At 35.7% G+C, this 230,686-nt stretch carries 187 protein-coding genes and 2 tRNA genes (2 of these 189 cut by a window edge); 92 read left to right on the forward strand and 97 right to left on the reverse strand.

Annotation, left to right across the window (positions count from 1 at the left end; all coding sequences use genetic code 11):
* Together LUA90_RS14750 and LUA90_RS14755 are read right to left on the reverse strand one after the other, a co-directional pair.
* On the reverse strand, nucleotides 1-1,803 hold the 5' portion of the coding sequence (locus LUA90_RS14750) for a cell wall metabolism sensor histidine kinase WalK (protein ID WP_231491424.1). The gene continues 1,119 nt to the left of window position 1, outside the view; the window shows 1,803 of its 2,922 coding nt (coding positions 1-1,803); it begins with the start codon at nucleotides 1,801-1,803; its stop codon lies beyond the left edge, outside the window.
* Between the two features lie 167 nt (nucleotides 1,804-1,970).
* A complete protein-coding gene (locus LUA90_RS14755) occupies nucleotides 1,971-2,741 on the reverse strand; it encodes an SDR family NAD(P)-dependent oxidoreductase (RefSeq protein WP_231491425.1) in 771 nt (256 codons plus the stop codon).
* Nucleotides 2,742-3,057: 316 nt separating this feature from the next.
* Here LUA90_RS14755 and LUA90_RS14760 point away from each other — a divergent pair, with 316 nt between their 5' ends.
* Both LUA90_RS14760 and LUA90_RS14765 read left to right on the forward strand, forming a co-directional pair.
* Nucleotides 3,058-3,453, forward strand: a complete 396-nt coding sequence (locus LUA90_RS14760) for a heme-binding protein (RefSeq protein WP_231491426.1) — start codon at nucleotides 3,058-3,060, stop codon at nucleotides 3,451-3,453.
* Nucleotides 3,454-3,556: 103 nt separating this feature from the next.
* A complete protein-coding gene (locus LUA90_RS14765) occupies nucleotides 3,557-4,036 on the forward strand; it encodes a DUF4385 domain-containing protein (RefSeq protein WP_231491427.1) in 480 nt (159 codons plus the stop codon).
* Nucleotides 4,037-4,183: 147 nt separating this feature from the next.
* Here LUA90_RS14765 and LUA90_RS14770 read toward each other — a convergent pair whose 3' ends face one another.
* A complete protein-coding gene (locus tag LUA90_RS14770; protein WP_231491428.1) occupies nucleotides 4,184-4,738 on the reverse strand; it encodes a hypothetical protein in 555 nt (184 codons plus the stop codon).
* Nucleotides 4,739-5,290: 552 nt separating this feature from the next.
* Between LUA90_RS14770 and LUA90_RS14775 the strand changes: the two genes are divergently transcribed.
* The 6 genes from LUA90_RS14775 to LUA90_RS14800 all read left to right on the forward strand — a co-directional run bounded on the left by LUA90_RS14775 (nucleotide 5,291) and on the right by LUA90_RS14800 (nucleotide 11,166).
* On the forward strand, nucleotides 5,291-6,913 hold the full coding sequence (locus tag LUA90_RS14775; protein ID WP_231491614.1) for an ABC-F family ATP-binding cassette domain-containing protein: 1,623 nt from the start codon (nucleotides 5,291-5,293) through the stop codon (nucleotides 6,911-6,913).
* Between the two features lie 79 nt (nucleotides 6,914-6,992).
* Nucleotides 6,993-7,667: a hypothetical protein gene (locus tag LUA90_RS14780; RefSeq protein WP_231491429.1), complete on the forward strand. Its 675-nt coding sequence runs from the start codon at nucleotides 6,993-6,995 to the stop codon at nucleotides 7,665-7,667.
* Between the two features lie 14 nt (nucleotides 7,668-7,681).
* Nucleotides 7,682-8,338: a hypothetical protein gene (locus LUA90_RS14785; RefSeq protein ID WP_231491430.1), complete on the forward strand. Its 657-nt coding sequence runs from the start codon at nucleotides 7,682-7,684 to the stop codon at nucleotides 8,336-8,338.
* Between the two features lie 113 nt (nucleotides 8,339-8,451).
* A complete protein-coding gene (locus tag LUA90_RS14790) occupies nucleotides 8,452-9,156 on the forward strand; it encodes a DUF4397 domain-containing protein (protein WP_231491431.1) in 705 nt (234 codons plus the stop codon).
* 107 nt (nucleotides 9,157-9,263) lie between these two features.
* Nucleotides 9,264-9,848 carry an RNA polymerase sigma factor gene (locus LUA90_RS14795; RefSeq protein ID WP_231491432.1) on the forward strand — a complete coding sequence of 195 codons (585 nt, stop codon included), beginning with the start codon at nucleotides 9,264-9,266 and terminating at the stop codon, nucleotides 9,846-9,848.
* Nucleotides 9,841-11,166: a hypothetical protein gene (locus tag LUA90_RS14800; RefSeq protein WP_231491433.1), complete on the forward strand. Its 1,326-nt coding sequence runs from the start codon at nucleotides 9,841-9,843 to the stop codon at nucleotides 11,164-11,166. Before LUA90_RS14795 ends, LUA90_RS14800 begins: the two co-directional genes overlap by 8 nt.
* Here LUA90_RS14800 and LUA90_RS14805 read toward each other — a convergent pair.
* The 5 genes from LUA90_RS14805 to LUA90_RS14825 all read right to left on the reverse strand — a co-directional run bounded on the left by LUA90_RS14805 (nucleotide 11,163) and on the right by LUA90_RS14825 (nucleotide 16,257).
* Nucleotides 11,163-11,738 (reverse strand): peroxiredoxin family protein, encoded by a 576-nt coding sequence (locus LUA90_RS14805; protein ID WP_231491434.1) that lies wholly within the window; start codon nucleotides 11,736-11,738, stop codon nucleotides 11,163-11,165. The genes LUA90_RS14800 and LUA90_RS14805 overlap by 4 nt on opposite strands.
* 362 nt (nucleotides 11,739-12,100) lie before the next feature.
* A complete protein-coding gene (locus LUA90_RS14810) occupies nucleotides 12,101-12,628 on the reverse strand; it encodes a hypothetical protein (RefSeq protein WP_231491435.1) in 528 nt (175 codons plus the stop codon).
* A 186-nt stretch (nucleotides 12,629-12,814) separates the two neighbouring features.
* On the reverse strand, nucleotides 12,815-13,321 hold the full coding sequence (locus LUA90_RS14815) for a peptidylprolyl isomerase (protein ID WP_231465152.1): 507 nt from the start codon (nucleotides 13,319-13,321) through the stop codon (nucleotides 12,815-12,817).
* A 211-nt stretch (nucleotides 13,322-13,532) separates the two neighbouring features.
* Complete coding sequence (locus tag LUA90_RS14820) at nucleotides 13,533-14,162, reverse strand: porin family protein (RefSeq protein ID WP_231491436.1); 630 nt, start codon at nucleotides 14,160-14,162, stop codon at nucleotides 13,533-13,535.
* 82 nt (nucleotides 14,163-14,244) lie between these two features.
* The gene (locus tag LUA90_RS14825; protein WP_231491437.1) at nucleotides 14,245-16,257 is read right to left on the reverse strand and encodes a thioredoxin domain-containing protein; all 2,013 of its coding nucleotides are present in this window, start codon (nucleotides 16,255-16,257) and stop codon (nucleotides 14,245-14,247) included.
* 116 nt (nucleotides 16,258-16,373) lie between these two features.
* Here LUA90_RS14825 and LUA90_RS14830 point away from each other — a divergent pair, with 116 nt between their 5' ends.
* On the forward strand, nucleotides 16,374-17,471 hold the full coding sequence (locus LUA90_RS14830) for a mandelate racemase/muconate lactonizing enzyme family protein (protein WP_231491438.1): 1,098 nt from the start codon (nucleotides 16,374-16,376) through the stop codon (nucleotides 17,469-17,471).
* Nucleotides 17,472-18,100: 629 nt separating this feature from the next.
* Here the strand turns inward: LUA90_RS14830 and LUA90_RS14835 are convergent.
* Nucleotides 18,101-18,967, reverse strand: coding sequence for a glycoside hydrolase family 25 protein (locus LUA90_RS14835; protein ID WP_231491439.1), 867 nt, complete (start codon nucleotides 18,965-18,967; stop codon nucleotides 18,101-18,103).
* 474 nt (nucleotides 18,968-19,441) lie between these two features.
* On the opposite strand from LUA90_RS14835, the gene LUA90_RS14840 reads away from it, so the two are divergent.
* Nucleotides 19,442-20,668: an MFS transporter gene (locus LUA90_RS14840; RefSeq protein WP_231491440.1), complete on the forward strand. Its 1,227-nt coding sequence runs from the start codon at nucleotides 19,442-19,444 to the stop codon at nucleotides 20,666-20,668.
* A gap of 41 nt (nucleotides 20,669-20,709) precedes the next feature.
* Here the strand turns inward: LUA90_RS14840 and LUA90_RS14845 are convergent, their stop codons facing one another.
* Nucleotides 20,710-21,690: a glycoside hydrolase family 43 protein gene (locus LUA90_RS14845; protein ID WP_231491441.1), complete on the reverse strand. Its 981-nt coding sequence runs from the start codon at nucleotides 21,688-21,690 to the stop codon at nucleotides 20,710-20,712.
* A 481-nt stretch (nucleotides 21,691-22,171) separates the two neighbouring features.
* Nucleotides 22,172-23,542, reverse strand: coding sequence for a dipeptidase (locus tag LUA90_RS14850; RefSeq protein WP_231491442.1), 1,371 nt, complete (start codon nucleotides 23,540-23,542; stop codon nucleotides 22,172-22,174).
* Nucleotides 23,543-23,795: 253 nt separating this feature from the next.
* Between LUA90_RS14850 and LUA90_RS14855 the strand changes: the two genes are divergently transcribed.
* Nucleotides 23,796-24,110: a hypothetical protein gene (locus LUA90_RS14855; RefSeq protein WP_231491443.1), complete on the forward strand. Its 315-nt coding sequence runs from the start codon at nucleotides 23,796-23,798 to the stop codon at nucleotides 24,108-24,110.
* Nucleotides 24,111-24,186: 76 nt separating this feature from the next.
* A complete protein-coding gene (locus tag LUA90_RS14860) occupies nucleotides 24,187-25,158 on the forward strand; it encodes an SGNH/GDSL hydrolase family protein (RefSeq protein WP_231491444.1) in 972 nt (323 codons plus the stop codon).
* Nucleotides 25,159-25,197: 39 nt separating this feature from the next.
* Here the strand turns inward: LUA90_RS14860 and LUA90_RS14865 are convergent, their stop codons facing one another.
* A complete protein-coding gene (locus LUA90_RS14865) occupies nucleotides 25,198-25,521 on the reverse strand; it encodes a DUF493 family protein (RefSeq protein ID WP_231491445.1) in 324 nt (107 codons plus the stop codon).
* Between the two features lie 298 nt (nucleotides 25,522-25,819).
* Here LUA90_RS14865 and LUA90_RS14870 point away from each other — a divergent pair, with 298 nt between their 5' ends.
* The 5 genes from LUA90_RS14870 to LUA90_RS14890 all read left to right on the forward strand — a co-directional run bounded on the left by LUA90_RS14870 (nucleotide 25,820) and on the right by LUA90_RS14890 (nucleotide 37,029).
* Complete coding sequence (locus LUA90_RS14870; RefSeq protein ID WP_231491446.1) at nucleotides 25,820-28,123, forward strand: ATP-dependent helicase; 2,304 nt, start codon at nucleotides 25,820-25,822, stop codon at nucleotides 28,121-28,123.
* 2,419 nt (nucleotides 28,124-30,542) lie between these two features.
* The gene (smc, locus tag LUA90_RS14875) at nucleotides 30,543-34,076 is read left to right on the forward strand and encodes a chromosome segregation protein SMC (protein ID WP_231491447.1); all 3,534 of its coding nucleotides are present in this window, start codon (nucleotides 30,543-30,545) and stop codon (nucleotides 34,074-34,076) included.
* Between the two features lie 246 nt (nucleotides 34,077-34,322).
* Nucleotides 34,323-35,297, forward strand: a complete 975-nt coding sequence (locus LUA90_RS14880) for a M28 family peptidase (RefSeq protein ID WP_231491448.1) — start codon at nucleotides 34,323-34,325, stop codon at nucleotides 35,295-35,297.
* 176 nt (nucleotides 35,298-35,473) lie between these two features.
* On the forward strand, nucleotides 35,474-35,842 hold the full coding sequence (locus tag LUA90_RS14885) for a BlaI/MecI/CopY family transcriptional regulator (RefSeq protein WP_231491450.1): 369 nt from the start codon (nucleotides 35,474-35,476) through the stop codon (nucleotides 35,840-35,842).
* A 2-nt stretch (nucleotides 35,843-35,844) separates the two neighbouring features.
* Nucleotides 35,845-37,029 (forward strand): M56 family metallopeptidase, encoded by a 1,185-nt coding sequence (locus LUA90_RS14890; protein WP_231491453.1) that lies wholly within the window; start codon nucleotides 35,845-35,847, stop codon nucleotides 37,027-37,029.
* 10 nt (nucleotides 37,030-37,039) lie between these two features.
* On the opposite strand, the gene rsmG is transcribed toward LUA90_RS14890, so the two are convergent.
* Together rsmG and LUA90_RS14900 are read right to left on the reverse strand one after the other, a co-directional pair.
* The gene (gene rsmG, locus LUA90_RS14895; protein ID WP_231491454.1) at nucleotides 37,040-37,675 is read right to left on the reverse strand and encodes a 16S rRNA (guanine(527)-N(7))-methyltransferase RsmG; all 636 of its coding nucleotides are present in this window, start codon (nucleotides 37,673-37,675) and stop codon (nucleotides 37,040-37,042) included.
* 24 nt (nucleotides 37,676-37,699) lie between these two features.
* The gene (locus LUA90_RS14900) at nucleotides 37,700-38,755 is read right to left on the reverse strand and encodes a glycosyltransferase (protein WP_231491456.1); all 1,056 of its coding nucleotides are present in this window, start codon (nucleotides 38,753-38,755) and stop codon (nucleotides 37,700-37,702) included.
* Nucleotides 38,756-39,054: 299 nt separating this feature from the next.
* Here LUA90_RS14900 and tgt point away from each other — a divergent pair, with 299 nt between their 5' ends.
* From tgt to LUA90_RS14925, 5 genes are all read left to right on the forward strand, one after another.
* Nucleotides 39,055-40,185: a tRNA guanosine(34) transglycosylase Tgt gene (tgt, locus tag LUA90_RS14905; RefSeq protein WP_231491458.1), complete on the forward strand. Its 1,131-nt coding sequence runs from the start codon at nucleotides 39,055-39,057 to the stop codon at nucleotides 40,183-40,185.
* Nucleotide 40,186: 1 nt separating this feature from the next.
* Nucleotides 40,187-41,290, forward strand: coding sequence for an LptF/LptG family permease (locus LUA90_RS14910; protein WP_231465190.1), 1,104 nt, complete (start codon nucleotides 40,187-40,189; stop codon nucleotides 41,288-41,290).
* 1 nt (nucleotide 41,291) lies between these two features.
* Nucleotides 41,292-42,170: a DMT family transporter gene (locus LUA90_RS14915; RefSeq protein ID WP_231491459.1), complete on the forward strand. Its 879-nt coding sequence runs from the start codon at nucleotides 41,292-41,294 to the stop codon at nucleotides 42,168-42,170.
* A 1,207-nt stretch (nucleotides 42,171-43,377) separates the two neighbouring features.
* Nucleotides 43,378-46,182: a hypothetical protein gene (locus tag LUA90_RS14920; RefSeq protein WP_231491460.1), complete on the forward strand. Its 2,805-nt coding sequence runs from the start codon at nucleotides 43,378-43,380 to the stop codon at nucleotides 46,180-46,182.
* A 4-nt stretch (nucleotides 46,183-46,186) separates the two neighbouring features.
* Entirely contained in the window at nucleotides 46,187-46,468 is a 282-nt protein-coding gene (locus LUA90_RS14925) for a hypothetical protein (protein WP_231491461.1), read from the forward strand.
* Between the two features lie 220 nt (nucleotides 46,469-46,688).
* On the opposite strand, the gene LUA90_RS14930 is transcribed toward LUA90_RS14925, so the two are convergent.
* From LUA90_RS14930 to ispE, 5 genes are all read right to left on the reverse strand, one after another.
* Nucleotides 46,689-46,985, reverse strand: coding sequence for a hypothetical protein (locus tag LUA90_RS14930; protein ID WP_231491462.1), 297 nt, complete (start codon nucleotides 46,983-46,985; stop codon nucleotides 46,689-46,691).
* Nucleotides 46,986-47,050: 65 nt separating this feature from the next.
* Entirely contained in the window at nucleotides 47,051-47,773 is a 723-nt protein-coding gene (locus LUA90_RS14935) for a pirin family protein (RefSeq protein ID WP_231491463.1), read from the reverse strand.
* 322 nt (nucleotides 47,774-48,095) lie between these two features.
* Complete coding sequence (locus LUA90_RS14940; protein ID WP_231491464.1) at nucleotides 48,096-49,262, reverse strand: PLP-dependent aspartate aminotransferase family protein; 1,167 nt, start codon at nucleotides 49,260-49,262, stop codon at nucleotides 48,096-48,098.
* A gap of 80 nt (nucleotides 49,263-49,342) precedes the next feature.
* Nucleotides 49,343-49,765, reverse strand: a complete 423-nt coding sequence (locus LUA90_RS14945) for an OsmC family protein (RefSeq protein WP_231491465.1) — start codon at nucleotides 49,763-49,765, stop codon at nucleotides 49,343-49,345.
* A 345-nt stretch (nucleotides 49,766-50,110) separates the two neighbouring features.
* On the reverse strand, nucleotides 50,111-50,914 hold the full coding sequence (ispE, locus tag LUA90_RS14950) for a 4-(cytidine 5'-diphospho)-2-C-methyl-D-erythritol kinase (RefSeq protein WP_231491467.1): 804 nt from the start codon (nucleotides 50,912-50,914) through the stop codon (nucleotides 50,111-50,113).
* Between the two features lie 432 nt (nucleotides 50,915-51,346).
* On the opposite strand from ispE, the gene LUA90_RS14955 reads away from it, so the two are divergent.
* The 6 genes from LUA90_RS14955 (at nucleotide 51,347) to LUA90_RS14980 (ending at nucleotide 58,975) form a co-directional block, all read left to right on the forward strand.
* A complete protein-coding gene (locus LUA90_RS14955) occupies nucleotides 51,347-52,141 on the forward strand; it encodes a thymidylate synthase (RefSeq protein ID WP_231491469.1) in 795 nt (264 codons plus the stop codon).
* A gap of 208 nt (nucleotides 52,142-52,349) precedes the next feature.
* A complete protein-coding gene (locus tag LUA90_RS14960; RefSeq protein WP_231491470.1) occupies nucleotides 52,350-52,856 on the forward strand; it encodes a dihydrofolate reductase in 507 nt (168 codons plus the stop codon).
* Between the two features lie 154 nt (nucleotides 52,857-53,010).
* Nucleotides 53,011-53,202 (forward strand): hypothetical protein, encoded by a 192-nt coding sequence (locus LUA90_RS14965; protein ID WP_231491472.1) that lies wholly within the window; start codon nucleotides 53,011-53,013, stop codon nucleotides 53,200-53,202.
* A gap of 119 nt (nucleotides 53,203-53,321) precedes the next feature.
* A complete protein-coding gene (gene secDF, locus LUA90_RS14970; RefSeq protein ID WP_231491474.1) occupies nucleotides 53,322-56,297 on the forward strand; it encodes a protein translocase subunit SecDF in 2,976 nt (991 codons plus the stop codon).
* A 369-nt stretch (nucleotides 56,298-56,666) separates the two neighbouring features.
* Nucleotides 56,667-57,983 (forward strand): NAD(P)/FAD-dependent oxidoreductase, encoded by a 1,317-nt coding sequence (locus LUA90_RS14975; RefSeq protein WP_231491476.1) that lies wholly within the window; start codon nucleotides 56,667-56,669, stop codon nucleotides 57,981-57,983.
* A gap of 131 nt (nucleotides 57,984-58,114) precedes the next feature.
* Nucleotides 58,115-58,975 (forward strand): hydroxymethylglutaryl-CoA lyase, encoded by an 861-nt coding sequence (locus LUA90_RS14980; protein WP_231491477.1) that lies wholly within the window; start codon nucleotides 58,115-58,117, stop codon nucleotides 58,973-58,975.
* A 188-nt stretch (nucleotides 58,976-59,163) separates the two neighbouring features.
* Here LUA90_RS14980 and LUA90_RS14985 read toward each other — a convergent pair whose 3' ends face one another.
* From LUA90_RS14985 to fbaA, 3 genes are all read right to left on the reverse strand, one after another.
* The gene (locus LUA90_RS14985; RefSeq protein ID WP_231465221.1) at nucleotides 59,164-59,586 is read right to left on the reverse strand and encodes a GNAT family N-acetyltransferase; all 423 of its coding nucleotides are present in this window, start codon (nucleotides 59,584-59,586) and stop codon (nucleotides 59,164-59,166) included.
* Complete coding sequence (locus LUA90_RS14990; RefSeq protein ID WP_231491479.1) at nucleotides 59,586-60,068, reverse strand: low affinity iron permease family protein; 483 nt, start codon at nucleotides 60,066-60,068, stop codon at nucleotides 59,586-59,588. Before LUA90_RS14990 ends, LUA90_RS14985 begins: the two co-directional genes overlap by 1 nt.
* Before the next feature lie 123 nt (nucleotides 60,069-60,191).
* Nucleotides 60,192-61,271, reverse strand: a complete 1,080-nt coding sequence (fbaA, locus tag LUA90_RS14995) for a class II fructose-bisphosphate aldolase (protein ID WP_231491480.1) — start codon at nucleotides 61,269-61,271, stop codon at nucleotides 60,192-60,194.
* A 602-nt stretch (nucleotides 61,272-61,873) separates the two neighbouring features.
* Here fbaA and accD point away from each other — a divergent pair.
* The 3 genes from accD (at nucleotide 61,874) to LUA90_RS15010 (ending at nucleotide 65,109) form a co-directional block, all read left to right on the forward strand.
* Nucleotides 61,874-62,719: an acetyl-CoA carboxylase, carboxyltransferase subunit beta gene (accD, locus tag LUA90_RS15000; RefSeq protein ID WP_231465227.1), complete on the forward strand. Its 846-nt coding sequence runs from the start codon at nucleotides 61,874-61,876 to the stop codon at nucleotides 62,717-62,719.
* 179 nt (nucleotides 62,720-62,898) lie between these two features.
* Nucleotides 62,899-63,345, forward strand: a complete 447-nt coding sequence (locus LUA90_RS15005) for a nuclear transport factor 2 family protein (RefSeq protein ID WP_231491482.1) — start codon at nucleotides 62,899-62,901, stop codon at nucleotides 63,343-63,345.
* 216 nt (nucleotides 63,346-63,561) lie between these two features.
* Entirely contained in the window at nucleotides 63,562-65,109 is a 1,548-nt protein-coding gene (locus tag LUA90_RS15010) for a M20/M25/M40 family metallo-hydrolase (RefSeq protein WP_231491484.1), read from the forward strand.
* Nucleotides 65,110-65,763: 654 nt separating this feature from the next.
* Here LUA90_RS15010 and LUA90_RS15015 read toward each other — a convergent pair.
* From LUA90_RS15015 to glmM, 7 genes are all read right to left on the reverse strand, one after another.
* Nucleotides 65,764-66,768 (reverse strand): cytochrome d ubiquinol oxidase subunit II, encoded by a 1,005-nt coding sequence (locus tag LUA90_RS15015; protein ID WP_231491485.1) that lies wholly within the window; start codon nucleotides 66,766-66,768, stop codon nucleotides 65,764-65,766.
* Nucleotides 66,769-66,798: 30 nt separating this feature from the next.
* Complete coding sequence (locus LUA90_RS15020) at nucleotides 66,799-68,121, reverse strand: cytochrome ubiquinol oxidase subunit I (protein WP_231491486.1); 1,323 nt, start codon at nucleotides 68,119-68,121, stop codon at nucleotides 66,799-66,801.
* A 216-nt stretch (nucleotides 68,122-68,337) separates the two neighbouring features.
* Nucleotides 68,338-69,237, reverse strand: coding sequence for an MBL fold metallo-hydrolase (locus LUA90_RS15025; protein WP_231491487.1), 900 nt, complete (start codon nucleotides 69,235-69,237; stop codon nucleotides 68,338-68,340).
* 73 nt (nucleotides 69,238-69,310) lie between these two features.
* Nucleotides 69,311-69,514 carry a hypothetical protein gene (locus LUA90_RS15030; RefSeq protein WP_231465238.1) on the reverse strand — a complete coding sequence of 68 codons (204 nt, stop codon included), beginning with the start codon at nucleotides 69,512-69,514 and terminating at the stop codon, nucleotides 69,311-69,313.
* Between the two features lie 135 nt (nucleotides 69,515-69,649).
* On the reverse strand, nucleotides 69,650-69,853 hold the full coding sequence (locus LUA90_RS15035; RefSeq protein WP_231491488.1) for a hypothetical protein: 204 nt from the start codon (nucleotides 69,851-69,853) through the stop codon (nucleotides 69,650-69,652).
* 494 nt (nucleotides 69,854-70,347) lie between these two features.
* Entirely contained in the window at nucleotides 70,348-71,496 is a 1,149-nt protein-coding gene (locus LUA90_RS15040; protein ID WP_231465241.1) for a cysteine desulfurase family protein, read from the reverse strand.
* 3 nt (nucleotides 71,497-71,499) lie between these two features.
* On the reverse strand, nucleotides 71,500-72,888 hold the full coding sequence (gene glmM, locus LUA90_RS15045) for a phosphoglucosamine mutase (protein WP_231465243.1): 1,389 nt from the start codon (nucleotides 72,886-72,888) through the stop codon (nucleotides 71,500-71,502).
* Between the two features lie 557 nt (nucleotides 72,889-73,445).
* Between glmM and LUA90_RS15050 the strand changes: the two genes are divergently transcribed.
* Genes LUA90_RS15050 through LUA90_RS15060 form a run of 3 tightly spaced genes read left to right on the forward strand, consistent with a single transcriptional unit; the run spans nucleotide 73,446 to nucleotide 75,460 of the window.
* On the forward strand, nucleotides 73,446-74,177 hold the full coding sequence (locus LUA90_RS15050; RefSeq protein ID WP_231491489.1) for a bifunctional 2-polyprenyl-6-hydroxyphenol methylase/3-demethylubiquinol 3-O-methyltransferase UbiG: 732 nt from the start codon (nucleotides 73,446-73,448) through the stop codon (nucleotides 74,175-74,177).
* Nucleotides 74,174-74,737 (forward strand): phosphatase PAP2 family protein, encoded by a 564-nt coding sequence (locus LUA90_RS15055; protein ID WP_231491490.1) that lies wholly within the window; start codon nucleotides 74,174-74,176, stop codon nucleotides 74,735-74,737. Before LUA90_RS15050 ends, LUA90_RS15055 begins: the two co-directional genes overlap by 4 nt.
* 3 nt (nucleotides 74,738-74,740) lie before the next feature.
* The gene (locus tag LUA90_RS15060; protein WP_231491492.1) at nucleotides 74,741-75,460 is read left to right on the forward strand and encodes a ZIP family metal transporter; all 720 of its coding nucleotides are present in this window, start codon (nucleotides 74,741-74,743) and stop codon (nucleotides 75,458-75,460) included.
* 88 nt (nucleotides 75,461-75,548) lie between these two features.
* Here LUA90_RS15060 and LUA90_RS15065 read toward each other — a convergent pair whose 3' ends face one another.
* The 8 genes from LUA90_RS15065 to LUA90_RS15100 all read right to left on the reverse strand — a co-directional run bounded on the left by LUA90_RS15065 (nucleotide 75,549) and on the right by LUA90_RS15100 (nucleotide 81,452).
* Nucleotides 75,549-75,692 carry a DUF5522 domain-containing protein gene (locus LUA90_RS15065; protein ID WP_231465253.1) on the reverse strand — a complete coding sequence of 48 codons (144 nt, stop codon included), beginning with the start codon at nucleotides 75,690-75,692 and terminating at the stop codon, nucleotides 75,549-75,551.
* Nucleotides 75,693-75,793: 101 nt separating this feature from the next.
* A complete protein-coding gene (locus tag LUA90_RS15070; RefSeq protein WP_231465255.1) occupies nucleotides 75,794-76,741 on the reverse strand; it encodes an MBL fold metallo-hydrolase in 948 nt (315 codons plus the stop codon).
* Nucleotides 76,742-76,819: 78 nt separating this feature from the next.
* Nucleotides 76,820-77,446: a dephospho-CoA kinase gene (gene coaE, locus LUA90_RS15075; protein WP_231491494.1), complete on the reverse strand. Its 627-nt coding sequence runs from the start codon at nucleotides 77,444-77,446 to the stop codon at nucleotides 76,820-76,822.
* Nucleotides 77,446-78,393: a YbbR-like domain-containing protein gene (locus LUA90_RS15080; protein ID WP_231465259.1), complete on the reverse strand. Its 948-nt coding sequence runs from the start codon at nucleotides 78,391-78,393 to the stop codon at nucleotides 77,446-77,448. The genes coaE and LUA90_RS15080 overlap by 1 nt, the downstream gene beginning before the upstream one ends.
* A gap of 100 nt (nucleotides 78,394-78,493) precedes the next feature.
* A complete protein-coding gene (yajC, locus tag LUA90_RS15085; protein ID WP_231465261.1) occupies nucleotides 78,494-78,808 on the reverse strand; it encodes a preprotein translocase subunit YajC in 315 nt (104 codons plus the stop codon).
* Between the two features lie 115 nt (nucleotides 78,809-78,923).
* Nucleotides 78,924-79,367 (reverse strand): DUF1573 domain-containing protein, encoded by a 444-nt coding sequence (locus LUA90_RS15090; protein ID WP_231465263.1) that lies wholly within the window; start codon nucleotides 79,365-79,367, stop codon nucleotides 78,924-78,926.
* A gap of 1 nt (nucleotide 79,368) precedes the next feature.
* Nucleotides 79,369-80,319 carry a transcription antitermination factor NusB gene (nusB, locus tag LUA90_RS15095; RefSeq protein WP_231465265.1) on the reverse strand — a complete coding sequence of 317 codons (951 nt, stop codon included), beginning with the start codon at nucleotides 80,317-80,319 and terminating at the stop codon, nucleotides 79,369-79,371.
* A gap of 44 nt (nucleotides 80,320-80,363) precedes the next feature.
* A complete protein-coding gene (locus LUA90_RS15100; RefSeq protein WP_231491495.1) occupies nucleotides 80,364-81,452 on the reverse strand; it encodes a Glu/Leu/Phe/Val dehydrogenase in 1,089 nt (362 codons plus the stop codon).
* A 610-nt stretch (nucleotides 81,453-82,062) separates the two neighbouring features.
* On the opposite strand from LUA90_RS15100, the gene LUA90_RS15105 reads away from it, so the two are divergent.
* Together LUA90_RS15105 and LUA90_RS15110 are read left to right on the forward strand one after the other, a co-directional pair.
* The gene (locus LUA90_RS15105; protein WP_231491496.1) at nucleotides 82,063-83,853 is read left to right on the forward strand and encodes an ABC transporter ATP-binding protein; all 1,791 of its coding nucleotides are present in this window, start codon (nucleotides 82,063-82,065) and stop codon (nucleotides 83,851-83,853) included.
* Nucleotides 83,854-83,930: 77 nt separating this feature from the next.
* A complete protein-coding gene (locus LUA90_RS15110) occupies nucleotides 83,931-84,254 on the forward strand; it encodes a DUF3276 family protein (RefSeq protein ID WP_231465270.1) in 324 nt (107 codons plus the stop codon).
* Nucleotides 84,255-84,318: 64 nt separating this feature from the next.
* Here the strand turns inward: LUA90_RS15110 and LUA90_RS15115 are convergent, their stop codons facing one another.
* On the reverse strand, nucleotides 84,319-84,780 hold the full coding sequence (locus LUA90_RS15115) for a DUF5362 family protein (protein WP_231491497.1): 462 nt from the start codon (nucleotides 84,778-84,780) through the stop codon (nucleotides 84,319-84,321).
* Between the two features lie 227 nt (nucleotides 84,781-85,007).
* On the opposite strand from LUA90_RS15115, the gene ychF reads away from it, so the two are divergent.
* A complete protein-coding gene (gene ychF / locus LUA90_RS15120; protein ID WP_231491498.1) occupies nucleotides 85,008-86,108 on the forward strand; it encodes a redox-regulated ATPase YchF in 1,101 nt (366 codons plus the stop codon).
* A 433-nt stretch (nucleotides 86,109-86,541) separates the two neighbouring features.
* Here ychF and LUA90_RS15125 read toward each other — a convergent pair whose 3' ends face one another.
* Entirely contained in the window at nucleotides 86,542-87,156 is a 615-nt protein-coding gene (locus LUA90_RS15125; RefSeq protein ID WP_231465276.1) for an HAD hydrolase-like protein, read from the reverse strand.
* Nucleotides 87,157-87,165: 9 nt separating this feature from the next.
* Nucleotides 87,166-88,539, reverse strand: coding sequence for a magnesium transporter (gene mgtE, locus LUA90_RS15130; protein WP_231465278.1), 1,374 nt, complete (start codon nucleotides 88,537-88,539; stop codon nucleotides 87,166-87,168).
* A 392-nt stretch (nucleotides 88,540-88,931) separates the two neighbouring features.
* On the opposite strand from mgtE, the gene LUA90_RS15135 reads away from it, so the two are divergent.
* Nucleotides 88,932-89,003, forward strand: a tRNA-Arg gene (locus tag LUA90_RS15135).
* A 116-nt stretch (nucleotides 89,004-89,119) separates the two neighbouring features.
* Here LUA90_RS15135 and LUA90_RS15140 read toward each other — a convergent pair.
* Entirely contained in the window at nucleotides 89,120-89,902 is a 783-nt protein-coding gene (locus LUA90_RS15140; RefSeq protein ID WP_231465280.1) for a phosphatidylinositol-specific phospholipase C/glycerophosphodiester phosphodiesterase family protein, read from the reverse strand.
* 189 nt (nucleotides 89,903-90,091) lie between these two features.
* Between LUA90_RS15140 and map the strand changes: the two genes are divergently transcribed.
* Nucleotides 90,092-90,886, forward strand: a complete 795-nt coding sequence (gene map / locus LUA90_RS15145) for a type I methionyl aminopeptidase (RefSeq protein ID WP_231465282.1) — start codon at nucleotides 90,092-90,094, stop codon at nucleotides 90,884-90,886.
* Between the two features lie 13 nt (nucleotides 90,887-90,899).
* The gene (locus LUA90_RS15150) at nucleotides 90,900-91,901 is read left to right on the forward strand and encodes an FAD:protein FMN transferase (RefSeq protein ID WP_231465283.1); all 1,002 of its coding nucleotides are present in this window, start codon (nucleotides 90,900-90,902) and stop codon (nucleotides 91,899-91,901) included.
* 42 nt (nucleotides 91,902-91,943) lie between these two features.
* Here LUA90_RS15150 and LUA90_RS15155 read toward each other — a convergent pair whose 3' ends face one another.
* The 3 genes from LUA90_RS15155 to LUA90_RS15165 are packed head-to-tail and all read right to left on the reverse strand — an operon-like array spanning nucleotide 91,944 to nucleotide 96,109.
* The gene (locus LUA90_RS15155; protein WP_231465285.1) at nucleotides 91,944-94,133 is read right to left on the reverse strand and encodes a PepSY domain-containing protein; all 2,190 of its coding nucleotides are present in this window, start codon (nucleotides 94,131-94,133) and stop codon (nucleotides 91,944-91,946) included.
* A 13-nt stretch (nucleotides 94,134-94,146) separates the two neighbouring features.
* Nucleotides 94,147-94,632 (reverse strand): DUF2271 domain-containing protein, encoded by a 486-nt coding sequence (locus LUA90_RS15160; RefSeq protein WP_231465287.1) that lies wholly within the window; start codon nucleotides 94,630-94,632, stop codon nucleotides 94,147-94,149.
* 4 nt (nucleotides 94,633-94,636) lie between these two features.
* Nucleotides 94,637-96,109, reverse strand: coding sequence for an ankyrin repeat domain-containing protein (locus LUA90_RS15165; protein WP_231491499.1), 1,473 nt, complete (start codon nucleotides 96,107-96,109; stop codon nucleotides 94,637-94,639).
* 427 nt (nucleotides 96,110-96,536) lie between these two features.
* Here LUA90_RS15165 and LUA90_RS15170 point away from each other — a divergent pair, with 427 nt between their 5' ends.
* A complete protein-coding gene (locus tag LUA90_RS15170) occupies nucleotides 96,537-97,067 on the forward strand; it encodes an OmpA family protein (RefSeq protein ID WP_231465291.1) in 531 nt (176 codons plus the stop codon).
* Nucleotides 97,068-97,118: 51 nt separating this feature from the next.
* Here the strand turns inward: LUA90_RS15170 and LUA90_RS15175 are convergent, their stop codons facing one another.
* Together LUA90_RS15175 and LUA90_RS15180 are read right to left on the reverse strand one after the other, a co-directional pair.
* Nucleotides 97,119-97,565: a hypothetical protein gene (locus tag LUA90_RS15175; protein WP_231465293.1), complete on the reverse strand. Its 447-nt coding sequence runs from the start codon at nucleotides 97,563-97,565 to the stop codon at nucleotides 97,119-97,121.
* Between the two features lie 51 nt (nucleotides 97,566-97,616).
* Nucleotides 97,617-98,075 carry a hypothetical protein gene (locus LUA90_RS15180; RefSeq protein ID WP_231465295.1) on the reverse strand — a complete coding sequence of 153 codons (459 nt, stop codon included), beginning with the start codon at nucleotides 98,073-98,075 and terminating at the stop codon, nucleotides 97,617-97,619.
* A 294-nt stretch (nucleotides 98,076-98,369) separates the two neighbouring features.
* On the opposite strand from LUA90_RS15180, the gene LUA90_RS15185 reads away from it, so the two are divergent.
* From LUA90_RS15185 to LUA90_RS15200, 4 genes are read left to right on the forward strand one after another with little or no spacing between them, the layout of a single operon-like run.
* A complete protein-coding gene (locus tag LUA90_RS15185; RefSeq protein WP_231465297.1) occupies nucleotides 98,370-99,719 on the forward strand; it encodes a M28 family metallopeptidase in 1,350 nt (449 codons plus the stop codon).
* Between the two features lie 43 nt (nucleotides 99,720-99,762).
* Complete coding sequence (locus LUA90_RS15190) at nucleotides 99,763-100,236, forward strand: TspO/MBR family protein (protein WP_231491501.1); 474 nt, start codon at nucleotides 99,763-99,765, stop codon at nucleotides 100,234-100,236.
* A 57-nt stretch (nucleotides 100,237-100,293) separates the two neighbouring features.
* Nucleotides 100,294-102,585, forward strand: a complete 2,292-nt coding sequence (locus LUA90_RS15195) for a patatin-like phospholipase family protein (RefSeq protein WP_231491503.1) — start codon at nucleotides 100,294-100,296, stop codon at nucleotides 102,583-102,585.
* Nucleotides 102,582-103,112: a hypothetical protein gene (locus tag LUA90_RS15200; RefSeq protein ID WP_231465303.1), complete on the forward strand. Its 531-nt coding sequence runs from the start codon at nucleotides 102,582-102,584 to the stop codon at nucleotides 103,110-103,112. The genes LUA90_RS15195 and LUA90_RS15200 overlap by 4 nt, the downstream gene beginning before the upstream one ends.
* A gap of 27 nt (nucleotides 103,113-103,139) precedes the next feature.
* On the opposite strand, the gene LUA90_RS15205 is transcribed toward LUA90_RS15200, so the two are convergent.
* Nucleotides 103,140-105,557, reverse strand: coding sequence for a BamA/TamA family outer membrane protein (locus LUA90_RS15205; protein WP_231465305.1), 2,418 nt, complete (start codon nucleotides 105,555-105,557; stop codon nucleotides 103,140-103,142).
* Between LUA90_RS15205 and LUA90_RS15210 the strand changes: the two genes are divergently transcribed.
* The 3 genes from LUA90_RS15210 (at nucleotide 105,548) to LUA90_RS15220 (ending at nucleotide 106,633) form a co-directional block, all read left to right on the forward strand.
* Entirely contained in the window at nucleotides 105,548-106,294 is a 747-nt protein-coding gene (locus tag LUA90_RS15210; protein ID WP_231465307.1) for an RNA methyltransferase, read from the forward strand. The genes LUA90_RS15205 and LUA90_RS15210 overlap by 10 nt on opposite strands.
* 59 nt (nucleotides 106,295-106,353) lie before the next feature.
* Nucleotides 106,354-106,427: transfer RNA gene (locus LUA90_RS15215), tRNA-Cys, on the forward strand.
* Between the two features lie 35 nt (nucleotides 106,428-106,462).
* Entirely contained in the window at nucleotides 106,463-106,633 is a 171-nt protein-coding gene (locus tag LUA90_RS15220) for a spore protein (protein WP_231465309.1), read from the forward strand.
* A gap of 173 nt (nucleotides 106,634-106,806) precedes the next feature.
* Here LUA90_RS15220 and xerA read toward each other — a convergent pair whose 3' ends face one another.
* Nucleotides 106,807-107,631, reverse strand: coding sequence for a site-specific tyrosine recombinase/integron integrase (xerA, locus tag LUA90_RS15225; RefSeq protein ID WP_231491504.1), 825 nt, complete (start codon nucleotides 107,629-107,631; stop codon nucleotides 106,807-106,809).
* A gap of 283 nt (nucleotides 107,632-107,914) precedes the next feature.
* On the opposite strand from xerA, the gene LUA90_RS15230 reads away from it, so the two are divergent.
* From LUA90_RS15230 to LUA90_RS15240, 3 genes are all read left to right on the forward strand, one after another.
* Nucleotides 107,915-108,331, forward strand: a complete 417-nt coding sequence (locus tag LUA90_RS15230; RefSeq protein WP_231491505.1) for a hypothetical protein — start codon at nucleotides 107,915-107,917, stop codon at nucleotides 108,329-108,331.
* 474 nt (nucleotides 108,332-108,805) lie between these two features.
* Nucleotides 108,806-110,086 carry a tetratricopeptide repeat protein gene (locus LUA90_RS15235; RefSeq protein WP_231465068.1) on the forward strand — a complete coding sequence of 427 codons (1,281 nt, stop codon included), beginning with the start codon at nucleotides 108,806-108,808 and terminating at the stop codon, nucleotides 110,084-110,086.
* A 204-nt stretch (nucleotides 110,087-110,290) separates the two neighbouring features.
* Nucleotides 110,291-110,842, forward strand: coding sequence for a DUF4256 domain-containing protein (locus LUA90_RS15240; RefSeq protein WP_231465066.1), 552 nt, complete (start codon nucleotides 110,291-110,293; stop codon nucleotides 110,840-110,842).
* A 1-nt stretch (nucleotide 110,843) separates the two neighbouring features.
* On the opposite strand, the gene LUA90_RS15245 is transcribed toward LUA90_RS15240, so the two are convergent.
* From LUA90_RS15245 to nudK, 4 genes are all read right to left on the reverse strand, one after another.
* A complete protein-coding gene (locus LUA90_RS15245) occupies nucleotides 110,844-111,875 on the reverse strand; it encodes a quinone-dependent dihydroorotate dehydrogenase (RefSeq protein WP_231465064.1) in 1,032 nt (343 codons plus the stop codon).
* A 245-nt stretch (nucleotides 111,876-112,120) separates the two neighbouring features.
* Entirely contained in the window at nucleotides 112,121-112,771 is a 651-nt protein-coding gene (locus LUA90_RS15250) for an NAD(P)-dependent oxidoreductase (protein ID WP_231465062.1), read from the reverse strand.
* A gap of 79 nt (nucleotides 112,772-112,850) precedes the next feature.
* Nucleotides 112,851-113,261, reverse strand: a complete 411-nt coding sequence (locus LUA90_RS15255) for an Rrf2 family transcriptional regulator (RefSeq protein WP_231465060.1) — start codon at nucleotides 113,259-113,261, stop codon at nucleotides 112,851-112,853.
* A gap of 148 nt (nucleotides 113,262-113,409) precedes the next feature.
* Nucleotides 113,410-113,994 carry a GDP-mannose pyrophosphatase NudK gene (gene nudK, locus LUA90_RS15260; RefSeq protein ID WP_231465058.1) on the reverse strand — a complete coding sequence of 195 codons (585 nt, stop codon included), beginning with the start codon at nucleotides 113,992-113,994 and terminating at the stop codon, nucleotides 113,410-113,412.
* A 473-nt stretch (nucleotides 113,995-114,467) separates the two neighbouring features.
* Here nudK and LUA90_RS15265 point away from each other — a divergent pair, with 473 nt between their 5' ends.
* The 6 genes from LUA90_RS15265 to LUA90_RS15290 all read left to right on the forward strand — a co-directional run bounded on the left by LUA90_RS15265 (nucleotide 114,468) and on the right by LUA90_RS15290 (nucleotide 122,502).
* Nucleotides 114,468-116,375 (forward strand): ABC-F family ATP-binding cassette domain-containing protein, encoded by a 1,908-nt coding sequence (locus tag LUA90_RS15265; protein WP_231491506.1) that lies wholly within the window; start codon nucleotides 114,468-114,470, stop codon nucleotides 116,373-116,375.
* Between the two features lie 486 nt (nucleotides 116,376-116,861).
* Complete coding sequence (locus LUA90_RS15270; protein ID WP_231491507.1) at nucleotides 116,862-118,139, forward strand: DUF5103 domain-containing protein; 1,278 nt, start codon at nucleotides 116,862-116,864, stop codon at nucleotides 118,137-118,139.
* A gap of 115 nt (nucleotides 118,140-118,254) precedes the next feature.
* On the forward strand, nucleotides 118,255-119,214 hold the full coding sequence (locus LUA90_RS15275; protein ID WP_231465052.1) for an SUMF1/EgtB/PvdO family nonheme iron enzyme: 960 nt from the start codon (nucleotides 118,255-118,257) through the stop codon (nucleotides 119,212-119,214).
* A gap of 20 nt (nucleotides 119,215-119,234) precedes the next feature.
* Nucleotides 119,235-120,554, forward strand: a complete 1,320-nt coding sequence (locus LUA90_RS15280) for a Gfo/Idh/MocA family protein (protein ID WP_231465050.1) — start codon at nucleotides 119,235-119,237, stop codon at nucleotides 120,552-120,554.
* Nucleotides 120,555-120,587: 33 nt separating this feature from the next.
* Nucleotides 120,588-121,586 (forward strand): FAD:protein FMN transferase, encoded by a 999-nt coding sequence (locus tag LUA90_RS15285; protein WP_231465048.1) that lies wholly within the window; start codon nucleotides 120,588-120,590, stop codon nucleotides 121,584-121,586.
* The gene (locus LUA90_RS15290; RefSeq protein ID WP_231465046.1) at nucleotides 121,573-122,502 is read left to right on the forward strand and encodes a hydroxypyruvate isomerase family protein; all 930 of its coding nucleotides are present in this window, start codon (nucleotides 121,573-121,575) and stop codon (nucleotides 122,500-122,502) included. The genes LUA90_RS15285 and LUA90_RS15290 overlap by 14 nt, the downstream gene beginning before the upstream one ends.
* 87 nt (nucleotides 122,503-122,589) lie before the next feature.
* Here the strand turns inward: LUA90_RS15290 and LUA90_RS15295 are convergent, their stop codons facing one another.
* Nucleotides 122,590-124,077: an alpha-amylase gene (locus tag LUA90_RS15295; protein WP_231465044.1), complete on the reverse strand. Its 1,488-nt coding sequence runs from the start codon at nucleotides 124,075-124,077 to the stop codon at nucleotides 122,590-122,592.
* A 513-nt stretch (nucleotides 124,078-124,590) separates the two neighbouring features.
* On the opposite strand from LUA90_RS15295, the gene LUA90_RS15300 reads away from it, so the two are divergent.
* Nucleotides 124,591-125,112, forward strand: coding sequence for an acyl-CoA thioesterase (locus LUA90_RS15300; protein WP_231465042.1), 522 nt, complete (start codon nucleotides 124,591-124,593; stop codon nucleotides 125,110-125,112).
* 69 nt (nucleotides 125,113-125,181) lie between these two features.
* Complete coding sequence (locus tag LUA90_RS15305) at nucleotides 125,182-126,369, forward strand: cation:proton antiporter (RefSeq protein WP_231465040.1); 1,188 nt, start codon at nucleotides 125,182-125,184, stop codon at nucleotides 126,367-126,369.
* 2 nt (nucleotides 126,370-126,371) lie between these two features.
* On the opposite strand, the gene LUA90_RS15310 is transcribed toward LUA90_RS15305, so the two are convergent.
* Nucleotides 126,372-126,785, reverse strand: a complete 414-nt coding sequence (locus LUA90_RS15310; protein WP_231465038.1) for an EVE domain-containing protein — start codon at nucleotides 126,783-126,785, stop codon at nucleotides 126,372-126,374.
* 263 nt (nucleotides 126,786-127,048) lie between these two features.
* On the opposite strand from LUA90_RS15310, the gene LUA90_RS15315 reads away from it, so the two are divergent.
* Nucleotides 127,049-127,405 carry a hypothetical protein gene (locus tag LUA90_RS15315; RefSeq protein WP_231491508.1) on the forward strand — a complete coding sequence of 119 codons (357 nt, stop codon included), beginning with the start codon at nucleotides 127,049-127,051 and terminating at the stop codon, nucleotides 127,403-127,405.
* Between the two features lie 57 nt (nucleotides 127,406-127,462).
* On the opposite strand, the gene LUA90_RS15320 is transcribed toward LUA90_RS15315, so the two are convergent.
* The 3 genes from LUA90_RS15320 to holA all read right to left on the reverse strand — a co-directional run bounded on the left by LUA90_RS15320 (nucleotide 127,463) and on the right by holA (nucleotide 131,727).
* Nucleotides 127,463-130,033, reverse strand: coding sequence for a zinc-dependent metalloprotease (locus tag LUA90_RS15320; RefSeq protein WP_231465035.1), 2,571 nt, complete (start codon nucleotides 130,031-130,033; stop codon nucleotides 127,463-127,465).
* A gap of 119 nt (nucleotides 130,034-130,152) precedes the next feature.
* Complete coding sequence (locus LUA90_RS15325; protein WP_231465033.1) at nucleotides 130,153-130,512, reverse strand: VOC family protein; 360 nt, start codon at nucleotides 130,510-130,512, stop codon at nucleotides 130,153-130,155.
* A gap of 192 nt (nucleotides 130,513-130,704) precedes the next feature.
* The gene (holA, locus tag LUA90_RS15330; RefSeq protein WP_231465031.1) at nucleotides 130,705-131,727 is read right to left on the reverse strand and encodes a DNA polymerase III subunit delta; all 1,023 of its coding nucleotides are present in this window, start codon (nucleotides 131,725-131,727) and stop codon (nucleotides 130,705-130,707) included.
* Nucleotides 131,728-131,889: 162 nt separating this feature from the next.
* Between holA and LUA90_RS15335 the strand changes: the two genes are divergently transcribed.
* Nucleotides 131,890-132,348: a type I restriction enzyme HsdR N-terminal domain-containing protein gene (locus tag LUA90_RS15335; protein WP_231465029.1), complete on the forward strand. Its 459-nt coding sequence runs from the start codon at nucleotides 131,890-131,892 to the stop codon at nucleotides 132,346-132,348.
* 207 nt (nucleotides 132,349-132,555) lie between these two features.
* Here LUA90_RS15335 and LUA90_RS15340 read toward each other — a convergent pair whose 3' ends face one another.
* The 4 genes from LUA90_RS15340 to LUA90_RS15355 all read right to left on the reverse strand — a co-directional run bounded on the left by LUA90_RS15340 (nucleotide 132,556) and on the right by LUA90_RS15355 (nucleotide 140,721).
* Nucleotides 132,556-133,878 (reverse strand): Gfo/Idh/MocA family protein, encoded by a 1,323-nt coding sequence (locus LUA90_RS15340; protein ID WP_231465027.1) that lies wholly within the window; start codon nucleotides 133,876-133,878, stop codon nucleotides 132,556-132,558.
* Nucleotides 133,879-134,226: 348 nt separating this feature from the next.
* Nucleotides 134,227-135,594, reverse strand: a complete 1,368-nt coding sequence (locus LUA90_RS15345) for a DUF1080 domain-containing protein (RefSeq protein WP_231491509.1) — start codon at nucleotides 135,592-135,594, stop codon at nucleotides 134,227-134,229.
* An 85-nt stretch (nucleotides 135,595-135,679) separates the two neighbouring features.
* Nucleotides 135,680-137,035, reverse strand: coding sequence for a Gfo/Idh/MocA family protein (locus LUA90_RS15350; protein ID WP_231491510.1), 1,356 nt, complete (start codon nucleotides 137,033-137,035; stop codon nucleotides 135,680-135,682).
* Nucleotides 137,036-138,009: 974 nt separating this feature from the next.
* Nucleotides 138,010-140,721, reverse strand: coding sequence for a valine--tRNA ligase (locus LUA90_RS15355; RefSeq protein WP_231491512.1), 2,712 nt, complete (start codon nucleotides 140,719-140,721; stop codon nucleotides 138,010-138,012).
* A 310-nt stretch (nucleotides 140,722-141,031) separates the two neighbouring features.
* Between LUA90_RS15355 and LUA90_RS15360 the strand changes: the two genes are divergently transcribed.
* From LUA90_RS15360 to LUA90_RS15375, 4 genes are read left to right on the forward strand one after another with little or no spacing between them, the layout of a single operon-like run.
* Entirely contained in the window at nucleotides 141,032-142,366 is a 1,335-nt protein-coding gene (locus tag LUA90_RS15360) for a dihydroorotase (protein WP_231491514.1), read from the forward strand.
* Between the two features lie 33 nt (nucleotides 142,367-142,399).
* On the forward strand, nucleotides 142,400-142,600 hold the full coding sequence (locus LUA90_RS15365) for a DUF2683 family protein (protein WP_231491516.1): 201 nt from the start codon (nucleotides 142,400-142,402) through the stop codon (nucleotides 142,598-142,600).
* 51 nt (nucleotides 142,601-142,651) lie between these two features.
* Complete coding sequence (locus LUA90_RS15370; protein ID WP_231491518.1) at nucleotides 142,652-142,912, forward strand: Txe/YoeB family addiction module toxin; 261 nt, start codon at nucleotides 142,652-142,654, stop codon at nucleotides 142,910-142,912.
* A gap of 3 nt (nucleotides 142,913-142,915) precedes the next feature.
* Complete coding sequence (locus LUA90_RS15375) at nucleotides 142,916-143,983, forward strand: DUF3810 domain-containing protein (protein ID WP_231491520.1); 1,068 nt, start codon at nucleotides 142,916-142,918, stop codon at nucleotides 143,981-143,983.
* Nucleotides 143,984-144,023: 40 nt separating this feature from the next.
* On the opposite strand, the gene LUA90_RS15380 is transcribed toward LUA90_RS15375, so the two are convergent.
* Complete coding sequence (locus LUA90_RS15380; protein WP_231491522.1) at nucleotides 144,024-144,605, reverse strand: tRNA-(ms[2]io[6]A)-hydroxylase; 582 nt, start codon at nucleotides 144,603-144,605, stop codon at nucleotides 144,024-144,026.
* 161 nt (nucleotides 144,606-144,766) lie between these two features.
* On the opposite strand from LUA90_RS15380, the gene LUA90_RS15385 reads away from it, so the two are divergent.
* Nucleotides 144,767-145,990: a glycosyltransferase gene (locus LUA90_RS15385; protein ID WP_231491524.1), complete on the forward strand. Its 1,224-nt coding sequence runs from the start codon at nucleotides 144,767-144,769 to the stop codon at nucleotides 145,988-145,990.
* Nucleotides 145,991-146,179: 189 nt separating this feature from the next.
* Here LUA90_RS15385 and LUA90_RS15390 read toward each other — a convergent pair whose 3' ends face one another.
* The 4 genes from LUA90_RS15390 to LUA90_RS15405 all read right to left on the reverse strand — a co-directional run bounded on the left by LUA90_RS15390 (nucleotide 146,180) and on the right by LUA90_RS15405 (nucleotide 149,678).
* Nucleotides 146,180-147,541, reverse strand: coding sequence for an acyl-CoA dehydrogenase family protein (locus LUA90_RS15390; protein ID WP_231491526.1), 1,362 nt, complete (start codon nucleotides 147,539-147,541; stop codon nucleotides 146,180-146,182).
* Between the two features lie 289 nt (nucleotides 147,542-147,830).
* Entirely contained in the window at nucleotides 147,831-148,547 is a 717-nt protein-coding gene (gene bshB1 / locus LUA90_RS15395) for a bacillithiol biosynthesis deacetylase BshB1 (protein WP_231491528.1), read from the reverse strand.
* A gap of 2 nt (nucleotides 148,548-148,549) precedes the next feature.
* On the reverse strand, nucleotides 148,550-149,056 hold the full coding sequence (locus LUA90_RS15400; protein WP_231491530.1) for a glutathione peroxidase: 507 nt from the start codon (nucleotides 149,054-149,056) through the stop codon (nucleotides 148,550-148,552).
* Nucleotides 149,057-149,063: 7 nt separating this feature from the next.
* On the reverse strand, nucleotides 149,064-149,678 hold the full coding sequence (locus tag LUA90_RS15405) for a DUF4294 domain-containing protein (protein WP_231465004.1): 615 nt from the start codon (nucleotides 149,676-149,678) through the stop codon (nucleotides 149,064-149,066).
* A gap of 110 nt (nucleotides 149,679-149,788) precedes the next feature.
* Here LUA90_RS15405 and LUA90_RS15410 point away from each other — a divergent pair, with 110 nt between their 5' ends.
* The 4 genes from LUA90_RS15410 to LUA90_RS15425 all read left to right on the forward strand — a co-directional run bounded on the left by LUA90_RS15410 (nucleotide 149,789) and on the right by LUA90_RS15425 (nucleotide 155,882).
* Nucleotides 149,789-151,996: a bifunctional (p)ppGpp synthetase/guanosine-3',5'-bis(diphosphate) 3'-pyrophosphohydrolase gene (locus LUA90_RS15410; protein ID WP_231465002.1), complete on the forward strand. Its 2,208-nt coding sequence runs from the start codon at nucleotides 149,789-149,791 to the stop codon at nucleotides 151,994-151,996.
* A 179-nt stretch (nucleotides 151,997-152,175) separates the two neighbouring features.
* Nucleotides 152,176-152,673: a Fur family transcriptional regulator gene (locus tag LUA90_RS15415; RefSeq protein WP_231465000.1), complete on the forward strand. Its 498-nt coding sequence runs from the start codon at nucleotides 152,176-152,178 to the stop codon at nucleotides 152,671-152,673.
* A 39-nt stretch (nucleotides 152,674-152,712) separates the two neighbouring features.
* The gene (locus tag LUA90_RS15420; RefSeq protein ID WP_231464998.1) at nucleotides 152,713-153,987 is read left to right on the forward strand and encodes an adenylosuccinate synthase; all 1,275 of its coding nucleotides are present in this window, start codon (nucleotides 152,713-152,715) and stop codon (nucleotides 153,985-153,987) included.
* Nucleotides 153,988-154,625: 638 nt separating this feature from the next.
* Entirely contained in the window at nucleotides 154,626-155,882 is a 1,257-nt protein-coding gene (locus LUA90_RS15425) for an anthranilate synthase component I family protein (RefSeq protein ID WP_231491532.1), read from the forward strand.
* A gap of 142 nt (nucleotides 155,883-156,024) precedes the next feature.
* Here LUA90_RS15425 and LUA90_RS15430 read toward each other — a convergent pair whose 3' ends face one another.
* The 4 genes from LUA90_RS15430 to LUA90_RS15445 all read right to left on the reverse strand — a co-directional run bounded on the left by LUA90_RS15430 (nucleotide 156,025) and on the right by LUA90_RS15445 (nucleotide 158,927).
* Complete coding sequence (locus tag LUA90_RS15430; RefSeq protein ID WP_231491534.1) at nucleotides 156,025-156,831, reverse strand: M48 family metallopeptidase; 807 nt, start codon at nucleotides 156,829-156,831, stop codon at nucleotides 156,025-156,027.
* An 84-nt stretch (nucleotides 156,832-156,915) separates the two neighbouring features.
* Complete coding sequence (gene plsY, locus LUA90_RS15435; protein ID WP_231491536.1) at nucleotides 156,916-157,563, reverse strand: glycerol-3-phosphate 1-O-acyltransferase PlsY; 648 nt, start codon at nucleotides 157,561-157,563, stop codon at nucleotides 156,916-156,918.
* Nucleotides 157,564-157,614: 51 nt separating this feature from the next.
* Nucleotides 157,615-158,457 carry a carboxylating nicotinate-nucleotide diphosphorylase gene (nadC, locus tag LUA90_RS15440; RefSeq protein ID WP_231491538.1) on the reverse strand — a complete coding sequence of 281 codons (843 nt, stop codon included), beginning with the start codon at nucleotides 158,455-158,457 and terminating at the stop codon, nucleotides 157,615-157,617.
* 71 nt (nucleotides 158,458-158,528) lie between these two features.
* Nucleotides 158,529-158,927 (reverse strand): DUF4783 domain-containing protein, encoded by a 399-nt coding sequence (locus tag LUA90_RS15445; RefSeq protein WP_231491540.1) that lies wholly within the window; start codon nucleotides 158,925-158,927, stop codon nucleotides 158,529-158,531.
* A 226-nt stretch (nucleotides 158,928-159,153) separates the two neighbouring features.
* On the opposite strand from LUA90_RS15445, the gene gpmI reads away from it, so the two are divergent.
* Nucleotides 159,154-160,674, forward strand: a complete 1,521-nt coding sequence (gene gpmI / locus LUA90_RS15450) for a 2,3-bisphosphoglycerate-independent phosphoglycerate mutase (RefSeq protein WP_231491542.1) — start codon at nucleotides 159,154-159,156, stop codon at nucleotides 160,672-160,674.
* Nucleotides 160,674-161,201, forward strand: coding sequence for a hypothetical protein (locus LUA90_RS15455; RefSeq protein ID WP_231491544.1), 528 nt, complete (start codon nucleotides 160,674-160,676; stop codon nucleotides 161,199-161,201). Before gpmI ends, LUA90_RS15455 begins: the two co-directional genes overlap by 1 nt.
* A gap of 56 nt (nucleotides 161,202-161,257) precedes the next feature.
* On the opposite strand, the gene LUA90_RS15460 is transcribed toward LUA90_RS15455, so the two are convergent.
* Nucleotides 161,258-161,881: a tetratricopeptide repeat protein gene (locus LUA90_RS15460; protein ID WP_231464983.1), complete on the reverse strand. Its 624-nt coding sequence runs from the start codon at nucleotides 161,879-161,881 to the stop codon at nucleotides 161,258-161,260.
* A 332-nt stretch (nucleotides 161,882-162,213) separates the two neighbouring features.
* On the opposite strand from LUA90_RS15460, the gene lon reads away from it, so the two are divergent.
* Both lon and LUA90_RS15470 read left to right on the forward strand, forming a co-directional pair.
* Nucleotides 162,214-164,685: an endopeptidase La gene (lon, locus tag LUA90_RS15465; RefSeq protein ID WP_231491546.1), complete on the forward strand. Its 2,472-nt coding sequence runs from the start codon at nucleotides 162,214-162,216 to the stop codon at nucleotides 164,683-164,685.
* 93 nt (nucleotides 164,686-164,778) lie between these two features.
* Nucleotides 164,779-165,726 carry a lipid A deacylase LpxR family protein gene (locus tag LUA90_RS15470; protein WP_231491548.1) on the forward strand — a complete coding sequence of 316 codons (948 nt, stop codon included), beginning with the start codon at nucleotides 164,779-164,781 and terminating at the stop codon, nucleotides 165,724-165,726.
* Here the strand turns inward: LUA90_RS15470 and arfB are convergent, their stop codons facing one another.
* Complete coding sequence (gene arfB / locus LUA90_RS15475; RefSeq protein ID WP_231491550.1) at nucleotides 165,727-166,137, reverse strand: alternative ribosome rescue aminoacyl-tRNA hydrolase ArfB; 411 nt, start codon at nucleotides 166,135-166,137, stop codon at nucleotides 165,727-165,729.
* A gap of 146 nt (nucleotides 166,138-166,283) precedes the next feature.
* Between arfB and LUA90_RS15480 the strand changes: the two genes are divergently transcribed.
* The 4 genes from LUA90_RS15480 to LUA90_RS15495 all read left to right on the forward strand — a co-directional run bounded on the left by LUA90_RS15480 (nucleotide 166,284) and on the right by LUA90_RS15495 (nucleotide 169,984).
* A complete protein-coding gene (locus LUA90_RS15480; protein WP_231491552.1) occupies nucleotides 166,284-167,069 on the forward strand; it encodes a hypothetical protein in 786 nt (261 codons plus the stop codon).
* A gap of 87 nt (nucleotides 167,070-167,156) precedes the next feature.
* The gene (gene cmk, locus LUA90_RS15485; RefSeq protein ID WP_231464972.1) at nucleotides 167,157-167,834 is read left to right on the forward strand and encodes a (d)CMP kinase; all 678 of its coding nucleotides are present in this window, start codon (nucleotides 167,157-167,159) and stop codon (nucleotides 167,832-167,834) included.
* A 75-nt stretch (nucleotides 167,835-167,909) separates the two neighbouring features.
* Nucleotides 167,910-168,743 (forward strand): DUF1080 domain-containing protein, encoded by an 834-nt coding sequence (locus LUA90_RS15490; protein ID WP_231464971.1) that lies wholly within the window; start codon nucleotides 167,910-167,912, stop codon nucleotides 168,741-168,743.
* A 260-nt stretch (nucleotides 168,744-169,003) separates the two neighbouring features.
* On the forward strand, nucleotides 169,004-169,984 hold the full coding sequence (locus tag LUA90_RS15495; RefSeq protein WP_231491554.1) for an SH3 domain-containing protein: 981 nt from the start codon (nucleotides 169,004-169,006) through the stop codon (nucleotides 169,982-169,984).
* A gap of 156 nt (nucleotides 169,985-170,140) precedes the next feature.
* Here LUA90_RS15495 and LUA90_RS15500 read toward each other — a convergent pair whose 3' ends face one another.
* A complete protein-coding gene (locus LUA90_RS15500; RefSeq protein WP_231491556.1) occupies nucleotides 170,141-170,980 on the reverse strand; it encodes an aminotransferase class IV in 840 nt (279 codons plus the stop codon).
* Nucleotides 170,981-170,983: 3 nt separating this feature from the next.
* Nucleotides 170,984-172,012, reverse strand: a complete 1,029-nt coding sequence (locus LUA90_RS15505) for an RluA family pseudouridine synthase (protein ID WP_231491557.1) — start codon at nucleotides 172,010-172,012, stop codon at nucleotides 170,984-170,986.
* Nucleotides 172,013-172,571: 559 nt separating this feature from the next.
* Between LUA90_RS15505 and LUA90_RS15510 the strand changes: the two genes are divergently transcribed.
* Entirely contained in the window at nucleotides 172,572-173,462 is an 891-nt protein-coding gene (locus tag LUA90_RS15510) for a 1-aminocyclopropane-1-carboxylate deaminase/D-cysteine desulfhydrase (RefSeq protein ID WP_231491558.1), read from the forward strand.
* Between the two features lie 316 nt (nucleotides 173,463-173,778).
* Here LUA90_RS15510 and LUA90_RS15515 read toward each other — a convergent pair whose 3' ends face one another.
* The gene (locus tag LUA90_RS15515; RefSeq protein ID WP_231464961.1) at nucleotides 173,779-174,219 is read right to left on the reverse strand and encodes a response regulator; all 441 of its coding nucleotides are present in this window, start codon (nucleotides 174,217-174,219) and stop codon (nucleotides 173,779-173,781) included.
* A 320-nt stretch (nucleotides 174,220-174,539) separates the two neighbouring features.
* Between LUA90_RS15515 and LUA90_RS15520 the strand changes: the two genes are divergently transcribed.
* A complete protein-coding gene (locus LUA90_RS15520) occupies nucleotides 174,540-174,929 on the forward strand; it encodes a RagB/SusD family nutrient uptake outer membrane protein (RefSeq protein ID WP_231491559.1) in 390 nt (129 codons plus the stop codon).
* Nucleotides 174,930-175,335: 406 nt separating this feature from the next.
* The gene (locus tag LUA90_RS15525; RefSeq protein ID WP_231491560.1) at nucleotides 175,336-177,417 is read left to right on the forward strand and encodes a hypothetical protein; all 2,082 of its coding nucleotides are present in this window, start codon (nucleotides 175,336-175,338) and stop codon (nucleotides 177,415-177,417) included.
* Between the two features lie 23 nt (nucleotides 177,418-177,440).
* Here LUA90_RS15525 and LUA90_RS15530 read toward each other — a convergent pair whose 3' ends face one another.
* From LUA90_RS15530 to LUA90_RS15635, 22 genes are all read right to left on the reverse strand, one after another.
* Complete coding sequence (locus LUA90_RS15530; protein ID WP_231491561.1) at nucleotides 177,441-179,432, reverse strand: alpha-L-arabinofuranosidase C-terminal domain-containing protein; 1,992 nt, start codon at nucleotides 179,430-179,432, stop codon at nucleotides 177,441-177,443.
* Between the two features lie 29 nt (nucleotides 179,433-179,461).
* Nucleotides 179,462-181,444: a glycoside hydrolase family 127 protein gene (locus LUA90_RS15535; RefSeq protein ID WP_231491562.1), complete on the reverse strand. Its 1,983-nt coding sequence runs from the start codon at nucleotides 181,442-181,444 to the stop codon at nucleotides 179,462-179,464.
* 41 nt (nucleotides 181,445-181,485) lie between these two features.
* Nucleotides 181,486-181,800: an L-rhamnose mutarotase gene (gene rhaM / locus LUA90_RS15540; RefSeq protein WP_231491564.1), complete on the reverse strand. Its 315-nt coding sequence runs from the start codon at nucleotides 181,798-181,800 to the stop codon at nucleotides 181,486-181,488.
* Between the two features lie 3 nt (nucleotides 181,801-181,803).
* The gene (locus LUA90_RS15545) at nucleotides 181,804-183,639 is read right to left on the reverse strand and encodes a beta-galactosidase family protein (RefSeq protein WP_231491566.1); all 1,836 of its coding nucleotides are present in this window, start codon (nucleotides 183,637-183,639) and stop codon (nucleotides 181,804-181,806) included.
* A 76-nt stretch (nucleotides 183,640-183,715) separates the two neighbouring features.
* Nucleotides 183,716-184,828, reverse strand: coding sequence for a glycoside hydrolase family 43 protein (locus tag LUA90_RS15550; RefSeq protein ID WP_231491567.1), 1,113 nt, complete (start codon nucleotides 184,826-184,828; stop codon nucleotides 183,716-183,718).
* A gap of 92 nt (nucleotides 184,829-184,920) precedes the next feature.
* Nucleotides 184,921-186,546 carry a RagB/SusD family nutrient uptake outer membrane protein gene (locus LUA90_RS15555; RefSeq protein WP_231464945.1) on the reverse strand — a complete coding sequence of 542 codons (1,626 nt, stop codon included), beginning with the start codon at nucleotides 186,544-186,546 and terminating at the stop codon, nucleotides 184,921-184,923.
* Nucleotides 186,547-186,556: 10 nt separating this feature from the next.
* Complete coding sequence (locus tag LUA90_RS15560) at nucleotides 186,557-189,550, reverse strand: TonB-dependent receptor (protein ID WP_231491568.1); 2,994 nt, start codon at nucleotides 189,548-189,550, stop codon at nucleotides 186,557-186,559.
* Nucleotides 189,551-189,854: 304 nt separating this feature from the next.
* Entirely contained in the window at nucleotides 189,855-191,105 is a 1,251-nt protein-coding gene (locus tag LUA90_RS15565) for a DUF2264 domain-containing protein (protein WP_231491569.1), read from the reverse strand.
* Nucleotides 191,106-191,121: 16 nt separating this feature from the next.
* Nucleotides 191,122-192,240 (reverse strand): glycoside hydrolase family 88 protein, encoded by a 1,119-nt coding sequence (locus tag LUA90_RS15570; RefSeq protein WP_231491570.1) that lies wholly within the window; start codon nucleotides 192,238-192,240, stop codon nucleotides 191,122-191,124.
* Between the two features lie 39 nt (nucleotides 192,241-192,279).
* Nucleotides 192,280-194,430, reverse strand: a complete 2,151-nt coding sequence (locus tag LUA90_RS15575; protein ID WP_231491571.1) for a family 43 glycosylhydrolase — start codon at nucleotides 194,428-194,430, stop codon at nucleotides 192,280-192,282.
* Between the two features lie 33 nt (nucleotides 194,431-194,463).
* The gene (locus LUA90_RS15580; RefSeq protein WP_231491572.1) at nucleotides 194,464-195,810 is read right to left on the reverse strand and encodes a BNR repeat-containing protein; all 1,347 of its coding nucleotides are present in this window, start codon (nucleotides 195,808-195,810) and stop codon (nucleotides 194,464-194,466) included.
* Between the two features lies 1 nt (nucleotide 195,811).
* Entirely contained in the window at nucleotides 195,812-196,783 is a 972-nt protein-coding gene (locus tag LUA90_RS15585; RefSeq protein ID WP_231491574.1) for a glycoside hydrolase family 43 protein, read from the reverse strand.
* Between the two features lie 27 nt (nucleotides 196,784-196,810).
* Nucleotides 196,811-198,739, reverse strand: coding sequence for a glycoside hydrolase family 97 protein (locus LUA90_RS15590; RefSeq protein WP_231491576.1), 1,929 nt, complete (start codon nucleotides 198,737-198,739; stop codon nucleotides 196,811-196,813).
* Nucleotides 198,740-198,898: 159 nt separating this feature from the next.
* The gene (locus LUA90_RS15595) at nucleotides 198,899-202,936 is read right to left on the reverse strand and encodes a hybrid sensor histidine kinase/response regulator transcription factor (RefSeq protein WP_231491578.1); all 4,038 of its coding nucleotides are present in this window, start codon (nucleotides 202,934-202,936) and stop codon (nucleotides 198,899-198,901) included.
* Between the two features lie 108 nt (nucleotides 202,937-203,044).
* A complete protein-coding gene (locus LUA90_RS15600) occupies nucleotides 203,045-205,324 on the reverse strand; it encodes a GH92 family glycosyl hydrolase (protein ID WP_231491579.1) in 2,280 nt (759 codons plus the stop codon).
* A 19-nt stretch (nucleotides 205,325-205,343) separates the two neighbouring features.
* On the reverse strand, nucleotides 205,344-206,858 hold the full coding sequence (locus LUA90_RS15605; protein WP_231491580.1) for a glycoside hydrolase family 28 protein: 1,515 nt from the start codon (nucleotides 206,856-206,858) through the stop codon (nucleotides 205,344-205,346).
* A 14-nt stretch (nucleotides 206,859-206,872) separates the two neighbouring features.
* Nucleotides 206,873-209,083, reverse strand: coding sequence for an alpha-N-acetylglucosaminidase (locus tag LUA90_RS15610; RefSeq protein ID WP_231491581.1), 2,211 nt, complete (start codon nucleotides 209,081-209,083; stop codon nucleotides 206,873-206,875).
* Nucleotides 209,080-210,297 carry an acyltransferase family protein gene (locus tag LUA90_RS15615; RefSeq protein ID WP_231491582.1) on the reverse strand — a complete coding sequence of 406 codons (1,218 nt, stop codon included), beginning with the start codon at nucleotides 210,295-210,297 and terminating at the stop codon, nucleotides 209,080-209,082. The genes LUA90_RS15610 and LUA90_RS15615 overlap by 4 nt, the downstream gene beginning before the upstream one ends.
* Nucleotides 210,298-210,332: 35 nt before the next feature.
* Entirely contained in the window at nucleotides 210,333-211,313 is a 981-nt protein-coding gene (locus LUA90_RS15620; RefSeq protein WP_231491583.1) for a tartrate-resistant acid phosphatase type 5 family protein, read from the reverse strand.
* Between the two features lie 96 nt (nucleotides 211,314-211,409).
* Entirely contained in the window at nucleotides 211,410-213,008 is a 1,599-nt protein-coding gene (locus LUA90_RS15625; protein ID WP_231491584.1) for a RagB/SusD family nutrient uptake outer membrane protein, read from the reverse strand.
* A gap of 11 nt (nucleotides 213,009-213,019) precedes the next feature.
* Nucleotides 213,020-216,061, reverse strand: coding sequence for a TonB-dependent receptor (locus tag LUA90_RS15630; protein WP_231491585.1), 3,042 nt, complete (start codon nucleotides 216,059-216,061; stop codon nucleotides 213,020-213,022).
* 61 nt (nucleotides 216,062-216,122) lie between these two features.
* The gene (locus LUA90_RS15635; RefSeq protein WP_231464913.1) at nucleotides 216,123-217,010 is read right to left on the reverse strand and encodes an inositol oxygenase; all 888 of its coding nucleotides are present in this window, start codon (nucleotides 217,008-217,010) and stop codon (nucleotides 216,123-216,125) included.
* Nucleotides 217,011-217,470: 460 nt separating this feature from the next.
* Between LUA90_RS15635 and LUA90_RS15640 the strand changes: the two genes are divergently transcribed.
* The 11 genes from LUA90_RS15640 to LUA90_RS15690 form a co-directional block, all read left to right on the forward strand.
* On the forward strand, nucleotides 217,471-218,478 hold the full coding sequence (locus tag LUA90_RS15640; protein WP_231491586.1) for a LacI family DNA-binding transcriptional regulator: 1,008 nt from the start codon (nucleotides 217,471-217,473) through the stop codon (nucleotides 218,476-218,478).
* A gap of 102 nt (nucleotides 218,479-218,580) precedes the next feature.
* Nucleotides 218,581-220,209 (forward strand): sodium/sugar symporter, encoded by a 1,629-nt coding sequence (locus LUA90_RS15645; RefSeq protein WP_231491587.1) that lies wholly within the window; start codon nucleotides 218,581-218,583, stop codon nucleotides 220,207-220,209.
* A gap of 39 nt (nucleotides 220,210-220,248) precedes the next feature.
* The gene (locus LUA90_RS15650) at nucleotides 220,249-221,661 is read left to right on the forward strand and encodes a glycoside hydrolase family 28 protein (RefSeq protein ID WP_231491588.1); all 1,413 of its coding nucleotides are present in this window, start codon (nucleotides 220,249-220,251) and stop codon (nucleotides 221,659-221,661) included.
* Nucleotides 221,662-221,672: 11 nt separating this feature from the next.
* Entirely contained in the window at nucleotides 221,673-222,608 is a 936-nt protein-coding gene (locus tag LUA90_RS15655) for a family 43 glycosylhydrolase (protein ID WP_231491589.1), read from the forward strand.
* Nucleotides 222,609-222,883: 275 nt separating this feature from the next.
* Nucleotides 222,884-224,215: an L-lysine 6-transaminase gene (gene lat / locus LUA90_RS15660; protein ID WP_231491590.1), complete on the forward strand. Its 1,332-nt coding sequence runs from the start codon at nucleotides 222,884-222,886 to the stop codon at nucleotides 224,213-224,215.
* A gap of 2 nt (nucleotides 224,216-224,217) precedes the next feature.
* Nucleotides 224,218-224,622, forward strand: coding sequence for a hypothetical protein (locus tag LUA90_RS15665; protein WP_231491591.1), 405 nt, complete (start codon nucleotides 224,218-224,220; stop codon nucleotides 224,620-224,622).
* Nucleotides 224,623-225,058: 436 nt separating this feature from the next.
* A complete protein-coding gene (gene rpsA, locus LUA90_RS15670; RefSeq protein ID WP_231464899.1) occupies nucleotides 225,059-226,993 on the forward strand; it encodes a 30S ribosomal protein S1 in 1,935 nt (644 codons plus the stop codon).
* A 1,190-nt stretch (nucleotides 226,994-228,183) separates the two neighbouring features.
* Entirely contained in the window at nucleotides 228,184-229,854 is a 1,671-nt protein-coding gene (locus tag LUA90_RS15675; RefSeq protein ID WP_231491593.1) for a beta-N-acetylhexosaminidase, read from the forward strand.
* 64 nt (nucleotides 229,855-229,918) lie between these two features.
* Nucleotides 229,919-230,092: a hypothetical protein gene (locus tag LUA90_RS15680; RefSeq protein ID WP_231464895.1), complete on the forward strand. Its 174-nt coding sequence runs from the start codon at nucleotides 229,919-229,921 to the stop codon at nucleotides 230,090-230,092.
* An 8-nt stretch (nucleotides 230,093-230,100) separates the two neighbouring features.
* Entirely contained in the window at nucleotides 230,101-230,577 is a 477-nt protein-coding gene (locus LUA90_RS15685; protein WP_231491595.1) for an RNA polymerase sigma factor, read from the forward strand.
* 1 nt (nucleotide 230,578) lies between these two features.
* On the forward strand, nucleotides 230,579-230,686 hold the start of the coding sequence (locus LUA90_RS15690) for a hypothetical protein (RefSeq protein ID WP_231491597.1). The gene runs 489 nt beyond the window's last position; 108 of the gene's 597 nt are visible here — the first part of the coding sequence; the start codon lies at nucleotides 230,579-230,581; the stop codon falls past the right edge of the window.

Below are 230,686 nucleotides of genomic sequence, written 5' to 3' on the forward strand. Positions count from 1 at the left end.
TAGCCCGGAAGCTTCCTGTAAAAACGATTCACGAAGCCCGATGTTGCTTGCCTGGTAATTCTTTTCCTTTACTTGTTCTGCCGGCAAATGGGCATAACCCAATGGGATATTCAAAGTAAATACAGAGCCTTTACCTAAAGTACTCTCCACAGAAATTGAGCCTCCGTGAAGCCCTACCAATTCGCTCACTAGAGATAGCCCAATACCGGTACCTTCATGCGTTCTTCCTGCAGAATTTTCTACACGATGAAAACGCTCAAACATGTGTGGAAGTTCTGATTGCGGAATACCAACACCTGTATCCTCAATGCTCAAAATTAGCTTTGAGCCATCAGATTTGACTTTTAAGGTGATTCCGCCTTCAAGCGTATATTTAAATGCATTTGAAAGCAAATTGAGTACAATTTTTTCCCACATCTGCAAATCAACGTAGGCTTTTATAGGTTCATTACCACTTTCTACCACAAGGTACATATCGGCTTTTTCGATAATGGAGCGAAAACTACTTGCTAAATCGGTAGTTAAGGCAACAATGTCAATAGGCTGGTAAGCGGCTTTTATACGTCCGGCTTCTACCCTGCTAAAATCTAACAGATTGTTAACGAGTTTCAAAAGCCTCATCGCATTGCGATGTGTAGCATTCAGTGTTTCTTTAACCTGTTCATCAGCTGTAATCGGATGTGCCAGCAAATCTTCTAATGGTCCGAGCATCAGTGTTAAAGGTGTACGGAATTCGTGACTAACATTGCTAAAAAAGGCAGTTTTTGATTTATCGATTGCCGCTAATGCTTCGGCTCTTTTTTGTTCTTGCTCATATGTGTACACGTTTGATACTGCCGTGCTGAAGGTATTGCCAAGCATGGTATAAAAGCCCAGATACTCTTCATCCATTGCCCGCCTAGAACTTACACCTGCAATAACAAAAGCTGCAGGCTTATCTTTCCCGGAAATAAATACGGGCAAAATTACAGCTGAATGGGGTGTTTCGGGATAAGGTTCGCAAGTAAAATCTCCGAATCTTTCGTTTAAATTTTCGAGCACTACAGGCAAATTAATATCAGATGATAGAGGCCAAATGCCCTTTGCATCAACATTAACTTTTATATTATTATTTTCAAGTGCCGATGCATTCGCCAATCCGGCACTACTTATCAGCCTTGCTGTTTCACCATCAGCATCAACAGAATAAAAAAGTAAAAAGGGTAAATCAGCTGTAAATTCATGGTGTTTCTCGCTAACCAGCCTGCCAATTTCTTCTACACTTTTTGCTTTAGCAATTAGTGTTGCCACATCACGGAGCACCTGCGTTCTTCTGGCGCTTAGCATTTTATCTGTAGTTTCTGTTATGGGATGAAAAATCCCACCAACATTGCCCGATTCATCGCGTATTGGCGCAAAAGAAAAAGTCATAAATGCCTCTTCAAGATAGCCATAACGATATAAGAACATTTGCTGATCTTTTATATACGTGCCTTCACCTTGCTGGCCGCGGGTAAATTTATCTCCAACAACCTCAAGCGCCGATTCCCAGCAAATACGGAAATTCATGCCCATAGATTGCGGATGCATTGCACCACAGATAGGGCGGTAGGCGTCATTATAAATTTGGATCGTTTCTGGCCCCCATGCAATAAGAATTGGAAAAGTAGAAGAAAGACAAAGACTTACTGAAGTACGCAAGCTTTGCGGCCAATTTTCAATCGGGCCTAACGGATTTTTTGACCAATCCATTGACCGGATGAGTGCACCCATTTCACCTCCACCCGATAAGAATTGCTCGCTCGCTAAATCCTTTTGATCCATTCTTTTATAAATTATTTAACGGATAAAGATAAGACAAAAGCAGCATAAACATCAAGCCAGATGAATTAGCCTAACAAACCGATAACAATTTGATTTTCAGTAATTTATATGCAAAAAATAACTTATTAAAATTATAATGATAAACAAATTAAGAATGTTACAATTAATTACTGCTCTTCGTAGTGATAAGTAAGTCCACCATCTACAAAATAAGTAGAGCCGGTTACGTAAGCAGCATCATCAGAAGCTAAAAAAGCAACCACACCTGCAACATCTTCTACTGTACCCATTCTACGCATTGGAATGTTTTGGGTAACTCGTTCTAATTGTTCTTTATTATTGAGTAAATCTTTATTAATTGGTGTAGAAACCGCTCCCGGTGCCACATTATTTATCCTGATGTTAAATGGAGCAAGCTCTGTTGCTAAATTTCTGGTTAACATTTTTAGTCCGCCTTTACTTGCACAATACGCTGCAAAATGTGGAAAAACGATTTCCTCGTGTACCGAACTCATGTTAATCACTACACCACCTACACTATTTTTGCGGCAATGTTTAACAAAAGACTGGATGCTGAAAAATACGCCTTTCAAATTCGTATCCATTACAAGGTCGTAATCATCTTCGGTTACCTCCCAAAAATCAGCACGCTTTTCTACACCTGCATTGTTAACCAAAATATCTAATTTACCATATTGCTTAACAGCCTTTTCTATTAAATGACTGGCCTCATAAGCCTGGCTTAAATCAGCAACCAGAAATGTTGCTTTTTGGCCTATTGCTTCAATTTCTTTAATTAATTTTTCGCCCCTTTCATCAAACTTGTGGCCATTTAAAATGACATCACAACCTTCTTTTGCTAATCTTAACGCACAGGCTGCACCAATGCCCTGACTGCTACCCGTAACCAACGCTACTTTACCTTTAAATCGATTCATATTATCTTTCTTATTAAAAGATAAATGCAATTAGGCCTATTATGTTTGAAAAAGTTTAGATTAATGAATTTGCCTTCTATTCCAATCAAATAGCTGTATATTTATAAAAAAATATCGTAAAAATCTCAGCTTAAAACCTGCTACTTCCAAACGGAATGGATTAAAATAAACCTTTAAGGAGCTGTTATGTTAGTGATTAAAGGTTAAGTTTGAAAATACAATGCATTACTTGCAAAGTTTAAAAGATGCTACATCTTAAAACCAGATATTAATTCTTTAACTGATTATTTTTAAATTATAAATAAAATATACAACTATGAGTTTAACATTAGAACAGGCAGAACGCATTTCAAATGCGGCTAAAATGAAAGCTAAAGAAATTGGCGTTCCAATGAACATTGCAATTATTGATGAAGGTGCAAACCTTAAAGCCTTCCATCGCATGGATAATGCATGGTTAGGATCAATAGATATTGCCATCAAAAAGGCAAAAACTGCTCGTTTTTTTGATATGAATTCTGGCGAAATCGGTAAACTATCGCAACCGGGGCAACCACTGTACAATATTGAACATTCTAATGGCGGACTAATCTCTTTTCCTGGTGGTGTTTTGTTAAAGCAAGGCGATGGTATAGTTGGTGCAATAGGTGTTTCTGGCGGAAGCGTAGAGCAAGATCATGAAGTTGCTGAAGCTGGAGCAGCGGCCCTTTAACCAACGAATATTCATATTGCAATAATGATGGTTTCCAATAACAAATTTGTCGTTGTTGGAAACCAATTGCGCTATTTTAGGTTAAGATTTTAAAGCAAAGCCGATGCAAAAACCATCTTACCTAAATTTTGACATTAAAAAATACGGTTGGAAACCTGATATTGATTATCGAAAAGAACCGGAACTTTATCGCGTAGGTAAAGGCGAGCAAGGCGTATTAATTTGCGAGCCCTATAAATCAGAAATCGGAGCTTACTGGCGTTTTAAAAATCCACAAATTGCCGCGGATAGTGCCAACAAAATATTCAGCTTATTTGAAGATTATTTAAAGGCAAATGATTTTGTTGGAATGGATATGGCCAGAAAGTATTTACAAATGGGTTATACAAGGGCCCGGCGATACGCTAACTACAAAAGTGGCCGAAAGTATGACGCGACCAAAAATTATGCACTTCTGGAGCGTGGAACCGGAACAGAAGAAAAAGCAAAATCAGCAGAAATCTTTTATGCGGTTTGGAAAAAAGCCGAAGCAAATCACCAATACACGATTCTAAAAAAAGAATGGAAGAAAAAATTTGGCTGAATAAATCTATATTGAAAAATATTTTAAGCAAATTTCACAAGAAGTGATATAAAAATACTTTCCTGTAATAACGCATTTTTACTTTTAACTTTCAACTTTTTACTTTTTACTTTCAACTTTTTACTTTCAACTTTCAACTTTCAACTTTCAACTTTTAACTTTAAGCTGTTTCCTAATCTGCTTTACTTTAGCAAAAAAAGCAATACTTTCCTTATCTACTAAAAACTCCATCGTACTAATAAGTTCTTCTTTTAACCATTGGTGTTTACAAGTAAAATTTGCCAGAATATTTAAACAATGAGATTTAACAGCTACCGGGATTTTATCATCAATTAACCAGGCAAAAACAGTTTCAATAATACTGTCAGTTGAATAATCTGCTATCATTAACTTGATTTCAGCCGATGCTTTTTTCCCAGTCATAAAAGCTAAAATTTTAACATAATGCCTTAATGCCGAATGGTTACTTTGCTTAGGAAGATGCTCTAAAAAATAATCCGCGTAAGGTAGGAACTGCTTCTGATGATTTGAATAAACACGCTCTAAAATCCAGGCAGCCCTAAAACCGATTTGTTCGTCTTGATGGAAACTGGTGTCGATTAATTGCTTACATGAAAAAGTTTCATCAGATGCTAATGAAGCTAAATGCTCAACTTCGATTTTGCCAACAGGTTTCTGTATAATGTCTATTAAAAATTGCATGAGCTATAAAATTAAAAAAAACCAACTGATTTTACCATCAGCTGAAGCAGACCGCAATAAATGAAAAACTGTTTAAACACGGGTTATAAATCGACGTTGCCATTCATTACCGTTGGTTTCAACCAACGGATAAAAAACAAATACCAATAGGCTTTAGCCACAGTAATACTTTGAGGTTGAAATTTGCTATAAGCATTATCTCTTGTTAAATAAACCTGATTGAACGAAAATACTTTTGATTAAACCTATAAGGTTTTGAAAACCTTATAGGTTTAAAAAAGATTATAGTGAAAGCTGGACTGTTTGAGCCATAAAACACTGAAAGCTCGTTTCCAAATTTTAAATCCATCAGCTGAAGCAGACAGCATTGAAATAAAAAACTGTTTAACACAGCATAAATCGACGTTGCCAATCATTACCGTTGGTTTAAACCAAAGGATAAAAGGAAATGCAATTGGGCTTTTAGTCAAAATTATTAATCCTACTCCTTTTACCATCTATCTTTTTACCCTCAACCTTTTTGCCTATCTTTGCGGCTTATTTCTATTTAATATGATTTCAGTTTCTAATTTATCATTACGATACGGCAAACGCACACTATTTGAAGATGTTAACATTAAATTTACCCAAGGCAATTGCTATGGCGTAATTGGTGCTAATGGCGCAGGTAAGTCTACTTTCTTGAAAATTCTATCGGGAGAAGTTAGCCAAACCTCTGGTAGCGTTGCTTTCACTCCGGGCGAAAGAATGGCGGTTTTAAAACAAAACCACTATGAATTTGACGAGTTTTCGGTATTAGAAACCGTTATGATTGGCCATAAAGAACTTTATGCCATTATGAAAGAGAAAGATGCCATTTACATGAAAGAAGATTTTACCGAAAAGGATGGCGAAAGAGCCGGAGAATTGGAAAATATTTTTGCTGAAATGGATGGTTGGAACATGGAAAGCAACGCTGCAACCATGTTAAGCAACTTAGGTATTACCGAAGATAACCATACCAAATTGTTAAAAGAGCTTGATAATACACAAAAAGTACGTGTATTATTGGCGCAGGCCTTATTTGGTAATCCTGATATTTTATTACTGGATGAGCCTACCAACGATTTGGATATTGAAACAATTGCCTGGTTGGAGAATTTCCTGGCTGATTACCAAAATATCGTGTTGGTGGTTTCTCACGACAGGCACTTTTTAGACGCGGTTTGTACACACATTGTAGATATTGATTTTGCGAAAATGAGTACTTACACCGGTAACTACACCTTCTGGTATGAATCTAGTCAGTTAGCGTTAAAACAACGTAGCGACCAGAACAAGAAAATGGAAGATAAAGTGAAGGAATTGCAGGAATTTATCCGCAGGTTTAGTGCAAATGCATCAAAATCAAAGCAGGCAACTTCACGTAAAAAAGCTTTAGATAAAATCGACATCACGGAGATTAAAGCATCGAGCCGTAAATACCCGGCCATTATTTTCAACAATACAGGTAGAGAAGCTGGCGACCAGATTTTGCAGGTAGAGAACCTCGGCAAATCTGGAAATGATGGTATTTTATTCGACAAAGTTACGTTCATGGTAAATAAGGGCGATAAAATTGCCATATTATCTCAAAACAGTTTAGCTACCGCAGCATTTTACGATGTATTAACAGGTAGAACCCCTGCCGATAAAGGCGAATTTAAATGGGGTGTTACCATTAGCATAGCTGATATTCCGAATGATAACTCTGAATATTTTGCAGGCAAAGATGAGAACCTGGTTGATTGGTTGCGTGAATACTCAGGAACAGATGCTGATGAGCAATTTGTGCGTAGCTTTTTAGGCAGAATGTTATTCTCGGGCGAAGAGGTTTTGAAAAATGTAAAGGTACTTTCTGGTGGAGAAAAAATGCGTTGCATGTTCTCGAGAATGATGCTACAACAAGCTAATCTTTTAATGTTTGATGAGCCAACCAATCACCTTGATTTGGAATCTATCGAGGCACTAAACAATGGGATGAAAGATTTTAAAGGAACTATTTTGTTTACTTCACGAGATCACCAGTTAACTGAAACGGTTGCCAATCGTATTATCGAGATTACACCAAAAGGTACAATTGATAAATTAATGACTTACGATGAATACATCAACAGCGCTGAGGTTGCCAAACTTCGTGAAGAAATGTATGCTTAAGCTTAAGTAAAATATATTTTGAAAAGCGTTTTGATATTCCATCAAAACGCTTTTTCTTTATAGAACAAAATCTAAATAAATGAAAACGCTCGCTCTCTATTTTATAATGTTCATCGGTTTTTCTGCATTTGCTCAAAAAAACGATTCTACACGTGTTCGAAAAAGCTTTAATAGCTATGGCTTAATGGAGAAAGCAGTAGAATCAAAATCTAAACCACATATAAGAAATGGTTCTGCCGAGGTATTTTATAACGATCACCTTATCGCAACTGGTTTATATAAAGATAACGAGCGGTTTGGAAGATGGCGATTCTTTAAATATAAAACCGACACAATTGCACAGATTTATAATTACAGCTCAAAAAAGATTGAATTTAACCTTCCTGATAACACCCAAAATTTCTTCGTTGATTCATTAAAGCAGGGCGATAAATTGATTTTGCCGGTTAAAATTGGAAGCATGATTGATATTTATAAGTATTTGGCAATGAAATCAAAAATACCACAAGAACTGGCTAAAGACAATGTAAAATATAACCTTCTTTATATTATCTATATTAACAAACAAGGAAAAATAACTAAACTGGAAACAGAGTATTTATTAAACACATCAAACACAACCTTTGAAATTACTGATAAATCAAACGCTTATCTCGACTTTGATTTTGTACCGGCAATTTTGAACGGCAAAGCTGTAGAGAGCCAAATGATGTTAAAAGGTACTGCAAGTTTATCGTCAACGATATCTCATTAGCAATAAAATAAATAATGAAAACGCTTGCTCTCTTTCTTTTAACACTTATTGGATTTTCTGCCTATGCTCAAAAAAGCGATTCTACACGTATGAGTTACAGAATTATTCGTGCAGGAATGATTGAGCACTCTACTGAATTAAAATCTAAACCACACATTAAAAATGGTGAATCAGAAATTAAGTTAGGCAGGAATGTTGTTGCAAGAGGGCTGTATAAAAATGGTGAGCGTTTTGGCAGATGGACTTTCTACAAGGCGCCAGATTCAATTGAACAGGTATATAATTACTCAACAAAAAAACTTGAGCGAAATTCAGCATTTGCTAATATAAGCTGTGAGATAGATTCTGCCAAAGTTGGTGACCGAATCATTAAAGCAACAAAAATAGGTGGGTTTTACAGCGGATTGCGCCTTTTGATTAAACTCTTCTCCCCTTCTAAAGAATTTAAGTCGTATGCAGGAATACATCCGGTTTATTTAATTTTTCACATCAATGAAAATGGTAAACTTATTAAGTACGAAACTGAAACCGGTATAGCGAATTTAAAGCGTTCAGAAATAATTCCGCTAACGAAACTAAAACCCGAAGACTTTGATTTTACACCAGCTTACTTAAATGGAAAGGCAGTTTCGTGTAAATTAATTTTTGAATCTAAACTAACTGTAGAATAAAACTTAACGAAAACAATTTTTTTTGTAGCGTTTTTTTAATACGCTTCGTTTAATCAGAAAAAGCGTTAATGGCCATTAACCAATTTTATTAAAAATTGATTTAGAACATTAAAATGAAAACTACTCTGAAAAACTTTAGCACAACTACAAAAATTATACTCTCTCTTCTTGCCATTACTTTATTTTTTTCAGCCTGTAAAAAAAACTGGGAAAATTCTGATTCTGTAACAGTTGCAGGTATTGGTTTCGTTCATGCTTCACCTGGAACTGGCCCGTTAGATTTTATCGTTGGCGGCCAAAGAGCCAACAATGTCGATTTTACCTTTGGGAAAGATTTAGGTTATTATGGAGCTTATCCTGGTAGCCGTTTGTTTGGAATTGCAAAGAAAGACACTTTGAAATATCTTTCTACACTTGATGTTACCTTAAAACCAGGTATTTTTTATTCAGCATTTGTGGTAGATGTATTACCAGCACCTAAAATTCTGGTTTTTGAAGATGATTTAAAAGCACCTGAAACTGATAAAGCAAAAATTCGTTTTATAAATTTAAGTCTGGATGCGCCAGCTTTAGATTTAGCTGTGCAAGGTAAAGATGCCGCTCTTTTTACCGCTAAAGCTTATAAAGAATCAACAGCTTTTATCTCTATCGACCCATCAGATAATTACACTTTCCAGATTAAAGAAGGCGGTAATGTTACAGCAACATTACCGGCAACAAAAATCGAAAAAGGTAAAATTTACACTTTGTGGGCAAAAGGTTTAAAAAGCAAAACAGATAGCACCAAATTTAATCTTGCAATATTAAGTCATAAATAACACCTACATATGAAAGGAAAATTAACATCATCCATTATTTTGGATGGTGTTATTTTCTTTAATTTAGTGATGATATTAAAATTAATCTCCAATAAGTTCTTAAAGGGTTGATAAAAAAAATACTCGATGTAGAGGAAATTATAAAAGGCTGCAAAAAGAACGACAATGCCGCTAAAGAAATGATGTATAAATCATTTTATGGGTATTTAATGGGCATTATTTTACGATATGTAAAGAACAGTTACGATGGTGAAGAGCTTGTAAATGACTGCTTTATAAAGATTTTCAAAAATATTAACAGCTATCAGCCACCTGCAAACAAAGCAGAGCTTCAAAAAACATTTAAAGGTTGGCTCGCCCGCATAGCATCAAGAACGGCGATAGATAAACTCAGAACGTTAAAAAACCAAAGTTACCTTGATGATATTACTGAAGAAGAACATCCGTCAAATCATGCTTCGGTTACGTCTGATTTGAACGTGCAGGATATATTAAAATTATTGAATGAATTACCCGATACACACCGACTTGTTTTCAATTTATATGAAATTGAAGGCTTTGCGCATGATGAAATTTCAAAAATGATGAGCATCCCCGAAAGTTCGAGCAGGGTTTATTTAACACGAGCCAAGAATAAGCTGCGTGTATTATACACAAACACTTTGGTTAATTCGTACGAGAGAAATGGATAAGGAATTAATTGATCATATAAAAGATAGCCTTTCGGCGCACGAAGAAGCCTACACGCCCGGCGCTTGGGAGCGCTTTAGCGTGCAGGAAGAAAAAAAACGCAGGCGTTTTGTACTCTGGCCACTTTGGTCGGCGGCAGCTGTGCTAATGGTTTTTGGAGGGCTGTTTTTCTTAAATAATAATTCTGAAAAGATTGATCAGATAGCGATTAAAAAGCCTTTGCTTAAAAAGGAATTGGGTATTGATACAATTACAACAACATCAATAGATCCTGAAACACAAAATAATTTATCAGCTAATGTTCAAAAATCAAATAAGAATTTAGATGTAGCGGAAAAACTTAAAAATAAAACAGTAAGCCTTCCTACCGCAGTGAATCCCAAAGCCGATGTTTATGGTCAAAGTAATCTGTTAGCTAATCCGGAAAGTAACATTAACACAGATTTAGCTACAATTATCAAGCAAAATGAAAATCCGCTATTAAAGCCAAATACAAGTTTCAACATTGCAAATAATGACAATAAAAAGGCTGCGCTGATTATTGAGCAAAAGAAACCTGCTCAAAGCAGATTAACTTTCGAAGATATTCTGGCTCGTGATAGTTACGCAAATAATCAGCTTAAAAACAACAAAAGCAAAAGTGCTGCTAATAGCAAATGGGAACCTGGCATTTACGTAGCACCGGCAATTGGAAATGACAATAAAGTAAATATGAATTACGGTTTTTCACTATCCTACAATGTAGCCGATAAATTATCTGTAAGCTCAGGCATTGCGTACACCGCATTAAGTAGTACAAGCAACCCATCCAATGGTGGCAATAATAATATGAGTTTTGATGCAGTTTCAAGTCCGGTGTTGAGTGCTAAAGGTTCATCTACATTGAACACTTCAAAAAGTTTAGAATCTGTTAATGCAAATGTGAATGGTATAAATATTCCGCTTGAATTAAAGTACAGCATCAGTAAAAAGTTTTACACTGGCGTTGGTGTATCTGCACTTGCAATTTTAAATAACAGACAGGATAAAAATTATTTGGTAAGTAGCGCACAAAACACAACAGTTGCCAATAGTATTGGCGGTTATGCTGAGCAAAAAATGCTTCTGGTTACTGAACGGATTTCAGAACCGCAGGCAGAAGCGACCACCGCTGCCGGCAAATACATTGGTTTTTATAATTTTTCGATAGGTTACAAACAAAAAATATCGGGTAAAAAGAACTTTGCAGTAGAACCATTTTTAAGGCTACCGATGAAAACATTCTCGAACGATAATTTAAACCTAACCAATGGTGGTGTAAGGTTGAAGTTAGATTTTTAGAGTTTTGCTGCAATATCCTTTATGCTGGCTCTTTTTTTATAATCCTTATCAAATTGAACAAACTTTATTTTGCCACTTTTATCAATAATATAAGTTGCGGGTACAGGTAATACGGCATTAAGTGCACCATTATTTTTCGCAACATCAATTCCGTAAGTTTTATATTTTGAAACCAGGCTTTCTTCCATCACAAAATCTACTTTGTAGGCTTTCATAATTTTATAATCTCTATCCGAAATAAGCGAAAAAGAAGCGTTTGTTTTGCCTTTGGTTTTTGCTATAGATTCATTTGATTCTGGTGTTACACCGAGCACGTAAGCACCTTTTTCGCTCAACTTACTTAGCGAATCTTGTAAATCCTTTATATGTTTATTACAATACGGACACCATTGGCCACGGTAGAAAAATAAAACCACGCTCTTGTTTTGCTTAAGTAGCTGCTTGAGGTTAATTTCTTTGCCCTCACTATTTTTTGCAATAAATTCAGGCGCTTTGTCGCCAACTTTTAAACCCGTTTGCGCATACAAAGTACTTGTTAACAGTACTAACACCGAAAATATTAAACTTTTCATATTCTTATAATTAGGTATAAATATAGCTTAATATTATCTGCTTATTTAACATTAAAATTTGGCGCAAATAAAAGCAATAACAGTAGTTCTTTTGCGGCATCAGTCCCGCCTTTTGCTGCCTGCCTACCGCAGGCAGGCGAGGAGAAACGACGTGGCAATCTTTACCATTAAAAACCAAAAAGTATTTTCGCGTCAGTCGGGTTTAAAATAGTTAGGTTAACCTAAGCAAATTAAACCCGACAGCAGCGAACACGGAGTGTAACGAAGTAAAGCGAATGGCGGGACTATCGGAACCGATAATCTACAGAACCTTGCTTTTCAAGGAAATACTTTATACTGGAGTCTATCAAAGCAAAGGAAGATTAGAAACCGAATGAATATGCTGCCCTGATTCCAAATGAGCCAGATGATGCTGACCGAACAAAAGTTTCGTAACGAATACCTACATCTAGATTTGATTTTTTTGAAATAGAAAAGGAAGTACCTAATGTAGGCGCATAGATAAATCCGGTTTTGGTAGATGAATCTACAGAAAATGCAGCGCCAACTTCTCCGGCACCATAGAAATTACCTCCAAAATAATATTTAGCGCCAATTTTTACGGGTATCGAGCCCCAATTAGTTGGATAGCCATAAGTTTTCATGAACGCTTTAGTGCCATCGGTGTAAGTTGTACGCAGATATCCGGCAGAAGCTGTTAAATTTAATGATTTGGCAACAGGTTGCTCGAATTGGATGGAACCGCCTACAGAATATTGATTAGAATTCTTTCTGTCTGGCGTTGCAAATTCGGCACCTACACTAATTTTACGAACAGCACCTTCTGTTTGCGCTGAGGCATAGAATCCAAAACTTAAAATAACGGCTAATACTAAAAATACTTTTTTCATGTGTCTGAGTTGTTAATGATTAAATAGTTAATAAACGAATGTGCACAAGAAAAACAGAACAGCGAAACCATTAGTTCTTAATTAACCTATTTTAACATAAATGCCCATAAAACGCAAAAGAGCCCCATAATTGGGACTCTTTTGTTTAACATATTTTAACCACTTGGCATTTGCCAATGCTATATTCTAGTGTCCTGAATGACCGTCAGCACCGTGAGCGTGACCATGAGCCAACTCATCTTGTGTTGCTTCGCGAACGCTTAAAATAGTACCCGCAAACATTAAGTTTTTACCAGCCATAGGGTGGTTTAAATCTACCGCAACGGTTTCATCATGCACAGCAGTAACACCAGCTCTGAATTGGTTACCATTGTTATCTTGTAATGGAATTACATCACCAACGCTTGGCACTTCGCCACCAGCTTCAGTAAACATTGCCTTAGGTAAATCTGCAAAAGCACCTGGATCTAGTTCTCCGTAACCGTCAGCAGCAGATAATTCGAAGCTATATTCGCTACCGGTAGTTAAACCAGTTAAATGCTCTTCGAACTTTGGCAACATCATGCCAACGCCATATAAAAATACTAAAGGATTTTGTTCATCAGCTTTTTCTACAAAAACCTGCTGTCCTTCTTCGTTAGTAGTATGCAATTCGTAAGTTAATGATACTACTGAGTTTGGTGCTATATTCATTTAAATTGTTTTATTGTATGTTTAAAAGGCTTATTTAACAGCTTTAACTGCAAATCAGCACGTATTATTTGCAAATAATTATTAAAACTTATTATGGCCTTTTTAAATAATGCGTGGCAAAGATAAGTTAATTATTATGCTAACAAAAATGTTGGCTTATTTGTTCAGAGAACATAACAATAAAATGAAAATGTAGTAAAAAGCTACCATTCTACAACCGGTAACCTAGCCCGGCAGACAAAACCTGATTTCTATCGGTGATGTAATCAGAGCCTATGCTTCTGATATTCCTTAAGCCCAAACCGTAGCCAACATTTACGGTTAAGTGCTTTGAAAATTCTATTCCGGTTACAAAATTTAATCCATAATCTGCTCGTTTGTTATCCTCGCCAAACCTGGTTTTTACCTTAAACTCCTGCCCTGATGTATTGGTTAATTTGGTTTGTCCATCAAAAGCAACTGCAAAATACGGACCGGCACCTAATAATATTTTGTGGGCTCCAAAAGGAAATTTGTGTACAAGGTTTACCGGAACTTCGACGTAAAAAGTTTTAACTTTAGTTTTATTACCGAAAAATTCATTCTGACCACCTTTACCGATTACCATAGCGCCTGTTTGTAAATAAAGTGCTTTGGAAAGTGATATATCTACGGTGCCGCCAATATAGAAAGCGCTAGACATGTTGTAATCTACTGCATTAGGTGCATCTTGTAAATCCATAGATTGACTACTGGAAATACTCGGAAACGTAATACCGCCTTTAAGTGTTGGTACAACCTGGCTTTTTGCGGCACAGAAACTCAGCATGGCAGTAGCCATTGCTATAAATTGTTTTTTCATGAGGCGTTAATTAAATAGATAAGCAATTTAAGGTATCTGAGTTAAAATAAGATGAAGCTGATGTAAATAATCACGGTAAAATTTAAGCCAAATGCTCTAAGGCTTCATTAACGGTTTTAACCGGTAATTGGCAAACCTTATTCCGGCAAACATAGATCCTAGTTTCGTTACGCTCTTTACCTTTCAGTAAGGGTAAGTTGCTTTCCACTCCGCCCAAAATAATTTTATTTGGGATATAATGATTACTCAATTCTAATTTAATTATATCGGTTTCTAAGCCTGTTATTGCAATCTCGTTTGTTCCATAAACTTCATTTAAAAGTTGAATGGCCCAATTAGAATATGCCGAACCGTAGGTTTTGATTTTGGCATGCACGCCCGATAGCATATCTGCAGCCTTAACGCTGTAGGTTTCATTATCGAATATTAAACCTAATTTTTTCAAATTCTGGCTCATGGTAGAATTTGAAGCCGGTATAACATTATCCATAACCTCATGTTTACGGGCTATTAAACCTTCTGCCTGTGCAGAAGTATAGAAAAACATTGGCGAGTCTGCATCAGTAAAATTATCCAAAACGTAATTGGTTAAAAGCTTAGCATCATTTAGCCATTTTTCATCAAAATCATATTCGTAGAGCGCAATCAATGCCTCAATAAAGAATGCATAATCATCTAAAAAAGCAGTTATAGATGCCTTACCATTTTTATAGTTTCTGAATAAACCGCCGTCTTCAGTTTTTAAATGTGTTAATATATAATTCGCAGAGGCTGATGCTTTTTCATAATAATGTGAGTGATTAAATATCTGAGCCGCATCAGCCAGCGCTTTAATCATCATACCGTTCCAGGCCGTCAGGCATTTATCATCTAAACCCGGTTTAACTCTTTTATTTCTGACGTTTAATAATATCTTCCTGGCAAGGCTAACTTTTTCGTTCAAAATTTCGGTATTGATACCGTATTTCGAAATCAAATCATCATCGTTTAATGTTTTCCTTAAAATATTGGTTTGCTCCTCTTCCCAATTACCTTCTGTTGTGATGTTGTAGTAATCGCCTATCAATGGAGCATCTTCGCCTAATAAATTATCAAATTCTGATTTCTCCCAAACGTAAAATTTACCTTCTACGCCTTCACTGTCGGCATCTAAAGCAGAATAATATAAACCTTCTGGCGAAGTCATTTCGTTAAAAACCCAATCGATACTTTCTACGGCAATTTGTTTAAAAGAATTAAATTTTGTGCATTGGTAAGCCTCTGCATATAAACTGATTAGCTGTGCATTATCGTAAAGCATTTTCTCGAAATGGGGTACATGCCATTTATCATCAACAGAATATCGTGCAAAACCTCCACCTATCTGGTCGTAAATACCGCCTCTACTCATCTCTTCCAACGTGTGGCAAACCGATGTAAAAACAGATTCATCATCTTTAAGAAAACCGTATCTTAACAGAAAAACCCAGTTATTTGGCAATGGGAATTTTGGCGCACGGTTATATCCGCCGAAGGCGATATCAAAATGGCGTTTCCAGGGTTCGATGATTGCTGTTAAATGCTCATCAGTATAAATTTCTTCTATATTTGAAGGAATTATTTTTTCGCTATCGCGGATGCCTGATGTTAATCGCTCGGCGTATTGAACAGCTTTATCAGGTTCATTTGCCCATAAGCCGGCAACATTTTCAAGAATGTTTATCCAGTCGTTTTTTCTAAAATACGTTCCGCCGTAAATTGGTCGCTGGTCGGGAAGGCAAATACAATTTAAAGGCCAGCCGCCGCTTCCTGTCATTAACTGTATGGCATACATGTAAATCTGGTCGATGTCCGGGCGCTCTTCCCTATCTACTTTTATGCAAACAAAATGCTGATTCATTACCTCTGCAACCTCATGGTTTTCAAAACTTTCACGTTCCATAACGTGACACCAGTGGCAGGCCGAATAACCAATACTTACTAAAATCAGTTTATTTTCTGCCTTTGCTTTTTCTAACGCTTCGGTACCCCATTCGTACCAATTTACAGGGTTATGTGCATGTTGCAAAAGGTATGGCGATGAAGCGTGAATAAGGTTATTGGGCATATTTTCCATAGTTGTAAAGGTAAAAGGTTTGAGGCGTAAGGCATAAGTTTTTCAAAAGTTAATCGATATTTCCTATTTCAGCCAAAACCCTATACCTTTAAGCTTCTACCTGAAACCTTTTTACAATGAAAATCACACATACCGAAATATACCGCTTTAGTATCCCGATGGAACCCTTCGTAATTGCAACCGGAACCATGCACTTTGCCCAGAATGTTTTAATCCGCATATACACGGATAGCGGCATACATGGCATTGGAGAGTGCTCGGCCTTTCCGATGATTGTTGGCGAAACGCAGGAAACCTGCATTGCCATGGCGAAGGATTTTGCTTTGATTTTGAAGGATAAAAATCCATTGGAAATTCCGGAGCGAATGAATGATTTGTTAGCCTATGCCGACCATAACAGCACTATAAAAAGCGCATTTGATATGGCGCTGTTTGATATTTCTGCTAAACATGCTGGATTACCGCTCTACAAATTTTTAGGTGGAACAAAACGCATTATTGAAACTGATATGACCATTGGCATTGATACCCCTGAAGGTATGGCCAATACAGCTTTAAAATACAAAAGTAAAGGTTGCACAATTCTAAAGATTAAATTAGGTAAGAAAGTTAGTGATGACATTGAACGCGTTAAACAAATTCGCGAAGCAGTGGGCGATGAAATAACATTACGCTTAGATGCTAATCAGGGTTGGACATTCGACGAAGCTTTATTTGCCCTGGGAGAATTGGCACAATACAATATTGAATTTTGTGAGCAACCCATGAGAACCTGGTACGATGATAAGCTGCCTGAACTGAATGTAAACTCACCTATAAAATTGATGGCTGATGAAAGTTGCTACAATTATCACGATGCGAGGAAATTAATCAACAGCCAATCAACCAGTTATTTAAATATTAAGTTCTCAAAATCTGGAGGCATATTAGGCGCACAGAAAATACACGAAGAAGCCTTACAAACCGGAGTTAAATGTATGATTGGCAGTATGCTCGAAAGCCGGATTGCTTTGAGTGCAAATTTGCATTTTGCATTAGCCAGTCCGAATGTTGTATTTTTTGATTTAGATACCGCTTTACTCGGCCATTTGGTCGACCCTGTTGTAGATGGTTTAACATACAACGGATACTTTCTAAACGTGCCGGAAACGCCGGGAATTGGTGCAGAAGCCGATGAATTTTTCTTAGAGAAATGTGAAAGTTGGACAATTTAACCCCCCTAGCCCCCTCAAGGGGGAATGACAAGCGAGGTGGAAAGGCAAAGTGAAAAAATAAGATTTTTGTCGTTATAACAATCGCTATAACCACTTTGCTATCCGGCATAGGAAGTGTTGGTAGAATAGGCAGTTGAAAATTTTGCAGAAACTTTAATACTACGAATAACCAAAACAGCGGTCAGTCCAATTTTTCATTGGACCTAATCCGCTGTTGCAATTTAATTTTCGACTAGTATATTCAACAACATTTCCACGCCTTGATTTTTTGTTTCTTTTTTATCAAGAAAAAAGAAAGAGCCCTTCGGCGGCCAGCCGAGGCAAGCCTGTGAAGCAGGTAAATACTTCAGCTATAGCCACCATGCTATCCGGCCTAGGAGATGATGGAAGGAGAAATGAATAAAGTTTCCCGCAGCAACTTTCAAAAAAACACAATTCAAGGCATCGCACACTCTGCGATTTTTCATCGCAGCTTGTGATGCCGAAAAAAAATTTATTCCTTTTATCCGACATCAGATCCAAGCCTTGGGTTTTTGTTTCTTTTGGGCTAAGCCAAAAGAAAAAGCCCTTCGGCGGCCAGCCGAGACAAGCTTCTACAAAGGTGGATAACAATTAGCTAATTTATCATATCACTTAACCACCATCTCCGCTAACGCCGTACTATCTCCATTAAAAGCATTAAAATCAACAACATGACCAATACCGTTGATTTTAGCCTTATCAGAATGTTGCCAGAATTTCCAGCGGCTTTTATCTAAACGAAGTTTAGGCTGATAATAATGTGCAATCCAAAGCGGATACTCATCGAACTTTTCGATAAGATAATCTTCATAAAACTTTAGTCCGGTATAAATAATTGGCCTGACTTTCGTTTTCATTTCTACATAGTTGAGAAAATCAGCAAGCTCAGCCCTCATTTTTAATGGAGAAACCCCATCTAATGTTTCAATATCTACAACCGGAGGTAAATCGCCTTTCTCTATTTTTACCACCTGAAGAAAGAATTTTGCCTGGGTTTTACCATCACGTTTCGGACGAAAAAAATGATAAGCTCCACAAAGCACACCTGCTTTTGGTGCCTCACGCCAATTTCTTTGAAAATATGGGTCGACAAGCAAAATGCCTTCTGTAGCTTTTATAAAAGCGAAGCTTACATTCACTTCGTCTTCTTTCATTGCCTTAACCTTTGCCCAATCTATTTTGCCTTGATAATAAGAAACATCAATACCATGAATGGTATATTTCTTCGGTATTTTAATATTGAAACTTTTATAAGTGCGGTAATTTGGGTCTTCGCCAATATCGGTTATCCACCGCCAGCTTGAAACAAAAGCACTAACCACATAACCATAATAAAAAGGCGACAATAGAATTAACAACAAGCCCGCAATAGCCACTTTCCAGGCTGTTGGAAAAGGTTTTGATTTCTTCTTCCGACTTGCAGGTTTTCGTGTAGATGCTTTTTTAGTAATAGGTATTCTTTTCTCTGGCGGCATATGGTGCCTTAAAGTTGAGGAAATTTGAGAAATTAAAAAAATCAACCAATAGACATCTTTATTTTAAAATCTAGCTAATATTTAGCCACGGAAACACGAAAACCACGGAATTTCAAATTTGTTGTTAGCACAACAATAATTCAGAATGACGGAGAGTGGCGATGTAATGTGAGCGATAAAATTTACCATATAAGGCGTTTAGTAACATTTAATAAAAGATTTGTGCTTCGACAGGCTCAGCATGACATCCCATTAAAACCGTTCATAATTACTTGTAATTTATATTTCGAAAATATCTCCGCTAGGATTGAGATGACACACGATGCATTTACAGAGAAATTTTTCAAATGTCCTTAAATACCTTATATGATAAAACCTTCTTTAATAAAACAAAGAAATTGCTACAGCACTTTTTAAAATCTCTCATCATTTATCACATCCCATTTCACTACTTTTGCAATCGAAACCAGACCAATGCTCAAACTCATATTAAATACCTATAAAACCTCATTTAGCGGCTTAAGTAAAGAAACCTGGCTGTTAAGCATTGTGATGATGTTTAACAGGTGCGGAAGCATGGCCGTTCCTTTTATGGGTTTATATGTTACCCAGAGCTTGCATCGTTCAGAAATTGATGCAGGTTTAATTATTACATTATTCGGCGTTGGTTCTATTTTAGGCTCAGCAACTGGTGGCAAACTGACAGATATTATAGGTTTCAGACCCGTACAGATACTTTCCTCCATCATTGGTGGCTTACTGTTCATCTTATTTTCAACAATAACCCACTTTTCTACACTCTGCGTTTTAGCCGTTGTAATCAGCTTCTTTTCAGAGGCTTTTCGCCCGGCGAATTTTACAGCAGTTGCACATTACGCTAAAGAAGGTACCATAACGCGTTCATATTCTTTAAATCGCCTTGCGGTAAACATAGGCTGGTCTGCAGGGATAAGCATGGCCGGGATAATTGCCTCCATAAATTATAAATTACTATTTATTGTAGAAGGAGGCGTGAGCATTTTGGTTGGTTTAGCCATCTTATTTCTGCTTCCCCAGGTTAAGGATTTCATAAAAAAAGCAAAGGAGAACCGCAGCAGTATGGTTATTTTAAAACCCTGGCAAGATAAATTTTATGTTCAGTTTATATTGTTAACCACACTTTTTATAACCTGTGCCTTTTTAATGTTTAGGGTTGTTCCGGTATTTTTTAAAGAGCAATGGCACATTGACGAATTTGCCATCGGAATTATAATTGGTTTAAATGGCGCTATAATTGCCCTTTTTGAAATGATAATGATTAATAAAATTGAGCATAAACGTTCGCCGATTTTCTTCATCATCATAGGCTCCGTATTTTTTGCGGTTTCTTATTTAATTCTCAGCGCACCCATAAGTTTCCACGTATTTTCGGCTGTGCTAACCATTGTAACCTTTACCATTGGCGAAATGTTTGTGTTGCCCTTTATCAATACTGTTGTAATTAGCAGAAGTAACGAGCATAACAGAGGTTTATATGCTGCCGGATATACACTGAGCTGGAGTTGTGCCCAGGTTGTAGGCCCTATGGCAGGCTTTTTTATTGCAAAGCAACTAAGTTATAACTGGCTTTGGTTTGGTTTGGCCTGTATTCTTTTGATTTGTGCCTACGGCTTTAGCATATTAGATAAAAGACAGGAAAAAGCCGTTTTGAGTGCAGATTAGTTTTCCGTTTCCGACCGAATAGCCGAAAACGGAAGAAAGAATTATTTTACCTTTTGAGCTTTTACACCCTCGTTAGTAATTTTAACCGGAAGGATATTTCCAGCTTCATCAAACTTCATTTCATCAATGCAGGTAACACGATGGTTTCCATCTGTTTCTGTTAACGGACGGCGGTGATAAACAATATGGTAAGAATTCTTTTTCTCATTAATAATTACCGAATGATGCCCTGCTCCTCTTGCAATCGCAGCATCTTGTTCTAAAATTTTGCCAACTCTTTTAAATGGGCCAAAGGGCGAATCGCTTACCGCATAAGCCACACTATAATCAGGACCAGTCCAGCCGCCTTCGCTCCACATAAAATAATATTTTCCGTTTCTAATAAACATATAAGGACCTTCAACATACTTATCTGGCGTTATTTCTTTAAAAATTTTCCCATCATCAAAGGGCAAAAAGCCTGTAAAATCCTTATTTAATTTAGCAATATTGCAATGCTTCCATCCGCCATAAATCAAGTAATACTGACCATCTTTATCTTTAAACACAAATTGATCAATAGGTTGCGCACCGTTGTAAAATTTATCAACCAAGGGCTTACCTAAATGGTCTTTGTATGGCCCTTCGGGTTTATCTGCAACCGCAACACCAATTCCGCCAACTTCGTTATCGCTTTGAATATCGTTAGCTCCAAAAAACAAATAATATTTTTTCCCTTTTTCTACTATTGCCGGCGCCCACATGGCTTTATTTGCCCATTTTATTGCAGCGGTATCCAAAACTTTAGGGTATTTTTTCCAGCTTACTAAATCTGCAGAAGAAAATGCATCTATAAAAACCTGCTCTTTATATTTTGCAGAATATGTAGGATATACCCAATATTTATTGTTAAAAATCGCCGCTTCAGGGTCTGCATACCAACCTTCAAAAATCGGGTTTCCCGATTGCTTAATCGATTTAGTACTTTGAGCATAAGAAAAGCTCGCTGCTAAAAGTAAAAGAGATGAGAATATGTATTTCATGCCCACAATTTAAAAAAAATTACCTTCTAAAAAAACTGTGACTGTGATGAATTTCTTTAATGATTTGAAAAGCAGTTTCAGAAGTGCTTCGGTTGGGTTTGGTCCCGCCCCCATTTCAAATCTTTGCCGATAGAAAAAATCGGCAAAGGATTTTACATTCAGGTCGGGTTTAGGTGGCTTGGTTTGTTATGCTATTAAAGTTTTCAACCACCCACAATGTCATTAAATCAATAAATCCGTTGTCAGTTTGAGCTTGTCGAAGACCTTTCTTGCGGTCAAAAAAAACTTAGCAGTGGAGTTTTATCTCAAGGTTTAGAAATTCTCCACCTGCCCCTCCAAAGGGGGATAGCGTGATGAATAGGCATAATCTATATTTCCGCTTTCAGGGAGCTATTGTTTCGAAGTCTAAAAAAAATCCCCGTCTATTAAAAAATAAACAGGGATTCATTGTTTCCCGAGCTCGCTCAGAACGACAAATGAATTACTTACTCAATTCAGCAAAATATTTATGGAACAATGGTAAAGTTTCAATGCCCTTATAATAATTGTAAATATCGTATTTCTCGTTTGGCGAGTGTAATGCATCACTATCTAAGCCAAAGCCAAATAATACCGATTTTATACCCAATACATCTTCAAACAAGGCTACAATTGGAATAGAACCGCCACCGCGAGTTGGAATAGCCGTTTTACCGAAACTATCTTCAATTGCTTTTTCAGCAGCACGATAAGCTACACTATCCGTTGGCGTAACTACCGGTTCGCCGCCATGGTGAGGCGTAACTTTAACAATTACATTTTTTGGCGCAATGCTTTCGAAGTGTTTAGCAAAGATTTCAGAAATCTCTTCAGAACTTTGATTAGGAACCAAACGCATAGAAATTTTCGCATTTGCTTTGCTTGGCAATACGGTTTTAGCGCCTTCGCCAATATAGCCACTCCAAATTCCGTTTACTTCTAAAGTTGGGCGTGTACCTGTACGCTCTAAAGTTGAGTAACCTTTCTCTCCCCAAACTTCTTCAATATTTAGGTCTTTCTTATATTCTTCTTCATCATAAGGTGCAGAATTTAAAGCCTTTTTCTCCTCATCAGTCAGTTCAATTACTTTATCATAAAAAGCAGGAATGGTAATGTGGTTATTTTCATCGTGTAACGAAGCAATCATTTTACATAGAATAGTAGCCGGATTTGCTACCGCACCACCATAAACCCCAGAGTGTAAATCGCGGTTAGGGCCAACAACTTCTACCTCCATGTAAGCTAAACCACGTAAACCAGTTTCAATTGATGGATGTTCCATGCTAATCATAGAAGTATCAGAAATTAGAACAACATCAGCTTTTAAACGTTCGGCATTTGCTTTAACAAAAATACCAAGGTTTGCAGAACCTACCTCTTCCTCGCCCTCAATCATAAACTTAACGTTACAAGCCAAAGTGTTGGTTTGCATCATAAGTTCGAAAGCTTTAACATGCATGTAAAATTGTCCTTTATCATCACAAGCGCCGCGGGCATAAATTTTACCATCACGAACAGTTGGTTCAAAAGGTGGCGTATGCCATAATTCTAATGGATCTGCAGGTTGAACATCATAGTGACCATACACCAATACTGTTGGTAGAGAGGCATCGATTAATTTTTCGCCATAAACTATCGGATAACCTGCAGTTTCACAAATCTCTACATTATCTGCACCGGCATCTCTTAATTTTTGAGCCACATAATCGGCTGTTTTCAAAACATCAGCTTTGTATTTTGGGTCGGCACTTACCGATGGAAAACGTAATAATTCAAACAATTCGTCGAGGAAACGTTGCTTGTTTGCCTCTACATAATTTTTAATTTCTTGCATAACAAAATGAATTTCGACAAATATAGGATTTATGCAACATAACTAACAGCAGAAGCATTTAAATCAAAAAATTGACAATTATCAATAAGTTTGTAGTTTTATAATTACAATATTTTATAATCTTTGATTGATTAATTTATATTTGCACTCAATTATTTCCGCCAAAGATTTTTGAAAATTGTAACAACTTTATTGAAACAAAATCACCGGTAAGGGAAACCATTTAAATATTTAATGCTCCAAAAAACGCTCAATGATTACCCCTATGGTTAAATTCTATCTATTTTTCGCTATCATTCTCATTTCAAAAACCGCATCATCACAAATAACCTATCAATCAGGTAGTTACGGTAAGCAAAAACAAAAAGAATACACCATAATTAGCGGCAATTTGCTCAGCAAATTTACTAAAAATGGTTTCAATTGGTTGCTTTTACAAAATAAGGGAAAGGTTTACACTGTGAATGTTGTAGACACAACTTCATATAAAAATTATGAACACAAAACATGGATTGTGCTTAATAATTGCTTCGCTATTGAAACGCAAAAGTCAAATATGAAATACTAATAGAATATTTCTTAGTTTTTTGGTAGATTGCGACCTAATAAAATTTCATTAAAATCTCTACACAGAAACCTTATCAATGAAACTAGGCGCAATTATAACTTATGCTTTGCTTCTATTTTCTTTTTTTTCGCCGGTTTTTGTTTCTGCCCAAACAAATAGCGGAGTTAGCTGCCCTGAAGCTGCCCAATACTACGCTAAAGACAGTATTAACATCGTAACTTTTGGAGCGAGCACGGTAGAAGGCGTAAAGGGCTTGAGTTTTCAACCTTTGTTAGAGAGCAACTTTGCAAAATGTTACGCAGGCAAAGTGATAAACATCACCAACCAAGGTATTGGTGGCCAAACAACACGACAAGGTTTACTGCGAATTGATAATGCCATAGCAAATAGAACAGGTTTTATTGTTTTAAATATGGGTATTAATGATGCCTTAGCCATGGCAAGAGGAATTGGTAGTGTTGCCGAAACTACCGACCACATGCGCTTGCTCATATCAACCAGCCTAAAGCAAAAACTTATACCAATATTGTGTACGCTCCAATTTGTAGATGACCGTACAAATAGGGAACTAATTGCGGTAAATACCACCATTAGAAACATTAATGCAGCCTACAGAAAGCTTGCTGTAGAATACAAAATATATTTAGCAGATGTAAATGCAGCTATGAGAAGGGATTTTTCACTTTATCAGGATCCATTTCACCCGAATGCCCGAGGCTACCGCTTGGTTAGTTACGTAATATTTGATGCCATAAATAAGGCTATCTTTGAAAGATTTTTAAAGTTTATAGTCACACAAAACTATCCAAATCCGGCATCAACTCAAACCTTTATAGATATTGTGATGCCAGAATCTGATAAGATAAATGTACAGATTTACGATATGATGGGCAGGTTAATTAAAACCGTAGTTAATGAATACCTTAATACCGGCAAACACACTTTAGAAATTAATACAATACCCTTTACCGCAGGTATTTATTTCTTTAAAATCTCATCAGATTCTGGACAATATAACGCTGTCAAAAAATTTATTGTAGTAAGATAAAATAAAATTTGTTGCTATAATCTTAAAATAATTTACGAATTATAGCGTCATTATACCTTTTATTTCGGCAGTCTGCTTGTAAACAAAAATTACTTCATCTGCATTCTGCACTTCTTTGTTTACTGTGATAGATAAGTATTTACCGGTTTTAGAAGGCTGCTCAATAAATTCATCATTCGGAAAAATTTTGCGTAAATCTTCTAATTTTTCTAAGCCTCCAGTTATGATAAATTTGAAACAATAAATACCAGGGAATTGCTGTACGCTTTCTAGCTTCTCTTTCAGGTTAGCATAAACATCAACATTCGTTCCTTCGGGGATATCTGTAAATTCTATATTCTTTTTAAAGTTGTTATCTTCCATATAATGTACATATCAAATTCTATTCCCAAACAGCTTGCATGCAATTTTGGCATATCGCTATAAACCTTACATAGTTGTATAGGCTTGTGTTAATTAAACCTTGGCGAAGCGGATACCGGCCTGAGATTAAGGCCTGAAGGGCCTGCCTGCGGCGGGCAGGTATGAGCATAGCAAAGGACTAACATTGTTTGATACACAGGTTCTGCTTTTCAAAAGATTTTGAAGGCTTTTTCTCAACATTTTATTTAATGCCCATAGGAATTTGTTATTTTTGAAGCTTGTTAAAACAGGAGCCAATTTGGATTATTTAGAAGGATTAAACCCACAGCAGAGAGCAGCAGTTGAGAACACGAAAGGACCAGTAATGATTGTTGCAGGTGCAGGTTCGGGAAAAACGAGAGTAATAACTTATCGCGTTGCGCACCTTATACAAAGCGGAACAGATGCATTTAATATTTTAGTTTTAACCTTTACCAACAAAGCCAGTAAAGATATGCGTGAGCGTATTAGCAAAGTGGTTGGTGCGGAGGCTAAAAACATCTGGATGGGAACATTTCACTCGGTATTTGCAAAAATTTTACGAGTTGAAGCAGAAAAAATCGGTTATCCAAGCAATTTTACCATTTACGATACAGACGATAGCAAAAGTGTAATTCGCAGTATTTTGAAAGAAATGCAGCTCGATGATAAGCTTTATGCAGCTAATTTTGTTTTTAACAGGATCTCTTCAGCAAAAAATAATTTAATTTCTCCTGCCGAATATAATTCAAACGAACAGATACAAGCAGAAGATAATCAGAATAAAAGACCATTAATCGGACAGATTTACGAAACCTATGCTAAACGTTGTTTTAGAGCTGGGGCAATGGATTTTGATGATTTGCTGTTCAAAACCAATATTTTATTAAAAGAACATCCTGATGTTTTAAATAAATACCAACAGAAATTTAAGTATTTAATGGTTGATGAGTATCAGGATACTAACTTTTCTCAATACACGATTGTTAAAAAACTTGCCGCAGCTTACCAAAATATTTGTGTGGTGGGCGATGATGCACAAAGTATTTACGCTTTCCGTGGTGCAAACATTCAGAATATTTTAAATTTTGAACGCGATTACCCGGATTTAAAAGTATATAAGTTAGAACAGAACTATCGTTCTACTCAAAACATTGTTGATGCAGCCAGCAGCATAATTGCCAACAATAAAAATCAGCTTGAAAAAAATGTTTTCTCAGAAAATCCTCAGGGAGATAGAATTAAAGTTGCAAGGGCATTTACAGATAACGAAGAAGGTAAGTTGGTTGCCGAATCTATTGTGCAGGAACGTAGTTTGAAAGGTTATGATTACCACGATTTTGCAATTTTATATCGTACAAATGCTCAAAGTAGGGCGATGGAGGAATCTTTAAGAAAACTAAATGTTCCTTACAAAATTTACGGCGGCTTGTCTTTCTATCAACGTAAAGAGATAAAGGATTTAATAGCCTACTTCAGGTTAACTTTTAATCCGAACGATGAAGAAGCTGTTAAAAGGGTTATTAACTATCCAAAACGTGGTATTGGAGATACTTCTATTGATAAGATTATAGTAGCCGCAGACCAACATAATAAAACCATGTGGGATGTAATTTCGAATGCACACATGTATGTAGATGGCCGTTTAGCCAACCAGCTTAACGATTTCTCGATGATGGTACAGAGCTTTGCTGCCGAAGCAAAAAAACTTGATGCATACGAAACTGCTCTATTTATTGCGCAACACGCTGGTATTTTAAAGGAACTTTACAATGATGATAGTGTTGAAGGCAGAAGCAGATATGAAAACATTCAGGAATTATTAAATGGTATAAAAGAGTTTGCCGAGCGAGAAGATATTGAGGAAAAAGGCCTTGATATTTTTATGCAAGATGTTGCGCTTTTGACCAACGATGATAAAGACGGCGATAAAAATAAGGATACCGTTTCTTTAATGACCATACACTCTGCCAAAGGTTTGGAATTTAAAAATGTGTTTATCGTTGGTTTGGAAGAAAACCTTTTCCCTTCTCAAATGTCGGTTAACTCGCGTTCTGATTTAGAAGAAGAGCGTAGGTTATTTTATGTTGCAATAACCCGAGCTGAGGTAAAATTAACAATCACTTATGCAACATCCCGTTATCGTTGGGGCACACTTACAAATTGCGAACCCAGCCGTTTTATAAATGAAATCAATCCCAAATATTTGGAATTAGATGTTAAACCTGCAGCAAAAAGTGCTTTCTTAGATGGTAATTTCGATGATGAACGTAAAAGCTGGACATCGCAACCAAGAGATTTCTTTAGTAAGCCGAAGCCTGCAAGCGCAACAACATCTGCCCCACCAGTACGCCCAAAAACAACATCATTACTCGCGAAGGCACACGTGCCAACACCTGGCTTCACACCTTCTCAGCCAAACGAGTTTCAAAATGGCATGGAAGTAGAACACGAGAAGTTTGGTTTTGGTAAAATTATTAGTCTGGAGGGCACTTTGCCTGATGTAAAAGCAACAGTATTCTTTCAAGGATTAGGCAATAAGCAATTATTATTGAAATTCGCAAAGCTGATGATTAAGAAATAGTTGGTAGTAGCCACAGATTTACTATTCTATGTAAGCACGATGATTTTCTTCGTGCTTTTTTTGTCTTACCCTATTAAGATTTTACAAACCACATCCAACCTCACCCTAACAATGTTTCTACCGTACCAATGCAACTCTGCAATCACTCTCATTGAAGAGAGGGAAATGAAGATAGTGGGTTAAGCACAGTTGCATAAAACCCTCTGTTCAAGGAGAGGGACGTTACATTTAACCTCACCCTAACAACGTTTCTGCTGTACCAATGCAACTGTGAATTCCCTCTCCTTAAAGAGAGGAAAATGAAGTTGGTGTGTTTAGCACAGTTCCATAAAACCCTCTCTTTAAGGAGAGGGCGGTTACAAAATTAGCCAAACCACATACTTTCAAAGGGTAAGGTAAATCGCACATTAACCTCACCCTAACAACGTTTCTGCTGTACCAAAGCCAATGTGCATCCCTCTCCTTGAAGAGAGGGAAATGAAGGTGGTTTAGCACAGTTCCCTAAAACCCTCTGTCCAAGGAGAGGGCGGTTATAAAATTAGCCAAACCACGTATTTTCAAAGGGTGAGGTAAGTCAAACATCAACCTCATCCTAACAACGTTTCTGCTGTACCAATCCAACTGTGCAATCCCTCTCCTTGAAGAGAGGGAAATGAATATAGTGGGTTAAGCACAGTTCCATAAAACCCTCTCTTCAAGGAGAGGGCGGTTATAAAATTAGCCAAACCACGTATTTTCAAAGGGTGAGGTAAATAGTATTTTAACCTCACCCTAACAACGTTTCTGCTGTACCAAAGCCAATGTGTAATCCCTCTCCTTGATGAGAGGAAAATGAATATAGTGGGTTAAGCACAGTTCCATAAAACCCTCTCTTCAAGGAGAGGGCGGTTACAAAATTAGCCAAACCACATTCCTTCATAGGGTGAGGTAAATAGTATTTTAACCTCACCCTAACAATGTTTCTGCTGTACCAAAGCCAATGTGTAATCCCTCTCCTTGAAGAGAGGAAAATGAAGTTGGTGTGTTTAGCACAGTTCCATAAAACCCTCTCTTTAAGGAGAGGGCCGTTACAAAATTAGCTAAACCACCTACTTTCAAAGTGTGAGGTAAATAATATTTTAACCTCACCCTAACAATGTTTCTACCGTACCAATGCACTGCGCAATCCCTCTCTTCAAGAGAGGGAAATGAATATAGTAGGTTAAGCACAGTTCCATAAAACCCTCTCTTCAAGGAGAGGGCGGTTACAAAATTAGCCAAACCACATTCTTTCAAAGGGTGAGGTGAATCGTATTTTAACCTCACCCTAACAACGTTTCTGCTTTACCAATCCAACTGTGCAATCCCTCTCCTACAAGAGAGGGAAATGAAGTTGGTGTGTTTAGCACAGTTCCCTAAAACCCTCTCTTCTAGGAGAGGGCGGCTACAAAATTAGCCAAACCACATACTTTCAAAGGGTGAGGTAAATAGTATTTTAACCTCACCCTAACAATGTTTCTACCGTACCAATGCAACTGCGCAATCCCTCTCCTTAAAGAGAGGAAAATGAAGGTGGTGTGTTTAGCACAGTTCCATAAAACCCTCTCTTCAAGGAGAGGGCGGCTACAAAATTAGCTAAACCACGTACTTTCACAGGGTGAAGTAAATTGTATTTTAACCTCACCCTAACAATGTTTCTACCGTACCAATGCAGCTGTGCAATCCCTCTCCTTAAAGAGAGGGAAATGAAGATAGTGGGTTTAGAACAGTTCCATAAAACCCTCTCTTCAAGGAGAGGGCGGTTACAAAATTAGCCAAACCACATACTTTCAAAGGGTGAGGTAAATAGTATTATAACCTCACCCTAACAACGTTTCTGCTGTACCAATGCAACTCTGCAATCCCTCTCCTTGAAGAGATGGGAAGTAAAGGTGGTCTGTTTAGCACAGTCCATAAAACCCTCTCTTCAAGGAGAGGGCGGTTACAAAATTAGCCAAACCACATACTTTCAAAGGGTGAGGTAAATAGTATTATAACCTCACCCTAACAACGTTTCTGCTGTACCAATGCAACTCTGCAATCCCTCTCCTTGAAGAGATGGGAAGTAAAGGTGGTCTGTTTAGCACAGGTCCATAAAACCCTCTCTTCAAGGAGAGGGCTGTTACAAAATTAGCCAAACCACATACTTACATAGGGTGAGGTTTTTTGCCTCGGAAATACCGAGTACACTAAAATTATTAAATCCTATTTCCCTATCTTCTATGTTTCTGTGGCTAATCTTTTTTGGCTTTATCATCATAAAATTACTATACCTTATATTAAAACACCTCTTCTTTCTCTGCGTAAAACTTTGCAAACTCAGCGGTTAAACAATCAGTTTCCGTTTGAAAAACAATGAAATTATCCTTAATATTGATATCCGCTTCCCCGGATTCGAACCATGCAACTTACCAAGTTAGAGATTAAAGGTTTTAAAAGCTTTGGCGATAAAGTAACCATCAACTTTAATGAGGGTGTTACGGCTATTGTTGGTCCGAATGGTTGCGGAAAATCTAATGTTATCGATGCTATGCGTTGGGTTTTGGGCGAGCAAAGTACACGAGCGCTCCGTTCTGAAAAAATGGAAAACATCATTTTTAACGGAACAAAAAACCGCAAGCAGGCACAACTCGCAGAAGTTTCTTTGAGCTTTGATAACACCAAAAATATTTTACCAACGGCTTATTCATCAGTTACCATTACCCGAAAATTATATCGAAATGGCGATAGTGAATATCGCTTAAATGATGTTCAATGCAGATTAAAAGATATAACAGATTTATTTTTGGATACAGGTATCGGTGCCGACAGTTATTCTATAATCGAGCTTAAAATGGTTGATGAAATTATCTCTAACAAAGAAAATTCACGCCGATCTTTATTCGAAGAAGCCTCAGGAATATCAAAATATAAACTTCGTAAAAAGCAAACTTTTAATAAATTAAAAGATACCGAAGCTGATTTAGAACGTGTAGAAGATTTGCTTTTTGAGATTGAAAAAAACCTTAAAACACTCGAAAATCAAGCTAAAAAGGCTGAGCGATACTACAAACTTAAAGAGCAATATAGAGATTTAAGTGTGCAACTTGCCTCTCACCGCATTTCTTTTTTTCGTACAGATTTAATTGCTTTGGAAACCCAGGAGCAAAATGAGCAGGTAAATAGAACAGCCTTAAGTTCACAAATAGATTTAGGTGAGGCTAACCTGCAAAAGCTTAAACTAGAGAGTATCAATCAGGAAAAAAATTTGTCGGTGCAACAAAAAGCTACAAACGAAGTAGTTTCTAAAATTCGTGCATACGAGAGCGAAAAGAAAGTTAAAAACGAACAAATGCGTTTTTTGCAAGAGAAAGAAACCCGCTTAGCGACTGAACTTGATAAAGATAAAAATCAACTTAACCACATTAAGTACAATATTAAGCGACTTAACGAAGAAGTTTTAACGGAAACCGAAGTTTTTAACAAAGTTGAAGCAGATTTAAAAACATTAAAAACTTCGCTTGATACACTAAGAGAACAGCAGCAAACCGAGAAAAACCGAACAGATAATCTTGTTAAATCAGTTAATGAATTGCAAAGCCAGGTTTATGCTTCGCAAAAAGAAATCGATATTTTAAATATTCAAAAAGATGCTTTGGTACAAGAAACCAACAGAAATGTTGATGACACTGAAACCAAAAGCATGGAACTTAAGGCATTTGATCATGCCCTCGCAGAACTTAATATACAGGTTAGAGAAAAGCAGACAACAATAAAAAATATTACCAAGGCAGAAGAAATTTTAAAAGAAAAACTAAGTATTGCCGAACTAAATTTAAGCAGCAACAAAGAAAAGCTAAATGCCGAAAACCGCAAAAAAGATGCGAAGCAAAACGAATATAACCTTACCAAATCGCTTGTAGATAGCTTAGAAGGCTTTCCGGAATCCATTCGTTTTCTAAAAAAGAATAGTTTATTTTCCAAAAATGCTTTGCTCCTATCTGATATTTTATTTTGTGATGAAGATTATCGCATTGCAATTGAAAACTATTTAGAGCCGGTGATGAACCATTACGTAGTTGAACAATATGCAGATGCTGTACAGGCCATTAATTTACTAACGGATGCAAGCAGAGGCCGGGCAAACTTTTTTGTACTGGAAAATATTCCTGATAGAAATGCCACTATTGCAAAACACGAAGGTTTAATTTCTGCATTGGAAGTTATTGAGGTTGATAAGAAATATAAAAACCTGGGCAACCTCCTGCTTCAAAATGTGTACATCGCAATAGCTGAACAAGAAAATATATTCAAGCAAAATGCTCGGGAAGGCATTACAATTTTAGCCAAAAACGGAAAATACGCTCAAACCAAATTCACCTTATCGGGTGGTTCAGTAGGTTTATTTGAAGGTAAAAGAATCGGAAGGGCCAAAAATCTGGAGAATTTAGCGAAAGAAATTAAATCATCAGAAACGCTGATCAACCAGTATAATGCCACCATATCCACCGAAACAGAAAATATTTTCAATTTAAAAGACGCATCAAAAGTTAATCAACTTGCTGTTTTACAGCAAGAAATGAACCGGCTAAATAACGAGCATATTTCTCTTCAAACCCGTAGAGACCAATATCAGGAGTTTATTACAACGAGCGAAAACCGGAAAACAGATATTGCTCAAAAGATTGTTTCTATTGAAAAGTTGCTCTCAGAGAAATTACCCACTTTGATAGCATTGCAGAAAAATCAGCAAGACGCACATCTAAACTTACAGGAACAACAGCTCAACTATCAGGAAACTGCAGATGCAGTTAACGAAACTACAACCAAATTCAATCAGGATAATATCCGCTTTCATCAGCAACAAAATAAACTTTCTGGTTTAGAAAAGGATTTAGATTACCGATTTGTGCAAGAAGAAGCACTAAATAAGCGTATTGCGCAAAACGATAAAGAACTTCAAGCAACATTAGCAGAGATTACCAATACTTTGCAGCATACAGATTTGAGTGATGATACGCTTTTAGATATGTATCAGCAACGCGAAGAAATGGAAAAAGGCTTGGCTGAAGCTGAGAAAGACTATTTTGACAGCAAGGGTAACATAAACGAGCTCGAAACCAGTTTAACCACATTGAGAAAAAACCGTGAAGAAACAGATTTCATTCTAACGGAAATAAAGGATAAGAAAAATACACTAAAAATTGATTTAAATTCACTTAAGGAGCGTTTGGCTGTAGAATTTAATATTGATATTAACGATTTATTGGAAACGGAAACCGAGGTAACGGAAAGTGAATTCGAACTTCGCCAAAAGGTAGATAAAATGAAACGCCAGCTTGATGAGTTTGGCGCCATTAATTCAATGGCTATGGAAGCCTATAAAGAAATGGATGAGCGTTATACTTTTATCCAAAACCAGAAAAAAGACCTTAACGCAGCCAAAACCGACCTTTTGCAAACCATTAAAGAAATTGATGATACTGCAAAAGAAAAATTTATGCAGGCTTTTACGCAAGCACGTGAACATTTTATTGTTGTGTTTCGCTCCTTATTTAACGATGAAGATAGCTGCGATTTAATTTTATCGGACACATCAAACCCGCTTGAAGCAGATATCGATATCATCGCTCGTCCGAAAGGCAAGCGCCCGCTATCAATTAATCAATTATCCGGAGGAGAAAAAACCCTTACTGCAACTGCGCTTTTGTTTTCCCTTTACCTGCTTAAACCTGCCCCATTCTGTATTTTTGATGAGGTAGATGCTCCATTGGATGATACTAACATTGATAAATTTAACAACATTATCCGTAAATTTTCTGACCAGTCGCAGTTTATAATTGTATCGCACAACAAAAGAACTATTGCCAGCACCGATATTATTTATGGCGTTACCATGGTAGAACAAGGTGTTTCGAGAGTAGTTGCGGTAGATTTGCGGGAAGTTGCAGCTTAAAAGAATTGAAAGTTGAAAGTGAAAAGTTGAAAGTTCATATTTACTCAAATTCACTTAGATTTTTAAAATTAGAAAAACAAAGCCATCCTCTATCGCTGAATCCAGTCCTGCTGTACATTTTAGTCCCGATGAAGAATCGGGAGCTGCCATTCCCATCAGGTTTATAAACGCAATACAGTATAAAACACAACGTTTTCCTATCAATATCCCAATAATTAATATCTTTAGCTTTTAATAATCGTAAAAATGAAATTCCTTTATTTAATTCCATTAGCAATTACGCTAAGCTGTTGCTCATCCGTAAAAAATCAGGGTTCAACAGATTCATCTAAACTAGATACGCAACTACTAAAAGATGTTGAAACGCTTTCATCAGATGCATATCAAGGCAGAAAAACAGGAACAAAGGGTGCAGAAATGGCTAGAGCATACATCGTAGAAAGATTTCAAAAACTTGGTTTAAAATCTTATCCACAAAATATAAATTATGCTCAGGAATTTTCTTTCAACTCAAGAGGCGGCACAAAAGTAAATGGCACAAACGTAATTGGATATATTCAGGGTAAAACTTCCAATGTAATTGTAGTTTCTGGACACTATGATCATCTGGGTGTGGTTAAAGATCAGGTTTTTAATGGTGCTGATGATAATGCATCGGGCACAGCTGGCTTATTAAAAATTGCAGCTTATTTTGCAAAACATAAACCAACTAACACCATTATATTTGCAGCCTTTGATGCAGAAGAAATGGGTTTACAAGGCGCTAAAGCATTTGTTGCTAATCCACCGGTACCAATTGAAACCATAGTGGTAAATTTAAATATGGATATGATTAGCCATAGCGATAAAGGAGAATTATATGTTGCCGGAACCTTTAAATACCCATCTTTAAAAAAGCATATAGATACCAATAGAAAGGATATCAAAGTAAGCTTAGGTCACGATGACCCAAAACTTGGCCATGATGATTGGACAAATCAAAGCGACCAGGGTGCATTTAATGCTAAAAATATTCCTTTCCTTTATTTTGGTGTAGAAGATCATAAAGATTACCACAAAGCAACTGATGAGTATCAAACCATTACAAAGCAATTCTTTAGCAATGCTGCAAATGTTGTTTTAGATGTTGCTAAAAGCATAGATAATCAATCGGGCTTACAACAGTTGTTAAAAGATAAAATGATAATGATGGATAATCCGCGGAAGCAGGAAAAGTTCTAATCCATATAAAACAAATTAACACCTGCCCCAACAAGGCAGGTTTTTTTATGCCCTAAAAAATGGCTAATAGCTAATTAAAACACTAAAAATCAATAAATTAAAAAAACTATAAAAATAGTTTGTAAACTACATAAATAGTTGTAAATTAGATCAAGCAAACTACAAAAATAGTTAAGATGTTAAAAGAACTTACAAAAGCAGAAGAGCAAATCATGTTAATCCTTTGGGAAATGGGTGAAGCACTCGTAAAAGACGTTATTGAAAAGATGGACGAACCGAAGCCAGCTTACAATACGGTATCTACGGTTATCAGAGTTTTAGAGGGCAAAGGTTTTGTGAATCATAAGGCTATCGGAAACACACACATATACTTCCCTATTGTAGCTGAAGCTGATTATAAACGTTTTGCCCTGAATAAAGTAATGAACAATTACTTCGAAAACTCTTATGAGAGTTTAGTTTCTTTTTTAGTAAAGGATAAAAAAATGAATACCGATGAACTCGACGAAATTATTAAACTGGCCGAAAAGCTTAAAAAAACCTAATTATGAGTTGGATATATTATTTACTCGAAGCAAATCTGTATTTATCCATTTTTTACGTTTTTTACAGATTAGTATTGCATAAAGAAACTTTCTATGCAGCCAATCGATTCTATCTTTTAATCGCCTCAGTTTTAGCATTTACATTGCCTTTTTTACAGATTGGATTTCTTTTAAAGCCTGCACTACAATACCAACAAATTGCTTACAACCAAGTTGAAGAATTTCCCATTTTAACTTTAGAAAATGGCCTCTTACTTATCTATGGAATCGGAGCGGCATGCTTGCTATTAAGGCTTTTGGTAAGTTTTAAACACATTATAGCTATGCTGGCAAAAGCCGATGTAAAACTAGAAAACGGGCTTAAAGTTATAGAATTATCCAACACGAAAACTGCCTTCTCGTTTTTTAACTTACTTTTTATCGACCCATCCTTACCTCAAAAAAACATTGTAGTAAAGCATGAAATGGTTCATATTAATCAAAAACATAGCATTGATGTGCTCCTATTAGAATTCGTGCAAATTATAAGTTGGTTTAATCCTTTAATCTATCTTCTAAAGAAAGACATAAAGCTTTTACACGAATATCTAGCAGATGAAGCCACGACAAAAAACGAGATAGCAAAGTATGAATATGCAATGTTTTTAATCCAGAATACCTACGATAGCCAGAATTTATCGCTTACGAATCAAATATTTAATTCATCAATTTTAAAACAAAGAATCACTATGTTAAATCAAAAGAAATCGGCTAAATGGGCAAGGCTAAGATTGCTTGTTGCCATGCCACTTGTTGGTGCGATGTTATGCACATCAACAATGGCCTTTACAAAAGATTATGGAATTTTAGACTTGTATCCAAAAAGCAATTTGGGCAATTTTAGTCCAAAGCAAACAACGCCTAAAAAAGCAAAGGCTAAAGAAATTGTAATAGAAGAGCCAACGAGACAGGTTCCGCCGCCGCCACCGATTGAAAAGCCCAGGAATAAGAAGCTGTATGGCAAGAAAAATGGTCAAAATCCGCCACCTCCGCCAAAAGCTCCTGCTACGAAATCGTTGGACATAAAGATAGCACCACCGCCACCACCGGTAGAACCAAAAGCACCGAAAGCTGCTAAAGGTGAAGTTTTGGAAATAAGGTTAGCGCCACCGCCACCAATTGAGCCAAAGCCGGCAAAAAAAGGTTAGAAAAAATAGTCTACTGTGGAACGTAAACAACATATTTCGTTTCAAAGAAATCTTCCTCAAAATAATCTGAAAGCGGATATAATTCTGCTTTCAGTTTTGATTCTTTAATTTCTTCGGTCAAATCTCCACCTTTTAGGTATAAAATTCCATTCGGAATTGCGTTTAAAGAATCCATTTTAAATTTGCCCTGAATCCAGGGATAAAATTCTCCCAAACGAGTTACTGCTCTAGAAACAATAAAGTTAAATTTATCTTTGATTTGCTCTGCCCTTAAGTGTTCTGCTTTTAAATTATCAAGTCCTAATGCAGATGCAACCTCATTTACAACCTTAATTTTCTTCCCGATAGAATCTACCAGGTAAAATTCTGTATCAGGAAATAAAATAGCCAATGGAATGCCCGGAAAACCACCTCCTGTACCAACATCAAGTACATTTTCCCCTTTTTTAAAATTACAGACTTTTGCTATACCTAAAGAATGTAATACATGGCGTTCGTAAAGCTCCTCAATATCTTTTCTCGAGATTACGTTGATTTGAGCGTTCCAATGGCTATACAAATCGAACAATTGAGAAAACTGTGAAAGTTGCTTTTCTGATAAATCGGGAAAATATTTGAGGATGATATCAGGCTTTATTTCAGACATATTATTTTTATTTCAGGCTTTGCTTTATTTCCAGTTTACTTTTTTCTTTCCAAAAATAGATAAAAAGCCATTTAAGATTAAAAAGAAGAACAAAAGTATATCTAAAATAGGGAACCACCAACGTAAATCTCTATAATTTAAGCGATTTAGCAACTTCGGATAAATTAAACTTCTGATGATAATACTTAATAATAGAATGCCGCCGGCGATATATTTAGCTTCTAAACTAAAGAACATACAAGCTGCAAAAGCGATATAAAACAGAAACTGAAAAACGATTTGAAAAGTGAGTACAAATTTATGCTTAGGCTTGTAAAATTTTCCAGCCCCAAAATGACGCTTTTTTTGTCGCAGATAACCTGCCCAGCTATGATTAGGTTCACTCCAAACCTGGCTATCTTTATTAATTCTTATTTCCGTATTCCTTTTATTTGCATGTGCATTTACAAACAAATCATCATCTCCTGATGGTATATGCATGTGGGCAGCAAAGCCTTTGTTCTTAAAAAATAAAGACTTTTTGTAAGCCATATTTCTACCTACACCCATGTAAGGCATTCCTTTTAAAGCGAAAGCGAGGTAATTTACGGCAGTGAAAAATGTTTCAAAACGAATAAGCGCATTCAATAAACTACGTTTCTTTAAGTAAGGAGAATAGCCGATGACAATTTCAGTCGCTTCATCAGCGGGTTTTTGCATACACCTTATCCAATTATCACTGTCCGGAACACAATCAGCATCTGTAAACACCAGCCAATCGTATTTGGCAGCTTTTATGCCCATTGTAACTGCGAATTTTTTGCCGGCGATAAATTTATCATTATCTAAAATCTTAACAACTTTTAGATTTGGGTGTTGCTTTTCCAGCTGCTCCAAATACTCTTCAGTACCATCCCACGACCTATCATTTACCACCACAACCTCAAATTCAGGGTAATTCTGATTAAAGATTGCCGGTAAGTGCTGCTGCAGATTTTTAATTTCGTTACGGGCACAGATAATTACGCTAACAGGCGCAACAGCAATCTTGGGTACCTCTTCTACAACTACGTTTGCAAGCCTTAGATGTACAAAAAGCACATAATATAATTGAATTAAGAAACAAAATATAAAAAATGAAATCAAACAGATTTCGACAAGGGTTAGTATCACAGCGTTAAAATAAGCAGGCGCAAATTTCTCATTTTAAATCTGCAATACCAGCCTTTTTCTTAAAAAAACATCAACATTATTAGTGAATGTTAGTATTTTGAAAGCAGATATTTTGGCAAATTTTTAATGAAAAGAATTAGTAAGTGAAATTTAGAGCCATGTGTTTGTCCATTAAACTGATTTACTGTATATATAGATAAGGCAAATTTGTTACTTTTGCATCCTATATGAAATTTACTTTAAAGGCTAACGACCCATTATCTAAAGCCAGAGCCGGAACTGTAACTACAGCACATGGCGAAATACAAACTCCAATTTTTATGCCTGTTGGCACCGCAGGTACAGTTAAAGCCGTACATCAGCGTGAGCTAGAAAACGATATAAATGCACAAATAATTTTAAGTAATACATATCATCTATATCTAAGACCAGGACTTGACATTTTAGAGGCCGCCGGCGGATTACATAAATTTATTGGATGGGATAGACCGATTTTAACCGATAGTGGTGGTTATCAGGTATATTCTTTAAGTAAAGTTAGAAAGATTAAAGAAGAAGGCGTTACGTTCCACTCTCACATTGATGGCTCTAAACATCTTTTTACGCCAGAATATGCAATGGATATTCAGCGTACTATTGGTGCTGATATTATTATGGCTTTTGATGAGTGTACGCCATATCCATGTGATTACACTTATGCTGCCGAATCCGTAAAAATGACGCACCGTTGGTTAAAACGTTGCTGCACACATTTTGATAACACCGAACCAAAATACGGCTTCGACCAAACATTGTTTCCAATTGTGCAAGGCTCTGTATACAAAGATTTGAGAATTAAATCTGCAGAATTTATTGCAAGTATGAACCGTGAGGGTAATGCAATCGGAGGTTTATCGGTTGGAGAACCTGCTGATGAGATGTATGCAATGACTGAAGTAGTTTGCGACATATTACCTGCTGATAAACCACGTTATTTAATGGGTGTTGGTACTCCAATTAACATACTTGAAAATATTGCCTTAGGTGTAGATATGTTTGATTGTGTTATGCCGACCAGAAACGCCAGAAATGGAATGCTTTTTACCAAAAACGGTATTATTAATATCAGAAATAAAAAGTGGGAAAACGATTTCTCGCCAATTGAGTCTGATAGCGATTTACATGTAGATTTAGTTACCAGTAAAGCATATTTACGTCATTTGGTGCATAGCAATGAAATGCTTGGTGCCCAGATTGCAACATTGCATAATCTTCATTTTTACCTTTGGCTAGTTCAAACTGCAAGAGAGAAGATTATTAGCTGCGAATTTTACGACTGGAAAAACCAAATGGTTAAAGTATTGGGCAATAAATTATAAAATGAACTTAATAAAGGGAAATATAAAAATTATCGACCGCTTTATAATCGGCAAATATTTAGGCACGTTTGTTTATACACTTGCCATTTTTGTGGTTATAATTGTTGTTTTCGATTTATCGGAAAAACTGGATGATTTTTTGAAAAGTGGATTAAGTTTTTGGGGTGTTTTAACTAAATACTACGCAGGCTCTATTCCGTTTTACATTAATATGCTTTCGCCTTTAATTAACTTTATTGCCGTTATTTTCTTTACCGCAAAAATGGCCGACCAAACCGAAATTGTACCAATTTTGAGCGGCGGAGTGAGTTTCAACAGGTTCTTATGGCCATATTTTATTTCTGCTAGTGTAATTTTCTCAGCAAATTTATTATCGAATTTATACATACTTCCCTATACCAATACTTTAAAAAATAGTTTCGAAAATACTTATGTAAAGCGCAACGACCCATCAACAAAAGCGAATATCCACATGAAATTGGATAACAAAACGTATATCTATATACAGAGTTTCGATAATAAAACCAATTATGGTTATCGCTTTTCTCTTGATAATTTTGATGGCGATGTGCTAACCAAAAAGATTATTGCAGAAAACATAAAATGGGATTCAACCAAGCGAAAATGGCAGTTGAGCAATTACACAATCCGTAATATAAATGGATTGAAGGAAAGTATGATTTACGGAAGTGGAAAGCTTAAAGACACTATTTTAGATATGCGTCCGGATGACTTTTCTGCTTATGATAACGTGGTTCAAAACCTATCCACTACCGAACTTTCTGAGAAAATCAGAAAAGAAAAAATCCGTGGAACGGGAATTATGAACGACCTAAAATTTGAGCAGTATAAACGCTATCTGCATCCCCTATCGGCCTTTGTTTTAACGCTCATTGGAGTGGCTTTGTCTTCTAGAAAAGTGCGTGGCGGTGTAGGTGTATCTTTAGGTATTGGTATCTTCTTTAGCTTCGCATATATTGTGTTTAATCAGTTTACACAAATGTTTTCTACTAAAGGTGGTTTACCACCATTTATTGCGGTATTATCGCCAACAATAGTATTTGGATTGTTAGGATTTTTTCTGTTGAAACGTGCGCCGAAATAGCATGGAAGCAAATAAAAAAAATCTACTTATTCTTCATGCAACAGTGTTTGTTTGGGGTTTTACAGGTGTGCTTGGCAAGGTAATTTCTATTGATGCAGTACCAATGGTTTGGTACCGGGTTTTGATTGCAACATCAACACTTTTTGTATGGTTTTTAATAACCAAAAAAAGCATCAAAGTAACCAAAAAACAATTCATTCAATTCTTTTTAACAGGCGGAATTGTAGCCATTCATTGGATATTTTTCTTCCATGCAATTAAGGTTTCTACAGTTTCTGTAACGCTGGTTTTCTTATCGTCCTTTACATTATTTACAGCAATTTTAGAACCTTTAATTAAAAAACAACCCATTTATGGCGGCGATATTTTAGTTGGCTTACTAATTATTGCCGGTATTTATATGATATTTAAATTCGAAAGCCAGTACACTTTAGGTATTATTTTCGGATTAATGGCAGCAGTTGCATCGAGTTTATTTTCTACCATAAATTCTACACTTGTTCAAAAAAGCGAGCCCGCAATCATTGGATTTTACGAATTAATTGGTGGCCTATTCTGGATTACCATTTACCGTTTTTATGATGGTTCTTTCACCTCAATGCCATTTAATTTAAGTGGAAAAGACTGGTTTTATTTAACAATTTTAGGCACATTTTGCACCTCGGTTGCTTACGTTGCAGGCGTATCTGTAATGAGAACATTATCGGCATTTCGTGTTGCATTAGTTACCAATTTAGAACCGGTTTACGGGATTATTTTGGCTTATATTTTCTTTCAAAATAAAGAACAAATGAGTACTGGTTTTTACTTCGGGGCAGTCATCATTTTAGCTTCTATCTTCCTATATCCAATCTACAAGAACAGAAAAAATCATCGTTAAATCCAGATGATTTAATAAGTATTTTTTTCACAAATTTTTATTACTGATTGCGGTAATTTTCTGTCGAGATTTTTATAAAAATAAGCCAGCTCTGCATTTTAGAATTTCGATTTATCATTACCTGATGCAAGTTAAAAAGCAGCGAAAATAGAGGGGATATTCACTACATTTCTTTATAACTTTCTCTGGTAAAAGCAGTCAAAAATGACTGATAATATTGTTCAAAAGCTATCCTTTAACCTCTGGTTTTTAGCCGTTTTCAGCTTAATTCAGGTATAATCTGTATAAAATTCTTAAAGCAAAAATACAATACAGGTAATTAGTTAAGCAACTTAAAATCAGTTATTTATATGCATTTTTAAAAAATTCTAAATTATGGAGATTCACATCACCCGCAAGCAAATATGAGCAGGAAAACGGATTATGATGCCTAATTTCATACCAAAAACTGAACAAAATCATGAAAAAAACATACAGCAAACATAAAATTTCAGAGATAAAACAGAAGATTTATATTCAAAATAACGACCTAACAAACACGGAAATTTAATTTTAGTGTTAAAAACGAGCTGAATTATTTGAATGAAATTTTTGCTCCTTTTAGACAAAAACCCAATATCTAGTTTAGTTTGACAAATGCTTACACAATTTAAAAAGCAGACATTTAGTCAGCATCTCTATTTTTTAAGATTACTAATAAATGGCTGAAAAAACATATCGTAGCAAAAACTTGTTGTAGATATAAAGCGGTAATCTATTGAAAATTAAAACCGAAAAATTGTTCATAAAACCAGTGTAAAACATAAATCTAAAATGCAGCATACGTGATGAAAAAAATTGCACGAAATATATTGAAAATCCTAAGTTAATCTTGCAAAAAATTCTAATAAAATGCACAAAAAATAATCGATTGATGTTGAAGCTTTGGTAATCTAAAAGCTGATTGTTGTAAAAAATCTCCCAAGAATTCGGATTAATAAGTGTAAATTTAAGCATTGAAAATTATCAAAATATTTATCCGACTAAAGCCATCGAAAAAGCTTTACAACAATTAAAAAGAGCGCTATTACAACCTACATTTTTTATTTTTTATAATATTATAAATCAATAAAAATCAAACACTTATAATAATATATATAAATTTTAATTTTAATAAGATAGTATGTCAAATTTTGATTAATACTAAATATTTTAGCAATACATATAAATGATTTACGATATATACTTTAAAAAATTAATTATCAGATACTTATCTTTAATTACATTAAGTTCTGTTTCAATACCCGTTTTTGGGCAAATATTTAGCAGTGCCCAAAACCCACTTAGTGTAAAATGGAACTACATCCAGGCTAAAGGTTTCAAAATCATCTATCCTAAAGAATTAGAAAATGAAGCCCAAAGAATGGCTAATACCCTACCCTTTATATATACTAAAGTTGGATTTAGCTTAAGGCAACAAAAGACCTCCATCCCACTGCTGTTACAGAATAGAGGAACCATCGCAAATGGCTTTGTTCAGCTTGCTCCAAAGAAGTCTGAATTTTATGCTACACCACCACAATATTTCGATAGTCAGGATTGGTTAAATAACCTTGCTGTTCATGAACTTCGACACGCTGCACAATTTGACAAATTGACAGGAAACCAAAAACATCCTTTTCCGGAGTTGGTTTACTTTGCTTATTTCGGGGCAGCTTTACCGATATGGTTTTTTGAAGGAGATGCGGTAGTTAATGAGACTGCCATAACCCAATCTGGCAGGGGAAGACAGCCAAGATGGATCATGCCTTTTAGAACCTCACTTTTAGAAGGAAAAAAATTTTCTTATAGTAAAGCTTATTTTGGCTCGAATAAAGATGCCACACCTGGCTACTACCAAACGGGATATTTAATGGTAGCTGATATGAAAGAAAGATATGGAAAATTTATTTCAGACAGCCTGCTATCAGACATTAAAAAAAGACCACTAAGATTCTATCCATTTGCTCAGAGCTTGAAAAAAATTACGGGCAAAAACACAAAAAATTATTTCCTTTCTACTCAAAATAAAATCGCAGAAAACTGGAAAGCACAGGCAGATAAAATCCAAGCAGAAAATTATCCAAGTTTAAACAAAAAAGCATCGCTTGTAACAAACTATTTTTTACCTGTTCGCATCAACAAAAATCAAATTTTAGCATTGAAAGAAAGTAAGCAAGATGCCCGGTATTTTGTTCTTGTAAATGATGATAAAACTGAGCAAAGATTATTTGGAATTGGCTACCAGGAGCAGCCGTGGTTTAGTTACAATAATGATGTTTTAGTATGGGATGAAATCCGCTACGACCCACGCTATAAACAGAGAAACTACAGCGTAATTTGTTCGTATAATTTTAAAACTAAAAAATTTAAAAAACTAAGTAGCCAAAGTCGTATCTTTTCCCCTAGCCTGTCCAATGATGGAACAAAAATTATCGCCGCAAAAGTTGAACTTAACAACCAATTCAATCTTATAGAAATTGATGCTTCAAATGGCGCCATTTTAAAAACCTATCCAAATCCAGAAAATGAAATTCTGCAAACTCCGGCTTTTGATAAAAGCGGAAATCGAATCACATACATCAGCGTAAGCGAAAATGGAAAAAGTTTATGGTTGATAGAGGGCAATAAAAAAACCCGTTTAATTTTTAACAGCAGGCAGCAACTTAGCCGGCCAATTTTTATTGGTAAAAACATTGCATTTAATGCGCACTTTAATGGCATCGATAACATTTACAGTATCGATATCCTTTCGAAAAAAATTACCGCCCTCAGCAATTCAAAATATGGTGCCTTTAATGCATCAGAAACAGAAGATGGAAAAATTATTTTTAACGATTATAAAATTAATGGATATGAAATTTCCGAGCAAACTAAAACAGAGAAACCTGTAGGAAAAGATATTTTTATTGATTTTTCTGCCGCAGCCGAAAAGCAGGAAAACGTTGGCAATGTTTTTAAAAATATTCCAGATAGCGCATATCAATCTAAACCTTTTCATCAGGGCTTAAACCTGTTCAGTTTCCACAGCATCATTCCGGTTATAGATAACGAATATGTATTCGGTTTGGAACTTCAATCCAACAATTTATTAAACACCGTGAACTTTTACACAGGTGCAAAATACCACCGGGATTTAAAGCGATTTGAATACACAGCAGATATTAGCTATAAAGCACTTTACCCAATTTTAAGCTTACAATACCGCAACAGACCAAGAAGAACGTTCTATCAAACTAAAAACAATATCCAGCAGGGAGATTGGAGAGAACATTATTACAAACTTAATGCATCAGTACCCATTTCGTTTAACGCTCGCAATAGTACGTATGCTTTTACGCTCAACACGGCAACTTCTTTTACGCAGCGTTATTTAGCAGAAAACATGCCTGCTAGTTTTATTCGCCAGGTAAAATTCCCTATGGAATATAATTTAACTTTTAACCACAGCGTAAATACAACCGAAAGAGATATTGCACCGCGATGGGCACAAATATTTAGGGCAACATACAATCATCAACCTTTTGATAAAAACCTTGGCGGCGAGATTTTAGCTTTAGAAAGTTTTCTTTACTTCCCTGGTTTTGCAAAAAATCATTCATTTTTGGCAAGTTTCAATTATCAAAAAGCAAGTGGTGTAAATCAGTACGCTACAGAAATTGCAACTGTATATGGCTACAACAACATTTTAGCAAGAAATAAATTGCAAAACACAATGCTTTTCAATTATCGCTTTCCATTCGCCTTTCCCGATTGGGAATTAAGCTCTATTGCCTATGTTAGAAATTTTAGAGCGGGTTTGTTTTGCCATTACGAAAACATAGGTATTAATACCAGAATTACCGAACCAAAAACTTACGGCGTAGAAATAAATAGTAAATTAAACCTTTTGCGGTATCAACCTGTTGTAGATGTTGGCGCAAGATTAGTTTTCGTTAACAAAATTTACAACCAAAACCCGATATTAGAGTTTTCATTTAATTACAGCTTTTAAAACCATGAGCGGAAAAACCATTTTTATAATCGTACTAACGGCACTTCTAACAGCATTTTTATTTCTAAATAGCGATGAAGTTCTATTTAATTTCATTGTTGTAAACGATGTTTTAGTATCCAAACTGCTGGTAATCGGCGTTTGTGTGCTCATTGGCTTTATCATCGGCTTTATTGTTGGTCGCCCTCGTAAAACAATAAGCAGCTATGATGCCGAAATAGAAAAAAACAAGCCGGTTTTAAATAAGAAAGAGTTAACCGACGAAGACAGGGATTATATTTCTTAATTTATATTTTGAAAAGCAAAGCCTTTACTTCGATTTAATGTTGTCCGGGCTTTGCGCTAAATCTTTTTGGCCCTTAATGAAACTTACGAAGTTTAATGCAGTTATGCTTTGTCGACCTTCGTAAGTTGGCCAACAGCGGCCAAAAAGGATATCGCTTCAATCCCGTTTATTGGGCAAGGCAATTTATAACTATTGAAGTTAGCTTAGCGAAATAATCAAACTATGCTAAAGCCGTCATAATTTCTCCGTAAAGCAAACCGCTTCCGCCACCATAATGCTGAATAATTTTTACATCAGGTTTTAAAGCAATTATATTCGCTCTAAGCGCCTTTTCGCATTTCAGACTTATTCCATTACCTAAAAGAACCAAATCTACCTCCTGCGCTTTTAAAATCGAGATTGCTTCTTCATCAGTACAAACGCAAATGCCTTTCCATTCTGGTCGGGCATTAAGCAAACGGTTCATTACAACCGTAATTTCTGTATCTCTGCCAATGTAAAGTATTGTTGTTTGCATATTTCCAAAACTGTAAACCTCATAGGTTTTAAAACCTATGAGGTTTGGTAAAAATAATTATTATCTTAACTTAATTCCATCGGTACATCCATCAACAAAACTTCTGCACCTTCAGTATTTGCCTTAAAACTAATACTATCGGTATCCCAAATACCTAAACCATCTCTCTTGCTTAAAGTTTGTCCGTTAATGGTAACTTCTCCGCTAATTACGAAAGCGTAAACACCATTGCCGGCTTTTTTAATTTTATATTCCGTTTCAAAGCCTTTATCAAATTTACCTAAAGAAAACCAGGCATCCTGATGAATCCAAACGCCTTCATCATCTTGATTTGGCGACAAAATTTGCTGGAAATTATTCTGACGGGCATCTACATCTAAAGCCAATTGGTCGTAACGTGGTGTTACATTTTTTTTGTTAGGGAATAACCAAATTTGCAATAAACTTAGTTTTTTGTCTTCCAAAGCATTAAATTCGCTATGACTTACGCCTGTACCGGCGCTCATTACCTGAATTTCTCCACTTTTTATTACCGCCGAGTTACCCATGCTATCTTTGTGCGCAATGGCTCCGGCTAATGGAATCGTAATAATTTCCATATTATCATGCGGATGTGCTCCAAAACCCATTCCACCATCAATCAAGTCATCATTTAAAACCCGCAAAACGCCAAAGTGCATTCTTTCAGGGTTGTAATAATTAGCAAAGCTGAATGAATGATGAGCATTTAACCAACCATGGTTTGCATGGCCTCTGGTGTTTTCTTTGTGCAAAATAAACTGTGACATAAATTTCCTTTCTTGTTTATGATACAAATTTACTGCAGGTTTTAAACCTGCGCATTGATGTAGGGTAAGTAATATCAGGATTATCGGATGTTAGGATTGAAAGATTGTGGCTATTAATGTTATAGCTAAGAAGAATTGGACTTCTTATTGTTCAAAAAGGCGAGTTTGAGTTTTTAGCAACTAACTGAGTTAAATAAACCAGATTGTAGTGGAAAGCTCCCGATTTTTCTTCGGGACTTGAAACGAAAGGCGGGGCTATCGTAACCAATGCCCCACTGTTATTGCTTTTCAAAAAACGTAATCTGTAAATCTAAAATCGTAATTACGATAGTGCTTGCTCAATATCAGCCAAAATATCGTTTATATGCTCTAAACCGATTGATAAACGGATAGAACCCTGCTCGATACCAACAATATTGCGCTCCTCTTCGCTTAGCTTACTGTGTGTACTCGTAGCCGGATGCGTTGCAATTGAGCGTGTATCTGCAAGGTTAGCCGAAATAGAGAACATTTTTAGTCCGTCCATAAATTTACGGGCGCCTTCTACGCCACCATCAACAACGATGGTAACAATACCACCTCCTTGTTTCATTTGCTTTTTAGCAATTTCATACTGCGGATGCGATGGCAGGAAAGGATATTTAACCAATTTAATTTTTGGATGTTTCTCTAAATATTCGGCTACTTTCAGTGCATTTTCACAATGGCGATCCATACGAACAGCCAGCGTTTCTAAACTTTTTGATAAAATCCATGCGTTAAATGGTGATAAAGCCGGACCACTGTGGCGGGCAAAACCAATAACTTCGGCTATTAACTCTTTAGCACCTAAAATAATGCCGCCTAAAACACGCCCTTGTCCATCAATATATTTAGTAGCCGAATGGATAGAAATATGTGCGCCAAGCTTAATTGGCTGCTGCAAATATGGTGTGGCGAAGCAATTATCTACCACTAAAAGCTGATTGTATTTTTTGGCTAAATCGCCCAGAAATGCCAAATCAATAATATCAATACCTGGATTTGAAGGCGTTTCTACAAATATCATTTTCGTATTTGGTTTAATCAAACCTTCCCAGTCTTGTGGTTTATCTAAATCTGCATAATCGAAAGTAACACCCCATTTAGAAAAAACATTAGTTAATAATTGGTGGGTAGATCCAAAAACCGAGCGACTGGAAACAATATGGTCGCCAGCTTTTAAAAATGCACCGAACGTTGTAAAAATAGCAGCCATTCCGGTTGCAGTTGCAAATCCATCTTCGGCGCCTTCAAGCAAACACATTTTCTCAATAAATTCTGATGTATTTGGATTTGAATAGCGGCTGTAAACATTGCCTTCTTTCTCGTTGGCAAATAAAGCACGCATTTCTTCTGCATCATCAAATTTATAACTCGATGTTAAGTAAATTGGCGCAGAATGCTCTTTGTGTGAACTGCGTTCTGTTTGAGTGCGTATTGCTATGGTTTCAAAATTCTGGGATTTCATTTTTTAGTATCAAGATTTGAGTATCAAGTATCAAGATTAGCTGCCGAGTGTCAAGAACTTGTCTTGCTACTCGATACTTGCTACTTACTACTATTTATTTTATATGTAAAGTTAATTGTTGCAGAGCGGCCTAAAATATTTGATACCGAGCAATACTTATCAAATGTCATAGCTAGCGCCCGTTCTACTTTTGGGGAGCTTAAATCACCAAATAGTTCAAAGTGAATGTTAATAACATCAAAAATCGGCGGTATTTCTTCATCTTTTCGTGTTGCATTAATGGCAATTTTAATATCGGCTAAAGGTTCCTTTTGCTTGGTTAACACATTTACCATGTCAATACCACTACAGCCGCCAAGTCCAACAAGAAGCATTTCCATTGGCCTAAAACCTTTACCCTCGCCACCTATTGCAGCCTTAGCATCCAATTCTACAGTAAAACCGCTTTCATTTTCTGCCTCGAAATTAAATTTCCCGCTTTTGCGGATGAGATTTATAGTCATATTGTTATTATCAAAGCCCCACCCCAACCCTCCCCAGAAGGGAGGGAGCGTAAGACGTTCATGTTAGTTTCAAGCGTTGAGTATAAAGTGTTAAGCCATAAACCTTACAGCCTTTTACCTTTTTTAAGTATCTAGTAATAAGACATTATGCCATAAACCCTACAGCCTTTTACCTTTGTTAAATATCTAGTAATAAGAACCTTAAGTCATACACCTTACAACCTTTTACCTTTATTAAGTATCTAGTAATAAGACCTTATGCCATACACCTTGCAACCTTTTACCTTGGTTAAGCATCTAGTAATAAGGACATTAATTCATAAACCTTAGAACCTTTTACCTTTGTTAAATATTATAATAAACTAAATTGTCTTTTTCCAGTTCGGGCAGTTTAACGGGTTGGTTAAAAATTGCAAAAACCGACGAACCGCTGCCACTCATTAAAGCGAATGTTGCGCCTGCATCGTATAAACTGGTTTTTATTTGATGAATTTGTGGATATTTCGCGAATACCGATGACTCGAAATCGTTGATAACCTTACTCTTCCATGTTGTTAAAGGCAAATGTATGATTTCTTTTAGGCTTTGCAAAGGCTTTTGAGGTTTTACTAACGCATAAGCATCGGCTGTGCTTACGTGTACAGGCGGTTTTACCAAAACTTTAAACCAGGCTGACAAATCTATTTCACATTTTTCAAATTCATCGCCTTTATTAAATGCATAAACAGGTTTATTCTGAATAAAAAAGGCACAATCTGCCCCAAGTTTTCGGGCATAACTTTCCATTTGATTGTTGCTCAATTTCAAATCAAACTTCTCATTAATTAATTTGATAACGAAAGCACAATCTGCCGAGCCACCACCCAAGCCTGCACCTACCGGAATATTTTTCATTAAATTTATTTGCTGCGCAGGTATAGCGTAATCGGCCTTAATCAAATTATAAGCCTGCATACATAAATTGTTGTTTGCATCTCCAGGTATATCAATTCCATGAATTTTACAGGTAGTTATATCGGCATCAACAATCTCCACCGCATCTTTAATTTGGATTGGATAAAAAACCGTTTCCAGATTATGGTAACCATCCGAACGTTTTTCGGTAATATTTAAGCCTAAATTTATTTTTGCGTTTGGAAAGGACAGCATTTTATATTATATAGTTAGTATCGGGTATCAAGGTTTTCTTTCTACCGCCTCTACATAGCGCAAACATACAAAAGTGTTTTTAGTGATTTATGTTTCTTTACAAATCTTAAACCGAATTTGAAGCGCAAAACCTGTAACCCTATTTAAGTTTGTTCCTGTGTTTCGCTTTTACGCCTGCCTGCCTGGTAGGCAGGCTTCGCTTCGTCGTGCCTCCTCGCTGCGGGGTAATCGCTGCACCCAGGGCTATGAAGCAAATTTATGCAACTATTTAAGTTTCAAAAAAAACCGTTACGCCTAATATCATTTCAATGTTAGTAAGTATTAAGTGTGCATAAAAATGCGCATCAACAAATCATAAATTTTCGATATTTGTAGCTGATTATTTATTTATTTAAGATTTTGGAAGTTCCGATTAATCGGGATTAGGGATATATGAAACAATATTTAGATTTAATGCAGCATGTGCTGGATACCGGCGCACAAAAACACGACCGTACAGGAACTGGAACCATTAGCGTTTTTGGCTACCAAATGCGTTTTAATTTGCAGGAAGGTTTTCCGATGGTTACCACAAAGAAATTGCATTTAAAATCTATTATTCATGAATTAATCTGGTTTTTAACCGGCGATACAAACATTAAATACCTTAAAGATAACGGCGTTAGAATTTGGGATGAATGGGCAGATGAAGATGGAAACCTCGGTCCGGTTTATGGTTCGCAGTGGAGAAGCTGGCCAACACCAGATGGAAAACACATCGACCAGATTACAAACATCATCAACACGATAAAAAACAACCCAGATTCGCGTAGAATTATAGTATCTGCATGGAATGTGGCGGAAATCGAAAATATGGCTTTGCCGCCCTGTCATGCATTTTTTCAGTTTTATGTAGCCGATGGCAAACTGAGTTGCCAACTATATCAACGCAGTGCTGATATTTTTCTTGGTGTGCCTTTTAATATTGCTTCTTACGCATTGTTAACGATGATGGTTGCGCAGGTTTGCGGTTTAGAAGCCGGAGATTTTGTACACACTTTAGGCGATGCACATTTATACAATAACCACATTGAGCAAGCGAATTTGCAACTAAGTCGTGAGCCAAAACCAATGCCAACAATGAAAATTAATCCTGATGTGAAAAGCATCTTCGACTTTAAGTTTGAAGATTTTACATTAGAGAATTACGAAGCGCATCCACATATTAAGGGTGTTGTGGCGGTTTAACCCCCCCATCCCCCTAAAGGGAGAGTGAAAAGCAATACGGAAATTAAGGCACACATAAATAGATTGCTTCACTCCATCTCGCATACCCACGCTTCAGTTCGCAATGACGCCCCGATTGTCGTCATTGCGAGGAGGAACGACGAAGCAATCTCATTTTAAGTTAGCACTCTATCTTAAAATTTCTTACCCAATTTAAACCAGTGAACCAATGACAATTGAACCAAAAACCCTTTCCATTGCCGTTGCTGTAGGCGAAAACTTTGCCATCGGCAAAAACAATCAACTTTTATGGCACATGCCTGCCGATTTAAAGTTTTTTAAACAAACTACATCCGGTCATACTGTTATTATGGGTCGCAAAACTTTTGATTCTGTTGGTAAACCTTTACCAAACCGCAGAAATATTGTAATTACCAGAGATGCTTCATTAAATATTGATGGCGTAGAAGTTGTAAATAGTTTAGATGAAGCTTTAGCAATAACTCAAACTGAAGAAAAACCAGTGTTCATTGTTGGTGGTGCGGAGATTTATCGTCAGGCTTTGCCAAAAACCGATACACTCTATTTAACTACCATACATCATAATTTTGATGCTGATACCTTTTTTCCTGAAATAAATAGAAATGAATGGGAAACGGTAAGTTCTGACCCTCATAAAGCTGATGAAAAGAACAAATACGATTATACTTTTGAGGTTTTAAAAAGGAAGAAATAATCGACAATCGTCATTGCGAGGCACGAAGCAATCTTATTGAAAGAGATTGCTTCGTGCCTCGCAATGACGAAATCTGTATAAGCATACCAACTGCGCCACCTAAACCTGATAGAGTGGAAATACTTTTTTGTTGCACTATTGTCAATAAGCTGTCATGCTGAGGCACGAAGCATCTGCAACCGATGAAAGAGATTCCTCGTTCCTCGGAATGACAGAAGTTAAAAAAGATTGGAACGATAGCGGGGCCGAACCAAAGCCAAAAACTACTGCAATTGCTTTCCAAATAAATTTATCAATCAAAATTTTCGGCAAAAACCTGTTTAACGTAACGATTGCATTGCGATAAATCCATGTTAGAAATTAATCTTAATAAATTATCAATTAAGGGGTTCTATAATTTAAAAATTTAATTAGATTTGCCGACTTGTTAAAAAACAGCGAAAGACAAATTATTTTAAACAAACAATGCAAGGAAAAGGTTTTATTAAGTTTATAGCGATAGTTTTAGCTATCGTTTGTGCGTATGCCCTTTCTTTTACACTGGTAGCATCTAGTGTAGAGAAAGACGCCAAAAACTATGCGAAAGGTGATTCGGCCAAAGAAAAGGCTTATTTAGATTCGATGAGTACTGAAAAAGTTTACCCTTTATTGGGCTTTACTTATCAGGATGTTAAATCGAAAGAGATTAATTTAGGTCTGGATTTAAAAGGTGGTATGAACGTTACGATGGAGATATCGTTAGCGGAATTAGTTAAATCATTAGCAGATAACACAACTGATGCTAATTTTAACCAGGCATTACAAAATGCGCAAACCCAATTAAACGCAGGTGGTAAAGATTACATCAAACTTTTTGTTAACGAGTTTGAAAAATTAAGCCCTGGTGTTAAACTTGCAGATTATTTCTCAAATCAGGACAATGCTTCTCAGTTAAAGCCAAATGCTTCAAATTCTGAAGTTCAATCTTTTTTATCAAAAGAAGCTGAAAGCGCAATTGACCGTTCATTTACAATTTTACGTTCACGTATTGATGGTTTCGGTGTTGTTAGTCCGAACATGCAAAAACAACCTGGAACAAACCGCATTTTAATTGAAATGCCGGGTATTCAGGATAAAGAACGTGTTTATAAATTATTACAAGGTTCTGCTGAATTACAGTTTTGGCAAGTTTACCAGGTTCAGGAAGTTGTTTCTTTGCTTGAAAACATTAACAAAACTTTAGCTTCTACTTTAAAAGAAACAGCTCCGGTTGTTAACGATACTACTGCAGCACCTGCGGCAGGTAGCAAATTAGCAGGCTTAGAAAAAGCTGCAGATACCGCTAAAGGTGGTAAATTAGCTGGCTTAGCTAAAAAAGATTCAACAGCTGCTAAAGCAGAAATTGCAAAATCTAACCCATTATTCTCAGTTTTAAGTATTCCTACTTATCAGGCAGAAAATGGTCAGCAATCTTTACGCCCCGGACCAATTGTTGGTTGGGTTGCACAAAAAGATACGGCTAAAGTAAATTCATATTTCAGATTATCAGAGGTTGCCGCTTCTATTCCTTCTTCGATGAAGTTTATGTGGAGCGTTAAGCCGATGGAAGGCTCTAAAGTTTTCGAACTTTATGCAATTAAAGTTACAAGTGCTGATGGTAAACCGGATTTAGGTGGTGAAGCAGTTAGTGATTCACGTAACGATTTTGACCAAAAAGGCAAGCCAGAAGTAACCATGTACATGACCAGCGAAGGTGCTGCGAAATGGAAAAAAATTACTGCTGAGGCTTCTGCTGATGCTCAGAATAAAAAATCTATTGCAATTGTATTAGATAATCAGGTTTATTCTGCTCCAACGGTTCAAAACGAAATTCCAAATGGTGTTTCATCAATCTCTGGTAACTTTACACAAGAAGATACAAAAGATTTATCGAACATCTTAAAAGCTGGTAAACTTCCTGCTCCTGCCCGTATTGCAGGTAGCTTTATTGTTGGCCCAACTTTAGGTGCACAGGCTATTCACGATGGTTTAATCTCTTTCGTAATTGCGTTTATCGTAATCTTAATCTTCATGGCGTTATATTATCACCGTGCTGGTTGGGTTGCAAACTTTGCGTTGTTAATCAACTTATTCTTCATCATTGGTATTTTAGTATCATTAGGTGCTGTATTAACATTGCCTGGTATTGCCGGTATCGTTTTAACCATCGGTTTATCAGTTGATGCGAATATCCTTATTTTTGAACGTGTACGTGAAGAACTTGCTCTAGGCAAAAACATCCCAACAGCAATTAAAGAAGGTTTTAAACATGCAATGCCATCAATTTTAGATGCAAACATTACTGTATTTATCTTAGGTGCTATCCTTTATGCTTTCGGTAGCGGTCCGGTTCAAGGTTTCGCAACTACATTGTGTATCGGTATCCTTTCTTCATTATTTGCAGCTGTAGCAATTTCAAGAGTAGTTTTCGATGCGATGTTAGATCGTAAGATGGAAATCAGCTTTGATAATAACTTTACTCGTAATGCATTCAAAAATTTAGCATTCAACTTCGTTGGTCGCCGTAAAATTTACTATATCATCTCGTCAATTATTATTCTGGCAGGTATTGGTATGTATTTTAAACATGGCGGTTTAAACTTAGGTGTAGATTTTAAAGGTGGTAGAACTTATTTGGTTCACTTTGATAAAACAGTTAACACTGAAGATTTGAAAAGCACTTTAGCACCTGTTTTCGGTAACGAAACACCAGAGGTTAAAACTGCAGGAGAAGATAGCCAGGTAAAAATTACCACTACTTTCCACATCGAAGATCAAGATCCTAAAACGGATAAAGTTGTAGAAGATGCTTTAAACAAAGGTTTGGCAGGTTCTAAATACGAAATTGTAAGCTCGCAAAAAGTTACGCCAATTATCGCCAGCGATATAGTTAACGGCGCTTTCTACGCAGTTTTAATTTCATGTATCTTCATGTTTATCTACATCGTTGTACGTTTCAAAAAATGGCAATATGGTTTAGGTGCAGTACTTGCATTAGCACACGATGTTTTAATGGTATTATCTTTTTATACAATTTTAGATGGTCTTTTACCATTCTCATTAGAAATTGGACAAGATTTTATCGCAGCAATTTTAACGGTTATGGGTTACACTATGACGGAAACTGTTGTTGTGTTCGACCGTATTCGTGAGCGCTTAAAGGAATCAGGTAAAGAAGATTTACATGGTGAAGAGCGTAATCAGTTAATCAACTTCGCGTTAAACAGTACCTTAAGCCGTACAATTTTAACCTCGTTAACTGTATTTTTCGTGTTATTGGTAATCTTTATTTTCGGTGGCGATAGCATCCGCGGATTCATCTTCGCATTGTTAATCGGTCGTATCATTGGTACGTACTCATCTTTATGTATCTCTACGCCTATCGTAATCGATTTGGGTAGCTCTGCAGAAAAAAGAAAATAAGATTCTCTAAATCTTCAAAACATATCAAATGCCTCGATTTTTAATCGGGGCATTTTTTTTGCTATTGATAATTGAATTAACCAATAGTATTAATTTTTTGAAAAACAATTGCAGTGTTACATGGGTTACATCAGCCCTGCTGTACATTCCAATCTTTTTCAAACCTATAAGGTTTCAAAAACCTTAAAGGTTTAATCAAAAGTATTTCCATTGCCATCAGGTTTATTAAACTAAATTCATTGGTTAAAACTTAAAGAAAACCCAAGGTCATATTAAAGTTATATTACTTTCAATAATTGCTGAAAATTCAATTTCTAAACCTTTTGGCTATCTTTTTGTTACATTCGCAACAGATAAAGCAATAGAAAAATGGATTTACAACTTCCAAAAAGCGAGTACCCAAGAGTAGTTATAGTTGGCGGTGGTTTCGGCGGAATTGAGCTGGCTAAACGATTAAAAAACAAACCTTTTCAAGTAGTGATGTTAGATAAACACAACTACCATACCTTTCAACCATTACTTTACCAGGTTGCTACTGGCGGCTTGGAGGCAGATTCTATTGCTTTTCCACTTCGTAAAATATTTAAAGGACAAAAAAATCTAATTTTCAGGGTAACTAAAGTTACCGAAGTTAACGCAGCCGAAAATTGTTTACATACAGATATTGGCAATATCGGTTACGATTATTTAGTCATTGCCACTGGTTCTACAAGTAATTTTTTTGGCAATAAAGAAATTGAGCAAAATTCAATGCCAATGAAATCCATTCCTGAAGCATTGGATTTAAGAAGTTTAATTCTGCAAAATTTCGAGAAATCATTAATAGAAACGGATTTAACCAAAAAAAGCGCCTTACTAAATTTCGTGGTTGTTGGTGGCGGACCAACAGGTGTAGAAACTGCCGGAGCAATTGCTGAACTTAAAAAGCACGTTATTCCTAACGATTATCCGGAAATGGATTTAAGTAAGGTTAATATTTTTCTGATTGAAAATTCACCAGAATTATTAGGGCCAATGTCGCCGCAGGCTCAACAAAAATCTAAAGAGTTTTTGCTAAAAATGGGCGTTCAGGTGATGAACGAAACCCGCGTTTTAGGTTACGATGGACATACACTTTCTTTACAAGACAAATCCCCTATTTTAAGCTCAACAGTAATTTGGAGCGCAGGTGTAAAAGGACAGGTGCTTGCCGGATTAGATAAAGCCGAAATTGTTCGAGGCGGACGCTTAAAAACGGATACGCAAAGTTTAATTGTAGGCTATCCTAATATTTATGCCATTGGTGATGTTGCAGCAATTATAGATGAAGAAACTCCTAACGGACATCCGGGAGTGGCGCCTGCTGCTATTCAACAAGGACATCAGTTGGCTAAAAATTTAATCAATATTATAGAAAAAAAGCCACTAGAAAAGTTCAAATATTTCGATAAAGGCTCAATGGCTACCGTAGGTAGAAATAAAGCTGTTGTAGATATAGGCAAAATTCGTTTTCAAGGTGTTTTTGCCTGGTTTACCTGGATGTTTGTGCACTTAATGACATTGGTTGGTTTCAGAAACAAAATTATAGTATTTGTAAACTGGGTTTGGAGTTATTTTAGCTACGATAGAGGCACCCGTTTAATTATCAGAACATTTGCTAAAGACCGTAGCATTGATTATCGTGAAGAAGTAAAAGAAGTTCATTAGTCATTGGTCATTGGTCATTGGTCATTTTTCAATTAGTCATTATTGTAAAATCGGGTTGTAAACTTCACTATCATTTATCTTCTTCTCTTTTGAGAAAAACTTTGCGCATTTTGCGTTCAAACCAAAATACTATGAGCCAAAATCAGTATAAATTAGTCGAATGTCCTCGTGATGCCATGCAAGGATTGCATAATTTTGTTTCTACTGAATTAAAATCTGAATATTTGAATGTGTTGCTTCAGGTTGGTTTCGATACATTAGATTTTGGAAGTTTTGTATCGCCGAAAGCCATACCGCAAATGGCCGATACTGCTGAAGTTTTAGCAAACTTAGACTTAAGTAATACCTCAACCAAACTTTTAGCAATTGTAGCTAATTTAAGAGGTGTAGAAGCCGCGGTTGAGCATGAACAGATAAATTATCTAGGTTTCCCTTTTTCTATCTCAGAAACATTTCAGCAACGCAACACTAACTCTAGCATTTCACAATCCTTAAGCACCGTTGAAGATATGCTATCGCTTTGCGATAAAAGCAATAAAACCGCTGTGGTTTATCTCTCCATGGGTTTTGGAAATCCTTATGGTGATGAATGGAATTATGAAATTGTGGAACAGTGGGCGGATGTTTTGGTTGGTAAAGGCGTTAAAATTCTTTCTTTGGCTGATACGGTTGGAGTTTCTACACCTGAAAAGATTGAAAATATTTTACCAAAGCTGATATCAAGATTTAATCGTACAGAAATTGGTATTCATTTACATTCTACCTCTTCAGATAGATTTGACAAAATTGAAGCTGCCTACAAAACAGGCGTTAAGAGAATAGATTCTGCTCTAAAAGGCTTTGGAGGTTGCCCGATGGCGGCTGATGATTTAACCGGAAACATCGCTACGGAGGATTTGATTAGCTTCATGAATTCAAAGGGAGAAAACCTCAGCCTTAATATGGATAAATGGAATGAGGCAATGATTTTATCTGGTAGGATATTTGGGTAATAATTTAGCTTTACACAAGCGTCATTGCGAGGTTTAAGTTGTTCCGATTAATCGGGAAAGCAATCTCTAATGATTAGATTGCCTCGTACCTCGCAATGACGGAAAGTTCAAAATTAGACAACCCTATGGATAACAATCATTAAAAAAAATAAAATTTCCGTGACTTCCGTGTTTCCGTTGCAAAAAGCCTAAACCTTCTTTACCATTTTAAAATGCTGAATACCAGCTTCTTCAAATTGCTCCCCTACAGCAGAAAAACCAAACTTGGCATATAAACTCATCGCATCTAATTGCGAATTCAAGTAAATATAATGAGCATCATCAGGCAAATCTGATAAAGCCTCTGCAATCAAAGCTCTACCCACTCCCATTCCTCTAAATTCCTTTAGTACCGCAAATCGTTCCAATTTGTAGCCCAGGTCTGTTTTACGCCATCGGCAAGCCCCACAAGGCTGTCCATTATGCGAAGCTAAAAAATGAACAGACTCATCCTCATGCTCCCATTCCAGTTCTGGCGGACAATTCTGTTCGTCTACAAATACAACTTTTCGTATGGCAAATACTTTATCTAAATCTTCGGGATGGTTGACTTTTTGAACTAGTAGACTCATTATTTATCGTTTTTAAAATGTTTATTCGTTTTAACCTTTAATTCATTTAGTGCTGTTGCCACATCAATTGAGTGTGAGCAGTGAATATCGGCCTCTTTTTTGGCAAGTTCTGCAATCGTAACATAAAATTTATGCAATTGGTCTAATTCATTTTCACTTAGATTTTCAATATCAACCATACGATTACTTGCACCTTGCTGAGCAGCAATTAGTTCATTTAATTTCAATTGAATAGCTTTCCCATCTTTGTTCTGTGCTTTCTGGATTAGAAAAACCATTAGAAAAGTAATTATTGTTGTTCCGGTATTTATAACCAATTGCCAGGTCTCAGAATAATGAAATATTGGCCCAGTAACTGCCCAAATAATTACAATGGCTGTGGCGGCAATAAATGCAAAAGAACTTCCCGTAAACTTAGTTGCAGCGTTAGCAAATTTTTCAAAAAAATTACTATTTTTTGGTTTCGACTTAGATTTTGCCATCACATCAAGGTTTGATTAAATATAAGCATAAAACAAACAAAAGCGCCATTGGTTTTTAAACCAGTGGCGCTTTTGTTTTTCAACTTAAAGGTTAAAATGTTGCAAGTTTACAACATTCAATTATTAAAGTTTATCATTTGCGTTGATGCAATTTAAATCTTCGAAAGCTAAAGTTAAACGTTTAACAAAAGCTTCTTCCGCTTTGCGTAACCAAACACGTGGATCGTAATACTTTTTATTAGGTTTATCATCTCCATCCGGATTGCCAATTTGGCCTTGAAGATAAGCTTCGTTTTGCTTGTAGTAGCCTAAAATACCTTCCCAAAATGCCCATTGCATGTCAGTATCAATATTCATTTTAATGGCACCGTAAGAAATTGCTTCTCTGATTTCTTCCTGAGAAGAACCTGAACCACCATGAAAAACAAAGTTGATAGGTTTTTCAGCGGTTAAGCTATATTTTTCTTTGATAAAATCCTGAGAATTTTTCAAAATTACCGGCTGCAATTTAACATTACCAGGTTTGTAAACACCATGAACATTACCAAAAGCTGCAGCAACCGTAAAACGAGGAGAAATTTTGCTTAATTCATCGTAAGCATAGGCAACTTCACTTGGTTGAGTATATAATTTTGAACTATCTACATCGCTGTTATCTACACCATCTTCCTCACCACCGGTTACACCTAGTTCAATTTCTATAGTCATATTCATTTTTGCCATGCGAGCAAAATATTTTGAAGAAATTTCCATGTTTTCTTCGATAGATTCTTCAGATAAATCTAACATGTGTGATGAAAACAGAGGTTTTCCGGTTTCAGCAAAGAATTTTTCACCGTGGTCTAAAAGGCCATCAATCCATGGCAATAATTTTTTAGCGGCGTGGTCTGTATGTAAAACTACAGCAACACCATAATGCTCTGCCAATAAATGTACATGTTTAGCTGCCGATACAGCACCTAAAATACATGCTTGCAATTTCTCATTATCTAAAGATTTACCAGCATAAAACTGTGCACCACCATTAGATAGTTGAATCATAACTGGCGAATTTACTGCCTTTGCAGTTTCCAATACCGCATTAACCGTGTTTGTACCGGTTACGTTAACTGCTGGTAAAGCAAACTGGTGTTTTTTAGCCTGCTCAAATAATTCTTGAACGGCATCTCCGTAAATTACGCCTTTGTAGCCTTTTAAACTCATCTCTTGTTAATTTTTATTTGTTCGAAGTTATAAAAAAAATTTACATTCCAAGCTTTTGTAACAACAGAATTATTTGCCTTACAACCAAATAGAGGGCATTTAGTGTAGAAAGCACATTATCCTTAGTGTAAGAAACACACACTATTTATAAATTACAATGTTCAAGAATCAATTTTCAAAAACCTAGAGCAACAGGGTATTATAAATCTCAAATTTCAAGAATCAATTATCAAAAACCTAAAGCAGCAGGATATTATAAATTTCAAATTTCAAGAATCAATTATCAAAAACCTAAAGCAGCAGGATATTATAAATCTCAAATTTCAAGAATCAATTATCAAAAACCTAAAGCAGCAGGATATTATAAATCTCAAATTTCAAGAATCAATTATCAAAAACATAGCGCAACAGGTGATTATGATTTTTAAGATTTGGTTATTGCAATTTGATAATTGAGTTTTTGGTAATTGAAATTTGGTTATTGCAATATGATTATTGAGTTGTAAGTAATTGAAATTTGGTAATTTCAATTTGCTTATTGGTTATTCCTCATGTTAATTATATTTTTCGTTTCTTTGCAATCCAATTCTTTAAAAAATTATATGGCCTGGTTTAAAAGAGAAAATAAAGGTATTATTACCACAACTGAAGAGAAGAAAGAGGCACCGGATGGCGTGTGGAATAAATGTCCGAATTGTAAAAAACCGTTGCACCAGACAGAATTACAAGAAAACAAATATGTTTGTCATTATTGTGATTACCATCTGAGAGTAGGTTCAAAAGAATATTTCGAAGTTTTATTTGATAACAATGATTTTAAAGAGCTTTTTGCAAATTTAACTTCTGGCGACCCGCTAAACTTTAATGATAACAAACCTTATACAGAGCGAATCAAAGAAAGCCAGGCTAAAACCGGCTTAAAAGATGCTATCAGAGCAGGTGTTGGTAAAATTGAAGGCGAAGAAATTGTTATTGCCTGTATGGATTTTGCTTTCATTGGCGGTTCTATGGGTTCGGTTGTAGGCGAAAAAATTGCCCGTTCTATCGATTATTCTATAAAACATAAAATTCCGTTTTTAATGATTTCAAAATCTGGCGGAGCACGTATGATGGAAGCCGCATTTTCACTAATGCAAATGGCAAAAACATCAGCCAAACTGGCGTTATTAAGTCAGGCTAAAATCCCATACATCTCTTTACTTACCGATCCAACAACTGGTGGCGTTACCGCATCTTACGCAATGCTTGGCGACATCAATATTGCTGAACCAGGTGCGTTAATCGGCTTCGCCGGTCCTCGTGTAATTAAAGAAACCATTAAAAAAGATTTACCAAAAGGCTTCCAAACCTCCGAATTTGTTTTAGAACATGGTTTCCTTGATTTTATTGTAGATAGAAGAGCAATGAAAGCTAAACTTGCTTCATTTATCAAAATGATGAATAACTAAGTTTTAATAATTGCTCAATTGTTTTAATTGTTCAATTGCTAATTGATATTTGAAAAGCAGGACTTAAGTAACTTCGGTTATTTAAGCCCTGCTTTTTTGCTTTATAGATTTCACAACAAACAGCATACAACTATAAGCTTTATAAATTTTATATCTTTAAGCAACAAACTAACCAAACAATGAAATACTTCGTTACCTGTGCCTTTCTTCTTATCATGAGTAAAATTGCATCCTCGCAAACTAAACAAGATACCTTATCAATTAAACAAGCTGCATTAGATTACATTGAATCTCAGCATCAGCCAAATCCATCAAGAATGGAACGTGCTCTGCATCCACGAATGGTTAAGCGAACTTTTTGGAAAGATAAAGCAACCAATAAGGATTACGTTAGGGAAACTTCTACTGAATCGATGATATTACTTGCTGAGAGCTACAATGTTAAAGGAGATAAATTTCCAGCAAAGCCTAAAAAAGAAATAAAATTATTAGATGTTTCTGAACGAACTGCATCTCTCAAACTTCTTGCAGACGAATGGATTGACTATATGCACCTTGTAAAGTTAAATGGTGCATGGAAAATTATCAATGTGTTATCGCAATACAATGATGTTAAGCAACATTAAAGCCTCAAAAATAGACAAACATTAAACCCAGCATAGTTATATATTTTCCTATATGAAAAAATAGATTGCAAGTATTTTGATTCTGAATTCTACTGTTTAAAATTATTAGATGTTTGGTTCACCAGCAAGGTTTGATTAATCTGCAACATTTCCATTAACATCATATCTCAAAGTATTTATTCCTTAATTTAGCTTATCATTTCAACTAAACTTATTATGAATAAAAAACTACTACTACCATCCCTACTCCTATTTACATCATCTTTTACTTTTTCACAAGACAAGAAGTTAATTGATAATATCGTAAAAGAGGTAAATGAAAATTCGCAATTGGAGAAATTGGCTCATGAGCTTTTAGATGTTGTTGGACCACGTTTAGTAGGTTCACCACAAATGAAACAAGCCAACGATTGGGCAGTAAAAAAATACGGCGAATGGGGCATTTCTGCTAAAAACGAGAAATGGGGCGAATGGCGTGGATGGGAAAGAGGTGTTACGTATATCGATTTGGTTAGTCCTCGTTTAAGAACTTTAGAAGGTACTCAATTGGCCTGGAGCCCATCAACCAATGGCAAAGCAATTAATGCTGAAGCAATTATTTTACCTGCGATTACCGATTCTGTTTCCTTTCAACAGTGGTTACCAAATGTTAAAGGCAAATTGGTTTTAATATCTATGAATCAACTTTCTGGCCGACCAGAAAAAAACTGGGAAGAATTTGCCACAAAGGATTTATTCGAAAAGTTTAAAAAAGAGAAAGCTGATGCTGCAAGAGCTTGGGCAGCAGGCATTGCAAAAACTGGTTTAACCGCTAAAAATTTAGCCTTAGCTATCGAAAATAACGGTGCAGCAGGTATCATTATTAATAACTGGTCGCAAGGTTTTGGCGTTGATAAAATTTTTGGTGCGAATACAACTAAAATTCCAACAGTAGATTTATCTATAGAAGATTATGGTTTAGTTTATCGTTTGGCAAAAAGCGGCAACAAACCAATGCTAAAAATCGAGTCAGAATCTAAAGAACATGGTGTTGTGCCAACATTTAATACATTAGCAGAAATTAAAGGCAAGCAAAAACCTAAAGAATATGTAATGCTTTCTGCTCACTTCGATTCGTGGGATGGTGCGAGTGGTGCTACAGATAACGGTTCGGGAACTATTATGATGATGGAAGCCCTGCGTATTTTAAAGAAATTTTACCCTAACCCAAAACGCACAATTTTAGTGGGCCATTGGGGAAGTGAAGAACAAGGTTTAAATGGGTCAAGAGCTTTTGTAGAAGACCATCCTGAGATTGTAAATAACATACAAGCCTTATTTAATCAGGATAATGGAACAGGTCGTGTGGTTAATATTGGCGGACAAGGTTTTGCAAAATCTAAAGATTACATTACCCGTTGGTTAGCTGCAGTTCCAGATACCATTAAAAATCAGATTAAAACCAGCTTTCCAGGTACGCCAGGTGCCGGAGGTTCTGATTTCGCATCTTTTGTTGCTGCTGGCGCTTTAGGTTATTCTTTAAGCTCTACCAGTTGGGATTATGGAACTTACACCTGGCATACCAACCGCGATAGCTACGATAAATTAGTTTTTGATGAAATTAGAAGCAACGTTATATTGGCTGCAATTATGGTTTATATGGCTTGTGAAGACGCGGAAAAAACGTCAACAGAAAAATCAACTGATTTACCTGTAAATGAACGTACCGGAAAGCAAGCAACTTGGCCTGTTCAAAGTAAAGCGAACAGAAAAGGTGGTTTATAAATAAAAATTTATTAATAAATTAGAAAAGAGCATTTGGAAACAGATGCTCTTTTTTTGATTCGACTGTAATTCATAAAATCCTTTTACAGAAACGAACCCTATAAAGTTGAAATCCCTTTGCAACCTTGAATAATTTGTTATGCTGAGGCACGAAGCATCTGCAACCGATGAAACACCTGCCTGCCGCAGGCAGGGATTCTTCGTTCCTCAGAATGACAGTATTTTAAAAAATTTAATTTTGAAGCGCAAAACCTGTGGTTCTTGGCTCAAGTCCTGTCCCGCCAATACTAAAATCTTTAGGTGAAAATATTACGAGAACGGTGGTCTGAGTTACCAAAAGTATTTCCATTATGTCGGGGCTATTTAACTTTATGCAGTGCCGTTATTAGTGGTTTTCTTGCACCATCCATTCTTCCTAAACCCGATATAGTGAAAATCCTTTTTTATTACCCCGAATTTAATTGATTACCACATTGTTCTTACAAGCAATGACGATTAACAGAAGCTAAAAAAGATTGGAACGATAGCCTGCCTGCTGCAGTCAGGCGGGGCTTTCGGAAACGAAGAGCTACTGTATTTGCTTTTCAAGTAATTTTAAGAACTTGTTTTGGAACTTAATGGTCTTCGACAAGCTCAGACTGACAGATTTAATATCTACTCCTCTTTTTTCTGGAATTTATAAAACAAATAACCTAAAAAGGGAAGAATTAAAATACTACCTAAAAGCAAAGCTAAACCTAAGCTGTAAATGGTTTTTTCTGGTCCAACGGTTTCGAAAAGTGACATTGCGTTGCCATTTTTTAATCGGATAAAATTAGGGAAATGTGCATAGCTAATCGCAACCAAAATCATCGTTACCTGAAATCCGGCTAAAATCCTTAACACTTTGGTTTTTCCTTTAATCAATAAATACCAAAGTAAAATCAGCGATAAACTGGCCAACACAATTGCGGTTAAGCCAACGGTATTTTTGAAAACCCAGTCGATTAACGGAATGTTATCAAAATGAGCAGCAATGAAAACCATTGCACCAAATACAACCGCTCCGATGTTCATGTATTCTGCCTTTTTGATAAACCTTTGCTTGTCGTGGGTGTCTTTAGTTTCTCCGATTAAGTAAATCGCCGCTAAAAAGCCACACAGTGCTACGGTAAAAAATCCAACGGCAATCGAAAACCAATTTAGCCAGCCAAAAACGTAAGCCGAAAGAAAATCATTCGAATTGGTATCAATATGACCGGATATTAAACTCCCGGCAATGATGCCCAAAAAAAGTGATGTTATAAAACTAGAATAGCGGAAAATTCTATTGTAAAGCCATTGCATATCATCTTTAACGGCATCGTAATGGCGAAAAACAAAGGCCGTACCACGAGCTATGATTCCGATAAGCATTATGAGTAGCGGAATATGCAGGTAAACCGACATGGTTGTGTAAATCTTCGGGAAACCTACAAAAAGAATTACGATAGCAATAATTAGCCACATGTGGTTGGCTTCCCACACTGGGCCAATGGCTTGATAGAGCGTTTTACGCGTTCTGCTTCGATTTTTTGTGGATGTAAAGAGCTCAATAATTCCTGCACCAAAATCGGCACCGCCTAAAAGGAAATAAAGCAATATGCCCAAACACAAAAAAGTTATTACAACGTATTCCATAATTTATTTTGTTGCCACAGATTGGCTGAATTATACTTCAGATTTTTTATTATTATAAAGTATTGGAACCATTTTTATCTGCCGATAAAGTAAAAAAGTAACGACAACACTTAACGAAATATAAATTGCCGAGAAAATATAGAAAGAATATGCAATGCCCGGCATTGGCGTTACTGCATCTTTGGTGCGCATAATACCATAAATAATCCATGGTTGTCGCCCAACCTCGGTAACAACCCAACCTGCTTCTAAAGCGATATAACCAAGGGGAATGGCAAATACAAATAACTTTAGCAGCCAACGCTTATTCAGTAATTCTTTTTTGCGAAGCAGGAAGAAGAAGTAAATTAAAGAGATGAGCATTAATAACGTACCGATACCTACCATAATCTGGAAGGCATAATGCGTAATTGCTACAGGCGGTTGTTCGTCCTTTGGAATTTTATCCAAGCCTTTAACTTCTGCCTTGAAATTACCATGCGCCAGAAAACTTAACGCTCCTGGTATTTTTATTGCGCCCTTAACAGTTCTGTCTTTTTCATTTACAATACCGCCTATTAATAAAGGAGCCGGTTTTTCAGTTGTGTACAATGCTTCCATCGCGGCAAGCTTAGCTGGTTGACGTTTGGCTACATCTTTTGCAGAAATATCGCCGCTAATTGGCTGAAGCAATGCGCCAATGCAAGCAAAAACTGCGGCGATTTTAAATGCTTTTAAATGAAATTCTTTATTCTGATTTCTTAAAATCATTAGCGCATGAACTCCGGCTACCGCAAAACCTGTAGCTGTGAAGGCGGCTAAGCACATGTGTAAGGCCTGCGAGAACCAGGCTTTATTAAACATGGCTTGTATTGGGTCGATGTTTAGGTATTTTCCATCTACAAAATCAAAGCCTGCCGGACTATTCATCCAGGCATTTGCAGCAACTACTAAAATACCTGAAGCCAACCCACTTACGCCTACAACCATTCCGGTAAACCAATGAAACCATTTGTTTAATTTATTCCAACCGTAAAGAAAAAAGCCCAAAGCAATAGCTTCAATAAAAAATGCTGTTCCTTCTAGAGAAAATGGCATACCGAAAATTGGTCCGGCGTGTTCCATAAATTTTGGCCATAATAAACCAAGTTCGAAAGACAACATCGTACCAGATACTGCTCCGGTTGCAAAGAAAATAGCTACGCCTTTACTCCAGGCTTTAGTTAGGTTTTTATAAACTTCATCGTTTGTTTTAAGCCACTTATAATGCGATACAGCCATAAAAAATGGCATAACCATACCAATACAGGAGAAAATAATGTGAAAGCCTAATGATAAGGCCATTTGGGAACGAGCTGCTAAAAAATCATCCATATCTGATATTGGATTTTGTGTAACACAAATATAGCGGATAAGGTTTTAGGAATAACAGATTTGCAAGGCTTGTTTAGATTTATTTTAAATATAGAATGTTTATAAATTGAAAATAGATTTGGAAGAATATTGCCTCGTCATTCCCAATGTAATTGAGAATCTTAAAGCGGAATTGTATCTCGCTTTAAGATTGTCGCCTATGCGAAAATAACAATATTAGGCGCCTTTTAATTCTTCGTATGCAGCGGTTAAACTTCTCTGAATCCCTTCTCCTTGCCACTCGGATGCATTAGGAATTGTGGTAATTTTCAAAATATCTTCTTTAGATTTTCCTGCTTTTATTTCAGCTGAAACCAGTTTTAATAAATTTTGAAGATAATTTTGAAAAGCTTTGATGTCAGCTTTATTTCCGGTGATTTTTTCAGGCTCTCTGCTGTGTCCGAAAATAAACAGGGTATCGTTATCAAATTGGTTGTGAATTTTATCTAATGCAGTAATCCAGTTGCCAATATGCGCACCATTTTCTCTATCTATGTAAGGAAATTTGCGGTTGGAGACCAAATCGCCAACGTGAACAATATTTGCATTTTCAAAATGATAAACTGCATCGCCGTTAGTATGTGCAGAGCCATAATAATAGGCACTAATTTTTTCATCGCCAACTGGTGCTTTCCAGCCAGTACCAAAGGTTGTATCGGGTAATAATTGTTTATCTAAGTTATTTGCCTTTTCTGCACCTCTTTTTTGATTTACCAAGGAGTTTTGATGCGCTACAACTTTCTCCGCCAAACCCTTAAAAGCAATATTACCAGCGGTATGGTCGCCATGGTGGTGTGTGTTGATTAAATATTTGAAAGGCTTATCGCCCAACTTTTTTAATTCATCAATTACATGTGGCGCAGAGGTTGGGAATTGAGCATCGACAACCGCAAATCCATTGGAAGAGTTTAGCCAACCAATGGTTCCACCTTGTTCTGTAAAAACGCCAACATTGTTTCTTAAAGCCTTGAAATTATATGCCCTTAGCAATTCTTTTTGCGCAAAAACGTCAGTTTTGTAAATTGAAAGCAAAGCCATTGCTAATGCTGAATTTTTGATAAAATTTCTTCTTTCCATGTTAGATAAACTTAAAAAAGCCACAACAAATGTTATGGCTTAAATTTAATAATTTTATAAATAAAACACTGCTCTAAATTCCAGAACCCGGTGTTGTGCCAGGCTCATGACCAGGGCCAAAAGCATTATTTTTACGATCTTTGTCTTTATTGAACAGATTGGTAGATTGCTTTGATGATTTGTTATTATCTAAAGAATCATGCTCTCTAACATCTTCAACTTTCTTATCAAGTAAGTCATTCTGAATAACTTTGCCTTTTTCTTTATTATTTTCCATTGCTTTTCAATTTGATGTATTAATGGAACATTTAACAATCTACATTGTTTTGTTTATCACCTTTCGGAATAGTTTTTAAGCATAATAAACCTTTTCATTATTGGTAATGATTAAAAAAATATAAAGAATAAAACACTACATCATTGCGCCAGGCAACTTCCTTAAATCGTGTATACAGCCAAACGAATTAAATTTTCGCTTGTGTATTTTATTAAAATGGTGAGACGATTCGAAAGAAAAAGGAGCCAAAATAAACTTATAAATGTGCTTTCTTTCGGTTTTTGCCTGTTGCTCATTCTCAGATTTTTTTTCTTCTGATTTAGGTTGATAATTTTCCATAATGCAAAGATTTATAGAAAGCAGTGGCTTTCTGGGTTTATAAATTTCGGTTTGCTTCACCTTATACCAAAGGGAGAATTGATAAGGTTTCGTTAAGGAGCTAAATATTAAAAGCGATAGCGTTTCGTTAGCTACTTAAATTTAAGCTTTTGTTATGAGATTTGCAAGAGGAATATTAACAACCGTTGACAGAAGTCAACGGCAATGAAATGGAAAAAGCTAAAAAACCTAGACCTATTGTAATGGAATTTATTGCCGCCTGCTTCAGCAGACGGATTTAAAAATTTGATTGCTCTTCTTTATTTTTTTCATAAGAACCACGAACCTTTGTAATATAAACCTGATTGACGTGGAAACCAAAAGCTTTTTCTGCTTTTGTTGAAACAGAAAGCAGGACGAACATTAAATAAGGTGATGAAATTGCTTTTCAAAAAAAATGGCATAAAAAAAGTCTCAGATTTCTCCGAGACTGTTCCTATTTGGTTAATGATATTTTAGGCTAAAGCATTTTGCTTAACCACCATTTTAACTTTTTCTATTACATAATCTAAATCCTCTTTAGTAGTGTATTTACTGAAAGAAAAACGTACAGACGGACGATTCGGATCTGCATTGATACCATTTAATACATGCGAACCGATATTTGAACCTGATGAGCAAGCGCTGCCACCAGAAGCACAGATTCCATTAATATCGAGGTTAAAAAGCAACATATCTGCCATATCCATCTCCGGGAAAGATACATTTAAAACCGTGTAAAGACTTTTGTCGGCATCAGTTTCTCCATTAAAACCTATCCCCGGAATTTCTGCAATTAATTGATTTTTTAAATAATCTTTTAAACCCTGAATATGATTTTGATGTTCTTCCATCTCTGCGTACGCAATTTCTAATGCCTTTGCTAAACCAACAATGCCATAAACATTTTCGGTTCCACCACGCATATTACGCTCTTGCGCACCACCATAAATCATTGGTGGAATTTTAATATTGCTGTTTACATATAAAAAGCCAACGCCTTTTGGTCCGTGTAATTTATGTGCCGCACAAACAATAAAATGGGCTTTTAACTCGCGTACATTGTGTACGTAGTGGCCCATGGTTTGAACGGTATCTGCATGGTAAATAGCATTATATTTCTCGCAGATATCGCCAACTCTAATCATATCTGTTAAAGTTCCTAATTCGTTATTGGCATGCATTAGGGAAACAAATGTGCGATCGTTATTTTGCAATAATTCTTCTAAATGATTGAAGTCTACATTACCCTTCTCATCGATATTTACAAAGCTTAATTTATCAATCTCGCCATTTTTTAGCATCATATTTAAAGTATGCTCCACTGCATGATGCTCGATTTTTGAAGTAATGGCGTGTTTAATTCCGTATGCCGAAATGCCACAACGAATAGCTGTATTATCAGCCTCAGTACCGCCTGAAGTAAAAAATATCTCAGATGGAGATGCTCCTAAAAGATTTGCTACAGTTTTACGAGCCTTTTCTACCAAGGTTCTAACTTCCCTGCCTAATGCATGAATGGCCGATGGATTACCGAAATAATTCTCCATCACATTAGTCATTTCAGCAATTACATCTTTATCTAAAGGTGTAGTTGCGGCATTATCTAGATAAACTCTTCTCATGTACTAGTTTAATTTAAGGATTTCCTTGATATCGGATATAATTTTATTTGCTAAATTTTCGGCTACAGTTTCATTTTCTGCTTCGCTGTAAATACGGATAATTGGCTCAGTATTAGAACGACGCAAATGTACCCATGTTTTATCGAACTCAATTTTTAATCCATCAATTGTACTATATGGCTGTTTTTTGTACTTCTCTTCTACCTGTTTTAATAAATTATCGATATCCATTTCTGGCGTAAGCGTAATTTTATTTTTTGAAATATGATATTGTGGATAGCTGCTTCTTAATAACGAAATAGATTTACCAAATTTTGCTAAATGCGTTAAAAACAAAGCGATACCTACCAAAGCATCTCTACCATAATGAGATTCAGGATAAATGATGCCACCATTACCTTCGCCACCAATAATTGCATTGGTTTCTTTCATTTTGTTAACCACATTTACTTCGCCAACAGCCGAAGCATTATACACAGAACCTGCTTTTTCTGTTACATCGCGTAAGGCACGCGTTGATGATAAGTTTGAAACCGTGTTTCCAGGTGTATTTTTCAAAACATAATCAGCAACAGCCACCAAAGTATATTCTTCGCCAAACATGCTGCCGTCTTCATTTACAAAGCACAAACGGTCAACATCCGGGTCAACCACAATACCTAAATCAGCATTTTGTTTTTGTACTTCTTTAGAAATTTCAGTTAAATTTTCTGGAAGTGGCTCCGGATTGTGTGGGAAATGACCATCTGGCGTACAATATAATTCAGTAACCCTGGTTACACCTAAAGCCTTTAATAAAGTCGGAATAAAAATGCCTCCTGTAGAATTTACACAATCGATAACAACTTTAAAATCTGCTTTTTTAATCGCTTCCACATCAACCAAAGGCAATGCTAAAACTTTATCAATATGTTTCTGTAAATAAGTATCGTTTTTAATTACTTTACCCAGTTTATCAACCTCTGCAAAATCAAAAGCTGCACTTTCTGCTAAATCTAAAACCTCTTTACCATCTAAATCGCTAATAAATTCGCCATCGGCATTTAGCAATTTTAAAGCATTCCATTGTTTTGGGTTATGGCTTGCAGTTAAAATAATTCCGCCGCCGGCTTGCTCATCTGGTACGGCAACTTCTACAGTTGGTGTTGTAGATAAACCTAAATCGATAACCTCAATACCTAAACCTTGCAGCGTACCGATAACTAAATTGTTAACCATTTCGCCAGAAATGCGGGCATCTCTACCTAAAACAATTCTTTTATTACCTGTTTTTTGAACTACCCAACTACCAAAAGCAGCTGTAAATTTTACTACATCTATTGGTGTTAAGCCATTTCCAGCTTGTCCGCCAATTGTTCCCCGTATTCCCGAAATCGATTTTATTAAAGTCACTTTTTGTATTTTAATTAGAGGCTCAAAAATAATAAAAAAATTAAGATAGCAGCTATTTCAAAATGCCTGAACCACTTAATTTACATTGTTTTTATATCTATTTATACGATGTATTTAATAGAAATATTTAATCAATCGTTTGTCCTTTTTTTTGAAAAGCAATCGCGGTATTACTTCGGCTAATAAGTCCCGCCCCCGTTTTAAGCCGCAACCCGATAAAACCTGTGAAATAGGAAAGCAATCTATTAAAAACAATAGCCTTGCTGCCCAAATCGGGATTGCGGGCTTTCTCACTTCGGTCGGGTTTAGGTGGCTTATGATGTAGTGCTATTATGCTGAGCATGGCGTACAACAAATCAAGGTATCTTACAATCTACAAGCACAATTCGCCAAAGCAAAGTAAATTGATTTAACCTCTGGATTCCATGGTAGCAAAGATGAAGATGACCCAACAAATAATTAATTTTGCAATATTGTTGCATAAAACCAGGTGAGCACTTCTGATGCAAAGCTAAAATCTTATATTTGCAACCTTTTAAAATACAAAATGGCTTTTTATGCAGCGCAAATGGTTTCAGTATTGGTTTAATTCGCCATATTATCATATTCTATACCAACAAAGAAATGATGCTGAAGCCGAATTTTTTATAGATAAGCTTACAAAATATCTTAAGCCACAAGAAGATTCCAAAATGCTGGACATTGCTTGCGGAAAAGGAAGGCATTCTATTTACTTAAATAAAAAAGGCTTTGATGTTACCGGGATTGATTTATCCGAACAAAGCATTAAATACGCAAAACAATTTGAAAACAATAAATTGCATTTCTTAGTGCACGATATGCGTAAATTGTTCTACATCAACTACTTTGATGTAGCTTTAAATTTATTTACAAGCTTTGGCTATTTCGATACGGAGAAGGAACATGTAAATGCCCTAAAAACGTTTAGAAAATGTTTAAAAGCTGATGGAATGTTAGTGCTTGACTATTTTAATACTGCAAAAATTATCAGAAACCTAAATTCCTGCGAAGCAAAATCATTAGATGGTATTACCTTTAACATATCAAAAAATGTAATTGAAGGAAAAATTATTAAAAAGATAAACTTCGAGGATAAGGGTAAAATATACAATTTTGAGGAACGCGTCCAGGCATTTAGTTTTGAAGATTTTGAACGTATGCTAGCTAAAGCCGGGATGATAATCGAAACTACTTTTGGCAATTATTCGCTTGATAATTTTGATGAATCATCATCAGACAGGTTAATCTTAATTTGTAAGAAAGCATGATAGAAAGCATACAGCAATTTGATATTGAGCTATTTTTGAAAATCCATCGTGGTTTATCAAATGGCTTTTTCGATTGGCTGATGCCATTGCTACGCAACCGATTTTTTTGGTCGCCGCTGTATTTATTTATTATAGTTTTTTGCATAAAACAGTATAAAAAGCAAGGTTATTACATTATTGCAATGTTACTTTTTACATTTGCCACAGCCGATTTGGTTGCATCCAGAGTAATAAAACCTTTGGTTTCCAGAGTTCGCCCTTGTAACGATTTTAGCCTTGCTAATGAAATTGTACATCGCGTACCATGTGGCAGCGGTTTAAGTTTTCCATCGGCACATGCAACCAATCATTTTGCAATAGCAGTATTACTAATTTGTTTGTTTTACAGCCGTTGGAAACCAATTTTGCCCATTGGGATATTTTGGGCTGCAATTATCTGCTTTGCGCAAGTATATGTGGGCGTACACTATCCTGTAGATGTAACTTCTGGTGCATTACTCGGAGCGTTAATTGGTTTTGTCTGTTCAAGAATTTTTAAAAAATTACAACCTGATTTTTAAGCTATGGAAATCTGGAAATTTGCCGTACTTTTTTTCTGTGCCCTGTTGGGTGGCTCTTCTATATTTTTGGTTAAAAGTGATAAATCGAAATTACTTAAACTGATTTTATCTTTTAGTGGCGCCTACCTTTTTGGCATTACCGTTCTTCATTTAATTCCCGATGCTTACAGCGGACCAGATAAATGGCAGATTGGTATCTTCATTCTGATTGGTTTTCTACTTCAAATATTTTTAGAACAATTTTCTGAAGGTGTAGAACACGGACATATTCATAAACATCACAACGGAAATGTTTTTCCCTTTGGGATAATGATTAGTTTATGCTTACATGCCTTTTTAGAGGGTATGCCTTTAGCTAAAGACCAGCACAACGAATTAATATTCGGGATTTCTTTACATCACATTCCTGCTGCTTTTGCTCTAGCAAGTATTTTAATGCAAAATCATTTCAAAAAAGGAAGTATTTTTTTGTACCTGCTCATTTTTGCGGCAATGGCACCTCTAGGTTTTTATGTAAGTGTGGGCTTAAGCAATGGCACAATTGGTGGTGTTGATGCTTATTTCAACAAAATAATGGGTATTGTAATTGGAATTTTCTTACACATCTCTACTACAATTTTATTCGAATCAAGCGCCGACCATAAAATAAATACCCGCAAAATGATTGCTGTTTTATTAGGTATTGGGGTTTCTTTAATAGGATTTTTCGCCGGAGGGCATTAAGAAGCAAAATTTATATCTATGGGTTTTGAAGTTAAATTATCTGAGATTTATAACAGCGTTCGGACCTAAGTCTAAATTAAAATCTGTCTTATTTCTTCTCTTTCTTTTTCCCATAACCCCAAGGGCAGTGTTTACATTTATTTTTACAGCAGTAGCCACGCTTTAAATGGTAAGCTTCTGTAAAAACCATAAAACCTTGTTCGTTGAAGTAAAAATCTTCCCCTTCTTTCATATATAGTTGTTGAATGAATGAGTTTTGAATGATTGAATTTTAAATTATCGGATTAACAAATCTGTTTGCGTCAGCTTTATTTCATCATTCCATCACTCATTCTATCTTTCATTCATTATTTTAATTTCCAGAGTATCCTTAAAATATTCTTTCAAATGTTTTCCGTCACCATGTAAAGTCCATACTTGTTTTGGTTTTACCTTTTCGATGGTTTCTAATATGGCATCCCAATCCGCATGATCTGAAATATACAAGGAAATTCCATTTGTCTGCTGCAAATTTTTCCAGCCCGATGCGAATGCCCTAACAACATTTATAGCTTTATGGTAACTGTGAAAAACCATTGGCGGTACGATATAAACCTGATGTTGTTGGTTATTCTTCATCACCTTTCTATCGTACATTTTATAATCACCAAGCTTAACGCCATAGTTTTCATAAATTTTTACAAAAGGCATAATACTATGGTGCACCATAATATTTCTGTTTGGGCAATGTTCATAAAGCAGCTGGATAATCCTTTGGCTCTTACCTAAAGCGTAAGCCCCAAGCATAATATTTGCTTCAGTTTCATTCAGTTTTTTTATCTCATCAATTGGCGAAGGGTGTTTAGTTTCTGGGTTTGCGAAGGTACTTTCTGTAATTAAAACATCTGCTTCAACAAATTCAAATGGCTCACAGGTTGCATCTGGTTCAATTTTATAATCACCGGTGTAGAGATATTTTACGCCATCATATTCTATTAAAACTTGCGCAGAACCTAGAATATGTCCGGCTGGATAAAAACTTATGCTAACCTCTTTAATTTTGAAATTCTCGTGGTATGTTTTTGTATGAAAATCGACCGCAGCAAATTTTCTATACCTATGTTCCATAAAAGTTTTGGTTGCCGCAGTACAATAAACATTTTGGCTTCCGCCTATTGCATGGTCGCCATGTGCGTGAGAAACCACTGCATTTTGAACTGGCTGTTGTGGGTCGAGGTAAAAATCTCCATAAATGCAATATAAACCAGTTGGTGTTATGGTGATAAAATCTTCTAAAATCATGAATAGGATTTGTTGGGTTGAAGGATAAGGCAGGATTTTAGTTAGATAAAATAAGCATCAGATTTACAGATATTACTTTTAAATTTTCTTTGCTGCTAAATAATGCTCTTGTTTAGCTGTATTTAAAAATGTTTTATGTAAGGCTAAAACCTGTTCAATAATTGAAATTTTTTCATCATTGTGAATAAAGTAATTAGCCAGTTTAGATTTTTCTTCGTCACTTAATTGCTTATCCATTCGTGCTTTCACTTGTTCTGCTGTAACATTATCACGTTGCATAACTCTTTTTATTCTGGTATCTGTAGGCGCTGTTACCAAAATCGTAGCATCAGTCATTTTGTAAGATCCACTTTCAAATAACAAAGCAGCTTCTTTTAATGTATAAGGAACATTAGCATCAATTTGAGCTTCCCAGTTATCAAAAGCTCTAAATACTGCGGGATGCACTAAAGCATTCAATTTCGCTAACTCGGCTTCATTATTAAATACAATACCGGCGATATGCTTATTATTCAGTTTGCCATCTTCAAAATAACTCTCTTTACCGAAAGCCTTTTTTATACCTTCTACCAGCAAAGCATCTGTAACCATAATTTCTTTCGCAGCCGTATCAGCATAAAAAACAGGAATGCCTAACACCTCAAACACTTTACAAACGGTAGTTTTCCCGCTGCCAATACCGCCTGTTATGCCAACTTTATACATTATTTCTCTACAACAAAATCAATTTTTGATGGAACAATCCGCACAAGCTTACAATAATCAGGAAATTGAGATATTTTTACCGTTAATTGATGGTGATTAAGCTTTTGCCATTCATCTGCATCAACCGTAGCCGTAATAAAATTTTCATCAACCTGCGCATAATTTCCTAAAGCAACTAAAAAAGTAACCTTTACTTTCTTCGGATATAATTTTATGCTATTGTAATTCCAATTGTTAGTAATCTTCAATGGCACTTCAACTGTTTTCTCGGTAAATTCATCAACCGGAATTTTAACCTCAACCACAGATGGGAAAATATTCACATTCTTTAAGGTGCTGTGTTGTAGAGCAACCCTAACTGATGCATTATTTTGAACTTTGAACAATTTCAACGTATCAGTATTCCAGCTTTCAATTTTTTGCAGTTCTTCAATTGGTCCGGTTACAGTTACTTGTGTTGGCGTGAGCCTGATATCGTTAGAAATTCCATATTGACTCACAAAATCTATTTTCTGCACCAATTTTATATTTACCTTTTTTGTCGACCTTTTAGTGAAATCGAAATAAAGTGTATCTGGTTTAACAGAAATTATCTTTTGAGAAGTTTCTAATTGTTTGTTTATACCATAAAGCTGGTCGGAAAGCACTACATAATCTCTACGGTTTAGCTGATTTAAGCTTACGGTTATCGATTGTGGGTTTATCCTCAATCTAGCGAAAAGTAACTGCCATCCCGTACCTTCAACCCTTAAATCTACCGTATCTGATTGTGAAGGATGAAATGCTCTTTTCTGCGGGAAATTTTTATAAATAAGAACCGTTTTGGCAATGTATTCATATTTGTTGTTTAATGCCATAAATAGCCAGGCAGCAATTGCCAAGAGTAAACAAGCTAAGAGGCTTATTACACGTCTTTTTTCTATTTGAGTTAACTTTATAAACGGCATAGTAATATTTGTAGTTCAGAAAAGCTACGTGCTCAAATGTAATAAAACAAAAACAGTCCCGAAAGTTTTCGAGACTGCTGTAAAATTGAAATTACTTTTATTATGCTTTTGGCGTTATTGCAGCTTTAGTTGCATCTAATGAAACGGCAGATTTATCAAAACGTAACTTAGCTCCAAATTCTGATTCGATTACAAAAGTAGTTTCATTCATATCAATAATTTTTCCATGAATACCTGCTGTTGTAATTACTTTATCGCCTTTACCTAATTCTGCTACTAATTTTTTATGATCTTTTGCTTTTTTAACCTGCGGACGAATCATGAAAAAGTAGAATACCACCATGATTAATACCATTGGTACAACCGTACCCAACATACCACCACCTGCTGCTTGTAAAATTACTGTCGAAATCATTTCTTGTATTTATTTGTGTTGTTAAATTTATTTAACTCTTCTAATTGTTTATTAAAAATTGTGATTTGAATATTGAAATATTTAGATATGCTAATTTGAACATCCAACTATCTAATTATTTCTTCGCAAGCACCTCACCTACCAAGTGCACTGTGCTTGTGTTTGGATTTGCATTTGAGGTAACGGTAACCACTTTATCTTGCATTCCGCCTTTACCGGTACTGTTAAAAACAACTTTAATTATACCTTCTTTACCAGGCAATATAGGTTCTTTTGGTGTTTCTGGAATTGTACAACCACAAGTTGCGGTAGCATTTGAGATAATTAACGGACTCTTACCTACATTTTTAAACTTAAACTCATGGGTAACCGCAGCACCTTCTTCAATTTTTTCAAAATCAAAAATTTCCTGTTCAAATTTAATAACTGGTGCATCTGCAGGTGCAATAGCCGAAGCTTCGGTGCTGTTTACAGCAGCAACTTCTGTTGTAGAACTATTTGCGTTACGGCAAGCTGATAACGATAAAGCGGCAATTGCCAGGATGAATATCTTTTTCATATTATTCTTCAATTAATCCGCGACCTAATTTTTTAATCGTGTTATTCTTTTTCAGGTCGCCTAAAATTTTGTCTAAAATACCGTTAATAAACGAATTACTTTTCGGTGTACTGTAATCTTTTGATAATTCAAGGTATTCGTTTATGGTAACTTTAACCGGAATAGATGGGAAATTTAACAATTCGCAAATTGCCATTTTCATTAAAATTGTATCCATTAAAGCAATACGCTCCGATTCCCAGTTTTTAGTTCTTTCGGCGATCATTTCCTGATATTTTGCGTCATTTTGCAAAGTATGTACAAATAAATCCTGCACAAATTTGCTGTCTTCAATCCAATCAGCGCTTATTTCAGTAAGTTTATTTTTAAACGGATCATCAAATGTAAAGTTCTTTAGCGTTTTAGCAACCATGCCTTTCATTACTTCATGATCAACCTGCCAGTTAATAAACTTCTCTTCAAAAACCTGAATAATAGCCTGGTTTTTTAAAATTATCTTTCTGAAAATATATTTAATAATATCTTTTGATGATTCTAAACTTTCGTTTGGATCTGCAAGATATTCAGCATATTCTTTTGAAGCTTTTAATGAGTTAAATACCGTTTTACGGATTTCAGGATCGAAACCCCAATCAACTTTATATTTTTTAATTGCAGAAATATATTCTGGATTTTGCTGCATTAAAACACTGAATTTGTTGTTAAGCAATTTCAGGTTGGGATTAATATCCTCAGCGGTTTTGATGTGTTTGTTGGCACGTTCAGCAGCATCATTGGCTGTAAATTCCGTAACCTCTACCATTAGAGATAGCATCCAGATATACATTTCGTATACGCTGTCGATGCTTTGCATTAAGACTTTTAAATCACCTTTAATGTCTTTTTTATCTGCCATGTGCCAAGCAAAAATGTTTTGCAAAGCTTTAATTCTTAAGTGCCTTCTATTTAACATGAATGTAAGAACGAGTGTGGTTTGTTAAACCGGTTAATAATTATTTAATATGTTGATTTTATTTTCTTTATGTCCGCAATTCTTTTTTCAGCAATGCGGTTTGCTGCAATATTTGTAGGTATTTGTTCAGCTTTGCTCAGTTTTATAACATTTCTGGTTGCCTCGTAAATATTCTCAGTTAGCTGTACGGTGCGTTTTTTACCAAAGCCGGTTAATTCCGAATAACAAGCAATTAAACCTCCGGCGTTAATTAAATAATCAGGAGCAAAAAGAATACCCTTTTTCAAAAGCAACTCACTGTCTAAAACCTCATCTTTTAACTGGTTATTTGCAGAACCTGCAATAATTGCAAATTTCATGCGCTCAATGGTTTTATTGTTAACGGTAGCACCCATAGCGCAAGGTGCATACACATCGGCATCAATTCCAAAAATTTTATCAGCCTCAATTGGCTTTGCTTTGTATTTTCTGGCTACGTAAGTAAGTTGGTCTTGATTAATATCACTAATTAAAACTTCGGCGTTTTCTTTACGTAATAAAGCCACTAAATGTTCGCCAACGTTGCCAATTCCTTGTACTAAAACAGTTCTGCCGGCAAGCATATCTGTACCAAAAACTTCTTTAACACTGGCTTTTATACCTAAATATACGCCTTGTGCTGTAAATGGAGCAGGATTACCAGCGCCACCAATAGATTCTGGCACACCTGTAACATAATTGGTTTCCATACGGATATATTCCATATCACGCGTGTTCGTTCCCATTTCTTCGGCTGTAATGAATTCGCCATTCAGGTTTTTTATAAACCTGCCGTAGCTACGCATTAAAGTTTCCGATTTGTCTTTTCTAGAATCACCAATAATTACACCTTTGCCACCGCCTAAATTTAAACCAGTAATAGCCGATTTATAGGTCATGCCTCTTGATAAACGAAGTGCATCTTCTAATGCTTCGGCTTCTGTTGTGTAGCTCCACATGCGTGTTCCGCCCAAAGCTGGCCCTAAAGTAGTATCGTGAATGGCAATGATTGCTTTTAGACCAGTGTCGGGATCATTACAGAAAACCAACTTTTTATGCCCGTAAGCACTTAATTGCTCTAAAATAGATGAATCTGACGAAGAATTTGCTGGCATAATGAACGTTAGGCTTAACCTGCAGCAAAAATAAAATAAAAAACCATTATTACACGTATTAAAAACAATCTATAGTGAAATTAATTAGACAAGCCCGTTAAACATCTGCCGAAAAGCCCAATACTCCTTTTAAGAATGTAAAATAAACCATTTGTTCTTTTTGTAGAAAATCAGTTACAATAGTATTTAGGTAATTTCAGTCCCACCATTTGCTACCTGCCTACCGCAGTCTGGCAATCTTTTTGTTGATGTTTATAGCTGTAATTATTGGAGCTGAACACAAAAAGTATTTTCGCTGCTGTCGGTGTTAGATTACTTCATTTAGGAACTTGCTATTCATTGCCGTTGGTTTTGAACCAATGGATAATAGAAAATCAGATAGGAAATTTGAGTTTTAAGGCTTCGGTTTTGAGTTAATTAAACCTGACAGTAGCGATCACGCAGCCGAATTTTTATGAGGCAAGTAAAGCGAATGGCGGGGCCAACCCTAACCAATGAAAAGCTGAAACCTGCTTTTCAAAACCTTAAAAATGTCATTAGTTTTTAAAGCTTAAATACTTAAAAGTAAATATGCGGCATAGAATAACAAATTTATCTAAGTTTGTATTGTATGAAACACCTGAAACGCTTAAATAAATATTTCTTGAAATATAAATGGTGGATTATTCCGGGAAGTATTTTCGTGGTAATTTCTAATATTTTTGGTGTTGTACCTGCCCAGGTTATTGGTTATGCCTTCGATTTAATTACCGAAAACATTCAGATTTATAGCCTTTTTGATGGTTTTAATCGCCAGCAAATTATTTATGATATTTTTAGCAATAGCCTTTTGTATTTTGGTTTTTTGGTTATTGCACTTTACGTTTTGAGGGGATTATTTTTATTTTTCATGCGCCAAACCATTATTCTTATGTCGCGACATATAGAATTTGATATGAAGAATGACATTTACCAACACTACCAAAGGCTCAGTTTAGGCTTTTACAGAAGAAATAATACCGGCGATTTAATGAATCGTGCTACGGAGGACGTAAACCGGGTGAGAATGTATGTTGGTCCGGCAATAATGTACACCATAAATACTTTTGTTTTATCGGTGCTTATTATTTGGTCGATGTTTGATGTAAACTCAAAATTAGCCATTTATTGTTTATTGCCACTACCATTTCTGGTGGTTATAATTTACTATGTAAACACCCTTATTTTTAAGAAAAGCGGAAAGATACAAGAAAGGCTCTCCAGCTTATCAACATTTGTGCAAGAGCGGTTATCGGGTATCAGAATTATAAAATCTTATGTACGCGAAGATTATACACGCAGCATGTTCGAAATTCAAAGTAACGATTACAAAAAAGACTCGATGAGTTTGGTTAAGGTATCTGCACTTTTTTACCCAACAATGCTACTTTTAATTGGTTTGAGCACAATTTTAACCATTTATGTTGGCGGCATACAGGTTATGAATGGCAGCATAACGGCTGGTAATATTGCAGAATTTATTATATATATTAATCAATTAACTTTTCCGGTAACGATGCTCGGCTGGGTTACCTCATTAATACAAAGGGCGGCAGCATCGCAAAAGAGGATTAATGAATTTTTGGATATCCCATCAGATATTCAATCAACCAACAACAACGAAAGGTTAGTTAACGGAAATATCTCATTCAAAAACGTAAGTTTTACCTATCCTGATACAGGCATTGAAGCTTTAAAGAATATAAGTTTTGAGATTAAAAGTGGTGAGTTTGTAGCCATAATTGGCAGAACAGGCTCGGGTAAATCTACATTGGCAAACCTTATAATGCGAATGTATGATGTTGAAAACGGAGCTATAAATATCGACGGTGAAAATTTAAAAAACTTAAACCTTAAGGATTACCGGAATCAGATTGGTTTTGTGCCGCAAGAGGTTTTCCTTTTCTCTGATACCATTAAAAACAATATTGCATTTGGTTTGGATACTGTAACTGAAGATGAAGTTTACGAAGCGGCAAAAAATGCATCAGTTTATAACAACATTGTTGATTTTGAAGAGCGTTTTGAAACCATGCTTGGCGAACGCGGAATAACGTTATCAGGCGGCCAAAAGCAGCGAGTATCGATAGCCAGGGCGCTAATAAAATCGCCACGTATTTTGATATTTGATGATTGTTTATCAGCAGTGGATACTAAAACTGAAGAAGAAATTCTGCAAAACCTTGGCAAGATAATGCACAATAAAACCAGCATTTTAATTGCACACAGAATTTCGACCATAAAAAATGCTGATAAAATATTGGTTTTAGATGATGGAAAGATAATAGAACAAGGCACACATAATGAACTGATTAACCTGAATGGCAGTTATACTGAGCTTTACAACAATCAGCTATTAGAAGAAGAAAGCCGTAGCGCTTAATTTGTTTGAATTCTATTTTGAACTTTAAATATTTGCTTTATATTTACCGAAACCAAAAACCAACATCAATACCAACCATGGGAGAATTCGACAATAAAGAGAGAGAAGAAGTTTTTTCAAAGAAAGTAAGAGCAGGTAAGAGAACTTATTTTTTCGATGTGAAGGCCACTCGTTCGGGAGATTATTACTTAACAGTAACTGAAAGCAAGAAAAGATTAGAAGACGGCGTATTTGTGAAACATAAAATCTTTCTGTATAAAGAAGATTTCGAAAAATTTACAGAAGGTTTAAATGAAACTGTAGATTACATTAAAACGCATCAAGATGTTGTAGAAAAACGCTACGAATATTCGGAAAACGGTGAGCATAGTGCAAAAACTACCGACGATTTTTCGTTTTAATTTAAGATAAATAGAAAGAGCCTTTAAAAATTAAAGGCTCTTTTTTGTTATGCAATGTTTTTTTTTATGCTGCTGCAATTCCGGCACCTACCATAAATATCATAAGAAAATAGAAGGCAATAATCATAATTGTAAGGATACCCCAATATTTAAAGAGCGATTTTAAGTTTGAAAATGAATCCTCTAAACTTTCCTGATCGCCAAAAAGCACTGCTTTTTTCGCCTTACTGGCAATTTTGTTGAGCAATAAACTTGGGTAAAATAATAAAAGACTTGTAATTAAATATATTACTGTAATGATGTTTGTACCAGCAGAACCTAATTGACTCATTTGAGCTGCCACCTTCGGATTGCTATTCATTAGAGTAGGAATACTAAAAGCAACCATAAATATGAATATAGAAACAACAATACCTACAATGGAGAGAAATTTGGCCCATTTAGTAATGTCGTAAATATAGCTTCTCATATTTTCTGATACAACCAAATTCACCTCGGCTTGCTGTTGCCCTTCCAAATCTTCCATAATGTTTTTTAAATTTTGCTAAACTTAGATAAAATATCCATCTGGCACAAATTACTGCCTTTAATTAAAGATTTTAAAAGCTTATCTTTGCCGCCTGAAAAAGGTGAAAGGTGAAAGGTGAAAGGTGAAAGGTGAAAGGTGAAAGGTGAAAGGTGAAAGGTGAAAGGTGAAAGGTGAAAGGTGAAAGGTGAAATCGTAAATCGTAAATCGTAAATCAAAACATATAAATGGCATTACAGTGTGGTATAGTTGGCTTACCAAATGTGGGTAAATCGACACTTTTTAATTGTTTATCAAATGCAAAAGCGCAAGCAGCAAACTTTCCGTTTTGTACAATTGAGCCAAATGTTGGCGTAATTACCGTACCTGATGATAGATTAACAAAGCTTGCGGAATTGGTTAAGCCAAATAAGGTGCAGCCAAATACAATAGAAATTGTTGATATTGCTGGTTTAGTAAAAGGAGCATCAAAAGGTGAAGGTTTAGGCAACCAATTTTTAGGAAATATTCGTGCTACAAATGCTATTATCCACGTTTTACGTTGTTTTGATGATGGAAATGTAATACACGTTGATGGTTCTGTAGATCCAATTCGCGATAAAGAAATTATCGATACTGAATTACAGCTTAAGGATTTAGATACCGTTGAAAAACGTATTCAGAAAGTTGAAAAAATGGCTAAAACCGGTGGCGATAAGGACGCTAAGCGTACTTATGAAATTTTAACTGTGGTTAAAGCTCATTTAGAAAGTGGAAAATCTATTCGGACTGCTCCATTAGCACAAGAAGATTTTGATTTTATTGAAGATTTAGGCTTACTTACCCAAAAACCGGTAATGTATGTTTGTAACGTTGATGAAGCATCTGTTGTAACAGGAAATAAATATGTGGATTTAGTTAAAGCAAATGTTGCCGATGAAAATGCTGAGGTTTTAGTGATTTCTGCAAAAATCGAATCTGAAATCGCTGAATTAGAAAGCTATGAAGAACGTCAGGAGTTTTTAGCCGACTTAGGTTTGGATGAATCTGGTGTAAACAAACTGATTCGTGCTGCTTATAAATTATTAAACCTTTATACTTACTTCACCGCTGGTGTACAAGAAGTTAGGGCCTGGACAATTACCAAAGGTTTTACAGCACCACAAGCTGCTGGTGTAATCCATACCGATTTTGAGAAAGGTTTTATACGTGCAGAGGTTATTAAATACACTGATTTTGTAACCTTAGGCTCTGAAAATGCCTGTAAAGATGCTGGTAAACTTGGCGTAGAAGGTAAAACTTACGTTGTTGAAGATGGAGATATTATGCACTTCAGGTTTAACGTATAATTTTAAAAAAATATTTAAAAAATATAGGCTGCCAGAAATGGTGGCCTTTTTGTTTTTGCCACGGAAACACAGAAGACACGGAATTATTTGAATTAGTAACAAACCCGTCATTGAGAGGCACAGCCTGCCCCAAAGATTCGGGGAAACAATCTACATTAATCTATTTCTGCGCTTATCAGCGAAATCTGCGGGAAACTAAAAACTATTTGCCACGGAAACACAGAATACACGGAATTATTTGAAATGAATGAGTTACTAACATGTAAGCCTTACTCTGCGCTTATCAGCTAAATCTGCGGGAGACTAAAAACTATTCGCCACGGAAACATTGAATACACGGAATTATTTGAAATGAATGAGTTACTAACATGTAAACCTTACTCTGCGCTTATCAGCGAAATCTGCGGGACACAAGAACATCAATCAAAAATCCTCATACTACCAATCCGTAAGCCGCCAACTGGGCTTTAGTATCTTCATAACTAGTATGATGAATACCCTTTAAACCTAAACCTTCTGATACCTGTACGAAAAGCATTCTATCATCAATATATAAGCTTGTTTCAACATCGCTTTGCGAAATATCGATTGCAACTTTAAAAATATCTGCGTCAGGTTTGCGGAAATGAACAAAACTTGATGAAACAAAGAAATCAACAAACTCATTAAGCTTAAAAGTATTTATTCGATATTGATTTAGTTCCCTCCCTTCGTTACTAATTACAGCAACTTTGAGGCTATATTTTTTCTTTAAATCGCATATTAATTGAATCATTTCAGGGTAGGGCAATGATTTTTTAAACATGAATTCCTTAAAATCATCATAACTAAAAGAACGCTCTTCAAAGAAAACAATTCTTTCCAGGTATTCATCAAGCGTAAGCTTACCAACTTCGTAAGTATCAAAAGTTAAATGATGGCGCTCTTCTAAATCTACAGAATCAAGGTTAAAAAGAACCGCAGCTTCTCCCCTTGCCTTTCTATCCCAACCATTGGTTAATAAAACGCCACCTATATCGGTAAAAAGTGTTGTGATTTTTTTTTGCATAACTCATTATTAAAGTAAAATTCCACTTAAGAATAATATCGCGAAAGAAAAGTAGATTATCAAGCCAGTAACATCAACTAGTGTTGCCACAAAGGGCGTTGATGAAACTGCAGGGTCTGCTCCTACTTTTTTAAGCAAAAGCGGCAACATTGAGCCCATTAATGTTCCCCATAAAACCACTCCAATTAACGAGCAACCAACTACTAAACCAATTCTAACATAATGATCGGTAAAGCCTGGCATAAAAAGGTTCCAGCTGGCAATTACGGCAAAACTCAGCAAGCATAAAGTTCCGCCTAGTAACATACCCGAAAAAATTTCCCTTCGCATTACGTTCCACCAATCTCTAACCGTTACTTCGCCTAAAGCCATCGCCTGGATTATTAATGTTGCAGCCTGCGAACCGCTATTTCCTCCGCTAGAAATAATTAAAGGGATAAATGTAGCCAGTATAACCACTTTTGCAATCTGGCTTTCGAAGTTTGACATTGCCGCTATGGTTAGTAATTCACCAAAAAACAATACAATTAACCAAACCACACGCTTCTTATAAAGCTCAAAAACCGGAACATCTAAATATGGCTCGTCTAAAGCCTGCGAACCACCAATTTTATGAATATCCTCTGTGTATTCTTCATTGGCAATCCATAAAATATCATCAACAGTAACAATACCTAAGAGGATATTTTGCTCATCAACAACAGGTAAAGCAACACGGTTATTCATTCTAAAAATACTGATAGCATCTTCCTGGGGGTCGTTTGCTTTTAAAGCGATAAAACGTTTATCGGTAAGTTCACCAATTATGGCTTCAGGATCTGCCAGCAAAACTTCCCTAATCCTAATATCATCAAGCAATACACCGTCTTTATCAATAACGTAAACTACATCAATGGTTTCAGAATTTTTACCATAACGCCTAATGTGCGCCAAAACCCTGGTAATAGACCATTCCGGTTTAACAGCAATGTAATCTGGCGTCATTAAACGCCCAATACTGTATTCATTGTAACCTAAAAGTGCCAGCGATTCCTTACGCTCTTCGGGAGGTAAAAGCGTAATCATTTTCTTAACCACATCACCCTTTAACTCACTAAAAAGTGCGGTACGGTCATCAGGAGGCAAATCTTTAATAATTTGATTTAGCTTATTGCCCGATAATTTTTTGATAATTCTTTCCTGGGTACGAAAATCGAGAATTCTGAAAACATTAACCGCTCTGTTTAAAGAAATCGTTTCAATAAATTTGGCTGCATGCTGCGGAAGTTCGTCAATCAATTCCTCCACATCCGAGATATTCAGTTCATCAAGATATCGCTTTAATGCTTTATCATTATCTTTTTCAAGTAGTTCCTGAATCTCCTCTACAACCAATTCTTCCATAAGCAAATTAATATTTTTTTACATGCTAAAACCTCTGTTAACGGTTCGCAAAGGTGCGGTTTTATTTTCTAAAATGCCAATTTTGGCGTTAAGGCAGCGTTAATTTTAAGTAAAGCAGTTGCTGTAACTCGGTTTTAGGTCAGTCCTGCTTTCCGCTAAATCTTTCTCGCCGAAAAGCTCAAAAGGATACCGCTGCAATAAGGTTTAATTAACAAAGTTTGCACACATTTGTTATTTCAGTTTGCAAAAAGCAGATTAAAGTTTGCGCTAAATTTTGTTTATTAAAGGCAATCAACACAAAATCAATAAGTTATTAAGGATGGTTAAAATAGCAACATTAGCTTTCAAATTAAGTAAACTAACATTTTGATTCTATATATTTGCATCGTTTTGCTCCCGTAGTTCAATGGATAGAATTATGGTTTCCGGTACCATCGATATGAGTTCGAATCTCGTCGGGAGCACAATTTAAAAGCTACAATTAATGTTGTGGCTTTTTGTATTTGTAAATCCATTTAAATTATTTGCTTAAAGACCATTGTGCCTTACAGCTACTAAGCTTAGTTCAAAACCCGGCATCTCATTTATCCCGACTAATATAATACTCTGCTAATTCGTTTGGTTTATCGGTATTAATCCAATCTACACCTAAACGTTCTAAAATCATCCAGGCATTACGATTGTCGGCTGTTGCCCAAAACCTAAAAGGCTTGCCTGCATTGTGCGCATCATTAATTAGTTTTTCAAGCTTCGCATAATCGGCTGGTGTGGGTTCGTCCGTTCCGTTCCAAGCCGTATATTTTTTAATGTTTTGACTAATCATGCCTACTCTTTTAAGCTGATTCTGAGTATAGCTGGTTTCTGGTCTGCCATCAAAGAAGATGTATTCTGGCCAATTTGCGAAATCTACAGGCTGAGGCATATCTCCGCTTATTACAATTTTTATAGCCTCAGGATTTCTCACAATATTAAAAACCTTCTCAAACTCCTTTAATTCTATAATTAGTTTTTTAAGTACGTTAACATGGTCTTCTTTTATATCGATAACCAATTGCAGATGTTTTGTTCTATCTTTAAAAGCATGGTGATTATGCGCTTTAAATAACTCAGCCAATGGAGATAAATACAATGATTTTAAGGTTTTTAGAATATTGATTTCTTTAGCTTCATGCGCTACATACAATTCTCCATCTTTTAAAAAAACATCGGCTTCTATCGAATTCATCCCAGCCTTGTATGCCATAACTAATGGTAAATTTTGATGATAATCGTTATGACTGTGCCCTTTGCTTTTAACATTTTGAGCCAATGTAGAAACCGATAATAAAATTATAAAAGCAAGGCTGGATAGAATTATTCTCATGGATGATTGTAAGTTGCTGACAAATTAAATAATATTACTTTGATTTCAACTATGCTTAAACCAAGAGACGGAAACATCCTTTGTATCAAAATGGATTATTGACAGACTTCAACAGAAATAATGAATAATCTTCTTGCTGCTTAATCATAATCAAAAGCTTTTAAAAAACTAATTGTTATTTTTGCGGCAATGATTATTTACAAAACCGATGAACAAGTAGAACTGATGAAAATCAGTGCGCTTCTGGTAAGCAATACTTTGGCAGAAATTGCAAAAATTTTACGTCCGGGTTTAGCGACAATTGAGATTGATAAACTGGCAAATGAATATATTTTGGATAATGGCGCTGTGCCTTCTTTCTACAACTACAGCGGCTTTCCACACCATATTATAACTTCTGTTAACGATGTTGTTGTACATGGATTTCCGGGCAAAGAAATATTAAAAGATGGCGATATTATCTCTGTTGATGTTGGCGTTATCAAAAACGAATATCACGGAGACCATGCTTATACATTTGTAATTGGCGATGCCAGCGAAGAAATTTTAAAGCTGGTAAGAACCACCAAAGAATCCCTTTTTATAGGCATTAACGAAGCGGTTGCTGGTAAGCGATTGGGCGATATTGGTTTTGCTATTCAAAATCATAATGAAAAACAAGGCTATGGTGTTGTTAGAGATTTTGTTGGTCACGGACTTGGGAAAAGCATGCATGAAGCGCCGCAAGTGCCAAATTACGGCAAACGTGGAAGCGGTTTAATGCTAAAAGAAAACCTGACTATGGCTATTGAGCCCATGATTAATTTGGGCAAAAAAGATGTATTTATCGAAAAAGATGGTTGGACGGTGAGAACCGTTGATGGAAAACCATCCGTACATTTTGAACACGATGTTTGTGTTAAAAAAGGCAAAGCACTTATTTTATCTGATTACAGCCCAATCGAAGCAGCTGAGCAAAATAATATCAATTTAAAAGTTAGCTAGCTCATTACAAGATTTGAAATTCTACAGCATAATTGCATTATTTTTTTTAGGTTTTAGCAGTAACGCACAGGTTTTGAGAAAGAAAACCACCATGCTAATGGGCGGTCGATTTGAAATTACCATTGTTGCAAAAACTGCTGTATTTGCCGAGCAAAATATAGACACCATTATAAATGAAATTAGCAGAATTGAGTATCTAATTTCTGATTGGAAACCAAATTCACAGGTTTCGGAAGTGAATAGAAATGCTGGAGAGAAGCCTGTAAAAGTTGATAAAGAGGTTTTTGAGCTTACCAAACGAGCAATTAAACTATCGCAACTTACAAACGGTGCTTTCGACATCAGCTTTGCTGCGATGGATAAAATCTGGAAGTTTGATGGATCGATGACTGAAATCCCATCTGTTGATGAAATTAGGAAATCTGTAGAAAAAGTTGGCTACAAAAACATCATTCTCGATAGTGTAAACTCCACAATTTTTTTAAGTAAAAAAGGCATGAAAATTGGCTTTGGCGCTTTAGGAGAAGGTTACGCAGCAGATAAATGTCGCAACATGATGCTTGCCAAGGGAATTAAGGCCGGAATTGTAAACGCAACCGGCGATATGAGCACATGGGGAAAGCAACCTAATGGCAAAAAATGGCTTGTTGGCATCACCAACCCATATAATAAAGATAGCCTTTTCGCCGCCGTTCCGCTTTACAATAAGGCTATTGTAAGTTCTGGCAGCTACGAAAAGTTTGTAATTTTCGATGGCAAACGATATTCTCACATTATAAATCCGGCTACCGGCTACCCGGCTACCGGACTAAGCGGTGTTACGGTTTTCGGTCCGGATGCTGAATTGGCAAACGGATTAAGCACTTCGATAATGGTTTTAGGTAAACATGCAGGATTAAATTTCATTAAGCAATTTCCTAAATATAGTTGCATTATGTTTAGCGACAACGGCGAGATTTTTCTATCCGATAATCTGGTTAAAAGGACTGTAGAACGCTGGAAAAAAATGCTTTAACTATGTCAGCATTTTTCAAGACCCATTATAAGTCTTTTAATTTTAATAACAATCCATCAATACCTGTCCGTGAGATTGATAAAAACTGACGCTTTTCCCCTCATGCTTTTGGCACAACGCTTCAAGCCATTCAATTACATCTTTTTGCATACTTAAAGAGCCGCAAAGCATTATTACAGCCCCGTCTTTTAGCGCAGAATAAATCGTTTCAGCATCTCGGGAAAGCAAATCTTTAACATATTGTTTTTCGCCTTCACGAGACAAGGCTATGCTTAGTTTAGTCAGTTTATCCGCATCAGATTTCAGGGCATTTTCGTAGAGCTCAAAAGAAACTTTATTTCTGAAACCGCAATAAAGGTGAATATCTCTGCCATCTCCAAACTGATTTATCATCCCTAAAAAAGGTGCAATTCCGGTTCCGTTAGAAACCATAATTACTGTTTTTGCCTTTAAAGGAAAATGAAAATGCTCATTTCTTAAAAGTGCTGCATTTAAGGTTTGTCCATCTTCTAGTGCATGTAAAAATCTTGAACCTAAACCATTTTCATGCAACTTAACGCTCAGCTGAACATCTTTACCAATTTTACCGATTGAGTATTGTCTTTCGCGATGATCGTTTGCAGGATAGATAGAAAGTAAATCGCCGGAAGTAAATTTTATACCTTTTACAGGCTTTAAGCGAACAATAAAAGAAGTTTCTTCATGACTTGAAATCTTTTTTTCTACAACTGTAAACTGATGTAATTTTACTGGTTTAGTTTCTAAAAGTTTTGATAAAGATGTGGATTCTACATTAGAACTTTGCGCCCACAATGTAGCCCACTTCATAAAATCTTCAGGAGATCTATCGTTAACGGTATGTATTTCGAGCAATGGTTTTGCCCAGTTTTGCTGCGATAAAGCATTATTTACTTCGTAACCAAATTTGCAAAAATCGGGATAGGCATGCGAGCCAAAAGCAACAACCGAAAAATCAATATGATTTGCCTGCCGGAATTTATCTAAAAGCTTTAAAAATTTAGTTGAATTTGTTGGCGCATCGCCAATACCATAAGTTGCTGTTAAAATAATGAGTTGCTTGGCTTTTGGGAAAACTTTATAATGATTTAGTTGCCCGATAAAAGATGTTTTCCCACTTTTCGATAACAGCTGGTGAATGGCTTTTGCAAAACGAAAAGTTGTTCCATTTTCAGAACCAACTAAAATGATATATTCTGCCTGCTCTGCTTTATATTTATTTTTAACCTGATTAGATCTTCTTTTCCACCAAATAGCAAAGCCTGAATAAATAAAAAAAAGAATATTTGCTGATGCGACCGCTAGAACAATTGCCCAGATTGCATTTGTTCTACCGGTATGCAAATCCATACTTAATGCAGTTAGCAATTTAGCATTCGAATATCGCTGCTCAGTTAGTACCTCGCCTGAAATTTGGTTTATGGTTAATTCCCTATCCTCAAGTTTTAATGTAAAATAATCTTCTACATCTTCAGAAAACGGAAACTCGATTGATTTTAGGCTGGATAATTTGGTGTTTTTAAAAATTTCAAAATCTGCAGTTTTCTTTTCTGGATTGGTTTTTAAAGCATCAATATTAACTTTATGAGAAATTTTCTGTTCTTTAATAATCTCGAAAGTCTGCAACGATAAGATAGTTCCACTAATTGAAATGATGATTATCGGAATTAGTAAAAGCCTGCCTAAAACAACATGATAATATTGGGCGAAATTATCTTTAACAATTTTCGAAAAAAAATTTTTAAAACTTCTTTGGCGCTGTATAATTAAAACCGTTCCGGAGGTTGCAATGAGGAATAGCAAAAACGATGTTAAACCAATAAAGAAACGGCCAAGTTCATGCAAAAAAAGTGAACGATGTAAGGCGGTTATCCATTGAAAAAATTCATTTTCTTTAGCAACCTTGCCTAAATTTTTTCCGGTTTTAGGGTTGATGTAGAATTTACCGGAATTATCACTTAAATCTGTAGCATCAACCACTACAAATTGATTATAATCAACCGTAACCTCAATAATATCGGTATAGTTATTTTTAAGATTTGGAATAACATCAGCTATGCTAAGTTTATTGAAATCTTTAACCTTAAAAGGCTGAATTTTTTCGGTTACGGGCTTGAAAGAAAGGATGATACCCGTTACAGATGCAAGAATTAAAAAAAGAAAAGAAGATACAGCAAATGCCAAGTGGCTATATCTCCATATTGAAATTGTCATTTAAAAGCCTTTATTAGTTCGCTATTAAACGAACATATCTAATATAACCAGTACCTTCAGTTTTAGCGGCAATACCTTCTGTAGTTAAAGGCACTTCTAAATCTTTAACGATGTATTTTTTATCTTCAACAGCCGATTCAAAACGTAAAGTATAACCTTTGTTAATTTTGGAATTTTCAATCTCAAAGGTAGTAACACTTCTATCACCTCCTGTTACCGAAGCGCCAGTAATTGCACTTAGGTTTGTAGGTTTCTTTTTATAAAATTTGTGCCATTCTTTAACATCAGGATACCATTTTTTATCAGAACCCATAACATAAAGTGTTTTTTCGTAAGCACCCTTAGCATCAACTAAAGAAACAACAATATAGGCTCCTTCTCCAACATAATTGGTCATCTGCAACATACACTTGTATTTTGTAGTTTTTTGCGCCATAGATGCGTAAGAAGTTAAAAATACAATACCTAAGCCTAGGCATACTTTATAAATGCTATTCATTTTTTTATTTTAAAAAGTCAATCGATATTTTGTTCTTAGAAAGATATTCGTTTTCAGTAGCCAAATCATAAGGGGTTTCCTTAAATTCGGTTGTTACATCTTTTTTAGCTCCGATAGAAACCAGATATTTCATCAACTCAACATCTTTGGCGGTCATAGCAGCTTTGTGTAAAGCCGTGTAACCTTCTTTATTTTTAAGGTTAACATCAATTTTTAAGGGCTCAATGCGTTTTAATAAGCCTAAATCATTTTTCGCAACCGCAAGATGGTACAATGAGTTACCATTATCCTGAACTTTTTTAATGTCGAAACCTTTTTCGGTTAGCAGTTTTAATTTAGCTTCAAAATCTTCCATACCGCGTGGGTTGTAAGCCTGAAAAAGATAAGCGGCAAGGTTATCACCATTTTTATCTATATGGTTTAAGTTTGCGCCTTTCTCAATTAAAAATTTTACCACTTCAGCAGAATTACCACGAACGGTGAAATCTAATGCAGAAACACCTTTAGCGTTTATTTGGTTGATGTCTTTAACATTTTTTGCCAATAGTTCGATTGTGGCTAAATCTTTGTTTGAAGCTGCAGCATTCATAAAAGCAGTATTTCCTTCTTTATCTGGTTGGTTCACATCCACACCTTTTGACAGGAAATAGTTAATAATTTCTTCTTGTTTTGGTTTACGAACAATGTTGTGTAAAGCTGTTTCGCCATTGTTTCCAACTGCTGTTGGTTTGATTTTTAAGCTTTCTAAATATTGGAAAACTTCTAAACCATTTGATGTTCCTCGTCCGCCCTGACTAGCCATAATCATTGCATTATCCGTATATTTCACACCTTTCTGAAGCAATTTCTTCATTAACTCAATGTTACCACCTTTTGCAACGTAGTTGAAAGCAGTATTTCCGGCAGCATCCTTACTGTTTAAATCTAAGCCTTTAGCTACGAAATAATCCGTTAAGGTTAAATCTTTATCATTAGGGATTGCGATTAACAATGCATTTGCACCATCGTGATTTAGATCTTGCTTTAAATCCGAGCCGTTCTTTATCAATAAATCGTAAACCTTAGTGTTTTTTTGTCCGCCAGCCGCAGCAAAAGTTAATGCGGTATAGCCGTGGCTATCTTGAATATCAATTTTAGCACCATTTTTTAAAAGATATTCCATAACAGGAATGTTTCCTTTGGATGATGCCCAAATTAAATAGGTTCTGCTATCATGCGTTAATTTATTAACATCGTTACCCGGCTGAGCCAAAAGATACAAAATTGACTCTGTTGGTGCACCACTATTTATCGCAAAAACAGTTGCATCAAAAGAAGAAGGATTTAATTGTGACGGGCTACTGCCTTTCTCTATTTCTGCCTTAATGGTCGCTAAATCAGTATTCCCTTTCCAGAAAGCTTGATCAAAAAAAGCGTTCTTCTGAGCTTGCACAGTTAAGGAGGCAAAAGCTAAAATAGCAAAGATGATTTTTTTCATTTTAGAAGCTAAATATTATTGTGAGTATTCAATTCGTAATGGTTTTTATTATTTCGGCTAAGTTAACAAGAATCATTCTAAATAAAGATTTATTTTGAATCAAATTGAGTACAACGGCTTGCTTAAAAAACCTCATTAAATCAAATTTATTTATAAACAACTCTTTTATAATGATTTACAAAATAAATTTATTTATAAATAGTCTAAATAAATTATTTGTTACAACAAAAAGTTCAACCTTGAGGCTTAAATAATTTAGCTAAATTGTGAGTTAATTGGATAAACCGAATAGAGTTTAAAAGGAAAGACGAATGATAAGATCCTGACGATAGTGAGATAACATTAATTGAAATTATATGTTATGGGCATAAAAATCGTTATAACTATAAAATTATATTTTCATTTAAAACGTTAAACAGGATAAAACATGATTATCAAAAAGTTTTTTATAACCACAATTATCGGATTATTTGCACTCACAATGTATTCTTGCAAAGCTAAAAAACCACTTGCAAAAGCAGAAGCAGCACCAGTTACAAAACCAACACCACCAGTTGAAGAGAAAAAGCCTGCACCTGAACCGGCTAAACAAGAGGAAGCACCTGCTTCTACAGATAATCCTAATTTTAACTTAGATAACATTCAATTTGAATTTAATTCGGCTGTACTAAAAACCTCATCATTCTCTATTTTAGATAAAGCCGTAGCCGAAATGAAAAAATCGCCAGATACTAAATTTGTGTTAAACGGACATTCATCGGCCGAGGGAACGCCAGAACACAACATGTCTTTGTCGATTGATAGGGCAAATTCAGTAAAATCTTACCTGGTCAATGCAGGTTTAAATGCCTCTAATTTTAGAATCGTTGGTCACGGCGAGAAAGAACCAATTACCTCAAATGATAGCGAGGAAGGAAGAATTTTAAATAGAAGAACTGAAATTAGAATTGACAAATAATCATCTAAAAAAACAAAAAATGCCTTGATTAATCGTCAAGGCATTTATAATTTAATCAATAGCGATAATTTTCCCAAATTTTAATTCAGTATTAACAGGAGCATCTGCAGGGTAAGAAATGTATTTTATAGAAAGAATAGTATTCGTAATAGAAAATTTTCCCTTTTCAAACAATTGATAACTTACATTTCGCTTAGTTGGATTTCCGGCGGCGTTAAATTCAACACTTTCGCTTATATTAACGGTTAAATTCTCACCATCAATTTTGTAAGTACCGTTTACTTCTGAAGTTTTTGCAGTGCTGCTCCAGATTTCCATTGTAAACAATCCATCGGGTTTAAAAATTAACCTTCTGCCAATACTTCCGTTTACGCTTGCTTCTTGCCATGCTCCGGTAAGCACATCAGTTTTACCTGCTGGTTTATCCTTTTTGCATGAAATAAAAATAATAGACAATAGAAAAAATATACCGAAGGTTTTTAATAGGTTGTTACGCATAGTTTTAAGGTTTTTAGAGTAAAACGAATAAACAGCTTAAAATGCTACAACTTAATAATCTTCATTTTCCATTCCTGCTTCTAACCTTTTGAGCTCGGCATCCATATCAAGCATGGCCATTTCTTGCTTAGCAATTAATTCACGGCATGCGGCAAGCTGACTTCTTAAATCAAAGATTTCTTTTTGCAGTTCAATTAAACTCTTCCCGGTTTCTTCCTGCATCTTTCTAAGCTCCAGCCTGGTCATAAAACCGCCTTCACTTAAAAAAATTTCTAAGCCAGATTGTTTCCCAATTAATGCCGGTAAAGGATGCCCGTGAACCTCTCCAATAAGCATAATTAAATTTAACTGGTTTAAAAGCTGAAGATATTCTGATGCCAGGATTGCATTTCCCCTAAAAATGTGAAGAATCCTATCTGTTTTAACATATTCCTCATGCTTAAACTCTTGTAGTATTCTATCTAAAAGTTCGCACTTGGCTGATGTTAAGTTAGTTGGAAACCTGTCCATTACTATGATTTTGAGGGATGTTATGCGTTATTGGGATTTATGAATTCTTTTCGAACAATAAATATAGAAAAATTTAATCATGGTTCTAAGTTTTCAAATCTTATCAAGTCATTTAAAGGCTTTTAGAGTCACAAATTTTAAACCATCATGATTTTGTAACGATATCTTTATTGTTGGCTACAAAATTTTCAAACTGCTTTTATCTTTTATCGTTAAATTGTTACAACTTTTCGAGGCTTACAATTAAAATAAACCCCAACATTCGATACATTAGTAACCATAAATTATTCATTGATGAAAAAAATACTCACTATACTTTTTCTTAGCAGTTGTACTATTGTTGTTAATGCTCAAACCATTGTAAACCGCAATGCTGATATCGATAAGATGGTAAAATCGGTTAACGCTGATTCGTTAAAATCATACATTACAAAAATGGTTTCTTTCGGTACCAGAAGTACTATAAGTGATACTAAAAGTAAAACTAAAGGTATTGGCGCCGCCAGAAATTGGGTAGTTAATAAATTTAACCAGTTTGCTAAGCAAAGCGATGGAAGATTATCAGCATTTCTGGATACAGTTACAATAAACCCTGACGGAAAACGTGTTGACAAGCAAATTGTGTTAGGCAATGCAGTGGCCATTTTGAAGGGTAGCGATGCAAATGATAAAAGAGTTTTTGTAGTAAGCGGGCACCTGGATAGTCGCGTTACAGATGTGATGAACAGAGTTAGCGATGCTCCAGGCGCAAATGACGATGGTAGTGGCGTGGCCGGTGTTATTGAAGCCGCCCGAATTATGAGTCAACACAAATTTCCGGCTACGGTAATTTTTGTTGCGGTTAGTGGCGAAGAGCAATCTTTATTAGGCTCGGGTTTTATGGCATCAAAAGCGAAGAAAGAAGGCTGGAATTTAGAAGCCATGCTTAATAACGATATGATTGGAAGCAACAATGCCAGCGAAACACAAATTATAGATAATACTAAGCTGCGAGTTTTTAGCGAAGGATTACCGGCTTTCGAATTAGATAAAAATGCTAAAAACATTCGCCAGTTTGGTTTAGAGAATGATGGTAAAAGCAGGCAACTGGCACGCTATGTTAAAGAAGTTGGAGAACGTTATGTTGATCAGCTCGAGATTAAATTAATTTATCGTAATGATAGATTTTTGCGTGGCGGTGACCATACGCCATTTGTAGAAAATGGTTTTACGGCGGTAAGAATTACAGAAATGAACGAAAACTTCGATCATCAACATCAGGATTTACGAACTGAAAAAGGAGTTATATATGGTGATTTAATCGAATTTATGGATTTTGAATATCTTCGAAAAAATACAGCTGTCAACATTTCGGTTTTAGCAAATTTAGCTAAGGCCCCATCTATACCAACAGAGCTTAAAGTTGATGTGAAAAACTTAAGCAATTCTACTTTCTTATATTGGAAAGCACCGGTAAATGGTCGTGTTAAAGGCTATTATATTTTAATGCGAGAAACAAGTAGCCCAGTATGGCAAAAGAAATTTTTTACCACAGCTACAGAAATGCGTTTGCCTTATAGTAAAGATAATTACTTGTTTGCGGTGCAAAGTGTTGGCAACGAGGATAACGAGAGCTTGCCGGTAGTACCATCAATTGGCAGATAAAAAAACCATTAAGTAAATCGCTTGTTTATTCGAAAATTCCCAAATGAAATTTAAACCTTTAGCATTAATTTTAAACATAGCCTTAACCCTTGGCATTGGTGCATTGGGCGGCATCGCAACGGCTAACTCTGTTAAAACCTGGTATTTAACCCTCAATAAACCTTCATTCAATCCGCCAAGTTGGTTATTTGCGCCAGTATGGACAACAATTTACATATTAATTGGCATTGCAGCCTATTTGGTATGGGTTAAAAGAGATACCATAGTGCACTTCCCAAGAACTGTAGCGATTTATGCCATTCAGCTAATTTTAAATCTTTGCTGGTCATTTATATTTTTCTATTTCCATGAAATAGGTTTTGCATTGGCAGAGATAATTATGCTCCTCATTATGATTATTATAAATGCAATAACCTTTTATAAAATCGATAAACTGGCCGGACTTCTTTTCATCCCTTACATTTTATGGGTAAGTTTTGCATCATTTTTAACATATAACATTTACATACTCAACTAATTTTCAAAAGAAAACACTTATTTTTAGAGAGTGGTAACTCTTAAAAGATATTTGCTGATGCTTTTTATTTTGTGCTGTTTTAAGTTACAGGCACAAAAGGTTGGTTTAGTATTTAGTGGCGGCGGTGCTAAAGGATTGGCGCATATTGGCACTTTAAAAGCTTTAGAAGAAAACCACATTCCAATTGATTACATCACAGGAACATCGATGGGCGGAATTGTTGGCGCCATGTATGCGGCCGGATATACACCCGCACAAATTGAAAATATTGCAACAGGTAACGAATTTCAAAATTGGGTAAATGGCCGTTATACCAGCGATTATACTTATTACTTTGAAAAAAATGCACCAAACGCATCTATGCTTGCTGCCAAAGTTGCTATAGATTCAGGTTTTCACTTCAGCTTCCGCTCAAATTTAATTAATGATATACCCTTAAATTTTGCCTTTTTAGAGTTATTTTCTCAAGCATCTGCTGCATCAAAAGATAATTTTAATAATCTATTTGTGCCCTTTAGATGCATGGTTGCCGATGTACTTTCGCAAGAGAGCATAACGGTTGATAAAGGAAGTTTAGCCGAGGCGGTTAGAGCAACCATGACCGTACCGATTATTTACCGTCCAATTAAGCTTGATGGAAAATATGTATTTGATGGCGGGCTTTATAATAATTTTCCAGCTGATGTAATGCAAAAAGAATTCGAGCCTGATTACATAATTGGCGCAAATGTATCTTCAAAAACATATAACGAATACCCAAAAAGTAATGATGAAAGATTAATGAACCGCTTTTTGGTTTATATGTTTCTTTCAAAATCAGACTCTACAATGGTTGGTAAAAACGGAATTTACATCCAACCTAACGTTGGCAACTATAGTGTTACTAATTTCTCGCCGGTTAAAGATTTAATTCAAAAAGGCTATGAAGCCACCATGGCAGATATGGAACGGATTAAAGCACTTATAAAGCGAAGGGTTACTGATGAAGAGCTTGCAGCGAAAAGAGAAAAATTTAATCGTAAAAAACCTGATTTTGTTTTTAACAACATTACCGTAACTGGTGTGAATGACCAGCAAAAACGTTATGTAGAGCGCTTATTTAAAAGTGATAAACAAACTTTTAATCTCGATGATATTAAACGAGGTTATTATAAGCTGGTGGCAGACCAGACTTTTGAAACCATTTATCCAAAAATTGTGTACGAGCCTGCAACAGATAACTACACTTTTGAAGTAGTTGCCCAACCTAAAAAAAGTTTTAAGCTTGATTTAGGCGGCAATATTTCTACACGGCCAATTAGCAACGTATTTTTAGGTGCACAATACAATTATTTAAACCGCAAAGCTTACACTTTTGGAACCAGTTTCTATTCTGGAAGATTTTACGAATCGGTACAAATGAGTGGCAGAATTGATTACCCCACAAAGCTCCCAATTTTTTTAGGTGCGGAGTTAACTTATAACCATTGGAATTTTTACAACACCAGCCAGATTTTTATTGAAAACCCACGCCCGATTTATATAGAACAAGCCGATAGGAAAATTGATTTGATGATGGGATTTCCGCTTAATTACAACACAAAGGTGGTTTTGCACGCTGCTTTTATCAATAATCAAGACCAATACAGTCCAAACAATTCTTTTGCCGTTGGCGATATATTAGACCAAACCGTCTTTAATGGCTTTAAATCATCACTTAACCTCGAAAAAAGTTCTTTAAACCGTAAACAATATGCAACCCGCGGACAAAGTTTTACCATAAGTTTTAACTATACTACAGGTAGAGAAAACTATAATCCAGGCAATATTTTCAGAAATATTGTTCCGGCAAACACCATAAAACCTTTTAACCAAATCCGGCAATGGGGTAGCATTAAGCTTTCGCAAGAAAATTATTTTCTTCACCTTAATAAATACACATTGGGTTATTTAATTGAAGGGGTAATATCAAACCAACCGCTTTTTAATAACTATTATTCAACATTACTGGTTTCACCTGCATTTTATCCGTTGCAAGATAGCCGTTCTTTGTTTTTAGATAAATTCAGGGCTTCTACTTATGCTGCTGGCGGTATAAAAAATATTTTCAGCATCAGAAAAAATTTAGATTTTAGATTGGAAGGCTATCTTTTCTTGCCGCATAAAGAATACGAATTAAACAATTTACAAGATGTTGGATACGCAAAAGCGATTACCAAACTGCGTTATGCAGCCACAGCGGGTGTGGTTTATCAATCGCCGGTTGGCCCTGTAAGCTTAAGTTATAATTTATATAACGATGCGATTAAAAGAAATGGTGTATTATTGCACATTGGTTACTTAATTTACAATAAACGTTCTATAGAATGAAAAGAGGATTTATCTTATTGTTTCTCTGCTTAGCAAGCATTTTTGGCTTTGCTCAAACATCGGCAATTAATAATTTTTTAGTTAAAGAGAACCTTTTAAAAAACAATAAACTGGCCATAATTGCTGCCGATTCTTTAAACAATCCAAACGAAGACATTAATGGTATTTACACTTTTAGTGTTAGCGGTTTTACGCAGAGTTTAAAATTTAATGATGGTATAGCGGTTTTACCGTTGCCTATTGAGCGCTCTACTTTTGTATATCTTAAACACAAAAACGACACCGGAACACATAGCAAATTGGTTTACGTTTATAAAAAAGATGGCGACTTAACGCCATACCCAATTAATAGTTTATGGTTATTCCTTATCCCAATTTTACTGGTAATTATAGCCTTCGCTTTCAGAAAGCTGATAATTTTTGCAGTAATAATATTCCTTGTATTTGTATACTTTAACCACAGCAGCGGCCTTAACCTAGCAACATTTTTCGAAAGTATTTTTGATGCATTAAAGAATTTAGTATAATGCTAATAAATGTGAAATGCGTTTGATTTAGAAAGGCATTCCTATACCAAAATTGTATTGCAAAAACCGATAAGTATCTGGCGCATGGGTGGCGTTAAAGTTGTCTCTAAATGCTCTTCCATTAGATAAAAATTTACCAATAACCCATTGTTCGGAGCCTGAGAATTGTGGGTCTTTAACCTTCAAACCAATATCAAACCTAAATACAAAGTATTGAACATCATACCTAAACCCGGTACCCGCTCCTATTGCCGTTTGCTGAGCCATTTTACTAAGTTTTAGCAAAGTTTGCTGCCTGATTTCTTCGCTTATGTTACCGCTTAAGGTACTTTTACCATTAATATTCCACACGTTACCCATGTCGATAAATGCCGCACCTTTTAAAACGCCACCAAAAAATTTCCTCAATAAGGTATAACGATATTCCAGGTTAGCTTCAATTTTCATCTCCCCTAATTGGTCTAAACCAAATAAGGTTCTTCTACCCAAATCAGTAGCAATAACAGCACGATTGTAATTACCCGGACCTAAAGTTCTGGCTTGCCATGCTCTAATCCCGTTTGAACCACCGGCAAAAAATAATTTTTCAAAAGGTATACCTCTTTCCTGAGAGTTACCATACGCATAACCTACACCAGCGCTTAACCTTGCTACAAACTGATTTGTTCCACCTAAATGTTTATACCAGCGTATATCAATCTCCGGCCTCACATACTGGTTAAATGGCAAACCTAATAATGTTGCAGAATTGCCATTTAGCGGGTCTCTTTTTGCACCGAAAATATTTGTAACACCTTGCAATAAGTTACCTGCAATATCTACACCACCTCGCAAATACACAAAAGTTCTTAACTGGTTAAGCTTATCAGCATTTAAAGTATAGGTATATTTCATCCCCAGTGTTAAATCTTTTCTGCCTAAAAGGATGCCGTAGTAGATGTTGTTTAGTAAAATTTCCTGTGGGATACTTGGATCTAAATTTCCAAACCTGTATTCAAAATTTAAAGGCGTAAAGCTGTGTAATTTCGATTTTGTTTCAAACCAATCGTAAGTAATGGAGTTTATAAATATTCTTCTAATGGATATATCTTTTTGTAAGGCGTAAATGTAGCTCGATGAAAAAGTAGTGTGCGGCATTCCGTTTGCACCTAAAACCGGCGTATAAAAAGGAATAATTAATCTCGGAACACTAATACTGGCACTTATAGAAAAATCTCTTTGGTAAATATCTCTAAACGGCGACGTTCCATTACCAATTCTGGATTGTAAACCACCTTTTAGCTGTAATTCAAATCGCTCTGCGCCTCTAAATAAATTATTGTTGGTGTACGTGTTACTTAAGTTAAAACCTACGGTACCACCGTTAAAAGGCACCTCACCTTCTACCCGGTTGCTCATTACTTTTTGTGGTGTTAAAAGGATAATCGGGTTTATTTTATTCGATGTACTGTCTCGTCTGTAATAATCAATTTTAACATTTTTAAAGATGTTCAACTCATACATCCTATCATAGGTAAGCTGCTCATTTCTAATGTCAAACAACTCATTCTGCTTTAAAAAATCGTAACGAACGATAGGATTTCTTCTATATCTGCCCGAAAAATCTGTGTAAACGATTCCATTTACGGTGTCTTTGCTCAATTTATACCTTGCAGAATCTGGTAATCCATCAGGGCTAGGCGCAATAAGCATGTGTGTATTGCCTATGTAAAACTGTTTATGATCGCCATTAGGCGGATTTGTAATATTAAGTTTTAAATCTACTTTTTTTACATCTGCAGTTTCTATCACATCAAAATTTACAAACGGACGTAAAAATTCGTAGTAACCATTTTCCTTCATTACGCGATAAATCTGGTCTCGCTCATAACTAAGAGAATCCGAATCGTACTGCATGCCCTCGTGCAGATGTGTGAAGTTGGGTTTTTCCTTATGATAAACCGCTCTTACCTGAGGCGTAAAAATAGAATCTGAAAGTTTTCTGATATAAGATGCAGGGCCAGGTTGTGCCTTAAATTTAATCTCTGCTTTTTTATCTTTGACCTGAATATCTGAATTAACCTTTGCTTGGAAATAACCCTTACCCTTTAAGAATTTTTCAATTTGATTACGTGATATTTCCACCAAAGCACTATCTAATATCGCCGGTGGCGAACCAAAAGGCTTTATACCTGTTGTTTTGTATTTACCATCTTTTGTATTAAATAAGTTATAAAGTGGCACATTAATACTAAAAGGCGATGATGGACGAATATCTTTTTGAACATAATTATAAGCCTGTTCTTCAAACTTCGCATCAACGCTATCAATGCTAACTTTTTTAACGATAGCCTGGTAATCTGGTATGTATTTAGTTGAGGAGCAACCTTGGATTAAAACAATAATTAATAGTAATATTGCAGGGCTTTTCAGGTTAGAATAATTAAAGGATTGGTATGCTTTCAAAATCTCAGGTTAGTTTTATTAAATCGTTACATCAAAAAAAATATCGTAAAGAAACCGGTCTTTTTTTGGTTGAGGGTATAAAATCCATAAAAGAGTTTATACAATCAAACTATCAAATCCATAGCATATTTTACAACACAGAACAGTATCATTTGTTGCCCAAATTACCTGCAAATATAAACTTATTTGAGGTAAACAACGCTGAATTAACCAAGATTAGTACTTTACAAACGCCACAAGGTTTTTTAGCTGTTATCCACATACCCGAAAGGGCTTCTGTAGACTTAAATTCATTAAAAAATAATTTTACAATTGTTTTAGATGGCATACAAGACCCGGGTAACATGGGTACCATAATTCGCACTGCAGATTGGTTTGGATTTAAAAACATTATTTGCGCCGAAGATTGTGTTGAAGCCTATAACCCCAAAACGGTACAGGCAACGATGGGTTCTTTAGCGAGGGTAAATATTTATTATGAGCATTTGGTTTCTATTTTAGCGCAAACCGATGTGCCTGTATTTGGTGCGTTGCTGGACGGTAATTCTATTTACAAGATGGATTGGGGAAACGAAGGCCTTATTATTTTAGGTAATGAAGGCAAGGGCATAAGCCCAGAAGTTATTGAAAAAATTAGTAAACCAGTTACCATACCAAGAATTGGATCGGCAGAATCATTAAATGTTGCAGTTAGTGCAGCAATCTTTTGTGCTGAAATAGTGAGAGTTCGAAATTAAAAGCAGATTTTATTTGCGGGCTAATTATTAATTCATATTTTTGCAACCTTGAATTTAAGGGTCGAGTGGCCGAGTGGCTAGGCAGAGGTCTGCAAAACCTTCTACAGCGGTTCGAATCCGCTCTCGACCTCCATTTGTACAAATAAAGAATAATAAAAGGTTAAAACCATGGCAGTTACCAGATTAAAAAGAAAAGACAGAAGAAATAAAAATACCGCTCATCAAGAAGTGGATTTCTTAAAAAGAGCTACTAACATTGAGTTAGGAAGTCGCTCTGCACAACCTAAAAACGACCAATTAGCTAAAAACAACGCTGTTTTAGCTGCATTAGCAAAATAGTTTTTAGGAATCTTCTTAAAAAGATTTAAAGCATCCTTCTGATCAAAGGATGCTTTTTTTATGTCATGAATTTTCTAATTTTGTTGCACCGCCAAAAACGAGATTGCACATAACCAGCATTAAAATTCCTGTTTTTTTAAATAAAATTTTTGTCTTTAATAAAGAAATTTCCTTTAAAAATCTAGTGGGCTTATAACTTTATTTTTGGCAACGTCAGTTATGTGGGTGTAAATTTGAGTTGTAGTTAAGTTGTTATGCCCTAAAAGTTTCTGTATATAACGGATGTCGGTACCATTCTCGAGTAAATGCGTTGCAAAACTATGTCGCAAAACATGTGGCGAAACCACCTTATTAATTTTTGCGTTTAAGGCGGCTTGCTTTAATATGGCTTGTACACTTCTGGGTGAGTATTTTACTTTAGCTTGCCCCTCGAACAAATAATTTGAGGGTAAATAGATTTTAAAATACGCTCTTAAAAGTGGCAAAAGAGATTTTGGCAACATCACTTGCCTGTCTTTATTTCCTTTTGCCTGCCTTATATTTATCACTTCACTTTCTGAGTCAATATCCTCAATTTTTAAATCAATTACTTCGCTTAAGCGTAAGCCACACCCGTATAACGTAATTAAAATTGCTTTGTGTTTTAAATTGCGCACGGCTGCCAAAAGCCTTTTTACCTCTTCTCTGTTTAAATACTTCGGTAATGTATGTTCAGTACGTTTCGGAAATAAATCATCTATTTGCAGAGACCTGCTAAATACCATTTTGTAAAACAACTTTAAGCTGCCAATTAATTGCTTTTGGTAAGAGGCCGAAATTCCTTTCTCTTTAATAATTTTTGAAAGATAATTTTCGATAACTTGTTCGTTTACAGCGGCAATTGAAATTTGGTTGTTTTCTTTAAAGAAGACAGATAATGCGGCAAGGTATGATTTAATGGTAGAACTGCTATAACGGGCAATTTCCATTTTTTGCTTAAAAATTTCAGAATATTTCATTTTTTCTTTCGATAAACATTCGTAAATCCAAAAGAATATGATGATGAACAATAGAGATAAAAAACTGAATTTAAATGATTTAAATGAAAATCAAAGAAAATTGTACAAGTAGATTTACGAATGTTATTAAATTCGGATAAACGCAATGCGTAAATTTAGATGTTGGCAGAAATTTAAAAACCAGATATAAAATGAAACAGATTATCACGATTCTAAAATATCCAAGTAGTTCTGTGGAAATCAGACCACTCATCCCATTTCCAACAAATTAACAAAAACAACAATGGACAAAATTTTAAACTTGGGAAAGTATATTTTTCCGCTTTCGTTTTTGCTTTACGTTGGCTTACATCTTGGCAAACCCAACGTTGGAGCATCCTTCGTTCCAGACTATATTCCGTTTCCCTTATTCTGGAACTACTTAACCTCAGTTTGCATCTTACTTTTCATTGTCAGTGCTTTAATTGGGAAATATGACAAGTTATCTTATTCGTTGATGGCATTGTATGTAATTTTAATGGCTATTTTAATTCATTTACCAAGGGCAATGGGATATGAATTAGTACCAGAAAATATGACTGCTAACCTGGAGAAAGAAATGGAATTGGAAATGGTTAACTTTTTCCGAAATATAATGATTACAGGCGCATTACTTGCGTTTGCAAAATTTGTAGCCAAAGACAAAAGATTAATCGGTTGACTATTACGAAATCAAATTTGTACCGGCGTTTTATGATTTAGAGCGCTAAAAGAAAAGCTTTACTCCATTTTACCTTTGGTTGGTGTTATAACCAAAAACAAAATAAAATTCTCTTACCCGCCCAACCATAAAAATTGACAAAACATTCGTAAATCCAAAAGAATTTGGGAGATAAAAATGCAGGTAAATAACTGAATTTAAACATCATAAACCCAAAAATCTAATAAATATCAAAATTGGATTTACGAATGTTATTTAGTTAATATAGTCGTGTTTTGTAACTTTAGCTGTTTGCAAAATAATTCATCCCACCGCGAGCAACAAGCTGAATTTTAAAAAAATTATCAATAGAAATTCAAATCTAACCAAGGCTATTGAAATCTATTTTACATTTTTTTTATTCCATGTGAGTTTTATCCGGCAGAAGCCGTAAGCAAAGAACCTGGCAAATTATTAACTAAAACAACCTTCATTATGCCTAAGAAAGTAATCAAACATTCTGTTTTTGTAGTGTTTATATTAATTGCAAATATGAACATGCTTTTTGCCCAAAATGGTAATAAAGAGCAAAATCCTAATACAGCAGATGCATTCTACACTCTGGGCACTAAATATTATGCGGAACAGCAATACGATCTTGCCATTGACAATTACACAAAAGCCATAGTGCTTAGTCCTAAATTTGCCAATGCTTATTTAAACCGTGGTGTTTGTTACAAGAAAAAAGAGCAGTATACGGAGGCATTTGCAGATTACGCAAAAGTTATTCAATTGAACCCGAAAGAACCTGCCGTGTATAAAAACCAAGGTATTATTTATGAAATTCAGAAGAATTATGAATTGGCCGTTACAAATTATACAAAAGCTATAGAATTGGGTGGTAAAGAATACCAAGATTTATACATATATCGGGGTAACATGTATTGCGATTGGGAAAAGCCTGACTTAGCACTTGCCGATTTTCAAACGTCTGTTAAGTTATTCCCTCAAGATGCCACCGGATATAATAATATTGGATATGTGTACAGCATTAAGGAAAACTTTACACAAGCCATCACAAATTACACAAAAGCTTTAGAGCTTGACCCAAAGTATCTTTTGTCTTATATCGGTCGTGCTTATTGTTATGATGCTATTGGCAGCACCAAATTGGCAGACCTCGACCGGAAAAAATATAGCGATTTGGGCGGCAAACTTGCGGCCACAGCAGGAAGCTCAAAACGTTCTATCTATCCAAAGGGAACCTTTGATGCAGCGCTGGCCCAATCAGCATTAAGCCGTGGCTTATCTAAAATTGAAGGTAGAGCCTGCTCAAAAATTGATGGCAGAATATTTACAGCCGCAGGAACTAGAGTCGTTTTATTTCCTGTTACGCCCTATCTGGAAGAATGGTATGAACTAAGAGAGAAGAAAGAGGGTAAAAAATTATCGGTGTACATGTCAAAAGAAGCAAATAAATACGCCATTGAGGCATTTACAGACCGTAATGGAGACTTTGCATTTGATGGATTAAAACCCGGAAAATACTTCATCCAGATGATACATAATTTTAACCAGCTTAAAACCAATAGGGTTTATAACGGTCAGAATACGGCAATGCAAGGCAATACACGGGTAATAACCAACTATTATCAAGATCAGGATTACGTGGTTGAGCGTAGCGAGCGTGTAGAAAGATTTGTAGAAATTAAAAAAGATGGTGAACTTAAAAAAGTTGGCTTATCAAAAGGATTGATTAAAGGTTGTGACTGGTAATTAACGCTCCAATTGAATTATATTCTGTTCATCAAAGTAAATATTAAAATAAAAAGGTTTATTCGCTTTGCATAATCTAAAACCATTTTTTGTGTGGTAATTAACCTAAGAGGAAGCTGCGACAAGAATGCCGAAAATTATTTTAATTCTATACTTTTAACATCATCGTGGATTTAACTATCTTCACCAATAAAAATGGGTAAAATGCAATTATCAGTTCAAGATTCTGACACACTCATAGCATTGTTAAAGTTACGTTTCGATAGAAATACAAACCGACATAAAGATGTGGATTGGAGCAAAGTTGAAGCTAAGCTGAAAAGTAATCCAGAAAAACTTTGGTCGCTAAACGAAATGGAACGTACCGGTGGCGAGCCTGATGTAATTGGATATGATAAAGAAACAAACGAGTATTTATTTTGCGATTGCGCTACTGAAACACCTAAAGGTAGAAGAAGTATTTGTTACGATCGTGAGGCACTAGATAGCAGAAAGGAATTTAAGCCAGAAAACACCGCTATAGATATGGCGAATGAAATGGGTATTGAAATACTTGATGAATCGCAATACAGAGCACTACAAAAGCTTGGAAAATTTGATATGAAAACCTCAAGCTGGATAAAAACCCCAGATAATATCAGAAAATTAGGAGGTGCAATTTTTGCAGACTACAGATATGATACGGTTTTTATTTATCACAATGGTGCATCATCTTATTATGCTGCAAGAGCTTTTCGAGGAATGCTAAAGTTTTAAATTACTTTACTAAAGACTGGCAAATCGATTTTATTAAACCCGGCCCTTCGTAAATAAAACCAGTATATAATTGAACCAGACTTGCTCCGGCATCTAATTTTTCCTGTGCATCTTTTGCCGAGTGTATTCCACCAACACCGATGATAGGAAATGCTTTATTCGATTTTTCAGAAAGATATTTAATAACTTCTGTAGAACGTTCTTTAACAGGTTTGCCGCTTAAACCGCCCATTTCTCCTGATAACGTTTTTTCGGTAGCTAAATTTTCCCGGCTAATGGTGGTATTAGTTGCAATGATACCGGCAATCTTCGTTTCTGCCACAATTTCGATAATATCATCCAACTGAGCATCGGTTAAATCAGGCGCAATTTTTAATAAAATCGGACGAGAAATATTGTTTTTTAGATTGCGCTGCTGTAAAGTATTTAAAATATTTTTAAGTGGTTCCTTTTCTTGCAATTCACGCAAGCCTGGCGTATTGGGCGAGCTAACATTGACTACGAAATAATCTACCACGTCAAATAACCTGTCAAAACATTTTATGTAATCGCTTACCGCATTCTCGTTAGAAGTTGCTTTGTTTTTACCAATGTTTCCACCTACAACAATATCAGGATGTTTATCTTTAAGCATACGCAAGCGTTCTGCCATAACATCTACACCCTTATTATTGAAACCCATTCTGTTGATTAAAGCCTCATCATTAGGTAAACGAAACATTCTTGGCTTATCATTTCCGGGTTGAGGCATTGGAGTAACTGTACCAACTTCTATAAAGCCAAAACCTAAATTGCTAAGTGGCTCTACATATTCGCCATTTTTATCAAAACCAGCAGCCAAACCCACAGGATTTCTAAATTTTATACCGAAAACCTCTTTCTCCAGTCCTTTTATACTGAAATCGAAACTGCTGCGAATAATGGTTTTTCCTAACGGAAATTTATCATTAAACCATTTTAACCGCTTAACAACGAAATAATGTACGTTTTCTGGGTCAAACTTGAAGAATATTGGTTTAATAAGGCGATACATGCCACGAAGATAAATAAAATATAGAAAAATGGAAAATGGAGTTGTTTAGAGGATGAATGATGGAAAATGGAGCATGAAAGATGGAAGTGTTAATAACTGCACCTATTCTATTAATGATATATAAACCAAAATTTATATTTATTCTTACCTACCATACCATCTGTAATACATCTTCCATTATAGCTCTGCCATCACACATCCCCACCATCCATCTTCCCTCCTACATCATCTGCCTTACATCTTTATTAGTAAGCTGCTGTAAATTGCTCCTGATGATGTGCATTGTTTTCTAATTCATCAGCCAAAACGATTGATAAATCTTCAACAGATAAAATTGAACGCCCTTCTTCATTAAATACCGGTGATGTTTTTCCTAAACGATATTTACCGGTGCGACCGATGGTGATGCCTGGGTGCATTTCGATTGCCGGACTAAAAAATAACCAATCTAATTCTTTCTCTTGTTTTAAAATATTAAAATAATCTCTCACTGCTGATGCTCCAGGATAAATTTCTGCGGGGAATTGCGGTCCATCAACTAGTTGTTTTCCATCAATTTGCAAAGTACCTGCACCTCCAATAAAAATGTAACGTTTTACACCCGATGCTTTAACTGCTTTGTGAATGGCCTGGGCTCCAGCAAGGGTTTCGTTATAAAGATTTGGATTAGTCCAGCCGGGGTTAAAAGCGCTAACAATGGCGTCGGCTCCGTTTAAAGCTTCAACCAATTTTTCTGTATCCAAAATATCAACTGCAAGTTTGGTTACTTTATCATCATTGCTTTCGATTTTTTCTGTATTGCGGGCAATTGCAATTACTTCGTTTCCACGAGAAACCAACTCATTTAAAAGGGCTTTACCTACAAAGCCAGATGCGCCTATTAATGCTACTTTCATGTTCTTAATTTTTATTTATTGAATTTAAATTTGATTTAATTATTGTAATAAATTTTATTACAGTTTTATTTAAAATTTTTTATTTGAATTTTGATGCGAAATCTGCCAGGCTTTGTTTAGATAAATTATCTACCAAAGCATTTTCTGCATCGCTGTAAAGTGTATTTAAGTGTTGATTAATTTGTTTACCAATTGGACATTTTGGGTTTGGTTCGTTTTTACTTTGTCCCAAAATATTCTGATTTCTGAGAGATTTATAAACATCGCCGAGATTAATATCGCTTGCACTTTTCGCTAAAAAAGAGCCCCCACCTTTCCCCTCTTTACTGTCAACAAAGCCATGTTTACGCAAGTTCATAATTTCTTTACGTACCAAAACCGGATTAATATTAATGCTTCCAGCCAAATAATCAGAACTTACCACTGCCCCATTTGCATCATCGAGCAAAGTAAGTATGTGTAAGGAAATTGGAAAACGGCTGCTTATCATTCTGTAATTATTTTTATTACAGTACAAATGTAAAGATTTATTTAATATTTCAAAGAAATGTAAACCGAATTTTATTTTTTCGTTATTAAGCTAAAATGGTACATCATTAATTTAATGACGCACCTTTTTTTTATTTATGGTTTAAAACCTATTCTACCAAGCCGTTGATTTGTGCGTATTGCAAAAGCATAATGGTTTTTCCGTCTTTAATTGCTCCGGTTTTTATCATATCCAAAGCTTTACTGAAGGGTAATTCTAAAACCTCAATATTTTCTTGTTCTTCGTGATGACCGCCACCTTCACTTACTTTCATATCTTTTGAATATTCTGCTACAAAAAAGTATAAAATTTCTGTAACCGAACCCGGCGACATATAGGCTTCAAACACCTTTTTCACATCCTTTATTTTATAGCCGGTTTCTTCTTCTGTTTCGCGTTTTATGGCTGTTTCAGGATTATCTTTATCCACTAATCCTGCACATGTTTCGATTAACATTCCATCGTTGTTGCCATTTATATATGTTGGCAAGCGGAATTGGCGGGTTAGAATTACAGTTCCATTTTCCTTATTGTAAAGCAAAATGGTTGCTCCATTGCCCCTGTCGTAAGCTTCTCGGTTTTGCGTTTGCACGGTACCATCTTTTTTATGGTATTCGAAGGTAATTTTATTTAAGGTGTACCAATTATCTGATAGAATTTCTGTGCTTAAAATTTTAATATTTTCGTTGCTCATGCGTTTGGGCTTTAAAACCAAATGTATTAATTTTTTAACCGTTGACTGAAGTCAACGGCAATGAAATGCAATGTGAAATTAACTAATGCTCATTTATATTTTTTTTAGATAAATTTTAAGATTAGTCTAATACAAAGATTTCTCCCCTTCGGTGGAAATGATGGTAGATTATGCGGATTGAATGTTTCCTCGCCGTCTTGTTTCAACAGACCGGATTTAGATAGATGCAGCAAGCAACCGTTAATACAAGGAACTAATTTGATTTATAAACCTGATAGCAGCGAAAATCCTTTTTGATGCAGATCTTCGACAAGATCAGACTGACATGAACAAAAAGATTGCAGCGAATAGCAGGAAGATACTTTAAAAAAATGATCTGCCACTGCTTTACAAGAAATCAAAAGAGTTAAACATTTGTCTATTTCGCTTTCCAAAAGAAATTAGCTTTTAAAATTCGTACTTTTGCAGCCGAAATGATTTCAATAAATAATTTAACATTCCTAATTGGCTCCAGAGCCTTATACGAAGAAGCAAATTGGCACATTAAACCTGGTGATAGAGCTGGTTTAATTGGTGCTAACGGAACCGGAAAATCGACACTTTTAAAGATTATTGTTGGCGAATATGCCCCAACTTCCGGAACGGTTTCTATGTCTAAAGACCTGAAAATAGGGTATTTAAACCAGGATTTACTTTCTTATGAATCGCATCATTCAATTTTGCATGTAGCTATGGAAGCTTTTGAGCGCCAAAACCAACTACATGATGAAATTGAAGAGTTGCTGAAGAAAATTGAGAGCGATTATAGCGAAGAGGTTTTAAATAAATTGAGCGATAAACAGCAGGAATTTGAAGCTTTGGATGGTTACAATATCGAATACAGAGCAAACGAAATTTTGGCCGGTTTGGGTTTTAGCACTGCAGACCAACATCGTCCGCTAAATACCTTTTCGGGAGGCTGGCGTATGCGTGTAATGCTTGCGAAAATTTTACTACAAACGCCTGATATTTTGTTGCTGGATGAGCCGACCAACCACATGGATTTACCTTCCATCAAATGGCTGGAAAACTATTTGGCAAGCTTTGAAGGTGCAATTGTAATTGTATCTCACGATAGATATTTCTTAGATAAAATTGTAAACCGTACGGTAGAATCGCGTAAAGGAAAATTAACAGTTTACGCTGGTAATTATAGCTTTTATGTAGAGGAAAAAGCTTTGCGTGGCGAAATTCAAAAGGGAGAATTTAAAAATCAGCAGGCCAAAATTAAGCAGGAAGAACGTTTAATTGAGCGTTTTAAGGCAAAAGCTTCGAAAGCAAAAATGGCGCAATCGCGTATGAAAGCTTTGGATAAAATGGAGCGTATTGATGATGTGGATGATGATAACCCAACGGTAAATTTCAGCTTTAAATTTACTAAACCTTCCGGCCGACATGTTGTGCGTATTGAGCATGCAACGAAGCATTACCCAAATGTTCATATTTTGGAAGATGCTGAAGCTGTGATTGAAAAAGGCGATAAAATTGCCTTGATTGGTGCAAACGGTAAAGGTAAATCTACGTTATTGAGGATGATTGCCGGAACGGAGAAATTTGATGGTTTCTGCGAAACTGGTCATAATGTTACCACAACTTTTTTTGCTCAGCACCAGTTGGAATCTTTACATCTTGAAAATGCAATTTTGGAAGAATTACAGGCCTTTGCGCCTAAACATTCGGATACGGAATTGCGTAGCATTTTAGGCTGTTTCTTATTTACCGGCGATGATGTTTTTAAGAAAATTAAGGTTTTATCCGGTGGAGAAAAATCGCGTGTGGCTTTGGCTAAATCTTTAACCACAGATTCTAATTTCTTAATTCTGGATGAGCCAACCAATCACCTTGACATTCAATCGGTAAATATTTTGATTCAGGCTTTACAGCAATTTGAAGGTACTTTTATCGCGGTTTCACACGATAGGTATTTCCTTGATAATGTTGCTAATAAGATCTGGTTTATCGAAAATGAGCAAATCAAACAATATCCAGGAACTTATGCAGAATACGAAGAATGGAATAGTAAAAGGATAATTCCGGCTTCAAAACCAATTCCGGTAAAAATGCCAGAAAAAGTTAAGGAAGCTCCGAAAACGATAACTCCAAACGCAGCAAATCAATTAAAAAAATTAAATGACGAATTGAAAAAAGTGGAAGCTTTAATCGCAGAACAAGAAACAGCTGTGAAAAATATTGAAGCTGAACTTGCTGATGAAAATGTTTATGGCAAGGCCGATAAATTAGCCGAAACCAATAAAAGATACCTTGCTTCCAAACAAGATTTAGATAATAGCCAGGCTAAATGGGAAACCTTAGCCGGAGAAATTATGGAACTGGAAGGTTAACAAATTACGTCATTGCGAAGCCGATTTTTCATCGGTTATGGCAATCTTATAAATAGAAGCCGGAGAATTTTTCTGCGGCTTTTTTGTTGCCATGGAAACAGGTTACTAGCTTCGTTTGAGCCACAGATTAACAGATTTATTGGATAATAAGTTTTTGTCTTCTGCCACGGAAAGCTCGAAGGCACAGACCTATAGCCCAAAAACTTCCGTGTAAATCCGTGTTTCAGTGGCAATATTTTTTTGTCTTTTTTCTTTTTGCCAAGGAAATACAGAAGGCTCGGAGCTATAGCCCAAAAACTTCCATGTAAATCCATGCTTCCGTGGCAATATTTTTATCCTTTTTCTTTTTGCCACGGAAATACAGAAGGCTCGGAGCTATAACCTAATACTTCCGTGTAAATCCGTGTTTCAGTGGCAATCTTTTTTTGTCTTTCCCGACTCCATATCAAATCTTTTAAAATTGATTTATACTATGTACTTTTAGTTATGCAAAAACTAATCGCAGCACTTTTACTTTTCGTTTCTACCCTATCTTTTGCCCAAACAGAAAGCACATTTACCAACGATAATAAAATTTACCTGCCAAACATTAAAACAGTTTTATGTTATAATAGCAGTAAAGAACAGTCTATACCCATCATTCTTTTAAATTCTACTGAAACCATTTCTTTTAGCTTTGATGATTTATTAGGTGGCACCAAAAACTATTGGTACAGTATAGAACATTGCACATCAGATTGGCAAACATCCAAAATTTCTACACTCGATTATCTCGATGGCTTTAATGAAGACCGAATATTTAATTACAAATACTCATCAAACACCACCCGAAAATACACGCACTATGAATTAAGTTTTCCGAACAATCAGGTCAAACCTAAAATTAGCGGAAACTATATTTTAAGGGTTTTTGAGGATAATGATAAAAAGAAACCTGTAATCTCTCAAAGGTTTTATGTACTAGAAAATGTAATCGCCATCGCTGCAGAAATTACCAATCCTTTGCAGGTAGCCGATAGAAACTTGAAACAAAAGATAAATTTTACGTTAAATCACAACATTTCAATCGCAAATCCTTATCAGGATATAAAAACAATTGTGATGCAAAATTTTAATTATAATACTTTACAGATTAATAAAAGCCCATCTTTTGTGAGGCCAAATCAGCTTGTTTTTAATGATATTAATACAAATGATTTTTGGGCTGATAACGAATTTAGGAAGTTTGATACCAGAAGCTTACGTTATAAAGCGGGCAATGTTAAAGATATTTTTAGAGATAATGAATCGGTTAGCGTAATGCTTTTTCAGGATGCTCCAAGAAATAAAGAAGCCTTTGCAAATCAACTGGATGAAAATGGTAATTTCTACATCAGAAATACCGATGGTAGGGATGATAAAACGGAGGCTGAGTACTTGAGCGTACTTTTCACTTTAAATGCGCAAGCCCCATCTACCGCCGGAGATGCTTATGTTATCGGGCGTTTTAATAATTATACTTTATCTAAAGAAAATAAATTACTTTATGATGAAGGCCGAAAACAGTTTTACACTAACATATTACTAAAACAAGGACTTTACGATTACGAATATGCCTGGCTGGATAAAGCTACAAATACTGTAGAAACAAGATCATTCGAATGTTCATTTTTTCAAACCGAAAACACCTACCAGATTTTTGTTTATTACAGAAAACCGGGCGCCAGATGGGATACCTTAATAGGATTTACAAACTTATCTAACCGAATTACCGATAAGAGATAATTCAAAAACTACCTTATTTGTTACAAGATTTTTCTTCCTTTTAAAACATACTTCCTAAATTAGTAATACGATTTAGCGCAACTTAAGAAACATAAATCCCCACTAACCAACAATCATGTCTAAAAAAATAATTGCCATTGCCTTTTTATGCTTACCGCTAAGTTTTATTCAAGCTCAAACCAAATCATATACTCAAAATATAGAAGGAACATCGCTTCAATTTGATATGTTGGCTATCCCTGCCGGAACTTTTGATATGGGAAATAATGCAGGTGCTGCCGATGAAAAACCTGTGCACACAGTAAAACTTGATGCTTTTTGGATGGGAAAACATGAGGTTACCTGGAATATTTTCGAGCCATTTTTATATCGCGATTACGAATTAAAAGCCAGCAACGGGAAAATACCTGCAAATGTTGATGCAGTAACCCGACCCACCAAACCGTATTTAGATATGACCTTTGGTATGGGTAAAGAAAATCAGCCTGCTATTGCAATGACGCAATATAACGCTATACAATTTTGCAAATGGCTATACGCTCGTACAGGTGTATTTTATCGTTTACCAACCGAAGCCGAATGGGAGTATGCTTGCAGAGCAGGAAGTAAAACCAAATATGCCTTTGGAGATGATGAATCTAAATTAATGGAATACGGCTGGTATAAAGATAACAGCGAAAATAAAACGCATCCGGTAGGAAAAAAAAAACCAAATGCATGGGGTTTGCATGATATGCATGGTAATGTTGCCGAATGGACTTATGACCAATATCTGGAAAATTTTTATTCTCTTGCTAAAGATAAAGTTTCAGAAAATCCGGTTGCTAAACCAGAAAAGCTTTACCCAAACAGTGTACGTGGCGGCTCTTACGATGAAAGCGCCGACAAGCTGACCTCTTCAGTTAGATTAGCTTCAAGCCCTTCGTGGAAACAATTAGACCCACAAATTCCAAAAAGCAATTGGTGGTTTCCAGAAGCACCATTTGTTGGATTAAGATTGGTTAGACCAGTTACGCCTCCATCAAAGGAAGAAATTGATGCCTATTACAACAAAAAACCTATTGCAGATTATTAACCTAAACCAAATAAAACCACATGAAAAAATCTATTTCCTTACAAGAACGCCGTGAATTTTTAAAGGCATCGGCTTTACTTGCCGGAAGTGCAATGCTGAGTTCATTCCCGCTGGCTGGTGCTTATGCATCGGGTTCAGATACCATAAAAATTGCATTAATTGGTTGTGGTGATCGTGGTACGGGAGCTGCCTTTCAAGCTTTAAGCACAAAATACAACATTAAATTGGTTGCCATGGCCGATGCTTTTCAAGATAGAATTGATAAAAGCTATGAAGCCCTTTCGAGCAAATTTGCGGCTAAAATGGATGTTCCGAAAGAACGCCAGTTTGTAGGCTTTGATGCGTATAAACAAGCAATTCCACTGGCAGATGTGGTTCTATTAGTAACACCTCCAGGATTTAGGCCCATTCATTTTGAGGAAGCAGTTAAGCAAAACAAGCAAATTTTTATGGAGAAACCAGTTGCGGTTGATGCACCTGGAATAAGAAAAGTTTTGGCTGCCGCAGAAGAAGCGAAGAAGAAAAAATTAAACGTTGTGGTTGGATTACAGAGAAGATATCAAACCAATTATCGCGAAGCCATGAAACGCATTAATGATGGTGCAATTGGCGATATCATGTCGGGCCAGGTGTATTGGAACAGTGGCGGCGTTTGGGTTAACCCACGGAAAGCGGGCCAAACCGAAATGGAATATCAAATGAGAAACTGGTATTATTTTAACTGGTTATGCGGCGATCATATTGTAGAACAACACGTTCATAACCTTGATATTGCAAATTGGATAAAAAATGCACATCCTGTATCTGTACAGGGAACGGGCAGCCGGGCATGGAGAACCGGTAAAGATTATGGAGAAATTTATGATAACCATTCTATAGAACTAACCTACGCCGATGGTGCTGTAATTCACAGTCAATGCCGCCATTTTGAAGGTATTAGCAACCGTGTTGATGAATCTTTTATGGGTACGAAAGGTAAAATTTACTTATCAGGAAGTAACCAGGCCATAATGAAAGACTATAGCGGAAAAGAATTGTATAACCACAATACAAAAGGGAATGCAAACCCCTACCAAACCGAGCACGATGAACTTTTTGAAGCAATTTCAAAAGGCGAATATAAATTCAATAATGTTGAATATGCGGCAACCAGTACGTTTACTTCTATTATTGGTCGCTATGCAACTTATTCTGGCGAAACCATAAAATGGGATGAAGCATTAGCTGCAAATAATAGTTTAATGCCAGATAAATTTGCCTGGGATGCAATGCCAAAAGTATTGCCAGATGCAAATGGATTGTATCCATACGCAATGCCAGGAAAAACAAAAGTTCTGTAAATGCGATTGTTGCTGCTATTGCTTAATTTAATTTTGGTCAATCTTTTTTTTACAAAAAAAGAACTAAATAAATATGAATTAAATGGAATAGCGCAAGGCACAGACTATAGCATAATTTATTACGCAACAGATAGTTTAGTAAAGAAAAGCGATATTGATAGTTTATTGAATGTTATAGATTTATCAATGTCGCTTTATAAAAGCAATTCACTTATTTCAAAATTTAATTCGGGCAATGGCCCAATAAAAACGGATAAATTTATTGCAGATGTTTTGCAAAAAAGTATTGAAATAAACACCGATACAAAGGGCGCTTTTGATATTACCGTTGCACCATTGGTACAGGCATGGGGTTTTGGTCCGGCAGAGGAAAGACAAGAACCAGATGAGGCCGCAATTAAAGGTCTTCTGCATTGTGTAGGCATGAAAAACATCAGGCTAAAAAATGGAATGCTGAGTAAAACTAAACCTTGTGTTAAAATAGATTTAAACGGAATTGCTCAGGGATATAGCGTAGATTTAATTGCAGAATATCTGGAAGCGAATGGCATAACAAAATATATTGCAGAATTGGGCGGCGAGATTAGAGTTTCGGGACCAAAACCAGATGGTAACAACATCAAAATCGGCGTTGAAGGTCCGGATGCAAACGGAATACCCGTAATCAGGCACATTGTAGCCATAAATTCCGGGGCGATTACAACATCTGGCAATCATAGAAAATTTCACCAGTCGGGTTCTAAAAAAATCTCGCACCTTATAAATCCAAAAACCGGCTATCCACTAAATAATGAAATGATAAGTGTTACCGTTTATGCAAATGATGCCATTACAGCCGATGGTTACGACAATAGTTTAATGGCCATGCATATTAATGATGCTTTAAATTTCGTAGAAAAACACAAAAATATAGAAGCATACTTCGTTTATAAAAATACAGATGGTAAAATTACCGACACGCTTTCTACAGGCTTCAGGAAATTAATTTACATCGAAAATCAATCTAAAAACCAAACAGATGAAAAGAAGTGAATTTATTAAAAGCACTTTGCTCACAGCGGGTGCATTAACTACCGGAGGCACAATTACAAGTGCGTTTGCGTCTAACTCCAATCACAATTCTTTGGCCGATAAAACTTTCAATCTCGACTATGCACCGCACCAGGGCATGTTTCAAAATCATGCAGGCAAAAGTTTTTTAGATCAGATTCAATATATGTATGATAAAGGTTTCCGATCGATTGAAGACAATAGCTTTTTAGGCCGGAGCGTAGATGAACAGGAAAAAATTGGTAATCTCTTATCCAAACTTGGCATGAGAATGGGCGTTTTTGTTGTAGATGGCGGCGATAACTGGAAAACATCTTTAACAACAGGCAAAAAAGAATTCAAAGATAAGTTTATAGAAACCTGTAAAAAATCTGTTGAGGCCGCAAAGCGATGTAATGCGAAATGGCTAACAGTTGTACCAGGTTTTTACGAGCGTAATTTGCCATACGGTAATCAGTTTGCCAATGTAATTGATGCCATGCGTGCGGGTGCAGAAATTTTTGAGCCTCATGGCTTAATAATGGTTTTAGAAACCTTAAGTGATACGCCTGAACTTTTCCTTCAAAAAACAAATGAAACCTATGCGGTTTGTAAGGCGGTAAAAAGTCCATCGTGTAAAATTTTATACGATATTTACCACATGCAACGCACTGAAGGCGACTTAATTAAAACGATAGATAGATGTTGGGATGAAATTGCTTACATCCAGATTGGAGATAATCCGGGTAGAAAAGAACCAACTACCGGTGAAATCAACTATAAAAACATTTTCAAACACCTACACAGCAAAGGCTACAAAGGTGTTATGGGCATGGAGCATGGAAATTCAAAACCAGATAAAGCTGGCGAGCTAGAGGTAATCAAAGCTTATCGCGAAGTTGATAATTTTTTAGCTTGATAATAGATATAGCAGTTTTAAGGTTAACCATTTAAGAAATGTAAGTTTGAATAATTTACATTTCTTAAATGGTTATTCTTGCAAGGTTTATGCCTTTAAAACCCAAACAGAAACACTTTTACCATTGCAATGGAATTCGGCAAATCCATTTTCATCAATCATAATTTCGCCTTCTCTTTTGCCTAAAGCATCTACAAATGCTTTGCCAGCAAACTTTTGCCCAACTTCCATTTGTTTAAAACCTTCTTCGCCATTACTCATTAAAACAGCTAAGCCGCTATTTCCGTGTTCATCATCGCCTTCTCTTGTCCAGCCGATGCAATTTCCATGATCTAAATATTCTCTTTGCAAGCCATAAGCATGGCTGGCACGCAATTTACTCATCATTTCAACTTCCGGAATAATCGCTAAGTCTATATGTGTGTCTTCCCCTTCTGGGTTTTTATCGTCGTAAATGCCACCGTAAACATCCGGAAAAAACAGACAAGGAATGCCTTGCTCTCTAAGTAAAATTATAGAATAAGCAAGCGGTCTGAACCAAAATTCTACATAAGATTCTAAGGCTTGCAAAGGTTGCGAATCATGATTATCAACAAAAGTAACCGCTAAAGCCGGGTTAATCTGAACCAAAGTATTATCTAAAATGGTTCGCATATCAAACTCACTTTCTTCCTTACTTGCCGTATAAAAATTTTGGTGTAAAAGCGAATCAAAAATCTGTGTTCTGCCTCCTGTGGTGTCAATATATTCCAATTGACCTTCAATATCAGAAACGTTCCAATCCTCTGCAACAACAAAAAATTGGCGGTTAAACTTTTGATTTAAATGATCCAGCCACTCGATAATAAAATCCGGATTGATGTGTTTTACGGCATCAAGTCTAAAACCATCAACTTTTGTCGTTTCCACATACCATTCGCCCCAATATTTTAATTCATCAATCACCGCCTGGTTCCTATAATCAATGTCGTTGTACATTAAATAATCATAGTTACCGAGTTCAGTAGATGGCACTTTTTCAAAGCCTTCTCCTAAATGATTTTGAATGGAATAAATAGCCGTTTCTTTTATGTCTTCTGCCCAATCTACACCGCTAAAACATAAATGGTCCCAAATAAATTCAGAGTATTTGCCTTGTCGGCCTGGAAAAGTAAATTTTGTCCAGGCTTCAATTTCAAAAACATCACTTGTAAATTCTTCTCTATTATCTGGGTTTACAGTTCTAACCTTCACTTTTTCAAGCTCGTCGCCACCTGCCTTATGGTTAAAAACAATATCTGCTACAACGCTAATTTCATTTTCGTGTAAAGCATCAATAGCTTTTAAATATTCTTCTTTATTACCGTATTTGGTATTTACACCACCCTTTTGGTCAAATTCCCCTAAATCAAACAAATCATAAACTGCATAACCTACATCGTAGGCTGCATTATTCGATTTGTAAGCCGGCGGCATCCAAACCATAGTAACACCAATTTCTTTTAAGTGCGTAGCCTCGTTGGCAACTTTGGTCCACAAATTTTGTTCTTCGTTATAATACCAATGGAAAAATTGGATGATTGTTTGATTTTGCATTAATTCGCTTTTTTTTTATGCTAAGATAACAGGATAGCACATCAATTGTTTTTCAAATTATTATCACAAAATTCATTTGTTTTTTTTGGAAATGTAAGCCACCAAATCATCGGCAATTGCAGCCCCGCTTTCGCTAATAGCCGCTCCCGAAGAAACCTGTGCAACAAGCAAGCACACCTTAAAAATGTAAATTCTGTGCTTAAATCGGGATTGCGGGCTATTCCGCTCAATCTGGTTTATTTAACTCAAGTTTTTCGTCCTTTTGATGGGTTTAAACCACGCCCTGCCACTCCTAAATTTAAGAAAGGAGTTGGAAGGAAGTTATCTTATCCGTCACTCCCACAATGGCCAGAATCCTAAAGCACAACAACTTAAATCATACTACATATCAGTATGCCCATTAAAGCCAAGTGTGACCGTACGAGAGCGAAACTAATTTTAAAAATGGCGAATTAAATTACTTTTCAAATGTTTAAAGCCATTATAGCGCATTTTTATTAATTTCGCCCAATTATGAGTTTGAAAAAGAAATTTGCGAAAGAGAGTTTTACAATAATGAATGAATTGGTGTTGCCAAACGATACCAATACATTAAACAATTTAATGGGCGGACGTTTGCTGCATTGGATGGATATTGCAGCAGCAATTTCTGCTCAAAAGCACTGTAACCGCATTGTTGTAACGGCTTCTGTAGATAATGTTTCTTTTAAGCACCCAATAAAACTGGGCGACGTAATTACTATTGAAGCCAAAGTTACAAGGGCATTTAACACCTCGGTTGAGGTACGTTTAGATGTTTGGGCAGAAAATATTCCGAGTGGTGCACGCCAGAAAAGCAACGAAGCATATTATACTTTTGTAGCGGTTGACCAAAGTGCCCGCACCATTCCTGTACCTGAGCTTTTACCCGAAACTGAAGAAGAAATTGCACTTTTTGATGGCGCATTAAGACGCAGGCAGTTACGCCTCGTTTTAGGTGGAAAAATGAACCCTGATGATGCAAGTGAATTGAAAGCTTTATTTTTCAAATCGTAAATTTTACATAAATTTTCTTTCTTGTTAGGCTGATTGTCTTATTTTAGCAAACCATCATTCGCTAAAAATATGACAACATACACCATACTTATTATTTTAAGCGGATTAGTTATTTTTTCTTATCTGTTTGATTTAGTGGCTAGTAAAACCAAAATTCCTTCGGTTTTACTTTTGCTTTTACTCGGAATCGGGCTCCGTTTTTTAGTTGATTACCTTAAAATTCACACCTTCAATTTTCTCTCGGTTTTGCCAACTTTAGGTACTGTTGGACTAATTTTAATTGTATTTGAAGGTTCTTTAGAACTTAAATATGATAGAGAGAAGAATAAAATTATCAAGAGTGCATTTCTTTCTGCACTAACCATTTTGCTTGGCACAACAACCATAATCACACTAATTATTTATCAAATTTCGCATCGAGATTTATATTCATGCATTGCAAATGCAATTCCATTTAGCGTAATCAGTTCTGCAATCGCCATACCATCGGCCGCTGCCCTTGGTAAACATGATAGAGAATTTGTAATCTATGAATCTTCTTTTTCGGATATTTTAGGCATCATCATCTTTAATTTTGCCATTAGCAATCAATCTATTACGCCTTCGGCATTTATCGGCTTAGGTTTAAGCACCTTTCTTATCATATTGCTTTCGGCAATTGCCTGCGTGGTTCTATTGTATATAATGGGTAAACTTTATCACCACATAAAATTTTTCCTAATTATTTCGATACTTATACTGGTATATGCCATCGGACAATCGTACCATCTTTCTTCTTTGGTACTGATTTTAAGTACAGGTTTGTTTTTAAATAATGCTGATGCAATTCAAAATGCCTGGTTTAGAAGTGTTTTTTTGTATAAAAATTTAACCGCAGATTTATCTCAGCTCTACCAACTCTCTGCAGAAAGTGCGTTTATTTTAAGAACATTCTTCTTCGTAATTTTTGGATTTACAATGAACATACACGAACTGAACAACTTACCTATTATCACTAATGGATTATTTATCCTTTTAGCCATTTACTTAATCAGATTGTTCTTTTTAAAGGTATTTAAGGATGGAAATATCACGCCAATCTTATACATCGCACCACGCGGATTGATAAGCATATTGCTGTATTTTAACTTACCAACATCATTAAAAATGCCGGAAGTTGGTACTTCCTTCCTATTTTTAGTAGTTTTAGGAACCAGTATTTTTATGACTTTTGGCTTAATGCTTAGCAAAAGAAAAGCAGCAGAAACTGCTGCTTAAAACTAACTGCCCATTTCCAGAATTTTATCAAATTCTTCGGCTTTTAAGGGCATTACAGATAATCGGCCCTGACGAACCAAAGAAATATCTTTAAGGCTTTCTTCGGCTTTTATTTGCTCCAGAGAAACCGGATTTTTTAAGGACTCTATAGGTACTAAATCAACTACAACCCAGTTTTTATCTTCAGTTGTTGGGTCTTGATAAGATTCTTTAACAACTTTTGCTACACCAACAACATTTTTGCCTTCGTTGCTATGATAAAAAAGAACCAAATCGCCTTCTTTCATATCTCTTAAATTATTTCGGGCCTGGTAGTTTCTTACACCATCCCAAAATGTTCTTCCATCTTCATTAAATTTCTCCCAGCTGTATTTAAATGGCTCTGATTTTACTAACCAATGTTGTGCTTTAGACATGTTTTAATTGTTTGTGCAAAAATAATAATCTAAAACGAACCAACGTACATTCTTGCTTTTAAATAAAGTTTCTTTCCTTTGAACAGATAAAAACAAAACATAAAATGATGTGTTACTAGCGTTGTGTTGCTTCTAACAATTATTTAAAATCCCTATTTCTATTTAACGTAATCTCCATAAAATTCATCAGACAAAACTGATATTGCATTGAGATTAAAATTGTAATTTTATGTATGAATAAGTCTTAGACATTTTTACTTCTATTGATGCTTTCAGCAAGCGCACAAACGTTTTCTCAAACCGTTCAGCCTGATTCAATTAAAAAAATAGCAGCTACTGATGCTGAAAAATTTAAAATTAGTGATGAAAACCTGAAGAAATTTAAGGCAGAACGTAGCAAAGCTAGTTCAGATATCTTTAAACCTATATCAAGTTCTGTAAATAACGTTTCATTACTTAATGATTCTGTATATGTTATGGCTTATAAGCAAGCTGCCCACAAAAACACTAAGAATGCAATCAAATCGAGCAAGAAACATTCTGCTATAGGAACTGTTGGCTATGTAGCCGGTGGACTTGGTCTTGTGGCTTTAATATTTTTGGGATTAAATCAGATTTAATAACATAAAAAAGGGCTTCAAAATAGATTGAAACCCTTTTATTGCTATTTAAAAATATTATTTTTTGCTATCTAAAGCATTCTCAATTCTATCAGATAAATCTTGTAAATGATATTTGCTTAAACCTGTAGCAGTATTTGCACCCGTTTTAATCATAGCATCAAGTGCTCTTAATTCGCCTTTTACAACAGACGATACATCACTTTGTGATGCAGATAAACCGCCTTGAGTGCTACCGCCTCTACCTACTAAAATTGCATTAGTTGCTGTTGTAGCTGGAGTTGCTGGTTTAATAATCGAAATTAATTTATCTACATACATTTTCTGCAGATTTCTTCTGTAAACATCAATTGCCTGGTTAGATTTTAATTCTGTAAAAATAGAACCATTTAAATCGGTAAATAAATCGGTTATTTTATAGGCAGATGCGCCATCCAGAGCTTCAGCAGAAATAAGCTTAGTTAAGGTGCTTGTGCCTAATAACCTATTGATGGTTGTATTTTGCAATCTTCCAACTACTTCCAATCCATCTTCAGAGATGTTATCTAAAATTGGCTTATTCAATAACCATGTTGGTGTTTTAAACAATTGCGTATCTAAAAATGTCATTGCCTCTTTTTGTGTTGCGGCAGGTGTACGCTCATAAACAGCGCCTTCTTGTTCTACAGTTTTTGGATTTTCGTAAACACCACCAATGTTTTTAGCCACATGACCCATATAACGACCGAATTGAGTTGTTAACTGACCGTACATGTTCGAAAGGTTGTCATAACCATCAGCAGGCTCTTTAGTCCATTCAGGAAGGCTATTTAAAATTACTTTTAGATTTTTGATACCATAAGTACTTGCTTTCATCGCATTGTCTGATAAATCTTCATTTTGCGAATGCGGATCATCAGGATTTGTTTCAGTTCCAAACCATAATCTGCGGTTTTTAGCAGATTCGATAACCATTTTATTTAGAATTGGAACTTCTTGCTGAGCATTTTTAGTTTCCGGGAAGTATTTATAACCCCACTCAATTGCCCATTTATCATAATCGCCGATGCGAGGATATAATCCTTTTGGCGAAATTTTATCTTCTGGTTGCGCTACATAGTTAAAGCGGGCATAATCCATTATCGATGGTGTGTGACCGTTAGCTTCAACCCATTTTTTATCTCTCAATAATTCTGTTGGAACGGTTGAGCTTGAACCATAATTGTGACGTAAACCTAATGTATGACCAACCTCGTGAGAAGAAACAAAACGAATTAAATCGCCCATTAATTCATCGCTAAAAGTCATTTTGCGAGCTCTTGAATCAACCGCAGCAGTTTGAATCATATACCAGTCGTGTACCAATTTTTGAACATTATGAAACCAGTTAATGTGGCTTTCCATAATTTCTCCACTGCGTGGATCAGAAATACTTGGTCCGCTTGCATTGGCGATTTCTGATGGTTTGTAAACAATAGCAGAGTTACGGGCATCATCAATACTCCAGGTAGAATCTTGTTTAAAGGTTGGTGCCTCTTTACCCATTACGGCATTTTTAAAACCGGCTTTTTCAAAAGCTTTAGCCCAATCGTTAACACCCGCAATTAAATATGGCACCCATTTTTTTGGTGTTGCAGGGTCGATATAGAAAATAATTGGTTTAATTGGCTCGACTAATTCGCCACGTTTATATTTAGCTAAATCTTGTGGTTTTGGTTCTAATCTCCATCTTTTAATTAATTCTATTTCTTTTACACCCTGTGGATTCAAATCAAAATCTGTATAACCTACTGCAAAATAACCAACACGAGGATCGAAATAACGAGCCTTCATAGGTACTTTAGGTAAAATAACCAGCGAAGTGTTTAACTCAACAGTTGATGAACCTGCAGAAGCTGTACTACCCATTGAAGGCGCAGCACCACCACCAAAAGGATTTGCAGCTGCTGTTAAGCTATAGGTTTTAACCGTGCTGATTTCTACGTTAGTTGGGAAACTCCTTAAATTTAGAATATAACTTCTGTCGGCTTGTTGAGCGCCTAACCTAAATCTGGTTTTTGATAAAGGAGAACTGAAATAGAAAATATCATTATCGCTGTTTAAATAATCGGTAATATCAATTACACTTCCTTTTTTATCTGGTGTGTAAGCAGCAATATTAAAGGATGCTGCAATTGCCTGGATATTTGAATTTTTTAACGACTGGTACATTGAAGTTGTACTATCCGGGCCATAAGTTCTATAGCTTACTTTACGCATAAAAATGCGGTTGCTTGGCCCTTTTTCGAAACGGATAACCGCACTTCCAATCTGGTCGCCGGCGTAACCTTGTACCGCTCTCACTTCTGCACCCGATTTTGAAATTCTGCTAACCACTAAAATATCTCTCCCTAAAGTAGTATCAGCAATTTCAAAAAAGAATTTATCTTCGATTTTGTGAGTGGTAATCATGCCTTTACGGGTAGAGGCTTTTGAAGTAATTACCTGATCGTATGGTTTTGGCTGGGCTTTTACGCCCGAACCTAAGGCAGCTCCAGGAGCTCTTCTGGTAGAATCGCTTGTTGCAGCACCAGCGCCTTGCCTTACCTGCGCCGAAGCAAAGGTAACGGCAGAAACAGCAAACAATATGCTGAGTAAATTTTTCTTCATAACAAATTAGTTGATTTTACCGTAAATATAGCTTAGAACCTATACTAGACAATATTTTCGGTAATAACTTTTAAGTTACAAAGGCATTAATTATTATTTTTTTTTACCTTGATTGATATCTATGCAGAAAACGTGGGATTTTCTATTATTCCGATAACATTTCCGAATGGATCGAAGATACTACCAACCCAAATTGGCCCGCCAACGTTATTGGGTGCCTCATGAACGTCGATATTTAATTCAGCATAACGTTCAAAAGCTTTTTTAATATCAGTAACACCCCAATAAGTTATAGAATGATTGCCATCACTAAAACCAGCATCAACCGGATGCAAGCCCAACTCAAAACCACCTACATTATAGCCTACGTAAAAAGGCTCATCAAAATATGGTTCAATTTCGAAAACCTTTTTATACCATTCTTTTGCAGCTTCTAAATCGCTTACAGAATAAACTATTGTTCTTAATCCTTGTAACATTTTTTGATTGATTAGTTAGGTGATTGATTGGTTAGTTGGTTGTCGAAAGTTTGACAATTGTAATTGGTTTTTGGAAATAATTATTTGATTTTTTGGTTATTGCAATTTGGTAATTGTTTTTTGGCAATTGCACTTTGGTAATTGTTTTTTGGTTATTGCAATTTGGTAATTGTTTTTTGGTAATTATATAACTTAATGTACAATTTTAAAAACCAGTTCTTTTAAAAGTTCACCATCGTTAACATTTCCCGAACTATCTAAACCTTTACTTTTCAAATCATATTCTCTAAGCAAACCAATAATCTGAAAAACTTTTCCGGTATTATAATTACGTGCTGCCATCTCGTAATCTTTAATAAAATAAGGTGAAACACCCAAAGCAGAGGCTGCATCAGCTTTATTTGGTACGTAATGATATTTTAAAAGTTTTGTGAAATAGCCACCCAGATTAGCCATCACCATTACGATTGGATTTGCTTTTGGGTTACTTGCAAAATAATTTATGATTTTATTACACTTTAAAATATCGCGGATAGCCAATGCTTTTTGTAATTCAAAAACATTATATTCTTTACTAATACCGATGTTTTTTTGCACCAAATCGGCATTGATGGTTACCCCTTTTGGCACATTTAGCATTAATTTTTCAATCTCGTTGGCAATTTTTGATAAATCAGTTCCTAAATATTCTGCCATCAAGGCCGATGCCTGTTGATCTATTTTATAACCTTTTTCTTTAATAAAATCTTCAATCCATGGAACCAGTTTATAATCTCTAACTAAATCTGATTGAAAAATTAAACCGCTTTTATTTATGGCTTTATAAACCTTTTTTCTTTTATCAAAATTGGCATATTTATAAGCTAAAACTAAAATGGTACTTGGTAAAGGTTTTTCAAAATAATTTAAAACGAATTCGCCTTCTTTACTGCCAGCATCTTCCTTTCCCCACTTTAAATCTTGTGCCTCTTTAACAATTACAACCTGGTAATCAGACATCATTGGATAACGTTTTGCAGCACCTAAAACGGTTGCCATATCTGTATCTTTTCCGTATAATACAGTTTGATTGAAACCTTTTTCGGCCTCGCTCAATAATTTATCTTCGATGTAATCTGTTATTTGGTCGATGTAAAAAGCTTCTTCTCCATGCAACAAATACACAGGTTTAAATTTTCTGGCTTTTATATCTTTAATAATTTCGGAAGCAGTCATTGCTGTAAAATTACAATTTAGCTTTTACGATTTAGATAAATGTTTATAAACAATATTAACTTTGGCTCTTGTTGCTTAATTGTTCAATAGTTTGATTGATGATTGTTTAATTGTTTGATTGATGATTGCCAAATTGTTTAATTGTTTGATTATCTAAACTAAATGTTTAATCCTACCCCGCTTAACCTTCCGCCATATCCATTTAAAATTACCCAAAAAGATGGTGTGGTTTTTATTTTTGATGAGTTAAGAAAAAAGCATTTGGTTTTAACGCCTGAAGAATGGGTTAGGCAACATTTTATTCAGGATTTAATTCTTAACAAGAAATTCCCGAAAACATTAATTCAAATTGAAGGCGGCCTGATGTTAAACCAACTGCAAAAGCGTAGTGATATTTTGATTTATAACACTGCCGGAGAAAAGTTAATGCTTATTGAATGCAAAGCACCGAAAGTGAAAATTACTGAAGCTGTATTTGAGCAAGCATCGAGGTATAATTCCATACATCAAGCTAAATGGATTGTACTTACAAACGGCTTGCAACACGTATTTGCCAAGATGGATTTAATTAAAGCAAGCTTTGTTTTTACACCAGAAATGCCTGATTATCTGGATTTATAATAGAAGAAATTTTAAACCGTCATTTCGAGCTTAGCCGGGAAATCTTTAAAACTTATAATCGATTGAAGTTTACAAACTCTTTAAAGTAAATTCATTTGGCAAACTGAAGATTATAGTAGAAGATGTTAAAACCTTTACTGTCATCCTGAGGCACGAAGGATCCGTTTCCTAGGAGGCAGATCCTTCGTACCTCAGGATGACAAAGCCTTACAAATTATACTCTGGCTTCCAAACTTGTTTATTGCCAGAATAAATAGCCTCATTACACATGGCTACACATATAGCTGCCTGAGTACCGGTTTTCACATTTGATGCTGGTAGTTTGCCAGAAATAACTGATTCATAAAACTCATCAAGCGCATAAGTTGTTCCGTCTTTAGTTGGTGTATCCAAAATCGGGATTCCACCATCTTTATTTACCACGATTTTTGTTGCTCCGGTAACGCCATCAACAATACCTAATTCTTTTTTAGTTTGTTGTTCCGGATAAAAAATCCCGGTATCGGTAAGCAATGATACAGAACCTTTGGTGCCTTTAATTTTGAAGAGATAACCATCATGAGCATTACCACAAGTAGCACCGAAATTGCCAATCATACCTGCCTTTTCATACCTAAGCATGGTTTGAATATTATCGTAAGTTTCTCTACCATCTTTAAAAACGTCAATTCCGCCTGTTCCGGTAATTACATCAGGCTGTGTTTCAAAAGCCCAATTGATAAAATCTATTTGATGGGAAAGTAACTCGGCTGCTAAGCCACCAGAATATTCTTTGTACATACGCCAGTTAATCTGCCTTTCTAGTTTCGGGTCGTTAACTTTTCTACGCCAGTTTCCATTTCTATCCCAACGGCAATCTACCTGAGAAACTTCGCCCAAATAACCACTTCTTATCATATCTTTTACCTTAAAATATAGTGGCGAATAACGATACTGGTAGCCCACCTGATAAACTTGTTTTGGATGTTTTAAAACCAAACTCCGCAACTCCAAGGCCTGTGCGATGTTGTAAGTCATGGTTTTTTCTACATAAATATGTTTACCGGCCAAAACTGCATCTTTGGCGATGTGAAAATGCTCACTTAAAGGCGTTGCGATAAATACTGCATCTATATTTTTATCGTCTAAAATCTGCTTATAGTTTTTAATGGCTTTAGCCGATGCTGGTACGTATTTCTTGGTTTCATCTAACCTAAAATCTAAAACATCGCAATAAGCAACGATATTAAACTTTGCTGGCATCGATTTAATTACAGACAAAACACCCTTGCCCCTATCACCGCAGCCAATCATTGCAATATTGATTATTTTTTCGCGGTTTAAACTGAGCTTTGCAACTGCAGCATCGGCCACAAGTAAACCTGAACTGAACAAAGCTGATTTTTTAATAAACGAACGGCGGTGCATAATAGAAAAATAATCTGTTTTTAGTTGATAGCTAATTGTAAATATAAGTTTTTGGAGCGCAACGATTTGTAATTCTTGATTTTTTAATCGTCCGTCATTGCGAGGCACGAAGCAATCTATCATATATTCTCAGAGATTGCTTAGTGCCTCGCAATGACGTAATGTTGAGCAGGGCTTTAGCAAAAAAAGCGTTAATTGTAAACCCGATAGCAGCGAAAATCTTTTTAAATAAGCGCTAACCTTTAATATACCTTCATTCTGAGGAACGAAGAATCTCTTTGATAGTTGTAGATTCTTCGTTCATCAAAATGACAGAAGTTATTTAAAAAATTGCAGCGAATAGCGGGACTGTAGTCTGCCATGAAGCGGCTGACATTCATTTTCAAAAAAAAATACTAAAAACAGACCTATTTATCGAATCGGGTTTTAAAACACTCGATAAACTCAGATTACCAATTCGCCAAAGTTATGCTACTTTAAGGTTTTAATTTTGATGGTTCTAAAATCTACTTTGTTACCATGATCTTGAAGTAAAATATGTCCTTTAGCGGCCTGTCCAAAGTTTTCCCAATCTTTATACTTACTTATGGCAACCAATTTTTTAAATTCTTCTGAACCACGAACATATTCTAAAACTTTAACCCCATTTAAATAATGCTCTACTTTATTGTTAGGATAAACCACTAATCGAGCATTATTCCAACTGCCTATCGGGCGAAGATAACGTGGCTCTTTTTTAGCGGTAATTAAATCGTAAAGTGAGGCCAAAGTACGATTACCATCTCTGCCAAGTTTAGCATCCGGATGCAAAACATCATCTAAAACCTGATATTCCAGACCAATTGCCGAACCTGCGCTTTTCTCATTTAAGGTTACAAAATATTTAACCCCGCTATTTGCGCCGGGCGTAAGCTTAAATTCGAAAGACATATCAAATGCAGAAAATTCTTCTTTTGTTACAATATCGCCACCGTTTGTAGATTCTGCACCACCAGATGGCTCGACACTAATTACGCCATCAGCAATTTTCCAGCCCTTTGCCGGAAATGTAGTTTTGTGTGCGGCAACCCAACCGTTGCTCGTTTTACCATCAAAAAGCAATTTATAGCCTTCAGATTTTTCGTATTGTGATAAAGCATTTGGCGTTAAATTAACGGTGTAAATCCCTTTTGGGAATGCTTTTGGCTTTAAATTTTCGGTTTGAATATTGATGTTTTTGAAATAAACCTTTTTGCCATCGTTGCTCAATTCATTTCCAATTCCATGTACCTGCAAACCTATAAAGCCAGATTTATCCAAAGTATCGATTACGTAAGCTACAGGTTTTCCATTAACCCAGGTTTTAAGTTCGTTACCAATGTTTTCTATGCGGTAATGATTAAAGTCATTCCTTTTGTAAAGTGGTTTTGCATCCGGATTTAACTCTAAAGGATAAAGCCATAGCCTACGTGCTTCATCGTAAATACCGCCCGTCCATGCTCTTGGCGCAGGGTCTATTTCCATTTGCCTACCATAAACCAAACCTTTTCCGTTGTTTCCTTCTGGCTTTATATGGCTACGGGTTTGGATGCCCGAATTTGTAGTTTCTCCTTCAAGCTTAACATCAAGCTCGAGAATAAAATCGCCGTATTCTTGTTCGGTAATCAGAAAAGAATTTGGCGTTCCTTTTGTCATGGTGCCAACAATTGCACCTTCTTCTACTTTATAAGGCGCTGCACCCGCAACGGCTTTCCAACCATTTAAAGTTTTACCATCAAAAAGCGGCTTTGATTTTTGCGCAAAGGCTGATAAACTAATTAATGAAAGGGTTAAAATGCTATATTTTTTTATGTTGAACATTTTTCTAGTGTTTTCGTCATTGAGAGGCACGAAGCAATCCATTAAAGAGATTGCTTCGTGACCCGCAATGACGATGTTTTATATATTAATATTTAAAAACTTTTCCGTTAGCAATTACTTCTTGCTTGCCTTCATCAAAAACTGCTTTTGCGCCTGTACGAACCGCTGCATTAGTCATGATGTTTGCAATTGAATGTGAATAACCAGCTTCTACAGGTGCATTTGGTGTTTTACGACTACGAACGCATTCCATCCAATTTCTCATGTGACCGGAAGTTAGTGCGTCGCCACCCATATTTGCGCCAGTTGCAGCTTTTATTTCCGATTTACTTAAATCTAATTCTGGCAAGAGATTGGCTTTCATACCCATCGCGGCAGCTTCTCCTTCTCTTAAACCACCTTTTGGAGATATTTTATTGGTGATTAAATTTAATTCACCACCGTTAGAATAGTAAACTTCGCCAGTATCGCCAACGCTATTTTGCATTCTCGATGTGAAGGTAACCTGAAATCCATCTTCTGAATTTGGCTGACCGTAATCAAAAACGGCTACCATCGAATCCCAGTTTCTACGTCCATCTTTCCAGGTGTAAATTCCGCCGTTTGCAACCACACTTCTTGGGTGTTTTAAATTGGTAAACCAATGTACGGTATCAATTTGGTGCGACATCCATTGACCAGGCATACCAGAAGAATATGGCCAAAACAATCTATATTCTAAATATTTCCGAGGGTCGAATGCTTCATTCGGACGATTTAACAAAAACCTTTTCCAATCTATATCTTCTTCCTTTAATTTGGCCACCAATTCCGGCCTGCGCCAACGGCCAGGTTGATTCACATTCCAAACTAAATCCACGGCGGTAATCGGTCCAAACTTTCCCTCCTGAATAAATTTAGCAGCGTTTGCATAGTTTTCTCCACTTCTACGCTGAGAACCAATCTGAACAATTCTATCTGTAGCTTTAACAGCTTTGAGTGCGGCTTTTGCATCGTCCATTGTTTCGGCAAAAGGTTTTTCTACGTAAGCATCGCAATTGGCTTTAACGGCTTCGATGGTATGTAAAGCATGCTGAAAATCGGCTGTGCTAATAATTACTGCATCTAAATCTTTGGTTGCATAAAGCTCGTCGTTATTTCTGCAAGCCTTTATATCATGTCCGAGTTTTTCTTTTAAATGTGCGATACCTAAATCTCTACGGTAATTCCATAAATCTGAAAGCCCAACAATATCAAAGTTTAATTCTTTGTTGTGATTCAAAAAACAAGGTAACAGTGTATCTTTAAAACGGTCGGAAAAACCGACTACGCCTACTCGAACACGGTCGTTTGCACCAATAATTCGACCATAGCTTTTTGCGCTCATGCCCATTGTACCGGCGTAAGTCGCCGCAGCAAATACAGCCGATTGCTTTATAAATTTTCTTCTGGAGTTTTCCATTTGAGGATTTTAGGTTTAGAATCTGATTAGAAAGTGCTCATAACATTAAACGTTTTAGCATCGTTCAATTTTACCAAAATATGATTTTTAGTTGATAGATTTAATAGGTTTTGGTAACATTTTAGAAACGGTGACACATGGGAAAGACTAGAAAACCTACACTTGTGAGGCTTAAAAGAACCTCACCCTTTGAAAGGTGGAAATTATTGAAACTTTAGTGAATCCCTCTCCTTGAAGAGAGGGAAACGAAGGCTTGTGGTTGAAACCCTGATTTATAAAAACGAACCAAAAATCCGGCTCTTCAAGGAGAGGGAGCGCAGCAATTTGCCTGACCAAAAACATTAGTAGGGTGAGGTTATTAAGAAGGCTTTAAAGAACCTCACCCTTTGAAAGCAAGAAATATCGAAACGTTTGTGCATCCCTCTCCTTGAAGAGAGGGAAATAAAGGCTTATGGTTTAAACCCAGGTTCGAAAAACGGAACTCAAATCCCTCTAACTCAAATCCCTCTCTTCAAGGAGAGTGAGCGGAGCAATTTGCCTTACCACAAGCGTTGATAGGGTGAGGTTATTGAGAGGGCTGTAAAAACCTCACCCTCTGAAAGGTAGAATTATTGAAACTTTAGTACATCTCTCTCCTTGAAGAGAGGGAAACAAAGGCTTGTGGTTTAAACCCAGGTTCGAAAAACGGAACAAAATCCCTCTCTTAAAGGAGAGGGAATGTAGCAATTTGCCTAACCACAAACATTAATAGGGTGAGGTTATTAAGAAGGCTTTAAAAACCTCACCCTTTGATAGGTAGAAATTATTGAAACTTTAGTGCACCCCTCTCCTTGAAGAGAGGGAAATAAAGGCTTGCGGTTTAAACCAGAATCTGAAAACCGGAACTCAAATCCCTCTCTTCAAGGAGAGTGAGCGGAGCAATTTGCCTAACCACAAACATTAATAGGGTGAGGTTAAAAAATAATCCATTAAATCTATCCTAGCATTGCTAAGCTTTCTTCAATAATTTGAATTTTTGCTTCAGCATCAGCTTTTTTATTGCGTTCATTCTCAATAATTTCCGGCTTTGCATTTTGAACAAAACGTTCATTGCTGAGTTTAGCATCAACAGATTTTAAGAAACCTTGCAGATAAACCAAATCAGCATTCAATCGAATGCGTTCTGCATCAACATCAATATTTTGGGTTAGTGGAATAAAAAATTCATCCTTACCGGCCATAAATGTTGCCGCACCTGCAACTTTATCAGTTACAATTTCAGCTTCAGAAACATTAGCGAGTTTGTAAACAACGTTTAACCATTTTTTGTAGTCAATATCAGAGTTTACTTTCAAACTTAATGGCAACGCCTCTTTTGGCGAAATTTGTTTCTGGTTACGTACATTTCTAATTTCTGCCACAACAGTTTTAATAACTTCAGCATCTTTTAGCAATTTATCATCAATCGCACCACCTTTAGGGTATTCTGCTACGATACAGCAATCCATTTCACCGCGTTCTGCAAATAAATCATCATGCCATAATTCTTCCGTTAAGAAAGGCATATTCGGGTGTAATAATTTTATAATTTGCTCAAAAAAGCCAATCGTAGCTTTATAACTTTCTGCATCAATTGGTTGCTGATATGCCGGCTTAACCATTTCTAAATACCAGGCACAGAAATCATCCCAAACCAATTTATAAGTAGTCATTAATGCCTCAGATAAACGATATTGCTTAAAGTTGGCTTCAATTTCTACCAAAGCTTCGTTAAAACGGCTCTCGAACCAAGAAATCGCTTGTTTGTTTGGGTTTTCTAATTTTTCATCAACTTCCCAACCTTTAACCAAACGGAAAGCATTCCAAATTTTCGAAGCAAAATTACGCCCTTGTTCGCAGTAACTTTCATCGAACATTAAATCATTTCCTGCCGGAGATGACATCAACATACCAACGCGAACAGCATCTGCACCATATTTCTCAATTAATCCAATCGGGTCAGGAGAATTACCTAACGATTTAGACATTTTACGACCTAATTTATCGCGAACAATACCGGTTAAATAAACATTTGTAAATGGTTTTTTACCCATAAACTCATGCCCGGCCATAATCATACGTGCCACCCAGAAAAACATAATTTCTGGTGCGGTAACCAAATCATTTGTTGGATAGTAATAATTTATATCCTTATTATTTGGGTCTTTAAATCCATCGAAAACCGAAATTGGCCACAACCACGATGAAAACCAGGTATCCATAACATCTTCATCTTGCTTAATAAAAGGCTCTAATTGATGCTTAAAGCCAGCCTTTTCAGTTTCCGAAGAGTTTTCATCCAAGTGTTTTTTCTTCCAGAATTCTTCTAAAGCCTCATCTTTAGTTTTTGCGACAACCCAATTTCCTTTATCATCGTACCAAGCCGGAATTTGTTGTCCCCACCAAAGCTGGCGAGAAATGTTCCAATCGCGAACATTTTCCATCCAATGGCGGTAAGTATTTTCAAATTTATTCGGAATCAGGTTTACATCACCATTCAAAACATCAGCCAAAGCCGGTTGCGCCAGTTCTTTCATCTTCACAAACCATTGCATAGAAAGTTTTGGTTCAATAGCTGCATCAGTACGTTCTGAGAAACCAACCTGCGATTTATAGTCTTCAACTTTTTCTAAATGACCAGCCTCATCCAACAATTTAGCAATCTTTTTACGGGCAACAAATCTATCTTCACCCACTAAAATAACAGCCAACTCATTTAAGGTTCCATCATCATTTAAAATATCTGTAACTGGCAAATTATGTTTAACGCCTAATTCATAATCGTTCAAATCATGTGCGGGCGTAACTTTTAAACATCCTGTACCAAACTCAATATCAACGTATTCATCCTCAATAACCGGAATTTCATGGTTAACAAGCGGCACAAAAACCTTTTTACCTTTCAAGTGCGTAAAACGTTCATCATTCGGATTTATACAAATTGCAGCATCAGCCATAATTGTCTCCGGACGAGTAGTTGCAACAGTTAGAAAGGTAGAAGGTTCTGGGTTTAAGGCTGAGGGTTGACCATCCTTCGCAATATGCCTTTCGCCTTTTACCTCATACCTGATGTAATACAATTTCTGATTTACTTCTTTACGGATAACTTCCTCATCAGAAACAGCTGTTTTACCAGCCGGGTCCCAGTTTACCATACGTATACCACGATAAATCCAGCCTTTTTTATATAAATGGATAAACGAATCGATTACCGCTTCCGATAAATCTTCCTCCATTGTAAAACGCGTACGGTCCCAATCGCAACTCGCACCCAATTTCTTCAATTGCTCTAAAATAATACCGCCGTATTTTTCCTTCCATTCCCAGGCATATTTCAAAAATTCTTCACGAGAAAGGTCTTTTTTATTGATGCCTTGCTCCTTCAACATCGCTACAACTTTCGCTTCAGTAGCAATCGAGGCATGGTCAGTACCAGGAACCCAGCAAGCATTTTTTCCCTGCATACGAGCTTTTCGAATCAAAACATCCTGAATGGTATTGTTCAGCATGTGCCCCATGTGCAGCACTCCGGTAACATTTGGCGGTGGAATTACAATAGTGTAAGGCTCACGCTCATCAGGTTCTGAGTGAAAAAATTTTTTCGATAGCCAATAGCTATACCATTTATCTTCTGTTTCTGCAGGATTGTACTTGGTGGAAATGCTCATGAAAAATTATTCAATATCAATTTGAGCTGCAAAAATACGTTTTTAAGGGCAAAATTTAAAGTGCAAATCATTTGAAAAGCAAGTCCAGTATTCCATTTTAACGTTAGTCCTGCTTTCATTCAAATCTTTTTGCGATTGGAAGTTTAAGCCTTTAAAATACCTGCAACAAAAAGTATTTCCACTGCAATCAGGTTTAGTTAACTAAAACCAGTACTCAAAACTCAAGCAACACCTTTCCACCGCCCAAATCTTGATACCTAATACTAAATACTTGATACTAACTAAATACTAATTCATTACCTTTGAAACCATGAATTCTTACCTGATAAAAGCCGCCACGATTGTAAATGAAGGGCAAAAAATAGTTGCCGATGTATTAATTAAAGACGGATTTATAGCAAAAATCGGTCAAAATCTTTCTGCACCAAATGTGCAGGAAATTAACGCCGAAGGACAATTTCTTTTACCAGGAATGATTGATGACCAAGTTCATTTTCGTGAACCAGGTTTAACCCATAAAGCTGATATTTTTACGGAAAGTATGGCAGCCGTTGCCGGTGGAATCACTTCGTTTATGGAGATGCCAAACACCGTTCCTAATACATTAACGCAAGATTTACTTGCAGATAAATATGCAATTGCCGCAGAAACCTCATTAGCTAATTACTCATTTTATATGGGTGCAAGCAATGATAATATTGAAGAAGTTTTAAAAACCGACCCAAAAAATGTTTGCGGAATTAAAGTTTTCATGGGTTCATCAACCGGAAATATGCTGGTTGACAATGAAAAAACTTTAGAAAATATTTTCAGCAAAGCACCAATTTTGGTAGCTACCCATTGCGAAGATGAAGCAACTATTCGCCATAACCTTGCCGAATTTAAAGCTAAGTATGGTGATGATTTAACAATTGATATGCATCCTCTAATTAGAAGTGCAGAGGCTTGTTATAAATCATCATCTTTAGCTGTAGAATTAGCTAAACAACACCAAACCCGATTACATATTCTGCATATTTCTACAGCAAAAGAAATTGCCCTTTTTGATAATACAATTCCACTAAAAGATAAAAAAATTACTGCCGAAGCTTGTGTTCATCACCTTTGGTTTAATGATAAAGATTATGTTGCAAAAGGGAATTTTATCAAATGGAATCCTGCAGTAAAAACAGAGGCCGACCAAAATGGAATTTTAGCTGGCGTTTTAAATGATAATATTGATGTTATCGCAACCGACCATGCGCCTCATACTCTAGAAGAAAAAAACCAGGCTTATGCACAAGCGCCATCCGGCGGACCATTAGTTCAACATGCTTTACCTGCATTACTGGAAATGCATTTGCAAGGAAAAATTTCCTTAGAAAAAATTGCAGAAAAAACAGCACACAACCTGGCCATTTGCTTTAATATTGAAAAGCGTGGATTTATTCGTGAAGGTTATTGGGCCGATTTGGTTCTGGTAGATTTAAAGGATTCATGGAAAGTAACTAAACTTAATAATTTCTATAAATGTGGCTGGAGCCCTTTTGATGGCGATACCTTCCAGGCAAGTGTAACGCACACTTTTGTATCGGGTAATTTAGCCTACCAGAAGGGTAAATTTACTACAGACCAAATTGGCAAACGTTTAACTTTTGAACGTTAGAATTGTTATATTTGGTTATTAAGTATTACAGAAATGGAAACATTAATCGCACATCCAAAAAACGAAGAACAAGCTACTGCATTAAAAGCGGTAATGAAAGTTTTAAAGATTGATTTTGAAAGCGAAGACCGCCCGTACAATCCGGAATTTGTAGAAAAAGTTATTAAGGGTGTAAATTCAAGGAAATCTGGTAAACCTGGTAAAATAATTGACGCAAAAGCTATGTGGAAATAATTTTTTAATAACCCCTTAATTTACTGCATCCCAATTAAAATGAATATTGGTATGCAAGTAGAATTACACGAACAGGCAATTGTCGATTATGAGTTTTGGAGAAAATCGGGCAACAAATCAATTCAAAAAAAAATTGAACAATTAATTCTTGCCATTCGAGAGAATCCCTTCAATGGTATAGGCAAACCAGAACAATTGAAATACGGTTTAGCAGGTTTATGGTCTAGAAGAATCAATGAAGAACACAGAATAATTTATGATATTGTAGATAATATCTTACATATTTATTCGCTAAAAGGTCACTACAAATAATTAATGATAAATCGTTCCCTGCTCCTTAAAACTTTTATCTTAATAGGCTTTTCAATTACTATCTTCCTTTTCGGCTTCTTCCCCAACCTTATCCTTAAATATTACTCATCTGGTATTTATCCGTACATTTCATCAATTTTAAGATTCATTTCCTCAATATTTCCATTTACTATTGGCGATATTGTTTATGCGCTATTAATCGGTTTTGTACTTTACAAGATTTTCAGATTTTACAAAAAACGTAAATCATTAAAAAAAGTACACAGAATTACTATACCATTAGAAGTTTTAAATTTCTTCTTAATCCTATACATCGTTTTTAAAATTGCCTGGGGTTTAAATTACAGTCGCCCAAGTATTATCGAGGAGTTGGGCATTGGAGATGAAAAATATACGGTAAAAGAACTGATAATGTTGGGTAATTACTTTGTTTTAAAAGCCAATGATTTAAAATTGAAACAAAAGAAAATATCAAATTACTCTATTAAACAATTAGAGAATAGCTCTGCAATTGCTTATCAAATAATGGAAAAGAAGAATTCATTATTTAGGTATTCAAACCCTTGTTTAAAGGCTGTTTTAAACCCGTGGATTGTAAGCAAAGCTGGCATAGAAGGTTATTATGCACCCTTAACCGGAGAAGCTAATATAAATACAAATCTTCCGGATTTTGTGAAACCGTACGTTTCATGCCACGAAATTGCTCATCAATTAGGTATTGCTTATGAAGATGAAGCCAATCTTTTAGGGTACTTAACGGCGAGTAACAGTCCGGATTTGAACTATCAATACTCAGCTAATTATGAAATGCTGAGGTATATTTTGTTCGAAATAAGAATAAAATCTCCGGAAGATTACAAAATACTTTACGATAAATTATCAACCGGTGTTTTAGCAGATTTTAAAACTGAAAAAGAATTCTGGCGTAAATATAACGGTGAAATGTTTGGCTACATGGATACTGCCTTTGATAGTTTTTTAAAATTAAACAATCAGAAAAAAGGTATAAACAGCTATCAGGATATTGTAATTTGGCTTTGGAATATCCATAAGAATGAGTTGAAAGTTTAGACAGCCAAACTTATAACTTACAACTTTTAACCTATAACTATTACCCATGTATCGCCTCTCTGGTTCCGAAACTTTGAATTAATTCTCCTTCAAAATCTAACCATTCTTTCCAGCGTTTATCAACATCAACATCTGTGCTATATTTTCTGGCAAAATTTAAGAAGGTGGTGTAATGCGTTGCTTCCGAAATCATTAGCTCATGATAAAATTTGGCTAATTCTTCGTCTTTAATGTTTTGTGAAAGTACACGAAAACGTTCGCAACTTCTGGCTTCAATCATTGCAGCAAACAATAATCTATCAATAAAGGCCTGGTTTCTGCTACCATCTTTTTTACTGAATTTTACCAAACGACCTACGTAATCATCTTTGCGCTCGCGAGTTAAAGTGTAGCCGCGTTGTTTTATAATTTCAATTACCATCTGAAAATGTTGCATTTCTTCAATAGCAATGGCCGTTAATTCATCAACTAAATCCTGATGTTCCGAATTTTGAGTAATTAAGGTAATGGCGTTAGACGCTGCCTTTTGTTCGCACCAGGCATGGTCTGATAGGATTTCTTCTAAATTTGATTCAGCTATATTTGCCCAACGTGGGTCTGTTAATAATTTTAATCCTAACATGTGATTTTTAATTCGAATGGCAAAATTAAGAATATTTAACATACGTTTGGCATCTCCCTCAGATTTAGAAGATGGCCGCAGAGTTTGGATTTCAATCTGCGAAAATCAAAATTATCAGCGGGAGCTAAAAAAAAGACCTTATTTTGCAGAAATATTAGATTATGACTGCAAAAAAACTACTCATTATTGGATTTGTTTGGCCAGAGCCAACTTCATCAGCCGCTGGCACGAGAATGATTCAATTGGTAGATTTATTTTTGAATAGTGGTTATGAAATTACCTTTGCTTCAGCCGCTTCAAAAAGTGATTTCAGTTATGATTTTAGTGGAAAAAATGTTGTTGAGCAGGAAATAAAGTTAAACAATGAAAGTTTCAACTCATTTTTGAAAGAATTAATGCCAGATGTTCTACTATTCGATCGTTTTATGGTAGAGGAACAATACGGATGGCGAGTACAACAAGAATGCCCAAATGCATTAAGAATTTTAGATACCGAAGATTTACATTTTTTAAGAAGCGCCAGACAAATCAGCAATAAAAAAAACGGTGCCTTAAATTTACATAATGAGGTTGCTAAAAGAGAAATCGCTTCAATTTTACGTTGTGATTTATCGCTGATAATTTCAGAAATTGAAATGAACATTCTTCAGGAACAATTCAAAATTGACGGTTCTCTGCTATATTACTTACCATTCATCGAAAAAAAAATCACACCAGAAACCATTCATAATTGGATTCCATTTGAAGATAGGGCTGACTTTATTTTTATTGGAAATTTTTTACATGAGCCTAATTGGAATACCGTTCAGGTTTTAAAAACCAAAGTTTGGCCTGGTTTAAGGAAAGAATTACCTGATGCAACTATGAATATTTACGGTTCTTACGCATCGCAGAAGGTTTTACAACTAAACAATAAAAGCGAGAAATTTTTAATAAAAGGCAGAGCAGAAAATGCTCAGCAAACCATTGCTAAACATAAAATTTTACTGGCACCAATACAGTTTGGAGCTGGAGTAAAAGGAAAATTTATTGATGCGATGCAAGTTGGAACGCCATCTGTAACAACAACGATTGGCGCCGAAGCCATGAAAGGCTCGTTAAATTGGAGTGGTGTTATTGATGACGATTTAGATATTTTAATTGAGAAGACGGTTGAATTATATCAAGATAAAGGCAAATGGTTTAGCGCTCAACAAAATGGTGTAGAAATTATTAATGAACGATATGCTATAGAAGAAATAGCAAATAATTTTATGATGATTATAGAAAATTTTGACTTGGCAAAACACCGCCAAAACAACTTTATTGGTCAAATCTTAAATCACCATACAAATCAATCTACAAAATACATGTCTTTATGGATTGAAGAGAAAAATAAAAGCTAAATACAAATTACAGAGCTTTCTTTAGACTAGTTTAATTGATTTTTCTTCCTAAATGCAACTAAATTATGTTTTTAAACCTGATGGAAACGGCAGCTCCCGATTTTTCATCGGGACTACAGTGTACAGCAGGGCTGAATTAACCGAAAAGTGATGAACACTGCTTTTCGAAAAATGTAAAAACTTTAAGCTTTAAACAAATGCAGAAAAGCCCGTAATTGCCCGCCCAACGATTAAAGTATTGATTTCCTTTGTGCCTTCATAAGAATAAATGGCTTCAGCATCGGCCACGAATCGAGCCACGTTATATTCCAGTAAAATCCCGTTTCCGCCCATTACCTCGCGGGCTTTACTCACCACATCTCGTGTGCGCAATGAGCAAAAAACCTTCGCCAATGATGCATGTTCATCTTTTAACAACCCCTGGTCTTGCAACTGCGACAATCGAAAGCACAGCGTTTGCATAGCGGTTAAATTCGAGAGCATTTCTACCAAATGATTTTGAATTAACTGAAAAGATGCTATTGGTTTTCCGAACTGTTTTCGGGTTCTGGTGTAATCCAGGGCGTTTTCGTAAGCGCCGCGAGCGCAACCTACCGCTTGCCAAGCAACTCCTGCCCTTGTCATTTGCAAAACTTTTGCCGTATCCTTAAACGAATTTGCGTTTTGAAGTCTGTCACTTTCCTCTATCTCACAATTTGTTAAGGTTATAATTCCGTTCTGAACAATCCTCAAGGCCATTTTATCTTGCATCTTTTCTACTGCAAAACCTGGATTATCTTTTTTAACAATAAAGCCTTTTACTTCATTACTATCCTCATCGCGGGCCCAAATAATTAAAATATCGGCAAAGGTTGCATTACCAATCCATTTTTTCTGTCCATTTAAAATCCATTTTCCGTTAATTTGTTTACAAGTTGTAGTCAAGCCACCTGCCGCCGCAGAACCAACTTCAGGTTCGGTTAACCCAAAGGCGCCAATTATTTTAAATTTTTGCATTAAGGGTAACCATTGTTGCTTTTGTTCTTCAGACCCGCATAAATATATAGAACCCATTGCCAAGCCACTTTGCACGCCAAAAAATGTAGAAATTGATGTATCGATTCTGGCCATTTCCATTGCCAGAATGCCTTCCATTAAGTTTGATTTTCCTGGGCAACCATATCCTTTATAGGTTAAACCACAAATATTAAGTTCGGCTAGTTTAGGGATAATTTCAAAAGGAAATTCTGCTCTGTTCCAATAATGATTTACGATTGGCTTAACTTCCTTTTTCAAAAAAGCCCGAACTTTTAATTGCAATTCGCGATCTTCTTCTTTCAAAGCTTCATCACCTAACTGATAAAAATCGCCATCAATTGAAGGCAATTCTTTCTTTTTTCCAGAGCCGCCCATCATTTTCATCATGCCGGCAATTTGCTTATCATCAAGGCTTGAAATCGTTTCAACCATTTGCGGTAAGTTTACCTTTTTCGAAAGTGCATCTAACTTCGCAAAATCTACATGTTTAAAAAGATTGTAAGCGTTTTTTATGGATGAGAATATATTAGCCATAATTATTCGTTTTGAGAATAACAAACATGAGTCGATTTTGTTGCAAAGTGCGCTTAAGTGCGCTTTCCGGAGGATTTGAATATTTTTTTGAAAATTAAGATATAAGCATATTTTTATGCCCTAATTGAATTTTACGCTCCAAAATACATCCTTAATGCTCAAAAAATTATTCTGCAAACATAACTACAAAAGATCTACCGATAAATTATTAAAAATAGGACACAGTAAACACGGACCGCTAATATTGGCAGTTTTTGTTTGCGATAAATGTGGTAAAAAGGTTAAAAGATTACCTTAAATCGAACAAATTATCAACCCCTAAAAGTTTTCTGGAAGTAAATCCTTCGCCAAAAGTAGCACCAATACTTTTACCGAATTCTCTTGAGCGGCCAATAACCGTTTCAAAAAATTCTGGTGAAGAAATATAGGTTTGCAAACCATCAACATCCGGATTATAAAATTGAGTTTTAAAAGCTTTTATAGACTCGATTTTTTTATCCATGTGCTCCGAAATATCAACAATGATATCTGGTTTCAAATATCTGTCTTGGATGTATTGCAGTAGTAATCTTGGCCGATGAGCGGCTTGTTTTTGTCCCTCAAGTTCTGTTTCGATTTTTGGTAAACCAGATAAAAATACAGAATCATATACCAAATCGCCGGCTCTGCCATGGTCGGGATGGCGGTCTTCTAATGCATTACTTAAAATAATTTCTGGTTGATATTTTCTTATCGCCTTAATAACCTCTAAACGATGATATTCATCATTTTGAAAAAAGCCATCACGCAGCCTTAAATTTTCGCGTACATGTAAACCTAATATTTTTGCAGAATCTGCAGCTTCTTCATCACGAGTTTCGGCTGTACCTCTTGTACCTAGTTCGCCTCTGGTTAAATCTACAATTCCAACTTTTTTACCTAGGGCAATGTGCTTTAAAATCGTTCCCGAACAGCAAAGTTCTGCATCATCAGGATGAACAGCTATAACTAAAATATCTAACTTCATTATTATTTTGCATCCAGCAGGCGCTGAATTTTTTTCTTGATTTTTGAACTTAAGGGTTTTGTAAAGGGGAAAAAATAATCTTCTACTTCGCCTTTTTTATTGATAAGATATTTATGAAAATTCCACCTCGGTGTAGATGAAAGTTTGGCATTTTGCTTTTTATCACTCAAAAACTGATACAACGGATGGGCATGTGCTCCACGTACCATAATTTTATCGAACACAGGGAATTTTACACCGTGGTTTATTTCGCAAAAGCTACTAATTTCACTACCGGTTAAAGGCTCCTGCTTGCCAAAATCATTAGTAGGAAAACCTAAAATTTCAAAATCCTGATTTCCTATTTCATCTTTTAGTTTTTGCAATTCTCCAAGTTGGGGTGTAAAACCACACTCTGAGGCTGTATTTACAATTAGCAAAACTTTGTTTCGGAAAGCTGAGAGCGGTTGCTCCTCGCCTGTTATCTTCTTCACTTTAAATGAATAGATATTAGGAGTATTTTCTTTCATTCTTTAATTATTGATAGAACCCTGAAGCCCTAATGATAGATTCAATGTCTCTATCTTCGTTTATGTTGTACTCGCTTTTTAAATTATGGCCAACAACGCGGGCAATAACCTGGTAAGAAAACGCTGCGAAACCACCTTTTGTTTGCTTCACAATATCGTATGTTGTACGGCCCACTTCTCTATCAATAAGTTTTGTTAAAATTTTTCCTTGCGTAATCGTTAAATCTTTTATCTCACGATTAAACATATCCTTAATTTCCTTATCACACTGCTTAACTAAATCTTTTTGGCGCTTTTTCTCTGTTGTTGTAACTAAATCCCGCTCCAACTGCTCGTATCTGCGTTTTGCAAACAAGGCGTAAGGCATTACCTTTAAAACGTTGTAGCGCAAACGGTTATAAGCAGCTTGTTCTGCCGGCGATTTAAAAATATGAGGAGCTGTAATGGTAACATCATAAAGCTGCATCCATGGAATCATTACGCCATTATCATTTGTAGAGGCTACACGAATGGTATCTAGCTTACCCAATTTAGGGAAAACGGGCTCTGTATTTTCTTGTGCTTTCAAACTTGCACTGAAAATCATGACAAAAAATAGAATGATTAGCCCTTTAAATTTCATAAATTTATACCTTAACAAAGTTAGGGGTTATTTCATATATTAGGAGTTTTATAAAACTAATATAGGTTTTATTGAATAATAAGACGCAATATTTTACGCAAAAAATACAAATGAAAACAGAGTTAGTGATTGATTTAGAGGCCGAGAAGAAAGAAATATTAAAAAGATACCGGGCATTGCTCCGTGCAAGCAAATCCACATTACAAAAAGGAGATAAAAAAGAAATCAGAAAAGCATTTGATATGGCCTTAGAAAGCCATAAAGATATGCGAAGAAAATCTGGTGAACCATATATTTATCATCCAATTGCGGTTGCTCAAATTGCTGCAGAAGAAATTGGATTAGGTACAACATCTATAGTCTGCGCTTTATTGCACGATGTTGTTGAAGATACCGATATTACGCTTGAGGATATTGAACGCGAATTTGGCAAAAAAACAGCAAAAATTATTGATGGATTAACCAAAATATCTGGCGTATTTGATACAAATAGTTCTTTACAGGCAGAGAATTTCCGTAAAATGTTATTAACCCTTGCCGATGATGTTAGGGTAATTTTAATCAAGCTAGCCGATAGGCTTCATAATATGCGTACGATGGATTTTATGCCTCGCCATAAGCAGCTAAAAATCGCATCAGAAACCATTTATTTGTATGCTCCATTAGCGCATCGTTTAGGTTTATATGCCATAAAATCAGAACTCGAAGATTTATCAATGAAATATCTGGAGCCTGAAACTTACAAATTCATCGCAAAAAAATTAAACGAGAAAAAAGCAGAACGCAATTTATTTATCAAAAAGTTTGTAGAACCAATTGATGAAATCGTTTCTGAACAGGGTTTGCTTGCAAATGTTTATGGTCGCCCAAAATCCATTCATTCTATTTGGAATAAAATGAAGAAGAAAAATATTCCTTTTGAGGAGGTTTATGATCTTTTTGCCATCAGGATTATTTTGGATAGCCCTTATGAAAACGAAAAAGCAGATTGCTGGAAAGCATATTCTATTGTTACAGATTTATACCGCCCAAACCCCGATCGTTTGCGTGATTGGGTATCTTCTCCGAAAGGAAATGGATATGAATCTTTACACACTACGGTAATGGGTCCACGCGGGCAATGGGTTGAGGTACAGATACGTACACAACGAATGAACGAAATTGCTGAAAAAGGTTTTGCAGCACATTGGAAATATAAAGAATCGAGCAATGATAATGGCTTAGACCAATGGATTCAAAAAGTTCGTGAAATGCTAAATAACCCTGAAGCAAATGCTTTAGATTTTCTTGATGATTTTAAAATGAATTTATTCTCTGATGAGATATTCATTTTTACACCAAAAGGAGCTTTGATTCAATTGCCACTAGGTGCAACCGCACTCGATTTTGCCTTCGAAATCCATACTGATGTTGGAGCGACCTGTATTGGTGCAAAAGTAAACCATAAGCTGGTTCCAATTTCTTACAAACTTCAAAACGGCGATCAGGTCGAAATCATTACATCGAGCAAACAGGCTCCAAAAGAAGACTGGCTAAACGTTGTGGTTACAGCGAAAGCCAAATCGAAAATAAAATCATCATTAAAAGAAGAAAAAAGAAAGATTGCCGAAACCGGAAAAGAAATTTTAGAGCGTAAGTTAAAGTCATTAAAAATTACATACAACACTGATAATTTAAACAAAATCAGTTATTTCTTTAAACTTTCTTCAACGCAAGAACTATTTATACAGGTTGCGTTAGGAAAAATCGAACTGAAGGATATTAAAGAATATCTGGTAAGTGAAAAAGAAATTGAAACCCGTGGACCTGAGCGACCTGAAAATTTAAGTGTTGATGCCATAAAAGGCAAAATGAAAGGAACAGAATCAGACATTTTGCTTATTGGTGAAGACATGCAAAAGATAGATTACACGCTTGCTGCATGTTGTAACCCGATTCCTGGCGATGATGTTTTTGGTTTTATTACGGTTAGTGAGGGCATCAAAATACACCGTACAAACTGCCCTAATGCTGCCCAGTTAATGTCTAATTATGGCTACAGAATTGTTAAAGCCAAGTGGAATAAGCAAAAAGAATTAACTTTCTTAACTGGTTTACGCATTATGGGTATTGATGATGTTGGCTTAATTAATAACATTACAAAGGTAATCTCAAACGATTTTAAAGTTAATATGCGTTCGATTACTGTTGATACAAATGAGGGAATTTTTGATGGCTCGATAATGATTTTCGTGAATGATACTGAACATTTGGAGCAGTTAATAAAAAATTTAATGGAAGTACGCGGCGTAACAGGTGTTACCAGGTTTGATGCTTAGTTAGCCGGGAGCCAGTAGTTAAAGGGCACAAGTTTTAATTATTGTCTTAAAACTTGTAAATCCAAAGATTAATATCTTCAGACTTCTGTCTTCAAACGCCAGACTTATTACAACATTTCAACAATCAAAAGGTACAACAATCCAACAATTTAATTACCTTTGAACGGAGTTTAAAAACTATGTCAGAACAAAAAACAAATGAGCTGGTTCGTAAAATTTTTGAAGCTTATTTAGAGAACAAAAATCTACGAAAAACACCTGAACGTTTCGCAATATTAGAAGAAATCTACTCGCGAAATGACCATTTTGATGTTGAAACCCTGTACATTCACATGAAAAATCAAAAGTATCGTGTTAGCCGTGCAACGGTTTACAATACTTTAGAATTGTTAGTTTCATGTGATTTGGTTACCAAACATCAGTTTGGCAAAAACATGGCACAATTTGAAAAATCTTATGGCTATCGCCAGCACGATCATGTTATTTGCATTGAGTGTGGTAAAGTGGTCGAGTTTTGCGATCCGCGTATTCACCAGATTCAAACCATGGTTGGCGATCTTTTAAAATTCGATGTTAAACACCACTCATTAAACCTTTATGGCTTTTGCTCAGATTGTAGCATGGCTAATAAAGTAAATCAGCACGCTGCTACAGCTGCTAAAATTGAAGCAAATTAAATCAATCAAAAAAAATAAAACCAGCTTAATTTTTTAATAATGACGCAAGTAGATGTACTTCTCGGCCTGCAATGGGGTGATGAAGGAAAGGGAAAAATCGTTGACGTTCTTAGTCCGAAATATGATCTTATTGCCCGTTTTCAGGGCGGCCCAAATGCCGGACATACTTTGGAGTTCGACGGTAAAAAATTTGTTTTAAATACTATTCCTTCAGGTATTTTTAACGATGATACCATGAATCTTATCGGTAACGGAGTGGTTATCGATCCAATTATTTTAAAAAGAGAGCTAGATAACCTGAAAAAAGCTGGTCATGATCCAGTTGCCGATGGCAAACTAGTTATCGCCCGTAAAGCTCATTTAATTTTACCTACACACCAGTTGTTAGATGCGGCAAATGAGGCTCGCATGGGTAAAAACAAAATCGGCTCTACTTTAAAAGGAATTGGCCCTACTTATATGGATAAAACAGGTCGTAACGGTTTACGCGTAGGCGATACCACACTTCCTGATTTTAAAGAACGTTATAAAAAACTGGTAGAAAAACACACCGAAATTCTTTCTCATTACGAATTCGAATATGAATTAGCAGAAAAAGAAGCAGCGTTTTTTGAGGCTATAGAATTTTTAAAATCTATACCACATGTAGATAGCGAGCATTTCGTAAATGGTTATTTAAAAGAAGGTAAAGCCGTTTTGGCTGAAGGCGCACAAGGCACTTTATTAGATGTTGATTTTGGTTCATACCCTTTCGTAACATCAAGTAACACAACAACTGCAGGTGCTTGTACCGGTTTAGGCATTGCCCCAAACAAAGTTGGTGCTGTTTATGGCATTTTTAAAGCCTACTGCACACGCGTAGGCGGCGGCCCGTTCCCAACCGAATTAGACAACGAAATTGGAGAAAACTTACGTGCTTTGGGTCATGAGTTTGGCGCAACAACAGGCCGTGCCCGTCGTTGCGGATGGATTGACTTACCTGCGTTAAAATATGCCATCATGTTAAACGGTGTAACCGAATTAATTATGATGAAAGCTGATGTGTTGGATACTTTTGATACCATTTATGCTTGTACACATTACGAATATAATGGCGAAACAATTGATTATATGCCTTACGACATTATTTCTATCGAGCCAAAACCAGTGCTAAAAGCTATTGATGGCTGGGCAACCGATGTTACTAAAATTACTTCTGTTGATGAAATTCCAGCTAAATTGAACGATTACATCGCATTCTTAGAAAAAGAACTAGAAGTGCCAATCAAATTTTTATCAGTTGGTCCGGATAGAGCACAAACATTAGAGTTATAATTTCCATTGTCCAACAGTCTGAAAGGCTCGTCATTTCGGGCGAAGCCGAGAAATCTTTATAATTAATTTAAAGATTTATTCACTTCAGTCTAAATGAAGATTTAATCAAAAAACATTTTAAAGCAATCCAAATTTGGGTTGCTTTTTTTTTGAAAAGCAATGCAAGTAAATCTATTTACGTTCAGTCCCGCCCATGTTTCAAGTTACGGTTTTAGGTTCTGCAAAAATTAAAGATTCTGCTTCCGTAAGCTTTCCACTTATGTCGGGTTAGTTACCTTTGCCGCTGCTTGAAAACCGAACAAAACATATCAAATTTTAAACAAAAGGCATTGCATTAGGCAAACCAATTTGGAACATAATTAACACCAACTTACCTAAATCGTCATTTCGAGCGAAGCCGAGAAATCTTTTAAAACTGGCACTAAGATTTCTCCACTACGGTCGAAATGACGGAATTAAGTTCTGTATATAGTCATTATATTTGGGTTGCTTTTTTTATTTGAAAAGCAATGCAAGTAAATCTATTTACGTCCAGTCCCGCCAATGTTTCAAGTTACGGTTTTAGGTTCTGCAAAAATTAAAGATTCTGCTTCCGTAAGCTTTCCACTTATGTCGGGTTTAGTTACCTTTGCCGCTGCTTGAAAACCGAACAAAACATATCAAATTTTAAACAAAAGGCATTGCATTGGGCAAACCAATTCGATGTTTGTTGTCTTTTAGATTCAAATCAGTATAAAGACCAATATTCTGCTTATGAATTCATCATTGCTGCTGGTGTACACGCTGAACTGAAAACTAGTGCTGGTACAGCTTTTAATCAACTTAAAACCTTTTACGAAAACCATAAAACCTGGCTATTAGGTTTTTTGAGTTACGATTTAAAAAATGAATTAGAAGATTTGCAATCAGCCAATTCTGATAAGTTAGGCTTTCCTGATTTGTACTTTTTTGTACCCAGATTCTTAATTGCTTTTAAAAATGGTATTGCAGAAGTCTTGTTGGGCGATGATTCCATCATTGATGAAATAAATTGTTATACAGTTAAAAAACCAACTACATTAACGAATCCTAAAATCAATCAAAAACTTTCAAAAGCTCAATACATCAATAAGGTTAATGGATTAAAAAACCACATCCTCCGTGGCGATATCTATGAAGTAAATTTTTGCCAGGAATTTTTTGCAGAACATGCAATCATAAACCCGGCAGAAACCTTTGAAACACTTAATAAACTATCTCCTACGCCTTTTGCAGGGTATTTTAAAATTTATAATAAATATATATTATCGGCTACGCCTGAGCGTTTTTTATGTAAAAGAGGCCCAACATTGGTATCACAACCAATTAAAGGTACAGCAAAAAGAAGCATTGATTTTGAAGAAGATGAGCAAATCAAAAAGAACCTGCAAAATGATGTAAAAGAACAAGCCGAAAACGTGATGATTGTTGATTTGGTTCGTCATGATCTTACAAAATCTGCCGTTAAAGGCTCCGTTAAAGTTGATGAATTATTTGGAATATATACCTTTCCACAAGTTCATCAAATGATTTCGACAATAAGTTGCAAGCTTAATCCAGAAGTGCATTTTGTTGATGCGATAAAAAATGCTTTCCCTATGGGCTCTATGACGGGTGCGCCAAAAGTTAAGGCTATGAAATTAATTGAAGAATTTGAAGTTTCGAAACGAGGAGTTTATTCGGGTTCATTTGGTTGCATTACGCCTAATGGAGATTTCGATTTCAATGTGGTTATCCGCAGTATCCTTTATAATCAAGAAAACAAATATTTATCATTTCAGGTTGGTGGAGCAATAACTTTTCAATCAGAAGCAGAGAAAGAATATGATGAATGTCTGCTTAAAGCCAGCGCAATTCTTAAGGTATTAGGAAATTAAGTCTTTAATCGTTGATAAACCTTTATTAATTACGTCAATTGCGAGGCAAGAAGCAATAACGATTGGCTTAAAGTTTCCTACAACAAAAAAAGGTTGAAAGCATTATACTTTCAACCTTAAACTTTTTACTTTCAACTTTCCACTATTTCTTATAATACTGTTGTGCTTCTGGCAAATATTTTTGAATTTGAGCAATGCGTGTTGCATCGCTTGGGTGAGTACTTAAAAATTCAGCTGGTTTTTGAGCTCCTGCAGAAGCCGCCGACATTCTATTCCAGAATGCGGGTGCATTTTGAGGATTATAACCTGCCATCGCCATAAAAATTAAGCCTAATCTATCCGCTTCTAATTCTTGGTTTCTACTAAATTTCAGCATCGCTACTTGTCCGCCGATACCATAACCTGCATTAAATACTGATTGTACTTGTGGATTTTTAGACAATGCTGCACCAGCTATTGAACCTAAACCTTGCGCAACCATTTCGTTAGACATACGTTCTGCCGAATGACCAGCAATTGCGTGTGCAATTTCGTGTCCCATTACAGTAGCCAAACCTGCATCATCCTGTGTTACTGGTAAAATACCTGTGTAAACCACAATTTTTCCACCTGGCATACACCATGCATTTTTCTCATTATTCTGAACAACGTTAACTTCCCATTGGTAATCTGCAATTAAATTACCATAGTTATTACTGTTCATATATGATTTTACTGCACTGATAAGTTTTGCTCCAACAGTTTTAACCCTTAAAGCTTGTGCATTAGATGCTGGTAAAACTGTACTTTTATTTTCATTTAAGAATGTACTATAAGCTTGAAAAGCCATAGGTAAAACCTGATCATTACTCACTAAATCGAATCTGCTTCGCCCAGTTAAAGGAACTGTCGAGCAAGAATTAAACAATAAAGCAGCAGCTACACCAGCTGTTAAAAATAACTTTTTCATAATGCGTTTTTAAAGGTTTGGTAAATTACCCTATGTGAAACATAAAGTTTACCAATAAGTTTTTAGTGAATGTGTTTTTGTTAATTAATTTGTCTTTTTCTTAAACAAATACACTTTAGATTCTTTGCCTTTCAGCAATCTTTCGAGATTTTTTTGGTGGGTTACCAGTATCAAAATACATACTGCCATGCCGTAAAGCACTTCAGATTTTATAGAAACCTGAAACAGAAATACAACACTTAACGGAAATGTAAAGCCAGCACAAATAGAACTTAGCGAAACATATTTTGTTAATAATAGCACAACCACGAAAACCAGAACACAAAGCATAGATGCGTGGAAGTTAACTGCCAAAATCATTCCAAAAAGTGTTGCGACTCCCTTACCGCCTCTAAAACCTGCAAAAATTGGAAACAAATGCCCCATTACTGCAGTTACACCTAAGGCAAGTTGGTAATTAACAAAAACTACAGAATTTTGCGGACCGGTAACAGACATACCAATAAGATAAGCGAGATTAGTTGCAGTGTAGCCTTTAGCAATATCAATAATCATTACGGCGATACCTGCCTTTTTACCTAGAACGCGGAAAGTATTGGTTGCGCCAGCGTTTCCGCTGCCATATTCTCTAACATCAACCCCATAAAAAGCCTGACCTAACCATACAGCCGTTGGAATAGACCCAAAAAGGTATGCAAAAAGCAGTGCAGTGAGAGAATATACCGTGACCATAGCCTACAATGATACAAAAAATAAGCTTTTCATTATATATCGAATTATAGATTAATATGCTTTCAAGCTCATATCTAAGCTTTTAACTGAATGTGTTAAAGCGCCCATAGAGATAAAATCTACGCCACATGCCGCATATTCTTCAACATTCTCTTCCGTAATGCCTCCAGATGCTTCGGTTATGAACCTGCCATCAACTAATTTTACAGCTTTAGAAAGATTTTCAAAATTGAAATTATCAAGCATGATCCTATCTGCCCCGCCAGCATCAAGTACTTGATTTAATTCCTCAATATTCCTCACTTCAATTTCAATTTGAAGAGATTTATTTTTTTCTTTAAGATATTTTCTTGCAGAATTAATTGCATTGCTAATACCACCGGCATAATCTACATGATTATCTTTTATCAAAATCATATCATATAAGCCTATTCTGTGGTTAACGCCACCGCCTATTCTTACTGCCCATTTTTCAAGATAGCGCAAACCAGGTGTTGTTTTTCTGGTATCTAAAAGCTTTGTTTTTGTGTTGCTTAATTTAGAAACTATTCTGTTGGTTTTAGTTGCTATACCACTCATTCTTTGCATGCAATTTAATACCAATCTCTCTGCAATAAGAATTGAATGTGTGCTGCCAGAAACCGTTAAAGCAATGTCACCAACTTTAACAACGACACCATCGTTCAGCAAAACCTCAACTTTTAAAGTTGCATCAACTTCTTCAAAAATTAATAGCGCAAGTTCAATTCCGGCTAAAATACCGTCTTCCTTAATAATTAATTTAGCTTTACCTTGTGTACTCGCCGGGATTGTAGATAGTGCTGTATGGTCGCCATCGCCAACATCTTCTGCAAGGGCATTTTTAATGAATTGTGATAGAAGTTCTTTATCCAAAATAATGGTTTTTACACCTCAAAAATAACAATAATTTGTGATTAGACAATTTAACCTTAAGAATGATTGACTTAATCTTTGGCCGGTTCTATTCTCAATTCGGTGATGAGAAAAGCATTATTAAATTTTTTCATCGTTATAGAAACTCTAAAGGTTTCTTTTGATGTGTTAAGCGATATTACACCAAACCTATAATTCTGGCTGTTATTTATCCGGTGGAAAATACTCGTTTTTGTTGGCTGGTGTTTGCTGAAAAAATCTTTAAGAATTTGTTCACCCTGTGCTTTAGAGTATACATCTTCTTCATCAATAATAATCAACTCTATAGTCGGCGCAAAATTTTTCGAAATTTCTTTGGAGTTTCCTGATCTGAAATATGAGGACAAATCATCTATAATATCAGCTTGAAGCCCAATTGAACTATATATTGGCGATAAGGCAACTAAGAATAAAAATAAGCTTCGGATCATTTTTGTACTATATACCGACCCTGTAGCTAAAATTATGCCATTAGCATATCAAAAAAAGGATTTCTTAATTTGTATAAGCTTCAATAAAGCTATATTTGCTTTGTAAAGATTTTATAAAACGCCAGTTATGTTAAAATGTTTTAAAATAAGCTTTACATTATTGCCGCTACCGCATAGCCTTTCTTCATAATCATAACGAAATCTATGCTTAAAAAACTTAAAACGAATGAAAAATAAAAAACTTGCTCTCCTTATTCTTGATGGATGGGGCTACGGAAAACACGACAATTCTGATGCTGCCTACGCTGCTAATACTCCATTTTTCGATTCATTGATTCAAAAATATCCAAACTCTAAATTAGAAGCATCTGGAGAAGCAGTTGGTTTACCTGCGGGACAAATGGGGAACTCGGAAGTTGGACACATGAATTTGGGCGCCGGAAGAGTAGTTTATCAGGAACTTGGAAGAATAAATAAAGCAATTGCCGACAGAGAATTACATAGCAATCCAATTTTAGTTAATGCTTTTGAATACGCAAAAGCCAATAACAAAGCAGTACATTTTATTGGTTTGGTTTCTAACGGAGGTGTACATGCACACATTGAGCACCTAAAGGCATTATGCGATGCCGCTAATGAAGCAAACGTACAAGATAGTTATGTGCATGCCTTTTTAGATGGCAGAGACACCGACCCAAACTCTGGTTTAGGTTTCATTACAGATTTAGAAAATCATATCCAAAATTCATCAACAAAACTGGCTACTTTAATAGGGCGTTATTATGCAATGGATAGAGATAATCGTTGGGAACGCGTTAAAGAAGCATACGATGTAATGGTTAATGGTGTTGGTGAAAAATCTCAGGATGCATTAGCAAGTATAAGAAAATCTTACAGCGAAGGTGTAACAGACGAATTTATAAAGCCAGTGGTTTTAACACAAGCTAATGGAGCGCCTATTGCAACCATTAAAAATGATGATGTTGTAATTTGCTTCAATTTTAGAACAGATAGAGGTAGAGAAATTACATCAGCATTAACGCAAAAAGATTTTCCAGAACAGCAAATGCATAAATTACCGTTGTATTATGTTACAATGACAACTTATGATGAAAGTTTTGAGCGTGTAAATGTTGTTTTTACAAAGGATGATTTAACTCATACTATCGGACAGGTTTTAGCAGAACAAGGCAAAAACCAAATCAGAATTGCCGAAACAGAGAAATACCCTCATGTAACTTTCTTCTTTTCTGGAGGAAGAGAAACAGAATTTGCAAATGAGAAACGTATTTTGGTGCCTTCGCCAAAAGTTGCAACTTACGATTTACAGCCAGAAATGAGTGCTGCTGGAATTACAGATGCCATAACAAAAGAAATGGAAACAGGTTGGGCAGATTTTATTTGCTTAAACTTTGCCAATCCGGATATGGTTGGGCATACTGGTGTTTTCGAAGCCGTGATAAAAGCTGTGGAAACTGCTGATAAATGCGCCGAAACTGTTGTGAATAAAGGTTTGGAAAATGGATATTCATTTATCTTGCTTGCAGACCATGGAAATTCTGAATTTATGGTTAATAAGGACGGTTCTCCGAATACGGCCCATACAACCAACCTAGTTCCATGCATTTTGATTGATAGCGATTATCATCAAATTGCAGATGGCAAATTAGGAGATATTGCGCCAACTGTTTTAAAAATATTAGGCCTAAACATTCCTGATGAAATGACAGGCAACGTTTTAATATAATGAACAAGAAATTAATATTTTTCGTATTTGCATTGGGTTTGCTTTCTTGCAATCAGGAAAAGCAAATAAAGGCAAATACAGATTTGTTATATTTTGATATTAAAGGATATTTTAAAAAAGAAAGTTTAAGACTACAGCAATTAAACCCGAATATTTTAAAAGAAGTAAATATTAATGGTTCTGCTGAAACTAAAAAGCTAACCATTAAAGACTGGGAAAAAGAATTTTCCATTTTTGCGAATGCAGATATAAATAAAGCATCGTGGAGAGGAAGTTTTAAAGTTCAGAAAAATGATGAGGAGGTAACCTACACATCCTCAAACAAAAGAATACCAATTAAGAAGGTAGCTGTAAAATATTTTGGAGATGAGGTTAAGAAAGTTGAAATCATTATTTCAAACAAAAATATCCTCTACACTTCTGGAGATAGCCTTATTTATTATCCGGACAGTTTATTTGTTATTAAGAAGCATCAAAAAATTAAACTTCTTAAGGCCAAAAAATATCAGGTAAAAGAAATATTTTAGACCAAAAAAGGGCGGAATGTATTAAACATTTCGCCCTTTTTTATGATTTTCAAACATTACTTTAAGCTTGCAATTTGTGCTTTATCATAAGTAATCCAATCAATTATATCTTTTCTTAATGGCTGCAAGGTTAAAACCTTTTGAAAATCAGCTATCGAATTATTAAACAAAGCAACGCAAGCTTGTTTTTCTAAGTTTTTCTTTGCTTTAAAAGATTTGAAGATTGCATAATCTTTATAAGCTAAACCCCTGTTTTGAAGCATTTGGGTATCCTCTTCCCCACTCAACTCGCTTGCTTTAGTAAAATCTTTAATTGCGGCCAAGTAAAAATTTTCTCTCAATGAATTTAAAGATTGCTTAGGGTCGTTTGCAACATTTAAGCGTGCTTTACCTCTATAGTAGTATGCCGAAACTTCGGTTGGTTTTAAAACAATTAAATTGCTGTAAGTTGTTATCGAATTTTCATAATCACCGCTTTGGTAATATGAATAACCCAGCATCTTTTGTACATTAACATTATTTGGGTCTTTAGCGCCTGCTTTTTCTAATTGTGTAACTGCTGTTTTATAGTCACCTTTTAGCATTGCATCCATTATTTTTTTATCAATGCTACTCTGTGCGTAACTACTTGTTGATGAGATAATAATTAACCCTAAAATGGTATGTTTAATAAAGTTCATGTACTAATAATAAGTTTACAAATCTAAAATTTCAACAGAAACATTAGAGAAATATTCACGCAATATAAATCAATTCTTAGAAAATTTAGTGCTTTAATTTTTTTACATTGACTAAAACACTTAAACAATAGCATTAACGTAAGAATTTACTTTATATGATATTTGGCGAATAATTTATAATTCTCTGCCTTTTTATCATAACCTAATACCAATTTAGGCCTAACATTAAATTAAATGAACTTTGGCACAGGAGTTGAATTTAATGTATATAGATTAAACACACGCAAATCACCAACGACTTAACTGCCAGTTTGTCGTTATAAAGAACAACAATGAGTAAACACGATATATTTGATTTTAATACAGCAATGCCGATTATTAATGAGGATACCGAATTTTTCCCGCTGATGTCTCAGCAGGATGAGGAAGATATGAATAACGAGGAAACGCCTGAAGTTTTAGCGATATTACCATTACGTAATACTGTTTTATTTCCTGGTGTTGTTATTCCTATCACGGTTGGAAGAGATAAATCAATAAAATTGATTAAAGAAGCTTACAAAGGCAATAAAATAATTGGTGTTGTTTCTCAAAAAGATGTTTCAATTGAAGATCCAACGTTTGAGCAACTTAATACAGTTGGTACAGTAGCGCACATCATTAAATTACTTCAAATGCCTGATGGAAATACTACGGTTATCATTCAGGGCAAACAACGTTTCAGTTTAATTGCTGAGGTTCAGAATGAGCCGTATATAACGGCAACAATTAAAAAGTTTGAAGAACAAAAACACAAAGCTGATAAAGAGTTTAAGGCATTAATTGCATCAATAAGAGAAATGTCGGCTCAAATTATTCAGCTTTCGCCAAATATTCCTACTGAAGCCAGCATTGCACTTAAAAATATAGAAAGCACTTCATTTTTGATAAACTTTATATCATCAAACATGAATGCCGAAATGGCTGATAAGCAGAAAATCCTTGAAATGGATAATTTGCTAAATAGAGCGCAAAAAGTGATGGAGCTTTTGATGGTGGAGTTGCAAATGCTTGAATTGAGAAATCAAATTCAGTCAAAAGTTCGTACGGATTTAGATAAGCAACAAAGAGATTATTTTTTAAATCAGCAGTTAAAAACCATTCAGGAAGAATTAGGTGGAAGTTCTGCAGATATCGAATTTGATGCTTTACAAGAAAGAGCTAAAAAGAAAAAATGGTCTAAACAAGTGGATACCCATTTTGATAAAGAGCTTGATAAACTTGGCAGAATGAATCCTGCTGCGCCAGATTATTCGGTACAGTTAAATTATTTGGAATTATTGCTTGATTTACCTTGGAGCGAATTAACTAAAGATAACTTTGATTTAAAGCGAGCCCAGCGGATTTTAGATAAAGACCACTTTGGCCTTGAAAAAGTTAAACAACGCATAATAGAATATCTGGCAGTTTTAAAACTGAAAAGAGATATGAAAGCGCCAATCCTTTGTTTGGTTGGCCCTCCGGGAGTTGGTAAAACATCTTTAGGAAAATCAATTGCCAAAGCCTTAGGGCGTAATTATGTTCGTATGGCACTTGGTGGTATCAGAGATGAAGCCGAAGTTCGCGGACATAGAAAAACTTATATTGGTGCAATGCCAGGTAGAATTATTTCATCAATTAAAAAAGCTGGCGCCGATAATCCTGTTTTTGTTTTAGATGAAATTGATAAAGTTGGAACTGATCACAGAGGCGATCCTTCATCAGCTTTGCTTGAAGTTTTAGATCCTGAACAAAACAACGCTTTCTATGATCATTACGTAGAAGTAGATTACGATTTATCTAACGTTTTATTCATTGCAACCGCAAACTCATTAAGCACAATTCAACCGGCTTTGCTCGATCGTATGGAAATTATCGAAGTAAATGGCTACACAATTGAAGAGAAAATAGAAATCGCAAAGAAATTTTTATTACCAAAACAAAAAGAAAATCATGGTTTAAAACTTAAAGATATTGTACTTAAACCAAGTTTGATTGAGAAAGTAATTGAAGATTACACAAGAGAAAGCGGTGTGCGTGGTTTAGAGAAAAAAATTGGTTCGTTGGTACGCGGTGTGGCAACTAAGCTGGCTATGGAAGAAGAATACAACGTTACCTTAACCAATGACGATGTAGAGCGGATTTTAGGTGCGCCAATCTATGATAAGGATTTATACGAAGGCAATGAGGTTGCAGGTGTTGTTACAGGTTTAGCCTGGACAAGCGTTGGTGGAGATATTTTATTCATCGAATCGAGCTTAAGTCCTGGTAAAGGGAAACTTACTTTAACGGGTAATTTAGGTGATGTAATGAAAGAATCTGCTGTTATCGCCTTAGCGTATTTAAGAGCACATGCAAGTGAGTTTGGTATAGATTACACTTTATTCGATAATTGGGATGTTCACGTACACGTTCCGGCTGGTGCAACGCCAAAAGATGGCCCATCGGCAGGTGTAACCATGCTAACAGCATTAACATCGGCCTTTACCCAGCGCAAAGTAAAACAACATTTAGCAATGACTGGTGAGATTACTTTACGTGGTAAAGTTTTGCCTGTGGGAGGAATTAAAGAAAAAATTCTTGCAGCTAAAAGAGCAAACATTAAAGAAATTATTCTATGCAAAAGCAACAGAAAGGATATTTTAGAGATTAAAGAAAGTTACATCAAAGACCTTAAGTTTCATTATGTAACTGAAATGAGTGAGGTAATTGAACTTGCTTTATTAAAAAATAAAGTTAAAAAACCGCTTGATTTAAGCATAAAAACAACTGCAATTGTTAATTAATACTCAATAATTTACAATTATTGAATTGCGTAGATAATTTATTCAATTACATTAAATACTTTTATAGTCCCGATAATTATCGGGACTTTTTTTATGAAATCATTTTTACTATCTACAATTGCAGTATTACTTTATTGCTCGGCAAGTGCGCAAAGCTTTAAAAATGAGTTTGGCTTTAAAACTGAAAACGATGCTTACCTCGCAACTTTAAATGATAGATATTATACCAATGGCCTATTTATTTACTACAGGCGAGCATTAAACCCAGCTAATTTAACTGAAAAAATAGAAAAGAAAACCTATGAAATTTCGGTTGGGCAAAAGATATATACACCTTATTGGGGAATGGTTGCTAACAAAGAAGATCAAGATAGACCTTTCGCAGGATACTTGTATGCCGGCGCTTCATATTCAGTTTTTTATAAGAAAGAAAGTTTAATTAAAACTTCTGTTGAAATAGGAACAGTAGGGAAAAATTCGCTTGCTCAAGGCGCTCAAGAATTCCTTCATAAAACGGTTGGCTTTTATACACCTGCCGGATGGGATTACCAAATCAGAAATGAATTAGCGCTCAACCTATCTGCGAGCTACAGCAAATTGCTTATCCGCTCCAACGATAATGTGGTAGATTTAAGTGGAAACGGATATGCAAATTTAGGAACAACATTCAGCGGCCTGGGTGCTTCAGCAGTTTTTAGAGCTGGTAGACTGAATCAGTTATTTAATTCTGCCAACCATAATGCAGTAATTGGAGAAGCTAAAACCAAGAGATTAAATAATTCGGAATTTTTCTTCTATTTAAAACCGCAATTAAATGTGGTAGCTTATGATGCTACAATACAAGGCAGCTTGTTTAAGAATAATAGTCCGGTAACATTTGGTATTAAACCTGTAGTTTTTGAACAGCAATTTGGTGTTAATTACAGCTCACAAAGATTTACGATTGATTTTAATGTGATTTTTAAAACCAAAGAAGTTAAAAGCGCTGCGAAAGCTCAAAATTATGGAGGTTTGAGCTTGTATTATAGATTTGGAAAGTAATTAATCAATTTCCGGTTTTTTACGTATTTCCTTTTTAGATGAATTTGCAGCTTTATTCTTTAGCCTCTTCTCAATAACACCTTTTGGAATTTTCGTTCGCTTTCGCTTCTTCTCAACCAAAAGCGATTTCCTTATCAAATCAATTAATTTGAAAATTGTTTTTTCCTTATTCATCAATTGACTCCTATCCTCTTGCGATACAATATGAAGCAAACCTTCTGCATCAATACGATTTGAGAGTTTATCTGACAACAATAGTTTTTCTTCATCAGATAAAAAATCTGCAGAGCTAATATTAAATATCAATTCTACTTTGCTCGAAACTTTATTTACATTTTGCCCACCTTTCCCGCCGCTTCTTGATGTTTTAAAAGATACACTTTTTAGGATTTGGGCTTTATCTGGAATCATAAATTTTTAAATATTTTAAAAATAAAAAGGTTTTATAGAAGGCAAACCTACATTTTTATTGTTGCCATACAAAACATACAATTTTGTTTTTTGGCAGATAAATTATAACTTCAAGGCTTCATTCCTAAAAATTCGAGTATCACATCATGAACCAACAAACCTTTGTTGAAAAACTAGGCTATTTCTTGCGAACCATCCTATTCGTAATTATTTGCACCGTATTTATTTTCCTTCTTTTATGGACATTTTGCTACTCCCTTCACGTATTTTATTTGTTTCTGGCAACCTTAATTTTTGCAATTTTTTCATATTTCCGCAAAAAAAATAGAAAATTTATAACCATAACATTATTATCTGGCATTGCTTTATTTGTAATTTCAACGCCTTATAACTTACGCCAGTATAATAACCATGCAGCTGCTTTTCAAGATCAAATTAACCGCGGCTATCATTTACAATTTAAAGAAAAATGCGCCATTTACGGTACTTTATTAATTGTAATTACCGGAGACATAATTCCATTTCCAGAAGCCAGCATCCAAAATTTTTACTTGCTGTTTCCAAAAGAAAGTAAAACCAGAATTTTTTATGATGATGATTTTTTGCAAGCGCCAGATATTCAAAAAATGATGCATCTAAAAGGAAAAAATAGTGTGGCCTGGAATAAATGGGGTGAACGTTTTAATGGTAATTTTAGATTTGCAGCCGCATTTGACCCATGCACTTTAGAGATTACAGATGAAGGAGACCACAAAAAAGCCACATTGGTTACCTATTTTAATTATCGCAAAAACTACACGACACACAATGCAAACCACGTTTTAAATGGCCTATTTGCATTTAGAATTGATGAAGGATTATTTTGGTATTTAGAGCATGAAGGCTGGTTACATCCATACAATTCTGTTTGGATTGCTAAAATAAAAAAATAAAAAAATGCGAACTTTTAAGTTCGCATTTTTGTTTTCCAAGCTAATTATTCATTATTGTGCACCTATTTTATTTACATTTGCAGCACAATGAAAAAGAATATTGTTGTAGCTATTGATGGCTATTCATCTTGCGGAAAAAGTACGCTCGCAAAAGCACTTGCCAAAAAATTAGGCTTTATTTATGTAGATAGCGGAGCAATGTACCGGGCGGTTACCTTATATTTTTTACGAAACAATATTGATATAAGCAATGATGAAAAAGTTACAGATGCGTTACAACATATCGAATTGAATTTTCATTCCAGAGATTACCAATCTCACATTACTTTAAATGGCGAGGAAGTTTCTGATGAAATCCGTTTAATGCCTGTTTCTGAAAATGTTAGTGAAGTTTCTGCTCATAAAGTTGTACGCCATGAAATGGTAAAGCAGCAACAAAGAATGGGCAAATCGAAAAACATTGTAATGGATGGCCGTGATATCGGAACCACGGTTTTTCCGAACGCACCGGTAAAGTTTTTTATGACTGCCGATCCAAAAATCAGGGCAGAAAGAAGGTATAAAGAACTAGAAAGTAAGGGCAATAATTCCACTACTTTAGAAGAGGTTTTTGAAAATCTGGCCCACAGAGACTATGCTGATACAACCCGCAAAGAAAGTCCGTTGGTTAGGGCTGATGATGCTATTATTTTAGATAATACCAATTTAACTCAAGATGAACAATTGGCTTTCGCCTTAGAAAAAGTTGAGCTTCATTTAAATTAAATTACATAATTCATTTTCTTAGCCTACTGAATTAATTTAATTTCATATTTTTAGCGAAACCCTAAAATGCTAATCATGAAATTAAAATTTCTTTCTTTAATTGCCTTATTTATTTGCTTTTCAAACTTTAAATCTCAAGCTCAAAAAGGCTGGATTAATCTTTTTAATGGGAAAGATCTAAAAGACTGGACTGTGAAGATAGCCAAGCATGATTTGAATGATAATTATGGAAATACTTTCCGCGTTGAGGATGGTTTAATGAAAGTGAAATATGATGGCTATACCGATTTCAACCAGCAATATGGACATATTTATTATAAAAAGCCTTTTTCATATTATTTGCTAAGCGTTACTTACCGTTTTGTTGGCGAACAAGCCAAAGGCGGTGAAGGTTGGGCTTTAAGAAATAGTGGAGCAATGCTTCATTGTCAGGCGCCAGAAACCATATTAAAAGATCAGGATTTCCCTATATCAATTGAAGGGCAAATTCTTGGTGGCGATGGCGAGCATGAAAGACATACCAGTAATGTTTGCACCCCTGGAACACAAATCAATTTTCAAGGCAAATTATTTACACAACACTGCCTTGATTCTAAATCAAAAACTTATCATGGGGACCAATGGGTTACCGCACAATTTTTAGTTCTTGGCGATTCTGTAATTAAACACATCATTGATAACGAAGTAGTTCTGGAATATACAAAACCTCAAATTGGTGGTGGCAGTGTTTCAAACTTCGACCCTAAAGTAAAAACTGATGGTACACCACTTACTTCTGGTTACATTTCTTTGCAAAGCGAAAGCCATCCAATCGAGTTTAAAACTGTAAAACTTTTCGATTTACAATCTTATTCAAACAATAAAGAAAAGCTTGATAAAATTTTGAAGAAAATACTCAATCAAAAATAATCACCTAATCTCTGTTCACATCCTTTAAAAAAACTAAGTTATCAAATGAATAAGAAAAAGTTTGTTAGCAGTTTTGAAAGCGATCACGATAACTAAAATTGTTATACAGGGAGCAACTCGTGATGGTGAGATATTTTGCTAAATATTATAATTTCTGAGTTTTAACCTGAGGTTTGTTACCTTTGGCACATTAAATGTGCATAAAGCATTTTAAACTGTGCAAGCATTTTCAGGCTTTGCCAAATCAAACAAATAACATAATGACTAAATTTTTATTTACTTTTTTTGCCCTCACTCTATTAAATATACAACTTCAGGCACAAGAAATGTACCGCGTAAAAGCGGATAGATTGAATGTTAGAGCAACAGCAGAATCATCGAGTAAAGTTATTGGTTATGTAAAACAAGGCGAAACTGTACCTGTGTTGGATGCAACAAATGCTAAATTTTATAAAGTAAAAATTAAAAGTGGCGAAGGTTACGTGAGTAAAGATTTTTTGGAGAAGATTGCTTCACAAACTACGGCTCCACAAAATAATGCAAAGCTAGATATTACTCAAGCAAATAGCCAAACGACTACAACAACAGAAGATATTTATCGGGTAACAACAGATAATCTTCGTGTTAGAGATAAAGCTGACCCTAAAAGTAAGGTTATAGGTTATTTACCAGAAAACGAGAACGTTGCTGTAATAGATTCTACAAACAATAGTTACTTTAAAATAAAAGTAACAAACGGCGAAGGTTATGTAAGTAAAGAGTTTTTAGTTAGAGTATCGCCAGTTAAAAAGGCAGAAGCTCCGGTTGTAGCCGCCTCTGTTCCGAAGATTACTAAAGATTACTCAAACATAATCTTAATGGTTGTTAGCGCAGTTATACTGATTGCCATACTGTTTTTTATCTTTAAATATGCAAAAGGAAATGGTGTATTTATTTCGATTGTAACATTAGTTGTTTTGGTTATGGGCTACTTCTGCTACATTACGTTTTTAAAAGAAAAAACCATTTCTGGCCAGTTTGCAACTACAGAGGATGTTCAATACCAATCATTCGATTTTGAAAGCAAAGATTTGGTGACCGTTACCGATGTTTTTACAGGCTCCTCTTTTAGTTCAAAATACATTATTGAAGGTGATATGATAAAGTTATATGACCAGCAGAATACTATTATGTTATTGATTAGAGATGAAAATACTTTAATTGGTGAAGGGTTTACGAGAGGTGTTTTTACCAAGAAATAATCAGAAACTTCCTTATTAAAGGCTTAGCTTTAAAATTTTTTATCGTTAACGGCTGCCATAGTGATTAAAGTGCTTTTTGATACAGACTTATTCCGCCCAATCGCGTCATTTCAAATATTTAGATAGAATAACGACGAAGCTAATGATAGTAATCTTTTAAATAGAATTAAGCTTCTCTATCAGGAACTTAGAAACCTCGTTAAAATAGCGTTTACGGCCATAACCCATAACCCATTGTATGCCTTGAGTTGCATTAGTAATGAAAACCTCTTCTGCTTCATTCAAAATTTCCGGACTGATTTGCGCTTCAATTAGCTCCATATCATTCATTTTCGCAATTTCCATGATAGCGCTTCTCATTACACCGCCCACACAACCTTCGGTTAAAGCTGGCGTGTAAATTTGCTTGTTGTAAACTACAAATACGTTTGCGCTAATACTTTCGCATAAAAAGCCATTCTGGTTTAAAATCATTGCTTCATCCAGTCGGTTTTGGCTTTTGAAGATACCTGCCATAACATAAAGCAATGCATTTGAGGTTTTGAAATTCGATAAACGATTAATTGGCTTGGTCATTTCATCAAACACATCGATAATTAAACCTTTCGCATTTAATTCGTACAGGTTTGTTTTTAAAGGAATACCTTCTAAAATGTAACCAGCCTTATTTATTTCGGGCGTGTAAACACCAGCACCAGTTCTGTAAACCGATAACCTAAACCTAACATTACCATTCCATTTATTACGCTTGCAAAGCTCAGCAGTTTTCTGTTTGATGAAATAATCATCCATCAAGGCATATCCATCCATTTTAAGTGCTTTCATACCTGCTACAAGCCTATCGGCATGCAACTCTGCAAACTGAAGTTTATTGTTTATCATCCGCATGCTTTCAAATAAGCCATCGCCGAATTTAAAACCTCGGTTAGATGCGGTTAGAACAGGTAATTCTGCTGGCTGAAATTCATCATTAAATAGTATGTATTGCTGAGCCATATTTTAAGATGCCGCGATATAATTTTCCCATTTGTTTAATGCTGCTTTAAAATCGGCAGGCAATGGCGATTCAAAAAACATATATTCTTTTGTTGTAGGATGAATAAAACCTAAACTTTGCGCATGTAGCGCCTGGCGGGGCAATAAATCGAAACAGTTATCTACAAATTGTTTGTATTTATTAAAGGTTGTTCCTTTCAAAATTTTATCGCCTCCATACATGGCATCGTTAAATAACGGATGACCAATGTGCTGCATGTGTGCCCTTATTTGATGCGTACGCCCGGTTTCTAATTCGCAACTGATTAATGTAACATAGCCTAAACGTTTTAAAACCTTATAGTGTGTTACAGACCATTTACCTTTCTCTTCATCATCGTAAATATCCATAACCCGCCTGTCTTTTACACTTCTCCCAATGTAACCATTAACCGTGCCATCATGCTCAATATCGCCCCAAACCAAAGCAATATATTTTCTGGTGATGCTGTGATCAAAAAACTGGCGTGCCAAATGAGTTATCGATTTTTCATTTTTACTAATTAACAACAAGCCGCTAGTATCTTTATCTATTCTATGCACCAAACCCGGGCGGCCATCGTTGCCCGGTAATTGTGGAAGTTGCTCAAAATGAAATGCCAAAGCATTAACAAGCGTCCCTGTATAATTATTAAAGCCAGGGTGAACAACCATTCCAGCAACTTTATTTACCACAAGCAAATCGCTGTCTTCGTAAATAATATCAAGTGGAATATCCTCCGGATAAACTTCAGTATCGCGTGGCGGATGAGGCAAAACAACAGAAATTTCATCCAAAGGTTTAACCTTGTAGCTTGGTTTAATCTGCTTTTTATTCACTAAAACATTACCGGCATCAATTGCATTTTGAATGCGATTGCGAGAAGCATTTTCTACACGAACCATTAAAAATTTATCTATTCGCAGCAGCGACTGCCCTTTGTCGACAATAATTTTTAAGTGTTCATATAATTCTTGTTCTTCTGATTCTTGCAATTCGGCAATATTTTCCATTAGGCAAAAATATGTTTTTAAGTGGATAAAATTTGAATTAAGGATCACAGAAAAAACAAAGAAATATGTTAGCGGGGTATGTTTAGCTTATTTATGCTTCTATTCGCATTACGTTTATGTTAAATATTTTGATTATTAGCATTTTAACCTAAATGAATCGTATCTTCGCATATAAATTACATAACAGCTCCATGAAACAAACGCTCCATTTTCATTTAGGTGTGCAAATATTACCCCAACACCTTACTCTAAAAAAATACTCATTATTCAATTTTATTTGAGAGGTAGCGCATTTTTAAGATGCTGATGCAGAATTAAATAAATGCGCATTAAGTTTATATTAACAAATCAAAAACAATTTGCCAAGAATTAATGTTTGGCTTATTATTTGCTCTCAACTATTAGTAAAACAAAAATCCTATGAAAAATTTTACCCAAAATGTAAAGATTGTTCTAAATTTCTTTCCTTATCTAGTAAGAAAGATATATTTTAAGTAATCACCCGGCTAAAAGAACAAAAGAAACACTTGCCATTAGCAGGTGTTTTTTATTTTTACACGTGTTTGAAAAAATATACAGTCCAGTAGAGCAAATAAAGCTTGCTCCGTTTAACAACCTTTATGTTAAACGAGATGATTTAATCGATCCTTTTATTTCTGGTAATAAATGGCGCAAGTTAAAGTACATACTTCAAAGCGCTGAAAAAGAAGCTAAAAATCATTTAGTAACCTTTGGTGGTGCTTATTCCAATCATCTTTTAGCAACCGCTGCTGTAGCAGCAAAAGCCAGCCTAACTTCTACAGCATTTGTTCGTGGAGAGCGTGTTGAAAATGAAATGCTACTACTTTGTACCCTATTCGGAATGAATTTAATTTTTATCGATAGAGAAGCTTACAAAGACAAAAAATCTTTATTTAAAAAACATTTCGGCGATGATAAAAACGCCTATTTTATTGATGAAGGAGGTGCGTCTTTGCAGGCCACTTTAGGTTGTGCAGAAATTATCGACGAATTATTAGAACCCTATACACACATTTTTTGCGCCGCCGGAACCGGAACTACCGCAGCAGGTCTATTAAAAGGCATTTTAAATCATAAACTTAAAACTAAACTAAACATCATACCTGTTTTAAAGGGTGGAGATTTTATAAAGAACGAGATTTCTAAATATGTTTCGAACACCGAAAATTTAGTATTGCATACAGATTATCATTTCGGTGGTTACGCAAAAACAACCCCAGAACTTATCAGCTTCATAAAGAAATTTACCTCGAGCACCGGTTTATTAATTGACCCGGTTTATACCGCTAAAATGTTTTATGCAGTTATTGATTTGCAGAAAAATAATTACTTCACACACAACGACAAAATACTTACCATACATTCTGGCGGCCTAATGGGGATTTTCGGAATGAAAGATAAATTTACTATCTCATCAACTATTAAATAAGCTCATATTTAACAATAATCAATTGAGCAATAAATGTTTAAATAAAAAAAGCCCATTGACACAATGGGCTTAAAGTTCGCGAAGAGATTGTCGTTTTATAACCTGGGTTAAAAAAGGGAGCAATCATCTTCAGCATGTATTCAATAAACACAACCAAGGGCTTAAGCGAAATAAAATCGACCTTTAATTAAAAATGAAGTTTTATTCAAGACAATCGGCTAGCATTTAATGGAGCAGCAGACATAAAGCCAGCTGTTTGCAAAATTCTTATTTCAAATATATTGCTTTGGGTATTGATTTACAAATGCTTTTTATATTAAGTTTTTAAATCAACATCTTTATTTATAATATCATTTTCAAAAAACTGAGCTAATTCATCAATGGCTTTCAATGAGTTAAAATCATTTGTTTTAAATGGTTTGGCCAGGTGCGCTTTAACCTGCTTATATTTTGCAGATTTAGTTTTATCTTCAACACTGTTAAATGCCGTAACCAGCACAACAAATATTTGATCATAGAAAGGATTTTTTTCTAATTCATCAAGTATTTCCCAACCGCTTAAACCGGGCATGCTTATATCAAGAAAAATCAGGAAATTAATTTCTGCTGATGCCTGGGCATTTATATAATTTAAGGCAGATTGCCCATCGGGAAAATAATCTGTATCCCAAACCGGTCGGCAATCTTCAATCATTATTTTATGAATAAACAAAACCAGTTTATCATCATCTATAACTATTGCCCTTTTACGTTTCATAAAACTTTTAAGTAAAATTTTTTCGATCTGATTTTATATCAACATAAATGTTTTATTGATATCCAAACGAAGATAAAATCAATTTATCAAATTTTTGTAGCCATTCTATTCATTTTTATTCGGAAAGAATTTTAAAACCTCCAAAATATAAGTGTACCGGTAACTTAGGCACTGACCGTTTAGCTGCATTTTTATTCCAAGCATCTAGTTATGGAAATGGTTTGGCAACAGATGATTTGTATATTTTATATACCAATGCTGACGTACGAAATGGCTTCATGAATAGAGCAAGCAGAACAAGTGCTTAAAATTCGGCAAATGTGATAACGAAATATAATAACACTAAAATTTTTGAGGAAGGTGTTAAAGTGATTCGTTTATCAGAAGTTTATTTAATTCGTGCTGAGGCGAGGGCCAAACAAACAGGAAAAGATGCATTAGCTGCAGCAAATTTGGATGTAATTGCAAAGCGTGCTGATGCATCTGTGGCAAAAACAACTGCTACCCGTGCAGCTTTGCAAAGCCTAATTTTAGTAGAAAACCGTAAAGAATTTGCTTTTGAGGGTCATCGTTTGTTCGACTTAACCCGTAATAGATTAGGTTTTACTAAATATCGTACCGGAGGTATTACCATTCCTATTCCTACAAATTCAAATAAAACAATTTTGCCAATTCCATTGGCAGAAATGAATGTATATCCGAATATATAGCAGAATGAAGGTTATAAATAGATTTTCATTAACCCGATAATGCTAAAATGGATTTTTTCATTAATATGTAAAGAGCCATTATTTTTATAAAGATGCTTCATTAGCATAAAAATCTAAATTGCCATCACCCTACTCTTCACAAATGTTTCTGCTTATACATACTTTCAAAACCCAATTAAGTTCTCATCTAATAATGATAGATAAAATAGATTTAATATGTTCTCTAAATTAAAACACTAAAACTGTTCAACCTTTTGCTCATTTGTCTCAATTTTGTTCATTATGCCCAAAAGTTTCCATAACTAATTAACTTTAGCCAAATCGCTTTTGAAATCTACCTTCAATTGCAACATAAACCCTGCTAACCAAAGTATTTTGCCAAAAGGCATTTAATATTCACCTACCTATGAAAAACATTATTTTATTTTTTTTTCTGCTAAGTAGCCATAGTTTGCTTGCTCAAAAACCCTTTGTAGATTTATCAGGTTTTAAGAAAAATGGCGCAATTGCTACCGTAAATCAAAAAATAATAACTTTAAGCTGGCCTGCCGGCGAAAAAGGTGTAGGAAGAATACAATTAGATTTGGATGAAAAAAATCCGTTATTCAAAAGTATCGAGTTAGGAAAAGGCAATAAATTTAAAGAGATTATTGCGGGATTAGACCCGGCATTTGTACTTACAATTGGTAAACGTACACTTAGCCCATCAAGCGGTGGTTGGGATGTATTTTTCGATAGAGTACCTCGAAAACCTTATAAATCTTATGCGGTTGATATTGCGAAGAAAAGTGCAAAAATATCAACAAACGGACAACATACTATCGTTACCATTGCCGGTGCAAATGCAGATAGATTTAAGGGCAATATAGAAATTACCTTATATAGTGGCAGTCCGTTATTTAATGTGGCAGCAGTTTTATCTACAGAAACAGATTCTACGGCAATTCTTTATGATGCAGGTTTAGTTAATAAAAAAGCTTTATGGAAATCGATGGCATGGGCTGATATCGATGATAAAATGCAATCGAGCAAACCAACCGCTAGCGATACCAGCCGAAATTTAGAAGTTAAATACAGAACCATAATTGGAGAAAGCAATAATGGCAGTTTGGCTTTATTCCCTGCACCGCACCAATATTTTTATCCTTTGGATGAAGCATTCAATCTGAAATTCACTTGGTACGGCAAAAATTTTCATAATTTGATACCAGAATTTGGAATGGGTACAAGGCAAGATCCATTAGGCGATAAAAGATATGTGCCTTGGTTTAATGCGCCACCAAAAACCGAACAACGCCTTAATTTTTTCTGCTTGATAGATACTGATGATGCGACAAAAACGCTTGATGAAGTAAAACTATTTACACATGGTGATAAATTTAAACCGGTTAAGGGCTACAAAACTTTGGCTACTCATTTTCATAATGAGTTTATTAGCGATGTGGCACTATCTGGTAAGGAAATTCCTGAAAAGCCTGAATTTGTAGATGTGCTTAAAAAACACGGTTTAGATATTGTAAAGCTTGCAGAGTTTCATGGACCGGGCCATCCTAAAGGACCTGAAATTGAAAGAATAAAGGAGCTAAAATCGCTATTTGAACAAACTAAACGACTCTCTGATTCAACCTTTCTGTTGTTACCCGGAGAAGAAGCCAATAACTTTTATGGTGGCCATTGGCTTGCATTTTTCCCGAAACCGGTTTATTGGATTATGTCGCGGAAAGCTGAAGAACCTTTTCTTACAGATGTAGCCAGGCTTGGGAAAGTTTATCGCGTTGCGAATAAAGAAGAAATGCTTAAATTATTGGAGCTGGAAAATGGCTTAGCCTGGACTGCTCATGCACGCACGAAAGCATCAACAGGTTATCCTGATAATTATAAAGAAGAAGCATTTTTTAAATCAGACACCTATTTAGGAGCAGCCTGGAAAGCAATCCCTGCAGATTTATCTATTGCTACATTAAGCCAGCGTGTTTTAAAATTATACGATGATATGGCCAACTGGGGCTTAAAAAAACATGTATTATCAGAAGCGGATATTTTTACAATTACACATCAGAATGAAATGTATGCGCACTTAAATGTTAATTATCTGGAAATGGACAAGCTACCAAATTTCGAGCAAGGTTGGCAACCCGTTTTAGATGCACTTAGAAAAGGGAAATTCTTTGTATCTACCGGAGAAGTTGTGATTCCAAATTTTAGCATCAATAATAAAAAATCAGGCGAAGCCTTAAAATTAGATGATGCGGGTAATGCATTAATTAAGCTGAAACTGGATTGGACTTTCCCGATGAATTATGCAGAAATTGTTTCGGGTGATGGAAAAGAAATATATCGGGAACGCTTTAATTTGAATGATACGAGCGCTTTTGGCCAGAAAGATTATAGTTGGAAAGTTAATTTAAAAGGGAAAAAATGGGTAAGATTAGAGGCTTGGGACATAGCAGCCAATGGTGCTTTTACGCAAATGATTTGGCTGGAGTAATTTCCAGCCAAATCATTTCTTTTTTAGTTCAGCCCGATTTTAATTAAATTGAAAGAATAAGGTTTTAAGCGAACATTTAGGCCTTTACCTTTCATATTGTAAATACTTTTTTGCGGACTAACCGCTAAAGGATTTTCAAAAGAATTCAATTGATTTAAATTATCATCGCTCATCGTTTCTATCGAATATTTTGATTTTAGTTTGGCCTTTCCGAGCAGAGTAAAATCAATATGCTGCTCTTCCGCAGCATTATTTGCAATTTTTATTATTAATTCTTTTTTGGTTTTATCCAATACCGATGATGCATATAATCCATTTTGCCCGGTAATATTTTTTCCATTTAAAGTTATAGCTATTACATCGGTACCTTTATTTGTAGAAAAAAGCTTTTGTACATAATAATCTGGTGTTCCGTACGATTTTAAATTATCAACCCAAATCATATCAGGCGCCCATTGCCATGCATCTACATGAGCAAAAAGTGGTGCATACGATGCCATTTGAACAACATCGGCGTTACGCTCTAAACCTGTCATGAGCGATGCAGAAGCCAACGCACTTTGCCAGTTATTCTTTTCCTTACCAGTTAAATTTTTATCAGCATGTACAGCATATTCCCCTACAAAAACTTTGGTATCATTTCTTGGATAATTATCATACCGACCGGCGTTTTTTAGAAACCACTCTGCCGAGCGATAGTAGTGCTCATCGATAAAATCTGCCTTTTCATTTCTTAAGTAATTATCGAGCAGGTTAAAACGATCGCCTTCTGGGTCGGTGCCAGAGCTATAAATTAATTTGATGTTTGGATACTTTGCCTTGATTGCAGCCTTAAACAAAGCCACACGCTCCATATACTGCGGACCCCAATTCTCATTTCCTACGCCTAACATCTTTAAATTAAAAGGTTTTGCATGCCCTAATTCAATTCTTTTTTTACCCCAAACGGTAGAAGCATTGCCATTGGCAAACTCAATTAAATCCAAAGCATCCTGAATGTAAGGCTGCAATTCATCGAGCGCAACCACTTCGCCAGAATTAAACTGGCAAGCCATACCACAATTTAAAATCGGTAATGCATCCGAGCCTATATCTTCTGCCAATTGAAAATACTCAAAAAAACCTAAGCCAAAGCTTTGGTAATAATCTGGCGCAGGGCGATGAGCAAATTCATTGTTCCACCGGTTTACAATCATTTTTCTACCTTCAATTGGTCCGATTGTATTTTTCCATTGATACCGATTAGCTAAATCGGTGCCTTCTACAATGCATCCACCAGGAAAACGGATAAAACCTGGCTTCATATCTGCTAACAACTGAACCATATCAGCCCTTAAACCTTGAGGTCGGTTTTTCCAGGTATCTCCAGGAAATAATGAAATCATATCTAAATCGATATGGCCATTGCCTTTAAATACAATAGAAAATTTGGCTCTTGCACTACTTTCTGTCGCAACAAAACTTAGCGATTGTTTATGCCATCCATCACCAATATTATCGGGTTTAAAATCACCCTGAGCGATAATTTTATTATTTTCATCCTTAAGCTGTAAAACCATGGTAACGCCAACTTTTGCCTGGCGATACATTACAGAAAAATTATAACTCAAATCTTTTTTTACACCAATTCCTTTAAAACCTTCATTTACAAGTTCAAAATCGGTAGTGTTTTTGTGCACTTGCAAATACCTTGGGTTTGCCTGATTTACTTCTTTGCGATTAACAACCAAAACTTCGCCTTCTTGCGGCTTATCTCTAACGATAGACCAACCCATTAATGGCTTCGCAAATTCGAAAGACCTGTTCTTAATTAATTCTGCATAAATGCCACCATCAGCCCCAAAATTAATATCCTCAAAAAAAACACCCCACATATTTGGCTGCACTTTGGCAATGCTTTTATCCGTCTCCAAGTTTATGATATGATGATTTTGAGCATGGACAAATGATACTGCAAAAAACTTAATCGCAATAACACTGCAAAACCAATACTTTAAATTTGAATGGATTGTCATTAGAAATATTTTTTTTTATAGATAAGTCTTTAATTTCCAGATGTTAATATGGAAACCGGGAACCAAACACTCATTTCGCCTAAACCTCTGTTTGCCCAGGCATAATAAGGAATTAACTTTAAAGCAACGTCTTTATTATTTTCAGTTGAAGATTTTGAATGCGCTTTACCTTCTAATTGTACAACACCGTTTAATAGTTCAGGATGATATGCATATTTAAATTTTTGGGTTTCAAGAATTTCTAAGGCACTTATTTTAGCTACATTATCGGCAGCTTCAGCGCAATATGTTATTGGCCCGCGTTGAAAACTCAATTTATTCATGTCTTCTTTCAGAATATCATTTGCTATAACATTTTTTACCTCCATTGGAAGAACATATTCAATTTTATCTCCAGGCTGCCAAGTTCTTTCGATAGTAACATAACCATCAATGAGCTTATATTTTACTGCTTTTCCGTTTAGTTTGATACTAAATTTACCTTGATTTTTTTGCTGAAATTTGTATAAATCAGAAGGTATAGCTTCGTTATTGGCCCATCCCGGTAAGCGGAATTTTAATGCAAAATTTGTAGCTACAGTAGGTTCAATATCAAAGTTTAAATTTCCATCCCATGGGTAATTATTTTTTTGAGTGATACTAACCGAATGATTGCCAATATTTAAATTGGTAGAACTTGCAACAAATAAATTAATGTAAACCTGATTTTGAGTTTGCGCATAAATATAACCACTTAATGAGGGTAAAAAACGCGACATATTGGTTGGGCAGCACGAGCATTCAAACCATCCAGAACGACCAGGCTCTACATCTTTATGCTTAGGTCCATCAAAAATTTGCATTGCATTTGTATAAAAAAATGTTTTACCATCCAAGCCCACGCCCGATAACAGAGCGTTATACATTACCTTCTCCATCACATCAATATACTTAGAGTTTCCATGTAGTAAAAACATGCGCTGGTTCCAGTATACATTGCCAATGGCGGCACAAGTTTCGTTGTAGGCAGTAGCATTTGGAAGTTCATAATTATCTCCAAAACGTTCTCCATCTGGTACGGCACCAATACCACCGTTAACATACATTTTTTTACTGCACATGTTATCCCAAATTTTATCTATTGCAGCTACATACATTTTATCACCTGTTAAGGCAGCTACATCCGCAACGCCTGCATATAAATACATGGCCCTAACTGCATGGCCTACTGCTTCTGCCTGTTGTGTTATTGGTAAATGATCTTGCCAGTAAGCACCGTTTTTCCATGGGTTTGAATCTTTGGTATCGTACTTTTTAATGCCCCTTTGGTTGATAAAGAATTTGGCCAGATTTAAATATTTTTCGTTTGATGTTATACGATATAAGCGCACCAAAGCCATTTCTATAATTTCATGTCCGGGTGCTACTGCCAGTTTACCTTCTCCAAAAGTATTAACCAACAAATCGGCATTTTTTATTGCAATATCTAATAAATTACGTTTTCCGGTTGCCTGGTAATGCGCAACAGCTGATTCTATTAAATGCCCTGAATTATACAACTCATGACTCATATTTCCTTCATTTACCCAGCGTTGTTTACCAGACCACGATGGTGGATTAGCCGGATTAATTGTTCTAGCTGTATACAAATAGCCATCAGGTTCTTGAGCATTTGCTATAACCACAACTAATGAATCGATGTACCCTTCTAATTTTTTATCAGGATATACAGCCAGTGAGTAAGAGGCGCCTTCTATAGTTTTGTAGATATCCGTATCATCAAAAACAAAAGTTGTACAAAACTTACCGGTTTTGGAGGCGGCCATTTCAAAATTTTTTATTCTTCCGGTGTTTTCACATCGGGCAAAAGATGTTGGTATGGTTACTAATTTATTTGTTTCGATACGGGGCAGCCAAAACTTATCAAGCAATTTTACCTTCGTAAATTCTATTGGTTTTATAGTATAATCTTGTAGGTTTTGCGCATGCGATAAGTTCGCAATCAATACCAAAAAAATAAAAATCCTTTTCATCTTTTGTTTTTAAATCATCGTGTAAAGTGGAGCGCAAAAATTTATTTAAGATAAAAAACTTCTTCCAGAGGGAAAGAAAGCGGCTCATTAGTTGCACTGGTTTCCATAATATCGCTCATATAAGCCCACCATTTTTGCATAACAGGTTGTGCTGGCAAGGCTTTTAGTAATACTGAATTGTGAATTTTCAGTACTGCAAACAGCTCAGCATTATCTCTATCTAAAAAGATTGAATAATCAGATACACCTGTTTCTGTTAATAAAGCAGACAATTCCGGCCAGATAGCGTCGTGTCGTTTTCGATACTCCTCTTCAAAACCTTTTATTAATTTCATTTTAAAGGCAATCCGCTCCATTTGCTATTTTTTAAGGGAATTAAGAATTGGCGTTTCTATCGCCGTGATTGTTGCAGCCTTATCATTTAGTAATTCTAAAACCTGAATGCTGTTATCACCCGTTTTCAACCATTCTTTAGGAACATAAATAGTTTGTTGCGGACCAATTGACCAATATTTTCCCAAATTATGTCCGTTAACCCAAACCACACCTTTACCCCAATTTTGCATATCCAAATAAGTATCTCCGGTTTTTGAAAGTTTAAAAGACCCTGTGCTAAATGTTGGTCCGAAGTTAGATGTATTAGTCGATTGCTTTTTGGCAAAACCTTCTACATTACTGAAAGGCAAACTAAACATTTTCCAATTTTCTATTACAGCGCCATTAAATGAAACATTTTCGGTTATACCTTTTTTGTTTTCTAATAAATACTTACCAAAATTAATCCGCCCCATATTTTCTACAAAAATATCCAACTGTAGCTTTCCGCTTGGCAAATCAAGGCTTAGGCTATCCTGATTTAACCTCCTATCTAAAATACCAACCTGTTTACCATTGATAAAGATGATTGCATAATCTCTCAATTTATTGATTTTAAGTGAACCTTTTTTACCCCCAGTTATTTGCGTACGGTAAAGCATGTAGCCATAATCTTGCTTTAAATCTTCAAACGTTAGCGGCTTAGCATTTTCTACACCGGTAGTAAGGTTATTAAACACGTAATATTTTTTATCAAGCTGAAAAGGTTTAATAGAAATTGCCAACTTAGCCGCCGGAATGGCCGTAAGTTTAACATCTTTAGGCAAGTGTTTTTGAATTACTGCCCTAAACTGTTTAAATTTTTCTGTTGCATTACCGGCTTCATTTAACGGTGCATCATAATCGTAACTACTTATTTGAGGCTCATAAGGCGAGGTATCTTTATAATTTGCGCCATTCATAAATCCTCTCGTTGTTCCTCCATGAAACATGTACATATTTATAGAAATGCCTGCTTTTAATACAGAATCTAATTTGCCCGTGTATTGCTCAGCCGGAACCGTGTGGTGCGGCGTACCCCACCAATCGAACCAGGCCGGATACCATTCAGCTATAAAGTACGGACCAACGCCATTGTGGTATTTGTTAATTGCAGCTTTTACCCTATCAGGATTATCCTGACCATTAATTGCAGGTAGCAAACCGTTTAAATGACCGCCTACAATATCAACCTCAGGATCGCAAGTGTATAATAAACCATCAAAACCAGCTTCTATAAACATCTTTCTGTTGATGGCTAAATATTCCTTATCTGCCGCGAAAGAACCATATTCATTTTCTACCTGAACCATTAAAATATTACCACCATGATTTACTTGTAATGGGGCAAGTTGTTTTCCAACAGCGTTGATGTATTTTTTATATTCATTTAAATATTCTTGCTGCTTACTTCTAACCACAAGCGATTTTTCGTTTTGCAACCAGTAAGGGTAGCCACCAAACTCCCATTCGGCACAAACGTAAGGGCTTGGCCTTAAGATAACCCATAAGCCTTCTTCTTGGGCAATTTTTACAAAAGCAGCAATATCGTTGTTACCTGAAAAATCAAACTTGCCCTTTTGTGGTTCGTGTAAATTCCAGAAAACGTAAGTACCAATGGTATTTAAGCCCATCGCCTTCGCCATTTTCATTCTATCTCTCCAGGCTTCTTTTGGTACCCTCGGATAATGGATTTCTCCGGAAATGATTTGGAAAGGTTTATCATCCAATAGAAAATTATTATCGCTTAATTTAAAGCTGTGCTGAGCATTTTGAGCATAAACTGATGCTGAAATACACAAAACCACAAGCAAGAAAATGTATTTTTTTAATGTGTTCATAAATAGATTTTTTGGCAAAAGAATTTTAGCATTGCAATTTTATGCAACGTAAAGCAACCCTTGTCGGTGTAATATTTTACTTAAAGATGTTAAGATCCCACTTGTCTAGCCAGCTGATCTCCATTTTTTGGTTATTAAACTTAATTGGCAACCATAGATAGCGGCCATCAATAGCATTTTTTGGTGCCCACTTATCAGCCATAAAAATAAACTGCCCTTTTTTTCCGGGTGCAGGTAACACGTATGTGCTTTGGCCACCATAGGTTATGTTGGCGTTTTCACCTACGCAGGGATTACCCATGTATTCCCACGGACCCCAAATAGAATTTGATTTGAACCACCTTGCAGGATTTGGATCCCAGCCTGTACAACCTGAACCAACCATATAATAAGTTCCATCCTTTTTAAAAAGCGCAGGAGCTTCAGTTTGATGCCCTACATAAATCCTTATAAATTTTCCGGTATGGCTTAAGTAATCATCACTTAACTCTGCTAAATGAAGTGTGAAATTTTCTTCAGATGAAAAAATATGATAGGCTTTACCATCATCATCAACAAAAACAGTCATATCTCTAGCCATTTGTCCGCCAGGTAAATCGCGACAGAAAAAACCATCACTTTTATTGGCTGGCTTTGTACAGTTTACCTGATCGGCCAATGATGTTCCTTCAGGATAAAAAGGCAAAATACCCGGATTTGGGCGATAGCTTTTAACGAATGTATATGGCCCGGTCGCTTTGTCGGCAACAGCAAGTCCGGTGCGGGCAGCTTCGTAACCTTTACCTAGTAACTCCAGGTGAAACCACATTACAAATTTCTTTGTTTTCTTATTGTAAACAACTTTTGGTCGCTCCAGAATACAACCCTTTGCAATGTCGCTTTTTAAATCATCAGAAACCCGAAGCGCTATACCTTCATCTTTCCAATTGTATAAGTCTTTTGATGAATAGCAATGTACACCAACCTGTGCAGTATTTCCTTTTTCGCCTGCTACTTTATGTTCTCCAAACCAATAATAAACACCTTTACTTTCCACTATCCCTCCGCCATGGGCATTAATATGAACACCCTTATCATCTTTCCATAATTGTCCGGGATAAAAAGCATTTTGCTTTTTCTGAGCAAATACCACATTGGTTGAAAAAGCAATAATTAGCCAAAGGAAACAGGAGATTTTAATTTTAAGCATGATTTTTTATTTCGGGTTGAAAAGGCAAGTTAGTGAATAAAAAATATCGGGAAGACAAAAAAGCGTCTCCCCGATTAACTAACCACAATAAATTAGTATCCAGGATTTTGTGTTAGCACAGCATCCTTATTTAGTTGAATTTCACCTAACGGAATTGGTAATAAAAGTGCTTTTGAAGTTAAGCCTGTAATTGGTTTTGATTTATCGCCAGAATTTAATCTTAATGCTCTTTCTACCAAAGTTCCGGTTCTCATCAAAGTCATCCTTCTGTTTTCTTCACCAATTAATTCTCTTGCACGCTCATCTAAAATAAAATCTTTAGTCATTTGCGCAGCTGTAACCTGGTCGGCATTTGCTCTTGTTCTTAGCACATTAATTGTATTTGCCGCTTCTGCTGTTTTACCTTGTGCAACCTGAGCTTCAGCTAATAATAAATAGGTTTCTCCTAAACGCATTAAAATAAAATCTTTAATCATAGCGAAACCGAATGTATCATTTGGATCAAAAGCGCCCCATTTTGTTGTACTTGGGCAGATATTTATCAAAGTATCTGGTCCTGTAAAAGGTACTTGCTTACCAAATCTGGCTGCATAAGTTGGACTTGGATCATTGTAATAATACTTTCTGCGGATGTTGTACTGAGAATTACGAATATCATTTCCTTTGTATAAACCATACAATACCCAGTTACTTAAACGTAACCTACCAATAGATCTTCCACCCAATGAATCGGCTAAGGCCATACCAGCAATGTTGTAATATGCAGCACCCCATACCCTTCTTTGTTGTGGCGAATTTGTTATCCCACCAACAACTGAATTTGGATTTTCTTGCTCCAACACCCAGATAGATTCGGTGTTGCCTTGCGAACGGCGTTGGTTGCCATATTGAAACATATCCGAATAATAATCGCCAGGTAAACTGGTTTTTGCACCAAATCTGTTTTTAATTAAACTAAATTTTCCGCTCGAAATAATTGCTTGAGCTTGTGCTTCGGCCAAGTCAGGCTTATTCATACGAAGATATACTTCTGCCAGAAGTTGCATAGCCATAAACTTATTTGCTCTGCCATACATTTTACCTTTAGTATTGGTTTTTACCGCTTCAATATCGGGTAAATTGGCAACTGCATAAAGTAAATCACTAACGATAAAATTATTTACATCAGCAATCGGTGCCCTAACAAAGTCAATCTTCGGACCTGTTAATGCTTTAGTAATTAAAGGAACACCACCGTATAATGTTGCTAAATTATTGTAAGCATAAGCTCTGAAAAATTTAGCTTCGGCACTAACCTGTGCTTTACCTCTGGCGCTTAAACTTGTTGTTGAAGGATTTTCTACACCATCTACAATTGTATTTGTTAAGTTAACCAAAATGTAATACCTGTTCCAGGTACGGGCAGAACCACCATCGGTTGCGGCAAGGGTTTCGTAATTGTAATAAGGTATTTCTACACCTTGCTGGTTATTTGTTGCGTTTGCAACATCAGTACCAACTTGCCAAACACTTGGCCATCCTTGTTGGTCAGACCACGAGAATATGGTACTGGTATGGTTATAAAGCCCAACTAAAGAAGCTTCGAATCCAAGTGAATCTGTAACTGTTAAAGGGGTGTAAGAAGAGAAAGGTTTTTCATCCAAAAAGGCCTTTTTGCAAGATGAAAATGCGAAAAGCATAGTCACTGCGGCTGCTATAATTGTTATATTCTTTTTCATGATAAATAAATTAACGTAATGAAACATTTAAACCGAATACAAATGTTCTGGTTAAAGGATAATTATTGGTCCAATCGCCAGATCCTCTTGAAGAGTAATTGTTCTCCGGATCCCATCCAATCCAATTTGTAAAAGTGTGCAGGTTACGACCGCTCGCATATACTGTTAATCCGCCTAAATGTAATTTATCAAGCATAGATTGACCGAAAACATAACTTAAAGTAACGTCTTTTATTCGCGTGTAACTTGCATCTGAAGCGTATCCATAACCTAAAGTGTTGTTATAAGATAAAGCCGGGCGGGTTTGACTCATGTTTTCCGGTGTCCAGTATCCGATTTCTGCAGGTGTATTTCTTCTACCCGTTTCATCACCATAAGTTAAATCCTGATTGTTCTTTGTCATTCCTTGAGCGGTTTGAATGAAAACACTTAGATTAATGTTTTTATAGTGGAAAGTATTTGTTAAACCACCAGTCCATTTTGGAGCAGCTTGACCTAAAATTTTTCTATCATCTCCAGTGATTTTTCCATCGCCGTTTAAATCGCTAAATTTTAAGCTACCAGGCCTTGCGGTTGGATCTTGTTTAGAAACATCTTCACCTGTTTGCCAAACGCCAGTCATTTCATAATCGTAAACAACACTAATTGGTTTACCAATAAACCATCTGTTGCCTATATCATCTTTACCATCGCCATATAAATCGGTAATTTTATTTTTGTTGGTTGCAAATACAACCATGGTTTCCCATCTAAAATCTTTACCGGCAAAGTTTTGTGTGTTTAACGTTATCTCTAAACCTTTGTTGGTGGTTTTACCTATATTTTCGAGTACGTTAGAGTAACCAGTAATAATTGGTAAACTTCTGCTTAACAGCAATCCACTGGTTTTATTTTCGTAAGCTTCAATACTACCGTTAATTCTGTTGTTTAAAATTCCAAAATCTAAACCAATATTAGCAGTTTTAGTCGTTTCCCATTGTAAAGATGAGTTACCCAAGTTGGCTGGAAAAACGCCAATTGTACTGATTCCGTTAAATGGTGAGCGACCAGTATTATCTGTTGTGATAGTACGATAAACACTAACCGCTTCATTACCAGTTTTACCGTAAGATAAACGTAGTTTTAAGTTGTTAAAAAACTTGGCATCTTTCATAAAACCTTCGTTGGTAATGTTCCAGCCGAATGCTGCTGAAGGGAAAACACCGTATTTAGTTGTATTAGCACCAAAAACTGATGAACCATCTCTTCTAGCTGTTAAAGTGAATAAATAACGACTATCGTAAGAGTAAAATAAACGGCCCATTTGAGAGTTGATACCATATCTATCTCTGTAACTACCACTTGTTTGTGTAGAACCAGCACCGATATTATCCAAACCTAGTTCATCATTGATAAAACCTGTTGCACCTGCTGTAGTTTCAAAGTATTTACGCTCCTGAGAACTGTAAAGTGCAGTGATATCAAAGTGATGCTTTTTAATATCCTTTGAATAAGTTAAAATATTTTCGATGGTGTAGCTGTTTGTTGAAGAATTAAAACTTCTGGCTGTACCATTATTATCATTAGCTAAACGCCCAATGTAACTACCTTCTCTTTTAGGAAAGTAAGTGTAGCCAGCATTTAATCTATATTTTAAACCGGTTAAAGCTCCCGGAAATTTAACTTCGGCGTAGCCGTTACCATTTAAATTTGTTGTTCTGCTGATTTGAGTAGTTGTTAAACCTAATAAAGGATTGGTGTAAAGCTGCTCTGGTTCCATTGGAAATATTTTATATGTTCCATTTGGATTATAAAGCTGACCATAAGGGCTCATAGCCGTAGCAAACAGTAAGTTTGCTCTGCCACCATCGTAATTATTGCTGGTTAAAAATAATGAAGTACCAACTGTTAAAAAGCTAGTTACATTTACATCAAGGTTAGAACGTAAACCAAGGCGTTTAAAATTATATCCTTTAACAACACCTTTTTGGTCTAAATAATCGCCTGAGATAAAATATTTCACATCCTGAGAACCGCCAGATATACCAACATTATGGTCTTGAATAATTCCTTGTTGCGTAGCCTCTTTTACCCAATCTACTGTGGTGCCTGCATTATAAGCTGGTAACTCACCAATATTTGGCACCGGCCTTTGCTGTACCTGACCTGTCTGCTTTAAAAAATCTGCATATTTTTGTGCGTATTCTGCGCCGCTTCTAGGCTCTAGTATGTTTGAAATATTTTCGATACCTGCATAACCACTATAACGAATAATTGGCTTGCCACTTGTACCCCTTTTTGTTGTGATTAAAATAACACCATTTGAACCGTTTGTACCGTAAATGGCAGTTGCACTCGCATCTTTTAATATCTCTACCGAAGCAATATCATTTGGGTTGATGTCGTTTAATGAGCCACCTGTTTTGCTTAATGGAACACCATCAACAACCACAAATGGGCCTGTACCTGCAGTAATAGAGTTTTGACCTCTGATTAAAGCATTTGGCTGACTTCCCGGAACGGTTGAGGTAGTAGTGACATTTACACCGGCAACAGCACCTTCAATTGATTGTAGAATGTTGGTAACCGGCAATTGAGATAACCTGGATTTAGGTACAGAAACCACCGAACCCGTTACATCAGAACGCTTCTGCGTACCGTAACCAACAACAACAACATCATTTAGTGTTTTATCATCAGCTTCATCAAGCTTTACGTTTAACTGATCATTATTTGCAACAACAATTGTTTTGCTCGTGTAGCCTACGTAGCTATAAGTTAAACTTTCGCCTTTGGCTGCTGCAATTTTATACCTTCCGTTACCATCTGTTATGGCTAATTTAGTGGTATTTACATTTTTTACGGTTACTCCTGGTATTGGTAAGCCTTTGGAATCTTGAATAGTACCGCTTACTTCTGTGATAACGCCTTGAGCGTATAGGTTACTGAAACCTGTATTAGCAATTAAAAATATTGCAAACAGTACCAGTAAACACCTTTTTGGTGATGGTAATTTTTTAAGCATAGTTTTATTTGGTTAGTTAGTTTTTTGATTTATTATCAATTTCAAAAAGAGATGTTTGAAACAATGGGGCTTTTAGTAAAAGCGGATGAGGTCTTAACTACTTGTCATAAATTATTAATTTGGTTATCACAAATAAGAAGATAAATCGGCTTTATAGTGAGGGGTAGAACGGTAATTAAGCGGGGTAAAATTGGTAATTTTATGCAAAAAAGGGGCTTAAGGGCTATTTTTTAAATTTACAAACGTAAAAACTACGTTTATTTTAAAAAAGCCTGTTAGTCCCCTTCCGCATTTATAAATCCAATTATCTTAAGTCCTGGCTATGGTCATTCGGGAAATCTTCTCCCGACCAAATTCGCTGAGCACTCCATTGAGCTGCCGGGTTTGCCCAAAATGGGTCGCTGGCAGGTAATCCTAATGGGAGAAAAATATTTGTACAGATGTAAGGGCTGCCTTGATTATTATAAAAATCTCCTAAATCTGGTTGATTTCCGTATAAACCAATGGTTAACCAAAGATTATTATAAGTTGTTGGGCTCTCTAAAGTTTTTTTAATTACCGCAGTTAAGGCACAACGCACCTGGGCCGGGCTTAATTGTTTAGGCAAAGCATTTCGAAGCGCCATATCTGCCAAATGATGAAATGCTGCTCCACGGTAAATGATAGACCTGCCTGTTGCAGGATAAGTGCCATCAGTATTAATTAAACGCTCTTGTAATATGGCATAACGCTCGTTTCGTTTTCTAATCTTCTCAAACATCGAATTATAATCCTTAACCTTTGCGCCGATTATTTCTGAGATTTTGGCCAGGTAAGGATGAATTACATAGCTATTGTAATAATCAAAGGCATAAGTGCTTCCGTCTTTATACATGCCATCGCCTACGTACCATTGCTCCATCTGCTGCAAAGCGTAATCAACCCGCATTGGGTCCCAGCTGTAGCCAAATTTTGCTAAAAAAGCCTCATTCATTGCAGAAAACAATAACCAGTTAGAAAATACCGGCTTAAACCTTTTCGTAGTTTCGATGGATTTCATCATTAAAAGCCTGTGTTTTTCACCTAAATTTTCCCAAAGCCATGGCGCTCTGATAAAAGCTAAAGCAACGTATGATGCATCAACCAACTGCTGGCCACCGATATCATAATTCATAAAATCTTTAGCGTTTGAATCTAATGAATTTTTTAAGCCTTGTATTGCCCATTCGCGGTATTGCTTTCTTAGTGCAACTTCTTTTTCATCGCCACCTTCTAACTGTAGCCAAGGGGCAACACCACTTAAAACCCTTCCTAAAACCTCTACATATTGAACTTTTATTCTATGTTCTTTATTATCAATATGGATGGATGTAACCTTTGGCATATTAATCTTCAAACTATCTTTAGCCAAATTGTATAAAACAGGTTTAACCATTTTATCCATTTGCTGCAACCAAAATTGCCTGTCGGTTAACGTAGCGGTTTGCTTAATCGTTTTTTTCTTTTGGCTAAAAGCCGATGTTGAAACAGAAAGTATCAGTATAAATATTGATAGTTTAATTGCGGAATATTTCATATTATGGTTAGGTTTCTTATTTTTTTAAAAATCTGTAAAATTCGCAGCCGGCCAGTAAAAATGCACCTACACCAAAATTTGAGGTTGAATTTTGGTCAACAATTTGACCTGGAATGGCTTTCTCGCCAATCGGCTGAACATAACCCACTTTTCCGCTATCTTGCAATGCTGTTTTTGATAAATAATTCCAGCCCTTTAAAGCAGCTTCTTTATAAATTTTGTTTTTAAGGTAGCCATTGTTGATTCCCCAAAATAAGCCATAGGTAAAAAATGCAGTACCACTGGTTTCGGGTCCGGGGGCATGTTCAGCATCCAACATACTTCTGGTCCAATAACCTTCCTTTTGCTGGCATTTCACAATAGCATCAGCCATGATTTTATATTTCGTTACAAATTCATCTCTGTTTTTATCATCTTTTGGCAAATCTTTTAATACTTTGGCCAAACCTGCAAATACCCAACCGTCGCCACGTGCCCAAAAATCTTTTTTGCCATTAACGCTTTTATGCTTTGGATATACATACTTATCATCTCTGTAATAAAGCCCTGCTTCTTTATCATACATAATGCTGTTGGCATAAGCAAAATATTCGTGTAATTTTTCTAAATATTGTTTATTGCCTGTGGTTTTATAGAGTTTTGTCATAACCGGCATAACCATGTATAAACCATCCGCCCACCACCAATAATCGTTATTAGGAGTACTCATCTCAAACTCCATAACTTCTTTAGCCCTGGCAATTTTATATTCTTGCTTATCCAAATGATATAAATCTATATAAGTTTGAAAACAAATTTGCCAATCGCCAAAAAGTACATAATCGTCCGTTTCGCCATATTTGTATTTCCAGGTACTTTTGTCTTTAGATTTTGCACCCATCCATTGATTGTGAACTGCCCAATCTTCAGAATATTCTTGATAAACCTTGTTCTGGGTAAGCGCAACCACTTCCATATTACCGGTATGGTAAGCCGCATTATCCCAAAAGGAACGTACTTGCGGTGGATTATTGCTTTGCCAAAATTGGTTAGCCTTATCAATAATTTTCAGCACCTCGGCTTTAGCTGGAAGTTTTTGAGCATAACTTGTTATTTTAAGTAAAACAAGCAACACAATTAAGAAATACTTTTTCATCTGTTTATTATTTTAAACTGTTTAAAAACATCAGTTTGTTTAATTTTTTATCGGGTTAATCCCTTTGATTGTTGGAATTACTTTTTTTATCGTTCCATCGGCATTGAACTCCATTTTATCGATGCAAACTTCTCTATTGTATCCTGCGGCATCGCCCATTGTAATACCTTTAGGCAAATTAAAACGGTGGTAAATCATGTACCATTCATCTTTACCCGGAATTTGAATCACACAGTTATGTCCTGTTCCATAAATACCGAATTGTGGAGCTTTAGATAAAATCAAATTATCATTAGGGATGGTAATTTCGCCATTTGGAGTGTCAGAATAACCATAACGAACACGGTAATTTTCGCTTCTGGTATCATCTTCAGACCATAAAAAATAATATTTTCCATTACGATAAAAAACCTCTGTACCTTCTCTAAAATCTTTATTTGGGGTAATCACTTTTATCGAATTTGTGTCGATTGAAACCATATCTGAATTTAATGGTGCAACAGCCATATAGCCATTCCCCCAATACAAATAACTTTGGCTTGTTTTAGGGTCAGTAAAAAGATCAGGATCAATTTCTTGTCCGCCTTTAATACCTTTTGGTTTCTTAGCAATTAAGGCTTTGCCGCTATCTTTAAAAGGACCATTTGGATTATCTGATACCGCAACACCAATTTTTTGAGCGGCTGTGAAATAGTAAAAATATTTATACTCGCTACCTATTTTTTTCTCAGCTATGGTTGGTGCCCAAGCATTTCTTTTGCCCCAACTCACGTCTTTTTCCAAATCTAGAATTGTCCCTTCATCTTTCCAGTTTACTAAATCAGTTGATGAAAAGGTTTTAAAATATTTACCGCTCCAACCTGTAAAACCATCACTGGTTGGGTATAAATAGTATTTTTTAGTTTTGTTTGAATAGATAATTTCAGGGTCGGCATAGTAACCCGATAATACCGGATTGTTGTTTATTTCAGCACTTGCCTTGTAGGTTTCGGCGGTTTTACCACCAATTGAAAGAGTAATTTTAGTTGAACCTTTACTAAAATCTATCGGTTTATTTGGTGCAATGCTTATTCCCGGAAGGTTATAGAACTGCAAATCGACAGTTTTTAAGTTTGAACCGTATTTTAATGGAAAGTAAACGGTTTTATCTTTTTCATCAATCACAATGTTATTTCGCTTTATAGAAGATGAACCGGCCGATTCGAGCACGGCTTTAGCACTATACCACTTTGCTAATAAACGTTTCGCTTCAATAGCAGTAATGGGTAAAACTGTACCATGGCGTGGATGAAAATCCATGTTTACGGCTTCATCAATTACTTTGAAACTGTTCAAATCGGTACTTTTTGTAAACTGATATTTACCTTTCATGTACACATCATACATTAGGATGTATTCGTTACTATTGTTTAATTTAAAAACGCCGGCACCTTCTACAGCATCTTTAGTTTGCTGCAAATATTTATCTTGAAGCACATAACCTCTGGTTAAACTTGATGAAACAGCCTTTTTTATTCCATTTCCATTTCCTTCAGTTTTGAAAAAAAGATTATATTTTCCATTGCTATAAATAATATCACCATCTATACACGAGCCATTAGTCGGACTAAAAAATAATTGTTTAGGCTCGCTTTCCAAATCTGTAAAATCCTTATTGGCATAGGCATAATAAATAATATCGGGCTGATTTCCATGTTTCATAGACCAGTATACCATATATTTTTTAGCCTCTGAATCGTAAATTGTTTGGGGCGCCCAAACCCTTTTTAAGCTATCCTGGTTTTTAAATCGGGTTTGAATATTTACAACTTTGGATGTCCAGTTCACTAAATCTGTTGATTTTAAAAGCACCATCGCCCGGTTAGAATCCCAACCTTTTGCAGATTCCATATCCGTTGCGACCATGTAGATTGTTTTACCGTCCTCGCCCCTTAATATGTGCGGGTCTCTTACGCCACCTGTAGAACTAATTTTTGCTGATGAAATAACCGGTTGATTATTATTAAGCGCTTTATATGTATAACCATCCTTACTGATGGCAAAATGTATGGCTTCCTCATTTTTATCATTACCAGTAAAATAAACAAAGAGGTAGGCATCTAACTTTTGCTTATCACTCACTTTTTTCTGCGCAAAAATTTGCAATGGAGCAAAAGCCAGCAAAACATACATCCAAAACACTATTTTCATATCAATTTATATTGTTCGATTTTAATTATTAAACTATTTAGGCACAACCCATTTAAGCACTTTTACTTCAGTTGGCTTAATTTCAGCTTTACCTTCTCCATCAACCTGGGTTACATTTTGTACAAATAAATTAAGTATCTGCTTATTCTTCCACAATTCTGTATCGTACGATGGCTCCCAATCTCCCACGCTATATGAAGTTAAATCATTGATTGTCCATTTATTGCTTAAAATATCCTGATTGGTTGCAACCGAAACTTTGCTACCTCTTTCCTCATCACGAAATACTACAGCTACGCCATATTTATTTTGTTTTCTCCAGGTAATAATCTGCGGACGCGAAATTGGAATCTTTTTGGTACCGCCGCCTTTAAGTGTAAAATCAGTTTTTCTAAAATTTAAACTATTCACTTTCCATCCCAATTTATCCATGTACACTATATGATATTGAGGAAGCTCAGCAGGTTTGTTTCTCCAATAACCGGCAATAAATGCATAGCCATGATCATCAGCAAACATTGAGGTTTGGTTAATTAATTCGCTGTTTTGGGGAATTTTAAGCGCATACTCTGCATTCGATTCTGTAATTGGCAGTACATATTTTTCGCCATTACTTTTAATCCACGTTAAACCACCATCTATAGATTTTGCATAAGCTAAATCGTGGTTACTTGCCACATCCGGACTTTCTCTCCAAACCCAGGAGATGTGCAACCCACCCAATTGATCTGTAGCAACCTGCCAGTAAGCATTTCTTTTGCCCTCGCCGTTTATTAATCCATCCTGTACCCGAACCCATGTTTTGCTTTTGATGGAATATCGGTTAATCATCAAATTTCCGTTACCAGAGCCACCATCACGATAGAAAAACATTAAATCGCCGTTGGCGAGTTTATAAAATTCAGGATAACTTACTTTCTCTTCTTTATCATTGAGCATTGCCGATTTCTCACTTAATTGAAGTGAGCCCGGTGCTATAGATTTTGCATAATTTAATTGGTTATTGTGTTGCCCCCATGCAATATGCAGATATCCGGAGCCATCAACCGCAATGCTTATAGATTTATGCGCATCCGTTGCATCGCCTTTGTAAGCTGTTTTTTGGCAAATCCAGGTTTTATCTTCTGCAGATCGCTTTGCTAAAACAACAAACTGATTATCATCATAAAAAGCCGAAAACTGTAATTTTTTATAGCTTACAATAGAGTTTTTGCGAAAAATAACCGTATTGACTGAGTTTTTAGACCAACCATCTTTCGCTATTACACCAGACTGATAATTTTGTGCAGCACAATTAAATCCAACAAAAAACAAACAGACAATTAGTTTAAAGCCAAAGATTAATTTGCAAAGTATTTGATGATTTATTAACCTACACATATTATTGAGTTTTGCTAACACCTTCTGATGTCATGATTATACGCTTAATGGTTCCGTTAGCATTATAATGCAAATAATCGATACAAACCGACCTTCTATAACTGCCACCTTCGGTATTGATAGCGCCATTATGATAAACAAAATAACTTTTCCCTTTAAAATCGATTATGGATTGATGATTTGTATTTGAATTGCCTGCAATTTCATTAATAATGCCTTTATATTCCCATGGACCGTTGATGTTTTTACTCATCGCATACACTATTTTTTCAGGAAAGCCTGATGCATACGAAAGGTAATACCAGCCTTTTCTTTTGTGTACCCACGGCGCTTCGGTAAAGGCCGGCACACTTACCATTTGAATTGGTCCATCAAATTCAACCATGTTGGCTTTTAATTTTGCGTAGTAACACTTGGTATTTCCCCAAAAAAGATAAGCCTGACCATCGTCATCAACAATCACCGTCGGATCGATATCATCCCAGCTAATATCTGTAGCCTTTGTCATATCGTTGGTTACTAAAGCTTTGCCTATTGCGTCTTTAAATGGCCCACGTGGATTATCGGCAACCGCAACACCAATCGCCTTTCCTGGTATTGTAGCGTGTGCAGTGGCTACATACCAGTAAAATTTTCCATTACGTTCAATAACCTGAGATGCCCAGGCATCGCCTTTTGACCAACTAAAATCTTTATAACTCAGTGGCGATTTATGCGCTTTCCAGTTTTTCATGTCGGCAGAAGCATAACATAACCATTCATTCATTTCATAATCATTTTTGCTTTTTGGTGCAACATCATGGCCAACGTATAAATAAACAGAATCGCCATAGACCAAAGCTGACGGGTCTGCTGTGTATTTATCTGTAATAATTGGATTTCCTTTAGCCTCCAAAACCTGCTGGGCATTTGCTTTAAAAGCAAACAGAATATTTAAGCCGCTTATTAGTATTACTGTTATTAAATTCTTCATCAATTAAGGTTTTACAGTGATACAATATTATTCAACTACAGCTACAAAACCACCAAAAGGTTTAATAGTTATTTCAGTTGATTTTAATTGTAAATCAGTTTTTTTGAAAGAAAATTCTGAATCACCATCGGTAATAAGAGTGGCTTTATTTTTTCCAAATTGAGAAAGATCAATCGTAACTATTTTATTTTGTTGCCCGCTGTTTATCCCGGCTAAATACCACTTATTGCCTGCTTTACGAGCCATAATAACATATTTACCAGGGTAACCATCTATAAATTTAATATCAGTAAAAGATGTCGGGAAATTTTGCAAATGTGTTTTGATAAAATCCGGAACACTTGCAATTCCTTCTGGAGTTTCTGCCAAATGCTGTACACCCGACTGAAAAATTACAGGCAAAGCCAATTCAAAAACGCTGCTTGTTTTTCTATTTATATTCGGGATTTTTGTGAGTGTCATGGGTGTAAAATCCATCGGATCGAAAACATTCCGCGTAAAGGGAATTGTGGTGGCATGGTACGGCGCTTCATTTGCGTTATTTTGGTCGAACGTGATAAATTCCATACCTTTTATAGATTCCATTGTAACCAAATTTGGATAAGTACGCTGCCAACCTCTGGGTAAAGTAGCGCCATGGCAGTTTACGCTTAAACCGTATTTAGCAGCATCCTCAAAAATTTCCAGGTAATATTTTATCATGGATTGCCCATCACCGCCAAAAAAATCAACCTTAATGCCTTTTATACCCATTTTTTGAAGCATGGCAAATTCTTTTTGCCTGTTAGCTTTTGTAGTGAGCTTGTTTTTCGGTGTATATTTAACGGTATTCCAATCTCCTGCAGAGTTGTACCATAAAATTAAACCTACATTTTTTGATTTAGCATAATCAGAAAGTTGCTGCATTTTCTCGAAGCCAATTTTTGTATCCCAATCCACATCAATTAAGCAATATTCCCATTTCATATCAGCAGCAAAATCTATAAACTTTTTTTGCACATCATAAGTAATGGAATTATCTTTCAAAATTATCCAGCTCCAGGATGCTTTTCCTAAAGGATAATCGGCAGGATTGATATTTGGCTTTTGTGGATAGGCTAAATCTGTTCCCAGAGTAGATTCTGTTATTGTTTTTAAACTTCCTATGGTAAGAATTCTCCAGGGCGTAAACCATGGCAAATTAGATTCTGGTTTAACATTACCGCCTGTAAAGGCTTCACGCTCATCAGGAAAACCGATTTCGTAGTTTCCCTCCGGAGAGTTTTGCTTTAAACGCGTTGCACAATAATTTCCATCTAAACCGGCTTCAGAAATTAAGACCCAATTATCACGATAGTGAAAAAGTGCCGGATAAACCCAACCTGCAGCACTTGGAGCGGCTTCGCCTACATTAATTTCTTTTTTATAATATTCTTCATAAGATGGATTTGTGCTTTCCCAACCTGTTTTTGCAACACTCATTGGCTGCAACCAGGCTTTAGTTTCAGCGAAGAAATTGTAAGAGGTTTGTTCTGATAAAATACGTTTTACCGCAGCATCTTTATCCGGAAAATGATATCGGAAAGCAATCCCATCGTTTGATACCTGAAAAATGATATCCAGTTTTTTACCGGATGCAGTTTTTAAGTGAAAAATCCGTTTTTTAGCCTGATAATGATTGTTTAGTCGCTTTGCGTTTTTGAGCGTATAAGTATCGGATACATTTGTAATATTGGAAACCGATAAAAGCGTTAATTGTGACGAAAAATTTTCATCAGCTCTAACCAATCCCAGAGCAGAAGCTTCTAAAACCTGTTCATTTTTTTTAAAGATGGAATAGTAAGCTTTACCATTGCTCATTTTAAATTTAACAGTAAGGTTGTTATCAGGACTTGAAACAGCATTGGAATTTTGAGCCTTTAAAATACCATTTGAGAAAAGCAACAGAAAAATTAGCGAAGTAAATTTATAAAACATAGTTTTTGGTTAAGGAAATGGTAATCGAGTATTGAGCTACTGATTTTTCTACCGAAATATTTGGTTAATCGAAGTAGCAAAATTTTAAAAGTATAAACAGGGGGTCAAATCATTTTTTAAGGGGGGTATTTTGGTAAAATGAATATTCGTGGTCTACATTTAATTAAAGGAATTGAGGTTGTAATATTTATGAAAGGTTTTTCTATGTTTCTTTACAAATTCTGAAGGCGTTAGGTTAAATAGCTTCTGAAAGTGTGTTCTGAAATATTTTATATCATTAATGCCAACTCTAAATGCCGCTTCGTTAATATTTAAATTAGTATTGATAAGCAGTTCTGCAGCTTTCCTTAATCGTATAAAACGCACAAAACTACTTATAGACTGGCCGGAGGTTGCCCTGATTCGCTTGTAAAGATTAGAATGGCTCATACCTAAAGCTGAGGCTAAAATCTTCACATTAAAATCTTCTTCCATTATATTTTCTTCGATTATGGTGATGCACTTTTGAAGAAAACCTTTGTCTTCTTCAGATACTTTGTGCGCATCAGATTTTAAGGTTATTTCATTATAAAAATAAGATTGTAGATTTTGCCTGTTTTTTATAATTCCGTGAATTTTTGCAGTAAACAATTCCTTATCAAAAGGCTTTGTAATAAAATCATAAGCACCAACTTCAATCCCGCTCAAGCGTACCTCATCACTTGGGTCGGCAGTGAGCAATATTACCGGTATGTGGCTTAATTCTGAATCTTCTTTTATGGCTTTGCAAAGCTCTATCCCATTAAGCACATCCATGTTCACATCAGAAATTACAATATCTGGCAATACTTCTTTACAAATTTTTAAGCCTTCAAGCCCGTTTATAGCCTTGTAGATTTTAAATTTATTCTGAAAAATCTGTTTTACATAGTCGATAATTTCTGTATTATCATCCACAACTAAAATGGAGTGCAAATCAGAAATAAGTAATTCTATGTTTTTTTTACTCTCGTTGCTTTCATAAATTTCTGATACTTCATCTTCATCTTGCGCAATAAGTTCGTTAACATATACCAAATGATTATCGGTGTAAGCTGGCTCTACATTTTCTGTTGCTACACCAAGCGGCAATTCAATGAGGAAAGTGGTGCCAACATCTTTCAAGGATTCAAATTTTATTTTACCCTTATGCAATTCAACGAAAGTTTTAACCAGATATAATCCAATACCAAAACCAATTTTTAATGATTCTTTAACCGTTGCTTTGTAAAATTTATCAAAAACTTTTTCTCCAATTTCATTTGGTATGCCTGGTCCGCTGTCGCTTATATCAATATTTACTTTAGTATCGTTAGCAGAAATTTTTAACCTTACCGATCCATTCGCCGGTGTAAATTTCATGGCATTAGAAATTAAATTGAACAGGATAATTTCGAGTTTATCACGATCTGCAAAAATATCTATTGAATCATCCTCACAGTCGAAAACGTAATTAATATTATTGTTTTTAGCCATGTAAGCAAAACACAAGAAAATTTCGTGGGCAAATTTGGATAGATTAATTTTGCTCAGCTTTAGCTCCTCATTTTCATTCTCCATCTTTCTAAAAAGCAAAAGCTGATCTACCAAACTGAGTAAACGTTTAGAGTTGCGGTAAACTACAGTTAAGTCGTTTTTTTCATGCCCGGCTTCTTTTGCACTTAAAATATCCTTTATTGGATTTACAATCAGGGTTAATGGCGTTCTAAGTTCGTGGGAGATATTGGTAAAAAAATTAAGCTTCTTTTCGTTCAGGTCTTTCTCACGCTCCATTTTTAAATTGGTTATCTCCACTTCATGCTTAAGGTTTCGTTGTTTATTTCGATAACGCTGAAATACATAAATTACAGCAGAGATTAGGATAAGATAAATGGAATAAGCCCACCACGTTCTGTACCAAGGCGGCAAAATCCTGATAATAATTGTTCGTTCGTTATTGGTCCAATTGCCTTCGGTATCGGTACTTTTTATTCTAAGTTTATACTCGCCCTCATTTAGCCTTGAGTAATAAGCCGTTGAGAGTTTGTTTACATAGTTCCAGTTTCTATCCCAGCCCTCCAGATAATAGGCATAAGCAATTTGATCCTGAAAAGAAAACTCGATTGCAGCATAATCTACCGATACCGCCAAATTATATGGAATTGATATCTGTTGAAGATCGACAATTGAGGTGTTTTTATAATTAGGATCTACATCAATCGGGACATTGTTTATCTTAAAATCAGTAAGTACAATTTTCGGCGTTCTACGATTTTGTTGAATTTTATCAGGATAAAAGATGTTAAAACCTTCTATTCCACCAAATAAAAAAGTTCCGTCTTTAGCTTTTAGTGCTGCATTATAATTAAACTGATTGCTCTGCAACCCATCAGATGTATAATAATTTTTAAATTTTTTCGACTTTAAATTATATTGAGAAATACCATTATAGGTGCTGCACCAAAGGTTGTCATTATCATCGGGCAATATATTTAAAACCGAACTGCTCGGTAATCCATCTTGTTGAAAATACCTTTTATACTTTCCAGATTGTGGATTAAAACAAAGCAAACCACCTCCTTCTGTACCTAACCAAAGCATATTATTCGAATCTTGAATAATTGCCCTGATGGCCATGTTAATGTTGTAATATTTATGTTTTTTAGAAAGCCTATCTATCTTGATAAGCTGCGTGTAATTGCCTGCCCACAGATTTCCGTTACTATCTTCGATGATGCTATGTATGTCTTTTAATCGATTATCAAATAACTCAAATTTATCTGTTGTTTTATTGTACAGGTATAGCGCACCTCCCCTTGTTGTACCTGCCCAAATGTTTTTTCTTTTATCCTGATAAAGTTTCCAAATATTAATGTCGTCTGTACCTTTTTCCGGATTGAAGCAGGCGTAATGTATAAATTTTCCTGATTTTTTATCAAAACGATCGATGCCCCCGCTAAAGCTACCAACCCACACATTATGTTTATCATCGCACAGAATGCTGGTGATAAAATCACTTTTCAACGAAGCATTATCGGCAGTTTTTGTGTAATTAACAAATGTATTTTGCTTTCTATTCCAAACACTTAAGCCGCCGCCATCTGTTCCAATCCAAATATTCTGTGTACTATCTTCGCAAAAAGAAAGTACAAAATTACTAATCAGCGAGTTTTTGTTAGCAGCATCATGTTTTATGGTTTGAAATTGCGCCGTTGTCTGGTCTATAATATTTACGCCGCCTCTAAGTGTGGCAATCCATTTTCTGTTCTGTTTATCCTGTATAACCTGCCCAATTGAATTACTTGTAACAGAGCCTTTTTCACGGCCTTGCAGAAAACTTTTTATGCTATAATTCTGAGTATTTAAAACCCTAAGACCATTCCCGTCGGTAGATACCCAGAGCTTATCATCTTTATCAACCATCAAATTCATGATATTATCTGATGACGGATAATTTTTTACAAGTGTTAGTTTTTTATCAACCTTATTAAATTGATAAAGCCCATGTTCTGAACCTAACCAAAGTAAGCCTCCATTTCCTTCGGTAATGCTGGTTAAATTTTTAATTTTTGCATCAACAACAGTTATGTTTTTAAGATTTGAATTATACCTGCAAAAGCCATAATCCTTTGCATAGAACCAAAGATTTTGAGATTTATCTACAAATAAAGCTTTAATTGCAAAGCGCTTATTTTTCTTCAGGTTGATGTTTTCGGCAAGGGTTTGGCCATTTCTTAAAATAAATAAACCATGCTCATCAGTAGCGATAAAAACATTTAAATTTTTATCAACCACAATGGCATTTACAGAAAACTGAAAATCTTTGAGCTTATTGTTTTCGCTGTACTTTAGGTTATGAAATTTAGAATCTGAATAATCATAATAAGAAACACCTTTTTGTGTGCCAATCCACACCCGGTTATGTTCTCCGTTAAGCGCCGTAATGTGGTTATTAATTAATGAATTTTCTTCACCCCAATTGTTCCGAAATATTTTGAAATTATATCCATCGTAACGATTCAGGCCATCATAAGTTCCCATCCATACAAAACCAAATCTATCTTGATAAAGAGAATTTACAATATTGTTTGAAAGCCCATTTTCTACCCCTATATACTTAATAGATAGCGAGTTATTTTGAGCATTACTCTTACTAAAAAAAATAAACAGAAAAAGAAAGATGGAAAAATTCTTTATCATGGCTACTACAAGAGGAGATTTAAGTTTGGCTAAAACTCAAGATACAAAATAAATGTCTTCATGACGTAAATAAATTCCAACAAAAGAAATTCTGTGTTTGCTTAACATCTATCTACCGAGATAGAAAATTAAGTTTCCACCGTTGGTAAGTTGTTTGTGGCTGATTTCATGATTCTTTAAAAGCTTGCCATTTAGCATAATCTTCGTAATAAATTGAGCTTTTTCTGCTGCTTTTACAACCGATATTTTTAAATGTTTTCCGCTATTAAAGTTAACATCAACTTTAGAAAATTGAGGTTTAGTTATTTGATAATTACCAGAAACCGGATCTACCGGATAGAAACCCAATGCGGCAAAAACATACCAGGCAGACATTTGTCCGGCATCATCATTTCCACTTAAACCTCCCGGACCATCGCTATATTCCTCATTTAAAATTTTAGATACCTGAATTTGGGTTTTCCAGGGCGATGCGGTATAGTTATACAGGAAAGGAATCTGATGACCTGGTTCGTTTCCATGCCAATATTCCTTTTTCTCAAAGATAGAATCCAGTTGATTTTCGAGTTGTTTTGGACCTCCCATTAGTTTTGTAAGTCCAGGCATATCATGCGGCACATAAAAAGTATATTGTCTGGGCGTACCTTCGGTAATATAGGGTTCACGCCTATCGGCATTAAAAGGCGAATACCAATTACCATTTGCAAATTTACCTCTAACCATAGCAACAGCAGGGTCAAAAACATTTTTATAATTCTCAGACCTTTTCTTCAGCGCCAGATAATCTTCTGTATGATTTAAATCTTTAGCAATTGTAGATAATGCATAATCATCATAAGCATATTCCAATGTTCTGCTAACCTGCTCTTTTTTATGAAATGCATCCGGAATGCCATCATCCAATGGTATAAATCCATATCTTAAATAGCTATTAATGCCTCTTCTACCTTTACCATCGAGGTATTTTGTAGAATCGGGCATTATAAATGCATTCTGCCGCATAAGTTGATAAGCATCATTAACATTATAATCTCTAATGCCTTTATTGTAAGCCGATGCCAAAAAAGCGGTACTATGGTCGCCAATCATTGCAGCGGTATAACTATTCCAACATGGAAAAATAGGTAACCAGCCACCTTGCTTACCTTTTAAAACAAGAGACTTTGCAAAGGCGTTAGCCAAATCAGGTTTTAATAATTCTACCAAAGGTAACTGCGCCCGATAAATATCCCACATGGAGAAATCATCATAATAATTTCCCTTATCCATTACTGCTCTTTGGTAATTACCAGAAAATACCGGATAGCCACCATCTACATCATTAAATAATCTTGGATGTTGTTGCGCATGGTAAATTGCGGTGTAAAAAATTCTTTTCCTCTTTTCATCTTTATCAGAAACTGATACTTGCGAAAGCGATTTTTGCCAATCGGCTGTAGTTGCGGATACAACCTTTTCAAAAGAGCTATCGTTTATTTCTTTCGCTAAATTTAATTTGGCAGAAGCAATGCTGGTAAAGGATGTTCCGGAGTAGATGAGTATGGTTTCGCCTTTTTCGAGTTTGAATCCAACATAAACACCTAAGTCTTTTTTATTACTAATGGATTGAGTTTCATAAATTTTATCTTCAGCGAATACACCACTTATAGCAAATTGCTTTTTAATGCTGATGTAGAAATAACCACTAAAACCTGCCGGTTGACCTGTGCCTTGATAAATCCGGTGCACCGGATTTTCTCCTGAGATTTCGCCGCTTGCTTTATTTACTTTGATAGAACCTTTGTTTTTATCGCTGTTTGGCGTGATTAAAATATATACACTATCTGTTTTAAGCGCCGTAATTTTCATCACGCCGCTGCGTAAAGTTGCGCTTAGCTCTACATTGAGATTATAATTAGGCAAATTAACCTTGTAATAAGATGGAGTAGCTACTTCGCCGTTATGCGTATAATCTGCTGCATAGCTTAAGGCATTAGTTTTCAATTTACCCGAAATTGGCATAATGGTAAAACTTCCATAATCTTGCGTGCAAGAGCCACTAATCCAATGGCTTGCCCTAAAACCATAGATTTTTTTGTTGTTATAATAATATGGAGCAAGGCATTTAACCTCGGTAAGTTGCGTTTGGGGCGTCCATTGGGTCATTGCAAAAGGTGGCGCCACTGCAGGAATGGTATTGGCCAGGCGCTCGGTTTTATCTTCTATATGCTGGCTTGCTGGCGTGTTACTGGCAGATGTACCCGAAAATGGCTGCACATATTTAACAAAATTTTGCTGCTGAGCACTAACAGTAGCGCAACATAAAATACTAAACAATTGACCAACAATGCAATACCAAAAAATATCACCTAATCTAGCTGATATAGTTTGATGTATCTTCTTACGCATAGTATGATAATTAATCAATTTAAAGCTTTTTAACCGGCAGTTTTATATTATCCGGAAATTTGGAGTTATCAATAGAAAATTTAGGTGTATCCTTTACTAGAATTACATTTTCATTAGCGTTTTCCGAAATATTTAACCCATTAATACGAATGGCATCAGCATCATCAAATACCATTGCCGGTCTAAAATCTGATGATTGATAAGTAAAACTGACATTATTAAAGGTGATATCTTTTGCATGCCTAACATAAAAACCCCATGATGGCAATTCGCCAAACATATTAAATTCCGGGTAGCCCGCTATGTTTTCATCAACATTGTTAAGCTTATCATTTGAAATGAATGCGGTTTCTTTCTTAGCACCACCGCCGTAGGTAACGTCAATGTTTTCGAGCGTTACATTTGTGATGTAATGCCCCGGTATGCCGACAATTGATGCTGGCAACAAATTATGAGGGGCAGATTTTGGCAATGGACCTTCTATCGGATATCCAGCATCGGGTTTTGCATTTGGAATAGTTGCATTAACATTTGCAATGCGGATATTTTTTACTGTGCTGTAATTATCAGTTTTGTTTCTATGCCCAAGGCGAATAAAAATGGCATTACCTATGTAATTTCCAATAACACCATCTACATCTACCCCATCTATAAAACCTCCATCAACTGCTTCTAAAGCAATAGCCGAACGATACGTATTATAAACTAAAATATTTTTAACCTTAATATTTTTGAAACCGCCATAAGAACCGGTACCAATCTTAAATCCGTTTGCGCTCGATCTTATCTTGCAGTTTTCTACATAAATGTTTTCGCAAATACCAGGCATGCCTTCAGATTTTAAGCAAATGCCGTCATCAGCGGCATCAATTTCGCAATTTGTAATCTTAACATTTTTTGAGTTTACAATGTCGATACCATCATTGTTCCAATAAGCTGTGCTTTCTATCTTCACACCATCTACAACTACCTCATTGCATCCTACAAAATCCTGAACCCAACCTGCGCTATTTTTTAATGAAACATTTTTAACGCTTACATATTCGCAGTTTATAAAAGTAACAAGTTTTGGCCTGCTTTTCTCTGAGGGTCGTTTTGCAATCCAGGTTTCATCCTTAAATTTACCGTCGTGTAGCAATGAGATTAGATTTTTGACCACTTCAGCACCTCTGCCGTTTATTATTCCTTTGCCAGCTATCGAAACATTTTTCTGTCCCTTGGCCGAAATTAAGGCTTTGGCAGAGTCGCTTCCATAATGCAAACGATTTGTGCTTCCTAATAACTCTGCATGCTCACTTACAAAAAGGGTTACATTACTTTTCAACTCAATTGCTCCGGTAACAAATTGACCTTTTGGGATGTAAACCTGCCCGCCAGATTTTGAAGCAGCATTTATTGCTCGTTGTATAGCTTCTGTATTTACATGCGACAGACCTGTTTTTGCACCAAAATCAATAATGTTATAGACCTTATTTTGTGCATTAAGGCATAAAGCGCTCACTAAGAATAAAATGATTATCTGAATTTTTTTCATCAAATTTTATTGATTTATTGATGCGCCGCAGCAATAATTTTGCGATACTTTGTATGTAAAGCGATTGCAGTTTGTACGGGATTACCAACCGTATTTAGTGGATAATCTTTTCGCATGTTAACCCACTTCCATTCCCATTTACTTACCTCATCGTTAAATTGCTCTATATTAATTGGCTTTTTCTGTTGTATAGACTGTTCCATTTTGCCGAAAAATAGTTCCCAACGAGGTTTATAGAAATCGTTTAATAAGCCACTCCATTGCCTGCATGCGTATTCATTTAACGGACTTTTTGCATCGCCCCACAGTGTAATTAAATCTTTAGCATTCATTTCATATAAAGCCTTTTCTTCAGCGTTATTGCCCCAGGCTCTTGCCTGGTTTACCCACGGACCAAGCATAAAATCTTTACGTGTGGCTAAAAGCTTATCCATATCGCTTATCAAGTCTAAAAATTTGGCTTTTTCTATTTGATAAGTTTTTAAATCACCTTTTTTATAAGCCTCTACAAATTTCCTTTGAACGGGTAAAGCGTAATTTGCAAGCACTTGTCTGGTTACATCAACAATATCATATTGAAAACCATCACTCGTTTTACAAGCTGATGAAGCTTTTACAAATTCATCCCAGGCTGGTAATAAATCTTTTTCATTATAATTTAAAGTCGTTTTTGCCCATCTGGTTAGCGAATCCAGTGTCGGGCGGGCTTGTATTATAGATTCAGCACCATCTCTAATGTATTTATCTTTTGGCACTGTATAAACGGTTTTTCTTAAAATATCCCATGCTTTTACTGCATTAGCGTTTTCAGTGCCGTACCTGTTTCTAACAAATTTTGGCAACCAGGTGTTAACATTAATCGGGGTAGATTGCCAGGTATTGGCCATCATTAATTCATAAAGTACCGGGTTTTGCTCTATCCCTTCCATACTTAAACCAATACCACTCATTTTTCCGCTTTGCGGATTGTTAAGTGCTGCGGCAGGCTCGGTAGCAACCACATCCATGCGACCAAAAAGATTTGTATTGCCGCCAAAATTGTGCAGCATATTCCAAATCCAGGGTTTACCATAAAATCCATTTGTACGTTTCCAAACGGGTTCTATTTCTGTGGCTAAATCTAAAAGAATCATTTTATCATCTGGCACAGCTTTTAAGAGAGCTTCCGTTTGAGGGTCTTTCCAGAATTTTCTATCGCTGTAAAAAAGCCAGCCTTGCATCACCCAAACGGCTTTAGGATCTGCAGCAGACATGCCCGCATAAACTTTTGCAGTAAGTTTGCTCAAATATTCAGGCTCAGAAGATGGTGGTTCATTTTCATTAAAAGTATCTGCAGAGTACAAATGATCTGTTCCTAACATTTCCGTTTGTTTCAACAAAAATTTCTTACCAATTTCAGCAAACATCGGATCTTCGGCATCCAAAATATAGGTATCTGCAAAACCGTTAGTCCAGTTTGTGGCTTTCAATTTCGCATTCGGAAATTTATTTTTAAATGCAGCCGGAACGTGACCCGTAAATGCAGGCAATACAGGTTTCATACCTAAAGCACGTTGGCGGTTTAGTATTTTCTTTTGTAATTCGAAATGGCTTTTCATCCAGCTTACAGGAAGCGGACCACCCCAACCATCAATATTGCCCATCCAAAACCACGAAAAATAAGCAGGGCCTGTAAAAAATCCCTTCAGTTCATCGTCAGAAAAACCCATTTCTTTGTACAATAAATACCAGGTATATTCTTCGCCGGTAATGGCTAAAGGCATGTTAATACCATGTAGGGCCATCCAGTCTATTTCCTTTCCCCATCTTTCCCAGTCCCACCAGCTCATGCTGTAATTAAATGTGCAATAATTTAGGTAATAGCGGTACTCATAAGGCGTTAGTTTCCTAACTTTTTTACCAAGCAAAGGTAGCTTAGCGGGCAATTTTAAATTAGTGCCATTCCATGTAATTTGGCAATGCGCATATTCTGTTAAATAATGATAAAATGCAGATGCAATGGCTACTCCGCTACTTCCCCTTAAAACAATTTTATTTTGTTTGCTTTCGATTTCGAAAACGTCTTTACCATTTTCTGAAGCTATGCTTTGTGTAGTAAAATATTGATGCTGTTTCGGCAAAACACGCTCAATAAGCTGATTAGAAGCGGTTAAAAAATCCTGCGACCATGTTTTACAAGAAATGAAGGTGAGCAGAGAAACGGATAATAATATTCTGTATTTCATATTTTTAAAAACCACTTTTTATCGTACAAAAATTTTAATAAGCAAATTTGAATAATGAAAACGCCGAACCATAACGCAGCTTGGTGATGATCATCAGCTAAAAAATTAATAAGGCCACCAAACACGAAACCAGAACTAGATTCGAAATTGAAGAAACCATGAGCGCAAACATAAATTAATATAGAATTTGTGCCAATCCAAACAAAAGGCAGGCTCCATTTATACATAGATTTTACATCGATGGTGTAATAAAATAGTGCAAAAATTAAGATGCTAAAACCACCGGCATAGAGCACGAAAGAACTTGTCCACATGGTTTTATTAATTGGAAAAACTAAGCTCCAAACTAAACCTAAAATAATACATAAAATTCCGGCAAGTGCCATAAATATTGTTTTTTTTGTAGGATTTACTTTTGGCAAATCAGCCTTTAAAACTGTACCTGCAAAAACACCCATCATTGCAGAACAAATGGCGGGTATTGTACTGAGCAACCCTTCCGGATCATAAAAAACCCTGTGCAGCTTGCCCGGTAGAAATAATCTATCAACATAAGCTGCGAGGTTGCCTTCGGGTGTTAAAACCCCGCTTCCAAAACCGGGCACAGGTACAAAAATCATTAGCAGGTAATACCCTAATAAAATACCAATGAACCAGTAAATTTGCTTTTTTAGCGAGCTGTTTAAATAAATTAGTGCAGCAAAAAATGTAGAAAGCCCAATTCGCCCTAATACACTTGCAAAACGGGTGTTTTCATACCCGTTAAATTTAAATAAACCGTTTATAATTACACCAAGTGTGACAAGGATTAAGGTTCGCTTTATTAAGGCGTAATATATTTTCTTAGAATTCTGTTCTTGCGGATTTTGAAGATATTTATGATAAGAAAAAGGCATTGATACTCCGGATATGAAGATAAAAAGCGGGAAAATCAAATCATAAAAAGTAAATCCATTCCAAACAGAATGGTGCAATTGATTGCTTATACCTATAAAAAACTTTTCGAAAAAAGACAGCGAATTATTGGTGCCAATAGTCCAATCAGTTGCATTACGAACCAGTCCGTTTTTTTTCATAATGGCATCTGCAATTCCATGAAAAATGCCTTCGCCACTTACAATCCAAAACATATCAAAGCCCCTTAAAGCATCTAAAGAAATTAATCTTTTTGGCTTAGCACCTGATTCTGTTTTAGCTGTTTGTTCTGAATTCATTTTATGGTTTTAACGCAGCAAGCTGCCGTTAAAGATTATTTAGTAATTGTAGTATTATAAATTACTTCGCCTTCATCATTAATGGTTTGCACTTTAATTTGATTGTTGGTTACGCTAAATAAGAAAAATCCATATTCAGAGGCGACCATTTCGGCATTAGGAATTAGTTTTACAGCTGTTTTTTCTGAAGCTGCACCCGATATAAAATGGTGAGTTTTCCCGGCAGGCTTAATGTGTTGCAAACTATGCTCATGCCCGGTTAAATAAACATCAACATCATATTTTTTTAATGTAGATTCTAATGATGAACGAACGGCTTTTGTATCGTAACCTTCGGTTCGGCTGCCGCCTGTATATATTGGATGATGACCAACCACAATTTTCCATTTTATGGATGGATCAGCTTCGCTAAGTGTTTTGGCCAACCATTTCTTTTGTGCAGTAGTATCTTGTCCTTTAACATTCGGGCCATATTCTGCGTTGTTGTAAAATTCTTTTATTAATGGATTTGTATCGATAAAGGCAATCAGAACCTGATTATTTACATCACCGTTTATCGGGAATTTCTTTGCGTAATAGCGAGCCGGCATTTTCCATCTACGACTAATTTTTGAATATTCTACCTGTGCATCGGGATTTGATTTATAATCGTGATTTCCTAAAACCACGTACCAATCCCATTGAAGAGAGAAATCTGTGTAAATATCTTCAAAAGATGTTCTAAAAAGCGGATCTTGGGCACTAATCACTCCACTAGGGTAAAAATTATCGCCAGTAGAAATAATGAATTGGGCCTTAACATCTGTAGCGGTTATGCCCATTTGTTTGGCTACTTGTTTCTGATGGTCGGCGCCATTACGTCCCCAATCGCCCATGGCAATAAAATTAAGTGCTGCTGGTTCTTTAGCAATAATTTTAGGATAGGCTGAATTTGCTGGCGCAGATTTTAATAAAACCTGTGCATTTGCAAAAACACACATTAGCGAGAAGGATAATACAAGTAGTGGTTTAATCATAGGTTTAGTTTGGGATGTGATTTATAAAATATAAAAATCATAAAAAAAGTTATTTCCCCAATAAGAATCGGAGAAATAACTTTTAAGAAAAAAGGATTAATTATATCCAGGATTCTGTTTTAGTTTCGGATTTAAAATTAGTGCCGAAGCAGGTATAGGCATTAAACGGTGGTAGGTCTGTGCATCGGTTTTGAAACCCCATGTACCTTCATATTTACCAAAACGAATCATATCGTTACGGTGCCAGCATTCCCAAGCCATTTCTCTGCAACGCTCTTTGTACAAATCTTCTAGCGTAACTGATGTCCAGGCTGGCGAAGTGGTACGAACCGCCCTTAATTGATTTACTAATGATAATGCAGTTTGACCTTGAGTAGGCGTAGCTCCGCGAAGAATCGATTCAGCTTTCATTAACAAAATATCTGAATATCTGAATACCGGTACATCATTGTTTTGATTTCTGCTGGATGAAGTACTATCACAATAGAATTTATTGTTTCTGTATCCCATGTTCCACGCAATTTCATCATTTCCAGCATCAAATGGTCTCGCTGCATCTCTAAGTGTAACTGTTGGCGTAATATCAACCTGGTAAGTAAGTGCAGCCGAACCATCTGCTCCGGTATAAAACTGATCATAACCTTTTTTAGTTGTTGCTACAGTTACTGGTCTGCCATCGTAAAAAGTCTGCAATCCTTTAATCCATTGAGCATTTCTTTTGTCATTCGCATCATTAAAATTAGCGTAGTATTCTGGTAAAGTGCTCATTGGTGCACTAGGTGTAAACTTTAAGCTAAATTTTTGTTGTAAAGAACGAGGTAGCGAGTAACGCGAATAAATCATATTACCACTGCTAAAACCCGGATCGAAAGGAATAGCAAAAATGAATTCTTTAATTTGAGGTCCGTTATCGATAAAAAACATTTTTCTGTAATCGCTTTCTAAACCGTAAGGATTACCGGATGCAGTAATAATAGCATCACATGCAGCTACCGCTTCGTTATACTTTGGTGTTCCAATATATACTTCAGCATTTATATACATTTTTGCTAAAATAGCATAAGCCGAGTATTTGTTTGGACGACCATAAGTTGCAGCACCAGTTGCACTGCTTAAATTTGGTAACACCTCTTTAAGTTCAGTCTCAATAAAACTGAATACTTGAGCTCTGGTTTTAGTTTCTGGTGGGGTTGTTTCTCCAAAGGTGGTCACAACTGGTATATTTCCCCATAAATCCATCATCATAAAGAAAGCTAAAGCTCTTGTTGCTTTTAATTCTGCTATCGCAGATGTTTTGGCAGGCGATTCAGCAGCATCTTTAAGTAAAAATAAACTTTGATTTGCTTTACTTATTGTTCCCGATAGCCAGCCCCAACCACTACCAACGTGTCCGTTATCTTTAGTCCAGGTATGTTTATGATGGTTTTCAAAAACACCACCATCGTACCAGTTACCTCCACGAGCCGGCATAATAGCTTCATCAGTACTTAAAGACTGCATGAAGAAATAGTCCGTACTCCAGTTTTGACGTAGTTGAGTGTAAACCTGTCCAGTTAATTGAATATAATGCTGTTCGGTTTGTGGAAATGTTTCTGGAGTAAGTTGTGTCTCCACTTTCAAATCCAATTTATGGCAGGAAGTTAGTACGCCTAGCGATAAAGCTGTTCCTGCAATGTATTTGATAAGATTTTTCATCTTCTTATTGTTTAATTAAATGACAAGTTTAAACCAAATAAAAATGTTCTGGTTTTAGGATAGAAGTTGTTGGTATCTACACCAGGAGCAGTACCACCTTGGTTAATCTCCGGATCGATACCTTTATATCCTGTTATAACAAATAAGTTATTAGCAGTTGTATATAAACGGATAGAATTCACACCTGGAATTAATCCTTTTTTGAAAGTATAACCTAGTGTTGCGTTGTCTAAACGTAAATAGCTGCCGTTTTCTAAAAATCTGCTAGAGTATTTTGGGGCATTAAAATCGGCTGTCGATTCATTTTCTACCTCAACCGGGATATTAGTAAATTGTGCTGTACTCGGGCGGAACAAATCTGCACGGGTAACGTTCATAATTTTTAAACCTAACGTAGCTCTCATGAACACACTTAAATCGAAATTTTTGTAGCGTATATTGTTTGACCAACCTAATAATACTTTTGGCTGCGCATCTCCCAGCACATAATAATCTGTTTTATTAACTGGAGTTGTTGTTAAATTACCTGCTGCATCATAATATTGTGAAACACCATTTGCATTTTTGCCGGCATATTTGAAAGTATAGAATGTTCCAATCGCTTTTCCGGGACTAAGAATTTGTAAAGTAGCACCACTTTGTCCGGCACCATCTGGAGAAACACTTAATCTATCTTCAATATTAAATCTCGGATCATCCGATAGAGAAATAACCTTGTTTTTGTTATGCGCCAAGTTGAATCCTGTCGTCCAGCTAAAATTATCTGTAAGTACCGGCGTTCCGTTTAACACAAATTCTATACCCTTATTGCTAAGGCTTCCAACGTTTGCAGTGTAAGAACCTGCTGGATATAAGTTGTTATCAACACCAAATGATAAAATTAAATCAGTTGTTTTCTTATCATACAAATCAACTGAACCAGATAAACGGCCATTTAATATACCGAAATCTAAACCGATGTTCGTTGTAGCTGTTTTTTCCCATTTCAAATCCGGGTTTTCATTTTGGATAGCACCATAAGCACCTTCTCTTGGCGAACCATTATAATAAAACTGCCCAACATTACCATAAATAAGCTTAGTTGTAAGTGGAGCAAATCCTAAAGAGTTACCTGCGATACCATAACTAGCTCTTAATTTTAAAGTTTTAATTAGCCCAACGTTTTTAAAGAAGCCTTCCTGGTCAATATTCCAGGCTGCACCAACAGATGGGAAAATTCCCCATTTTTCGTTGCTACCGAAAACGTTAGAACCATCTCTTCTAATCGAACCTTGTAGCAAATATTTGTTTTTATAGTTATAATTTACCCTTGCAAAGTCAGAAATCATTAAAATTTCCTGAAAAGTAGTGCCCGGGTTATAATCAACTCTAAAATCAGTTACTGCATAAGGATTTCCTAAACCTAAATTGTTATAACCTACCTGATTAATTGGAAAGTTGGTTGAACTGGTTTGGAAACCATCATTGTTTAATGATTGTTGGTAAGAATAACCAACCACAGCATTAATATCATGGTCGCCAAATTTCTTATTCCAGGTTAAATAGGTTTCGATAATTTTATTTGTGTTTTGATAAGCATTTCTAATTGCCAAACCATCTTTACCGGTTAACGTTACGAAACCAGGATTTGCCGGTGGGTCTGGCGTATTCCTAACATTGTTATATCTTGAGGTATAAACACTGTTGTAAAATGCACCGTAAACATTTTGGCTATTCTGATATGAAGCCGAAACATCGTAAGAGAAACCCCAAGGTAATTTTAAGTTTACTGTTAAATTCCCTAAAATATTTTTGTTTTTTAGATTCTCTTTACCATTATCAATCATCGAAACCGGATTGTAGTAACTACTCTGAATTAAGTTGTCAAAATAAGTTCCGTCTGGATTTTTTACTGGTGATGTAGGTAAATATGTAAGCATCTGCGCCAATACCGTGTTACGGTAAGGAACTAAATTTGCATTAGTTACCGAATTGCTGATGTTTAAACCAATCTTTAATTTATCGTTTAGTGCTTTTTGCTCAATACCAATACGACCGATAAATCTATTTAAATCGCTCGATTTGATAACACCCTCTTGTTTAAAATAGTTTAAACTTGCATTATAAGTTGTTTTTTCTGAACCTCCGCTTAGCGAAATATTATGATTCTGAGATAAAGCATTACTACGCTGTACCTCATCCTGCCAGTTGGTATTTGCACCTTTATCATTTGCAGGCGTTAGTGCATAATTGTTTTTAGCAAGGAATGCTTTTAGTTGGTTAGCATCCATCATTTCATATCGGTTAGAAACATTTTCTACACCAAAATATCCATTGTATGCAATTTGAGTTTGACCGGCCACACCTCTTTTAGTAGTAACCATAATTACACCATTAGCCGCTCTGTTACCATAAATTGCAGCAGCAGCAGCATCTTTTAATACATCAATAGATGCAATATCATCAGGTGCCAAGATGGAAATATCTGCACCAACAACACCATCAATAACAAATAACGGAGATTGAGCACCATCTCTTAAAGTAGAAGCACCACGCAAAATAATTGCTGCATTTCTATTCGGGTCTCCACTTCGTGTGATGTTTAAACCCGGTACTTTACCTTGCAACATCTGCCCAACATCGCTAATGGCACCTCTATTTAAATCGTCGCCTTTAACGGTAGAAATAGAACTCGTTAAAGCTTTTCTCGAACTTTTACCATATCCTACAACAACAACATCGTTTAATGATGCGGTTGCATCTACAAGGGTTACCTGGTAAGTTGAAGCATTGGTAACTGTAACTTCTTTAGTTTCGTAACCCATAAAACTAAAGAGGATTTTATCGCCGGTTTTGGCAGTAATTGTAAATGAACCATCAGCACCACTTGAGGTTGCTTTGTTGGTTCCCTTTACCACAATTGATGCACCTGTAACAGGTTGTTTCGCATTATCAGATAAAGTTCCGGTAATTTTTCGCTCGGTTTGAGCGTAGGCATTGTTGAACGATTGTGCAACAAGCATGAGCAGCAAAAGAATGCAACTGTACTTTAAGCCTGTAATTCTAAATCTCATGGTTTTGTAGATTTGGGTTCATAAATTGTTAGTTAAATTTGGTTATTAAAGATTTTTATAATTAGAACTTGATATTTACCGGAAGATATTTGGCAACTAAATCCTGATAGTAAGGTTTTAATTCTTCCCAGCTTTTTTGATTAGGATTTTTTGAATACAAATCATAAGGATTGAATAATCTCACCCATTTAAATAATTCGTGATCCTTTTCGCTCATTAAATGATTGTATGCATTTTCTCTGTGTTGTGCATAAAAAGAGTGGTAGCGTAACATGTATAATCCCGATTCAGGAATATATGGTTTCATCATGTGGTAAACGTATTCATCGTGCCCCCACGACATGTGTACATTATCCAAACCACAATTTTCTGTATAAACACCTAATTTTGTATTATACAAAGGATTGTTATAATCTGGATTATTCACAAAAAACTCTGAGTAAACAATTTTATCCGAATAAGCGCAACCCACCGGAAATGTATCGCCAACAACAGCCCATTGAGGTTCTCCGTACAAGCAAAGCACTTTACCCATATCATGTATAAGTCCAACTAAAACCATCCAATCCGGGTGGCCATCGTTTCTTATTGCTTCAGATGTTTGCAATAGATGTTGCATTTGATCCAAATCTGTATCCGGGTCAGAATCATCAACCAGTTTATTTAAGAAATCAAATGCACTCCATATCGGCATTTCCTCTTTATCAAACTTTAAATATTGAGCTTTCTTTTGCTGTACAAAATCATAAGTTTGATAAGTGTGGTTTAATCTGTAAAACTCCTTTACACCGTCTTTTTCGGTTTCTTCGTAGTTTCTAAATTGTTCTTCCTTTTTATCTACATTAATGCTTGCCGGGTCTGGATAACGGATTAGAATATCCTCCTCCCATTGATCTAAATTTTTCAAAGGATTTTGATCATCCTTCGAAATTAAATTTTCGTTTCTCATAAGGCTAGAAATGATTTGGTTAAAAATTTCTTTGGTTTTATGATTTAAAGTTGTGTTTTTGAAATCTTAAACTTTTATTTTTCGCCAACTATATTTACGTAAACGATTAAGTAAATTTTAAATGTTATTAATTAAAGCATTGATAAACAGATAATTAAGTTATATTTTTGAAAAGCTGCAATTGACCTTCGAAACAGACTGCTTAGAGGTGAAAATTTATGCCTGGTGTAAATACATGTTATTATTACGAATATTTTTTACTTTCGTGAGGTAGGATATATTAAGCCAGTTTACGCAAAGCTGATAAGTTATTATTTAATAACGCAAATGCTTTAATTTAGCTAGAAGCCAGAATTAAATCGCAAATTGTATTTTATTCGTATAATTATCATCCAACGCTATCGGGTATCAAATTGCTTAGTTTGATATTGGTAAAAAACAACAAAACAGAATTAATAAAATGTCGGGAGAGGTAAATATCAAAAGGCTTGCGCAGGAGTTAAACATTTCTATTGCAACAGTTTCAAAGGCATTAAATGATAGTTATGAGATAAGCCAGAAGACAAAAAACAGAGTTTGGTCTTTAGCTAAGGAACTTAACTACACACCTAACCCTGCTGCAAGCAACCTAAGAAGCAACAAAACCAAAACTATAGCGGTAATCATCCCAAATATTGCCAACAACTTTTTTTCGCTTGCTATAAAAGGCATCGAAGAAATTGCAAGAAATTATGGTTACCATGTTTTAATTTATCAAACGCATGAAGATGCCGAGATGGAAATGTCTTTCACCAATAGTTTATTAAATGGTAGAGTTGATGGCATTTTAACATCAGTATCGAGCAATAAATACAACAAAGAATTTTATAGCGATTTAATAAAAAAAGTGCCCCTGGTGTTTTTTGATAGGGTTTATGAAACCATTGATGCTTATAAAGTTACAACAGACGATTACCAGATATCATTCAATGCCACTCAACATCTTATTGATAAAGGCTGTACCAAAATTGCATATTTATATGGTTTAGAAAAACTTCCTGCCGGGATTGCCCGGTTTACCGGTTATCAGGATTGCCTTAAAGCAAACTCTTTATCGTTTTCTGAAGATTGTGTGATAACGTATACCGAAAATGAGGAAGACAATATCGAAAACATTAAACAGCTTTTTAAAAAAAATAAACCAGATGCCCTATTTTCTTCCATCGAAGAATTTATTATACCTGCCTATTCTGCCTGCCGCGAGCTTAAATTAAATATTCCAGGTGATATTAAAATCTTAAGCTTCTCAAATCTCAATTCAGCGAAATTGTTAAATCCTTCACTCACTACCATTAGCCAACCTGCATTCGAAATTGGAAACGAAGCCGCCAAATGTTTATTCAAAATTTTAAATAAAAAAGGCATTGGTGACGACCAAAATATAGTGCTGTCTTCAACATTAATTATACGAGATTCAACAGGATTATAACGCAAAAACCCGAAAACGTTTAAGTAATTAAATAGGCTTACAAACCACTTAACTTTAAGTTTTTTTCAGACTTTTAAAAAAAACCAAATATATTTTCTTTTTATGAATCATCTATCAGGGCTTGATTGTGCTGTATTCTTCATTTACTTTATAATTGTTTCTGCCTACGGCTATTGGGTTTATCGTAGTAAAAAGAAGCAACAAACAGATACGAAAGATTATTTTTTAGCAGAAGGTTCACTTACATGGTGGGCAATTGGTGCTTCTATAATTGCTTCAAACATATCAGCCGAACATTTCATTGGCATGTCGGGTTCTGGTTTTGCCATGGGTTTAGCCATTGCCAGTTACGAATGGATGGCTGCAGCCACACTAATCATTGTTGCTGTATATTTCTTACCGATTTATTTAAAGAATAAAATTTATACAATGCCGCAATTCTTATCGGCAAGGTATAATAATACGGTGAGCACTTTAATGGCCGTTTTTTGGCTTTTGGTATACGTTTTTGTAAACCTAACCTCTATATTTTTCTTAGGTGCAATTGCAATAGAAACCATAACGGGCATACCTTTCAGCACCTGCATTATATTTTTGGCAATATTTTCTGCATTAATTACACTCGGCGGCATGAAAGTGATTGGTTATACTGATGTAATTCAAGTAGTTGTATTGGTTATAGGCGGTTTGATAACTTGCTATATGGCGTTAAAACTCGTTGCAGAAAAATTAGATGCACCAACAGTTTTAGGCGCATTACCTTTACTTAAAAGCGAAGCCGCAGACCATTTCCACATGATATTTAACAAAGGTGATAAGTTTTATAACGAATTGCCAGGCATTGCTGTATTGGTTGGCGGACTTTGGATTAATAACTTAAATTATTGGGGCTGTAATCAATACATTGTTCAACGTGCATTGGGCGCCGATTTAAAAACCGGACGAAGCGGATTAATTTTCGCCGCATTTTTGAAGTTATTGATTCCGGTAATGGTGGTTATACCTGGTATTGCTGCATTTGTACTTTACCAACGCGGATATTTTCAGGCAGAAATGCTTGATGCCGCTGGAGTTGTTAAACCCGATCATGCTTATCCGGTATTAATGAATTTGCTTCCAACAGGTATCAAAGGGATGGCATTTGCTGCCCTAACCGCAGCAATAGTGGCTTCTTTGGCAGGTAAATCAAACAGTATTGCAACCATTTTCACGCTCGATATCTACAAAAAATATATAAATACCAATGCTTCTGAACGTAAAATGGTTTCTGTAGGCAGATGGTCTGTAGTTATTGCATCTGTTATTGCAATTATTGTTGCACCCGCATTGAGAAGTTTCGACCAGGTTTATCAGTTCATTCAAGAATATGTAGGTTTTATATCTCCCGGCGTGTTTGCAATTTTCTTACTCGGTTTTTTCTGGAAAAGAACAACTTCAAAAGCTGCGCTTTCAGCCGCATTACTAACCATACCATTATCTATTTTACTTAAATTTTTACCTACGCTAACTAGTGGATGGTTTGAGCCTATCCCATTCCTAAACCGGATGTCGTGGGTATTTGTAATCATAATAATTTTAATGGTTTGCATTACGCTATCCGATCCGGAAAGCAAAAACAATAAACAAGGTTTAGAAATCGATAAAAGCATGTTTAAAGTAACACCATCATTTGCTGTATCTGCAGTTATTATTTGTGGTATACTATCAGCATTGTACATCGCATTTTGGTAAGCAATTTTTTTTTATCAAACATATAACTAATAACATATAATGAAGTTTAAAGCCGTTCTTACAATTGTCTTTATTTTTGCGATGAGCTTGGTTTCTAAAGCGCAGTATAATATTATCGCTTATGGAGCTAAAGGCGATGGAAAAACAAACGATGCAGCAGCTATTCAAAAAGCAATTAATGCTTGTAATGCTGCTGGTGGCGGACAGGTTTTGGTACCTGCCGGGCATACTTATTTAGCTGGTCCTTTCGATTTAAAATCGTTTGTAGAGTTGCGTGTTGAAGGCGGTGCTAAAATACTGGCTAGCCCTGATGAGCGCATATACACAAAAAGTGCTTTCAGAGATAATAAAGGCGAAGGTACGATTTGGATTGGTGGCGAAAAATTAGAACAAGTAAGTATTACCGGTGCTGGTGTAATAGATGGAAACGGCATCTCGTTTATGGGAGCAGAACTTGAAGATTCTTATGTTTTAAAGCCTTTTAATATTGTAGATCCCCGCCCACATTTATTAACGCTTATTGGTTGCAATAAATTAAATATTGATGGCGTAACCTTTCAAAACTCTGCATATTGGACGGTTCATTTAATAGGTTGTAATGATGTTTCTATCTCAAACATCACACTTTTAAACAGCATTAAAATTAGAAACAGCGATGGAATTGACATCGATCACAGTAAAAATGTAAGGATTACAAACTGTTATATAGAATCTGGCGATGATTGCATTTGCCTTAAAAATCGCCGTGAGTTTGAAGAATATGGCGCTTGCGAAAATATTGTAATCAGCAATTGCACCATGACTTCCAGCTCTTGCGCCATCAAAATTGGCTCAGAAAATATGGATAGAATTAGTAACGTGCTTATTAACAACTGCAATATCAGAAATAGCAACCGCGGTATAGGCATTCAAAATAGAGACGAAGGAACGGTTAGTGATGTAATTTTCTCAAACTTAACTATCGAAGCAAAACTTTTTTCTGATGTGTGGTGGGGCAAATCTGAACCAATCTACATTACAGCTTATCCGCGTGCAACGGCAAATAATAAAGATGCAGGCTGGCGTTTACCAAAAGGCCAAACTAAAGGCTTTGTAGGGGCTGTAAAAAACATCTACTTCAGCAATATTCGTTGTACGGGTGAAGGCGGTGTTTACATCAGTGGAGCATCGCCAGATAAGATATCGAACATAAATTTTGATCAGGTTAGCGTACTAATGAATAAAACCACAACCCTACCGGGTGGTATATACGACCGCAGACCAAGTAACGTTGAAGGTTTGGTAAAAAGCCCGATTGCAGGATTTTATTTTGAAAACACAGGCAATATCAACTTGCTAAATAGCGAGGTTATCTGGGGGAAAAATAAACCGGATTATGCTGGTAAAGCGGTAGAAAAAAAGAATGTATCGAAATTAAGAATGGTGAATTTTGCCGAAAGCAAGAGTGAATAAGGGATAGCAAGATGAACAAATTATACAAAGCAATTGCAATTTTTATATTATTCTGCCAAACAATAAATGCTCAACAATTTAAAAAACCAATAATACCTGGCTATTTTGCCGACCCAACTGTAGTTAAAAGCAATGGTAAATATTTTATTTACGCTACAATAGATCCTTGGGGAGGTGAAGAACTGGCTGTTTTTGAAACCAAAGATTTTATCAATTTCAAAAGACATAAGCTAAACTGGCCAACAAAGGCAATGTGTACAAGCCCAACTTCAAACAATTCGATGGTTTGGGCGCCTTCTGTAGTAAAAGGGAGAGACAATAAATTTTACATGTATGTTTCTGTAGGTAGCGAAGTTTGGGCTGGTATGAGCGAATCGCCTCTTGGGCCATGGAAAAACATGCTTCCAAACAATAAGCCATTAGTATCTGCCAAAGATTTTCCGAACGTACATAATATAGATGCCGATTGTTTTCTTGATGACAACGGGCAAGCCTATTTATATTGGGGCTCGGGCTTTAATTGGATTAATGGAAAATGCATGGCGGTGAAGCTAAAAAAAGACATGCACAGTTTTGATGGTGTGCCGCAAGATGTAACGCCGCCTGGTTATTTCGAAGGCCCACACATGATAAAAAGGAACAACCAGTATATGCTTATGTTTTCTGAAGGCAAGGCCATAGACGAAACTTATCGTGTTGGTTATGCAATAGGTAAAAGTCCTTTCGGACCTTTTGTCAAGGGTAAAAACAGTCCGATATTATCTACAATACCAAATAGTAAAACCATCGGACCAGGACATCACACTGTGTTTACAATGAACAAGCAAGACTTTATACTTTATCACCGCATTGTTCCTCAAAAGGAAAAATATGTGTTAAGAGAATTGTGTATTGATAGTTTGATTTACGATAGTGAAGGGAATTTTAAAAAAATTTTTCCAAGATAAATTTTGCAAAATTCAGGCTAAAAAAATTTAGTTGATGGCGGGTTAATATTTAATACACATGGCTTAACAATTCTGATAATCTGGTCGGAAAAATCATTTTTTGAGTCAAATTTCTTAAAAAAGTTTTCCACAACTGTGAAGTCTAAATGCCGAATTTGTCTATAATCATACTTTAAACAGTTTAAACCTATTTTTTATAGAAAGAGTACAAAAAGTGCCCAAATTTTGATTTTAGGCACATTTACCTAAATTTGGAATATACCAAATCCAAATATATGTATCAATTAACAATACCTGCCGACCAAGTAAATGAAACATTAAGCAAGCACATTTTAGCCGATGGTTTCGATTTAACTTACGATATGGAAAAAAGCCATGGCGCTTATATTTACGATTCGAAATACAACAGAACCTTACTAGATTTTTTTACTTGTTTTGCATCCGTTCCGCTAGGATATAACCATCCTAAAATGGTTAATGATGAAAGCTTTAAGAAAAATTTGTTAAACGCTGCAATTGCTAATCCTTCAAACTCCGATGTTTACACCCAGCAATACGCTCAGTTTGTAGATACATTTTCAAAAGTTGGTATACCTGATTATTTACCACATGCCTTTTTTATTGCAGGTGGTGCGCTAGCTGTAGAAAATGCAATTAAAGTTGCTATGGATTGGAAAGTTCAAAAGAATTTTGAGAAAGGCTATACTGAAGAAAAAGGGTTTAAGGTTTTGCACTTTGAAAAGGCTTTTCATGGTAGAAGTGGTTATACCTTAAGCTTAACCAATACCTTACCAGATAAAACTAAGTGGTTTGCTAAGTTTGATTGGCCAAGAGTAAGCACGCCTCAGGTTAAATTCCCTTTGGAAGGCGAAAATTTAAACCATGCCATACAAACCGAAGAAGCATCAATAGCGCAAATTAAGCAGGCATTTGCCGACAATAAGGATGATATTTGTGCAATTATAATAGAACCAATTCAAAGTGAAGGTGGTGATAACCATTTGCGTGAAGAATTTTTAATTCAGTTAAAAACCCTCGCAGATGAAAATGATGCTTTTTTAATTTATGATGAAGTACAAACCGGTGTGGGTTTAACTGGCAAGTTTTGGTGCCATCAACATTATAGTGAAGCTGCAAGACCAGATATAGTGGCTTTTGGAAAGAAAATGCAGGTTTGCGGCATCTTGGTTGGCGATAAAGTAAATCAAATCCAAAATAATGTATTTAAAGTACCTAGCCGTATAAATTCTACCTGGGGTGGCAATTTAGTTGATATGGTTCGCTCAACACAGATATTACAAATTGTAGAGGAAGATAAACTTTGTGAAAATGCAACCAAACAAGGTAATTACTTAAAAAACCAATTAGCAGGTTTAGCCCAAAAATTTGATAAGATGAGTAATGTGCGTGGTAGGGGTTTACTTTGCTCTTTCGATTTCCCAAATAAAGATATGCGTAATGCATTTATTGCCAAAGGAATTGAACAAAATGTGATGTTTTTAGGTTGCGGAGATAAAACCATTCGCTTTCGCCCGGCGCTTTGCATAGAGCAAAAACATATTGACGAGGGATTGACCGTTATGGAAAAAATATTGCCTTTATTGTAGGCATGAATAAAAAAATCTTCTCCTATATCTTAACAATCGGCATTTTAGCATTGGTTGCTTTTATGATTAAAGGTACTTTTAACCAGCCTGGCATAGCCGATATGAAGGCTGGTTTTAAAGAAATTGTAAAATATAGGAATGCTAATAATACAGGTCCGGTGCAACGCATTTATGTTGTAACCGTAAAGGATTCTATTTGGAAAGAAATTGAAGATTATGGAAATTTCATGCCTCACACCAAATACGGAAACACAAAAGTTTATTTCTTTATGGAAGGCAAAAATATCCCTTCGGCATTGCAGCCGGGTGATGTAAATTTTGATACAGCATATAACAGTTATTGTATTGGTTTATATGAGAAAAGCGCAATGAGCCAAACTGTATTTAATAAGTATCCGTTTAAGTAGCCTGAAATTTAATTCAGTTTTTTTTACATGCCTGAACGCATTGTAAGCCGTTGTTTATAAACCTGGTAGTAGCGGCAGCCCCCGATTTTTTCTATCGGGGCTATAGCGAATAACAGGACCGCTGAAAGCTAAGAATTACTGGACGTTCATTTTCAAATTATTGTGCATCATAATTATTTAAAAAACGCTCCATCCTTAAGGCACCCCTCTAAAAGAGTGGAATTACACATCACTTATTCGAAGCAAACAATCTTTACTTCTAGCCTTTATCTTTACGGCTTTAAGCATCCAATCTCAATACTCAATACTAAATACTGAATACTAATTTTATAATAACCTAAAAATCAGCAACATTTATTAAAAAAATCTTTTCTATTAATTAAAAAAGTTTTACCTTTGCAGTCCCTAAATAGGGAAAAAAGGAGATAATTAATTAATGGCTAAAAAACAAGTAGCAGAAAAAGAATTAGCAGCTAAAACAGCTGAGCTTCAGGGAGAAGGCGGACGCCTGACTGAAAAAGAAACCATTGAATCAGAAGCTGATTCAGTTTCGATCGAATCGATCAAATCATCATTAGCAACACCAACAGAAGATTTTGATTGGGATGCAGATGAAAAAGTTTTCGGTAATTACAATGATGCAGACCGTAAGAAGTTTGAAGATATGTATGCTGGAACATTTAATCAAATCACTAAAGGTGAAATCATTAGCGGTATTGTTGTTTCAATTAACAACAAAGATGTAGTATTAAACGTTGGTTTTAAATCAGATGGTTTAGTTTCTACTTCAGAGTTCCGTGATACACCAGATTTAAAAATCGGCGATTCAGTTGACGTTTTCGTTGAAGCACCAGAAGATGCTAACGGTCAGTTGATCCTTTCTCGTAAAAGAGCTAAAACTCAAAGATCTTGGGAAGCTATTAACGAGGCTCTTGAAAATGATAGAATCATCAACGGTTTCGTTAAGAGCCGTACTAAAGGTGGTTTAATTGTTGATATCATGGGTGTTGAGGCTTTCTTACCAGGTTCTCAAATTGATATTAAACCTATCCGCGATTACGATGTATACGTGGGTAAAACAATGGAATTTAAAGTTGTTAAAATTAACCATGAGTTTAAAAACGTAGTTGTTTCTCATAAAGTGTTAATTGAAGACGATTTAGAATCACAAAAAGTTGAAATCGTTTCTAAATTAGAAAAAGGTCAAGTATTAGAAGGTACTGTTAAAAACATTACAGATTTCGGTGTGTTCATCGATTTAGGTGGTGTTGATGGTTTACTTCACATTACTGATATTTCTTGGGGCCGCATAGAGCATCCGAAAGAAGTTTTATCATTAGATGAAAAAATCAACGTTGTTGTTTTAGATTTCGATGATGAGAAAAAACGTATCGCTTTAGGCTTAAAACAATTAACGGCTCACCCTTGGGAAAACTTAAACGCTGACATTCAAGTTGGTTCTAAAGTTAAAGGAAAAATCGTAACTGTTGCAGATTACGGTGCTTTCTTAGAAATCATCCCGGGTGTTGAAGGTTTAATCCACGTTTCTGAAATGAGCTGGTCGCAAAACTTAAGAAATCCACAAGAATTCTTAAAAGTTGGTGACGAAATCGAAGCTGAAGTTTTAACTTTAGATAGAGACGAGCGCAAAATGAGCTTAGGTATTAAACAATTATCTAACGACCCATGGCAAGAAGTTGCTGCTAAATTCCCAGTTGGAAGCAAGCACAAAGCAACAGTTAAAAACATGACTAACTTCGGCGTTTTCGTTGAAATTGAAGAAGGAATTGATGGTTTAATCCACATTTCTGACTTATCATGGTCTAAAAAAATCAACCACCCTAACGAATTCACTAAAGTTGGTGATGTATTAGACGTTGTTGTTTTAGAATTAGATGTTGATAACCGTAAGTTAAGCTTAGGTCACAAACAATTAGAAGAAAACCCTTGGGATACTTTCGAAACTATCTTTACTTTAGATTCAGTACACCAAGGAACAGTTGTTAAAGTAACTGATAAAGGTGCTGTTATTGCTTTACCATACGGTGTAGAAGGTTTCGTGCCAACTAAACACATGGTTAAAGAAGATGGTACTTCGGTTAAAGCAGAAGAAACTAACGACTTCAAAATCATCGAGTTTAACAAAGAAGCTAAACGCATCGTTGTATCTCACGCTCGTATTTGGGAAGAAGTTAAAGCTGAAGCTGTAGCAGAAGAAAGAAATGCTAAGAAAAAAGAAGCAAAAGCTGCTGTGACTGCTGTTAAGAAAGTTAAAGATTCTGTAGAGAAATCTACATTAGGAGATTTAGACGTATTAGCACAATTGAAATCGCAATTAGAAGGCGAAGAAAGCAAAGCTAAAAAAGGCTAGTTCTTTTTAACTGAATATATAAATCCCGATAGCGAAAGTTATCGGGATTTTTTTTGTGTTATTTTTTTTTGCCACGGATACACGGAATACAGGGAACTTCACAAGGTCTTCATTGCGAGGAGGCTTTTTAGCCGATAGCTTGCCCCGACACTTCGGGGAAGCATTCTCATTTTACCTCACCCTGTGAAAGTTAACAGTATATATTTTTTAATCGCCATCCCTCTCCTTGAAGAGAGGGAAATAAAGTGAAGTGGGTTTAACCCATTTTGCTTTTCACTGCCCACAAATCCCTCTCTTCAAGGAGAGGGAAAGTAGTTGCAGCGTATCACTACTAACGCTAATGGGGTGATGTTTTATAGAGTCGATTGATTTTTAAGCGAATACCTCACCCTGTGAAAGTTAGAAGTATATATGCTTTTGTAGCTATCCCTCTCCTTAAAGAGAGGGAAATAATGTGAAGTGGGTTTAACGCATTTTGCTTTTCACAGCCCACAAAATCCCTCTCTTTAAGGAGAGGGAAAGTAGTAACGGTGTTTTAGTACTTACTTTAATAGAGTGAGTTTTATAGAGTCGATTGATTTTTAAGCTAATACCTCACCCTGTGAAAGCTTGAAGTATTTATGCTATTGTAGCTATCCCTCTCCTTGAAGAGAGGGAAATAAAGTGATGTGGGTTTAACCCATTTTGATTGTCACAGCCAGTAAAATCCCTCTCGTTAAAGAGAGGGAAAGTAGTTGCAGCGTTTCACTACTAACGCTAATAGGGTGAGGTTTTATAGAGTCGATTGATTTTTAAGCAAATACCTCACCCTGTGAAAGCTTGAAGTATTTATGCTATTGTAGATATCCCTCTCCTTAAAGAGAGGGAAATAATGTGAAGTGGATTTAACCCATTTTGCTTTTCACAGCCAACAAATCCCTCTCTTCAAGGAGAGGGAAAGTAGTTGCCGAGCTCTACTCCTAACTTTAATAGGGTGAGGTTTTTGAAAACGAAAACAAGCAATAATCGTTCACTCCTGCCCCGCTGTCCGTTCAATCTTTTTGGCGAACTGTCATGCTGAGCTTGTCGAAGCACCTAACCAAAAAGGATTTACCTCCCATCGGGTTTATGTAACATCATTAATTCGTTCTAGCAAACCATTTCCTATCATCCGCCTATTATTACTACTTTTGAAATGAAATCGACTAATTATGAAAAATCTTTTAATCTTACTTTTAGTAGTAACATTTGGCCTAAAAATTTCTGCCCAGGAAGTAAATATTATTCCACAGCCAGTTAAGCTTGAAGTGAAAACAAAAGAATTACCTTTTACAATAGATACTGCAACAGTTATCTATACAAATGATACTTTAGCTAATTCCTCGATAGCATTTTTTCAAAATTACCTTCATCAGAACTACAATTTTCAACTTAAAACAACTACAATTCCAGATGTAAATCGAACCAATGTGATAAACTTAATAATTGCTGAAAAAACTTCAAATCGAAATGAATATAATCTAACTGTTAGCGACAAATCGACAACTATTAGTTCATTATCAGATACAGCTGTTTTTCAAGGCATTCAAACCCTAATTCAACTTTTGCCAACATCAAAATCTGCTTCACTCCAAATTCCTGCAGTTTCAATTATCGATTACCCCCGCTTCGATTACCGTGGAATGCACCTCGACGTAAGTCGCCATTTTTTTGAAGTAGATTTTGTTAAACAATACATCGATTATTTAGCTTTACATAAAATGAATTATTTCCATTGGCATTTAACTGATGACCATGGCTGGAGAATCGAAATCAAAAAATACCCGAAACTTACTGAAATTGGCGCCTGGCGAAACGGCAGCATAATTGGCTTGTGGCCTGGAAAAGGTAATGAAAATATAAAATATCAGGTTTTACCGACAGAAGTTAAGATAATGCCGAAAGATGCAATTATTAAAACAGACGGCATTAAACATGGTGGGTATTATACTCAAGAGCAAATTAAAGATGTTATCGATTATGCAGCCAAACGTTACATTACCGTTATTCCGGAAATTGAAATGCCTGCACATAGCATGGCTTTGCTCGCCGCTTACCCCGAATTAGGAACAGAACCCAACAAAAAATATGCGGTAGCCGAAACCTGGGGTATGATGAATAAATACAATAACGTATTGCAAGCATCTGATACAACCTTTAAATTCTTAGAAAATGTACTTTCAGAAGTAATGGATTTATTTCCATCTCAATACGTGCACATTGGTGGAGATGAAGCCTCAAAAATATGGTGGAAAAAATCAACCGTTTCACAGCAGATAATGAAGGCTAACGGACTTAAAAATGAAAGTGAGCTACAAAGCTATTTCATCCAAAGGATAGAAAAATTTGTAAATAGTAAAGGCAAAACCATCATCGGTTGGAATGAAATTTTACAGGGCGGCTTAGCTCCAAATGCAGTTGTTATGAGTTGGCAAGGCGAAAAGGGAGGTATCGAAGCTGCAAAGCAAAACCATAAAGCCATCATGACACCAGAAAACATTATGTATTTTAACCATGCTCAATTTGTTAAAGAAGATAGTTTAACTGCAAGCAAAGTATCGCCATTGGTTGATGTTTACAATTATGAGCCCATTCCAAAAGAATTAACACCAGAGCAAGGAAAAAATATTTGGGGCGGACAAGGCTGTTTATGGAGCGAATACATCACCACTCCTTCCAAAGTTCAATATTTGCTCTTCCCACGATTAGATGCATTAAGCGAAATTTTATGGAGCCCAATAGATAAAAGGAACTATATCGATTTTCAAAAAAGGCTTAAAACGCAATTTAAACGATATGATTTAATGAACATCACCTACTCAAAACGATATCTGGAAAATTAATTTTCAAATCTTGTAATTTTTTGAAATAACACCCTACTAACTGCTCAAATAAATTTAAAATGTTATGGATAGCAGGAATTCAAAATTTGGCTTAGCAGGTTTTTTAATTATAGTAGCCAGTCTTCAAACAACACAGTTTTATGTTAAGTATTTTCTTTTAACAATGGCTGCTATATTTTTAATTAGAGATATTATTCGTTACCAAAAAGAATTTAAAGCCAATCGTTTTAAAAAATAAACAACAGGATGATTGAAAATTCTTTTCTGCAAAAGGTAGAGGAACACAAAGGAATTATTTACAAAATGATAAATCTATACGCCGATGATGATGAAGATCGGAAAGATTTATATCAAGAAATTATATTCCAAAGCTGGAGCGCTTATGCTCGGTTTAAAGGAGATGCTAAATTTTCTACCTGGCTTTACAAAATTAGCTTAAACGTTTCCCTCTCCTTTTTAAGTAAAAAGAAAAAACAAAACCACATAACTACAATTAATCCAGATGATTATCGTTTTGAATCTCCTGAATTATCCGAGCGGGCAGATTGGCTTTATCGCTGCATCAGAAAACTTACAGATGTTGATAGAAGTATAATTATGCTGCATTTAGATGGCTTTGACAATACCGAAATTAGCGAAATGATTGGCTTATCTCGCAACAATACAAATGTTAAACTTCATCGCATCAAACAACAATTGGCTTCACTTTTAACAGGAAAGTAAAATGAATTTAGACCAAGAATGGCAAAACTTAAGTGCCGAGCTAAATACAAAAGCTGAGCAAATAGATATTACTAAATTTACTATCGACAAAGAATCGCACACGCTGCTG

Source organism: Pedobacter sp. Leaf170, assembly GCF_920984665.1.
In the GTDB taxonomy this organism is placed as follows: domain Bacteria; phylum Bacteroidota; class Bacteroidia; order Sphingobacteriales; family Sphingobacteriaceae; genus Pedobacter.

Bases quoted from the DNA above. Each gene is read 5' to 3' on its own strand.
- LUA90_RS14755 (WP_231491425.1), bottom strand. From the start codon at position 2,741: ATGAATCGATTTAAAGGTAAAGTAGCGTTGGTTACGGGTAGCAGTCAG.
- LUA90_RS14760 (WP_231491426.1), top strand. From the start codon at position 3,058: ATGAGTTTAACATTAGAACAGGCAGAACGCATTTCAAATGCGGCTAAA.
- LUA90_RS14765 (WP_231491427.1), top strand. From the start codon at position 3,557: ATGCAAAAACCATCTTACCTAAATTTTGACATTAAAAAATACGGTTGG.
- LUA90_RS14770 (WP_231491428.1), bottom strand. From the start codon at position 4,738: ATGCAATTTTTAATAGACATTATACAGAAACCTGTTGGCAAAATCGAA.
- LUA90_RS14775 (WP_231491614.1), top strand. From the start codon at position 5,291: ATGATTTCAGTTTCTAATTTATCATTACGATACGGCAAACGCACACTA.
- LUA90_RS14780 (WP_231491429.1), top strand. From the start codon at position 6,993: ATGAAAACGCTCGCTCTCTATTTTATAATGTTCATCGGTTTTTCTGCA.
- LUA90_RS14785 (WP_231491430.1), top strand. From the start codon at position 7,682: ATGAAAACGCTTGCTCTCTTTCTTTTAACACTTATTGGATTTTCTGCC.
- LUA90_RS14790 (WP_231491431.1), top strand. From the start codon at position 8,452: ATGAAAACTACTCTGAAAAACTTTAGCACAACTACAAAAATTATACTC.
- LUA90_RS14800 (WP_231491433.1), top strand. From the start codon at position 9,841: ATGGATAAGGAATTAATTGATCATATAAAAGATAGCCTTTCGGCGCAC.
- LUA90_RS14805 (WP_231491434.1), bottom strand. From the start codon at position 11,738: ATGAAAAGTTTAATATTTTCGGTGTTAGTACTGTTAACAAGTACTTTG.
- LUA90_RS14810 (WP_231491435.1), bottom strand. From the start codon at position 12,628: ATGAAAAAAGTATTTTTAGTATTAGCCGTTATTTTAAGTTTTGGATTC.
- LUA90_RS14815 (WP_231465152.1), bottom strand. From the start codon at position 13,321: ATGAATATAGCACCAAACTCAGTAGTATCATTAACTTACGAATTGCAT.
- LUA90_RS14820 (WP_231491436.1), bottom strand. From the start codon at position 14,162: ATGAAAAAACAATTTATAGCAATGGCTACTGCCATGCTGAGTTTCTGT.
- LUA90_RS14825 (WP_231491437.1), bottom strand. From the start codon at position 16,257: ATGGAAAATATGCCCAATAACCTTATTCACGCTTCATCGCCATACCTT.
- LUA90_RS14830 (WP_231491438.1), top strand. From the start codon at position 16,374: ATGAAAATCACACATACCGAAATATACCGCTTTAGTATCCCGATGGAA.
- LUA90_RS14835 (WP_231491439.1), bottom strand. From the start codon at position 18,967: ATGCCGCCAGAGAAAAGAATACCTATTACTAAAAAAGCATCTACACGA.
- LUA90_RS14840 (WP_231491440.1), top strand. From the start codon at position 19,442: ATGCTCAAACTCATATTAAATACCTATAAAACCTCATTTAGCGGCTTA.
- LUA90_RS14845 (WP_231491441.1), bottom strand. From the start codon at position 21,690: ATGAAATACATATTCTCATCTCTTTTACTTTTAGCAGCGAGCTTTTCT.
- LUA90_RS14850 (WP_231491442.1), bottom strand. From the start codon at position 23,542: ATGCAAGAAATTAAAAATTATGTAGAGGCAAACAAGCAACGTTTCCTC.
- LUA90_RS14855 (WP_231491443.1), top strand. From the start codon at position 23,796: ATGATTACCCCTATGGTTAAATTCTATCTATTTTTCGCTATCATTCTC.
- LUA90_RS14860 (WP_231491444.1), top strand. From the start codon at position 24,187: ATGAAACTAGGCGCAATTATAACTTATGCTTTGCTTCTATTTTCTTTT.
- LUA90_RS14865 (WP_231491445.1), bottom strand. From the start codon at position 25,521: ATGGAAGATAACAACTTTAAAAAGAATATAGAATTTACAGATATCCCC.
- smc (WP_231491447.1), top strand. From the start codon at position 30,543: ATGCAACTTACCAAGTTAGAGATTAAAGGTTTTAAAAGCTTTGGCGAT.
- LUA90_RS14880 (WP_231491448.1), top strand. From the start codon at position 34,323: ATGAAATTCCTTTATTTAATTCCATTAGCAATTACGCTAAGCTGTTGC.
- LUA90_RS14885 (WP_231491450.1), top strand. From the start codon at position 35,474: ATGTTAAAAGAACTTACAAAAGCAGAAGAGCAAATCATGTTAATCCTT.
- LUA90_RS14890 (WP_231491453.1), top strand. From the start codon at position 35,845: ATGAGTTGGATATATTATTTACTCGAAGCAAATCTGTATTTATCCATT.
- rsmG (WP_231491454.1), bottom strand. From the start codon at position 37,675: ATGTCTGAAATAAAGCCTGATATCATCCTCAAATATTTTCCCGATTTA.
- tgt (WP_231491458.1), top strand. From the start codon at position 39,055: ATGAAATTTACTTTAAAGGCTAACGACCCATTATCTAAAGCCAGAGCC.
- LUA90_RS14910 (WP_231465190.1), top strand. From the start codon at position 40,187: ATGAACTTAATAAAGGGAAATATAAAAATTATCGACCGCTTTATAATC.
- LUA90_RS14915 (WP_231491459.1), top strand. From the start codon at position 41,292: ATGGAAGCAAATAAAAAAAATCTACTTATTCTTCATGCAACAGTGTTT.
- LUA90_RS14920 (WP_231491460.1), top strand. From the start codon at position 43,378: ATGATTTACGATATATACTTTAAAAAATTAATTATCAGATACTTATCT.
- LUA90_RS14925 (WP_231491461.1), top strand. From the start codon at position 46,187: ATGAGCGGAAAAACCATTTTTATAATCGTACTAACGGCACTTCTAACA.
- LUA90_RS14930 (WP_231491462.1), bottom strand. From the start codon at position 46,985: ATGCAAACAACAATACTTTACATTGGCAGAGATACAGAAATTACGGTT.
- LUA90_RS14935 (WP_231491463.1), bottom strand. From the start codon at position 47,773: ATGTCACAGTTTATTTTGCACAAAGAAAACACCAGAGGCCATGCAAAC.
- LUA90_RS14940 (WP_231491464.1), bottom strand. From the start codon at position 49,262: ATGAAATCCCAGAATTTTGAAACCATAGCAATACGCACTCAAACAGAA.
- LUA90_RS14945 (WP_231491465.1), bottom strand. From the start codon at position 49,765: ATGACTATAAATCTCATCCGCAAAAGCGGGAAATTTAATTTCGAGGCA.
- ispE (WP_231491467.1), bottom strand. From the start codon at position 50,914: ATGCTGTCCTTTCCAAACGCAAAAATAAATTTAGGCTTAAATATTACC.
- LUA90_RS14955 (WP_231491469.1), top strand. From the start codon at position 51,347: ATGAAACAATATTTAGATTTAATGCAGCATGTGCTGGATACCGGCGCA.
- LUA90_RS14960 (WP_231491470.1), top strand. From the start codon at position 52,350: ATGACAATTGAACCAAAAACCCTTTCCATTGCCGTTGCTGTAGGCGAA.
- LUA90_RS14965 (WP_231491472.1), top strand. From the start codon at position 53,011: ATGCTGAGGCACGAAGCATCTGCAACCGATGAAAGAGATTCCTCGTTC.
- secDF (WP_231491474.1), top strand. From the start codon at position 53,322: ATGCAAGGAAAAGGTTTTATTAAGTTTATAGCGATAGTTTTAGCTATC.
- LUA90_RS14975 (WP_231491476.1), top strand. From the start codon at position 56,667: ATGGATTTACAACTTCCAAAAAGCGAGTACCCAAGAGTAGTTATAGTT.
- LUA90_RS14980 (WP_231491477.1), top strand. From the start codon at position 58,115: ATGAGCCAAAATCAGTATAAATTAGTCGAATGTCCTCGTGATGCCATG.
- LUA90_RS14985 (WP_231465221.1), bottom strand. From the start codon at position 59,586: ATGAGTCTACTAGTTCAAAAAGTCAACCATCCCGAAGATTTAGATAAA.
- LUA90_RS14990 (WP_231491479.1), bottom strand. From the start codon at position 60,068: ATGGCAAAATCTAAGTCGAAACCAAAAAATAGTAATTTTTTTGAAAAA.
- fbaA (WP_231491480.1), bottom strand. From the start codon at position 61,271: ATGAGTTTAAAAGGCTACAAAGGCGTAATTTACGGAGATGCCGTTCAA.
- accD (WP_231465227.1), top strand. From the start codon at position 61,874: ATGGCCTGGTTTAAAAGAGAAAATAAAGGTATTATTACCACAACTGAA.
- LUA90_RS15005 (WP_231491482.1), top strand. From the start codon at position 62,899: ATGAAATACTTCGTTACCTGTGCCTTTCTTCTTATCATGAGTAAAATT.
- LUA90_RS15010 (WP_231491484.1), top strand. From the start codon at position 63,562: ATGAATAAAAAACTACTACTACCATCCCTACTCCTATTTACATCATCT.
- LUA90_RS15015 (WP_231491485.1), bottom strand. From the start codon at position 66,768: ATGGAATACGTTGTAATAACTTTTTTGTGTTTGGGCATATTGCTTTAT.
- LUA90_RS15020 (WP_231491486.1), bottom strand. From the start codon at position 68,121: ATGGATGATTTTTTAGCAGCTCGTTCCCAAATGGCCTTATCATTAGGC.
- LUA90_RS15025 (WP_231491487.1), bottom strand. From the start codon at position 69,237: ATGGAAAGAAGAAATTTTATCAAAAATTCAGCATTAGCAATGGCTTTG.
- LUA90_RS15030 (WP_231465238.1), bottom strand. From the start codon at position 69,514: ATGGAAAATAATAAAGAAAAAGGCAAAGTTATTCAGAATGACTTACTT.
- LUA90_RS15035 (WP_231491488.1), bottom strand. From the start codon at position 69,853: ATGGAAAATTATCAACCTAAATCAGAAGAAAAAAAATCTGAGAATGAG.
- LUA90_RS15040 (WP_231465241.1), bottom strand. From the start codon at position 71,496: ATGAGAAGAGTTTATCTAGATAATGCCGCAACTACACCTTTAGATAAA.
- LUA90_RS15050 (WP_231491489.1), top strand. From the start codon at position 73,446: ATGCAGCGCAAATGGTTTCAGTATTGGTTTAATTCGCCATATTATCAT.
- LUA90_RS15055 (WP_231491490.1), top strand. From the start codon at position 74,174: ATGATAGAAAGCATACAGCAATTTGATATTGAGCTATTTTTGAAAATC.
- LUA90_RS15060 (WP_231491492.1), top strand. From the start codon at position 74,741: ATGGAAATCTGGAAATTTGCCGTACTTTTTTTCTGTGCCCTGTTGGGT.
- LUA90_RS15065 (WP_231465253.1), bottom strand. From the start codon at position 75,692: ATGAAAGAAGGGGAAGATTTTTACTTCAACGAACAAGGTTTTATGGTT.
- LUA90_RS15070 (WP_231465255.1), bottom strand. From the start codon at position 76,741: ATGATTTTAGAAGATTTTATCACCATAACACCAACTGGTTTATATTGC.
- coaE (WP_231491494.1), bottom strand. From the start codon at position 77,446: ATGTATAAAGTTGGCATAACAGGCGGTATTGGCAGCGGGAAAACTACC.
- LUA90_RS15080 (WP_231465259.1), bottom strand. From the start codon at position 78,393: ATGCCGTTTATAAAGTTAACTCAAATAGAAAAAAGACGTGTAATAAGC.
- yajC (WP_231465261.1), bottom strand. From the start codon at position 78,808: ATGATTTCGACAGTAATTTTACAAGCAGCAGGTGGTGGTATGTTGGGT.
- LUA90_RS15090 (WP_231465263.1), bottom strand. From the start codon at position 79,367: ATGAAAAAGATATTCATCCTGGCAATTGCCGCTTTATCGTTATCAGCT.
- nusB (WP_231465265.1), bottom strand. From the start codon at position 80,319: ATGTTAAATAGAAGGCACTTAAGAATTAAAGCTTTGCAAAACATTTTT.
- LUA90_RS15100 (WP_231491495.1), bottom strand. From the start codon at position 81,452: ATGCCAGCAAATTCTTCGTCAGATTCATCTATTTTAGAGCAATTAAGT.
- LUA90_RS15105 (WP_231491496.1), top strand. From the start codon at position 82,063: ATGAAACACCTGAAACGCTTAAATAAATATTTCTTGAAATATAAATGG.
- LUA90_RS15110 (WP_231465270.1), top strand. From the start codon at position 83,931: ATGGGAGAATTCGACAATAAAGAGAGAGAAGAAGTTTTTTCAAAGAAA.
- LUA90_RS15115 (WP_231491497.1), bottom strand. From the start codon at position 84,780: ATGGAAGATTTGGAAGGGCAACAGCAAGCCGAGGTGAATTTGGTTGTA.
- ychF (WP_231491498.1), top strand. From the start codon at position 85,008: ATGGCATTACAGTGTGGTATAGTTGGCTTACCAAATGTGGGTAAATCG.
- LUA90_RS15125 (WP_231465276.1), bottom strand. From the start codon at position 87,156: ATGCAAAAAAAAATCACAACACTTTTTACCGATATAGGTGGCGTTTTA.
- mgtE (WP_231465278.1), bottom strand. From the start codon at position 88,539: ATGGAAGAATTGGTTGTAGAGGAGATTCAGGAACTACTTGAAAAAGAT.
- LUA90_RS15140 (WP_231465280.1), bottom strand. From the start codon at position 89,902: ATGAGAATAATTCTATCCAGCCTTGCTTTTATAATTTTATTATCGGTT.
- map (WP_231465282.1), top strand. From the start codon at position 90,092: ATGATTATTTACAAAACCGATGAACAAGTAGAACTGATGAAAATCAGT.
- LUA90_RS15155 (WP_231465285.1), bottom strand. From the start codon at position 94,133: ATGACAATTTCAATATGGAGATATAGCCACTTGGCATTTGCTGTATCT.
- LUA90_RS15160 (WP_231465287.1), bottom strand. From the start codon at position 94,632: ATGAATAGCATTTATAAAGTATGCCTAGGCTTAGGTATTGTATTTTTA.
- LUA90_RS15165 (WP_231491499.1), bottom strand. From the start codon at position 96,109: ATGAAAAAAATCATCTTTGCTATTTTAGCTTTTGCCTCCTTAACTGTG.
- LUA90_RS15170 (WP_231465291.1), top strand. From the start codon at position 96,537: ATGATTATCAAAAAGTTTTTTATAACCACAATTATCGGATTATTTGCA.
- LUA90_RS15175 (WP_231465293.1), bottom strand. From the start codon at position 97,565: ATGCGTAACAACCTATTAAAAACCTTCGGTATATTTTTTCTATTGTCT.
- LUA90_RS15180 (WP_231465295.1), bottom strand. From the start codon at position 98,075: ATGGACAGGTTTCCAACTAACTTAACATCAGCCAAGTGCGAACTTTTA.
- LUA90_RS15185 (WP_231465297.1), top strand. From the start codon at position 98,370: ATGAAAAAAATACTCACTATACTTTTTCTTAGCAGTTGTACTATTGTT.
- LUA90_RS15190 (WP_231491501.1), top strand. From the start codon at position 99,763: ATGAAATTTAAACCTTTAGCATTAATTTTAAACATAGCCTTAACCCTT.
- LUA90_RS15195 (WP_231491503.1), top strand. From the start codon at position 100,294: ATGCTTTTTATTTTGTGCTGTTTTAAGTTACAGGCACAAAAGGTTGGT.
- LUA90_RS15200 (WP_231465303.1), top strand. From the start codon at position 102,582: ATGAAAAGAGGATTTATCTTATTGTTTCTCTGCTTAGCAAGCATTTTT.
- LUA90_RS15210 (WP_231465307.1), top strand. From the start codon at position 105,548: ATGCTTTCAAAATCTCAGGTTAGTTTTATTAAATCGTTACATCAAAAA.
- LUA90_RS15220 (WP_231465309.1), top strand. From the start codon at position 106,463: ATGGCAGTTACCAGATTAAAAAGAAAAGACAGAAGAAATAAAAATACC.
- xerA (WP_231491504.1), bottom strand. From the start codon at position 107,631: ATGAAATATTCTGAAATTTTTAAGCAAAAAATGGAAATTGCCCGTTAT.
- LUA90_RS15230 (WP_231491505.1), top strand. From the start codon at position 107,915: ATGGACAAAATTTTAAACTTGGGAAAGTATATTTTTCCGCTTTCGTTT.
- LUA90_RS15235 (WP_231465068.1), top strand. From the start codon at position 108,806: ATGCCTAAGAAAGTAATCAAACATTCTGTTTTTGTAGTGTTTATATTA.
- LUA90_RS15240 (WP_231465066.1), top strand. From the start codon at position 110,291: ATGCAATTATCAGTTCAAGATTCTGACACACTCATAGCATTGTTAAAG.
- LUA90_RS15245 (WP_231465064.1), bottom strand. From the start codon at position 111,875: ATGTATCGCCTTATTAAACCAATATTCTTCAAGTTTGACCCAGAAAAC.
- LUA90_RS15250 (WP_231465062.1), bottom strand. From the start codon at position 112,771: ATGAAAGTAGCATTAATAGGCGCATCTGGCTTTGTAGGTAAAGCCCTT.
- LUA90_RS15255 (WP_231465060.1), bottom strand. From the start codon at position 113,261: ATGATAAGCAGCCGTTTTCCAATTTCCTTACACATACTTACTTTGCTC.
- nudK (WP_231465058.1), bottom strand. From the start codon at position 113,994: ATGAGCAACGAAAATATTAAAATTTTAAGCACAGAAATTCTATCAGAT.
- LUA90_RS15265 (WP_231491506.1), top strand. From the start codon at position 114,468: ATGATTTCAATAAATAATTTAACATTCCTAATTGGCTCCAGAGCCTTA.
- LUA90_RS15270 (WP_231491507.1), top strand. From the start codon at position 116,862: ATGCAAAAACTAATCGCAGCACTTTTACTTTTCGTTTCTACCCTATCT.
- LUA90_RS15275 (WP_231465052.1), top strand. From the start codon at position 118,255: ATGTCTAAAAAAATAATTGCCATTGCCTTTTTATGCTTACCGCTAAGT.
- LUA90_RS15280 (WP_231465050.1), top strand. From the start codon at position 119,235: ATGAAAAAATCTATTTCCTTACAAGAACGCCGTGAATTTTTAAAGGCA.
- LUA90_RS15290 (WP_231465046.1), top strand. From the start codon at position 121,573: ATGAAAAGAAGTGAATTTATTAAAAGCACTTTGCTCACAGCGGGTGCA.
- LUA90_RS15295 (WP_231465044.1), bottom strand. From the start codon at position 124,077: ATGCAAAATCAAACAATCATCCAATTTTTCCATTGGTATTATAACGAA.
- LUA90_RS15300 (WP_231465042.1), top strand. From the start codon at position 124,591: ATGAGTTTGAAAAAGAAATTTGCGAAAGAGAGTTTTACAATAATGAAT.
- LUA90_RS15305 (WP_231465040.1), top strand. From the start codon at position 125,182: ATGACAACATACACCATACTTATTATTTTAAGCGGATTAGTTATTTTT.
- LUA90_RS15310 (WP_231465038.1), bottom strand. From the start codon at position 126,785: ATGTCTAAAGCACAACATTGGTTAGTAAAATCAGAGCCATTTAAATAC.
- LUA90_RS15320 (WP_231465035.1), bottom strand. From the start codon at position 130,033: ATGAAGAAAAATTTACTCAGCATATTGTTTGCTGTTTCTGCCGTTACC.
- LUA90_RS15325 (WP_231465033.1), bottom strand. From the start codon at position 130,512: ATGTTACAAGGATTAAGAACAATAGTTTATTCTGTAAGCGATTTAGAA.
- holA (WP_231465031.1), bottom strand. From the start codon at position 131,727: ATGACTGCTTCCGAAATTATTAAAGATATAAAAGCCAGAAAATTTAAA.
- LUA90_RS15335 (WP_231465029.1), top strand. From the start codon at position 131,890: ATGTTTAATCCTACCCCGCTTAACCTTCCGCCATATCCATTTAAAATT.
- LUA90_RS15340 (WP_231465027.1), bottom strand. From the start codon at position 133,878: ATGATAGATTGCTTCGTGCCTCGCAATGACGGACGATTAAAAAATCAA.
- LUA90_RS15345 (WP_231491509.1), bottom strand. From the start codon at position 135,594: ATGTTCAACATAAAAAAATATAGCATTTTAACCCTTTCATTAATTAGT.
- LUA90_RS15350 (WP_231491510.1), bottom strand. From the start codon at position 137,035: ATGGAAAACTCCAGAAGAAAATTTATAAAGCAATCGGCTGTATTTGCT.
- LUA90_RS15355 (WP_231491512.1), bottom strand. From the start codon at position 140,721: ATGAGCATTTCCACCAAGTACAATCCTGCAGAAACAGAAGATAAATGG.
- LUA90_RS15360 (WP_231491514.1), top strand. From the start codon at position 141,032: ATGAATTCTTACCTGATAAAAGCCGCCACGATTGTAAATGAAGGGCAA.
- LUA90_RS15365 (WP_231491516.1), top strand. From the start codon at position 142,400: ATGGAAACATTAATCGCACATCCAAAAAACGAAGAACAAGCTACTGCA.
- LUA90_RS15370 (WP_231491518.1), top strand. From the start codon at position 142,652: ATGCAAGTAGAATTACACGAACAGGCAATTGTCGATTATGAGTTTTGG.
- LUA90_RS15375 (WP_231491520.1), top strand. From the start codon at position 142,916: ATGATAAATCGTTCCCTGCTCCTTAAAACTTTTATCTTAATAGGCTTT.
- LUA90_RS15380 (WP_231491522.1), bottom strand. From the start codon at position 144,605: ATGTTAGGATTAAAATTATTAACAGACCCACGTTGGGCAAATATAGCT.
- LUA90_RS15385 (WP_231491524.1), top strand. From the start codon at position 144,767: ATGACTGCAAAAAAACTACTCATTATTGGATTTGTTTGGCCAGAGCCA.
- LUA90_RS15390 (WP_231491526.1), bottom strand. From the start codon at position 147,541: ATGGCTAATATATTCTCATCCATAAAAAACGCTTACAATCTTTTTAAA.
- bshB1 (WP_231491528.1), bottom strand. From the start codon at position 148,547: ATGAAGTTAGATATTTTAGTTATAGCTGTTCATCCTGATGATGCAGAA.
- LUA90_RS15400 (WP_231491530.1), bottom strand. From the start codon at position 149,056: ATGAAAGAAAATACTCCTAATATCTATTCATTTAAAGTGAAGAAGATA.
- LUA90_RS15405 (WP_231465004.1), bottom strand. From the start codon at position 149,678: ATGAAATTTAAAGGGCTAATCATTCTATTTTTTGTCATGATTTTCAGT.
- LUA90_RS15410 (WP_231465002.1), top strand. From the start codon at position 149,789: ATGAAAACAGAGTTAGTGATTGATTTAGAGGCCGAGAAGAAAGAAATA.
- LUA90_RS15415 (WP_231465000.1), top strand. From the start codon at position 152,176: ATGTCAGAACAAAAAACAAATGAGCTGGTTCGTAAAATTTTTGAAGCT.
- LUA90_RS15420 (WP_231464998.1), top strand. From the start codon at position 152,713: ATGACGCAAGTAGATGTACTTCTCGGCCTGCAATGGGGTGATGAAGGA.
- LUA90_RS15430 (WP_231491534.1), bottom strand. From the start codon at position 156,831: ATGAAAAAGTTATTTTTAACAGCTGGTGTAGCTGCTGCTTTATTGTTT.
- plsY (WP_231491536.1), bottom strand. From the start codon at position 157,563: ATGGTCACGGTATATTCTCTCACTGCACTGCTTTTTGCATACCTTTTT.
- LUA90_RS15445 (WP_231491540.1), bottom strand. From the start codon at position 158,927: ATGATCCGAAGCTTATTTTTATTCTTAGTTGCCTTATCGCCAATATAT.
- gpmI (WP_231491542.1), top strand. From the start codon at position 159,154: ATGAAAAATAAAAAACTTGCTCTCCTTATTCTTGATGGATGGGGCTAC.
- LUA90_RS15455 (WP_231491544.1), top strand. From the start codon at position 160,674: ATGAACAAGAAATTAATATTTTTCGTATTTGCATTGGGTTTGCTTTCT.
- LUA90_RS15460 (WP_231464983.1), bottom strand. From the start codon at position 161,881: ATGAACTTTATTAAACATACCATTTTAGGGTTAATTATTATCTCATCA.
- lon (WP_231491546.1), top strand. From the start codon at position 162,214: ATGAGTAAACACGATATATTTGATTTTAATACAGCAATGCCGATTATT.
- LUA90_RS15470 (WP_231491548.1), top strand. From the start codon at position 164,779: ATGAAATCATTTTTACTATCTACAATTGCAGTATTACTTTATTGCTCG.
- arfB (WP_231491550.1), bottom strand. From the start codon at position 166,137: ATGATTCCAGATAAAGCCCAAATCCTAAAAAGTGTATCTTTTAAAACA.
- LUA90_RS15480 (WP_231491552.1), top strand. From the start codon at position 166,284: ATGAACCAACAAACCTTTGTTGAAAAACTAGGCTATTTCTTGCGAACC.
- cmk (WP_231464972.1), top strand. From the start codon at position 167,157: ATGAAAAAGAATATTGTTGTAGCTATTGATGGCTATTCATCTTGCGGA.
- LUA90_RS15490 (WP_231464971.1), top strand. From the start codon at position 167,910: ATGAAATTAAAATTTCTTTCTTTAATTGCCTTATTTATTTGCTTTTCA.
- LUA90_RS15495 (WP_231491554.1), top strand. From the start codon at position 169,004: ATGACTAAATTTTTATTTACTTTTTTTGCCCTCACTCTATTAAATATA.
- LUA90_RS15500 (WP_231491556.1), bottom strand. From the start codon at position 170,980: ATGGCTCAGCAATACATACTATTTAATGATGAATTTCAGCCAGCAGAA.
- LUA90_RS15505 (WP_231491557.1), bottom strand. From the start codon at position 172,012: ATGGAAAATATTGCCGAATTGCAAGAATCAGAAGAACAAGAATTATAT.
- LUA90_RS15515 (WP_231464961.1), bottom strand. From the start codon at position 174,219: ATGAAACGTAAAAGGGCAATAGTTATAGATGATGATAAACTGGTTTTG.
- LUA90_RS15525 (WP_231491560.1), top strand. From the start codon at position 175,336: ATGAAAAACATTATTTTATTTTTTTTTCTGCTAAGTAGCCATAGTTTG.
- LUA90_RS15530 (WP_231491561.1), bottom strand. From the start codon at position 179,432: ATGACAATCCATTCAAATTTAAAGTATTGGTTTTGCAGTGTTATTGCG.
- LUA90_RS15535 (WP_231491562.1), bottom strand. From the start codon at position 181,444: ATGAAAAGGATTTTTATTTTTTTGGTATTGATTGCGAACTTATCGCAT.
- rhaM (WP_231491564.1), bottom strand. From the start codon at position 181,800: ATGGAGCGGATTGCCTTTAAAATGAAATTAATAAAAGGTTTTGAAGAG.
- LUA90_RS15545 (WP_231491566.1), bottom strand. From the start codon at position 183,639: ATGAACACATTAAAAAAATACATTTTCTTGCTTGTGGTTTTGTGTATT.
- LUA90_RS15550 (WP_231491567.1), bottom strand. From the start codon at position 184,828: ATGCTTAAAATTAAAATCTCCTGTTTCCTTTGGCTAATTATTGCTTTT.
- LUA90_RS15555 (WP_231464945.1), bottom strand. From the start codon at position 186,546: ATGAAAAAGAATATAACAATTATAGCAGCCGCAGTGACTATGCTTTTC.
- LUA90_RS15560 (WP_231491568.1), bottom strand. From the start codon at position 189,550: ATGCTTAAAAAATTACCATCACCAAAAAGGTGTTTACTGGTACTGTTT.
- LUA90_RS15565 (WP_231491569.1), bottom strand. From the start codon at position 191,105: ATGAAATATTCCGCAATTAAACTATCAATATTTATACTGATACTTTCT.
- LUA90_RS15570 (WP_231491570.1), bottom strand. From the start codon at position 192,240: ATGAAAAAGTATTTCTTAATTGTGTTGCTTGTTTTACTTAAAATAACA.
- LUA90_RS15575 (WP_231491571.1), bottom strand. From the start codon at position 194,430: ATGAAAATAGTGTTTTGGATGTATGTTTTGCTGGCTTTTGCTCCATTG.
- LUA90_RS15580 (WP_231491572.1), bottom strand. From the start codon at position 195,810: ATGTGTAGGTTAATAAATCATCAAATACTTTGCAAATTAATCTTTGGC.
- LUA90_RS15585 (WP_231491574.1), bottom strand. From the start codon at position 196,783: ATGAAGAATTTAATAACAGTAATACTAATAAGCGGCTTAAATATTCTG.
- LUA90_RS15590 (WP_231491576.1), bottom strand. From the start codon at position 198,739: ATGTTTTATAAATTTACTTCGCTAATTTTTCTGTTGCTTTTCTCAAAT.
- LUA90_RS15595 (WP_231491578.1), bottom strand. From the start codon at position 202,936: ATGATAAAGAATTTTTCCATCTTTCTTTTTCTGTTTATTTTTTTTAGT.
- LUA90_RS15600 (WP_231491579.1), bottom strand. From the start codon at position 205,324: ATGCGTAAGAAGATACATCAAACTATATCAGCTAGATTAGGTGATATT.
- LUA90_RS15605 (WP_231491580.1), bottom strand. From the start codon at position 206,858: ATGAAAAAAATTCAGATAATCATTTTATTCTTAGTGAGCGCTTTATGC.
- LUA90_RS15610 (WP_231491581.1), bottom strand. From the start codon at position 209,083: ATGAAATACAGAATATTATTATCCGTTTCTCTGCTCACCTTCATTTCT.
- LUA90_RS15615 (WP_231491582.1), bottom strand. From the start codon at position 210,297: ATGAATTCAGAACAAACAGCTAAAACAGAATCAGGTGCTAAGCCAAAA.
- LUA90_RS15620 (WP_231491583.1), bottom strand. From the start codon at position 211,313: ATGATTAAACCACTACTTGTATTATCCTTCTCGCTAATGTGTGTTTTT.
- LUA90_RS15625 (WP_231491584.1), bottom strand. From the start codon at position 213,008: ATGAAAAATCTTATCAAATACATTGCAGGAACAGCTTTATCGCTAGGC.
- LUA90_RS15630 (WP_231491585.1), bottom strand. From the start codon at position 216,061: ATGAGATTTAGAATTACAGGCTTAAAGTACAGTTGCATTCTTTTGCTG.
- LUA90_RS15635 (WP_231464913.1), bottom strand. From the start codon at position 217,010: ATGAGAAACGAAAATTTAATTTCGAAGGATGATCAAAATCCTTTGAAA.
- LUA90_RS15640 (WP_231491586.1), top strand. From the start codon at position 217,471: ATGTCGGGAGAGGTAAATATCAAAAGGCTTGCGCAGGAGTTAAACATT.
- LUA90_RS15645 (WP_231491587.1), top strand. From the start codon at position 218,581: ATGAATCATCTATCAGGGCTTGATTGTGCTGTATTCTTCATTTACTTT.
- LUA90_RS15650 (WP_231491588.1), top strand. From the start codon at position 220,249: ATGAAGTTTAAAGCCGTTCTTACAATTGTCTTTATTTTTGCGATGAGC.
- LUA90_RS15655 (WP_231491589.1), top strand. From the start codon at position 221,673: ATGAACAAATTATACAAAGCAATTGCAATTTTTATATTATTCTGCCAA.
- lat (WP_231491590.1), top strand. From the start codon at position 222,884: ATGTATCAATTAACAATACCTGCCGACCAAGTAAATGAAACATTAAGC.
- LUA90_RS15665 (WP_231491591.1), top strand. From the start codon at position 224,218: ATGAATAAAAAAATCTTCTCCTATATCTTAACAATCGGCATTTTAGCA.
- rpsA (WP_231464899.1), top strand. From the start codon at position 225,059: ATGGCTAAAAAACAAGTAGCAGAAAAAGAATTAGCAGCTAAAACAGCT.
- LUA90_RS15675 (WP_231491593.1), top strand. From the start codon at position 228,184: ATGAAAAATCTTTTAATCTTACTTTTAGTAGTAACATTTGGCCTAAAA.
- LUA90_RS15680 (WP_231464895.1), top strand. From the start codon at position 229,919: ATGGATAGCAGGAATTCAAAATTTGGCTTAGCAGGTTTTTTAATTATA.
- LUA90_RS15685 (WP_231491595.1), top strand. From the start codon at position 230,101: ATGATTGAAAATTCTTTTCTGCAAAAGGTAGAGGAACACAAAGGAATT.